General features: G+C 69.4%; 189 protein-coding genes, 4 tRNA genes, 2 pseudogenes and 1 CRISPR repeat array (1 of these 196 only partly in view). Of the genes and pseudogenes, 102 read left to right on the top strand and 93 right to left on the bottom strand.

The genetic code is table 11. The features are described from left to right. The 3 genes from tssA to tssD all read left to right on the top strand — a co-directional run. Window positions 1-1878, top strand: the 3' portion of a protein-coding gene (tssA, locus tag G6O69_RS10830; protein WP_172303437.1) for a type VI secretion system protein TssA. 1416 nt of this gene lie to the left of the window's left edge; 1878 of the gene's 3294 nt are visible here — the last part of the coding sequence; its start codon lies beyond the left edge, outside the window; its stop codon occupies window positions 1876-1878. 292 nt (window positions 1879-2170) lie between these two features. Continuing rightward, window positions 2171-3850 (top strand): type VI secretion system contractile sheath large subunit, encoded by a 1680-nt coding sequence (locus G6O69_RS10825; protein ID WP_217909804.1) that lies wholly within the window; start codon window positions 2171-2173, stop codon window positions 3848-3850. Window positions 3851-3985: 135 nt separating this feature from the next. Beyond that, window positions 3986-4477 carry a type VI secretion system tube protein TssD gene (tssD, locus tag G6O69_RS10820; RefSeq protein WP_172303435.1) on the top strand — a complete coding sequence of 164 codons (492 nt, stop codon included), beginning with the start codon at window positions 3986-3988 and terminating at the stop codon, window positions 4475-4477. 50 nt (window positions 4478-4527) lie between these two features. On the opposite strand, the gene G6O69_RS10815 is transcribed toward tssD, so the two are convergent. Further along, window positions 4528-6117: a hypothetical protein gene (locus tag G6O69_RS10815; protein WP_172303434.1), complete on the bottom strand. Its 1590-nt coding sequence runs from the start codon at window positions 6115-6117 to the stop codon at window positions 4528-4530. Between the two features lie 55 nt (window positions 6118-6172). Here G6O69_RS10815 and G6O69_RS10810 point away from each other — a divergent pair, with 55 nt between their 5' ends. The 7 genes from G6O69_RS10810 to G6O69_RS10780 all read left to right on the top strand — a co-directional run bounded on the left by G6O69_RS10810 (window position 6173) and on the right by G6O69_RS10780 (window position 10526). Then, entirely contained in the window at window positions 6173-7084 is a 912-nt protein-coding gene (locus G6O69_RS10810; protein WP_172303433.1) for a hypothetical protein, read from the top strand. 47 nt (window positions 7085-7131) lie between these two features. Further along, a complete protein-coding gene (locus G6O69_RS10805) occupies window positions 7132-7941 on the top strand; it encodes a hypothetical protein (protein WP_172303432.1) in 810 nt (269 codons plus the stop codon). Between the two features lie 50 nt (window positions 7942-7991). Beyond that, window positions 7992-8420 carry a hypothetical protein gene (locus G6O69_RS10800; protein WP_176396758.1) on the top strand — a complete coding sequence of 143 codons (429 nt, stop codon included), beginning with the start codon at window positions 7992-7994 and terminating at the stop codon, window positions 8418-8420. A 15-nt stretch (window positions 8421-8435) separates the two neighbouring features. Beyond that, on the top strand, window positions 8436-8753 hold the full coding sequence (cyaY, locus tag G6O69_RS10795) for an iron donor protein CyaY (protein WP_172303430.1): 318 nt from the start codon (window positions 8436-8438) through the stop codon (window positions 8751-8753). A gap of 197 nt (window positions 8754-8950) precedes the next feature. After that, on the top strand, window positions 8951-9907 hold the full coding sequence (locus G6O69_RS10790) for a hypothetical protein (RefSeq protein WP_172303429.1): 957 nt from the start codon (window positions 8951-8953) through the stop codon (window positions 9905-9907). Then, window positions 9904-10422 carry a 2-amino-4-hydroxy-6-hydroxymethyldihydropteridine diphosphokinase gene (gene folK / locus G6O69_RS10785; RefSeq protein ID WP_346017028.1) on the top strand — a complete coding sequence of 173 codons (519 nt, stop codon included), beginning with the start codon at window positions 9904-9906 and terminating at the stop codon, window positions 10420-10422. Before G6O69_RS10790 ends, folK begins: the two co-directional genes overlap by 4 nt. A 30-nt stretch (window positions 10423-10452) precedes the next feature. Further along, a tRNA-Val gene (locus G6O69_RS10780) sits at window positions 10453-10526 on the top strand. A gap of 76 nt (window positions 10527-10602) precedes the next feature. Here G6O69_RS10780 and G6O69_RS10775 read toward each other — a convergent pair. The 7 genes from G6O69_RS10775 to G6O69_RS10745 form a co-directional block, all read right to left on the bottom strand. Continuing rightward, window positions 10603-12210: a hypothetical protein gene (locus G6O69_RS10775; RefSeq protein ID WP_172303428.1), complete on the bottom strand. Its 1608-nt coding sequence runs from the start codon at window positions 12208-12210 to the stop codon at window positions 10603-10605. A 126-nt stretch (window positions 12211-12336) separates the two neighbouring features. Next, complete coding sequence (locus G6O69_RS10770) at window positions 12337-13725, bottom strand: DUF58 domain-containing protein (RefSeq protein ID WP_172303427.1); 1389 nt, start codon at window positions 13723-13725, stop codon at window positions 12337-12339. Between the two features lie 38 nt (window positions 13726-13763). Next, window positions 13764-14732, bottom strand: a complete 969-nt coding sequence (locus G6O69_RS10765; protein WP_172303426.1) for a MoxR family ATPase — start codon at window positions 14730-14732, stop codon at window positions 13764-13766. Window positions 14733-14779: 47 nt separating this feature from the next. Continuing rightward, the gene (locus G6O69_RS10760; protein WP_172303425.1) at window positions 14780-17077 is read right to left on the bottom strand and encodes a DUF4350 domain-containing protein; all 2298 of its coding nucleotides are present in this window, start codon (window positions 17075-17077) and stop codon (window positions 14780-14782) included. Continuing rightward, window positions 17074-17886: a hypothetical protein gene (locus G6O69_RS10755; protein ID WP_172303424.1), complete on the bottom strand. Its 813-nt coding sequence runs from the start codon at window positions 17884-17886 to the stop codon at window positions 17074-17076. The genes G6O69_RS10760 and G6O69_RS10755 overlap by 4 nt, the downstream gene beginning before the upstream one ends. Further along, window positions 17883-18953, bottom strand: a complete 1071-nt coding sequence (locus G6O69_RS10750; RefSeq protein ID WP_172303423.1) for a stage II sporulation protein M — start codon at window positions 18951-18953, stop codon at window positions 17883-17885. Before G6O69_RS10750 ends, G6O69_RS10755 begins: the two co-directional genes overlap by 4 nt. Then, window positions 18950-19825 (bottom strand): RDD family protein, encoded by an 876-nt coding sequence (locus G6O69_RS10745; protein ID WP_172308194.1) that lies wholly within the window; start codon window positions 19823-19825, stop codon window positions 18950-18952. Before G6O69_RS10745 ends, G6O69_RS10750 begins: the two co-directional genes overlap by 4 nt. A gap of 156 nt (window positions 19826-19981) precedes the next feature. On the opposite strand from G6O69_RS10745, the gene G6O69_RS10740 reads away from it, so the two are divergent. Further along, window positions 19982-20470, top strand: coding sequence for a hypothetical protein (locus tag G6O69_RS10740; RefSeq protein ID WP_172303422.1), 489 nt, complete (start codon window positions 19982-19984; stop codon window positions 20468-20470). Between the two features lie 157 nt (window positions 20471-20627). Here the strand turns inward: G6O69_RS10740 and G6O69_RS41535 are convergent, their stop codons facing one another. From G6O69_RS41535 to G6O69_RS10725, 3 genes are read right to left on the bottom strand one after another with little or no spacing between them, the layout of a single operon-like run. Then, window positions 20628-22064 carry a hypothetical protein gene (locus G6O69_RS41535; RefSeq protein WP_172303421.1) on the bottom strand — a complete coding sequence of 479 codons (1437 nt, stop codon included), beginning with the start codon at window positions 22062-22064 and terminating at the stop codon, window positions 20628-20630. Window positions 22065-22109: 45 nt separating this feature from the next. Beyond that, complete coding sequence (locus G6O69_RS10730) at window positions 22110-22391, bottom strand: hypothetical protein (RefSeq protein WP_172303420.1); 282 nt, start codon at window positions 22389-22391, stop codon at window positions 22110-22112. Window positions 22392-22446: 55 nt separating this feature from the next. Further along, the gene (locus G6O69_RS10725) at window positions 22447-24906 is read right to left on the bottom strand and encodes a hypothetical protein (RefSeq protein WP_172303419.1); all 2460 of its coding nucleotides are present in this window, start codon (window positions 24904-24906) and stop codon (window positions 22447-22449) included. Window positions 24907-24968: 62 nt separating this feature from the next. Here G6O69_RS10725 and G6O69_RS10720 point away from each other — a divergent pair, with 62 nt between their 5' ends. Then, a complete protein-coding gene (locus G6O69_RS10720) occupies window positions 24969-25532 on the top strand; it encodes a CAP domain-containing protein (RefSeq protein ID WP_172303418.1) in 564 nt (187 codons plus the stop codon). A gap of 100 nt (window positions 25533-25632) precedes the next feature. Here the strand turns inward: G6O69_RS10720 and G6O69_RS10715 are convergent, their stop codons facing one another. Then, window positions 25633-26133: a hypothetical protein gene (locus G6O69_RS10715; RefSeq protein ID WP_176396757.1), complete on the bottom strand. Its 501-nt coding sequence runs from the start codon at window positions 26131-26133 to the stop codon at window positions 25633-25635. Window positions 26134-26451: 318 nt separating this feature from the next. Between G6O69_RS10715 and G6O69_RS10710 the strand changes: the two genes are divergently transcribed. Further along, window positions 26452-28086 (top strand): hypothetical protein, encoded by a 1635-nt coding sequence (locus tag G6O69_RS10710; protein WP_172303416.1) that lies wholly within the window; start codon window positions 26452-26454, stop codon window positions 28084-28086. On the opposite strand, the gene G6O69_RS10705 is transcribed toward G6O69_RS10710, so the two are convergent. From G6O69_RS10705 to aroA, 3 genes are all read right to left on the bottom strand, one after another. Continuing rightward, window positions 28071-29279 carry an amino acid deaminase/aldolase gene (locus tag G6O69_RS10705; protein ID WP_172303415.1) on the bottom strand — a complete coding sequence of 403 codons (1209 nt, stop codon included), beginning with the start codon at window positions 29277-29279 and terminating at the stop codon, window positions 28071-28073. The two genes, G6O69_RS10710 and G6O69_RS10705, sit on opposite strands and share 16 nt — an antisense overlap. A gap of 198 nt (window positions 29280-29477) precedes the next feature. After that, window positions 29478-30902 carry a TRAM domain-containing protein gene (locus G6O69_RS10700; RefSeq protein WP_172303414.1) on the bottom strand — a complete coding sequence of 475 codons (1425 nt, stop codon included), beginning with the start codon at window positions 30900-30902 and terminating at the stop codon, window positions 29478-29480. Beyond that, window positions 30889-32286 carry a 3-phosphoshikimate 1-carboxyvinyltransferase gene (aroA, locus tag G6O69_RS10695; RefSeq protein ID WP_172303413.1) on the bottom strand — a complete coding sequence of 466 codons (1398 nt, stop codon included), beginning with the start codon at window positions 32284-32286 and terminating at the stop codon, window positions 30889-30891. Before aroA ends, G6O69_RS10700 begins: the two co-directional genes overlap by 14 nt. Window positions 32287-32511: 225 nt before the next feature. Here aroA and G6O69_RS40050 point away from each other — a divergent pair, with 225 nt between their 5' ends. The 4 genes from G6O69_RS40050 to G6O69_RS10675 all read left to right on the top strand — a co-directional run bounded on the left by G6O69_RS40050 (window position 32512) and on the right by G6O69_RS10675 (window position 38546). Next, on the top strand, window positions 32512-33273 hold the full coding sequence (locus G6O69_RS40050) for a hypothetical protein (protein ID WP_255215758.1): 762 nt from the start codon (window positions 32512-32514) through the stop codon (window positions 33271-33273). Between the two features lie 162 nt (window positions 33274-33435). Beyond that, window positions 33436-35148 (top strand): 2,3-epoxybenzoyl-CoA dihydrolase, encoded by a 1713-nt coding sequence (boxC, locus tag G6O69_RS10685; protein ID WP_172303412.1) that lies wholly within the window; start codon window positions 33436-33438, stop codon window positions 35146-35148. 166 nt (window positions 35149-35314) lie between these two features. Then, on the top strand, window positions 35315-36742 hold the full coding sequence (gene boxB / locus G6O69_RS10680; protein WP_172303411.1) for a benzoyl-CoA 2,3-epoxidase subunit BoxB: 1428 nt from the start codon (window positions 35315-35317) through the stop codon (window positions 36740-36742). 88 nt (window positions 36743-36830) lie between these two features. Further along, window positions 36831-38546 carry a hypothetical protein gene (locus tag G6O69_RS10675; protein ID WP_172303410.1) on the top strand — a complete coding sequence of 572 codons (1716 nt, stop codon included), beginning with the start codon at window positions 36831-36833 and terminating at the stop codon, window positions 38544-38546. Window positions 38547-39773: 1227 nt separating this feature from the next. Here the strand turns inward: G6O69_RS10675 and G6O69_RS10665 are convergent. The 4 genes from G6O69_RS10665 to G6O69_RS10650 form a co-directional block, all read right to left on the bottom strand. Next, window positions 39774-40595, bottom strand: coding sequence for a hypothetical protein (locus G6O69_RS10665; protein ID WP_172303408.1), 822 nt, complete (start codon window positions 40593-40595; stop codon window positions 39774-39776). Between the two features lie 124 nt (window positions 40596-40719). Further along, window positions 40720-41487 (bottom strand): alpha/beta hydrolase, encoded by a 768-nt coding sequence (locus G6O69_RS10660; RefSeq protein WP_172303407.1) that lies wholly within the window; start codon window positions 41485-41487, stop codon window positions 40720-40722. Window positions 41488-41597: 110 nt separating this feature from the next. Then, the gene (locus G6O69_RS10655; RefSeq protein ID WP_172303406.1) at window positions 41598-42458 is read right to left on the bottom strand and encodes an SAM-dependent methyltransferase; all 861 of its coding nucleotides are present in this window, start codon (window positions 42456-42458) and stop codon (window positions 41598-41600) included. Then, the gene (locus G6O69_RS10650) at window positions 42451-43569 is read right to left on the bottom strand and encodes an RNA polymerase factor sigma-32 (RefSeq protein WP_172303405.1); all 1119 of its coding nucleotides are present in this window, start codon (window positions 43567-43569) and stop codon (window positions 42451-42453) included. The genes G6O69_RS10655 and G6O69_RS10650 overlap by 8 nt, the downstream gene beginning before the upstream one ends. A 107-nt stretch (window positions 43570-43676) precedes the next feature. Here G6O69_RS10650 and G6O69_RS10645 point away from each other — a divergent pair, with 107 nt between their 5' ends. From G6O69_RS10645 to G6O69_RS10620, 6 genes are all read left to right on the top strand, one after another. After that, the gene (locus G6O69_RS10645) at window positions 43677-46871 is read left to right on the top strand and encodes an MXAN_5808 family serine peptidase (protein WP_172303404.1); all 3195 of its coding nucleotides are present in this window, start codon (window positions 43677-43679) and stop codon (window positions 46869-46871) included. A 132-nt stretch (window positions 46872-47003) separates the two neighbouring features. Further along, the gene (locus G6O69_RS10640; protein WP_172303403.1) at window positions 47004-47654 is read left to right on the top strand and encodes a hypothetical protein; all 651 of its coding nucleotides are present in this window, start codon (window positions 47004-47006) and stop codon (window positions 47652-47654) included. Between the two features lie 42 nt (window positions 47655-47696). After that, window positions 47697-48800 (top strand): hypothetical protein, encoded by a 1104-nt coding sequence (locus G6O69_RS10635; RefSeq protein ID WP_172303402.1) that lies wholly within the window; start codon window positions 47697-47699, stop codon window positions 48798-48800. Next, window positions 48797-49876, top strand: coding sequence for a lysylphosphatidylglycerol synthase transmembrane domain-containing protein (locus G6O69_RS10630; RefSeq protein WP_172303401.1), 1080 nt, complete (start codon window positions 48797-48799; stop codon window positions 49874-49876). Before G6O69_RS10635 ends, G6O69_RS10630 begins: the two co-directional genes overlap by 4 nt. Continuing rightward, on the top strand, window positions 49873-50382 hold the full coding sequence (locus tag G6O69_RS10625; protein WP_172303400.1) for a DUF2505 domain-containing protein: 510 nt from the start codon (window positions 49873-49875) through the stop codon (window positions 50380-50382). Before G6O69_RS10630 ends, G6O69_RS10625 begins: the two co-directional genes overlap by 4 nt. 932 nt (window positions 50383-51314) lie before the next feature. Further along, the gene (locus G6O69_RS10620; RefSeq protein ID WP_172303399.1) at window positions 51315-52940 is read left to right on the top strand and encodes a serine hydrolase domain-containing protein; all 1626 of its coding nucleotides are present in this window, start codon (window positions 51315-51317) and stop codon (window positions 52938-52940) included. A 54-nt stretch (window positions 52941-52994) separates the two neighbouring features. Here the strand turns inward: G6O69_RS10620 and G6O69_RS10615 are convergent, their stop codons facing one another. Then, a complete protein-coding gene (locus G6O69_RS10615) occupies window positions 52995-53957 on the bottom strand; it encodes a hypothetical protein (RefSeq protein WP_172303398.1) in 963 nt (320 codons plus the stop codon). Between the two features lie 910 nt (window positions 53958-54867). Between G6O69_RS10615 and G6O69_RS10610 the strand changes: the two genes are divergently transcribed. Continuing rightward, window positions 54868-56280 carry an aminopeptidase P family protein gene (locus tag G6O69_RS10610; RefSeq protein WP_172303397.1) on the top strand — a complete coding sequence of 471 codons (1413 nt, stop codon included), beginning with the start codon at window positions 54868-54870 and terminating at the stop codon, window positions 56278-56280. 4 nt (window positions 56281-56284) lie between these two features. Here G6O69_RS10610 and G6O69_RS10605 read toward each other — a convergent pair whose 3' ends face one another. Further along, window positions 56285-57697 carry a sigma-54 dependent transcriptional regulator gene (locus tag G6O69_RS10605; protein ID WP_172303396.1) on the bottom strand — a complete coding sequence of 471 codons (1413 nt, stop codon included), beginning with the start codon at window positions 57695-57697 and terminating at the stop codon, window positions 56285-56287. A 541-nt stretch (window positions 57698-58238) separates the two neighbouring features. On the opposite strand from G6O69_RS10605, the gene G6O69_RS10600 reads away from it, so the two are divergent. The 16 genes from G6O69_RS10600 (at window position 58239) to G6O69_RS10525 (ending at window position 76342) form a co-directional block, all read left to right on the top strand. Further along, window positions 58239-58676: a helix-turn-helix transcriptional regulator gene (locus G6O69_RS10600; RefSeq protein ID WP_346017027.1), complete on the top strand. Its 438-nt coding sequence runs from the start codon at window positions 58239-58241 to the stop codon at window positions 58674-58676. A gap of 121 nt (window positions 58677-58797) precedes the next feature. Then, on the top strand, window positions 58798-59862 hold the full coding sequence (gene pilM, locus G6O69_RS10595) for a type IV pilus assembly protein PilM (protein WP_172303395.1): 1065 nt from the start codon (window positions 58798-58800) through the stop codon (window positions 59860-59862). Window positions 59863-59875: 13 nt separating this feature from the next. Beyond that, window positions 59876-60595 carry a PilN domain-containing protein gene (locus G6O69_RS10590; protein ID WP_172303394.1) on the top strand — a complete coding sequence of 240 codons (720 nt, stop codon included), beginning with the start codon at window positions 59876-59878 and terminating at the stop codon, window positions 60593-60595. A gap of 10 nt (window positions 60596-60605) precedes the next feature. Further along, window positions 60606-61253: a type 4a pilus biogenesis protein PilO gene (gene pilO / locus G6O69_RS10585; protein ID WP_172303393.1), complete on the top strand. Its 648-nt coding sequence runs from the start codon at window positions 60606-60608 to the stop codon at window positions 61251-61253. After that, window positions 61250-61894 carry a hypothetical protein gene (locus G6O69_RS10580; protein WP_172303392.1) on the top strand — a complete coding sequence of 215 codons (645 nt, stop codon included), beginning with the start codon at window positions 61250-61252 and terminating at the stop codon, window positions 61892-61894. The genes pilO and G6O69_RS10580 overlap by 4 nt, the downstream gene beginning before the upstream one ends. Before the next feature lie 117 nt (window positions 61895-62011). Further along, entirely contained in the window at window positions 62012-66067 is a 4056-nt protein-coding gene (pilQ, locus tag G6O69_RS10575; RefSeq protein WP_172303391.1) for a type IV pilus secretin PilQ, read from the top strand. Then, window positions 66060-66677: a shikimate kinase gene (locus G6O69_RS10570; protein ID WP_172303390.1), complete on the top strand. Its 618-nt coding sequence runs from the start codon at window positions 66060-66062 to the stop codon at window positions 66675-66677. Before pilQ ends, G6O69_RS10570 begins: the two co-directional genes overlap by 8 nt. A 91-nt stretch (window positions 66678-66768) precedes the next feature. After that, window positions 66769-67923, top strand: coding sequence for a 3-dehydroquinate synthase (gene aroB, locus G6O69_RS10565; protein WP_172303389.1), 1155 nt, complete (start codon window positions 66769-66771; stop codon window positions 67921-67923). Between the two features lie 65 nt (window positions 67924-67988). Continuing rightward, window positions 67989-68696 (top strand): hypothetical protein, encoded by a 708-nt coding sequence (locus G6O69_RS10560; protein ID WP_176396756.1) that lies wholly within the window; start codon window positions 67989-67991, stop codon window positions 68694-68696. A gap of 82 nt (window positions 68697-68778) precedes the next feature. Beyond that, window positions 68779-69147, top strand: coding sequence for a roadblock/LC7 domain-containing protein (locus tag G6O69_RS10555; RefSeq protein WP_176396755.1), 369 nt, complete (start codon window positions 68779-68781; stop codon window positions 69145-69147). A gap of 10 nt (window positions 69148-69157) precedes the next feature. After that, entirely contained in the window at window positions 69158-69700 is a 543-nt protein-coding gene (locus tag G6O69_RS10550; protein ID WP_172303386.1) for a type II 3-dehydroquinate dehydratase, read from the top strand. Window positions 69701-69713: 13 nt separating this feature from the next. Then, window positions 69714-70199 carry an acetyl-CoA carboxylase biotin carboxyl carrier protein gene (gene accB / locus G6O69_RS10545; RefSeq protein ID WP_172303385.1) on the top strand — a complete coding sequence of 162 codons (486 nt, stop codon included), beginning with the start codon at window positions 69714-69716 and terminating at the stop codon, window positions 70197-70199. Next, window positions 70196-71569, top strand: a complete 1374-nt coding sequence (gene accC, locus G6O69_RS10540) for an acetyl-CoA carboxylase biotin carboxylase subunit (protein WP_172303384.1) — start codon at window positions 70196-70198, stop codon at window positions 71567-71569. Before accB ends, accC begins: the two co-directional genes overlap by 4 nt. Window positions 71570-71578: 9 nt before the next feature. After that, the gene (locus G6O69_RS10535) at window positions 71579-74770 is read left to right on the top strand and encodes a tetratricopeptide repeat protein (RefSeq protein WP_172303383.1); all 3192 of its coding nucleotides are present in this window, start codon (window positions 71579-71581) and stop codon (window positions 74768-74770) included. A gap of 41 nt (window positions 74771-74811) precedes the next feature. Further along, window positions 74812-75516, top strand: coding sequence for a helix-turn-helix domain-containing protein (locus G6O69_RS10530; RefSeq protein WP_172303382.1), 705 nt, complete (start codon window positions 74812-74814; stop codon window positions 75514-75516). A gap of 52 nt (window positions 75517-75568) precedes the next feature. Continuing rightward, window positions 75569-76342: a transglutaminase family protein gene (locus G6O69_RS10525; protein ID WP_172303381.1), complete on the top strand. Its 774-nt coding sequence runs from the start codon at window positions 75569-75571 to the stop codon at window positions 76340-76342. Here the strand turns inward: G6O69_RS10525 and G6O69_RS10520 are convergent. Next, window positions 76290-77261, bottom strand: coding sequence for a nitronate monooxygenase family protein (locus G6O69_RS10520; RefSeq protein WP_172303380.1), 972 nt, complete (start codon window positions 77259-77261; stop codon window positions 76290-76292). The genes G6O69_RS10525 and G6O69_RS10520 overlap by 53 nt on opposite strands. Before the next feature lie 130 nt (window positions 77262-77391). Between G6O69_RS10520 and G6O69_RS10515 the strand changes: the two genes are divergently transcribed. The 4 genes from G6O69_RS10515 (at window position 77392) to G6O69_RS10500 (ending at window position 81705) form a co-directional block, all read left to right on the top strand. Continuing rightward, window positions 77392-79416: a choice-of-anchor D domain-containing protein gene (locus tag G6O69_RS10515; protein WP_172303379.1), complete on the top strand. Its 2025-nt coding sequence runs from the start codon at window positions 77392-77394 to the stop codon at window positions 79414-79416. A gap of 1 nt (window position 79417) precedes the next feature. Beyond that, window positions 79418-79732 carry a hypothetical protein gene (locus tag G6O69_RS10510; RefSeq protein WP_172303378.1) on the top strand — a complete coding sequence of 105 codons (315 nt, stop codon included), beginning with the start codon at window positions 79418-79420 and terminating at the stop codon, window positions 79730-79732. A 9-nt stretch (window positions 79733-79741) separates the two neighbouring features. Beyond that, window positions 79742-80089: a DUF2834 domain-containing protein gene (locus G6O69_RS10505; RefSeq protein ID WP_172303377.1), complete on the top strand. Its 348-nt coding sequence runs from the start codon at window positions 79742-79744 to the stop codon at window positions 80087-80089. Between the two features lie 116 nt (window positions 80090-80205). Then, window positions 80206-81705, top strand: a complete 1500-nt coding sequence (locus G6O69_RS10500) for an IgGFc-binding protein (RefSeq protein WP_172303376.1) — start codon at window positions 80206-80208, stop codon at window positions 81703-81705. Between the two features lie 8 nt (window positions 81706-81713). Here the strand turns inward: G6O69_RS10500 and G6O69_RS10495 are convergent, their stop codons facing one another. The 4 genes from G6O69_RS10495 to G6O69_RS42060 all read right to left on the bottom strand — a co-directional run bounded on the left by G6O69_RS10495 (window position 81714) and on the right by G6O69_RS42060 (window position 85857). Next, complete coding sequence (locus tag G6O69_RS10495; protein WP_172303375.1) at window positions 81714-82322, bottom strand: TetR/AcrR family transcriptional regulator; 609 nt, start codon at window positions 82320-82322, stop codon at window positions 81714-81716. Further along, window positions 82319-82927: an SRPBCC family protein gene (locus tag G6O69_RS10490; RefSeq protein WP_172303374.1), complete on the bottom strand. Its 609-nt coding sequence runs from the start codon at window positions 82925-82927 to the stop codon at window positions 82319-82321. The genes G6O69_RS10495 and G6O69_RS10490 overlap by 4 nt, the downstream gene beginning before the upstream one ends. Beyond that, complete coding sequence (locus G6O69_RS10485) at window positions 82924-83850, bottom strand: SDR family NAD(P)-dependent oxidoreductase (RefSeq protein WP_172303373.1); 927 nt, start codon at window positions 83848-83850, stop codon at window positions 82924-82926. Before G6O69_RS10485 ends, G6O69_RS10490 begins: the two co-directional genes overlap by 4 nt. 117 nt (window positions 83851-83967) lie before the next feature. Continuing rightward, window positions 83968-85857: a right-handed parallel beta-helix repeat-containing protein gene (locus G6O69_RS42060; protein WP_172303372.1), complete on the bottom strand. Its 1890-nt coding sequence runs from the start codon at window positions 85855-85857 to the stop codon at window positions 83968-83970. 215 nt (window positions 85858-86072) lie between these two features. Between G6O69_RS42060 and G6O69_RS10475 the strand changes: the two genes are divergently transcribed. Continuing rightward, window positions 86073-86213 carry a hypothetical protein gene (locus tag G6O69_RS10475; protein ID WP_172303371.1) on the top strand — a complete coding sequence of 47 codons (141 nt, stop codon included), beginning with the start codon at window positions 86073-86075 and terminating at the stop codon, window positions 86211-86213. Window positions 86214-86268: 55 nt separating this feature from the next. On the opposite strand, the gene G6O69_RS10470 is transcribed toward G6O69_RS10475, so the two are convergent. Next, on the bottom strand, window positions 86269-86607 hold the full coding sequence (locus tag G6O69_RS10470) for an ArsC/Spx/MgsR family protein (RefSeq protein WP_172303370.1): 339 nt from the start codon (window positions 86605-86607) through the stop codon (window positions 86269-86271). A gap of 331 nt (window positions 86608-86938) precedes the next feature. On the opposite strand from G6O69_RS10470, the gene G6O69_RS10465 reads away from it, so the two are divergent. Then, complete coding sequence (locus G6O69_RS10465) at window positions 86939-88159, top strand: lysophospholipid acyltransferase family protein (RefSeq protein ID WP_172303369.1); 1221 nt, start codon at window positions 86939-86941, stop codon at window positions 88157-88159. A 7-nt stretch (window positions 88160-88166) separates the two neighbouring features. Here the strand turns inward: G6O69_RS10465 and G6O69_RS10460 are convergent, their stop codons facing one another. The 3 genes from G6O69_RS10460 to G6O69_RS10450 all read right to left on the bottom strand — a co-directional run bounded on the left by G6O69_RS10460 (window position 88167) and on the right by G6O69_RS10450 (window position 92238). Beyond that, window positions 88167-88922 carry a hypothetical protein gene (locus G6O69_RS10460; protein ID WP_172303368.1) on the bottom strand — a complete coding sequence of 252 codons (756 nt, stop codon included), beginning with the start codon at window positions 88920-88922 and terminating at the stop codon, window positions 88167-88169. Window positions 88923-89354: 432 nt separating this feature from the next. Next, complete coding sequence (locus G6O69_RS10455; protein WP_172303367.1) at window positions 89355-90965, bottom strand: NAD(P)/FAD-dependent oxidoreductase; 1611 nt, start codon at window positions 90963-90965, stop codon at window positions 89355-89357. Between the two features lies 1 nt (window position 90966). After that, window positions 90967-92238 carry a vWA domain-containing protein gene (locus G6O69_RS10450; protein ID WP_172303366.1) on the bottom strand — a complete coding sequence of 424 codons (1272 nt, stop codon included), beginning with the start codon at window positions 92236-92238 and terminating at the stop codon, window positions 90967-90969. A gap of 79 nt (window positions 92239-92317) precedes the next feature. Here G6O69_RS10450 and G6O69_RS10445 point away from each other — a divergent pair, with 79 nt between their 5' ends. The 5 genes from G6O69_RS10445 to G6O69_RS10425 all read left to right on the top strand — a co-directional run bounded on the left by G6O69_RS10445 (window position 92318) and on the right by G6O69_RS10425 (window position 98192). Then, window positions 92318-93952, top strand: a complete 1635-nt coding sequence (locus G6O69_RS10445; RefSeq protein WP_172303365.1) for a hypothetical protein — start codon at window positions 92318-92320, stop codon at window positions 93950-93952. A gap of 45 nt (window positions 93953-93997) precedes the next feature. Continuing rightward, entirely contained in the window at window positions 93998-94825 is an 828-nt protein-coding gene (locus G6O69_RS10440; protein ID WP_255216214.1) for a methyltransferase domain-containing protein, read from the top strand. 42 nt (window positions 94826-94867) lie between these two features. Further along, window positions 94868-95965, top strand: a complete 1098-nt coding sequence (locus G6O69_RS10435; protein WP_172303363.1) for a hypothetical protein — start codon at window positions 94868-94870, stop codon at window positions 95963-95965. 72 nt (window positions 95966-96037) lie between these two features. Further along, window positions 96038-96676, top strand: a complete 639-nt coding sequence (locus tag G6O69_RS10430; protein ID WP_172303362.1) for a hypothetical protein — start codon at window positions 96038-96040, stop codon at window positions 96674-96676. Between the two features lie 46 nt (window positions 96677-96722). Then, window positions 96723-98192 (top strand): ABC transporter substrate-binding protein, encoded by a 1470-nt coding sequence (locus tag G6O69_RS10425; protein ID WP_172303361.1) that lies wholly within the window; start codon window positions 96723-96725, stop codon window positions 98190-98192. Window positions 98193-99126: 934 nt separating this feature from the next. Here the strand turns inward: G6O69_RS10425 and G6O69_RS10420 are convergent. From G6O69_RS10420 to G6O69_RS10390, 7 genes are read right to left on the bottom strand one after another with little or no spacing between them, the layout of a single operon-like run. After that, window positions 99127-99516, bottom strand: coding sequence for a response regulator (locus tag G6O69_RS10420; protein ID WP_172303360.1), 390 nt, complete (start codon window positions 99514-99516; stop codon window positions 99127-99129). A 3-nt stretch (window positions 99517-99519) separates the two neighbouring features. After that, the gene (locus G6O69_RS10415) at window positions 99520-101091 is read right to left on the bottom strand and encodes a protein-glutamate O-methyltransferase CheR (protein WP_172303359.1); all 1572 of its coding nucleotides are present in this window, start codon (window positions 101089-101091) and stop codon (window positions 99520-99522) included. Between the two features lie 21 nt (window positions 101092-101112). Then, window positions 101113-102177: a chemotaxis protein CheB gene (locus G6O69_RS10410; protein ID WP_172303358.1), complete on the bottom strand. Its 1065-nt coding sequence runs from the start codon at window positions 102175-102177 to the stop codon at window positions 101113-101115. Beyond that, window positions 102174-104234 (bottom strand): response regulator, encoded by a 2061-nt coding sequence (locus G6O69_RS10405; protein WP_172303357.1) that lies wholly within the window; start codon window positions 104232-104234, stop codon window positions 102174-102176. The genes G6O69_RS10410 and G6O69_RS10405 overlap by 4 nt, the downstream gene beginning before the upstream one ends. Then, complete coding sequence (locus G6O69_RS42055) at window positions 104231-106375, bottom strand: methyl-accepting chemotaxis protein (protein WP_172303356.1); 2145 nt, start codon at window positions 106373-106375, stop codon at window positions 104231-104233. Before G6O69_RS42055 ends, G6O69_RS10405 begins: the two co-directional genes overlap by 4 nt. Then, entirely contained in the window at window positions 106372-106761 is a 390-nt protein-coding gene (locus G6O69_RS10395; RefSeq protein WP_172303355.1) for a hypothetical protein, read from the bottom strand. Before G6O69_RS10395 ends, G6O69_RS42055 begins: the two co-directional genes overlap by 4 nt. Then, window positions 106758-107207 carry a chemotaxis protein CheW gene (locus tag G6O69_RS10390; RefSeq protein WP_172303354.1) on the bottom strand — a complete coding sequence of 150 codons (450 nt, stop codon included), beginning with the start codon at window positions 107205-107207 and terminating at the stop codon, window positions 106758-106760. The genes G6O69_RS10395 and G6O69_RS10390 overlap by 4 nt, the downstream gene beginning before the upstream one ends. A gap of 394 nt (window positions 107208-107601) precedes the next feature. On the opposite strand from G6O69_RS10390, the gene G6O69_RS10385 reads away from it, so the two are divergent. The 5 genes from G6O69_RS10385 (at window position 107602) to G6O69_RS10365 (ending at window position 113967) form a co-directional block, all read left to right on the top strand. Further along, window positions 107602-108405: an SDR family oxidoreductase gene (locus tag G6O69_RS10385; protein WP_172303353.1), complete on the top strand. Its 804-nt coding sequence runs from the start codon at window positions 107602-107604 to the stop codon at window positions 108403-108405. A gap of 222 nt (window positions 108406-108627) precedes the next feature. After that, window positions 108628-109140, top strand: coding sequence for a hypothetical protein (locus tag G6O69_RS10380; RefSeq protein WP_172303352.1), 513 nt, complete (start codon window positions 108628-108630; stop codon window positions 109138-109140). A gap of 62 nt (window positions 109141-109202) precedes the next feature. Further along, the gene (locus G6O69_RS10375) at window positions 109203-110096 is read left to right on the top strand and encodes an STAS domain-containing protein (RefSeq protein WP_172303351.1); all 894 of its coding nucleotides are present in this window, start codon (window positions 109203-109205) and stop codon (window positions 110094-110096) included. A 272-nt stretch (window positions 110097-110368) separates the two neighbouring features. Then, window positions 110369-111523 carry a hypothetical protein gene (locus G6O69_RS10370; RefSeq protein ID WP_176396754.1) on the top strand — a complete coding sequence of 385 codons (1155 nt, stop codon included), beginning with the start codon at window positions 110369-110371 and terminating at the stop codon, window positions 111521-111523. Beyond that, complete coding sequence (locus tag G6O69_RS10365) at window positions 111520-113967, top strand: SPOR domain-containing protein (protein WP_172303349.1); 2448 nt, start codon at window positions 111520-111522, stop codon at window positions 113965-113967. The genes G6O69_RS10370 and G6O69_RS10365 overlap by 4 nt, the downstream gene beginning before the upstream one ends. 231 nt (window positions 113968-114198) lie before the next feature. Here the strand turns inward: G6O69_RS10365 and G6O69_RS10360 are convergent, their stop codons facing one another. The 3 genes from G6O69_RS10360 to G6O69_RS10350 form a co-directional block, all read right to left on the bottom strand. Further along, window positions 114199-116967 (bottom strand): hypothetical protein, encoded by a 2769-nt coding sequence (locus G6O69_RS10360; protein ID WP_255215757.1) that lies wholly within the window; start codon window positions 116965-116967, stop codon window positions 114199-114201. A 177-nt stretch (window positions 116968-117144) separates the two neighbouring features. Next, window positions 117145-118608 carry a sugar transferase gene (locus G6O69_RS10355; protein ID WP_176396753.1) on the bottom strand — a complete coding sequence of 488 codons (1464 nt, stop codon included), beginning with the start codon at window positions 118606-118608 and terminating at the stop codon, window positions 117145-117147. A gap of 144 nt (window positions 118609-118752) precedes the next feature. Next, window positions 118753-121137: a Tex family protein gene (locus G6O69_RS10350; RefSeq protein WP_172303347.1), complete on the bottom strand. Its 2385-nt coding sequence runs from the start codon at window positions 121135-121137 to the stop codon at window positions 118753-118755. Between the two features lie 73 nt (window positions 121138-121210). On the opposite strand from G6O69_RS10350, the gene G6O69_RS10345 reads away from it, so the two are divergent. From G6O69_RS10345 to G6O69_RS10335, 3 genes are all read left to right on the top strand, one after another. Then, window positions 121211-122881: an adenylate/guanylate cyclase domain-containing protein gene (locus G6O69_RS10345; RefSeq protein ID WP_172303346.1), complete on the top strand. Its 1671-nt coding sequence runs from the start codon at window positions 121211-121213 to the stop codon at window positions 122879-122881. After that, window positions 122881-123759, top strand: coding sequence for a hydroxyacylglutathione hydrolase (gloB, locus tag G6O69_RS10340; protein WP_172303345.1), 879 nt, complete (start codon window positions 122881-122883; stop codon window positions 123757-123759). The genes G6O69_RS10345 and gloB overlap by 1 nt, the downstream gene beginning before the upstream one ends. Window positions 123760-123899: 140 nt before the next feature. Further along, window positions 123900-124052, top strand: a complete 153-nt coding sequence (locus tag G6O69_RS10335) for a hypothetical protein (protein ID WP_176396752.1) — start codon at window positions 123900-123902, stop codon at window positions 124050-124052. Window positions 124053-124097: 45 nt separating this feature from the next. On the opposite strand, the gene G6O69_RS10330 is transcribed toward G6O69_RS10335, so the two are convergent. The 5 genes from G6O69_RS10330 to G6O69_RS10310 form a co-directional block, all read right to left on the bottom strand. After that, window positions 124098-125243 (bottom strand): site-specific integrase, encoded by a 1146-nt coding sequence (locus tag G6O69_RS10330; protein WP_172303344.1) that lies wholly within the window; start codon window positions 125241-125243, stop codon window positions 124098-124100. Window positions 125244-125311: 68 nt separating this feature from the next. Then, window positions 125312-125539 (bottom strand): helix-turn-helix domain-containing protein, encoded by a 228-nt coding sequence (locus tag G6O69_RS10325; protein WP_172302468.1) that lies wholly within the window; start codon window positions 125537-125539, stop codon window positions 125312-125314. 169 nt (window positions 125540-125708) lie between these two features. Next, a CRISPR array of direct repeats spans window positions 125709-126124; the repeat unit is 36 nt; unit sequence GTGCTCAACGCCTTTCGGCATCAAGGCAAGGAAGAC. An 858-nt stretch (window positions 126125-126982) separates the two neighbouring features. Continuing rightward, the gene (locus G6O69_RS10320; RefSeq protein ID WP_172303343.1) at window positions 126983-127324 is read right to left on the bottom strand and encodes a helix-turn-helix transcriptional regulator; all 342 of its coding nucleotides are present in this window, start codon (window positions 127322-127324) and stop codon (window positions 126983-126985) included. A 64-nt stretch (window positions 127325-127388) separates the two neighbouring features. Beyond that, window positions 127389-127943 (bottom strand): Uma2 family endonuclease, encoded by a 555-nt coding sequence (locus tag G6O69_RS10315; RefSeq protein WP_172303342.1) that lies wholly within the window; start codon window positions 127941-127943, stop codon window positions 127389-127391. Window positions 127944-127967: 24 nt separating this feature from the next. Next, window positions 127968-128408 (bottom strand): hypothetical protein, encoded by a 441-nt coding sequence (locus G6O69_RS10310; RefSeq protein WP_172303341.1) that lies wholly within the window; start codon window positions 128406-128408, stop codon window positions 127968-127970. 145 nt (window positions 128409-128553) lie between these two features. On the opposite strand from G6O69_RS10310, the gene G6O69_RS10305 reads away from it, so the two are divergent. Both G6O69_RS10305 and G6O69_RS10300 read left to right on the top strand, forming a co-directional pair. Next, complete coding sequence (locus G6O69_RS10305) at window positions 128554-128880, top strand: hypothetical protein (RefSeq protein WP_172303340.1); 327 nt, start codon at window positions 128554-128556, stop codon at window positions 128878-128880. A gap of 69 nt (window positions 128881-128949) precedes the next feature. After that, the gene (locus tag G6O69_RS10300) at window positions 128950-129759 is read left to right on the top strand and encodes a hypothetical protein (protein WP_172303339.1); all 810 of its coding nucleotides are present in this window, start codon (window positions 128950-128952) and stop codon (window positions 129757-129759) included. A 113-nt stretch (window positions 129760-129872) separates the two neighbouring features. On the opposite strand, the gene G6O69_RS10295 is transcribed toward G6O69_RS10300, so the two are convergent. Then, complete coding sequence (locus tag G6O69_RS10295) at window positions 129873-130412, bottom strand: sigma-70 family RNA polymerase sigma factor (RefSeq protein WP_176396751.1); 540 nt, start codon at window positions 130410-130412, stop codon at window positions 129873-129875. 154 nt (window positions 130413-130566) lie between these two features. Here G6O69_RS10295 and G6O69_RS10290 point away from each other — a divergent pair, with 154 nt between their 5' ends. Continuing rightward, window positions 130567-132099, top strand: a complete 1533-nt coding sequence (locus tag G6O69_RS10290) for a serine/threonine-protein kinase (protein WP_255216210.1) — start codon at window positions 130567-130569, stop codon at window positions 132097-132099. On the opposite strand, the gene G6O69_RS10285 is transcribed toward G6O69_RS10290, so the two are convergent. The 5 genes from G6O69_RS10285 to G6O69_RS10265 form a co-directional block, all read right to left on the bottom strand. Then, a complete protein-coding gene (locus tag G6O69_RS10285; protein ID WP_172303336.1) occupies window positions 132060-132587 on the bottom strand; it encodes a hypothetical protein in 528 nt (175 codons plus the stop codon). The genes G6O69_RS10290 and G6O69_RS10285 overlap by 40 nt on opposite strands. Window positions 132588-132709: 122 nt before the next feature. After that, window positions 132710-133138, bottom strand: a complete 429-nt coding sequence (locus G6O69_RS10280; protein WP_176396749.1) for a hypothetical protein — start codon at window positions 133136-133138, stop codon at window positions 132710-132712. A 14-nt stretch (window positions 133139-133152) separates the two neighbouring features. Next, the gene (locus G6O69_RS10275) at window positions 133153-135114 is read right to left on the bottom strand and encodes a hypothetical protein (RefSeq protein ID WP_172303334.1); all 1962 of its coding nucleotides are present in this window, start codon (window positions 135112-135114) and stop codon (window positions 133153-133155) included. Beyond that, entirely contained in the window at window positions 135114-135326 is a 213-nt protein-coding gene (locus tag G6O69_RS10270; RefSeq protein WP_172303333.1) for a hypothetical protein, read from the bottom strand. Before G6O69_RS10270 ends, G6O69_RS10275 begins: the two co-directional genes overlap by 1 nt. 28 nt (window positions 135327-135354) lie before the next feature. Further along, entirely contained in the window at window positions 135355-136482 is a 1128-nt protein-coding gene (locus G6O69_RS10265) for a hypothetical protein (protein WP_172303332.1), read from the bottom strand. A 365-nt stretch (window positions 136483-136847) separates the two neighbouring features. Here G6O69_RS10265 and G6O69_RS10260 point away from each other — a divergent pair, with 365 nt between their 5' ends. The 12 genes from G6O69_RS10260 to G6O69_RS10205 all read left to right on the top strand — a co-directional run bounded on the left by G6O69_RS10260 (window position 136848) and on the right by G6O69_RS10205 (window position 147348). Continuing rightward, window positions 136848-137240: a hypothetical protein gene (locus G6O69_RS10260; RefSeq protein WP_172302440.1), complete on the top strand. Its 393-nt coding sequence runs from the start codon at window positions 136848-136850 to the stop codon at window positions 137238-137240. A gap of 75 nt (window positions 137241-137315) precedes the next feature. Then, window positions 137316-137540, top strand: coding sequence for a hypothetical protein (locus G6O69_RS10255; protein ID WP_176396748.1), 225 nt, complete (start codon window positions 137316-137318; stop codon window positions 137538-137540). Beyond that, window positions 137537-138136 (top strand): hypothetical protein, encoded by a 600-nt coding sequence (locus G6O69_RS10250; RefSeq protein ID WP_255215706.1) that lies wholly within the window; start codon window positions 137537-137539, stop codon window positions 138134-138136. Before G6O69_RS10255 ends, G6O69_RS10250 begins: the two co-directional genes overlap by 4 nt. Next, window positions 138136-138594, top strand: coding sequence for a hypothetical protein (locus tag G6O69_RS10245; protein ID WP_255215756.1), 459 nt, complete (start codon window positions 138136-138138; stop codon window positions 138592-138594). Before G6O69_RS10250 ends, G6O69_RS10245 begins: the two co-directional genes overlap by 1 nt. Next, window positions 138557-139243 carry a hypothetical protein gene (locus tag G6O69_RS10240; protein WP_172302439.1) on the top strand — a complete coding sequence of 229 codons (687 nt, stop codon included), beginning with the start codon at window positions 138557-138559 and terminating at the stop codon, window positions 139241-139243. The genes G6O69_RS10245 and G6O69_RS10240 overlap by 38 nt, the downstream gene beginning before the upstream one ends. Further along, a complete protein-coding gene (locus G6O69_RS10235; RefSeq protein ID WP_172303331.1) occupies window positions 139240-139440 on the top strand; it encodes a peptidoglycan-binding protein in 201 nt (66 codons plus the stop codon). The genes G6O69_RS10240 and G6O69_RS10235 overlap by 4 nt, the downstream gene beginning before the upstream one ends. Before the next feature lie 3 nt (window positions 139441-139443). After that, window positions 139444-140265: a hypothetical protein gene (locus tag G6O69_RS10230; protein WP_172302437.1), complete on the top strand. Its 822-nt coding sequence runs from the start codon at window positions 139444-139446 to the stop codon at window positions 140263-140265. Then, window positions 140255-141001, top strand: a complete 747-nt coding sequence (locus G6O69_RS10225; RefSeq protein WP_346017006.1) for a hypothetical protein — start codon at window positions 140255-140257, stop codon at window positions 140999-141001. Before G6O69_RS10230 ends, G6O69_RS10225 begins: the two co-directional genes overlap by 11 nt. Further along, complete coding sequence (locus tag G6O69_RS10220; RefSeq protein WP_172303330.1) at window positions 140998-141423, top strand: hypothetical protein; 426 nt, start codon at window positions 140998-141000, stop codon at window positions 141421-141423. The genes G6O69_RS10225 and G6O69_RS10220 overlap by 4 nt, the downstream gene beginning before the upstream one ends. A 28-nt stretch (window positions 141424-141451) precedes the next feature. After that, window positions 141452-142291, top strand: coding sequence for a hypothetical protein (locus tag G6O69_RS10215; RefSeq protein WP_172303329.1), 840 nt, complete (start codon window positions 141452-141454; stop codon window positions 142289-142291). A 42-nt stretch (window positions 142292-142333) separates the two neighbouring features. Continuing rightward, window positions 142334-146713: a methyltransferase gene (locus tag G6O69_RS10210; protein WP_172303328.1), complete on the top strand. Its 4380-nt coding sequence runs from the start codon at window positions 142334-142336 to the stop codon at window positions 146711-146713. Next, the gene (locus tag G6O69_RS10205; protein ID WP_172302433.1) at window positions 146713-147348 is read left to right on the top strand and encodes a peptidoglycan recognition family protein; all 636 of its coding nucleotides are present in this window, start codon (window positions 146713-146715) and stop codon (window positions 147346-147348) included. Before G6O69_RS10210 ends, G6O69_RS10205 begins: the two co-directional genes overlap by 1 nt. A gap of 319 nt (window positions 147349-147667) precedes the next feature. Here the strand turns inward: G6O69_RS10205 and G6O69_RS42050 are convergent, their stop codons facing one another. Continuing rightward, on the bottom strand, window positions 147668-149629 hold the full coding sequence (locus G6O69_RS42050; protein WP_172303327.1) for an oligopeptide:H+ symporter: 1962 nt from the start codon (window positions 149627-149629) through the stop codon (window positions 147668-147670). A 148-nt stretch (window positions 149630-149777) separates the two neighbouring features. Next, complete coding sequence (locus tag G6O69_RS10195) at window positions 149778-150242, bottom strand: hypothetical protein (RefSeq protein WP_172303326.1); 465 nt, start codon at window positions 150240-150242, stop codon at window positions 149778-149780. A 191-nt stretch (window positions 150243-150433) separates the two neighbouring features. On the opposite strand from G6O69_RS10195, the gene G6O69_RS10190 reads away from it, so the two are divergent. Together G6O69_RS10190 and G6O69_RS10185 are read left to right on the top strand one after the other, a co-directional pair. Then, the gene (locus G6O69_RS10190; RefSeq protein WP_172303325.1) at window positions 150434-151717 is read left to right on the top strand and encodes a cytochrome c peroxidase; all 1284 of its coding nucleotides are present in this window, start codon (window positions 150434-150436) and stop codon (window positions 151715-151717) included. 58 nt (window positions 151718-151775) lie between these two features. Next, the gene (locus G6O69_RS10185; protein WP_172303324.1) at window positions 151776-152354 is read left to right on the top strand and encodes a hypothetical protein; all 579 of its coding nucleotides are present in this window, start codon (window positions 151776-151778) and stop codon (window positions 152352-152354) included. Between the two features lie 105 nt (window positions 152355-152459). Here G6O69_RS10185 and G6O69_RS10180 read toward each other — a convergent pair. Further along, window positions 152460-152546, bottom strand: a tRNA-Ser gene (locus G6O69_RS10180). A 63-nt stretch (window positions 152547-152609) separates the two neighbouring features. On the opposite strand from G6O69_RS10180, the gene G6O69_RS10175 reads away from it, so the two are divergent. The 5 genes from G6O69_RS10175 to G6O69_RS10155 all read left to right on the top strand — a co-directional run bounded on the left by G6O69_RS10175 (window position 152610) and on the right by G6O69_RS10155 (window position 155729). Then, the gene (locus G6O69_RS10175; protein WP_172303323.1) at window positions 152610-153371 is read left to right on the top strand and encodes a CPBP family intramembrane glutamic endopeptidase; all 762 of its coding nucleotides are present in this window, start codon (window positions 152610-152612) and stop codon (window positions 153369-153371) included. Between the two features lie 115 nt (window positions 153372-153486). Continuing rightward, window positions 153487-153560: transfer RNA gene (locus G6O69_RS10170), tRNA-Arg, on the top strand. A gap of 80 nt (window positions 153561-153640) precedes the next feature. After that, a complete protein-coding gene (gene tadA / locus G6O69_RS10165) occupies window positions 153641-154219 on the top strand; it encodes a tRNA adenosine(34) deaminase TadA (protein WP_346017026.1) in 579 nt (192 codons plus the stop codon). Further along, window positions 154220-155176, top strand: a complete 957-nt coding sequence (locus G6O69_RS10160; protein ID WP_172303322.1) for a hypothetical protein — start codon at window positions 154220-154222, stop codon at window positions 155174-155176. It abuts the gene before it with no gap. 7 nt (window positions 155177-155183) lie between these two features. After that, window positions 155184-155729 (top strand): EF-hand domain-containing protein, encoded by a 546-nt coding sequence (locus G6O69_RS10155; protein ID WP_172303321.1) that lies wholly within the window; start codon window positions 155184-155186, stop codon window positions 155727-155729. Window positions 155730-155911: 182 nt separating this feature from the next. Here the strand turns inward: G6O69_RS10155 and G6O69_RS10150 are convergent, their stop codons facing one another. Then, window positions 155912-157018: a serine/threonine-protein kinase gene (locus tag G6O69_RS10150; RefSeq protein WP_172303320.1), complete on the bottom strand. Its 1107-nt coding sequence runs from the start codon at window positions 157016-157018 to the stop codon at window positions 155912-155914. A gap of 123 nt (window positions 157019-157141) precedes the next feature. Here G6O69_RS10150 and G6O69_RS10145 point away from each other — a divergent pair, with 123 nt between their 5' ends. Next, a complete protein-coding gene (locus G6O69_RS10145) occupies window positions 157142-158425 on the top strand; it encodes a sigma 54-interacting transcriptional regulator (protein WP_346017025.1) in 1284 nt (427 codons plus the stop codon). Between the two features lie 18 nt (window positions 158426-158443). On the opposite strand, the gene G6O69_RS10140 is transcribed toward G6O69_RS10145, so the two are convergent. Then, window positions 158444-158812 carry a hypothetical protein gene (locus G6O69_RS10140; protein ID WP_172303319.1) on the bottom strand — a complete coding sequence of 123 codons (369 nt, stop codon included), beginning with the start codon at window positions 158810-158812 and terminating at the stop codon, window positions 158444-158446. 510 nt (window positions 158813-159322) lie between these two features. Next, window positions 159323-163009, bottom strand: coding sequence for a vitamin B12-dependent ribonucleotide reductase (locus tag G6O69_RS10135; protein WP_172303318.1), 3687 nt, complete (start codon window positions 163007-163009; stop codon window positions 159323-159325). 886 nt (window positions 163010-163895) lie between these two features. Between G6O69_RS10135 and G6O69_RS10130 the strand changes: the two genes are divergently transcribed. Both G6O69_RS10130 and G6O69_RS10125 read left to right on the top strand, forming a co-directional pair. After that, window positions 163896-164429: a hypothetical protein gene (locus tag G6O69_RS10130; RefSeq protein ID WP_172303317.1), complete on the top strand. Its 534-nt coding sequence runs from the start codon at window positions 163896-163898 to the stop codon at window positions 164427-164429. 255 nt (window positions 164430-164684) lie between these two features. Beyond that, window positions 164685-167567: an MMPL family transporter gene (locus G6O69_RS10125; protein ID WP_176396747.1), complete on the top strand. Its 2883-nt coding sequence runs from the start codon at window positions 164685-164687 to the stop codon at window positions 167565-167567. Between the two features lie 133 nt (window positions 167568-167700). Here G6O69_RS10125 and G6O69_RS10120 read toward each other — a convergent pair whose 3' ends face one another. The 4 genes from G6O69_RS10120 to G6O69_RS10105 form a co-directional block, all read right to left on the bottom strand. After that, complete coding sequence (locus G6O69_RS10120) at window positions 167701-168327, bottom strand: hypothetical protein (RefSeq protein WP_172303315.1); 627 nt, start codon at window positions 168325-168327, stop codon at window positions 167701-167703. Window positions 168328-168399: 72 nt separating this feature from the next. After that, on the bottom strand, window positions 168400-169815 hold the full coding sequence (locus G6O69_RS10115) for a hypothetical protein (protein ID WP_172303314.1): 1416 nt from the start codon (window positions 169813-169815) through the stop codon (window positions 168400-168402). A 7-nt stretch (window positions 169816-169822) separates the two neighbouring features. Further along, complete coding sequence (locus G6O69_RS10110) at window positions 169823-170446, bottom strand: penicillin-binding protein activator LpoB (protein WP_217909802.1); 624 nt, start codon at window positions 170444-170446, stop codon at window positions 169823-169825. A 62-nt stretch (window positions 170447-170508) separates the two neighbouring features. Continuing rightward, window positions 170509-170799 carry a DUF493 family protein gene (locus G6O69_RS10105; RefSeq protein ID WP_172303312.1) on the bottom strand — a complete coding sequence of 97 codons (291 nt, stop codon included), beginning with the start codon at window positions 170797-170799 and terminating at the stop codon, window positions 170509-170511. 47 nt (window positions 170800-170846) lie between these two features. Between G6O69_RS10105 and G6O69_RS10100 the strand changes: the two genes are divergently transcribed. Continuing rightward, window positions 170847-172082: an efflux RND transporter periplasmic adaptor subunit gene (locus G6O69_RS10100; RefSeq protein ID WP_172303311.1), complete on the top strand. Its 1236-nt coding sequence runs from the start codon at window positions 170847-170849 to the stop codon at window positions 172080-172082. A 37-nt stretch (window positions 172083-172119) separates the two neighbouring features. Continuing rightward, window positions 172120-175506, top strand: coding sequence for an efflux RND transporter permease subunit (locus G6O69_RS10095; RefSeq protein WP_172303310.1), 3387 nt, complete (start codon window positions 172120-172122; stop codon window positions 175504-175506). Between the two features lie 172 nt (window positions 175507-175678). Here the strand turns inward: G6O69_RS10095 and G6O69_RS42045 are convergent. Both G6O69_RS42045 and G6O69_RS10085 read right to left on the bottom strand, forming a co-directional pair. Further along, window positions 175679-175825 (bottom strand): annotated as a pseudogene (locus G6O69_RS42045) (oxidoreductase); the annotation flags it as partial. After that, window positions 175785-177272: a leucyl aminopeptidase gene (locus tag G6O69_RS10085; protein WP_172303309.1), complete on the bottom strand. Its 1488-nt coding sequence runs from the start codon at window positions 177270-177272 to the stop codon at window positions 175785-175787. The gene G6O69_RS10085 and the pseudogene G6O69_RS42045, both read right to left, overlap by 41 nt. Window positions 177273-177836: 564 nt before the next feature. Here G6O69_RS10085 and G6O69_RS39350 point away from each other — a divergent pair. Then, window positions 177837-177923 (top strand): annotated as a pseudogene (locus tag G6O69_RS39350) (histidine biosynthesis protein HisIE); the annotation flags it as partial. A gap of 290 nt (window positions 177924-178213) precedes the next feature. Here G6O69_RS39350 and G6O69_RS10075 read toward each other — a convergent pair. The 4 genes from G6O69_RS10075 to G6O69_RS10060 form a co-directional block, all read right to left on the bottom strand. Then, on the bottom strand, window positions 178214-178963 hold the full coding sequence (locus tag G6O69_RS10075; protein ID WP_172303307.1) for a hypothetical protein: 750 nt from the start codon (window positions 178961-178963) through the stop codon (window positions 178214-178216). Window positions 178964-179046: 83 nt separating this feature from the next. Beyond that, window positions 179047-181422: a hypothetical protein gene (locus tag G6O69_RS10070; RefSeq protein WP_172303306.1), complete on the bottom strand. Its 2376-nt coding sequence runs from the start codon at window positions 181420-181422 to the stop codon at window positions 179047-179049. Between the two features lie 165 nt (window positions 181423-181587). Beyond that, a complete protein-coding gene (locus G6O69_RS10065) occupies window positions 181588-182610 on the bottom strand; it encodes a phytoene/squalene synthase family protein (protein ID WP_176396746.1) in 1023 nt (340 codons plus the stop codon). Window positions 182611-182636: 26 nt separating this feature from the next. Beyond that, window positions 182637-184205: a phytoene desaturase gene (locus G6O69_RS10060; RefSeq protein WP_217910048.1), complete on the bottom strand. Its 1569-nt coding sequence runs from the start codon at window positions 184203-184205 to the stop codon at window positions 182637-182639. 74 nt (window positions 184206-184279) lie between these two features. On the opposite strand from G6O69_RS10060, the gene G6O69_RS10055 reads away from it, so the two are divergent. From G6O69_RS10055 to G6O69_RS10040, 4 genes are all read left to right on the top strand, one after another. Then, window positions 184280-185212 (top strand): MerR family transcriptional regulator, encoded by a 933-nt coding sequence (locus G6O69_RS10055; RefSeq protein ID WP_172303303.1) that lies wholly within the window; start codon window positions 184280-184282, stop codon window positions 185210-185212. Beyond that, on the top strand, window positions 185209-185910 hold the full coding sequence (locus G6O69_RS10050) for a hypothetical protein (RefSeq protein WP_172303302.1): 702 nt from the start codon (window positions 185209-185211) through the stop codon (window positions 185908-185910). Before G6O69_RS10055 ends, G6O69_RS10050 begins: the two co-directional genes overlap by 4 nt. 66 nt (window positions 185911-185976) lie before the next feature. Continuing rightward, window positions 185977-186516 (top strand): hypothetical protein, encoded by a 540-nt coding sequence (locus G6O69_RS10045; RefSeq protein ID WP_172303301.1) that lies wholly within the window; start codon window positions 185977-185979, stop codon window positions 186514-186516. Further along, a complete protein-coding gene (locus G6O69_RS10040; protein ID WP_172303300.1) occupies window positions 186513-187751 on the top strand; it encodes a hypothetical protein in 1239 nt (412 codons plus the stop codon). Before G6O69_RS10045 ends, G6O69_RS10040 begins: the two co-directional genes overlap by 4 nt. A gap of 96 nt (window positions 187752-187847) precedes the next feature. On the opposite strand, the gene G6O69_RS10035 is transcribed toward G6O69_RS10040, so the two are convergent. From G6O69_RS10035 to G6O69_RS10020, 4 genes are all read right to left on the bottom strand, one after another. Continuing rightward, entirely contained in the window at window positions 187848-188840 is a 993-nt protein-coding gene (locus tag G6O69_RS10035; protein ID WP_176396745.1) for a hypothetical protein, read from the bottom strand. A 40-nt stretch (window positions 188841-188880) separates the two neighbouring features. Next, a complete protein-coding gene (locus G6O69_RS10030; RefSeq protein WP_172303298.1) occupies window positions 188881-189435 on the bottom strand; it encodes a thioredoxin family protein in 555 nt (184 codons plus the stop codon). Window positions 189436-189562: 127 nt separating this feature from the next. Beyond that, window positions 189563-190420: a PspA/IM30 family protein gene (locus tag G6O69_RS10025; protein ID WP_172303297.1), complete on the bottom strand. Its 858-nt coding sequence runs from the start codon at window positions 190418-190420 to the stop codon at window positions 189563-189565. Window positions 190421-190425: 5 nt separating this feature from the next. Continuing rightward, window positions 190426-190836: a CesT family type III secretion system chaperone gene (locus G6O69_RS10020; RefSeq protein WP_172303296.1), complete on the bottom strand. Its 411-nt coding sequence runs from the start codon at window positions 190834-190836 to the stop codon at window positions 190426-190428. A gap of 324 nt (window positions 190837-191160) precedes the next feature. On the opposite strand from G6O69_RS10020, the gene uppS reads away from it, so the two are divergent. After that, on the top strand, window positions 191161-191973 hold the full coding sequence (uppS, locus tag G6O69_RS10015; RefSeq protein WP_172303295.1) for a polyprenyl diphosphate synthase: 813 nt from the start codon (window positions 191161-191163) through the stop codon (window positions 191971-191973). A gap of 20 nt (window positions 191974-191993) precedes the next feature. Continuing rightward, on the top strand, window positions 191994-192866 hold the full coding sequence (locus G6O69_RS10010; RefSeq protein ID WP_172303294.1) for a phosphatidate cytidylyltransferase: 873 nt from the start codon (window positions 191994-191996) through the stop codon (window positions 192864-192866). 211 nt (window positions 192867-193077) lie between these two features. On the opposite strand, the gene hisS is transcribed toward G6O69_RS10010, so the two are convergent. Next, window positions 193078-194547 carry a histidine--tRNA ligase gene (gene hisS / locus G6O69_RS10005; RefSeq protein ID WP_172303293.1) on the bottom strand — a complete coding sequence of 490 codons (1470 nt, stop codon included), beginning with the start codon at window positions 194545-194547 and terminating at the stop codon, window positions 193078-193080. 81 nt (window positions 194548-194628) lie between these two features. Between hisS and G6O69_RS10000 the strand changes: the two genes are divergently transcribed. Continuing rightward, window positions 194629-194701: transfer RNA gene (locus G6O69_RS10000), tRNA-Phe, on the top strand. Between the two features lie 216 nt (window positions 194702-194917). Here the strand turns inward: G6O69_RS10000 and G6O69_RS09995 are convergent. After that, window positions 194918-195418 (bottom strand): transcriptional repressor, encoded by a 501-nt coding sequence (locus G6O69_RS09995; protein WP_172303292.1) that lies wholly within the window; start codon window positions 195416-195418, stop codon window positions 194918-194920. 93 nt (window positions 195419-195511) lie between these two features. Between G6O69_RS09995 and xseB the strand changes: the two genes are divergently transcribed. The 8 genes from xseB to G6O69_RS09955 all read left to right on the top strand — a co-directional run bounded on the left by xseB (window position 195512) and on the right by G6O69_RS09955 (window position 203849). Next, window positions 195512-195781 (top strand): exodeoxyribonuclease VII small subunit, encoded by a 270-nt coding sequence (gene xseB / locus G6O69_RS09990; protein ID WP_172303291.1) that lies wholly within the window; start codon window positions 195512-195514, stop codon window positions 195779-195781. Beyond that, entirely contained in the window at window positions 195774-196619 is an 846-nt protein-coding gene (locus G6O69_RS09985; protein ID WP_172303290.1) for a polyprenyl synthetase family protein, read from the top strand. The genes xseB and G6O69_RS09985 overlap by 8 nt, the downstream gene beginning before the upstream one ends. 118 nt (window positions 196620-196737) lie before the next feature. Next, window positions 196738-197208, top strand: a complete 471-nt coding sequence (locus G6O69_RS09980; protein ID WP_172303289.1) for a peroxiredoxin — start codon at window positions 196738-196740, stop codon at window positions 197206-197208. A gap of 228 nt (window positions 197209-197436) precedes the next feature. Further along, window positions 197437-198588 carry an imelysin family protein gene (locus G6O69_RS09975; RefSeq protein ID WP_172303288.1) on the top strand — a complete coding sequence of 384 codons (1152 nt, stop codon included), beginning with the start codon at window positions 197437-197439 and terminating at the stop codon, window positions 198586-198588. 12 nt (window positions 198589-198600) lie between these two features. After that, window positions 198601-199998: a di-heme oxidoredictase family protein gene (locus G6O69_RS09970; RefSeq protein WP_172303287.1), complete on the top strand. Its 1398-nt coding sequence runs from the start codon at window positions 198601-198603 to the stop codon at window positions 199996-199998. After that, window positions 199995-201122: an imelysin family protein gene (locus G6O69_RS09965; RefSeq protein WP_172303286.1), complete on the top strand. Its 1128-nt coding sequence runs from the start codon at window positions 199995-199997 to the stop codon at window positions 201120-201122. Before G6O69_RS09970 ends, G6O69_RS09965 begins: the two co-directional genes overlap by 4 nt. After that, window positions 201109-202530: an HTTM domain-containing protein gene (locus G6O69_RS09960; protein WP_172303285.1), complete on the top strand. Its 1422-nt coding sequence runs from the start codon at window positions 201109-201111 to the stop codon at window positions 202528-202530. Before G6O69_RS09965 ends, G6O69_RS09960 begins: the two co-directional genes overlap by 14 nt. After that, on the top strand, window positions 202527-203849 hold the full coding sequence (locus G6O69_RS09955) for a hypothetical protein (RefSeq protein ID WP_172303284.1): 1323 nt from the start codon (window positions 202527-202529) through the stop codon (window positions 203847-203849). Before G6O69_RS09960 ends, G6O69_RS09955 begins: the two co-directional genes overlap by 4 nt. 7 nt (window positions 203850-203856) lie before the next feature. On the opposite strand, the gene G6O69_RS40020 is transcribed toward G6O69_RS09955, so the two are convergent. The 20 genes from G6O69_RS40020 to G6O69_RS09865 all read right to left on the bottom strand — a co-directional run bounded on the left by G6O69_RS40020 (window position 203857) and on the right by G6O69_RS09865 (window position 229775). Further along, entirely contained in the window at window positions 203857-203982 is a 126-nt protein-coding gene (locus tag G6O69_RS40020; protein WP_255215755.1) for a hypothetical protein, read from the bottom strand. Window positions 203983-204031: 49 nt separating this feature from the next. Next, window positions 204032-204997 carry a hypothetical protein gene (locus G6O69_RS09950; protein ID WP_172303283.1) on the bottom strand — a complete coding sequence of 322 codons (966 nt, stop codon included), beginning with the start codon at window positions 204995-204997 and terminating at the stop codon, window positions 204032-204034. Between the two features lie 98 nt (window positions 204998-205095). Then, window positions 205096-207555, bottom strand: a complete 2460-nt coding sequence (locus G6O69_RS09945) for an FAD-dependent oxidoreductase (protein WP_172303282.1) — start codon at window positions 207553-207555, stop codon at window positions 205096-205098. A gap of 119 nt (window positions 207556-207674) precedes the next feature. Beyond that, complete coding sequence (locus G6O69_RS09940; protein ID WP_172303281.1) at window positions 207675-207875, bottom strand: ferredoxin; 201 nt, start codon at window positions 207873-207875, stop codon at window positions 207675-207677. Next, window positions 207872-209164 (bottom strand): cytochrome P450, encoded by a 1293-nt coding sequence (locus tag G6O69_RS09935; RefSeq protein WP_172303280.1) that lies wholly within the window; start codon window positions 209162-209164, stop codon window positions 207872-207874. Before G6O69_RS09935 ends, G6O69_RS09940 begins: the two co-directional genes overlap by 4 nt. A 206-nt stretch (window positions 209165-209370) precedes the next feature. Continuing rightward, a complete protein-coding gene (locus tag G6O69_RS09930; RefSeq protein WP_172303279.1) occupies window positions 209371-209928 on the bottom strand; it encodes an HD domain-containing protein in 558 nt (185 codons plus the stop codon). Window positions 209929-209976: 48 nt separating this feature from the next. Continuing rightward, window positions 209977-210669, bottom strand: coding sequence for an HAD family hydrolase (locus G6O69_RS09925; protein WP_172303278.1), 693 nt, complete (start codon window positions 210667-210669; stop codon window positions 209977-209979). Window positions 210670-210706: 37 nt separating this feature from the next. Beyond that, on the bottom strand, window positions 210707-212440 hold the full coding sequence (locus G6O69_RS09920) for an amidohydrolase family protein (protein ID WP_172303277.1): 1734 nt from the start codon (window positions 212438-212440) through the stop codon (window positions 210707-210709). Between the two features lie 158 nt (window positions 212441-212598). Beyond that, the gene (locus G6O69_RS09915; RefSeq protein ID WP_172303276.1) at window positions 212599-214185 is read right to left on the bottom strand and encodes a pitrilysin family protein; all 1587 of its coding nucleotides are present in this window, start codon (window positions 214183-214185) and stop codon (window positions 212599-212601) included. Further along, window positions 214185-215618, bottom strand: coding sequence for a pitrilysin family protein (locus tag G6O69_RS09910; RefSeq protein WP_172303275.1), 1434 nt, complete (start codon window positions 215616-215618; stop codon window positions 214185-214187). Before G6O69_RS09910 ends, G6O69_RS09915 begins: the two co-directional genes overlap by 1 nt. 136 nt (window positions 215619-215754) lie before the next feature. Beyond that, window positions 215755-217740, bottom strand: coding sequence for a metallopeptidase TldD-related protein (locus G6O69_RS09905; RefSeq protein ID WP_172303274.1), 1986 nt, complete (start codon window positions 217738-217740; stop codon window positions 215755-215757). Beyond that, window positions 217737-219542 (bottom strand): metallopeptidase TldD-related protein, encoded by a 1806-nt coding sequence (locus tag G6O69_RS42040; protein WP_172303273.1) that lies wholly within the window; start codon window positions 219540-219542, stop codon window positions 217737-217739. Before G6O69_RS42040 ends, G6O69_RS09905 begins: the two co-directional genes overlap by 4 nt. A 24-nt stretch (window positions 219543-219566) precedes the next feature. Then, window positions 219567-220883 (bottom strand): DUF4215 domain-containing protein, encoded by a 1317-nt coding sequence (locus G6O69_RS09895; RefSeq protein WP_172303272.1) that lies wholly within the window; start codon window positions 220881-220883, stop codon window positions 219567-219569. 150 nt (window positions 220884-221033) lie between these two features. Further along, a complete protein-coding gene (gene gyrB, locus G6O69_RS09890) occupies window positions 221034-223568 on the bottom strand; it encodes a DNA topoisomerase (ATP-hydrolyzing) subunit B (protein WP_172303271.1) in 2535 nt (844 codons plus the stop codon). 100 nt (window positions 223569-223668) lie between these two features. Continuing rightward, window positions 223669-224901 carry a DNA replication/repair protein RecF gene (locus G6O69_RS09885; protein ID WP_172303270.1) on the bottom strand — a complete coding sequence of 411 codons (1233 nt, stop codon included), beginning with the start codon at window positions 224899-224901 and terminating at the stop codon, window positions 223669-223671. Further along, window positions 224888-225010: a hypothetical protein gene (locus tag G6O69_RS40010; protein ID WP_255215754.1), complete on the bottom strand. Its 123-nt coding sequence runs from the start codon at window positions 225008-225010 to the stop codon at window positions 224888-224890. The genes G6O69_RS09885 and G6O69_RS40010 overlap by 14 nt, the downstream gene beginning before the upstream one ends. Window positions 225011-225042: 32 nt before the next feature. Beyond that, entirely contained in the window at window positions 225043-226161 is a 1119-nt protein-coding gene (gene dnaN / locus G6O69_RS09880) for a DNA polymerase III subunit beta (protein WP_172303269.1), read from the bottom strand. 819 nt (window positions 226162-226980) lie between these two features. Continuing rightward, the gene (gene feoB / locus G6O69_RS09875; protein WP_172303268.1) at window positions 226981-229077 is read right to left on the bottom strand and encodes a ferrous iron transport protein B; all 2097 of its coding nucleotides are present in this window, start codon (window positions 229075-229077) and stop codon (window positions 226981-226983) included. After that, a complete protein-coding gene (locus G6O69_RS09870; protein ID WP_172303267.1) occupies window positions 229074-229328 on the bottom strand; it encodes a FeoA family protein in 255 nt (84 codons plus the stop codon). Before G6O69_RS09870 ends, feoB begins: the two co-directional genes overlap by 4 nt. Before the next feature lie 213 nt (window positions 229329-229541). Beyond that, window positions 229542-229775, bottom strand: coding sequence for a helix-turn-helix domain-containing protein (locus G6O69_RS09865; RefSeq protein ID WP_172303266.1), 234 nt, complete (start codon window positions 229773-229775; stop codon window positions 229542-229544). Window positions 229776-229971 lie beyond the last annotated feature (196 nt).

Genomic DNA, 229971 nt, shown 5'->3' with positions numbered 1-229971 from the left:
GCCGTGTCCAAGCACATGTTCTCGGTCTTCGGCCAGAAGTTCGAGACCCACGCCCCGGCGACCCGCGGCCTGCGTGACGCGATCGCCCGCGCGAAGATGTCGGCGCCGCCTCCCCCCGAGGAGCCCAAGCCGGAGCCCAAGCCTTCCCCTGCCTCGTCGACGCCCGCCCCCGCCGCGTCGGCGCCCGCGAGCGCGCCTCCCCAAACCAGCGCATCCGCATCTGGCGGTGCGCCCAAGCCCGCCGAGGCGAGCGGGTCCAAGCCAGGCTTCGACGCCAAGGCCCTCGCCGCCCGCTGGGTCGAGGCGATCCCCGGCGGCGCGCCGGCCGGCGCCGACGCGCGCTACGAGCCCGAGCACGAGGCCGTGCGCAACGAGGTCGGCAAGCTCGAGTCGCTGACGGGCGGCGAGCCCGACTGGGAGGCGGTCAAGCGCGACGCGACCAAGCTCCTCACCACCAAGAGCAAGGACCTGCTGATCGCCTCCTACCTGGCGCGGGCGCTCCATCAGCTCGACGGCTTCTCGGGTCTGGTCACCGGCTTCGCCGTGCTCGACGAGCTCTCGAACACCTACTGGGCCGACATGCAGCCGCCCAAGAAGCGCGAGCGTCGGCGGGCCAACGCGATCTCCTGGCTCTTCGACCAGCTCGAGCGCGACATCGGCGACTACGAGCCCAAGGCCAGCGACCGCGAGCCCGTCAAGCAGCTCCAGCTCGCCGCCAAGGCGCTGTTCTCGACCATCGGCCAGCGCTTTGAAAAAGAGGCCCCGCCCACCCGCGGCCTGCGAGACGCGCTGACGCGCCTCGAGATGTCGCTGCCCGCCGAGCCAAAGCCCGAGCCAAAGCCCGAGCCCAAACCCGAGCCAAAGCCCGAGCCCAAACCCGAGCCAAAGCCCCAAGCTCAGGCCGCGCCCCAGCCCCAAGCCGCGGCCCCTCAGCCTCGAGCCGCCGCGGCCTCGATCGCAGCGCCCGAGGCCCAAGAGGCGCCCTCGAACCCCGAGCAGGTCATCCAATACCTCGCCAAGGTCGGCGCCGACTTCGTCAAGACCGCCAACATCTTGCGTGGGGCCAACCAGGCCGACGCCCTCGCCTACCGCCTGGCTCGCATCGGCTTGTACACGCACATCATCAAGCCGCCGCCGGCCCAGCCAAACGGCAACCTCGGCGTCCCGGCCCCGCCTCCGGATCTCATGAACCGCCTGGGCCTGATGAAGGCCAACGGCAAGTGGGCCGAGATCATCGAGGAGACCGAGGGCGCGCTGATGCGCTTTCGCTTTTGCGTCGACCTGCACCACCAGACGGCCATCGCCCTCGGCGCTCTCGGCCACGGCGAGGCCCTCGACGCGGTGCTCGAGGGCATGCACACCCTGCTCGGCCGCATGCCGACCCTCCTGGTCCTCAAGTTCAACAACGGCACGCCGCTTTGCAGCCCCGACGCCAAGGCCTGGGTCGACGCCGAGGTCTTCCCCGACACGGGCGGAGGTGGAGGCGGCGGCGGGCTGCCCGAGGAGGTGCTCAGCAAGATCGACAAGGCCAAGAAGGCGGCCAGCGGCGGCGCCTTCGACGAGGGCGCCGAGATCTTGCAGACGCAAATCGAGCGCGCGTCGGCGGGTCGCAACCGACTGATGATCCGCATGACCCTCGCCGAGATGGCGGCCTCGCCAGCCCCCCGGCTGGCGCTCGGCCTGTTCACCGGCCTGGCGCGCGAGCTCGAGCGCCTCGATCTCGACGACTGGGAGCCCGAGCTGACCACCCGCTGTCTTCAGGGTCTGATCCGCTGCCAGGCCGCCGCGGCCAAGGCCAAGCCTCCGCTCGTCACGGATCCGGCCTTCGAGCGGCTGTGTCGGGTCGATCCCGTGGCCGCGAGCAAGCTGGCGACCTGAGCTCGTGCGGAATACCCGGGGCCTGGGCGTCGTCTTGCGCGGCGCCTTCGGCCGCGCGCGTGAATCGCCCGCGCGTGACAGCGTCGGCAAACTCGCGCCGCTGGGATGACACTGACTCGACAACGAGCTGCACCGGCCTCGCTGCCGACCCCCGAGAGGGCACGAAGCGGCACAAAACCCTCTACCCACGCGTCGACTCCTCCAATCACGCGTGGAGCCCCGCGCGGTTTTTCGCTACGCTCTGCCCGCGCTCACTCGTAGCTCATCGCCAACGAAGCGCCCCCATTTGATGATGTCCGACGTCGACGCTCGCGAGTCCACCCAAGTTCACTGGCTGTTGCTCGGCTCTCTGTCTGCCGAGCCTAGCGGGCGCCGCTTCGTGCTCGATAACGAGGGCTTCGCCGCGGCCTTCAGCGCCGCGAACATGCAGGCCAAGGTCGATCTGGCCGAGGCCCTCGGCGCGGGCCACCCCGTGGAGGTCGAGCTTCGCTTCGAACGCCTGCGCGACTACTCGCTCAAGCACGTGCTCGCCTCGCTGCCGGTGCTGACCTCGCTGCGCAAGCTCGCCGACGACATGGGCGGCCCCTCGTCGCGGCGGCCCTCGGACGAGGCCGCCCTCGCCAAGGTCGTCGAGCTCGTCGGCGACGGTCCGCTCGCCGCGGAGCTGCGCTCGCTCTTCGCCGCGCCCGAGCCCGCCGCCTCCGCCGCCTCCGAGCCCGAGCCCGCCGCCCCCGCCAGCGGCGACGCCGGCCTCGTCGATGAGCTGCTCGAGCGCGGAGCGAGCCGCGACAACGACAGCAAGCGCGCCGTGTCCTCGTTCATCTCGGCGATCCGTGGCAAGCCCGCGACGACCAAGGGCAAGCCCACGCCGGTCAACCGCCGCGCCCGCGAGCTGATCGAGACCGCCGTGTTCGGGGCCGTGTCCGCGCTGCTCAACGACCCCGCCGTGACCGAGCCCGAGGCGCTGTGGCGCGGCCTCAAGCTCGTCGTGGATCAGGCCACGCGCAAGGCCGGCATGCTCGTCGAGATCGTCGACGTCGCGCCCGCGGGCATCGAGGCCGCGCTGCGCGAGTGCCTCGACGACGAGCCGATGAACCGGCCCGACACCTTCTTTTGCTTCGACCGCATCGAAGACCCCAGCGTGATGCAGGTGATCGCCTCGACCGCCGAGGACCTTCACGCTCCCGTGGTCATCGGCGTCGGCCCGAGCTTCTTCGGTACCGACGACGCAGAGCAGGTCATCCCCACGCTGCGCGCCGCCAAGGAGCCCGAGCAGGCCATGCCCGAAGGTTGGGCCGAGCTGCGCGCGGACGAGGTCTCGCGCTGGCTCGCCGTGGTCACGAACGACGTCGTGGTCGCCTCCGAGGGCGCTGGGGCTGCGCGGCGCACCGTGCTTGGCTCCGCGGTGTTCGCCCTCGCCGCCATGCTCGCCGCCAGCTATCGCCACACCAGCGGTTTTGCGCGCATCCTCGGCAAAGATGGCGCCCTCAAGGCGCCGGGCCTGCGCGAAGTTCAGGTCGGGCGCGAAGCCGGTAACGCAGCCCCGACCGCGGCGTTCCTATCGATCCGCGCGCAGGCCGAGCTCGCCGACCTCGGCGTCATTGGCCTGGGTAGCGCACGTAATTCCGACATGGTCATGCTCTCTGCCATGCGCACGGTTCGGGGCTCCAAGGACGCCGTTCCTCTCCCCGCGCAGCTGCTCACCGGGCGGCTCGTGCGCTTCGGCAGCTGGGTCCGGGACCAGGTCCCCGCCGGCTCCACCCGCGATCAAGTCGTCGAGCTCTTCAAGCAGGCCGCGAGCGTGTTCTTGTTCCCAGGCCTGACCAGCGGCGCCCGCCTCGACGCGGGCGTGGTCGACGAAGACGGACAGGGCCCCGCCATCCGCCTGGTCGCGAGCGTCGACCCCCGCCTCGCGGGCATCCCCTTCGAGGTCGGCTTCGACCTCCCCCTCAGTGTCAGCTTGGCTGACTGAAGGTCACCACAACGTCCCAGTTTTGATCCTCACGAGCGAGCTTCTTCGCTTGACAGTAAATAGCACACAGACCTAACGTCTCCGCGCACCGGGAAACGACGACCCCAGACCGCATAGGGAAAGCAGCTAGAAAAAATGGCCGAGACCGTACACCTCTACTTGAAGGCAAATGGCACCGATATCCAAGGCGAGAGCACCCAGGTCAGCCTGGGTCGCGGAGACTCGATTGAGTGCCTCTACTTCGAAGACTCCGTCCGCACTGCGCGTGAGAAGGGCTCCGGCATGGCCACTGGTCGCCGCACCTTCGAGCCGATCGTGATCCGCAAGCGCATCGACAAGTCGTCGCCCCTGCTCGCCAAGGCGCTGTGCAACAACGAGGTCATCGAGGCCTCGTTCAAGTTCTTCCGCCCCAGCCCCTCCGGCGACGGTACCACCGAGCACTTCTTCACCGTCGAGATCGGTGAGGGGCGCCTGGCCTCGATCGAGCGCGTGTCGCCCGACACCATCGACCCCGCCAGCGCCCTCGAGCCGCCCTCCGAGCGCGTCGCCATGGTGTTCCACAACGTCACATGGACCTACGAGGCCACCGGCGCCTCGCACCACGACAACTGGCGCGAGAACCAGTAGTCCTCGACCAAGGTCGACCCTCGAAGAAGCCACCCTCGCGGTGGCTTCTTTTATTTTTGCAGCTCGGCCTCGAAGGGCCAAAGCGGCGGGTCCGTGACGAAGAGCAGCCCCGGCGCGCGATCGAACCACCACGCGCCGTGTAGCTGCCAGGCCATGGCCACGAGGACCAGCGCAGGGAACAGCCAGCGCCGCCACGCGGGGCCCTTTGCGCCCACGCCCGCGCCCCCCCCAAAGACCAGCGCGACCAGCAAGAAGGGCAGCCAGTCCAGGGCGAAGCGGTAGCTGAACTGGAGCTGGCCGCTGTTTTGATAGAGCAGCGAGGGCAGGGCGACCGCGGCGGCGCTCAGCCACAGGCCCCAGCGCTGCGACGCCAGCAGCTCGCCCTCGTGCTCGTCGGGCGTCGCTTCGCTCGCCGCAGCGTCACCCTTGCCCGCGCGTCGCCTGGGCAGCGCGAGGCAGAGCAGCCAAGGCGCGCCGAGCAGCACGCTCGAGCCGTGCATCGACACCCGAGGCACCAGGGCCGAGCTCGGCGAGAGCCCGAGCATCGCCCCCGGCCACGGCCCCGGCCCGTGGCTCCACACCGGCAGCAGCGAGAAGGCGCAGCGCAGGTTCCTGCCCAGGTAGGCAGTCGAGAACATGCCCTGCTCCTGCATGCGTCGCTGCCAGCGGATCTCCAAGAAGCGGTGGCCGAACTCGAAGGGGTCTTCGAAGCGCGCCCAGTTGAAGGCCATGAGCAGCCCGCCGATCACCAAGATCGGCGCGGCGAAGCGCAGGGCCGCGAGCACCCGCGCGCGGCCTTCGGTCTCGCGCCACCACTCGACCACGAACAAGGGCAGGGCGAGGGCAAGGTGCGGGCGGCAGGCCACGGCCATCGCCAGGGCCAAGCCGGCGAGCGCCGGCCGACGGCAGCGCCAGGCCATGGAAATGTAGAGCGACAGGCACAGCGCCGCGGCGATCTGCGCGGTGAACCACACCCGCCCGTGCGCGCCGACGAAGGCCGCGGGGCTCGCGAAGGTCCAGGCGGCGACAGCCCACAGATGCTCGCTACCGCGCAGCCGCGCCCCACCACCCAGGCCGCGCTCGCGGTCGAAGAGGCGCAGCAAGACCACGGGGATCAGCGCCGCGAGCAGACAGGTGATCAGCACGTCGCGAGCCTGGGTGCCACGCAGCGCGACCGCGGGGAGCATGGCCAGCGCAGGCCCTGGCGGGAAGCTGATGAACCAGGTCTCTTCGCGGTGGAGGATGTCCCGGCGAGGGATCTCGCGCAGGCTTCGCTCGCGGCCGAGCACCAGCCAGCCCTCGATGCCGCGCTCGAGCTGCGCGCACGCCTCGGTCTTGCAGGGGTAGGCGCGCACGCTCGTGCCGTCGCGCAGCGTCAGCGTCCACACCCGCGCCCAGTCGTCGAAGCCGTGGTGGCGGCACCGCTTGGCCCGGCGCTGCTCGGGCCCGCACCATCCGGGCGGCTTCCCGTCGTGGTGCAGGCGCCCCTCGAGCCAGCCCTGAGCCATGTGGCTGTAATGGTTGTCGCGGCTGGGCTCGAGCACGCGCGGGCCCGCGAGGGCACACAGCCCCAAAAACGCGAGCGCGAACACGACCAGCGCGCGCAGCAGCTCTCGGTTGCGAAGCCGGCCCTCGGGCATCGGCGAAGTGTAACCTCGTCGGCGGGCGGGCCCGACCCTGCTACCATCGATCGCCATGGACACCACCGCCTCCCGCGCGATCGCAGGCGCCGCGCTGGCCTGCGCACTGGGGCTCGGAGGCTGGACCTCCAGCCGCCTGACCGCAACCACCGAGGCCCGCGCCGAGGTGATCATGGCCAAGCGCGTCGACCCCAAGGTCGCCCAGCGCCAGGCCCTGGCCCGCGAGCCGATCTACGAGCGCAGCGAGGCGTTCTACAAGACCCGCGTCGAGGTCGCCCACGAGCACTACGAGGCCGAGGAGGGCGTCCCGCTGACCACCCTCGCGGCCCTGCGCGAGCCCAACGTCTTCTTCCACCCGATCACCGCCGACGCCCCGCGCACCCTCGCCCCCGGCGAGTCCCTGCGCGAGGCGCCCCTCGAGATCAGCGTGTCCGTGCAGCAGCTCGTATCCGAGGCCCGGGGGATCCGCAGCAAGCTCGCCCACACCGTGGTCGACGTGGTGAACACCGGCGAGGTGCCCGTGGCCTACCGCCTGCTCCTCGACAAGGCCGGCGACGGCGACTGCCGGCTGCGGGCCATGACCCGCTACGACGCCATGGTCCTCGAGCCGGGCGAGCGCGCGGAGATCTCCGTGTGCAAGGACAGCCACAGCATCGAGATCTCCGAGCTGCGCGTGCTCGAGCTGACCCCCGCCGGGGCGATCTGGGTCGACAAGCTCCCCGCCGCCGCCGTCGCCCTGGGAGAGAACGCGACCCGTGCCCACGACCCGGGCCGCGAGCTCGTGCAGTGCACCGAGCTGCCCGTGCGCGAGTACGCCGCCCGCATTCAGAGCGGCGAGCTCGCCTGGGAGGACCTCATCGACTTCTACAGCCGCCACGACTGCGAGAACTACGAGTGGGTCGAGGGCTACACCCGCGCCCTCGAGCCGCTCGCGTCGCTGCCCGTGCTCGCCGAAGACGACCAGTGAGGGCGGTGAGCCCTCGCGCCTGCGCGGCCGCGCTATGCTCGACCGCGATGCGCCGCGTCCTCGCAGCAGCTTCGGTCCTCCCCGCCACGGCTTCGGCCCTCCCCGCCACGGCTTCGGCCCTCCCCGCCACAGCTTCGGCCCTCCCCGCCGCCCTGGCTCTCGCCACAGCTTCGGCCCTCGCCACCGGCCTGGGCTGTAGCGACGAGATCAGCGCCTGCGACCTCGACTCCAGCGCCATCGCGATGCGCGCAACGATCACCGACGACGGCGAGCGCGTCGAGGTCCAGATCGTGCTCGAGGTCGGCAACGACGGGGCCGAGGGCACGGCGACCCAGCTCTCGCTGTGCGAGGCCGACGCGCTGAGCGTCAACGGCGAGACCACCGAACTCGAGCGCGCCCTGGGCCAGCGCTACTACACCGTCGAGTTCGACGAGCGCGCCGACAGCTACAGCATCGAGCTCGAGCGCAGCGGCTACGACCCGGCCGTGGCCACCGTCGAGATGCCCCCCGAGCTCGAGATCCTCGCCCCCGCCGAGGGCTCCGAGCACCCGCGCAGCGAGCCTCTGGAATTCTCGTGGTCCCCGATCTGGGAGGGACACACCCTCGAGCTCGCCGTCGAAGACGAGATCGGCTCGAGCTGCATCGTCGGCCTCGGCCTCGAGTACGAGGTCGACGACACCGGCAGCTACGTCGTGCCCGCCGACGCCCTGCTCAACACCCTGCCCAGCCAGAGCACCTGCGACGTGTGGGCCGCCCTCACGCGCACCGCCGAGGGCGACTACCCCGAGCAGCTCCACGCCAGCGGGAGCGTGATCGCGACCGTCAAGCGCCGGCACCGCTTCTCCTCCTCGACCTGAGCCTGCGCTCGACCTGCGCTCCTCCGTGAAGCGCGAGCGCAGCCGAGGCCGTGCAGCCACCGCCGGCTCGGCGCTCGGGCCCGGCCTTGCCAGCCGCCGCGGCCATGCTGCAAAGTCGGCCCGTGACGCGCGATCCTTCAGGCAACGCGGGCGGCGACAAAGGCGAGCGCAAGCGCAGGCGCAAGCGCCTGGGCATCCTCATCCGCCTGGCGATCTACATCCCGCTGCTGGCCTTCTTTGGCTGGCGCGCCGCGGCCCGCTTCACGGAGGAGCGCGAGGCCTCGGACGAGGCCTTCCGCGCCGGCGTCCAGCAGCGCCTCGAGCAGCCGCCCGAGGTGATCATGCTACCCAACGGCGAGGCGATGCAGGTGATCAGCCCCGAGCAGGCCTCCGCCATGGGCGTGGAGATCTCGCCTGCGCCCGCTGATCCCACCGCCCCCGCTGAGCCCCCTGAGCCCCCTGATCCAGCTGATCCCTGAGACAACCGGAGCACCATGGACCGCAAGACCTTCATCTCCGCGTCGAGCGCAGCTCTTCGCCACATCGACGAGGTCCTCGGCGACCTCGAGCACGAGCGCCTCGACGTGATCTTGGCTGGCGACGTGCTGACCTTGGCCTTCGAGAGCGGCGACAAGTTCGTGATCAACGCCCACTCCGCGGCCGAGCAGGTCTGGATGGCCGCGGGGACCACCGCCTGGCACTTCGACCTCGTCGACGACGGGCGCTGGATCGCCGCCAAGACTGGCGACGAGCTGATGGCGACCGTCGCCAAGGTCGTCGGCGACAAGCTCGGCGAGCCCGTCGAGCTCTAGGAGCCCGTGGTGAAACCCGACACGACACCTCGCTTGGTCTTTTCGCCGAGGGCTTTGTCGCCAAAACTGACAGTACGCCCGGTACAGCGGCGTTTTGGCTCCGCGCCCTCGACGAAAATCCCGGCGCCAGGAGCCGCGCTGGGTTTCACCACGGGCTCCTAGGAGCCCGTCACGCAGGCGACGCGCGAAGACATCTCATGACCGAGATCCGTCGACTTCGTGCGCTGCTCGTGATCTCGCTGTGCGCCTGCGCGCCCGTCGACAGCCGCTCGACCGTCGACCTGCACCCGCGCCCACCCGCGGCCAAGGGCGACACGATCCCCACACCACCGCCCGGCGAGCAGCTCATCGAGCGCGACTTCTCGGCCGACTACGTCCAGCTCGGCCCCCGCGTCCTCATCGAGCTGCGCGAACACCCGCGCTGCGCGACCACGCGCCACCGCCCCGTGACCCGCGTCGAGGACGTCCACCGGACCACCCGGGGCTTCATCGCCTGGGACTTCGCCCTCGGCGGCCTGGCCAGCGGCGTCGCGGCCCTGGCCTTCGCCAAGCCCGAGGTCTTCTCCGTCCGGCTGATCGACAGCCAGGGCCGCCTCGCCTACGACCGCAGCCCCGCCTGGGTCACGGGCGGCGTGTTCGCGGGCGTCGGCGCGATCCTCCTCGCCGCCGGCGTGGTCAACGTCATGCGCTCCACCGACGAGGTCCGCTACGCCGACGCCTTCGCGGTCGACCTCGGCCCCAGCCACCCCTGCCCCGGCGGCCCGCTCCCGGTCGCCAACCGTCGCCTGCGCCTGAGCCTGCCCGGGCGCGACGAGGGCGAGGCCACGCGGGTCATCGCCGGCCGCAGCGACGCGCACGGCCGGGCCCGCTTCGAGCTTTCCCTCGAGCCAAACCCGGCCGCGGCCCCGGACTCTGCCCCCGCTCCTGACAAAGCACTGCGCGCGGCCGTCCTCGAGATCGGCGAGGCCGAGCCAGACCCCAGCTCGGACCCAGGCCCAGACGCGTGGGCGCCCAAACCCCTGATCTTGCGCCTGCGCGTGCCCTGGACCGACGGCGTCCAGGCGCACAGCGGCAGCGCCGACACCCGCACCCTCGACCAGCCGGGCCTCGAGCTGCCCAGCCAGGGCGACTCGAAGAGGAAGAACTCACCGTGACCGCGCTGCGGATCTATATCGGCCTGGGCAGCAACCTCGGCGATCGCCTGGCGACCTTGCGCCAGGCCGTACGCGCCATCGCTGCCCTCGAGGGCGTCGAGCTGCGCGCCTGCTCCAGCCCCTGGGAGACCAGCCCCCTCGGCCCGGGCAGCGGCCCCTTTCTCAACGCCGCCCTCGAGCTCCTGAGCTTCCGCGACCCCCCGGCCCTGCTCGACGCCCTCTTGTCCATCGAGGTCGCCGCGGGCCGCGTCCGCCGCGAGCGCTGGGGCGACCGCACCTTGGACCTCGACATGCTCTGCGCCTTCGACCAAGCCGGCGAAGAGCGCACCCTCCCCGGGCCCCTGCACCTCCCCCACCCCGGGGTCGTGCACCGCGACTTCGTGCTCCGCCCCCTGCTCGAGCTCGCGCCTCAGCTGTGCGTAGACGGGCGAAGCTGCGCAGACTGGCTCGCCGCGCTGCCCGTGGGTGAGCGCACGGTCCTGCACCGCCTCGATGACCCGCTGTGGATGCGCTGAGAGCCCGGCTCTGCTAGGGTGCGCGGCTCCGGGCGGATAGCTCAGTTGGTTAGAGCACCGTGCTTACACCGCGGGGGTCACAGGTTCGAGTCCTGTTCCGCCCACTCCCCTACTTTCGATAAAAGAATGTCCAAGAATAGTTGCTCAACGGCCACCTTCACTCTTGGACATGAGTCAGCCTCAAGGCTTACACACCCCATAGCCCCCGAGGTCCTCGCAGCTCGGCAGCGCCTCCGGGCACGCCGGCTCCTCGAGCGCGCAGATCGGCACGCAGCAGCCCCCAAGCCACCCGTCGCAGCCATCGAGCTCGTCATCCCATTCGCACGAGAACCCTGGTCCGCAGCTGTTGGCGATGCACGCGTCGAGCAGGCCGCCGCCGCCGTGGGGGATGCAGGTCCCTTGCTGATCCGCCCGCGGCGTGCAGGCGTAGCCCGCGTCGCAGTCCTGCGCGTAGACATCACAGGGATCGCCGCACACGCCAAAGCCGCCGCACTGCTGGCCCTGTGGGCAGTCTTCGTCGAGCTCGCACAGCGCCGCGCACCAGCCCTCGGTGCCGACACCGGTCTCCACCCCGAGGCAGTAGAGCCCTGCGTCGCAGGCCAGCGGACCATCGTCGAGCTGCGTACACGGCTCGCCAGAGCCGGCGGGATCCGAGACCTCCGGCTCGCAGCTACCGTAGAAGCACTGCTCTCCCGCGGGGCAGTCTTGTAGCGCCATGTCGCAGTCGCCGACCAAGCTGACGTCGAGCTCGTGGCCGGCGTCGAGCGGGCCGGTCCAGACCAGGCGGTAGTCGCCGGGCTCGAGCCCGCGCAGCGAGAGAGGAAGTGACGGCAGCCATTGGCTGAGGAACGAGCCCTTGCAATCGCAAGCCTCGATCTCCAGCGTGGTGCCCTCGGGGACATCGCCCACGAGCTCGAAGCCGTACACCTCCCCTTGCTCGCCGTCGACGTGCAGCACCCACTCGACGCGGCCCTCGGAGGCGTCGTTTTCGTCGCGCTCGAAGTTGCTGCGCACGTCGGCGGCGCTGCAATCGAGGGTGGCCTGGAGCGCGTAGCTCGGCCGGAGGCTGTCGGGCTCGGGCTCGAGCTCTGCGCCGCGGCAGCCGAGCTCGAAGCGGTGGTGGCCCTCGGCGCCCCAGCTGATGTGATCCCGAACGTCGTCGTCGATGCTCGTGCCAAAGGCCGCGCTGTAGTGCGCCCGGACCTCGTCGGGGGACATCCTCCAGTCGATGCTGTAGATGAAATCCTTGAGCGCCTGCACGCCATGGGTCAGCAGCAACCAACGAACCAGCTGCCCCGCGGTGAAGTAGCCGTGAGGGATGTCCTTCAGCGCCCCAGTGCTCCCCCCTTCGAGCATGGTCTGGGCATCTGGAAGATCCCAGGCAACCTTGGGCTCACAGCGCGCTCGCCCGAGCGCGACCGCCAGACCCTCGGTGAAGATCGTGTGACCGAAATTGAGCGAGCCGCCCTCGGTCCAGCCCGTGCGATCATGAACGAGCTCGTGCCAGATCCCGCCCGTTTTGTGTTCGCGAACGAAGGCCCCCTCTCTCACCACGCAGCCCGATGAGCTTTCCGGGCAGAAGTCTTCGTAGAGCTCGTCTTCGACGATCCAAAGCGAGCTCTTGCGTGGGACCTCGAGCTCGTAGGTGGCGTCGATGCGCTCGATCTCGGCGTCGATGTCAGCGAGGTTGCCGGCGCAAAGGGCCAGCTCGGGATCACTCACCCCGACGCGGGCGTGCTCGCTCTCGTAGTCGACCTCGGGGAGCGAGGGCCCACAACCCGTCGTCATGACGACGGTCGAGAGCGCGGCCCTTCGAACGAGTCCATTTCTAGGCGAAAGCTTCGTCATGCCACCGAGGTTAGCCCATTCACCAACCTCGGCCATCACCTCATTTTCCGACACTCATCGCCAAATTCAGAGCAGGTGTCGGGCCTTGATCTCGAGGTAACGATTGATCAAAGCCGGCGTCAGATCCCGCGGGCTGACGTCCAAGATCAGCGCCCCCTGGCCCTTGAGCTGACGAATCAAGCCCTCGCGCCAGCTCAACAATCCAGCCGCTGCGCCCCGCGTGTATAGGTCCAAGTCGCTCGCCCGGCGCGGGCCGAGGGCGACCGGCGCGGCGCTCGTCGACATCGCCGCGCTCGCCTGCGGGGCGGGGCTGCCGTCCGCGGCCAGGCGACCCTCGAGCAGGGCGTCGACCTCGAGGTCACGAAAGAGCACGATCAGCGGGAGGTGGCGCGGGTAGAGCCCACGGCTGATCCGCAGCAGCTCCTCGGCGGCGCGCTCGTCGATGACCTGGGTGAAGATCACCACCATGGTCCGCTGACGGATGCGCGAGTTGAGCAGGTGAAAGGCCTGCTCGGGGTCGGACTCGACGAGCTCCGGGTGCAGGGCGTAGCTGGCCTGGATCAGCTTCTGCACCGCCTTGCGCCCGCCGCTGGGCGGGACGAGGGTCTGGAGCGTGTCGGCGTAGCTGAGCAGGCCCACCCGGTCGCCGCCGCGCGAGGCCACGTGGGCGAGCATCAAGCTCGCGTTGAGGGCGTGGTCGTAGAGCGAGATGCCCTCGGCCTCGGCGGTCATGGTCCGCCCGGCGTCGAGGGCGAAGACCACGTTTTGATTGCTCTCGAGCTGATACTGGCGGGCGGTGAGCTTGCCGCGGCGCGCGGTCGCCTTCCAGTCGATCGAGCGGAACTCGTCGTCGCGGCTGTAGTCGCGCAGCTGCTCGAACTCCGACTCGCCGCCCAGGCGCCGGCTGGTCCGCATCAGCGCGTGCTGGCGATCCTGGCGGGCGAGCAGCTCCCAGGTCCGGACCTGCTGGACGTCGGGGTAGACGCGCACGCGCTGGTGGGCGGGGAAGCGGACCTGCTTCTTCCACAGGCCGAGCGCGCTCGGGTAGCGCACGATCATGTCGCCGAGCACGTGGGCGCCGCGCTTGCGCGGGGTGATCCGAAAGCGCTCGACCGCCCGCCGACCCGGGCGCAGCTTGACGGTCAGCGGCAGCTCCGGCGCCTCGGCGTGATCGAAGAGCTCACAGGTCAGCTCGACCTTCAGACGCCGCCGCGCCCGGGAGCGCAGCTCGATGGTCACCGGGTTTTGCCGGCCGATCGAGAACACCTCGGGGCAGCGCCGGCTGAGGGTCACGAGCTTGCCCCGGGTCAGCGCGGCGTCGAGCAGCGCGAGGGTCACCAGGCCCGCGTCGACGATCCACATCGGCTGCTTCAGCGACTCGTCGAAGGGGACCATGGCGGCGAGGATCACCGGCACGATCGCTAGCCAGACGAGGGTGCGGTTGGGGACGAGCATGGCGGCCGGGCGAGAGGGGAGAGGGACGCGAGAGGGGCTCAGGCCGCGGTCTGAGGCACCGTGGCCTCGCGCAGGATCGTCTGCACGCAGTCGTCGGCGGTCACGCCCTCGATCTCGGCGTCGGGGTGCAGGACCAGGCGGTGGCGGAGGATCGCCGGGGCCAGCCACTTGACGTCGTCGGGGATCACGAAGTCGCGGCCCTCGCTGGCGGCCCGGGCCCGGGCGCAGTTGAGCAGGGAGATCGACGCGCGCGGCGAGGCGCCGAGGTAGATCGAGCGGTGCGAACGGGTGCGGCTGACGAGGTCGGTGATGTAGTCGAGGATGTCCTCGCGCACGCCCACGCCGGTGCTGACCGCGGTCTGCATGGCCACGAGCTGCTCGGCGCTGATCAGCTGGCGGATGCCCACGCTGTCGAGGTCCGAGGGGTCGAAGCCCTGGACGTAATTTTGGAGGATCGCCCGCTCGACGCCGCGCTCGGGGTGGTCGACGTTGATCTTCATCAAGAAGCGGTCGAGCTGGGCCTCGGGCAGGGGGTAGGTGCCCTGGGACTCGACGGGGTTTTGCGTGGCGATGGTGAAGAAGGGGCGGGGCAGCGGCCGGGTCGCGCCGTCGACGGTGACCGAGCGATCCTGCATGGCCTCGAGCAGCGCCGACTGGGTCTTGGCCGGGGCGCGGTTGATCTCGTCGGCGAGCAGCAGCTGGGTGAACACCGGCCCGGCCAGGAACATGAACTGGTTTTGCTGCTGGTTGAAGACGTTGCCGCCGGTGACGTCGCTGGGCATCAGGTCCGGGGTGAACTGGATGCGCTTGAACTCGCAGCCCAGCACCCGCCCGAGGGTGCGGACGAGCAAGGTCTTGCCGAGGCCGGGGACACCCTCGATGAGCACGTGGCCGCGGGCGAAGATCGCCAGGAGCACGTGCTCGACGACGTCCTCTTGGCCAAGGAGCACGCGGCCGACCTCGGCGCGGGCGGCAGCGAATGCCTGGGCGAATTCTTGAAGGTGCATGGTCTGGTGAGCTTCGGTGTCGAAGGGTGTCGAAGAGGAGAGGAGCGCTAGCGGGCGCCCCCGGTCTCCTCGAGCAGTCGCGCCAGCTGACGCATGATCTCGAGGTCGCGGGCCGAGCCGCGCTCGCCCTCCGCGGGGGCCTCGCGCAGGTCGTTGGCCATGAGCAGCAGCTTCATCAGCTCGGCCTCGTCGCGGCCCGTGCGGGCGGCGAGGCCGACGGCGAGGCCGTGGAGGCTGGCCCGGCTCGCGCGCCCAGAGGCCCGCTCGCGCAGGCGCTCGAGCGCCCAGCTGGCGTAGAGCGCCGCGACGTGACGCGAAGCCCGGGCCTGGGCGTAGCGCTGACCCAAGGTCCGCACGTGCTCGGCGAAAGCCCGGCGCTTGCGGCGAAGAGGCTCGCGCAGCCTGGCGAAGGGCAGGCCGACGGCGGCGTAGAGCACGGCCAGGAACACCAGGATCTGGATGAAGAGCCAGCCGAGCTTGCTGTTTTGCACGCTCTCGAAGGGGTTGTCGGCGCCCTCGCCCTGCTCCGTGCTCGCGCCCCCGTCGATGTGCTTGCAGCCGCAGCTGCCCGCGAGCACGAAGGCGACCTCCTCGAGCTCGAGCTCGATGAAGAGGTTGACCAAGAACGCGCCGTTGTCGTCGACGATCAGCGACGCGTTGTGGAACATGTCGGGCTCGGAGAAGACCACCACGTGGCCGTCCCCGAGGCGGCGATCGACGACGTAGTTCTGCGCGGGCGTGGAGGCCGGCTCGTCGCCCTGGTCGTACCACCAGTTCACCTCCTGGTCCGCGTTCTCGCCGGTGGCCGGCCGCTCCGCCAGCGTCCTGGAGGAGCCGTAGCCGAGCCCGGTCACGACGATCCGACCCAGGGGCGCGCGCAGCTCGAGCTCGATGAAGTGGTGGCTGTAGCCAGGCGTGAGCGCGGGGTCGGCGTGGAAGTCGACGCTGTAGTCGACGCCGAGCTCGTCGGGGAGCTCGCGGCCGTTGGCGATCACCAAGGTGTTGCCCGCCTCGACCCAGTCGAGCAGCTCGGGCCACATCTCGGCTTCGGGCTCGGCGTCCTCGAGCAAGACGATCGCGCCGCTGCTGGTGTCGAGCTGATCCAGGGGCTCGAAGCGCCGCCCGCTCTCGATGCCCTGGCGGTAGAGCAGCTCGGCGATGGCCCGGGCGCCCTGCGGCCCGTTGCCGAGGCCCGCGAGGGCCATGGCCCGCTCGCGCTCCTGGCCGCGCTCGCTCGCGGGGCCCTCGTCGAAGTCGTCGAGCTCGCAGCTGAGCTGGCTGCCCAGGCCGACGCCCAGCGCCGCGGCGAGCATCGCCCGGCCGACGATCCCCAGGACCTTGGCGCGCACGCTGGCATAGCGCGCGCCCTCGGCCGCCGCGCTGCCAAATTTGATCTGCTCGACCTCGCGGACCACGGCGCGCAGCTCGTTGCGTAGCTCGGGCTTGGCGCGCAGCTCCCGGATGTAGTCGCCGTTGGTCTTCCAGGGGTCGACGGCGATCAGGTGATCCCCCTCGAGGCGGCGCAGCAAGGCCGCGTAGGCGTCGTGGATCGCCTCCTCGTACTCGCCCCGGGCCGCGGCCTCCTCGGCCAGCCGCAGCAGGCGCTGGACGTCGGTCTCGATCACCCGCTTGGCCGCGACCTTGGCCGCGACCAGCGAGCTGTCCGGGCTGTCCTCGGGCAGCGGCTCGTCGTCCTCGTCGTCCTCGTCGTCGTCGCGGATGAAGTTGCGCGCGATCGCGTAGGCGATCCCCAAGACGGCGGCGGCGATCACCAGCCACATCAGCACCCGCGCGAAGCCGCCGAGATTTGGTAGCTCGATCTCGACCTCCTCGGGGGGGTCCTTCTTTTCGAGCTCGGGCTCGGGCGTCGAGCGCTCCTCCTCCGCCTCGCTCGACGCCTCCTCGCCAGCGTCCTCCTCGCCAGCGCTGTCTGGAAGCTCGACCTCCCTGCCCTCGGCGCGCTCGTCTTCCTCGCCGCCGCCCTCTCCCTCGGCCTCCCCCTCCTCGGCCTCCCCCTCGGCCTCCCCCTCGGCCTCCCCCTCCTCGCGCACCCTCACCCACTCGCCCTCGCCCTCCCCGGACTTCGAGCTGCGGTAGTGGTTTCGCCAGTCGGGCTCGCGCTCACAGACCGCGGCGAAGCCGGGGCAGCGGTCGATCAGGTGGCTGTCTCGGGCGATCTCGCACCAGCGCAGGTCGATGTCGTCCTCGGGCACGTAGTCGTTGCCGCGCTGACAAAAGAGGTAGCGCTCGTCCTCGAAGATCTCCTCGATCGCCGCCCCGGCCGACTTGGAGGTGGTGGGCTCGGCCGCGAGCAGGCCGACCAGCAAGACGAGGCCAGCGCTCACGCGGCCCCTCGCTCGTGCTCGTCAGCGTCGGCCGCCTGGATCGCCATGAAGCGCAGCTGGATGTCCCAGCCGTCGAGGCGCGTGCGCTGATCGATGTAGGACAAAAAGCGCGCCGTCGACCAAAAGGGCACGGCGAGGAAGAAGCCGAACAGGGCCGCCGCCGAGCCGCCGCTGTAGAAGAGCGAGCCGAGGGGCGTGCCGACCTGGAGCAGGAATTCGAGCAGGCCGTTGTTGATCAGCAGCTCGGCAGACAGCACGAAGGCGCACACTCCCAGGGTCATGAGCAGCAGCATGCCGGCGGCGCCGGGCGCCCTGCCCTTGATCATGTTCCCGGCCCGAGTCAGGGAGCCCACGGCGCTGGCCTGCTCGAGCAGGCAGGCCTCGTGGACATAGGCCACCCGGGCCCAGACCCATATCGGCAAGATGACCGTGAAGAAGCCCAGGCCGCCCAGGCCGAGGAAGAGCCGGCTGACGATGAGCGCGCCCATGTAGGGGAAGAAGCGCCGCCAGAACTGGAGGAGGACCTCGCCCACGCTGACCTCCTCGGCGAACATCTTGCGCCCGACGGCCACGGTGAACACGCCCTGGATCGGCGTGGCCAGGGCCACCGCCAGCAGCCAGACGTCGACCCAGCTCCAGTCGAGCAAGAACGCGGCGGCGCAGCACAGCAGCCAGGCCGGGAGCAAGGTCAGCGCCCCGAGCTTGGCGTAGAGCTTGGCCGCCGGCTCGCTGCAAAAGCGCAGCGCGAGGTCGAGGAGCTCGGCCATGCTGCGCGGGCGCAGCACGATGCGCGCGGCGTCGAGCTTCACGCTGGCCGCCCCTTGCTCGAGCCCTTGGCCCAGGTCGCCCCGCCGGTGGTCGCCCCGAGCGGGCTGGGGTGCGGGCGCCGGGCCCGGCCGCCGAAGCCCAGCCAGGCGATCACCAGCAGCGTGAACACCCCCGAGGCCGTCCACTTGACCGGCGGCGGCAGCGAAGAGGGCGACCAAAAGCCCTCGAGCCCCGCGGCGATCACCAGCATGGCCGCCGCGCCCATGATCAGGTGCCCGAGCTCCCGGGCCTGGGCGCGCAGCGAGGCCAGCCGGGTCAGGCCGTCGGTCTTGATCAGCGCCCAGCCCATCTGCAGGCCGGCGCCGGCGGAGATCACGATGGCCGTGAGCTCGAAGGGGCCGTGACTACAGATGAAGGTGAGGATGTTGGCGCCGTAGCCCACGCGGATCACCCAGCCCAAGGTCACGCCGATGACCAGGCCGTTGTAGATCGAGAAGAACAGGCTCCCGACCCCAAACAAGATCCCCGTGGCGAAGCAGCGAAAGGCGATGCCGACGTTGTTGAGCACGTAGAAGCCCGCCATGGCCGAGTCCTCGGCGGCGTCGCGGCCGGCGTCGAAGCCCTGCTGGTACATCTCCTCCATCATCGCCAGCTGCTGCGGCGGCAAGATGGTGGTTGCGAAGTCCGAGGACGCCAGCGTGCCCAGCAGGCCAAAGATGAAGGGCAGGTAGAAGAGCGCCGAGGCCAGGGCGAAGAAGCGCCAGCGCCGGCGCAAGGTCCGGGGGAAGTCGCGGGCGACGAGCTCCCACAGGGCGATCAGCCGGTAGGCGCGGGTGCCGTAGAGGGTGTTGTGGCTGCGCGCGGCCAGGCCGTCGAGGTAGCGGACCAGCTCCGGCCCGTAGCTCGCCCGCGCGCGCATGAGGTCGGCGCAGACGCTGCGGTACAGGCTCGCGGTCTGGGAGATCTCCGCGCCGTCGCGGCGGTGGAGCTCCTTGCCCACGCTCAGCAGCGCCTCGAGCTCCTCCCAGCTGCGCTTGCGCCGGGCGATGAAGGCGTCTTGATCTTCGGCGCCCTGCTTGGCTCGCCCGCTGCGCGTGGCGGCGCTCATGGCCAGCCTCCACCGGCGCTCGGCGGCTGGTTGAGCACCGAGTTGCTGTTTGGCCCCCACCAACCGCGCCGACCCCCGGGCTTCGGGGCCACCGGCGTCACGCCCTCGTCGCCGCGGGCTCGCACGTAGATCAGGCCCAGGAAGCGGACCGGGTCCTGGTAGCGCAGGCCCATGCGCCGGGCGAAGATCGGCGCGACGAGCTGGGCCAGCTCGAGCTCGCGCAGCGGCGCGAGGGTGCCCCGCCTGCGCAAGAACAGCTCGATGGCCTCGAGCTCGGTGCGCGACAAGGGCGGGCGCGCGGGCAGCTCCGCGAGCTCCTGCACCGTGGGCGGCGGGTGCAGCTGCAGCTGCGAGGTGACCGTGCCCCGCTCCTCGACGACCACCACCGTGCCCGCGACCATGTCTCCAAAGCGACGAAACATCGGATCTCGGCCCATGATCACCAGGCCGACCGCGTAGCCGAAGGGCAGGAAGTCCGCGGCGCGCAGCAGGTTGCGCAACACCGAGTCGAGCACGGTGAGCGAGTGCCCGTCCTGGCCGACCACGCGCAGCCGCAGGGCCCGCTTGCCCGGCGAGCGCCCGCTCCACAGCGTCTCGAAGAGCACGTAGTAGAACCAGTCGAGGGCGAAATAGACCACGAGCAGCGCCCCCGTGGTCACCCCGTCCATGCCCGTGGCCACGTCGACGAGGCTGACGAGCAGGGCGATCACGAGCAGCACCCCGAAGCGGATCAGCAGGTCGATGAGGTACGCGAGTGCTCTGCGCGTCGGCCCCGCGAGCGGATAGCCGAAGCGCACGTGCTCCGGCGTCTCGATCTGCGCGGTGGTGTCGAGCGCCGGTCGGTCCGCGCTGATCTGATCCAGGGGCGCCATCGGGGCGTACAAGGTTCTCCCCCGCATCGCGCGCCGTCAAGCGAAGAGCGCGGCGGGCAAGGTACCGACAGACCCGGCGACCAGCGAGCGTCTCCACATCGCTCGTTTATGCGCTCCAATGCCCCCCCTTCGAGGAATCGGACTATGCTTGCCGCCGTGAACATACAGCTCCACCACCGCACGGACGCGGAGGTGCTCGCCAGCGATGGACCGGTCATATACCGGGTCATCAACGGAGCCCCGACCGGAGTAGAGGATGCGCTGCGGACCTTCGAGATCATCGATCGTGCGCTCGAGCGCTACGCAGTCGCGGGTCTGATGGTCGCGGTCGAGCACGGCTCGCCCTTCCCGACGACCGAGGCGCGGCGCTGGCTCAGCGAGAACATGCCGCGCTATGGGGATCGCCTGGTCACCGGCTACGCGCTCACCGGCCTCGGCTTTTGGGCGAGCTCGGCGCGGCTGATCACCGTGAGCATCGCCAAGCTCGGACGCATCACCGCGATCATCGAGTCCTCCGTCGACGCCATCGCCGAGCGCATGGCGCTGGAGGTCGTCGGGCTCGATCCTCGCCAGCTCGTCTCGCGTGTCGACGAGCTCCAGGGGATGCTCGGCCAGGGCGACACGATGCGGGCCGCGACGGGCTAGTGTGCGCGCCAGAGGACTTGAAGGGCCCCAGGCTTGGAGCACCGGCCGCTGACTTCGTTGCTCGTCAGTCATTTGTGCCCGACAAACTCCCTCCTCGCGCCTCGTCAGCGACCGGCGGTCCGGCGCCTGAGACCCTTCAAGTCCTCTGGCGCGCACACTAGAGCAGGTAGATCCCCGCCAGGCACATCTCGTTGTGCGTCCCCCAGCCCGGCAAGATCGCCTCGTCGCTGCTGCGCGTGTCGAAGGTGCAGGTCACCTCCAGGCGCTGGCCATGCTCGAGGATGATCGGCTGCTCGTAGAAGTAGTAGAGCTGCCAGCCAAAGTCCCAGCGCGGGACATCGCCGACGCAGCTGAGCTCTTGGCCCTCGGCGTCGAGGACCCGGGCGCGCAGCGAGATCCCGTAGTCGTGCATGTGCGGGAAGAAGCCCCACAGCTCGAACTGCTGCTTGCCGAGCCAGTAGAGGTAGTCGCTGACCTCGAGCTCCCAGGTGTACTCGTAGGCCTCCTCGCCCGGGGGCAGGGCGTCCGGCTCGCCCTCGAAGAGGCTCTCGAGCAGGCCGTCGGGGAGGTCGAAGAGCCCCTCGCGCTCGACGCTGTCCGCGAAGCGCAGCCCCACCGTCGTGCTGTCCGACTGCCCGAGGACCTCGGGGTCGGCCATGTTGTAGTGGATCTGGACCACGAAGAGCTCGTCGGGGGTGACGCGGACGCCGGAGCCCGCGGGGAAGTCGACCACGCCCTGGCCCGGCGCCCAGGTCACGGGGATGCCCTCGACGTTGACCCCGTCGCCCGCGGCGCCAAAGCACGGCCAGCCCAGGCGATCCGGTGACTCGGCGTCGAGGGCCTCGATGACCTCGAGGTTGCTGAGCCCGTCGAGCTCCGAGGCGCCCTCGGGGTCCACGGGCATGAGCAGGAGGTGGTGGACGAGGGCGTCGTTGCCAGGGGTGACCTCGTAGCCGGTGAGGAAGGTGTCCGCGTCGAGCTCGGGGTCGATCGAGAAGCAGCGGTACTCGTCATTCTCGGCGAACACGCCGCCTTCGGGCTCGGGGGTGAAGGTCGGCGTAGTGTAGAGGGTGGCGCCCTCGAGGCCGGGGATCTCGGGCACGGCGAGGTCATCGCGGGGCGTGCCCTCCAGGCGGCCGCCGTCGACCCAGGCGAGGATCGTGTCGATCTCGGCCTGCGAGAGGGCCCGCGAGTTGGCCCACTCCCCGCAGCTGCCGTCGTCGGTGACCAGCCACGGGGGCATCTGCCGGGTCTCGACGGACAGGGCCGCGACCTCGGCCCAGGCGGCGGCGTCTTCGTAGCTGTCGAGGGCGAAGGGGGCGATGCTGCCCTCGCGGTGACACTCGACGCAGCTGTCGTAGTAGATCGGCGCGACGTCCTGCCAGAAGGTCGGGACCAGGTCTTCGCCGGTCTCGCCGGTGTCTTCGCTCCCGCCGGCGTCTTCGGTCTCGCCGGCGTCACCGACGTCGTCGTCGCTGGCGCTGCCGGGGTCCTGGCAGCCTCCGACCCCGACCACGGCCATCGAGCTCGCGGCGCACAGCCAGGCAAAGGAGAACAGGCGAAGGGGAGTGAGCGCGTAGGGGCTTCGGTGCATGGTGCAGGCTCTCGGGGCTTTGAACACCGAGCGCGCGCGAAAGTGTCACCACCAGCTGATCAAAGCGACGCCGACCGCGAAGGTCACGGCGTGGTTGATGATCAGCACGGCGGCGAGCTGGTCTCCCCGGCCGCGCCACCACGGGTAGCTGAGCACCAGGGCCACGGGGAAGAGCACGTGGATCCCCACCCACGACCACATGCTGACGGCCTCGCCCAGCTCGCCGCCCTGGGCCACGGCCAGGGCGATCAGCGCCGGGAGCAGCGCGTGCACGGGGACCGACCAGCGCAAGATCGGGTAGAGCGTGGGCTGGCTCGACTCGCTCATGCTCCCCGGAGCATGGCCGATCCTCGTGGACCCTGTCGGGCGCAAGTCGTGCGGCTCAGCGACCCAGGCGCCAGGTGCAGGGCAGGAGCACGAGGTAGCAAAGCGCGCCCACGGCCAAGGTCACGGGCACGCCCCAGACCATGGAGCAGCCGAGGGCCAGGCCGCTCGCGCAGACCCCCGCGGCGCCGTTGATCCCCCACAGCCACGGGCCGAGCTCGGGGCCGCCGTCGATCTCGCGGCGGCGCTGGATCAGCCGCAGGCCCATGGGGAAGCCCAGGCCCATGCCCAGCGCGGGTACGGCCACGGTCACCAGGCCCACCGCCACGCGCGCGCCCAAGGACGCGCCCACGAAGGCCTGGGTCAGCGGGCCCGAGGCCAGGACCGCGACGAGCACGACGACGAAGGGCACCACCGGGTAGAGCTGGGCCACGCGCCCGCCGTGGTCGACCTTCAGCTTGCCCGAGAGCATGCTGCCGACGCCGGTGAACGAGATGATCCCGCCCAGGAGCACCGCCAGGGCCACGGTCGGGTGACCCAGGAACACGTTGAGCCGCGAGAGCAGGCCGATCTCCACGAACATGAAGCCCAGGCCGATCAGCCCAAAGTAGAGCGTGGCCGCGAGCAGGTCGATCCAGTCGACCTCGAGCAGCTCGCGGCGCCGGGCCATGAGCGGGCCGAGCACGGTCAGCCCCGTGAGCAGCACGCTGACCAGGGTCGCCCAGACCAGGGTCTGGGTGGCCTGGAGATTGCCGAGGAAGGACACGTCGAGGGCGTCGACGGACTCGGGGTCGTCGAGCCAGGTCCCGGGCTCGAGCATGTTGAAGAAGAAGGGGCGGTCGTCGGTCGGCGGCGTGAGGTCGAGGGTCTGGGACTTCGCCCAGGCCCACAGCGCGGCCGAATCCTCCACGGACCACAGCTCGCGCAGGAGCTCGACGTGGGCCGAGGGCGAGCGCCGCGGGGTCGCCAGCATCGAGAAGCCCTTGGCGACGGCCGCGGCCTGCATGGCGTCGAGGTCGGCGTCGGAGAAGGGATCGGGCGAGAGCAGCAAGGTCGCGACGTTGAAATTTTGCAGCAAGACCAGGTGCTGGCGCGGGTCCTCGACGCCGCGGCGCCACAGCACTTCCATGGCCAGGGCGAGCATGCGCGCGGTCTCCCCCGGCGAGTTGGGGTGGTACCAGCGCGAGACCGTGTAGATGCCACCCGGCTCGAGGCGGTCGACGAACACCTCCCAGGCCTCGGCGGTGTACAGGCCGTTCTCCGACAGGCTGTAGCTCCCGGCCCCGGTCGACGCCCAGGTGTCGATCAGCGACATGGTGATCACCGAGAAGCGCCGGGTCTCGCCCTCCATGTGGCTGCGCGCCTCGGCGGGGACCAGCTCGACGCCGGGGATCTGCGTCAGGCGCGAGAAGTCGGCCATGCGCTCGGTGTGCAGCGCGACGATCAGGTCGTTGAGCTCGACGCCGACGATCTGCTCGTGGCCCGCGCGCGCGGCCGCGATCACGTCGCGCCCGCCGCCAACGCCGATCACCGCGGCCGGGCCGTCGGGGCGCAGGTGGTGGGCGAAGCTCGTGATGTCCCAGTCGACGTGGGCGTGGTGGTCGAGCTCGTCGCCGTGCTCGAGCAAGGTCGTGGCCGCCGCGCCGTCGATGCGGATGATCCGCTGGCGCGTGGGCGCGGCCGCCTCGGGGGGCATCAGCCGGCTGCCCGCCCACATCCCCGGCGGGGCCTCGATGGTCTTCTCGACGGTGACCCGCGAGTAGGTGTTCCAGCCGGTGTACTCGAAGAAGTCGGGGTCTTCGGGGGCGCCCTTGACCCAGGCCGGGCGCAGCGGCGGCGGTTCGGCCTCGGCGTTGGCCAGGCCCAGGGAGAGCAGCGCGGTCGCCAGGCCGCCGGCGAAGAGCAGGTTGCGCGTGCGCCCCCAGCCGCGGGGACGCTGGGCCGCGGCGAAGGCCAGGGCGCCGAGGGCCGCCACGCAAGACGCGACCAGGGCCGCGCTCGGGGCGTCGAGGCGGTCGAGCAGGGGGATGACGAGGCCGCAGCCCGCGGCCCCGCCGAGCAGGTCGACGCCGTAGGCCGTGGACGCGGGCAGCTTGGCCCGGGTCAGCGCCAGGGTCAGGGTCACCCCGGCCAGGCCAAAGGGCAGGGCCAGGGCGCCGCCGTAGGTCAGCAGCGTGAAGAAGCCCATCAGGTCGTCGATGGGCATCAGCGGGATCGACATGGCCATGCCGATCGCCAGCGGACCCACGGCCGCGAGCGCCAGCGAGGTCTGGACCAGGCGCCGGGGCACGAGCTCGTCGGCGAACACCTTGGGCATCAAGAACACCGCCACGGCGCCGGCGGTCATCCCGAGCATCGCCAGGGAGATCACGAAGAAGGAAAGGTGGTACCAGGCGATGACGCTGGTGATCCGCGTCGTCAGGACCTCGAGCATGAGGCTCGAGAGCGCGACGGCGAAGATGCCCACGTAGGTCAGCGGCCGCGAGGGCCCCGGGAGGTCGGCGCGAGCGTCGATCAAGGTCCGCGGAGGCTATCAGACCCGGGCCCCGGGCGCCGACGCGAGCGGTTATCATCGCGGCCATGGCCCTTCGCCGCCGCGGCATGCCCCTCGCCATCGCCCTCTCCCTGCTCGCCGCTTGCGCCAGCGACGACGGCGACGGCCCGGATGTCCCCGATATCGCCTGGTGCGAGGGCGTCGCGTCGTGGGAGAGCGAGTGGCGCGAGGACGAGCTCGCGCTGCTCGCGGCCATCAACGAGCGCCGCGCCGAGGGGGCGATCTGCGGCAGCGACGAGGTCTTCGCAGCCACCGAACCGCTGACCATGGACCCCGCCCTGCGCTGCGCCGCGCGGGTCCACAGCCTCGACATGGCCGAGCTCGGCTTCGTCGGCGGCAGCTCGCCGGACGAGCTGACACCCAGCGATCGCGCGGCCATGGCCGGCTACGAGGGCAGCGTCCTCGGCCAAAACGTCGCCGCCGGTCACCCCGAGGTCGACGCCCTGGTCGAGAGCTGGATGACCAGCACCGGCCACTGCCGCAACCTCATGAACGCCGAGGCCACGCAGCTCGGCGCGGGCCGCTACTTCAGCGAGGACGACGTGCTCGAGCGCCAGCACTACTGGACCGTCGTCCTCGGCGCGCCCTGATCGAGCGAGCTTCGAGCGAGCCCTGAGCGAGCTTCGAGCGGACAAAGAAAAAGAGCGCGGCCCGAAGGCGCGCGCTCTCGTTCCTGGCTGCGAGCGCCGATCAGGCGGGGTCGCACTCGACGAGGACCACGACCTCCTCGTCGCCCTCCTCGCCGCAGTACCAGTTGTTGCCGTCGGCGTCGCAGCAGCCCACGCCGGAGAGCCCGAAGTCCGAGCACAGCGCGCCCGCCTCGAGGCCCTCGGGGCACTCGATGTCGTTGGTGCCACCGGGGTCCGCACCCTCGAAGCCGCAGTCGTAGTAGCCGGCGTTGTTGTCCCAGCCGCACATACCGATGATGGCGCCCGTGTCGGACTCGTCGGTGCCCGTGTCGCCGTCGGTCTCGCCGTCGGTCTCGGTGCCGACGTCGTCGTCGGTGCCGTCGGTCTCGCCGTCATCGGTGCCGGCCTCGGTCTCGCCGTCGTCGGTGGTCGCTTCGTCGTCCCCGTCGTCGCTCGAGGTGTCGTCCGAGACGTCGTCGCCGACGGTCACGACGCAGGCGCTGGTGAACAAGGAAGCGCCGAGCACAGCGGCAGCGGTAAGGAAGGAAATGTTCTTGAGCATGTCGTCTCCTGATTGTCTCTTTGTCAGGGGCCGTAGGGCCGGGGGGAGCCGTCAACCGACGGGGCCGGCGAGGGGGGATTCAAGCCGCGTTGCCGACTGACGGGCCGACACACATAGCAGCCTCGATGCCAAGCACCAAATACCCAAGGATCTCCAATACGTGAGTTGACGAGGCGGCAGTTTTGGGCGCGTCAGCTCTGACATGGATGTCAGGCATGACGGAGGTGCCCCGATCGAAAGATCGAAAGTGCGCCTCGAAGGGGACTCGAGGCGAGCTCTCGTCCCCCTCCCGGGCACGGCTGCTAGGCTGTCCAGAGCTTGCGAGTCACGTTCAGCCAACGATCCCCCACGAAGATCAGCGCAGACACCTACCTGGTCGTATTTCGAGCCCCCCGCCGCGGCCTCCTCCAGCTCCCCCTGAGCACGAAGCTCCACCCGGACGCGGCCAGCATGGTCTCGACGCGCCCGGAGGCCATCACCTGGCTCGAGACGCGCTCCCTGCCCACGCCGCGGATGCTCTGCTACTGCCTGGGCAAGCAGCCCGAGCCTTGGGATCCGAGCCTCGAGTACCTCAACGGCCACGCGGGCAGCCTCGGCCGCGAGACCTGGGCGATCCAGGAGCGCCGGGCCGCGCGGGTGGCTGGCGCTCAGATCGAGCGCGCCTGTGATCTGCTCGGCTCGAAGCAGGTCGCGCTGATCGCCTGGCCGGAGGACATCGATCCGAGCTTGGTGGTCGAGGGCATGCTGCTGCGTGGCCACGACGCCCGGGCCTGGGAGCGCAGCGAGCCGACCCCGGAGAATTGCTCGGACAGCAGCCTGCGGCGGATCAGCGTGTGCGCGCCCGACCCGAACCCAGACCCTGCCCTCGGCCCGCGGCTGCGCGAGCGCGTGGCGGTGACCGAGGCCACCAACTTCGCCCGCGTGCTCGGCGATCTCCCGAGCAACCACGGCGCCGCCGCGGACATCGTCTCCCGGGTCCGCGCCGAGCTCGAGCGCCGCGGGGCCCGGCTCCAGCTGTCGACGATCTCCGCCGCCGAGGCCGAGGCCGCGGGCATGGGCCTGTTCACCGCCGTCGACGCGGGCGCCCCCAGCCGCGGCTGCGTCCTCCTCCTCGAGCACCGCGGGCGAGCGCGCGCGCAGACAGACGATCGAGCCGAAGAGATCGAAGAGACTGAAGAGACCAAAGAGACCGAAGAGATCATCGAGCCCGTCGACCTCAGCTTGGTCGGCAAGGGCATCACCCACGACACCGGCGGCTACAACCTCAAGGCCGGGCCGACCCTGCACGAGCTGACCCACGACAAGTGCGGGGCCACGGCGGTGATCGGCGCGATGCTGGCCATCGACGCCCTCGGCCTGCCGATCGACGTGCTCGCGATGTGCCCGCTGACGGAGAACTGCGTCGACGCCCTGGCCTACAAGCCCGGCGACGTGCTGCGGGCCTGCGACGGGACCACGGTCTACGTCGAGGACACGGACGCGGAGGGGCGCCTGGCCCTCGCGGACACCTTGGCCTGGCTGCGCGAGCACGGGCCCGAGGCCGCGCTCACCGTCGACGTCGCGACCTTGACCGGCTCGATCCACGCCGGCCTGGGCGAGGCCTACGCGGGGCTATTTTGCAACGAGGACCGGGCCCGCGCCCTGCTCGAGGCCGCGGGTCAGCGCAGCGGCGAGCTGCTGTGGCCGATGCCGATCCACGAGCTCCACGAGCGCGAGCTGCTCCACCACAAGGCGGACCTGCGCAACGTGGGCGCGCCCTTTGGCGCGGCCAGCTCGGCGGCGGCCTTCTTGCGCGCCTTCGTGCGCTCCCCCTGGGCCCACCTCGACATCGCCGGCAAGTCGCATACGGAGTTCGCCCGCGAGTGCTTTGGTCCCGGGGCGACGGGCTACGGCGTGCGCCTGCTCGTCGAGCTCGCCCGGGGGATCCTGGCCGACGCTCACAGCCAGCACTGACCCTCGCCGCGGTAGGTCGGGACGACGTCGACGACCTCTCCGGCGCGGATCAGCAGCAAGCTCGAGAAGCGCTCGCACAGCTCGCCTGCCTTGGCGTGGCGAAAAAAGACCGGCTCGCCGAGGGCCAGCTGCACCCGCGAGGGGAAGGCCACGGGGGTCTGGACCTCGCCGGCGCCCTCGTGCTCGAGCAGGCGCCCGCCGGGGGGCAGCCAAGGCTGCGGGAGGCGGTCGTCTCCGCCGGGCCCCGAGGCCACGTAGCCCCCGCCGGCGCAGGTCACGATGGTCTGTGTGGGCCGGCGAACAACGGGCAGCGCGAAGCCGGCCGCGGGGTGGTGCGCGAAGCTGCGGTAGTGATCGAAGAGCGTCGGCGCGAACAGCCCCGAGCCCGCGCTGAGCTCGGTCAGCGACGCGTCCTCGCGGCTGCTCTCGAGGCTGCCCGTGCCCCCGCCGTTGACGAGCGCGAGCGCGAAGCCCTCGCCGCGCAGGGCCTCGACCGCCGCGCGGCGATGCGCCTGCAGGGCGAGGATCCCCGGCCCCGCGGCGGCGCGCACGAGCAGGTTGCGGGCGCGCTGGCCGGGGAGGTCGTCGGGGACGCCGGCGATCTGCGCCTCGTAGCCCATCAGCCCGACCAGCTTCAGGTGCTCGCACTCGGCGATCAACGCGGCGAGCTCGAGCAGCGCCTCGAGGTCCCGCAGCGGCGAGCGCCGGACCCCGAGGTGCAGCCCCGGCAGCTCGTTGGACACGTCGAGGTCCACGCACAGCTCGAGCGGCCGCGCCGCGAGCCCGCCGGTGATCGCCGCCGCGACCAGGCGTTCGAGGAGCAGGACCTGATCCCGATCATCGACCATCAAGCGAATGCTCGCCCCGCGAGCGACCCCCTCGATCACCGCCGCGAGCTCGAGGCGCTCGACGCTGGGATAGGCGACGAGGATGTCGTCGAAGCCCTGGTCGTGGAGCCACGCGGCCTCGCCGGGGGAGTAGGCCATGATCCCCGCGAAGCCCTCGCGCGCGAGCACGCGGCGCAGCAAGGCGACGCAGCGCAGCGACTTGCTGGCGACGCGCAGCGCCTTGCCGCCGGCACGCGCGACCAGGGTCTCGGCGTTGGCGTCGAAGCGATCGAGGTCGACGAAGGCGCAGGGCAGGCGGCGACCGGCGATCGCCCGGCGCAGACGCTCGTACTCTCGCGTGCCCATGTCTGGACCATTGTAGAGCCCTCGGGGGCGGCGAGCGACACGAGATCCGCCTGGCACTCGAGCCGCTGTGCAGGCAGCGAGCCAGCCTCGCGGCGGGACGATGTGTTGGGTCTTTTGAGAAGGGTGGGAAGGCTCGTGCCGAACAGGCCGCGGTGTACTGCTCGAAGCAGCACGCCTCGGGAACGATCGGGAAACCGATCACACGGACCGACGCTCCAACCGAGCCACCAGCTCGAGGTGCGGCGTCTGAGGCAGCGTGTCGTGAGCCAGCAGCTCGACCACCTCGTAGTCCGGTCCGAGGCGCTCGAGGTCCTCCGCCAGGGTCTTGGCGTTGCAGCTCATCAGGTGCAGACGCGGCGCCCCCAGGCGACGCAGCGACTCGCACACCCTCGCCCCCAGCCCCGCGCGGGGCGGGTTCGCAACGACCAGCTCGGGCCTCGCCTCGCCCGCGCCCGTCCAGCTGTCCAAGAAGTCCGCGACCTCCGTCGGCGCCACGCCCAGGGCCGCCGCCGACTCCGGGTAGGCCTCGCAGGGCACGACCTTGGCGAAGCGCCGACGCAAGGCCGCGGTGGTCAGGCCGGCCCCGGCGTAGAGGTCCATGGCCAGCTCGCCGCTCGTGTCACGGACCAAGTCGGCGTAGGCCAGGGCGGCCACCGCCGGGTTTGGCTGCAAGAAGCCCAGCGGGCCGACCTCGACCGCGCTCGGGCCGAGCTCGCCCACGCTCACGTCGTCCTCGCCCTCGCTGAACTCGCCCGCGCTGAAAAAGGGCACCCGCAGGCGCTGTTCCCCTCCCAGAGGACGGGGCGCGTCGCCGCGGATCGCATTTTGCTCCCCCGACTGCACGCTCCAGGCCACGCCCGCCACGTCCTCGCGGGCCGCGGCCCACGGCCCGAGCTGCCTGGCCGCGGGACTGTCTTCGCTGCCGGTGATCAACGTCAAGAGCACCCGCTCGCCGTCGGTCTTGGCCCACAGGTAGCGCAGGTCGCCCTTCGCCTGGTCCCTGCCGCGCCACGGCTCGATGCCCAGGGCCTCCGCCTGCGCCTGCAGGGCGTCGAAGACGGCGACGATCTTGGGGTGGTCGACGAGGCAGCCGCGCATGTCGGCGACGAAGGGCTTGCCGCCCCGACCGCCCTCGCGGCTACCAAAGATCAGCGCGCCAGGTCGCCCCGAGACCACCCGCTTGCTCGACCAGCGATAGCCAAACTCCTCGCCCCCGCGCACGCTCCCCGGGGCCAGCGCGAGGCCGTGCTCGCGGACCACCAGCTCGCGCTTGGCCTCGCGCTGCGCCGAGATCTCGACGGCCATCAGCGGGCAGCCCTCGCAGGTCGAGCGCGTCGACTCGAGCCGCGCTTGCTCGACGCTGCCTCGGTAGTCTCGGTGGCGCGCACAGGGCAGCGCCCGACGCTGCGCCGCGAGGCGCACGAGCGCGGACAGTCGGCCGTGGATCCGCGGCTGGTGACGTGCGACGGCCTCGATCCGTACCTTTGCCACGTCCCCCGGCAGCGCCCCGGGGACCAGCAGCGTGCGCTCGCCGAGCGTGGCTTGGCCGTCGCCGCGGCTGGAGATCCCGGTGATCTCGACCTCGAGCTCGTCGCCGACCTTGGGCGCGTCAGTCGGCCGCATCGTCGTCGCCCTCCTCCGACTGCGACGCCGACTCGAGCTCGGGCTCGGGCGCGATCATGCCGAGGCCATCGAGGACCTCGAAGTACTCTGGGAAGGTCTTGGCCACGCAGCCCGGGTCCGCGATCCCCACGTCGCCGACCAGGGCGAAGGCCATGGCCATGCGGTGGTCGCGGTAGGTGTCGATGACCACGCCCCGGCGCAGGCCCCCGGCCGGCGGGTGGATCTCCAGGCCGTCGTCGAGCTCGCGGACCTCGGCCCCGAGCTTGCGCAGCTCGGTCGCGCCGGCGGCCAGGCGATCGCTCTCGTGGTGGCGAAGAATCTCGACGCCGCGGATCTGCGTGGGCCCCTCGGCGAAGAGCGCCACGACGGCGGCGGTCAGGGTCATGTCGGGCATGTCCGTGAGATCCAGGGTCTGGCCGCGAAGCCCTCCCCCACCCCCGCGCACGGTGGTGCGCTCGCGGTCCTGCTCCCCCTCGGCGCCAAAGGCCGCGAGCACCCGCCAAAATTGGGCGTCGCCCTGGAGGCTCTCGCTGCCGAGATCCGGGATCGTGACCTCACCCCCGTAGATCGCCGCGAGAGCCAGGAAGTAGCTGGCCGCCGAGGCGTCGGGCTCGACCACGAAGCGCGTGCACGGGCGCAGGGCCCTGGGCTCGACGCGCAGGCGCTCACCGGGACCTTGGTGTTCCCCGGAAGAAACCCACCGCGCGCTGCCTCCAAAAGCAGCGAGGGTCGCCATGGTCATGTCCACGTAGGGCCGCGCTGGCGTGCCCTCGCGCAGGACGATGTCGACGCCCTCGCGGCTCGAGCTCCCGGCAAAGATCAGCGCCGAGACGAACTGCGAGGAGGCCGGGCGATCCAGAGTCACGGTGCCACCTGGCAGACCGCCCGCCACCGGACGAATTCGCAGTGGCAGCGTGTGCTGCGCATCCTTGTAGCCAATGTCGGCCCCGAGCCCACGCAGCGCCTCGAGCAGCCCCCCCATGGGTCGCTCCCGCATGCGCTCGCTGCCGTCCAAGAACACAGATTCCCAACTCGGCGCAGGCGCAGCCGCGAGGGCCGCTGTCAAAAAGCGCGCCACCGTGCCCGCAGTGCCGACTTCGAGATCGAGATCACCAACACTACGGCCGAGCCCCGCCCCCACGCCGGTCACACGCACACCTTCCGCCAGGGTCGAGCCGACGCGCGTGACCACCAGGCCCATCGCTACGAGACAATCGAGCATCAATTGCGTGTCTTCGGCGTCCAGGCAGCCGATGACTTCGCTGGTCCCATCGGCCATCGCCGCGAAGAGCAACGCGCGGTTGCTGAGGCTCTTCGACCCCGGCGGTCGCAGGGTCGCTCGGATCGGTCCACGAGGTGCTCGCAGGAGTAGGGGATCGCGCACCCGCGGAGAATAGCCGCCCGCTCCGCCGATGCCCCCTGCGGTCAAGCCGCGCTCCTACACCTCGCCGTGAAATTGTGAGCTCGTCTTGGTAAAATGGTCACTACATCCTGCCCCTACCCACAGTCAGGATAGGCAGACAACCCAAAAGCCGCTAGATCGCTGGCCATGACGCGCGGAGCAAATCGATCGGGATTCGGGGCCCTAGTGGCGGCCCTCGTCCTACCGATGCTCAGCCTGAGCGCGACCAGGACGCCAGCCGAGACCGCCCCGGGCGAGGGCGAGTCGACGCGCGAGCCCGCGGCCGCGATCGATCTCGAAGCGGATCACGCTCGCGAAGCGGATCATGCTCGCGAAGCCGATCATGCTCGCGAAGATCGACCCGAGCCCACCGACGCGCGCGACACCCTCGCGCGCGCGCCGATCCGCGCGCGCTCGGAGGACGACTGCCAGGGCCGCTCGGTCAAGGTCGCAACCAGCCCCGCCGGCGACATGGTCGTCTGCGACGACGTCCACGACCGCACCTGCGAGCAAGACCTCGAGCAGCTGTGCCCCGTGGGCTGGGGGCTTTGCTCTCACGCGCAATACGTCACCCGCAACGACCGCTGGAGCTACCGCGTCGACGCGCGCACGGTCGTCGCCGCCGAGATCTACGATCGCCAGGACGGCAGCCCCGCGCACTTCGTCGTCGGCCCCTTCGACGATCCGGGCACCCTCGGCGCCGACATCCCGCTCAACTGTGGTTTTGGTAGCGCGCGCCCGCAGCTCGATGGCGGCGAGCTCGACTCGACCGCGATGGGCGGCATGGGCTGCAACGAGCGCCACGCTCAAGCGCTGTGCTGCGCACCTTCACCGACCTGCGGCAACGGTGTCGTCGATAGCCCCGACGAGCAGTGCGACGACGGCAACGACGACGACGGTGACGCGTGCTTGAGCAGCTGCAGCTGGCGAGAGCCCGGCGCTCATGGTGAGTCGGGTCGCGGCTGCTAGAGCGGCGAGCCCCGTGTGCGAGCGCACCGGCGAGCGCGCGACCGGTCGTCCCAAAAAGGCCGAGAAACCGTGTGCACTCGCACGAATTCGGCATTTTACCGTGTGACGACACACGCGGACATACGACCCTAAGTTCGCCGCAGCCTGCTATTTTTTCGGGACATGGGGCAGCCCGACGCAGCGCAGCATGAGCCCGTCGACTTCGAGACCCACCCTTCGAAGTACAAGCACTGGAAAGTCAGCCACGATGGGCCCATCGCCCAGGTGGTGATGGACGTCGATCCGGAGGGCGGCCTACGCCCCGGCTACGAGCTCAAGCTCAACAGCTACGACCTGGGGGTGGACATCGAGCTCGCGGACGTCGTGCGACGCATGCGCTTCGAGCACCCGGAGGTCCGCACCGTGCTGATCTCTTCGGGCAACGACCGGGCCTTCTGTGCCGGCGCGAACATCTCGATGCTCGGCGCGAGCACCCACGCCTGGAAGGTGAACTTCTGCAAGTTCACCAACGAGACGCGCTGCGAGCTCGAGGACGCCACGGACAACAGCGCCCAGGTCTACGTGGCCGCGTGCAACGGGACCACGGCCGGCGGCGGCTACGAGCTCGCCCTGGCCTGCAAGGAGATCTACCTGCAAGAGGACGGCAGCTCCGCCGTGAGCTTGCCCGAGGTCCCCCTGCTCGGCGTGCTCCCCGGCACCGGCGGGCTCACGCGCCTGGTCGACAAGCGCAAGGTCCGGCGTGACCTCGCCGACGTGTTCTCGACCACCGCCGAGGGCGTCCGCGGCAAGAAGGCCGTCAAGTGGGGCCTGGTCGACGGCAGCTTCCCGCGCTCCAAGTTCGAGGTCGCCGTGCGCGAGCGGGCCGAGGTCCTCGCCAAGCAGGCCGCCAGCGGGCTCGGCGACGAGCCGCGGGTGGGCATCAGCTTGAACCCCCTGAAGATCGAGGCCAGCGAGGACGGCAACCACCGTCACTACAGCGCCGTGACCTTCGACTGCGATCCCGAGACGCGGATCGCCACCTTGGTCGTCCGCGGCCCCAGCGAAGAGGACCTCGCCCTGGTCGAGAAGGGCCCCGCGGCCCTGCACGCGGCCGGCGACGCGACCTGGGCCCTGCGCGCCTATCGGGAGCTCGACGACGCGATCCTCCAGTTGCGCGTCAACCACCTCGACATCGGCCTGGTGCTGATCAAGGTCGAGTGCGACGTCGCCCGGACCATCGCCTACGACCAGGCGCTGCTCGACGCCGCCGACGCGGACAAGCACCCCGGCCAGCCGACCTGGCTCGCGCGCGAGATCATCGGGCTGATGGCCCGGACCCTGCGCCGCGTCGACCTGACCAGCCGCTCCTTCTTTGCGATCGGCGAGGCCGGGACCAACTGGGGCGGCAACCTCTTCGAGCTCGCCCTGGCCAGCGACCGCTTCTACCTGCTCGACGACCCCGACAGCCCGGTGCAGGTCGGCCTCTCGCCCCTGTCCTGGGGGCCGCTGGCCATGAGCCACGGCCAGCCCCGCCTCGCGGTCCGCTTTTATGGCGAGCCCGACAAGCTCGAGGGGCTCCAGGGCAAGTTCGCGGCCATGAGCGCCGAGGAGGCCGACGAAGCCGGCCTGGTCACGGTGCTCCTCGACGACATCGACTGGGACGACGACACCCGCGTGGCCATCGAAGAGCGCGCGAGCCTCTCGCCCGACGCGCTCACCGGCATGGAGGCGAACCTGCGCTTCCCCGGCCTCGAGAACTGCGACTCCAAGATCTTCGCGCGGCTCACCGCCTGGCAAAACTGGATCTTCATCCGGCCCAACGCCACCGGCCCAGAGGGCGCGCTCACGCTCTACGGTCGCCCCGAGCGCCCCCGCTTCGATTGGGAGCGGGTCTAAACCCGCCCCACAAAGTTCCTCCCACCACATCGAACATCCACCTGCTCCGCGTGCGCGGCGAGCGTCCATCCACGGCGCCTGCACGCTCGGGTGTTCTTTGACCTCGTTTCGACTTCATCGCCCCAACCCAGCGCCCCGCTCCCACCCCGCAGCCAAGGACCCAGACATGACGGCAAGCACCTCGGTCGACCTCAACGCCAAGATCCCCAACAACGTCGGCCTCGCCCACGACAACAAGCTCCGTCGGGCCCTCGAGAAGTGGCTGCCCGGATACCTCGAGTGGTGGAACGACATGGGCCCGACGGACTTCGCCGACAAGCCCGTCTACCTGCGCACGGCGATCAGCGTCGATAACGAGGGCTGGGCCAACTACGACTACGTGAAGATGCCCGACTACCGCTGGGGCATCTTCCTCAACCCGCGCAACCCCGACGACTCGCGGATCCGCTGTGGCGACGACGCCGGCGCGCCCGCCTGGCACGAGGTCCCGGGCGAGCACCGCAACGCCCTGCGGCGGATCATCGTCACCCAGGCCGACACCGAGCCGGCCTCGGTCGAGCAGCAGCGCCTGCTCGGGCACATGGCGCCCAGCCTCTACGACATGCGCAACCTGTTCCAGGTCAACGTCGAGGAGGGCCGGCACCTGTGGGCGATGGTCTACCTGCTGCACAAGTACTTCGGCCGCGACGGCCGCGACGAGGCCGACGAGCTGCTCAACCGGCGCAGCGGCGACCCCGACAAGCCGCGCATCCTCGGCGCCTTCAACCAGCCTTGTGACCACTGGCTGAGCTTCTTCGCGTTCACCATGTTCACGGACCGCGACGGCAAGTATCAGCTCGCCGCCCTCGCCGAGTCCGGCTTCGACCCGCTCTCGCGGACCACCGAGTTCATGCTCACCGAGGAGGCCCACCACCTCTTCGTCGGCCAGACCGGGCTCCAGCGGATCATCCAGCGCAGCGCCGAGCTGTTCAAGCAAGACCCCAACAACGACGTCCGCGCCCAGGGCGGCATCGACTTCGGGCTGATCCAGCGGACCATCAACTACTGGTTCACCTACAGCCTCGACCTGTTCGGCGGCGAGGTGTCCAACAACGCCGCGGACTTCTTCGGCGCCGGCCTCAAGGGCCGCTACCGCGAGGCCAAGAAGTACGAGGACCACAAGGCCGTCTCGGGCAACTACATCCTGCCCATGGTCGAGGACGGCAAGCTGATCGACCGCGACATCCCGCTGCGCAACGCGATGAACGCCGTGCTCCGCGACGAGTACGTGGCCGACTGCGAGAAGGCCCTGCGCAAGTGGAACCGCGTGCTCGAGCAGGAGGGCCTCGACCTGCGCCTGAGCCTGCCCAGCCCGCGCTTTCACCGGCACCAGGGCATCTACGCCGGGCACCACTTCAACCCGGCGGGCGAGCTGATCTCGGCCGAGCAGTTCGAGGCCAACAAGGACAAGTGGCTGCTCGTCCCCGAGGACAACGACTACCTGCTCTCGATCATGAAGCCCGTCTACGAGCCCGGAAAGTTCGCCAACTGGATCGCCCCGCCCAGCCGCGGGATCGAGGGCCAGGGCCCCGAGTTCGAGTACGTCAAGCTCTGAGCCCGACAGGCCGCGCAGGCGGCCAAAAAGCGCCCCACGAGCCGCCTCGCGACGACGTCGCCAGGCGGCTTGTCCTATCATGGGGACCTTGGCCGAGACGAACACGAGCGCGAGCGAGACGCCGGCCACGAGCGAGGCTCCGATGTCGACCGAGGCCTCGACCCCGACCTCGAGCGACGCCGACGCTCCGAGCGCGCGAAGTCGCGGCTCGGTCCTGCTGCTCCTCGCCCTGCTCGCCGCCGCCCTCGTATTTGGCCTCGCGCTGCCCGGCGACTTCGTCCTCGACGACATCCCCGCGGTCACGCGCTCGACCTGCGTCACCGGCCCGCTCTCCCTGACCGAGATCTTCAGCCACAACTTCTGGTGCCAGGACCCGGCCGTCGCCAACGTCGACGCCTGGCGCCCGCTCCCGGTGCTCGCCTGGAACCTGGCCTGGAAGCTCGGCGGCGGCGACCCCTTCCCCTTTCACCTGCTCGGCTGGCTCGCCCACCTGGCCTGCGTCGCCCTTGTCTGGCGCCTCGGCCAGCGCCTGAGCCTCCCGACCCCCGCCCCTGCCCTGGCCGCGCTCTTGTTCGCGCTGATGCCGATCCACGTCGACGCCGTCGCCAGCATCGTCGGCTTCGCAGACGTGCTCTCGACCCTGGGCGTGCTCGTGGTCGCCATCGCCTGCCTCGCCCCTCGCCGCGCCAGCTGGGCCCTGGTCGCGCTCGGCAGCCTGATCGCCCTGGGCGCCAAGGAGAGCGGGGCGATCATCGCCCCGCTGGCCATCCTCGCCTGGCTGCTCGCCCCCCGCTTCGCCCCCCGCTTCGCCCCCAAAGAGACCCACGAGTCGAAGGCCAAAGCACCCGCGCACCTTCGCCCCCTGCTCGCCGCCCTCGCCATCGCCCTCACCTCGCTCGCCCTGCTCGCCCGCGCCCGCGTCCTCGGCAGCTGGACCGCCCAGCACATCACCTTTGGCGTCAACCCGCTGCTCGACGCCCCAGCCTCGATCCGCCTCACCGCCCCCTTTGGCCTGTGGACTCACTACCTCCAGGTCGCCCTCCTCGGCACCCCGCTCAGCGCCGACCACAGCTACGACGCCATCCCCCTCACCGGCCCCGAAGGCTGGCTTCGCGCCGCCCTCGGCCTCGCCATCGTCCTCTTCCTCGCCACCTGGGCCGTGGCCAGCTGGCGTCGCCGCCAGGCCACCCGCGCGTGGCTGATCGCCTGGCTGCTCGGCGCCGGCGCCCTCGCCTGCCAGCTCTTCACCCTCCTCCCCGCCATCTACGCCGAGCGCCTCTTCTACGGCGCCAGCGTCCCCCTGACCCTGCTCGCCGCCGAGACCCTCGCCCCCCTCCTCCAGCGCCGCCTCCCGACCATCGCCCTGCTCGCCTACCTCACCCTCCAGGCCACCCTCAGCGCCGCCCACACCCACGCCTGGACCAGCGAAGACGGCATCACCGCCATCACCGTCGCCGCCAGCCCCCGCAGCGCCCGCGCCCAGGTCTGGCGCACCCGCGTCCTCCTGCGCGCCGGCGAACCCGAGCGCGCCCTCATCCACGCCGACATCGCCTCCGACATCCTCCCCGACTGGGGCATCCCCGACGCCCTCGCCGGCAGCGCCCTCGACTCCCTCGACCGCCCCGCCGAGGCCGCCCAGCGCTTCGCCCAAGCCACCAAGGTCGCCCCCCAGGAGCCCGAGGTCGCCGATCTCGCCATCCAATTCCTGCTTCGCTACGGCCACCGCGCCCAGGCCCGAGCGATCTACGCCAGGCACCAACAAGCCCGCGGCGGCGCCCCCGTCCCCTGGGTCACCCGCCCCTGAGCAGAGCCACCGCTTCAAAAACTCTGCCCGAGCGGAGTCTTCTCTCCCCAGCAGAGCGCCTCTCCTCGAGCAGAGCCCTCGGCGTCTGCTCTTCTCCAAACCAAGCGGCGCCTTCCTCCTCGGCCAGAGCGCACCATCCTCCAAAGAGAACCCCCTCTCTCCTCCGAGCAGAGTTCCCTTTTCCGAGCAGAGTTCCCTCCTCCGAGCAGAGTTCTCTGACCTTCGGGCAAGAGCTGGGTCGCCGGACGAAGCGGCGACGCCGACTTGGTGCTCGAGGACGCTCTCGTCTCGCGCGAGCACGCGCGCCTTTATCGATCGCCTGGCAAGCGATGGCTGCGAGACCTCGGCTCGCGCAACGGAACGTTGATCAACGGCGAGCCCGTGCAGCACCATCGGCTCCAGATCGGGGATCGTATCTCCATCCCCGCCAACTTTCTGCGCGTCGAGTCGGTGCCCACGGATCACCTCGAGCGCGCGACCCGAAACGAAGAGACGAGCACCGTCTCCCAGCAGAGCGTCTCTCCCAGCAGAGCGTCTCTCCCAGCAGAGCATCTCCCAGCAGAGCATCTCCCAGCAGAGCATCTCCCAGCAGAGCATCTCCCAGCAGAGCATCTCCCAGCAGAGCGTCTCTCCCAGCAGAGCATCTCCCAGCAGAGCATCTCCCAGCAGAGCATCTCCCAGCAGAGCATCTCCCAGCAGAGCATCTCCCAGCAGAGCATCTCCCAGCAGAGCATCCCCCAGCAGAGCATCCCCCAGCAGAGCATCCCCCAGCAGAGCATCCCCCAGCAGAGGCGCCTCCTCCCAAGAGAGCCATTCTCCGTCGCATGCGACGGGGTCCCCCATCGCCAAAGACGCGCACAAAAGGGCCAGCAGGGGACCCTCAGGGCGAGTTTAGCGAACGCAGCCCCCCCTCGACGCGCGCCCCGTCATCAAAGGAAGGCAATCGCTCTGCGCAGAGACGGTCGCAGTCAGCGTCTGTCTGAGGCCTGAGGGTCCCCTGCTGGCCCGTGCGCGTGCTCGCCGACCAAGACATCCCCCGCCAAAGACCACCCCAGAGCCCCCTGACAAGAGAGCCCCCTGACAAGAGAGCCCCCTGACAAGAGAGCCCCTGACAAGAGAGCCCCCTGACAAGAGAAGCCCCCAACGAGAAGAGCCCCCCGACAAGAGAAGCGCCCAACGAGAAGAGCCCCCCAAACGAGAGGCCCCTCCCATCAAACTCGCCACCCCCTACTCCCCGTAATTATCCGTCAACTCGAACAAGTGATTCCAAGTCGCACAATCATCCAAAGCCAACCAGTTCAACTCATGATCCACCACGAACACAGACGGCCAACACCCAAGCTGCACATAGTCCGGCACCATCGGCACGTCCCCCTCCACCATCACCGGAATATTCTCATTGGGATACTGCGCATCCCAAGCCGCCGCGTTCTCCACCGTCGTCGCCTGCCCGCTGGCGTCCTGAACCAGCGCCGTCGCCCAGATCACCTTGCCCCCGTTGATCATCGTACGCAGATCCTCCCCCAGCCCCCCGCCAAAGGGATCGTCCGTGCTGTCGCTGGAGAAGTAGCTCGACACCTCGTTGCACGGCCCACACCACACCGCCGCCACGTCGAGGGCGATCGGCGTCCCCAGCCACTGGCAGAAGCTGACCTCTTCACCGTTTTGGTCGAGCGCGGTGATGTACTTGACCGGCGCGCCGACCTCGAGCGCCCCCCAGCCCGGGTCGTTTTCGCAGTCGACGACGCCGGTGTCCGTCTCGCCGGTGTCCGTCTCTCCCGTGTCGGTCTCTCCGACATCGGTCTCTCCGACGTCGGTCTCTCCGCTATCGGTCTCCCCGACGCCGGTCTCTCCCGTGCCCGCGGAGGTCGACTCCGAGCTGGTATCGCTCTCGCCCGCGGAGGTCTCGGCCCCGGTGCCTTCGTCCTCGTTGCCGTCATCGGTGCCGTCCTCGTTGCCGTCATCGTTGCCACCCCCGTCGTCGCTGGGGCAAGCGGTGAGCAGGACCAAGGAGGGGATCACAAAGGAGATACAGGTGAATCGTCGCATGATGTCTACCAGGTAAGCAGCTCGGACGAGCCTAGCAGAGGATCACGGCGCCCGTGGCCAACACTGTCGTCGACCACGGGCGCAGGGTGCCCCGACGCCTCGGGGCTCGACGAAGACAGCCAGCTCAGGCCAGCAGCGCGGCCAGCTTCTCGCCGGCGACCGCTGGGGTCTCGACGTGCGGATAGTGGCCAGGCCCCGGCTGATGCACGAATTTCGCCCCGTCGATGCGCTGAACGAGCATGGAGTCGAGGACCTCGGGCGGCAAGAAGGGGTCGTCGGTGCCGTAGACGAAGGTCTCGGCGCGGATGTCCTTCAGGCGATCCGCGAAGCCGCCCGTGGTCCAGGCGTGAAAGGACTGCTCGATGCACGCCTTGCTCACGGTCGCCGCCGAGCGCAGCAGGAGCTCGCGGCCGGCGTCGTCGAGCTGCAAGCAGGCCATGCCGAGGATCGTGTTTTGAGCCTCGGGGTTGTCGTAGGCGCTGAGGAAGAGCCCCGCGGCCTCCTCGGGCAGGGGCAGGCCGGCGGCGGGGACCGAGCACAGCAAGACCAGGCGTGCCACGGCCTCGCCGAGCGCGGCGGCCGCGACCTGGGCGATCAGCCCGCCCATGGAGTGCCCGACGATCGAGAAGCGCTCGAGGCCCTCGGCCTTGGCCAGCGCGGCGACGTCGTCGGCGTACTGCTCGATGCCGTAGCCGCGCTCGGGCTTGGCCGACTCGCCGGTCCCGCGCTGGTCGGGGATGAAGAGCTGGAGGCCGGCGCCCGTGAGCGCGTCGGTGATCGCGTTCCAGGCCGTGCCGTCGGTCATCCAGCCGTGGACGAGGATGACGGGCTTGCCCTCGCCGAGGACGCGGTAGTGAATGTCGAGACCATCGCTGCTGGTGAATTGGGGCATCTGAGGGGGATCCTTGCTCATCGAAGACGTCGAACCGTCGCGCCCAGGCTACCTGGTTTGCGGCCGAGATTGTTGATGATCAGGCCCAGGCCCCAGCACACCTTGAGAGATCAGCCGCGCAGCCGATCGTAGAGCGCCCGGGCGTCGAGGCCCGTGAGCGCGGCCAGAGCCTTGGCGCGCGCCCGCGGCTTGAGGCCGGGGTCGAGCATGACCTCGAGGGCTGCCCGGGCGCCGGCGATGGCGGGATCGAGGGCGTCCTCGCTGGCCTCGCCCGCGTCGGGGCAGCCCGCGAGCACGACCGTGACCTCGCCGCGCAGGGCCTCGTCGATCCGCCCGGCGAGCTCGTCGACGCTGCCGCGGAGGATCTCCTGGTGGCGCTTGCTCAGCTCCCGGGCGATCACCACCTGGCGAGCGCCGACCTCGGGACCGAGCCCGACGAGGTCTCGCAGCAGCGCCGGCGTGCGGTTGCCGGCCTCGTAGATCAGCGCGGCCCCGCGCGCCTGGGCCAGGTCGTCGAGGGCCGCCCGCCGCTCCTTGCCGGCCCGCGGCAAGAACCCGCAAAAGCGCGCGCCCTCGGCCGCGAAGCCCGACAGCGCCAGGGCGCAGCTCGCCGCGGTCGGCCCGGGGATCACGTCGACGGCGAAGCCAGCCGCGACGGCGGCCGCGACCAGGGTGCGGCCGGGGTCGCTCCAGACCGGGAGCCCGGCCTCGCTGACGAAGGCGACCCGCTCGCCGCGCTCGAGGTGCTCGAGCAACATGGCCTGACGCTCGTGCTCGTTGCCGACGAAGCAGGACACCCGCGGCGGCAGCTGCTCGTCTTCTGCCAGCGGCGCGAGCAGGCGCTGGGGCGAGCGCGTGTCCTCGCACAGCAGCAAGTCGGCCTCGAGCAGCGCGCGGCGAGCCCGAGGCGGCAGGTCCTCGCGGTTGCCCAGGGGCGTCCCGACCAGGATCAGCTGCCCGGGCTCAGTCATGGCCGAGGGCGATCTGCACGGCGTCGCCGAGCTCTTCTTGCAGGTACGCGCGCAGCCGCAAGACCATGCGCTTTTCGATCTGCCGGGCGCGTTCGCGGCTGACCCCCCAGCGGTCGCCGAGCTCCTGCAAGGTCACCGGCTCGTCGGAGACCAGGCGATCCGTGAAGATCTCGGCCTCGCGCCCCTCCAAGGTCGCGCCGAACACCCGCAGCTTGTCGGCGAGCATGCGCTTGAACTGCTGCGAGCTGACCTCGCCCTCGGGGTCGGCGTCCTCGTCCTCGAGCACGTCCATGCGCGTGCGCGCCCCGGCCTCGTCGTCGCTGCCCAGCGGGGCGTTGAGCGAGGCGTCGGGCGCCCCCATGCGCTTTTGCATCTCGACGACCTCCTCGGTGGACACGTCGAGGCCCTTGGCGATGTTCTCGGCCGTGGGGTCGACCCCGGCTCGGACCAGGGCCTCGCGCTGCTTGCGGAGGTTGAAGAAGAGCTTGCGCTGGTTTTGGGTCGTGCCGATCTTGACCAGGCGCCAGTTGTTGAGGATGTGCTTGAGCACGTAGGCGCGGATCCACCAGCCGGCGTAGGTCGAGAGCTTGACCCCGCGGTAGGGGTCGAACTTCTGGACCGCCTTGATCAGCCCGATGTTGCCCTCCTGCACGAGGTCGAGCAGGTTCTGGTAGCCGCGGCGATACTCGTTGGCGATCTTGACGACCAGGCGTAGGTTCGAGGTCACCAGGCGCTTGGCCGCGTCCTGATCCCCGTCCTCGACCCAGCGCACCGCGAGCGCGTGCTCCTCCTCGCGGGTCAGCAGCGGGTGGCGGCGAACCTCGCCCATGTAGGCGGCCATCGGGTCGCGCAGGGCCAAGGCGGTGGTCCCCGCCGGAGCGGCCGAGGGTCGCCGGCCCAGGGAGGCCTCGATCGCGTCGAGCTCTTCGTCGGAGGCCGGGGCGACGTCGCCGAGGGCCTCGGCCTCCGCGGCGTCGGTCTCCGACGCGTCATCGCCGGACGACGAGGCGTCATCGTCCTCGTCGACCTCCACGACCGCCGGTAGGGTCTCGCCGCGCTTCGCCGGGAGCGTCGCGCCCGCGTCGCGCGTCTTGGGCTCTCGCTTGCCCATCGCAGCGGAGTCTACGCCAGGGGAGGGCCGCCCGATAGCCTCCAGCGCGCGGCCTCCACCCCCCAAACGAGGTGGCTCGGGCCGTGCGCGCGCACTACACTGGTCCGGTGCGCGAGAGCAGCCGAACCCGCCGTCGACGCAGCCTGCCCACCCCCGCCGTCGTGCTCGGCTCTTTGGCCCTGGCCCTCGGCCTGACCGCCGTCGGAGATCGCAGCGCCCAGGCCGGGCGCGGAGATCTCGGCGAGCACGCGCGCCTGTCCCAGGATCGAGACCCCACGCAGCTGCGCGTCCTCGACTGGACGCTGTGGAATGTCAGCAAGTACTACGTCGAGCCCAAGCGCGTCGACCCGGCGGCCATGACCCGCGCCGGCCTCGAGGCGCTCGAGGCCGTGATCCCCGAGGTCCTCGTCCAGCCCGCCGAGACCGAGGGCAAGGTGACGATCCGCGTGGGCACGACCGAGCGCGAGTTCGATGCCGACGCCGACGCCCTGTGGGCCGTGGGCCCGCAGATCCGCGCGGCCCTGTCCTTCGTCAACGACCACGCCAGCCTCGACGAGGACGCCCAGCGCGATGCCGAGTACGCCATCGTCGAGGGCGTGCTCTCGACCCTCGACCCGCACACCAACCTGCTGCGCCCGGCCTCCTACGAGGACATGCGGACCAACACCGCCGGCCACTTTGGCGGCCTGGGCATCGAGGTCGGCATGCGCGAGGGCGAGCTGACCGTGCTCCGCGTCCTCGACGGCAACCCCGCGGCCAAGGCCGGGCTCAAGACCGGCGACCGCATCGTGCAGATCGACGACGAGTCCACGGTGACCATGACCCTCAACGAGGCCGTGGGCCTGATGCGCGGGCCCGAGGGCAGCCAGGTCGCGATCTACGTGCGCCGCGAGGGGGTCGACACGCGCAAGAAGTTCCTGATCGAGCGCGCGCTGATCAAGCTCGACAGCGTGACCGGCGACGTGCTCCCCGGCGAGGACGCCCAGGGCCGCGCCGCCAACATCGGCTTCATCCAGATCCCCCGCAACTTCGCCCAGACCACCGGCGGCGAGCTGCGCGACAAGCTGCGCGAGTTCGAAAAGCAGGGCGTCCAGGGCCTGGTCCTCGACATGCGCGACAACCCCGGCGGCCTGCTCAACGCCGCCGTCGAGGTCACCGACGCGTTCATCGAGGCGGGGATCATCGTCGCTACCGAGGGCGAGTCCTCGCCGCGCGAGGAGAGCAAGGCCACGCCGGACTATCAGTTCGCGGATGTGCCGGTGGTCGTGCTCGTCGACCAGGGCTCGGCCTCGGCCACCGAGATCGTCGCCGGGGCCCTGCGCAACCTCGACCGCGCGGTGATCGTCGGCCGGCGCACCTTCGGCAAGGGCTCGGTCCAGGTCCTCCACGATCGCCGCGTGGCCGACACCGAGCTCGCCCTCAAGCTGACCATCGCCCAGTACCTGACCCCCGGCGACGTCTCGATCCAGTCCGTGGGCGTGAGCCCCGACCTCGAGACCATGCCCGTCTACGTCGGCCGCGAGGGCGTGGCCTACTACGGGCGCAAGCGCTTCGACCTCGTGCGCGAGGAGGCGCTCTCGGCCCACCTCGAGAACGGCACCGCCCAGCAGCAGCAGATCACCGCCGGGCCGCTCTACTTCCTGTCCCAGGGCTCCGTGGGCGTCGGCGACGAGGTCGACCCCAGCGAGCCGCCGCCGCGCATCGAGCTCGAGGACGACGCCAACAAGCGCGCGCAGATGCTGCTCCAGGACCCGGAGATCCGCGTCGCCCGTGACCTCGCGCTGTGGGCCCCGAGCCCGCGGCGCAGCGACATCCTCGCGGCCCTGCCTCAGTTCATGGCCGAGCAGGCCAAGATCGAGGACCAGCGCATCGCCAAGAGCCTGGCCAGCAAGAAGATCGACTGGGCCGCGGGCCCGGCCCCCGCCGCGAGCCAGGGCAGCCCGCTGCTGAAGGTCTCGCTCGCCACCGACAAGCCCGGCAACGCGATCCGCGGCGGCGACTCGGGCGTGCTCACGGTCAGCGTGACCAACACTGGCACGACCCCGGCCTACCGCGTGCGGGCGATCTCCGACAGCGACTACAACTACTTCGACGAGCGCGAGCTGCTCTTTGGCCGCATCGAGCCCGGCGAGACCAAGACCGCCGAGCTCAAGCTCTCGGTCTCGGCCCACGAGCTCTCGCGCACGGATCGCATCGACTTTCACCTCCACTCGCAGCACGAGGCGCCCCTCGCCCAGGGCTCGCAGACCTCGATCGACATCTCGGCCCAGGGCATCGAGCGGCCCAAGTTCGCCTACGGCTACCAGGTCATCGACGACCCCAAGCTGAGCCTGGCCAAGGGCGGCAAGACCGGGGACATCTCGGGCAACGGCGACGGCCTGCTCCAGGTCGGCGAGCGCGTGCACCTGCGGGTGTGGGTGCAAAACGCCGGGCCGGGGGACGCCCAGGACGCCCGCGTCCAGCTGCGCAACGGCTCGGGCGACGCGGTCTTCCTGCACACCGGGCGCGGCAAGGTCGGTGAGCTCGCCGTGGGCGCCTCGGACTTCGTCGAGCTCGATCTGGAGGTGCAAAAGCCCGTCGAGGAGGTCGCCCTGCAGATCACCGTCGCCGACAACAAGATCGGCGAATACGTCATGGACGAGGTCGTGTTCCCGGTCCGCCAGGCCATGAGCTTCTCGGGTGAGGAGGGCGGCGCGACCTTGCGCGAGGCCGTCGACCTCTACGCGGCGCCCTACGAGGGCGCGCCGCCCCTGGCCCACGCCGAGGCCGGAGCCCGCTTCACCTCCCTGGGCAGCGCCGACGGCTGGCACAAGCTCTCCTTGGGCAAGGGCCAGGTCGCCTTCGCCCGCGACGAGGCCCTCGAGCTCGCGGCCAAGGGTCCGCGTCGCCCCGGCGCGAGCTCGGCGGTCTACGCCGTGTCTCCGCCCAAGGTCCGCCTCGACGCCGTCCCCGGGCAGACCAGCGAGACCAAGGTGACGATCTCCGGCCTGGCCGTCGACGACAGCGAGCTGCGCGACGTCTACGTCACCGTCTACAACCCGGCGCGAAACCTCTTCGGCAACCCCGAAAAGGTCTATTATGTCGCCAGCCCGAACCCGAGCACGGGCAAGCTCGAGTTCCGCGCGGACGTGCCGCTGACTCCGGGCAACAACATCATCGAGATCGTCGCGCGCGAGAACGAGCAGGTCAGCGGGCGCGAGCGCATGTGGGTGTTGCGGACTTCCGGTCTCGCCGAGGCCCGAGCGGCTGAGGCGCAATTCGAGAGCAACCGGAAGCTCTCGGTCGATACCTTCAACAATTAGCGTTTCGCTAAGTTGTCATGTGCCCCGGGCTAGCCCGGGGCACTTGGTGAAGCTCGCGACTCCGAGCACACTTTTGACGTTGCTTTTGTCGCGTGACCGAGCCCCCAGCGGCTACAATCCGCGACGCGAGCCATGGCCAGTGAAAACACCAGCGGGGGCGCGAGCGATGGCACCTTGGGCCGCATCGCCCTCAAGCAGGTCCGCATGACCCGGGCCGAGGTCGAGGCGCGCACCCGCGAGACCAGCGGCGCGCGTCGGGCCGCGGCCGGCAACCCTCGCAACCGGCTGGTCCCCTACCTCGATCTCTTCAGCCGCCTCGGCGACGAGGAGCTCTCGCGCCTCGCCCGGGCGCCGCTGTCCGCCGTCGAGGGGCTGCGTCAGCAGATCGAAGAGGTCAACCGCGCCTTCGGTCGCTACGTGGATCTGCTCCCGCGCCTGTCCGACGACGAGCTCGCGCGGATGACCGGGGCCAAGGCCAAGACGATCCGCTTTTGGCGCCTGAGCCAGCCGCGTCACCTCCAGGGGCGACGCCCGAGCTCGGCGGCGGACTCCTCCCCCGCCCTGGTCCAGCCCGAGGCTGGCGAGCGCGAACGGGAGATCAGCGCGTCGCACAGCCTCGGCTCCGTGCCGACCCTGGCCGAGGCCGCCGCCGACTCGGCGCCCATGTCGGCGGCCGTGTCGAGCTCCGGCCTGAGCACCAAGCGCGAGCCCTCCGACGCCTACGAGGCGCCCAAGGGCCCGGCCGAATCGGCGACCATGGTCATGGACGTCGAGTTCGAGTAGCCCGCTACAACTTTGCCGGGGCCGCCGTTATGCTCCGCCGGCGTGCGCGCCAAGCTCCAGGTTCAAGCCGGCGAGCCCAGCTCCCCCGAGCTGGCGGCCCGGACCGTCGCTCGAGCGCTGCTGACCGCGCTGCCGCGGCAGCGCCCCGTGACCCTCGCGGTCCTGGCCTTCGGCCCGCACCCCGGGCTCACGCCCACGCCCTGGGTGATCGAGGGCGTGCTCGAGGCGCTGATCGAGGCCGAGCGGACCCCGGCGCTGTGGCTGCCCTTGGGGGACCCCGACACGGCCGAGGCCGCGCTTCGTCGCGCGCGCTCGGTCTCGGCGAGCGCCGCCAGCTTTGGCGGCCTGCTCGAGCACCCCGGCGAGCTGCTCGAGCGCCCGAGTCGAGATCGCACCCTCGAGCTCGAGCTCCCCGGCCAGGCCCGCCCCGCGCGGGTGCCCAGGGAGCTCGCGGGCTCGAGCCTGATCGTGCTCACCCCGCTCTCGCTGCGCCCCGGTAGGCGCCGTGGCGGTCGCCCGAGCTGGTCGGGGCCCTCGACCATCGCCGCGGCCGAGCTCGCCCGCGCCTGGGGCTTCGAGGGCGCGCGGGCGCGCTCGCCCTGGGATGACGAGGGCGCGGCCAGGGCTGGCCGCGCCCTGCTCGAGGCCGTATTCGCGAGCGCGGCCGTGGTCGTCGACGGGACCTGGGCCGGCGTGTTCGAGCAGCCCACGGAGCAGGCCACCCGCGGGCTGCGAGAGGCGCCCACGCGCCTGCTCGGCGAGCTCGGCGAGGCCGAGCGCGTGCTCGGCCTGGGCGAGTGGAGCCGCGTCGGCGACGACGAGGTCCTGGGCGTGGATCACTTCTTGTCGCGCGCCCTCGGCCTCGCCGCTGGCCGGGTCACCACCACCCCCGCGCCGAGCTTCACCACCAGCCCCGGGGCCTGGCCGCGCCTCGACGTCGCCGCCCCCGAGCCGCGCGCGCCCAAGCGCATGGCCGACCGAGCGATCGCAGGCATCCGCAGCCAAAAGGCGCGGCTGCGCTCGGGCGCCGCGCAGACCCGGGCCCTGCCCCCGCGCGTCCCCGGCCGCTTCGCCGGCCTGTGGGCGCAGCGGTGGTTCGGCGACGAGCACGAGCGCAGCTTTGGCCTGGGATCGGGGCCGCGGTGAGTCGGCTGCTGCGCCGCACGCTGATCGGCGTGGCGATCGGCGTGCTCGTCTACGTCGTCGCCCTGCTGGTCTTCGACGCCCGCGAGGTCGCCGACAGCCTGGCCGGCTTCGCCTGGTCCGCCGTCGCCATGGCCCTGGGCCTGTCCTCGCTCAACTACCTGCTGCGCTTTTGGAAGTGGGAGCTGGCCCTGGGCTGGCTCGACATCCGCGGCGGCTCGGGCGGGCTGCACGAGCCCACGCAGCTGAGCCTCCCGCGCTCGCTGGAGATCTATCTCGCCGGCCTGAGCATGTCCGTGACCCCCGGCAAGGTCGGCGAGGTCCTGCGCAGCGTGCTGCTGCGGGCGAGCAACGGCGTCCCCTTCACGCGCACGGCCCCGGTGGTCGTCGCGGATCGGCTCAGCGACCTGATCGCCCTGGTCGTGCTCGCGCTGATCGGCATCGCCGACTTCTCCGAGTACCTGCCCCACGTGCTCGGAGCCCTGGTCCTGGTCCTCGCCGGGGTGATCTTGCTGGGCTCGCCGCGCCTCTTTGGCGGGCTGTTGCGGCTGTGTGCCCGGCTGCCGGTCGTGGGCGGCCTGGCCGAGCGCGCCCTGGGCATGGTCGACAGCGCCGCGGTGCTCCTGCGCCTGCGCTACCTGGGCGTGCTCAGCGCGATCTCCGTGGTCGGCTGGGGCCTCGAGTGCGTGGGCTACTGGCTGATCCTCAACGCCTTCCCCGGGGTCTCGGCGGGCCTGTTGCTGTGCACTTTCTTGTGGTCGGCGACCACACTGATCGGCGCGCTCTCCTTTTTGCCCGGGGGCCTGGGCGCCACCGAGGGCTCCCTGGGCGTGCTCGCGACCCGCTTTGCCATGGGCGTGGGCGAGGGCGTGGCGGTGGCCTCGACCTTGCTCATCCGCTCGTGCACCCTCTGGTACGGTGAGCTGGTCGGCGCCGTCGCCCTGGCCTCCTTCATGCGGGACCCGGACCTGCGCGCGGCCGCCAGCGAGGCCGAGGCCGCCGAGGGCACCGCGCCCGCACCAAAAATCCCCTCCAGCTCGCACGCTGCCAACACGCACACGCACGAAGAGTCACCATGATCGATTACGAGATCGTCGACGAGTTCAACACCACCCCCGACCAGTACTGGGAGATGTTCTTCAGCGACGCCTACAACGCCGCGCTGTGGGAGCACCTCGACATCCAGCGCGAGGTCATCGAGTTTCGCCGCGAGGGCGAGGGGGACGCGGAGGTCATCCACCGCGTCCAGAAGCTGACGCCCCGCCGCGACGTGCCCTCGGCGCTGCGCAAGCTGGTCAAGGACGCGATCGCCTACGAGGAGCGCAACGTCTGGCGGCGGAGCACCGGGGTGATGGAGGTGGTCACGATCCCCAACTTCTTCGCGGACAAGTTCACGGCCAAGGGAGTCTACGAGCTCGAGCCGGTCGGGGAGGGCAAGCTGCGGCGGATCTGGAAGGCGAACTGCGAGTGCCGGGTGCCGCTGGTCGGGGGGAAGGTCGAGAAGCATGTGGTCGAGGAGGTCAAGCGTAGCTATCAGGCGACGACGATCTTCACGCGCAAGTGGATCGCCGAGAAGCTCGGCTGAGGGCTTGCTCGCGGGCGCCTCTTTTGGGGTGGGCCTTCGTTCCTGTTGGGGCGGGGGCCTTTTGCTTGGGAGGGGGTCTTGCTTGGTTGGGGCTTGTTCGTCTTTTGCGGAGGGTGTCTTGCTTGGTGGGGGCTTGCTGGTCTTTTGCGGAGGGTGTCTTGCTCGGCGAGCACACGCACGGGCCAGCAGGGGACCCTCTGCGCTCGGACAGGCTTGCTGACTCCGACGCGTGTCTCCTCGAAGAGGTGCTGTCCTTCTCGGAGGTAAGCGCTCCGAAGGGTCTCTGCGTACGCAAAACTCGCTCCGAGGGTCCCCTGCTGGCCCTTTTGTGCGCGTCTTCGGCAAGAAGGAGCTCCGTCGCAGGCTGGCGGGGGGACTCGTCTTTGGAGTTGGTCGTCTTGCCTGGTGGGGAGGGCTGGTCTTTTGCGGAGGGTGTCTTGCTTGGTGAGGGCTTGCTGGTCTTTTGCGGAGGGTGTCTTGCTCGGCGAGCACGCGCACGGGCCAGCAGGGGACCCTCTGCGCTCGGACAGGCTTGCTGACTCCGACGCGTGTCTCCTCGAAGAGGTGCTGTCCTTCTCGGAGGTGAGCGCTCCGAAGGGTCTCTGCGTACGCAAAACTCGCTCCGAGGGTCCCCTGCTGGCCCCTTTTGTGCGCGTCTTCGGCAAGAAGGAGCTCCGTCGCGGACAAGCGAGGGCTTGGCTGTTCGGGGGAGGTTGTCGTGCTCGAGGGAGAGGCTGACGCAGGCGGAGGGGAGGCGGTCTTTGGGCGGAGGTTGTCGTGCTTGGGGGAGAGGCTGACACGGGCAGAGGGGAGGCGGTCTTTGGGCGGAGGTTGTCGTGCTTGGCGAGGAAGTCTCTGTCACAGACTGGCGGGGGCTCGGGTTTGGAGGAGGCTGCTCGGGTCGAGCGGGGTCTTCGCGCTAAACTCCGGCGATGTTGCGCCCTTCCCTCGCCCTGAGTGCGCTCGCCTGCCTCGTCCTCGCCTGTGCTCGACCGGCGCCCAGCGCTGCCCCGGCCGCGAGCACCGACTGCGACACCCAGGATCAGCCGCTATCCAAGAGCGCTCCTGCGCCGCGCGATCGCGTGGCCGAGATCGACGCGCTCGGGGAGCGGGCGCGCGAGCTCTTCGAGGTGCCTGGGCTCGCCCTCGCCGTCGTTCATGAGGGTGAGGTGGTGATCGCCAAGGGCTACGGCGAGCGGGTCCTCGGTGGTGGCGAGGCTGTCGATGCCCAGACGAACTTCGCTATCGCCTCGAACTCCAAGGCATTCACCGCGACCGCCGTCGGGTTGCTCGTCGCCGACGGCCTCGTCGGCTGGGACGACCGCGTCGTCGATCACCTGCCCGACCTCGTGCTGTGGAACGATTATGTGACCCGCGAGCTGCGGGTCCGCGACCTGCTCTCGCACCGCGTTGGCCTGCGGACCTGGGAGGGCGACCTGATGTGGATCAGCTCCAAGTTCAGCTTTACCGACATCTATGCCCGGCTGCGCTACCTCGATCCGCCGGCGGGGCTGCGCGAGCGCTACGGCTACTGCAACTTGATGTTCGCGGTCGCTGGCGAGCTGATCCGGGCCAAGAGCGGTCAGACCTGGGAGCAGTTCGTCGCCGCGCGCCTGCTCGAGCCCCTCGGCATGAGCCAGGCCCAAACCACGCTCGAGGGCGCGCTCGGGGTCGCCAACCGGGCCGAGCCCCACATCCAGATCGAGGGCGAGTGGCAGACGACGCCGCGCCTCGATCTGAGCGCCATGGCGGCTGCGGCCGCGATCGATGCCAGCGTCGAGGACATGGCCAAGTGGATGCAGATGCAGCTCGCCAACGGCCAGCTCGGCGGCACCCAGGTCGTGCCTGCGAAGATCATCGAGCAGACCCACCAGCCCCACATATGGCTGGAGACCCCGAGCGAGGACTTCTACGAGCCCGCTCGCCACCTGCGTGGCTACGGCCTCGGCTGGTTCCTCGAGGACTATCGCGGCCGGACCCTCGTCCACCACGGCGGCGGGCTCCCGGGCATGACCTCGCGCGTGCTCTTGGTCCCCGACGAGGCGCTCGGCGTCGTCATCCTGACCAACAGCGAGAGCCCGGTCTCGCGGCTGCTCGCGTTTCAGATCGCCGACCTGTTCTTGACCGACGAGCCCGGCAAGGACTACCTCGCGGCCCACCTCGCCAAGCAGGCCGAGGCCGAAGCTGCCAGGGCCGCCTCCGAGAGCCCCAAGCCAAACGCAAAGCGCGCCCCCATCCCTGCTGGCCTCGAAGGCAAGTACGAGAGCCCCCTGCTCGGCCTCGCCGAGATCCGCAGCGAGGACGGCGGCCTCGTGTTCGAGGCGACCGAACACGGCGGCCTGCGCTGTCGCTTTGCGAGCGAGGCTGTCCTGCCCGAGGGCGCCGGCAGCCCCGTCAGCGTCGAGCTGCCTTGCACCTGGGACGATCCCAACATGGGCATCAGCGAGTTTGGCCTGGTGACCAAGGGCAAGCGCGTCCGCGAGCTTCGCTTCAGCGTCCGCCCCTCGTTTTACGATCCCCTCGAGTACAGCTTCGCGCGGGCGCGCTCGCAGGGTTGATGTCCTTGTCCTTCCAAGAGATGGGCCCCCGCATATGCAGGGGCCCATCGGGGCTCAGGCGGCCAGGATCTGGTGAGGCTCGGTGGCGTCACGGCGGCCGATGGAGCAGGTCTCGCCGGGGGCGAGGATGGTTTCGTAGATGTGCACGTACTCGGTCTCGAGCAGGCCTCGCATGCGCAGGTACTGCTGAGCAGGCTCGTCGCGCTCCATGATCAGGCCAGCGCTGGAGAGCTGGCGAGGGAGGCGGAGCAGGGCGTGTCCACGGGGAACATCGACCCCGCCCACGCGCAGGGCGGCGTTGTCCTGCTCGAGCAGGCGCCAGCTCCCGGCGCTCTCGCCCGCGTCGTCATCTTCGCGGGCGGCGACCTCGTAGGCGAGGCAGGGCCGGCCGCTCAGCGGAGCGCGGAGCAGCTCGCCCGCGCTCTCGACGACGCCGGTGGTGACCCGGCGCGGCCGAGACGGGCGAAGCCCGTGCTCGGGGAGGCGCCAACGCCTTGGCGTAGTCCGACGTAGCGGATCTTTGACCTGGGAGAGCGCCCATCCGAGCACAGCGCTGACAATGAACGAGCAGGCGACTTGGACGATCACGCTCGTCGCGTCGTGAGCCTCTCTCATCAAGTGATGAAAGCCGGAGTAGGCCAGCCAGCCCATGAGCGCGACCGCCGGCACCAACGCGACCGCGAGGGCGCGACGACGCGAGCGCGACAGCTTGGACTCGTCCTCCTCCACCTCGCTGAGCGAGTACACGCTCGGCGTGTGGCGCAGATCGACGAGGCCGATCTCCTGACAGGCAGGGCAGCGCCGCTTGACCGAGCGGCTGCGATCATCAGCGGGCGCCGAGCGCATCGGATCCGCGCTCGTCGGCTCGACCAACCGACCACAAGCCATGCACAGCGAGAAACACTCGAAGGGCGCGAACTCGATCGCCCTGCTCTGAACCTCCCCCCCTTGACGAGCCAGCTCGCGACGCAAGGCCGAGCGAACGCCGACGCCGCTGCTGCGTCCACCGCCTCGCATTCCCCTCAAGTAACTCTGCACCATTCCAGCGCCAGACGGGCCGGCCATCTTCGTATCTCCTTTGCTTGCTAGTTTCGTGTGTTCGTCGGCGACCATCCGCCGCACGCCCACCACGACCTCGAGCCAGGACGCTCGATTCCTGCACCCCTACCGATCTCTCCCAAACCCACCGACGCCACCCCCGCCCCCGCTCTCCACCACCTCTCCCCCAAGCAAGACAACCTACCCCCCCAAACCGCCTCCCCTCTGCCTGCTCAACCTCTCTCCCCAAGCACGACAACCTACCCCCAAAGACCGCCTCCCCTCTCTGCCCAACCTCTCCCCCAAGCAAGACAACCTACCCCAAAAGACCGCCTCCCCTCTCTGCCCAACCTCTCCCCCAAGCAAGACAACCTACCCCAAAAGACCGCCTCCCCTCTCTGCCCAACCTCTCCCCCCAAGCAAGACAACCTACCCCCAAAACCGCCTCCCCTCTGCCTGCTCAACCTCTCTCCCCAAGCACGACAACCTCCCCCGAACAGCCAAGCCCTCGCTTGTCCGCGACGGAGCTCCTTCTTGCCGAAGACGCGCACAAAAGGGCCAGCAGGGGACCCTCGGAGCGAGTTTTGCGTACGCAGAGACCCTTCGGAGCGCTCACCTCCGAGAAGGACAGCACCTCTTCGAGGAGACACGCGTCGGAGTCAGCAAGCCTGTCCGAGCGCAGAGGGTCCCCTGCTGGCCCGTGCGCGTGCTCGCCGAGCAAGACACCCTCCGCAAAAGACCAGCAAGCCCCCACCAAGCAAGACACCCTCCGCAAAAGACCAGCAAGCCCCCACCAAGCAAGACACCCTCCGCATAAGACCAGCAAGCCCCCACCAAGCAAGACCCCTCCACAAAAGACGAGCAAGCCCCCAGACGCTACACTCCCCTCATGAGCCACGGCCTGCCCCCCCAGTCCGCCGAGATCTACACCGCCCGCCGCCGCCGCCTCGCCGCCGCCACCCAAGCCCCGGCCCTGCTCTTCTCGGGCAGCTCGACCCCCCGCAACTACCCCGCCAACGTCCACCCCTTCCGCCCCGACAGCCACTTTCTGTACCTGACCGGCGCCTGGGTCGAGGGCGCCGCCCTGCTCGTCGACGGCGAGCGCAGCGTGCTCTTCATGCCCGCCGAAGATCCGGCCGACCTGATCTGGCACGGGCCGACACCCGGCTGGGCCGAGTTCCAGGCGGCCACCGGCGTCGACGAGATCCGCGACATCGAGACCCTCGCAGAGCTCGTGCAAACGCGCGGCGCCGCGCAGCTCTCGAGCTTGCCGGCCGTCAGCGCCGCCACCCGCTTTTCGCAGGGCCGACTGCTCGACCGCGACTGGGCCGAGCCGGGGAGCACGCCCAAGCTCGGCGAGCGCGACGCGGCCCTGGCCGACGCGATCATCGGCCTGCGCATGGTCCACGACGCCGGCGCCCTCGAGATGCTCCGCGGCGCGGCCGAGGCCACCGTCGCGGCCCACCTCGCCGGCATGGCCGCGACCCGCCCCGGGCTGCGCGAGAGTGACGTGCGCGCGGCCATGGAGGCGCCCTTCATCGCCCGCGACATGACCACGGCCTACGGGGCGATCGTCACCGTCCACGGCGAGATCCTCCACTCGACGAGCTACGGCCACGCGCTCGAGGCCGGCGACCTCCTGCTCGCCGACGTCGGCGCGGAGAACCATGGCTGGGCCGGCGACGTCACCCGCACCTGGCCGGTCTCGGGCAAGTTCTCGCCCACCCAGCGCGCCATGTACGAGCTCGTGCTCGCCTCCCAGCAGGCCGCCATCGACATGCTCGCGCCCGGCGTGCGCTACCGCGACGTGCACCTGGCCGCCGGGCGGGTGATCCTCCAGGGCCTCGTCGACGAGGGCGTGCTCAAAGGCGAGGTCGACGGGCTGCTCGAGCGCGGCGCCCAGGGGCTGTTCTTCGTCCATGGCCTCGGCCACCTGCTCGGCCTCGACGTCCACGACATGGAGGACCTCGGCGACCGAGCCGGCTACGCCCCAGGGCGAACCCGCGCGCCGGAGTTTGGCCTGTGCTTCTTGCGCCTCGACCGTGACCTCCAGCCGGGCATGGCCGTGACCATCGAGCCGGGCTTTTATCAGGTCCCCGCCCTGCTCGCGCCGGGCTCCGAGCTCACCGCCCCCTTCGACGCCGACGGCAGCCTCGACCGCGAGGCCCTGGCCAAGTTCGCCGACGTCCGGGGGATCCGCATCGAGGACGACGTGGTGATCACCGAGACCGGCGCGGAGGTCCTGACCGCCGCGCTGATCAAGGCACCCGGAGACGTCGAGGCCGCCGTCGGTCAGCGCTAGGAGCTCAGCTGACGCCGAACTCTTTGATCTTGTAGAGCAGCGCCCGGTGGCTGAGGTCGAGCAGCCGCGCCGCGTGGGTGCGGTTGCCCTCGGTCTTCTCGAGCGCGCGCAAGATCAGCTCGCGCTCGATCCGTCGTGAGGCGCGCTTGACCGAGAGATCCTCCTCGGAGAAGTGCATCGAGAAGCCGACCTCCTCGGGGCCCTCGGCGGCGGCCTGGCGGCGACGCTGGAGCCGCTCGGGCAGGTCGTCGGGGCTGATCAGCGCGCTCTCGGCGAGCACCGCCGCGTGCTCGAGGGTGTTCTCGAGCTCGCGGACGTTGCCCGGCCAGTCGTAGGCCAGCAAGATCCGCAGCGCCTCGGCGTCGAGGCCCTCGAGCGCGGTGCCCAGGCGATGGTTGATCGTCTGCAAGAAGTGGTCGGCGAGGGGGGCGATGTCCTCCCGGCGCTCGCGCAAGGCCGGGATCGACAGGGGCATGACCGCGAGGCGAAAGAACAGGTCCTGGCGAAACTCGCCATCGTCGACCATCTGCTCGAGCGGCCGCGAGGTCGCCGCGACCACGCGCACGTCCACGGCGCGCGGGCGGGTCTCGCCCACGCGCCGAACCTCGCGCTCCTGGAGCGCGCGCAGCAGCTTGACCTGAACGGCCAGGGGGAGCTCGCCGACCTCGTCGAGGAACAAGGTGCCGCCGCTCGCGGCCTCGAACAGGCCGGGCTTGTCGACGCTCGCATCGGTGAACGCGCCCTTGGCATGACCAAAGAGCTCCGACTCGATCAGCCCCTCGGGGATCGCCCCGCAGTTGAGGGCCACGAAGGGCTGCTCGGCGCGCGGGCTGAGCTCGTGCAGCGCTCGACTGACCAGCTCCTTGCCAACCCCCGACTCGCCGAGCACGAGCACCGTGGTCTCGAAGCGCGCGACCTTGCGCAGGGTCTTGGCCAGCTTGCGCATGGGCGCGCTGTGGATCAGCAAGCGCCCGAGCACCTCCACGCCACCTTCGAGCTCGGCCAGCGCCGCTCGCAAGCGCGCGTTCTCTCGCCGCAGCCGCAGCCGCTCTTCAGCCTTGCGCAAGGTCAGCACGACCTCGTCTTGCTTGAAGGGCTTCGAGATGTAGTCGTAGGCGCCGCGCTGCATGGCCTCGAGCGCCAGGTCCACGCTGCCGAAGGCGCTCATCATCACCAAGGTGATCTCCGGGTGCTCGACGCCCAGGCGATCCGCGAGCCCGAGACCGTCGAGCGCACCCGGCATGCGCACGTCCGAGAGCACGACGTCGACGGCCTCGTCTTCGAGGAGCGCCAGCGCCCGCTCGCCACTCTCGACGCTGAGCACCTCGAAGCCCGCGCGCCGCAGCAGCAGATCGAGCATGTGGCGCATGGGCTCCTCGTCGTCGACCACCAACACCCGGGAGAAGCCTTCGTTCACCGGCGAAATTGTAGAGGAGTGAGGGGGCGCGAGCCGCGGCCAAGGGCCCTGAGCCCAAAAGGCGTCGACCACGCGGGCAAAGACTGGTCAAAAACACAGTCTCTGGGTGTCTGGAACCCCCCTTCGACCCTGGTTTGCACGCATTTTTGGGACCTCGCTTGATCGCGTGGGAAGCTTCTTTACGCGCTGTCCGCAGGCTCGAAGCTCGTGCTCATGTCGACGTCAGAAAACTCATCCGCCCGGCGACCCGCTGGTGGGCCAGATCCCGGGCGAGGTCTCGTGAGCCACCACTTAAAAGACCCATCAAATCCCTATCACTTGCACTCAATTACACATCATTTGGGCAGCTCATGGCCGTTGACTCCCCTCGATTGGGGGCCGACAATGTCCAGGACCGGCGAAGAGCCTCTTTCCGCCCATGAAATCCTCAGGAAAACCCGAAACGAAGGCCATGGAGATGGCTGCTGCGTCGTCGGGGGGCGGTGTGACGGACGCGGACTTGGAGCATCGAGGGCAATCACCTGGGGACGGCGAGCCGAACGTGAGCTCGTCCGCGCCGGCCAACGACACGCCGGCCAACGACACTCCGACCGCCAAGCCGAGCGCGACGAAGCCGACCACGGCCGCGTCACCCGAGCCGACGGTGGTCGCACCCGTGCCCACCGGCAGCACGCCGGCGGAGCCTGCGACACCGGCTCCCGAGGCACCGGCCAACGAGACGGCCGCCGCCAAGAAGAGCAAGCGCAAGTCGAGGACGCGCTCGCGCTCGGGGCTCGAGCCCAACAACGTTCGCAAGTTGCGTCAGGAAGCGATGATGTCCAAGGCCGAGCTCGCGCGTCGTGCCGGGGTCTCGCCGCTGACCATCGACCGCGTCGAGGCCGGGTGTCCCTGCCGCATGGACACCAAGCGCAAGATCCTCGAAGCGCTGGGGCTCAAGCCCTCGGCCCGCGCCGAGGTCTGGCCCGACATCGACGCCTGAGCACCACCGCCGAGGTGGGGCTGCGCCCAGCGACCTCTGGATCTGGCCAGGGGCGCATGGAAAACCTGAATTGCTGGCCGAATTCGTACGAATTTGGCGGAATTGAGAAGGGAGCGTGCTGATGGCCCGGCAGTGCATCGGCCTCGACATCGGCTCGAGCTCGGTGAAGCTCGTGCAGGTCAAGCTCAGCCGCAAAGGCATGAGCTTGCAGAACTTCGGCATCGAGCCGCTGCCCACCGCGGCGATCATCGATGGGACCATCGGCGACCCAAACGCGGTCGCCGAGGCGATCCGCAACCTCGCCAAGCGCATCCACCTGCGCGGCAAGGACGTGGCCTTCGCGGTCTCCGGCAACAGCGTGATCATCCGCCGTCTGCAGATCCCCGCCATGGAGGGGGCGGCCCTCGCCGAGCAGATGGAGTGGGAGGTCCGACAAAACGTCCCCTTCGCCCGCGACGAGGTCATCGTCGACTGGGAGGTGCTCGTCGAGCGCACGCCCGAAGGGCAGATGGAGGTCGTGCTCGTCGCGGCCAAGCGCGAGGTCGTCGAGCAGTACATGCAGGTCGTTCGCGCGGCGGGCTTCAACCCCGTCGTCGTCGACACCGACGCCTTCGCCATGCAAAACGCGATCGACTCCGTCGACGGCCTCGTCTCCGGTGAGACCGTCGCGGTCATCAACGTCGGCGCTCACTTCTCGACGATCTCGATCGTCCGCGATGGAAAGCCGGTCTTTCACCGGAATTTGTCCTCGGGCGGCGACACCTTCACCGAGGCGATCCGCCATCGCCTGGCCGTGAGCCAAGATGGTGCCGAAGCTTACAAAGTAGGCAGCGCCGCAGGCGCTGGCGCCGGTTCGGCGGCCGATGTCGTGCCCCAGGAGGTCCACCGGGTCCTCGCGCAGGTGTCCGAGCAGGTCTCGGCCGAGTTCCAGCGGAGCATCGACTTCTATGTGAACGACGCGGTCGACGCCAACCTGGCCCGGGTCTACCTCACGGGCGGCAGCGCGCTGGTGCCTCAGCTCCCCAAGGCGATCCAAGATCGCAGCGGCGTGCCCGTGATGATCTTCGACCCCTTCTCCAAGATGAGCGTCGACGCGCGGCGCTTCGACGTCGAATACCTGCGCGCCAACGCGCCGGTCGCTTCGGTCGCGCTGGGCCTGGCCCTGCGCGCGCCGGGGGACAAGTGAGGATGGAAGCCGCATGATCCGCATCAACCTCTCGCCGGACGCCAAGCGTCGGACCCCGGGCCGCGGGCCCTCGGTGCAGCAGATCGTGCCTTCGACCGACGTGTCGAAGGGGGCGATCATCGCGGTCGTGATGATCGTCGGCTGGGTCGGCGTGGGCGTGGTCGCCTACTTCGTCCAGCAGAGCATCATCGAAGACACCAAGGTGCTGACCGCCAAGGCCAAGCAGCTCGACCAGCAGGCCGCGGACATCAACGCGCAGATCGACGAAGAGGGGCTCCAGGCCCGCTTCAACCGCTACGAGGAGCTCAAGGCCGCCAAGGAGGCGCTCGAGAAGAAGCGCCGCTCGCCGGTCTACGTCTACCACGAGCTCGCCAACGTGCTGACCACGGGCAAGCACCCCGACGTCGACGAGGCCGAGCAGCGCCAGCGCGTGGCCATCGATCCCCAGGCCCGCCTCGACCTCGACTGGGACGCCCAGTCGGTCTGGCTGCTGAGCATGGCCGAGAAGGAGAACGACGTCCTCGACATCACCGGCGGCGCCCGAGATCCCGACGACCTCTCGGAGTTCGTCAAGCGCCTGCGCGCCTCGGCCCGCTTCGCCCGGGTCTCGCACCCCGAGTTTCAGCTCAAGGAGGTCAAGGAAGACGCGGCCACCAAGGAGCTCAAGCCCGGCGACGCGATCCAGAACTTCTACACCTTCGAGCTGACCGCGCAGGTCCGCTACTGGGACTGACAGGAGCACCATGGCCGATTCACGCCTCGACGCCCTCGAGAAAGTCCCCGCCTGGCAGCTGGCCCTGGGCTGGCTGCTGGCCGCCGGGTTGATCCTCGCCGGCTGGTACGTCCTGTACCTGTCCGACACCCTGACCCAAAAAGAGAGCGCCGTGACTGCGGTCGAGCGCGCCGAGGCCGACCTCGCCGCGGCCGAGGACAAGCTCGCCAACTACGAGCAGCGGGTCAAAGAGCAGGCCGAGCGCGACCGCGAGCTCGAGAAGATGCTCGAGGTCGTGCCCGTCGACTCGTCGACCATCGACCACCTGATGAGCACCTTCCAGCGCGAGGCTCGCGGCGTCGGCCTCGGCCTCGAGCGCTGGGTGCCCCAGGCCGAGGAGCGCTACGACTTCTACGCCAAGATCCCCGTCGAGGTCACCGCGATCGGGACATGGCACGAGATCGGCGAATTTTTCCGTCGCGTCTCGGAAATGAAGAAGATCGTCAACATCGAGCAGGTCGAGATGAAGATCGGCAAGAACTTCGACGATAGCGGCTTCCCGCTGCTCCAGGTCGACTTCACCGCGAGCACCTTCCGCTTGCTGAGCGAAGACGAGCGCAGCGGCGAGGCCGGGGCCGACGGCCAGACCCGCCGCAGCGGTCGGGGAGGCCGGCGATGAGCGTCGCGTCGAAGACCGCGCGCCGCCTGGCGCTGACCCTGCCCCTGCTCGCGCTCGCGCCGACCCTGGCCTGCGGCGGTGAGGACGAGGTCGAGAGCAACGGCCAGCGCGGCCTGCCCCCGGGCACCGCGCGCATCGAGGCCGGCGGCTCGAAGCCCACCGTGGGCTCGCGGCGCAGCCCGAGCACCGGCGCGGGCACGACCGCGGGCGCCAGCGAGGCCGAGGCGCAGAGCGATCGCCCCGATCGCCCGCGCCCCGTGGTCACCCGCGAGGACTTCTCCGGCCGCGCCCGCGACCCCTTTCACAACTACGCGGCCGCCCAGGTTGCGACGGAGCCGGAGCCCGCCCCGGTCATCCGCAAGCAGCGCGACGTCAAGCTGTCCGAGTACAAGTTCGACGAGCTCAAGCTGATCGCAATCGTCAACGCCGGCCGCGGCGTGCCCCCGACCGCGCTGTTCTTGGCGTCCTCGGACAGCAAGTCCAAGAGCGTCAAGCAAGGCGAGTACTTCAGCGACGCCGAGCTCCTGCTCGCCTCGGTCAACCGCGACTACATCGAGGTCGAGGTCGTCGACCCCGAGCTCGCCCCCGGATGGAACCTCGAACGGGGCGAGCGCAAAGTCATCTATTTGAAGGATCGCTGACAACCCCAGGTCGGCCGCGCCGACCTCTACGAGCGTTCACTGAACCGACTTCCACCCGCTGGCTCGCCAGCGGGCAACGGGCTCCGTCGCGCCTAAATCCGGCGACGGCAACACCTCATGAACTCGAAAAACGCCGCCAAAGCCCACCGCACGCCCCGTTGGACGCCGCTCTCGGCCCTGGCCCTGCCCGCGCTGCTCGCCCTGGCCCTCGACCCCGGGGCCGCCTCGGCTGGCTCGCCGAGCAAGAAATCGGCGAGCAAGAAGTCGTCGTCGCCGCCAGCGTCGAGCGAGCGCAAGCTCTCCGTCCGCAAGGCCGTCAACCAGATCGACGGGCTGACCGTCGAGGAGCTCGACGACGGGACGACGATCCTGCGCCTGCGCGGCAACGTCGAGCCGACCTTCAACGTCTACCGGCTCTCGGACCCCGAGCGCCTGGTCGTCGACGTCAGCAAGAGCGAGCGCGGCAAGGCGGTGCCGCACGCTCCGGTCGACAGCTGGGTCGTGGGTCGGGTGACGATCTCCTCGGTCGAGGAGCACGACAGCAAGCTCGCGCGGGTGGTCGTCAACCTCAAGCGCGAGGCCAGCTACATCGTGGTGCCCAAGGGCCGCGACCTGATCATCACGGTCACGCCCAAGGAGATCGCCCCCGAGGCCTACTTCGCGCGCAAGAGCGCCGGCGAGCGCAAGGCCGAGATCGTGTCGATGCAGGCCGAGGCCGAGGCCGCGGTCAACAGCGCCGAGGGCCGGGCCAAGCAGGCCGAGGCCAAGGCGAGCAGCGCCGAGGGTCGGGCCAAGCAGGCCGAGGGCCGCGCCGACGCGGCCGAGCTCCGGGCCAAGGAGGCCGCGGGCGCGGCCGAGGACGCCCAGACCGAGGCCGAGCGCGTCCGCGCCGAGGCCGAGCGCATCAAGGCCGAGGCCGAGGCCCAGGCGACCAAGCTCGAGGAGGCCGCCAAGGCCAAGGCCGCGGCCCTCGAGCGTGACGCTCGCAAGCGGGCCAAGACGATCGAGAGCAAGGCCGCCGACACCCTGTCCGAGGCGCGCAAGGCCGCGGAGGCGCGCGCGGAGGCCCTGGCCGCCGCGGAGGCCCGCGCCGTCAAGGCCGAGCGCGAGGCCGCAGCCGCCGAGCGCCGGGCCGCCCGGGCCAAGGCCACGGCCGAGGCCGCCGAGGCCAAGGCGATCGAGATCCGCGACGAGGCCCAGGCCGTCGCCGAGGCCGAGGCGTCCAAGATCCGCCGGAACGCCGAGGTCGAGGCCTTGGCCGAGGCCGAGAAGATCCGCGTCGCCGCCGAGGCCGAGGCCGCCAAGGCCAAGGCCGAGGCCGAGGCCAAGCTCGCCACCGCCGAGGAGGCCGAGCTCGCCGCCAAGGCCCGCCTGGCGAGCGCCTCCAAGCGCTCGGCCGCCGCCAAGGCCAGCGAGGTCGAGGCCAAGGCCCAGGCGACCAAGGCCAAGGCGGCCAAGGCCGAGCTGCTCGCCGCGACGGCGGCCAAGAAGGCGGCCGAGGCCGAGCTGCTCGCCGCGACCCGCCAGGAGGCAGCGCAAAAGCGCGCCGCCCAGCAGGCGACCGAGGCCCTCGCCGCCCAGCAGGCCAAGGCCGAGCAGGCACAGAAGCTCGCCGCCAAGACCGAGGCCGCCAAGGCGCGCAAGAAGAGCGCCAAGGCCAGCAAGAGCAAGGCCCCCAAGCAGGTCGGGCCGCGCCCGGCCGACGTCCTGCTCGCCGAGGCCGAGCGCGCCATGAGCTTCGCCGAGAGCGAGGCCGAGCACGCCGAGGCCGCGCGCCTCTCGGCCGAGGCCGCCCTCGACGAGGCCCGCAAGGTCGCCCGCAAGGCGGGCAAGCGCGACCCCAAGCACGACGAGTACGCCACGGCCGTGACCCAGGCCGAGCGCGCCGTCGAGGCTGCGAGCGCGCGCGAGAAGCAGACCAAGGCCGAGCTCACCACCTTGAGCCAGGAGGTCGCGACCCTCGAGCAGGCTGTGTCCGGCGAGCGCGAGCAGGGCCAGATCTTCGCGGCCGCCGTCAACGAGCGCCAGGCCGAGCTCGCCGAGCTGCGCCGGGCGCTGAGCGACGCCGAGGCCCGCTACGAAGACCTCGGCGGCCAGGACGGTCCGCGCCGCGGCCTCGACCGCGGCAAGCACCGCCGCGCGGGTCGTGACCTCGACCGCGCCCGCGAGCGCTACGCGGCCCTCGAGCAGGAGCTCGAAGGCGAGCGCGACGCCCTCACCGAGCGCCGCGAGGCCCTCGGCAAGGCCCAGGCCCGCCTCGACGAGACCCTGGTCGCGCACAAGCAGCGCCGCTCCTTGACCCGCCAGTGGGAGGAGCAGCGCAAGGCCGCCGGCGACGCGGCGCTGCGAGACGTCCGCTTCGTCGACGGCCCGCAGGGCGCGGTGGTCATCGTCGAGATCGACGGCCCCGTCGTCTACGACGCGAGCAGCCTGACCCCGAACATGAACATGCTGGAGCTGCGCGACACGCAGATCCCGGTCAACCTCGAGCGCAGCCTCGACACGACCAGCTTCGGCGGCCCGGTCGACCGCATCACCAGCTTCCGCGAGGGCAGCGACGTCAAGATCATCGTCGCCAGTCAGACCTCGAGCCCGGCCGAGATCGAGCTCGACAGCAAGGGCAACCGGCTGATCTGGCGCTTCCCGGGCAAGAAGTCCCCCGCCGCCAGGGAGGCCGTGATCGCCAGCCGCGAGCAGAACCCCCGCGCGGTCGCGGCCGCCCCCGCGCCCGACCAGGCGGCAGCCGACATCGACGACATCGACGAGATCGAGCGCAGCGAGGTCGTCAGCCTCGGCGGGACCAAGGTCTCGGGCTTCTCGACGCCGCCGGTGCTCGCCGCCCGACCGGGGACCAAGGTCAACGGCCGCAGCCGCTGGCGAGGCGAGCGCATCGACATCGAGCTCCAGGACGCGCCGATCAAGGACGTGCTCTTGCTCTTCTCGGACATCGGCCGGGTCAACATCATCGCCGGCCCCGAGGTCCAGGGCTCGGTGACCATGAAGCTCTCGGCGGTGCCCTGGGATCAGGCCCTCGACATCATCTTGCGCTCCTTGAACCTGGGCATGGTCCAGGAGGGCAACGTGATCCGCGTGGCCACGCTGACCGCCCTCGAGGAGGAGCGCCGCAAGGCCATCGAGGAGGCCAACGCCCAGGTCCAGCTCAAGCCGCTCGAGACCCGGCTGATCCCCCTGAGCTACGCCGACGTCGGCGACATGCTGCCCAAGGTCCAGAGCGTGCTCAGCTCGCGCGGCTCGGTCACCCCCGACACGCGCACGAACACGCTGATCGTCATGGACGTGGCCGAGAACATCGCCCTGGCCGAGTCCCTGGTCCGCCAGCTCGACAGCCAGACGCCCCAGGTGTTGATCGAGGCGCGGATCGTCGAGGCGCGGACCAACTGGCTGCGCCAGCTCGGCATCCAGTGGGGCTTCGACTTCACGGCCAGCCCCGGCACGGGCAACCCCACGGGGCTGCTCTTCCCCAACTCCATCGGCGTGGGCGGCGGCTCGGGCAGCAACCAGTCCCCGACCAACGGCCTGATCCTCCCGGGCTCGGCGGCCAACCCCAACTACGCCGTCGACCTCCCGGCTCCGGTCTCGACCGGCACCGGTGGCGCGATCGGCTTCAGCTTCGGCAGCCTCTCGGGCAACCTCAACACCAACTTGCGCCTGAGCGCCGCCGAGGACGAGGGCGAGGTCCGGATCATCTCCGCGCCGAAGATCGTCACCCTCGACAACACCGAGGCCGACATCCAGCAGGGCGTGCAGATCCCGATCTCCCAGGTCTCTGCCCAGGGTGTCAACACGCGCTACGTCAACGCGACCCTCGGCCTGCGGGTCACGCCCCAGGTCACCAACGAGGGCGCCGTGCTCCTCGACGTACAGGTCCAGAAGAACGAGGCCGACTTCGTCAACACCGGCGCCCGGGGTGATCCGACGATCCTGACCAACTCGGCCCAGAGCCAGCTGTTGATCACCGACGGCGACACCGCCGTGATCGGCGGGATCTACACCCGCAACCAGGCGATCAACCACAGCAAGGTGCCCTGGTTCGCCGAGATCCCGATCATCGGGTGGTTCTTCAAGAACAAGACCGAACGCGACGACCGCTCGGAGATGCTGATCTTCCTGACGCCGCGGATCATCAACCGCTCCACGAGTATCGGTGGCTGAGCCCACCGAGCCCTCCGGGCGAGACGACCGACCGGTCTTCTTGCTCGGGCTCATGGGCGCCGGAAAGTCCAGCGTCGGGCGGGCCCTCGCGGCCCGCCGCGGCGCTGTCTTCATTGACCTCGACCAGCGCGTCGAGGCGATCTTCGGGCGCTCGATCCCCGCGCTCTTCGAGCAGGGCGGCGAGGCCTACTTTCGTCGCCTCGAGCGGGCGAGCCTGCGCTCGCTCCTCGCCGAGCCGGGCTTCGCGGGCAGCCGGGCCGTCGTCGCCACGGGCGGGGGCGTGATCGTGGATCCGCGCAACCTCGACGACATGCGCGCGCTGGGGACGACGATCTATCTGGAGGTCGGCCTGCCCGCGCTCACCTCGCGGCTGCGCGAGGACGCCGAGCGAGGCCGACGGCCGCTGCTCGCCCCGCCGCCTCCCGACCCGGCCCACTCCCCGCCGCCCCTCGACCCGCTCGCAGCTCGGCTCGCGTCTCTGCTCGCGGACCGCGAGCAGGCCTACCGCGGCGCGGACCTGGTGATCGACGGCGCGGCCGAGCTCTCGGCCGTCTGCGCGCGCATCGAGGCCGCGCTCGCCGAGGCGGACGAAGGTCGTACACCCGCATAGGTGTACGCGGGGCCCTCACCAGCCCGCCTTCGGTAGACTTGCGGGGGTGGACCGCGCTAATACGCATGCGCGGTCTACCGCCCCACCCAGCATGACCACGGACAAGCGCAAGCCGATCGCGCTGCACGTCGCGGTACCGACCGAGGACGAGAGCTACCCAGTCTTGATCGGGCCAGGCCTGCTGGCGCGCCTGGGCCACGAGCTGCGTCGCAGCCACCCCAAGGCCGCGCGGGTGGCCCTGGTCTCCGACGAGAACGTGATGCCGCTCTACGGCGACGCGGCCCGCGAGAGCCTCGAGGCCGAGGCGCTCGAGGTCCACAGCTTCACGATCCCCGCCGGGGAGGCAGCCAAGAACCTCGACCAGCTCGTGACCCTGCTCGAGGGCATGATCGCCGCGCGCATGGGTCGACGCGACGTGGTCGTGGCCCTCGGCGGCGGCGTCGTGGGTGACCTCGCCGGCCTGGCCGCCGCGCTCTTCATGCGCGGCATCCCGCTGATGCAGTGTCCGACCTCCCTGCTGGCGCAGGTCGACGCCTCCGTTGGCGGCAAGGTCGCCGTCGACCTGCCGGCGGGCAAGAACCTGATCGGCTCGTTTCACTTTCCCACGGTGGTGATCATCGACCCCGAGGTGCTCCAGACCCTGCCCGAGCGCGAATTCGCCTGTGGCCTGGCCGAGGCCCTCAAGCACGGCGCGCTCTTCTCTCCAGAGCACTTTCAACAGGTCGTGGCCGCCGCTGACGACATCTACGCCCGGGACGCCGACGTGCTCGGGCGGATCGTCGCGGCCTCCGTCGCCCTCAAGGCAGCCTGCGTGAGCCGGGACCCCCGCGAGCAGGGCGAGGCCGGCAAGGGCCGGGTGGTCCTCAACCTCGGCCACACCCTGGGCCACGCCATCGAGACCGTGTCGGGCTTCTCGCTCAAGCACGGCGAGGCCGTGAGCCTCGGGATGATCGCCGCCGCGCGCCTGTCCGAGCGCAAGAAGCTCGCGCCCAAACCCGAGGACGGCCCCGGCCTCGAGGCGCAGATGCGCGTCGCCCTCGCGGCCCTGCGCCTGCCCACGGACCTGGACGCATGGCTCGACGACGAGCACGCCAGCTCGCTCGAGGCGGCGCTCGTCAACGACAAAAAGCGCAGCTTCACGAGCATCTCCTACATCGCGCTCACCCGTGTGGGTGATCCTGCGGTGCTCTCGCTTACAGCCCAGGAGATCGTGGCTTTGTTGCGGGATCCAGCGAGCGATTGCTAGGCTAATCCAGGTCGTACGCGCACCCGGAGGAATTTCTGGGCGGAGCGCGACGCCAGGAGCCTGCCATGATCTCGACGACGTTCGCTCGTATCGCACGCCGCGCCACTCTCCTCGGGGCCATGGGCACGCTGCTCCTTGGCGCGGGGTCCTGCGTGGACACCCAAGAATACATCACCATCGACCGCTCGCTGTGGTTCGACGAGCCCGACACCTGCCTGCTCACCGACGGCAACCCCACGCCCGTCGGCATGATGGTCGACGTCGCGGTCACGACCCGCATCGGCATCGGCTTGGTGGTCACCAACCAGCTGACCGAGAACAGCGGCAGCAACACGAACATCGACGACTCCCAGGTCCGCGTGGTCACGGCCGAGATCACCTTGTCCATGGACGGCGGCGCCGTCGGGGGCGGCACCTTCGAGGTCTCGCTGCCGAGCAACACCTTGGCTGGGGGTGCCTCGGGCATCTACTTCGTGCAGGTCGGCTCCGAGATCTCCGATGAGCTGCGCAGCCTCGTCCCCGAGGGCGAGATCAACACCATGGAGATGACCATCGTCTTGATCGGCGAGCGCACCGGCACCGTCGGCAAGACGGAGATCGGCTTCTTCGAGAGCGCGCCCTACACCTACCCCTTCGACATCTGCAACGGCTGCGCGACCGGCTGTGGGTTCTCCAACGGCTTTTGCGGCTACTCCATGGCCCCCGTCGCCCCGCTGTGTGCCAACCCGGTCGAAGAGACCGACACCGAAACCGACACCGACACCGGCCCCTGAGCCCGGGCTGGCCGCGGACGTCCCCCAGACCCCCCTCGCTTGACCGCAGCCGAGCGCGCTGCGAACCTCGCAGATACCGCCGATGGACGAAATACTTCGAACGATCGTCGACAAGACGCCTGGCGCAAAAGCCGCGATTCTCATGGGCTTCGACGGCATCGCCGTCGAGCAGTGGGTCGCGCCGCAGTACGAGCAAGACACCGACATCGAGTCGATGGCGATGGAGTTCTCGTTCCGCTTCCTCGAGCTGCGCGACGCCGCGAGCAGCCTCGAGATGGGCCAGATCTCCGACATCACCCTCAAGGCCGAGTACGGCACGGTGATCGTCCGCGTGCTCTCGCAGGAGTACTTCGTCGCCGTGGTCCTCGAGACCGCCGCGCACATGGGCAAGGGTCGGTGGATCCTGCGCTCGCAGGCCGCCGCGCTCACGGACGACCTCTACGGGAACTGAGGGTCGGAGCATGCCGGCGCGCCCGCGCGTCCTGGTCCTCAACGGGCCAAACCTCAACTTGCTCGGGACCCGAGAGCCGGCGGTCTATGGGTCCGAGACCCTCGCCGACATCGAGGCGAGCCTGCGCGAGCTCGGCGAGCAGCTCGGCCTCGAGGTGTCCACGGCGCAGGCCAACGGCGAGGGCCAGCTGATCGACGAGATCCACGGCTTCGCGCGGGCCTGCGCCCAAACTCTCGGCCAGACCCGCGACCAGGCCGAGCTTGCTGCGATCCCCCCTGCACAGCGGGTACGGCCCGCGACAAGTGCGGATCCTCAGCCGAGCCGCTGCGGGCTCATCTTCAATCCTGGCGGCTACACGCACACCTCCGTGGCCCTACGAGACGCGCTGGCGGGCGTCAGCGTGCCCACGATCGAAGTTCATCTGTCCAACCTTTACGCGCGCGAGTCCTTTCGGCACACATCGGTGACCGGCGGAGCGTGTCGCGGGATCATCATGGGGCTCGGGAGCGAGTCCTACCGCCTCGCCCTCCACGCCCTCGCCGCGCTGCTCTAGCCCCGACTTCACCATGTCCGACAACGACTCCAAGCTGCCCGACATCACCTACGTCAGCGAGCTGGCCAAGGTCTTCAAGCGTTTTCGCCTCGACGAGCTCGAGATCGAGACCGGCGAGCAGCGCATCTTGATGCGCCGCGGTGCCGAGGTGACGACCTACGCGGCCGCCCCGGCCCCCCTCGCCGCCGCTGCCCCTGCCGCCCCCGCTGCTGCCCCCGCCGCTGCCGCCCCCGCCGCTGCCGCGGCCGAGGAGCCCGAGGGCGAGTTCATCACCTCGCCCTTCGTCGGCACCTTCTACCTCGCCCCGCGCCCCGACGCGCAGCCCTTCGTCAAGCCCGGCGAGACCGTCGCCGCTGGCCAGACCGTGTGCATCGTCGAGGCCATGAAGCTCTTCAACGAGATCGAGGCCGAATTCGGCTGCGTGATCGAGGAGTCCCTCGTCGGCAACCAGCAGCCGGTCGAGTTCGGGACCAAGCTGTTCAGGGTGCGCCGCCTGTGAGTCAATTTCGCAAGGTCCTCGTCGCCAACCGCGGGGAGATCGCGCTGCGGGTGATCCGCGCCTGCCGCGAGCTCGGCCTCGAGACCGTGGCGATCCACTCGACCGTCGACGCCAACGCCCTGCACACGCGCTTCGCCGACGAGGCCGTGTGCATCGGCCCCGGCCCGGCGCCCAAGAGCTACCTCAACATCCCCAACATCATCGCGGCCGCCGAGATCTCCGGCGCCGACGCGGTCCACCCCGGCTACGGCTTCCTGTCCGAGCGGGCCGAGTTCGCCGACGCCGTGCAAAAGTGCGGGCTGACCTTCATCGGCCCGGACCCCGAGCACATGCGCATGATGGGCGACAAGGTCCGCGCGCGCGAGACGATGATCGCCGCGGGCGTCCCCGTGCTCCCCGGCACCGGGGTGCTCGAGGACGGCGAGCACGCCGTGGCCGCGGCCAAGGAGATCGGCCTGCCGGTGATCCTCAAGGCCTCCGCCGGCGGCGGCGGCCGGGGCATGAAGATCGTCTGGGAGCTCGACGACGTCGCCCCGACCCTGGCCACGGCGCAGGCCGAGGCCGAGGCCGCCTTTGGCTGCGGCGACATGTACCTCGAGCGCTTCGTGCAGAGCCCGCGGCACATCGAGATCCAGATCGTCGCCGACGAGCAGGGCAAGGTCGTCGACCTGCTCGAGCGCGAGTGCTCGGTCCAGCGCCGCCACCAAAAGGTCATCGAGGAGGCCCCGGCCTCGAATTTCAGCCCCGCGCTGCGCAAGGCCATGGGCGACGCGGCGATCGCCGCGGCCCGCGCGATCTCTTATCGCTCGCTGGGCACCGTCGAATTCCTGCTCGACGGCGACCACTTCTACTTCATGGAGATGAACACCCGGGTCCAGGTCGAGCACTGCGTGACCGAGATGATCACGGGTGTCGACCTGGTCCAGGAGCAGCTGCGCCTCGCCCAGGGTGAGCCCCTCGGTCACCTCGACAAGGACTGGAAGCCCCGCGGTCACTCGATCGAGTGTCGGATCAACGCCGAGGACCCGGTGAACTTCGCGCCACATCCAGGTACCATCACGGCGCTGCACCTGCCTGGCGGCAACGGTGTCCGCGTCGACACCCACGTCTATCAGGGCTACACCGTGTCTCCCTACTACGACTCGATGCTCGGCAAGCTGATCGTCCACGCCCCCGATCGCGCCAAGGCGATCGCTCGCATGCGTCGAGCCCTGGGCGAGTGTGTCGTCGAGGGCATCTCGACGAACATCGCCCTGCACCGCTGGATCCTCAAGCAGCAGCCCTTCGTGGACGGCCGCTACGACACCCACTTCCTCGAGCGCAACCTGGACCCGGCGGGGATCCAGGCCGAGCTCGACACCCACGCCTGAGGTCGACCCTTGGCCTTCTCGCGCGACAAAGCCCTTCAGAGCGCCCAGCAGCACGCGGCGCGTGGTGATCTCGACGAGGCGATCCGCGAGTATCAGTCGGTCATCGACCACGACCAAGGCGACGTCCAGGCCTGGCTGCTGCTGGCCGACTCGCTCCAGCGCGCCGGTCAGCTCGACCCGGCCATCGAGCGCTACGTCCACGCGGCCAACCTCCAGCTCCAAGCTGGCGACGCCCCCCAGGCGCTGCAGGTGTTCCGCCAGGTCCTGAGCCTGGCCCCGGAGCGCTACGACGTCCACCTCCAGGCCGCCCAGGCCTTCGAGCAGCTGCGCCGGCTGCCCGAGGCCGTCGCGCTGTTCGAAAAAGTCGCGAGCGTCTACCTGCGCAGCGGCAACACCCGCGAGGCGCTGATGCTCTACGAGCGCGTCGCCGACCTGATGCCGCGGGAGATGTCCAAGCGCCTGCGCCTGGCCGAGCTCTACTCCCGCGAGCGCCGCGTCGACGAGGCCGTCGAGCACTTCGGCCGCGCCGCAGACTTTCTCTACGAGGCCGAGCGCCACCAAGAGTACGTGCGCGTGGCCGAGCGCCTGCTCTATCACCGCGCCGTCGAGTCGGTGATCCGCAACCTCGTCCGCGTCTACCTGGCCATCGACCAGCCCCGGCGCGCGCTGATGAAGCTCAACGAGCTGCTCCAGCGCAAGCACACCGACCTCGAGGGCCTCGAGCTCCTCGCCGAGACCTTCGTCCAGCTCGGCCGCGCCGGCAAGGCGATCTCGGTGGTCGAGGAGCTCGTCAAGCTCCTGCGCGCCAAGGGAGACAGCACCCTCCCCGAGGCCGTCCGCGTGCTCCGCAGGGCGGTCGCCTGGGCCCCCGACAACCGCGCGATCGCGGATCTGCTCGCCGAGCTCGAGACCAAGCTCCAAGACCAAGCCGTCCTCGACGACGACGACGACGACGACATCGAAGAGTTCGACGAGATCGAAGAGATCGAGGAGCTCGACGACTTCGAGGAGTTCGACGAGGTCGACGATGTCGCCGAGGTCTCCGAGCCCTCGGGCCCGCCGCCGCCTCGACCCCCGCCGCGCCCGCGCCCGCCCAAGCAGGCGGCGCCGCCCAAGCAGGCGCCGCCCCGACGCCGCCAGTCGCTCACCCAGGAGGTCATCTCCGAGGGTGCCCAGCGCCCCGCCGAAGAGAGCGGCGAGGTCGACCTCGACAAGCACATCGAAGAGGTCCGGGTGCTGATCAAGTACCACCTCTTCGAGCACGCCCTGGCCCACGCCGACCAGGTGCTCGCGGTCCTGCCCAGCCACGGCCTCGGCCTCGAGCTGCGCGCCGAGATCCTCGCCAAGCTCGAGCGGGTCCCCGAGGCCGCGGACACCCGCGTCGTCCTGGCCAACTCGCTGCTCAACTCCGATCCCCAGGGCGCGGGTCGCCAGGTCAAGCTGGCCCTCGCCCTCGCGCCCCAGCACGCGGGCGCCCAGGCCCTCGCGGATCGCCTCGCCGACGTCGTCGACTTCAACGCCCCCGTCGACGCCCCGCCCTTCGAGGACGAGCCCGAGCCGCAGCTCGAGCCCGAGCCCGACGAGATCGACGCCAGCGAGCCCGACGAAGACCGCACGGCCTTCGAGGAGCGGGTCGTCGCCGCGGCCCAGAGCGGCGCGCTGCTCGGCGCCCTCGACTACGAAGACGAGGATCTGCTCGGCCCCATCGACGTCAGCTCCTCGCTGATCGCCCCCGTCGACAAGGACCTCAAGGCCGAGCTCGCCGCCGAGTTCCAGGCCGGGCGCGACGCGGATCAGCTCGACCAGCTCTCCGAGCCGCTGGCGCCCCCGCCCCGCCGGGCCCACCACGACGAGATCGACCTCGACGAACCCACGCTCGGCGATCTCGACGAGGGCATCGACATCCGCATGGCGGATCCCGGCCTGCATGGCGAGCTCCACAGCCTCGCCCATGACGACCACGACTTTGCGATCTCGGTCGACTCCGCCCCGGACCTCGCGGTCGAGGACGCCGACGACGACATCGCCATCGAGGACCGCTTTGGCCTCGGCGAGGACGAGCACGACGAGCCGGCCGAGGCTCCCGCCGAGCAGCCGTCCTCCAGGCAGCCCAAGGTCGGCCTGGTCGGCCGCGTGGAGCCCGAAGACGACGACGAGCCTGCGTCTGCGCCCGAGAGCGTCGAGCGCGAGCAGGAGTTCTTCGACCTCACGGACGACGAGGACGAGCTCGACGCGCTGCCCGAGCCCGAGCCCGAGCCTGCTCCCGAGCCAGAGCCTGCTCCCGAGCCCGAGCCTGCTCCCGAGCCCGAGCCTGCTCCCGAGCCAGAGCCCGAGCCTGCTCCCGAGCCCGAGCCTGCGCCCGCGCAAGACTGGCCCGACCTCTCCGGTGAGCTCGACGAGCTCGAGTTCTACCTCGACAACGATCTCGAGGACGACGCCGTCGCGGCCTTCACGGACCTCGTCGAGCTCTACCCCGGCCACCCCAAGCTGGTCGAGATGGCCGACCGCTTCCCCGGCGTCGACGTCGGCGGTGCGCCCACGCCCACGCCTGCCGAGCCAGAGCCAGAGCCAGAGCCAGAGCCAGAGCCAGAGCCTACTGCTGCCGCGGACGCCATCGCGGCGGCCTTGATGGATGACGACGAGGACGAAGACGAGGATCCCCTCGCCGCGGCCCTCGTCGATGACGAGGCCGAGACCGAGGCCGACGCCGCCGAGCCCCTCGAGGCCGCGGAGCCGCTCTTCGCCTTCGAGGACGAAGACGACGACGACTTCCTCGCGGGGATCTTCGACGAAGAAGCGCCCAAGCAACGCAAGCAGCGCGAGGTTGCGATCCAGACCAACGACGTCGAGGACGCCGACGCTGGCGACCGCTTCGACCTCGGGACCGCCTACCGCGAGATGGGCCTGTTCGACAAGGCGATCTCCGAGTACGCCGTCGCGGCCAAGGACCCGCGCTGGCAGGCCAAGGCCCTGGTCCAGATCGGCATGCTGCACATGCAGCAGGGCAACGCCGACGGCGCCCTGGATCACTTTGGCCAGGCCGTCGACGCAGCGCGAACCAAGGACGAGCGCTGCCAGGCCAACTACGAGCTGGCCATGGTCCACCTGTCCATGGGCAGCGTCGACGACGCCCGCGAGGCCTTCGAGCGCGTGGATGCGGGCTTCCGCGACCGCGACGCCAAGCTCGAAGAGCTGAGCTGAGCTGAGCGCGACCGGCCGAACCCGCGCGAGCTGGCGGTCTCATGCGCATCGAGCGACGCGGTGACCACATCTGGATCCGCGGGGCCATCGTCGACAACCGGCCGCACGCCCACGATGCGCTGCAGCTCGTCGCCAGCGCGGCCGCTGGCCCCGAGGCCCAGCTTCAGCTCGAGCACGGGCGCGAGCACGGCCGACTCTTCGTGATCCCCAGCCGCGAACGACACGCGCTCGCGCTCCACGACGGGGTCGTCGCGCTGGTCAATCCCAGCAGCCCCCTCGCCGCGACGCTGCGCCGGCGCTGGCTCACCACCGAAGGTGCTGCGCGAGTATGCGCCCCGCCCCTGACGGCCAGCGACGACCCCTGCGAGCGCCTCAGCGAGATGTTGGCCACCGTCGAGCAGACCCCCCACGACCCACGCGTTCGACGGGTGCTCCAGTGGGTGGACGAGCTCGAGCGACGAGGGTGCTGGCGAGAGCTGACGCTGACCCGGGCCGCCCAGCAAGTCGCCCTCTCGCCCTCTCGCCTGCGCCACCTCTTCAAGGCCGAGGTCGGCTCTCCCTGGCGCTCCTATCTGGTCTGGCGTCGCGCGCTCGCGGCCTTGACCCTCGCCGCCCAGGGTACGCCGCTCACCTCGGCCGCCCACGCCACCGGCTACGCCGACTCCGCCCAGCTCTCGCGTCAGTTCGCCCAGCTCTTTGGCCTGACCCCGAGCACGGTGCTCCGCCGCGCGAACTTCACGCAGTGAATCCAGCCGCTTGGTTCAAGTCGGGCGCGGGCAGACGGCCCAAGCTGAGGACATGACCGAGAACGCCTGGCTCGCCCCCACGCCCATCGCCGACTTCGACCACCCCAGCCTCGCCACCCTCGTCGAGAGCCGCGGCTGGAGGCAGCTGTCGACCTACGACAAGATCGGTGCGGCCTACGCCTTCGTCAAAGACGAGATCGCCTTTGGCTACAACCGCAGCGACGATCTCCCCGCCAGCGAGGTCCTGCGCGACGGCTATGGTCAGTGCAACACCAAGGGCAACCTGCTGCTCGCGCTGCTGCGGAGCTTGGGCGTCCCCGCGCGCTTTCACGGCTTCACCATCGACAAGGCGCTGCAGCGGGGCGCCATCCCCGAGTGGCTGTTCCCGCTCTCGCCCAGCCGCATCCTCCACAGCTGGGTCGAGGTCCAGCACGGCGGCGAGTGGCTCGAGCTCGAAGGCTTCATCCTCGACGAGGCCTACCTCTCGGCCGTGCAGCGCCGCTTCCCCGAGCGGACCCGATTTTGTGGCTTCGGCGCGGCGACCCCAGACCTTCGGCGCCCGCAGGTCGAGTGGCGGGGCCGCTCGACCTACATCCAGCGCGAGGGCATCGCCGACGACTTCGGGGTCTTCACCAGCCCCGACGCCTTCTACGAGGCGCGCGGCACCAACTTGGTCGGCCCGCGGCGCTGGCTCTTCGAACACGTGGCGCGCCACGTGATGAACCGCCGCGTCCGTCGGATCCGCCAGGCTGGGCCGCGGCCCGCGACTGCGCTCACAGCAGGCCCATCAATCGCTCGCGAACCAGCGCCTCGGCCTCGCCCATGATCCTCGAGATCAGCTCGGCGCAGGTCGGGATGTCGTGGATCAGCCCGGCGACCATCCCACACGACCAGGCGCCGGCGTCCATGTCTCCCTCGCGCATGATCCGGGGGTAGACCCCGACGACCTCCTCCATGATGTCGTTGAAGGACAGCTCCGCCCCGCGCTCGCGCTCCTTCACGAGCAGGCGCTCGACCGCGTCGTTGGTCAGCACGCGCTCCGTGTTTCGTAGCGGGCGCATGATCAGCCGGGTGTCGAGCTCGCTGGCGGCGACGATCGCCTGCTTGACCTTGTCGTGGACCGGGGCCTCGACCGTGGCGATGAAGCGCGTGCCCATGTTGATGCCCTCGGCGCCCAGGGCCAGCGCGGCCACGAGCGAGCGCGCGTCCGCCATACCTCCGGAGGCGACGAAGGGGATCGACAGCGCCTCGGCGGCCCGGGGCAGGAGGATCATGTTGGGGATGTCGTCCTCGCCGGGGTGCCCGCCGCACTCGAAGCCGTCGACGCTGACCGCGTCACAGCCGATCTTCTCGGCCTTGAGCGCGTGGCGAACCGAGGTGCACTTGTGGATCACGCGGATGCCCGCGTCCTTGAGCGCCGGCAGGTAGGCCTGCGGGTTGCGCCCGGCAGTTTCCACGATCTTCACCCCGCCCTCGATGATCGCCCGGATGTAGCCCGGGTAGTCAGGCGAGCTCACCGTCGGCAGGAAGGTGAGGTTGACGCCAAAGGGTCGATCGGTCATCTCGCGGCAGCGCGCGATCTCGGCCGCCAGGGCCTCGGGGGTCTTTTGCGTGAGCCCGGTGATGATCCCGAGGCCGCCCGCGTTGGACACCGCGGCCGCCAGCTCGGCGAAGCCGACGTAGTGCATCCCGCCTTGGATGATCGGGTGCTCGATGTCGAACAGCTCGGTGATCTTCGTCTTCATCGCCGCACTCTCGCGCCTTCGCATCGAGCCGTCGAGCGCCGGGTCTGAAGACGTCCAAATCGATATAATTTCGATTTTGGATCCAGGTTCGGGATCGACGCACTCAATGAGTGCAAGTCCTGGAGAAAAAATGATCAAGATCAGCACCATCTTCTATGACGGCGTCGAGAAGCGGACCGAAGGCGACGAATACATCGAGATCGTCAACGACGGTCCCGCCCCTGTCGACCTTTCCAAGTGGGTCGTGGACGCAGGCCCTGCCAGCGCGACCAACAGTCAGAAGTTCAGCCCGCTGCAAGCCCCCGATCCCTGGGTGAGCTCGACCCTGCTCCCGGGCGGAGAGGGGACCCATGACTTTGGCAGCCAAAGCCTGGGCTCGGCGCGCCAGAAGGTGGTCTTCACCATCGAGAACCGGCGCCCGGATCAGAAGCTCGAGCTCAACGGCATGCCCCTGGTCGCCGTCAGCGAGGGCGCCCCTGCCTTCGTGGTCGAGCAGCAGCCGACGACCCCGATCCCCGGCCTGGCCAAGGTGCAATTCGAGGTCTCCTTCGAGCCCAGCGCGATCGGCTCGATCCCCGGGGAGCTGATCATCCCCATCGAGGGCCTCGCCCAGCCGCTGCATATCCCCCTCGTCGGCGCGGGCGTGGCCAAGGGCAAGCTCGAGCTGCTCCACGGCGGCGCGGTCCTGGCCACGGGCGACGACCTCGACCTCGGCAAGCAGCCGCTCGGAGCGAGCACCGCCACCGCGTTTTGCGTCGAGAACAGCGGCGGCTCGGACGTCGAGCTCACGAGCCTGGCGCTCTCGAACACCACGGACTTCGAGCTGCGCAACCTCCCGAGCCTGCCCAGGACCCTGGCGCCCGGGCAGCGCGTGGACTTCGAGCTCGTCTTCGCGCCCGCGAGCGCGGGCACCAAGCAGACCACGCTGACGGTCAGCGGCGGCTCGGGGACGATCGAGCTCGCGCTCGAGGGCCGCGCCGAGGCGCTCGAACCCAACATCGACCTGCGCTGCGGTGGCGCCCTGGTCGCCGAGGGTGGGAACATCGACATGGGCACGGCCACCGTCGGCGCGTCGGGGATCACGAAGCACTTCACGATCTCGAACACCGGCAAGGCCGCCCTGCACATCGCCAAGCTCGGCCTGTCGGGCGGCGGCGGGGCATACTCGGTCAGCCCCGCGCTCACCGGCCAGACCTTGCAGCCCGGGGCCAGCGTGAACTTCACCCTCAGGTTCGAGCCCAAGCACGCGGCTGTCCCCAGCGCGCAGCTCACCGTGGTCAGCGATGATCCGGATCAGGGCCAGTACACCTTCAACCTGTCCGGCCGGGCGCTCGTCCCCGTGCCCGCCAAGAAGCCACAAGAGCTCGCCGTCAAGCAGTACTACAGCTATACGCGGATCTTCGACGTGCCGATGGCCAACGGCCAGCACGTCGACTTCGACATGAACCAGACCGGGCAGGTCGGCTACGGCTGCGTCACGCTCTGCTACTACGTCGAGAACCACGGCGAGTCCAACCTCACGATCCATAGCGCCTCGGTCAGCAACAGCGCCAACTTCCTGATCACCGGCGACGTCGGCACGCCCTCGGGGCGTCGGCCCTCGCTCCCGCGGGTGCTCCCCCCCCGTGGCCGGCTGATCTTGTTCTTGGTCTACCGCATGCAGCCGGGCAGCCCGCAGACCACCTTGACGCTGCGCACCGACGACCCGAACAACAGCACCTTCAGCATCGACATCAACGTCACGGGGGGCGCGAGCGCCAGCATTGGTGGCAACAACCTCGGCGGAGGCTACCCCGGCGGGGGCTATCCCGCCGGGGGGAACCAGCCCGCGTGGATGGTGCACACCAACAACCACGGCAACGGCCGCGGCCTACAGGTCCAAAACGGCGGCCAGGCCACCGTGCCCGGCCAGGGGACCACCTACATCGAGGTCCTCCCCCCCGGCGGCCGCTGGGGCAGCTACAGCTGGCAGGGCGTCAACCTGATCATCGACGGCGGCTTCAACATGCTCAGCAAGACCAACGTACCGAGCACGACCTCGCCGACGATCTTCTCGATCGCGTGCATGCAGCCCGGCGCCAGCGTCCCGGCCAGGCTGATCTACAACGGCGCGACCGTGCACAGCTTCCAGCTGGTCGGTCAGTATGGGCTCTAGTGTGCGCGGCTCGAAGCGGACGCGATCGTCGATCGACGTGCCCCCGGGGATCGGCGAGAGCGTCCGCTCGTGCTCCCAGCTGCGTTGCAGCCAACTGCTCGAGCGCTCGAGGAAGCCGCCCTCGTCCGCGACGCGAACCAGACACAGCGCGTGGCGGTCGAAGGGCAGCACGCCGAGAGCGAGCAGCCAGCTCGAGAAGGCCACGCGCCCCAGCGGCGCCTCGGCCAGGCTCGCCGCCCTGGCCGCCCGCGGCACGCTCATCCGCAGCCACGGGCGCAGCTCGTCGTTGACCCCGGCCATGGTCGAGACCTGCTAAGACTGGGCCATGAAGGCCTTCTATCTCGTCGCTGGCATCCTCGGGGCCGTGATCCCGTGGTGGTTCAACCTCCACGCCTTCGCCGAGCTCGGCAGCGCGTTCACCCCTCGGGCCTTTTTCATGGTCGGCTTCGAGGGCTCGGCCCTGCTCGGCTCCGTCGCCGCCGACTTTTGGATCGGCTCGATCGTCGCGTTGGTGTGGATGCTCGTCGAGGCCAAGCGCCTGGGGATGAAGCACCGCTGGGCGATCGTGGTCTGGACACTGACCATCGCCTGGGCGAGCGCGCTGCCGCTCTTCTTGCTGCTACGCGAGCGCCACCTCGAGCGCACCCAGTTGGCGCAGGCGTCACCACAGTAGCGACGACCCGCCCGCTCGGCGCGGGATCGCTCGACGGCGCCAAGCGAGTGGCCCAAAGCAGCGCCCGCGCGCTTGGGAGCGTGGATTCGAGCTGGTCGCTGTCCTAGCATGGGCCCATGAAAACCAGCTGGATTCGCGCAGCGGTGGCTGGCGTCGCCGTGGCCTCGACCCTCGGCGCGTGCCAGGGCGAAGGCGAGGCCAACGACGAGGCCGAGCAAGACTCCGGCAGCGAGGACGCCTGCATCCTGGGTAGCCTGGGCTGCGCCTGCGTCGAGGGCGAGTGCCTCGGCGACCTCGTGTGCGAGGACCAGCTGTGCGCCGAGCCCAGCGACCTGGACAGCTCGAGCGGCGAAGACAGCTCCAGCGACGACGCCGACACCCAGACGAGCGAAGGCAGCTCCAGCGACGGCGAGAGCTCGGGCGAGAGCTCGGAGAGCAGCGAGTCCTCCACAGACACAGACAGCGACAGCGGCGAGGACGAGGGCACGACCACCGGCGGCCCCGACAACACCTGCGACAACCCCGACGGCGCCTTCGGCTGCGAGTTCTATGCGCTCAAGCTGCCCTCCCGCGAGCCCTTCTTCGACGACTGGGCGATGCAGGTCGTGGTTGGAAACCCCGGGCCCGAGGACGCCGAGGTCGTCGTCGAGCGCAGGATCGAGGGCGCCTGGACCAACGTCGCCGGCCCGCTGCCGGTCGCCGCCGAAGATCTCTACAGCTTCTATTTTTACGGCAGCGAGGACACCGTCCCGCTGGGCCTGTCGGCCGGCTACACCTACCGGATCACCTCGTCCACGCCCGTCGTCGCCCATCAGTACGTCCCCCATGACGCGATCCACGGCGGCGGCGCGATCTCGCTGCTGCCCACCGCGCTGTGGAGGGACGAGTACCAGGCCTTCAACGGGCCGTCCTCGCCCACACCATACGTCACGGTCGTCGCCAGCGTGGACGACACGACCCTGACCATCGATCCCCCGACGGTCACCAAGCAGGCGCCCCAGGTCCCGCAGACCAGCTCGCCCTTCCAGATCCTGATGGACGCCGGCGAGGCCGTGCGCCTCAAGACCCACTACGACAACCAGACCCTCAACGGCGCCGAGATCTCGACCGACGCCGCCCACCCCGTGGGCGTCTACGTCGGCGGCTACGCCACCACCCAGACCGCCCACTACGAAGAGCAGCTCTTGCCCCTCGAGTTCGCGGGCACCTTCCACCTCGCGGTCACGGCCGGGTCCAACAACGACAACGACAGCTCGGACTCCGCCCACCGGCTGTGGGGTCTGGTCGACACCACCTTCATGGCCCAGGCCGCACCGGGGACCTTCCTCAACCCCTCGGCCTCGGGCACCCTCGACGCCGGGCAGTACCGCCTCATCAACGCCTCGAGCTTCGACCTCGAGCAGGTGACCATCGGCTACCCAGCCGGCACCGAGCTCTCCGTCGACGGCGCTCCCCTGAGCAACCTGCTCTACGCCGCCTCCGAGTTCGCCCCTGGCTGGTGGGTGGCTCGCTTCGCCCCCGCGCCGGGCATGCACGTGCTCGAGGCCGACCAGCCCGTGACCGTGGTCTTCGGCAGCGAGCGGGTCAGCATGTACGCCGGCGTGGCGCACGAGTGATTGCCGCTCTAGCTGATCGCGGTTGCGATGATCGTCCGCTCGAGCGCCGCGCGCTCGCCCATGCTCGCCTCGTCGAGGAAGTCGTCGTTGGCCAGGACCGCGTAGCCGTGCAGGGTCGACCAGCACGCGACGGCGCGCAGCTTGGCGGCTCCCGCGGGGACGCCCGCCGCGACGAAGGCCTCGCCCAGCACGGCCAGCGCCTCGCCGCCGGTCTGGTGGAGCTCGACGAAGCGCTGACGGTCGCGCAGGACGGGCAGGAACATCACCCGGTAGCGCGAGCGCTCGCTCGTGGCGAAGTCGAGGTAGGCCCGCGCGGCGAGCTCCAGGCGCGCGAGAGGATCCGCGGCCGCGGCCGCGGACGCCTCGATGCGAGCGAGGACCTGCGCGCGAAGCTCGGCGAAGGCCTCGGTGGCGATCGCCGCGAGCAGGCTGTCCTTCTCGGAGAAGTGGTGGTGGGGCGCCCCGTAGCTCACGCCCACGCGCCTGGCGAGCTCGCGCATCGACAGGCCCTCGACCCCGGCCTCCGCGATGATCTCGCGGGCGGCGTCGAGCAGGGCCTGGCGCAGGTCACCGTGGTGATAGCTGGTGCGCTGGATCTTCTTGCCGCCGCGGCTCACGAGTCATCTTCGATGTGCGCGCGGATCGAGTCCAGGCCGTTTTGCATGTAGGGCTCGAAGTGCTTCGAGACCACGGCTCGCAGGGCCGGCAGCGTCGCCCGGCGCTTGGCCGCGAACACGTAGGTCCAGGTCACCCGCGTCCCGGCCTGCGTCTGCGCGAAAGTCCACTCGCCGCGGCCTTCGCTGGCCAGCTTGTTGATTGCGAATTGAAAGTCGTGGACGCGGTATTCGAAGCGCGCCGGTCGCTCGAGCACCTCGATGTCCTCGCGCAGCGTCGTGCCGTCTTCGAGGACCACCACACGCCGCGCCCCGGGGTGATCCCAGCCACCCTCGGTCAGCTGCACGTCGCCGCGCACCCCCGGCACGCGGCCGTAGCCCCGCAGGTCTCGCGCCGGGGTCTCGCGGTCCACCACGTAGTCGAAGACCTCGCCCAGCGGCGCGTCGACGGTCGTCGACACCGTGGCACGGGCCTGACGTGGCGAGCCCTCCGGGGCTTCGGAGGGCGAGGGCTCGGCGCAGCCGGCCGTGGTCGCCATCAACAGTAGTCCGAGCGACGCGCTGCCCGAGCGGCGTCGGCGATCGTGGATGATGCGCTGCGTGGTCATGGATTCACCGAGAGCGACTCGGGGAGGCCCGAGAGCTCGGAGCTGAGGGCCCACAGCCTGCGGGCCAGGTCGTCGTCGAGGCTCTGCTTGGAAGAGGGCGTGACGCGGCCGCAGGACAGGTAGGCGCCAGAGGGGGCGTCGAGCGCCCCGGTCGCGAGGTCCGCGAGCCGACGCGCCGAGGTCTGGACGTCGTTGACGTTGGGCACCAGCTTGGCGGCCACGGGCAGCAGGTTGTGCCACAGCCACCTCGAGACCGGACCATAGTCCCGCGCCAGGCCCGTCGCGGGCATCAGCCCAGGGTCGAAGGCGTAGGCCGAGCGCCCGCGTGGATCACTGGCGAGGCGACGCGCGAGCTCCCGGGCACACAGCACGTTGCACAGCTTGGAGGTGGTGTAGCGCCGGCGCCCGGCCGCCGCGGGCGGCTCGTCGATGAAGCAGCTGCCCTCGGCCACGCCGCGCAGGTCGTCGAGCTTGGGCGCGGGCATCCCCGTCCAGCGCTCGGGGTCGTGGGTGTTGCTCGACACGAACACGATCCGCCCCCCTGCCGCCAACGATCCCAGCAGGCCGCGCGCCAGACAGAAGTGGCCGAGGTGATTGGTGGCGAAGGTCTGCTCGAGACCCTGCGCCGTGCGTGTGAGCTCGCCGAGCAGCTGGACGCCCGCGTTGCAGATCAGCGCGTCGATCGGCCCCAGCGCCTCGGTCGCGCCGAGCGCCGCGACGGTCCGAGAGACGGCGTCGAGGTCGGCCACGTCGAGCTCGATCACCCGCAGCTCGGCGGCTCCCTCGCGCGCGAGCGCGTCCTTGGCGTGATCTCCGCTGGTTTTGTTCCGGCACGCCAAAATCAGGCTGTGGCCACGCTGTGCCAAGATTCGAGCGGTTTCGAAGCCGAGCCCGCGGGTTGCGCCGGTGATCAAGAGCCTCATCTAAGTGGCACTTAGATCGTATCTCGCGCGCACGCAAGTCAATTTTCGGCGCGCCGGCGAGCGCGCCCCTCGGACCCTCGCCGACGCGCTCACGCGACCGCGCTCACTCGCCCCCAGTCAGCAGGGGCCGACGTCGCCCAGCGGTGTGTAGTGCATCCCGGCGTCGAGCAGGCCCGAGTCCGTGCACTGGCTGAGCTGGGTCGTGGCCGTGGACCAGTCGAGCTCGTCTTCTTCGGGCTCGGGGGGCAGCGCCGCCAGGTCCACGCAGGGTCCGAGGGGGTCGAGGTAGAGCTCGAGCAGGCCGTCCTCGTCGAGGTCGTCCGCCTCGAAGGGCGACTCGACGAGCAGCAAGCTGCTGCCCTGGAGGTCCACGAAGTTGTCGGCGCTCGGGGTGATGCAAGAGTCAGTGACCGTGACGGGGATCTCGTCGGGCGCCGATCCGCGCACGCTGTCGGGCCAAAACACGCTCGCGGTCAGCGAGGGGAATTGCATGAGGTTGCCGGAGTCGAGGCCGTTGGGCTCGCCTCCGGCGAGGTTGCCCGTGAAGGTCGAGCGGATGATGCTCGGCGCGCCATACACTCCTCCACCCTGCAGACCCGCGACGTTGTCGATGAACTCGCTGTCGCGGATGAAGTTGGGGATGCCAAAGCCGAACTGCGCGACCGCCCCGCCGCGGAGCTCGGCGTCGTTGGCGATGAAGCGGCAGCGCTCGATCTCGAGGTTCGTCCCCGAGACCGCCCCGCCATGGAGCTCACTGTGATTGCCGATGAACAAGCTGTCCCGCAAGAACAGCCCGGCCTCGATCTGCGCGCTCTCCATCGAGATGGCTCCCCCCTGCTTGTCGCTGTGGTTGTTGATGAAGGTGCTCCACGTGACCCGGGCGTGCAGCGCCCAGATGGCGCTGTCCAGGTTGTCCTCGAAGTGAGATCCCGAGACGCTGATCCACTTGCCGGTCATCGACACGCCCGCGTTGTTGCGAAAGGTCGTGTCGTTCGCAGAGGCGTGGGAGTAGTCGAAGCCGCCGTTGGAGGCGATGATCACCGAGGGACCGCCGTTGTCATGAACATCGCAGCCATTGAACACGAAGCGCGCGTCCGAGGCGTAGCCGACCGAGCCCGACGCTGACGCGTTGTTGCGCAGCTCGGAGTCGATCACCTGGACGACGACGGCCACGGACGCGATCCCGATCGCCCCGCCCTTCTCGGTCCCCGTGTTGTCCTCGAGCAGCGAGTTGCGGATGATGACCTCGGCCGTGAAGAAGCCCCCCGAGTGCACCCGGACCGCCCCGCCGAGCTCGGCGTGGCCGCCCCGGAGGCTGAAGCCGTCGACGATCATGTCGCCGTTGATGACCACGATCGAGTCCGACGCCGGCCCGAGGGTGCTCTCGTGCACGCCGAGCTCGCGCTCCTCGAGGCTGGTCTCCGTGCCGGCGAAGCCCCCGTAGAGAAATATCTGGTGGTCGGGCTGGATGGCTACGGAGCTCGTGCCCTCTCCGGGGTAGTCGCCCTCCGCAACCCAGATTCGCTGGCCGGGCACCGAGCAGTCGAGGGCGTCTTGGACCGTCGTGAACGCGCTCGCCCAGCTCGTCCCATCGCCCCCTGGGAGCGCGTCATCGTCGACGTGCAGGATGCAGGCCGCGTCGCAGTCCGCGTTGCAATCGGGCGGAGGCTCGCCGGTCTCCGTGGCGGACTCACCCTCGGTGTCCGCCTCCGTGCTCGACTCCGACTCGCTCTCCGTCTCCGACCCACTCTCCGTCTCCGTCTCCGTCTCCGTCTCCGACCCGCTCTCCGTCTCCGTCCCGCTCTCCGTCTCTGTCTCCGTCCCACTCTCCGATTCCGTCTCCGTCTCCGACCCGCTCTCCGACTCCGTCTCCGTCTCGCTGCTCGACTCGGACTCGCTCTCCGTCTCCGTGTCGGTCTCGATGCCCGTGCCCGTGCCCGTGCCCGTGTCCGTATCTGCGACGGGATCCACGTCTTCCTCGGGGCAAGCCAGGAGGAGAGGGGTCACCAGCAAAGACAGCGCCATCCTCCCGAAGACAGGGCCACGCGACGCAGAGACAGAGATCCGAGATTGAAACCACCAATGCGTCGACATCACCTTTGCATGTGCCGTGTCTGGATATCCTTCATGGCGCTGTCGGCGACGCCACACACCTCATCGATCCCCGTCAGCGAGGAGTCCGTCTCGCGCCGCAGCGAGCTCGCTTTGGCGAGCGCGCGAACATGTCGAGAGCCTCGGCGACCTCCGCGGCCCGCCTCCTCGACTCACGCGACGATCCCCTGATCTTCGCGCAGCCGAAGCTGGGGATCGACGCGAGCGAGCGCCCATCGATCCCCGGCATCGGCTTGCGGGCCGCCGCGTAGGTGCGCCATCAAAGACGCGTGAGCGTCGTTCACCAAGCCAGGCGTGCGCCCGCTTTCACACGATCTCGAGCAACGCCTCGGGCGGTCGACCGAGCGCAGCCTTTTCGCCCACGATCCCGATCGGGCGCTGGAGCAGCATCGGGTGCTCCGCCATCAAGTCGATGAGCTCCGCGTCGCTCTCGTCGCCGCGAAGCCCGAGCTTGTTGGCGTCTCGTGTCCGCAGCACCTCGCGCGGCCCGACGCCGAGCTTGCGCAGGACGTCCAGGAGCTCCTCTTTGCTCAGCGGGTCCTTCCTGTACTCGCGGTACTCGAAGGCGATCCCCTTGTCCTCGAGCAAGGCGACGGCCTTGCGGCAGGTCCCACAAGTCTTGGTGCAGATCAGCTGCATGCTCATCGCGCGCAGACTTAGGGTCATCAAAGCCCGATTGCAACCGCCGCACCGAGCAAAGTGAACAGCACTGTCCACATGCGATTGGCGCAGGCTGAGCCGAGCCTCAGCTTTGAGATCCCGTACTCGCGCCGGCAGATGAACGACGCTCGCGCCCCCACGCCGGAATTCCCGAGCCACGCGCATCCTCGGCTCGCGTTACCCTGTCTCGCGGCTACGCCCGAGCCGAGAGCGCCCATGATCTCCGCCGACCTCCGCCCCTGCTCCTCACGCGCGCCATCGCGTCTGCTCCCGCGCCTGCTCGGAAGCGAGCTCGCGCCGCGGATCGAGGGCCGACATGCCTGAGCCGCGCCGCGGATTCGAGGGCCTCAGCCCCGGCCAGTGGGTGATCTATCGCGGGACCTGGCTGGCGATCTCTCCGCTGCTCATGCTCGCCCGCCTGCGCGGCTTCGGCCACCGCGAGATCCCCCGGCGCGGGCCGATGCTCCTGCTGCCCAATCATCACACGATGATCGACCCCTTCATGGCCGGCTGGCTGCCGCTGCGCCCCGCCCGGTTCATGGCCAGCGCGCAGCCGCTGAAGAAGCCGCTGCTCGGGCCGTGGCTCAAGGCCCTCGGCGCCTTCCCCAAGCACAAATTCATCAAGGACCGCGCGGCCATGGAGGAGCTCCAGCGCCTCTACGACGACGGTCACCTGATCACGATCTTCCCCGAGGGCTCGCGCTCGTGGAACGGGCGAACGCGCGAGATCGGTGGCGGGATCGGCCGGCTGATCAAGCGCCTCGACGCCGAGGTCGTCATCGCTCGCTTGGTCTCGGCCCACTACCTGTGGCCGCGCTGGGCTCGCTACCCCCGCTTCGTGCCCAACCACATCGAGTACGAGGGCCCGCTGCGCTGGCCGCCCGAGGCCACGGCCGAGGAGATCACCGAGGACATCCGCCGGCTGCTGACCTGCGAGCAGCGTATCCCCGAGGGCGCCTTCACCCTGGGCTGGCGCATGGCCCACGGCCTGCCCGCGTACCTGTGGGCCTGCCCGAGCTGCTTCGCCGAGCACGGCCTGCGCGTGCACCCGCGGCGCGGCAACTGGGTGGCCTGCGGCAGCTGCGGGGCGACGTGGCGGCTGCGCGTCGACACGCGCCTCGAGGCCCAGGGGGATCACGAGAGCTTCGACGTGGCCACGGCCCACGATCGCCTGGTCGAGCACTTTGGCCCGCGCCCGGTCATGGACGACGCGCGCTTCGCCAGCGAGGGCGTCGCGCTCGAGACCGAGCACGGCCGACTGCTGCGCGCGCAGGCCGATCGCCGCGGCTTCGAGCTCATCGCCGAGGGCCGCCTGCGGCTCACGGCCGAGGCCATCGAGGTCGGCCCGGAGCCCTGGCGCCTGCCCTACGCCGACCTGGTCGCCGTCAGCGTCGAGCTCGGCAACAAGGTCCAGCTGCGCACCGCCGACGACCTCTACCGCCTGGAGCTCGAGCGCGACCAGGTGCTCCAGTGGGGCCACTTCATCCACGAGTGGCGCTGCTCGGTCCAGGGCCTCCCGCGCAGCCCCCTGGGCTGACCTCGGGCTACTCGCGGCGGCGGCGGACCAAGATCACCGTCATCGCCATGCAGGCCGCGAGCACGACCTCCACGGCCCAGCCCAGCCGCACCCCCGCGAGCACCTGCAGGCGCAGCCAGCCACACAGCGCCACGATCACCGTGGCCCCCCAGCGCACGAGCCACTCGAGGCTCAGCCCGCCCCCCGGACCAAAGGCGCTGGCCGAGGCCTGGGCGTGGCGATAGATGAAGTAAAAGCCGCTGACCACCGCGAAGCCGAGCAGCGCCAGCGGCATCATCGCCCCGCCTGCGCGCGTGAGCACGAAGGCCAGCAGCAAGGTGTGGGCGTGGAGAAAGCTGAGGTTGACGACCAGCGCGCGCCGGATGATCGCCTGCGCCGCCGGGCTGACCTCACCCTCCCCCGCGCGCCCGACCACCCACGCCGTCGCGGCCACCAGCGCGCCAAAGCAAAAGGGCGCGCCAAAGCCCAGCAGCGTGAACACGGCCTCCAGGGGGCTGCGCAAGAAGATCGCGTAGAGCATCAGCGCGAAGCTGTAGCCCTCGGGGTGCAGCGGCGCCGCGATCGCAGCGACCAAAACCAGCGCCGGCAAGAGCAAGCTCAGCGGCAGCCGACTCGGAGCCTCGAGCACCGCGTCGGCCAGCTCATCCTCGAGCACCGCGTCCGCCATCTCCTCGAGCTCGGGGTCTCGCGCGTCCGCCTCGAGCTCGGCCTCCAGTTCCTCGACCTGCTGCGCCTCATCATCCCGCTTCGAGTCCTCGGCCATGCCACGAGTCTAGCAGCCCACCCGAGCCCGAGGACAGCCGCCCTTCCTCATATGAAGCTTGCACCCACGAGTACCTGCCCTCGAGAGAAACGAGCGCCCAGAGCCCTGCTCTTCACCGCCGTAGAGCAAGCCGCTCGAGCAACGCCCCGTCACCCCGCCCCTCCCCAAGAGAACGAGGCGCCCACAAATCCGCCCCCCGCAGACAGCCACCGTCCGAAGCAGAGCGCCCAGCCAAAGACCCGAGCAGAGTCCCCTCGAGAGGCAGACGCAAAAAAGCAGCTCGCCCGCCACCCGGCGAGAGCGCAGGGGTGGGAAGGCTTCCGCCGAACAGGCCGCGGTGCACCGCCCGAAGCAACGCTCCCCGCAAAAGAATGGGAAGGCTCGCGCCGAACAGGCCGCGGTGCACCCCCGAAGCAACGCTCCCCGCGAGATCTACCCGGCCCGATTCATCGTATCCATCACCAAGTTCCGCTCGAGGATCGCCGAAGCCGTCAGATACCCCGAGAACACCGCCGCCGCGAGCCCGCAGCTGACGACGTCCTGCCCCGTCATGTACAGCCCCCGCACCGGCGTCTGCGCCCGCAAGAAGCGAGCCTCGAAGCGCTCCGGCCCGTGGCTGAGCCCGTAGATCTCCCCGTGGCGATAGGCCGTGAAGTGCCGGGTGCTCAGCGGCGTCGACAGCTCGTGGAAGGCCACCTTGCCCCGGGTCTGCGGCTCCATGCGGTAGAGCGCCTCGAGCAGGCGCTCGCTGTAGCCGTGCTTGATCGCCTCGTAGTCCTCCCCGCGCCGCCGCCACGGCTCGTCAGCCCACTTGGAGAAGCGCTCCCAGGGCGCGAAGGTGATGATCTCCACCGTCGCCCGCCCCGGGTAGCGGCGCTCGAAGTCCGGGTCCTTCGCCGAGGGGAAGGAGATGTAGACCATCGGGAAGTCCCCGCTGTCGTCCCTGGCGAAGCGCTCGAGGTTGGCGTCGTGGTCGTAGCCGCCCTCGGGGTAGAGCCAGTAGTTGGCCTTGGGCAGCTCGAGCTCGGCCGCGCTGTGCTCGAAGCCCAGGTAGAGGCTCAGGTGCGCGGCGGAGCTGGGCAGGCGGTCGAGCTCGCGGCGAAAGCCGATCTCCTCGCGCACGGCCTGGGGCAGCAGCTCGCCGTAGGTGTTCACGGCCCCGGCGTTGCTGATGATCAGCGGGGCCCGCAGCTCGCGGCCGTCGGCCATGCGCACGCCCACGGCCCGGCCACCCTCGACCACGACCTCGTCGACCTCGGCATTGGTCAGCAGCGCGCCGCCGCCGGACTCGATCCGCGGGGCGATCGTCCGCGCGAACTCGGCCGATCCACCCACGGGATAATTGCCGCCAAAGAAGTAGTGCTTGGCCACGGAGGCGTGGGTCGCGAACGCGCTCTGGCGCGGGGGCAGGCCGTAGTCGCCGTACTGCCCGGTGAGCACGCCGATCAGCTCGAGGTTGTCGGTCAGCCCGCGCAGCACCTCCCAGGTGGTCTTGCGCGTGAACTCGAGGTACTTGCGGCGCATGAAGGGGCCGGCGGCCCAGGCCTTGAACCCGGCCATGGCCCGCTCGGCGTAGTAGCTGCGCCCGGCCTTGACGGCCTCGAACACCAAGTCGACGTACTGGTCGATCGCCCGGCCGTCGGCGGCGTCGGGGAAGTGCTCGCGCATGTCGGCCTTGAAGTTGTCGACCCCGGCCCGGAAGGCGTACTCGCGCTCGCCAAAGTAGATCCGGTCGTAGACCTCGCCCATGTTCGCCCACTTCAGCTCCCCGCCGCTCACGTGGTCGAAGAGCTGGGCGATCACGCTGCGCTCGCGGTGGACCTCGCCGACGTAGTGCACGCCCACGTCCCACTCGTAACCCTTGCGCGTGAAGGTGTGGGTGAAGCCGCCCAGGGCGTAGTGGCGCTCGAGCACGAGCACGCGCTTGCCGGCCTCGCTGAGCAGCGCGGCCGTCGACAGGCCGCCGAGGCCCGAGCCGATCACGATCGCGTCCCAGCGCTCGTCGACCTCGGTCTGTTTGTAGGAGCTTCCGAGCTTTGTCATGTCAGCCGATCGGCGGCTGGTCGCAGCCGTAGACGATGTCGATGTCGACGATGGTGCCGCCCTTGATCGACTCGCAGGCCGAGCCGTGGAAGGTGACGGTGTTGGTGTCGGGGTCGTAGGTCCAGCCCTCGCTGGCGTCGTTGGGCACGCCCTCGGGGTCCTTGTCGAAGAACACGTAGATCTCGTCGGCGTCGGGCGGGACCTGGTCGAGCTCGAAGGTGCAGGTTGCGACGGCGTTGGCGATGGTGTCGAAGGCGGCCTCGAGCTGGTCGGCCTGCTCGGCGAGGTAGCCGACCTCGGTGCCCCCGGCCTGAGCGATGTTGTTGATCTCGCTGGTGTTGGCCCCGCCAAAGCCGACGGCGAAGGTCTGCACGGGGATCGCCTGGCCCAGCAGGTTGGCCGCGGCGGTCGGGCCGTTGATCCCGTTGTCGACGCAGTCTCCGCTCTCGGAGCCGTCGGTGATCAGCATGATCGCGTTGGTCCGCGCGGAGTCCTGGAGCTCGGCGGCGCCGACCTGGGCGTTGAGCGACTTGCCGGTGCTGGTCTCGGGGTCGCCGGAGTCGCACAGGTACTTGATCTTGCCGTCGCCGTTGAGGCCCGAGCCGTCGCTCGAGCCCTCGCCGGCGGTCGCGGCCAGGAAGTTGTTGATCGCCGCGGCGTTCATGTCGGCGATCGGGACCACCGTGGTGCCCGCGGAGCAGCCGTTGCCCGTGCACGCCGAGTAGGTTGCGAGGCCAAAGCGGATCACGTCGTCGAAGTTGCCGGTCACCTGGGCGATGGCCATGACGGCGACCTCCCAGCGGTTGAGATCGGTGTTCGACACGCTGCTCTCCATGCTCCCGCTGCGGTCGAGCAAGATCAGCAAGTTGGGCGGCACGGCCTCGATCGAGAACTCGAAGCCGCCGCAGTCGCCCCCGATCGCGCACACGCCGTCTTGGCAGATCTGGCCGTCGTCGCAGTCGTCGTCGATGATGCAGCCGCCCTCGGCGAAGCACACGTCCGAGGCCGACAGGCAGACCTGCCCCTCGGGACATTCGTCGTCGCCGACGCAGCCCTCCCCCGACGTGTCGAGGGTCGTGGTGGCGGTGCTGCTCTCGCCATCGCTGCTGGCCTCGTCTCCGCTGTCGTCGCCGCCAAAGGTGGAGGTCGGGCCCAGCGAGCTCACGCCCTCGTCGGACTCCGCACCGCGGTCGTCTCCGCAGGCGAGGGCGCCGAGCGAGGCCAGCAGCGCCAGGCTGAGCAAGGGCCAGGAGTGTCGAGACAAAGCGAGCATGGCGCGCTCACTATCGGCCAGCGTCGCGTGGCGGTGCAAGGCCCACCCGCGGGCGCTTTGTCGTCGTAAGCTGGACGACGTGCGACGTCCGACTGCGCCGCTGTGTGTCGGCCTGGTGACCGCCCTCGCTTGCGGGTCGGGGGACGAGTCCGAGGCGGGCGACGAGCTCGGGGCCGGAGAGGAGAGCGGCGTCGAGCTCCCGCCCACCCCAACCTTTGGCGCGTCCGAGCCCAGCGTCGAGCTGAGCGCGGACCAGCGCGAAGACCTGCTGCTCCCAGTCGAGGGCCTGAGCGCCGACACCTACGCCGAGCTCGACGGGCAGCGCTGGCCGCTGCTCGGGGCGATCGACGACGAGGCCCCGCTGTGGCGCGAGCAAGACGGGGCGCACCTGCGCCTGCCCCTGAGCGGAGCCCTGTCCGCGGGGGATCACGAGCTCGCCCTGGTCACCCGCTTTCAGGGCCAGTCGCTGCGCTCGGACCTGCTGCTGACGGTGCTCCCCAGCGAGCCCGGCCCGCTGAGCGCGAGCCTCGAGGGCGAGGCGCTGGTCGACGAGCTCCCCGCCCAGGCCTGGCTGCTCGCCCAGGGCCGGGGCGACACCTCCGTGCTCGCGCTGGCCACCGCGGCCGAGGCGAGGGTATGGCTGGGCGCCCCCGCGGGCGCAGGTCAGCTCGTCGCGCTCCCCGGCCTGAGCGAGGTCGAGGCGCCCGAGGGCAGGGTCGCCTTCACGCTGCTCGAGCTCGAGTCCGACGGACACGCGCGCCAGCTGGTCGCCGCCTGGCTCGAGGGAGAGCCGCCCACCCGCGCGCTGGTTCAGCGCTGGCCAGTCGACGAGGCCGGGACCGTGCTCGCTCCACCGAGCGCCGCCGCGGTCGCCTGGGACCTCGAGGACGAGGAGCTCGACGCGCTGCTCGGGCCCCACGAAGGCAGCGCCCTGCGCGAGCTGGGGGTCCTCGAGCGCAGCGTGATCCTCGGGCTGTGGGCCCCCCGCGATCTCGACACCCCGGGGCCTGGAGATCGCCTGCTCGCGACGCGCTGGCTCGACGCCGAGCTCTCGCTCCAGGCCGCCCAGCTCCAGCGAGGCAGCGGCGGCCGCGACCTCGATCACCTGGCCGCCCTCGTCGACGCCCGCCTGGCCCCGATCTCCCCCGCGCCCCGGCTGGCGCTGCGCCTCGACGCCGCCTTTGCCATGTCCATGCGCGCCAGCTTGGCCGGCCTGGCGCAGATCGACGAGCTCGAGGCCGGCCCCATCGTCGCCCCGGGCGAGCGCCCGTGGCTGCGGGGGATCGAGGGCGGCCTCGGGGCGCGCTTCGTGGTCGCCGGGCCGGTCGATGGCGCGAGCGCGCTGCGGGTGTCCGCGGCGGATCTGTGGCGCGAAGAGGGCACCAACGCAGACCTCGAGCTCCCGGCCCCGGCCAGCGCCGCGCCGAGCCCGGTGATCATCGCGGGGGTCCCCACCTTCTTGGTGCCCCACGCCGACGCGGCGCCCGTGTCCGCGCTGCGCTTCGACGGCGGCCTGGGCGAGGACGCCGGCGTCACCTCGCTCACGCTCGAGGGCCTCCACTGTGACGCGATCGCAGCCTGGGCGCGAGCCGAGCGGGCCGAGCAGCTCGATGATCTCGATGATCCCCGCAGCCTCGAGGGCGCGCCGATCTCCTGCCTGCACGAGGGCGCGCTGCACATCGGGGACATTCGTCACACGTCCACGGGCGAGTGAGTCGCCACGCGAGCAGCGGGCTGCTAGCGTCTCGCCGTGGCGAAGATGAACGAAGATCCCGCGGCCTACTGGAACCATGAAGCCGGCCCCAAGTGGGTGCGGGTCCAGGGGATGATCGATCGCATGATGGCGCCGATCTCCGCCGCCTTGATCGCGGCCAGCGAGGCCGCCGAGGGGGAGCGAGTGGTCGACGTCGGCTGCGGCTGCGGCACGATCTCGGCGGCGCTCGCCGATCGCGTCGGGGCCGAGGGTCACGTCCTCGGCCTCGACATCTCCGCGCCGATGATCGAGGCCGCCATCGCCCACCGCGAGGGCCGCCCACAGCTCGAGTTCGTCCTCGGCGACGCGCAGACCCACGCCTGGCCGGGACCGGGCGCGGACCTGGTGACCTCGCGCTTCGGCGTGATGTTCTTCGTCGACCCCGCGGCCGCGTTCGCCAACATGCGCCGCGCCCTGCACCCGGGCGGGCGCATGGTCTTCGTGTGCTGGCAGCCGCCGGCGGCCAACCCCTGGCTGACCTTCGTGATGCGAGCCTTCCCCGAGATCGAGCCGCCCACGCCCTCGCCCGACGCGGGCCCCGGGCCGTTCAGCCTGTGCGCCGAAGGTCGCGTCCGCGAGGTCCTCGGCGCCGGGGGCTTCGAGGGGATCCACGCCGAGCCGGTGATCTGCTCGCTGAGCCTCGGCGAGAGCGCCGAGAAAGCGCTCGAGGTCGTCCAGGAGATCGGCCCGTTCTCGCGGCTGCTCCACAACACCCCCGAGCCTCAGCGGCCGGAGCTCATCGCGCGGGCGCGCGCGTTCTTGACGGCCGAGTACGCCGAGGGCGTGCCGAGCCTCGACGCCGCGATCTGGCTGGTGCACGCGCGCGCGCGCTGAGAGTCGGTGGATCCGGGCTGGTCAGCGCTCTAGACTTTCGCCGTGAACGCCCGCAAGCAGACGCTCCGACGCACCCTGGCCATCGGCGCGGGCGTGCTCGTGCTCGCCCTGGGCGCCGCGGCCTGGTCGCTGTGGCCGAAGGTCGAGGACATCCCCGAGCAGCTCGAGGAGATCCCTCAGGAGGTCTCGATCGCCGACATCGAGCTCCCCGCCCAGGGACCCCTCGAGGCGCTGCGCCTGGGTGACCTCCAGGGCAAGAAGGTGTTCTTGCTGATCGAGGGCCGCGAGAGCATGAGCGGCGGCGAGGGCAAGCTGCTGCGCCGCGCCCTGCACCGCTGGCAGCTGCCCGAGGACGTGGTCGGCTTCGCGATCGGCGAGGCCCCGGCCGGCGCCGCCGTGATGAAGGGGAAGATCGAGCGCGAGTTCGTGGGGCCCATGCGCGAGGAGCTGCGCTGGCCGGTCTACGTCGACTTTGGCGAGACCCTGAGCGCGGCCTTCAGCCTGCCCAAGGGCCACCTCGGCCTGGTCATCCTCGACGAGCGGGGCGAGCCGATCGTCCGCCACGCGGGCGACGTCGACGCGAGCGAGCTCGAGGAGATCCGCGAGGCCCTCGGGGCGACGGAGCCCGAGCCGGGGCCGCCCGCGCCGGACTTCGCCGTCGGCGAGCTCGACGAGCGCGCCTGCGAGGGCCGGTCTTGCGTGCTGGTCTTCCTCGATCAAAAGGTCCGCCGCGACGAGATCCCGGGCCTCGAGGAGGGCGGCTTCGAGGGCGACATGAAGCAGGTCTTCGACCAGATCAAGAAGCCCTCGGTGCGCCTGGCCCGGGTCCTCGCCACCGACTGGCAGGGCGACGAGGCCACGGCGCGGATCCGCGGCGCGGTCGTGGGCGAGGCCGAGGGCTGGACCGTGGACGGCTGGAGCTTCGTGCCAGACGCCGGCGAGGCCGCGGCGCTGCGCGAGCGCTTTGGCGTCGAGGACGGCCAGGCCGCCATGGTGATCGTCGACGACGAGGGCCGGCTGGCCTTCGCCGAGTCCGGACGGATCCCATTTTGGAAGCTCTCGCTGGCGGCGGATCTGCTGGGCATCGAGCCCAAGGAGTACGGCCAGCGCCGGGACGAGGCGCAGGCCGAGCCCGGCTGAGGCCGCGCCAACCGAGCCGGTCGATCGCGGCCGGTGGATCGTGCGCCCCGAAATTTCGCGTAGACTCTCGCCGTGCGACGCGCGATCGAGCTCTCGGCGTTTGTCTGTCTCGGCCTCACCGGCCTGCTCTCGTTGACCGCGGCCTCGGGTTGCAGCGACGACTCCGAGGGGATCGACGGCCAGACCGACGACGACGGCGACAACGACGGCTCGGGCAGCGAGGACGCCCAGGAGGGCGGCGAGGGCTCGGGCGAGGGCAGCTGTGATGTCGCTGAATGCCAGGCGAGCTGCGCCGAGGAGATCGACGCCTGCGGCGATCCCTGGGTGGGCAGCTGCGAAGACGGCGCCTGCGTCTGCGCCCCCGCGGGCACCTGCGAGCCCTGCGTGGAGGAGGAGTGCGAGACGTGGATGCTGTGCGCCACCGAATACGGCGAGTGCAGCTACGGCTGCGGCAGCACGCGAGAGATGAGCTGGGCCCCGGCGGCCAGCTGCGTCCTCGACATGGACGGCTTTCCCGCCAGCTTCGCCGACGTTCTGCGGATCACCATCCTCGACGTGCAGCAAGGGGTCGAGGGTTCGGGCTGCGAGGACCCCGAGGTCGACTGGGTGTGGGCCGAGGACCTGTCCACGATTACCTTGTGCCCCGACTTTTGCGCGCTCTTCGAGGAGGCCGGCACGGTCACCCTCGAGTGGACGGTCCCCTGCGAGTGAGCGTCGCTTTCCCGGCGGGGGCGGCTTTGGTACCACCGTCGCGCGAGTGAACTGGCGACCTAAAAATAGTGGCCCCGAGTCGACCCTGCGCGTGGGGATGATCGGCGCCTGGCAGGGCCTCGACCCCTGGGAGGCGCAGGAGCTCGCCGGCGTCGTCGTCCGCAACCAGTGCTTCGAGACGCTCTACACCCGCAACGCCGGCCTGCTCGCTGGCGATCGCCGCTACCTCGCCGAGGAGCTGCGCGCCGACGGAGCAGGGATCGGCGACGCTCGGCGCTTTTCTCTGCGCCTGGCCGAGGGCCTGCGCTTCTCCGACGGCAGCCCGGTCGAGCCCGAGGACGTGGCCGAGTCGCTGCTGCGCGTGGCCCCGCTGCGCGCGATGGCGGTGATCGGCGCGGGCGCGGGGCGAAGGGTGCGCTTCTCCTGCTACGACCCCGACGCCCTGCTCGAGGCTCAGCTCGCGCAGATCTGGAGCGTGATCGGCCGGCGCGGCCCCGAATTTTGGCTGGGCACGGGCCCCTATCGCATCGTCGAGGAGCAGCGCGGCAACGTCGGCCAGGTCCTGGTCCTGCACAAGAACCCCAACTGGATCCCCACCGGCGCGACCACGCCGAGCATCGAGCGCGTCGTATTTCGCACCTTCCCGGTCGACGCGGACGGCCAGCCCACGGCCTTGCGCGACGCGATCCAAAGCGGCGAGATCGACTTCACCTCGATGCTCCCGCGGGAGATCGCCAAGGGCCTCCAGGGCGTGCGCAAGGTCTACCAGCCCGGGCAGAGCACGGCCTTTTTGGCCTTCAACTGCGAGCGGCCGTGGCTCGACGAGCCGGCGGTCCGCCGGGCGCTCTCGGCCGCCATCGACCCGTGGGCGATCGCTCGCCTGAGCCACGACAACCCCGCGGCCTTCGCCGCCCGCGGCCTGCTCCCCCCGGCCATGGCCCCGGCCAAGCGCAGCTTGCCCAAGTACGGCCAAGAGCTCGCGGCCGCGGCCTTCGCCTCCCTCGGCGCACGACGCAGCAACCTGCGCATGCTGACGGTCTGGGGCCCGCGCCCCTACCTGCCCAACCCGCGAGCGGTCGCCCAGGCGATCGCGGCGCAGTTCGCCAAGTTCGATATCCGCGTGGAGATCGAACAGGCCAGGAGCGCCGCGGACTTCTTCGACGGCCTGCGCGCGGGGGAGCACGACCTGATCTTGTCGGGCTACATCGCCGAAACCCCCGACCCCGTGGACTTCATGACCGCGCTGCTCTCCTCGCGGCGCATCCCCAAGCCCACGGCGCCCATGGCCGCGACCACGAACATCGGGCACTACGCAGACCCGGAGATGGACAGGCGGCTGGCGGCGGCGCAGCGCGATCCTGCCGCGCTGGCGCGGGTCGACGAACGCTTCGAGGACATGCGACCGCTCGTTCCGCTGATGTATGGGGCGAGCGTGGTGGTCCACTCTTGGCGGGTCCAGAACTTCGAGCTGGATCCGCGGGGGATCCCTAGTTTTGCGGAGCTGTCCTTGGATTAGGGGTCCTGCTCGGGTCTTTTGCGATGGTAATTGCTTCGGGCGTTACACCGCGGCCTGTTCGGCACAAGCCTTCCCACCCCTGCGCTCTCGCCGGGTCGCGCGCGACCCCCAAACGAAGCCGCATAGCCGGCTCGGTGCTCGGCGCGGGCCCCTTCCACTCGAGCGGCCTGCTCTACGCCTGCGAGCGACATGCCGGTCCTCGCAGGCGAGGTGCTCGTTCATGTCTGCCAGCGCAATCTCCCGACGTTTCGCACAAGCCCTCTTTGTCCCTTCAGCTCAGAGCCATCCTTCACCTTCACGCCCCGATTCGGAGTCATCCTCCACGTCTCCGGGGCGGAGTCACCCCTCGAAGAAGAGGCGCACAAAAGGGACAGCAGGGGACCCTTCATGCGAGTTTCGCGCACACAACAGCACCTTCGGAGCCACTACCCCCATCAATGTAGCCATCTGCTCCGCCACAATTCCCCAAAGTCAGCGAGCCTGTCTGAGCAGGAAGGGTCCCCTGCTGTCCCGTGCGCCTGCACCTTCGTCAACGACCCCCTCCTAAAAGGACGCGCCCCCACCACAAATCCCCAAAGTCAGCGAGCCTGTCTGAGCAGGAAGGGTCCCCTGCTGTCCCGTGCGCCTGCACCTTCGTCAACGACTCCCCTCGCAAAAGACACAACCCTCCACGTCTCCGGAGCGGAGTCACCCCCCGAAGAAGAGGCGCACAAAAGGGACAGCAGGGGACCCTTCATGCGAGTTTCGCGTACAAATCTACACCTTCGGAGCAATTACCCCCATCAATGTAGTCATCTGCCTCGCCACAAATCCCCAAAGTCAGCGAGCCTGTCTGAGCAGGAAGGGTCCCCTGCTGTCCCGTGCGCCTGCACCTTCGTCAACGACTCCCCTCGCAAAAGATCCCGAACACCCCCTTCTAAAGAACCCGCAAAAACTAACGCCGCCGACTAGCAAGCACACTACGAATCACATCGACGAGCTCACTACTATCCTCACTCTTGAGCGCCCCCCCATCCGCCCCACAAGCCCGGATCGTCGCCGCCAGCTCCGTACGACTGCGGTCGGTGTAGAGCAGCATCGGACAGTCGTGCACCCGGTTGCGGTGGATGATCTCCACGAGAGTCGACCCCCCGAGCGCAGGCATACCAATATCCAATACCACCACGTCTGGCCGCAGCCGCGCGACGAGGCTGGTCACGCCCAGAGGCTGAGAGCAGGTCTCGACCCCAAAGCCCGCCTCCTCGAGGGAGTCGGCCACGAGCTCGAGGACGATCTCACTGTCGTCGACGACCAGAATCAGCGGCGTGGGTTGTTCCTCGGTCATGGCTCAGCTCGTGGACTCGTAGCGCTGGCGGACGAGCTCGAGGGCTTCGGCGCGCCAGCGTGGGAGGGCTCGGCTCAGGGCCTCGCTGGCGATCCAGCGCGGGGGCTCGGCGGCGCGCAGGGCTCGGTCGAGCTCCGACCAGCAGCGCCGCGCCGCTCGCCAACGGCCGAGGTGCTCGGCGCTCAGGGCCGCGAACAAGGTCGCCGGCCACAGCTCGGGCTCCATGCAGCACGCGCGGCGCAGGGCCTCGCTTGCTGCGTGGGCGTCACCCTCCAGGTGGTGGACGACGCCCAGCCACAGCAGCCCCTCGGCGATGGTTGGATCCTCGTCGAGGATCGTCTCGAGCAGCGCCTTGGCTTCTTCGAGATCCCCGGCCTCCACGGCCTCGCCCGCCCGGCACAGCTGCTCGAGCTGCTCTTCGCTCGGTGGATCGGGCGGGGCTGGGGGACCGAGCGGCTCGTCGAGTTCGAAGGCCTCCGAGATCTCGGCCATGCGAGCCTGGACGGCGCCGCTCGGCGTGCGCAGGGTGCTGGCTTGGACCACGCCGCTCGGCGTCCGGATCCCGCCGCGCTGGACCGCTCCGCTGGCGACCCGCTCCGCCGCGCGATGGACCACGCCGCTCGAGGGCCGCGCGCTCCTGGCCTCGACCGCCCCGCTCGAGGGTCGCGCAGCCTTGGCCTGAACCGCTCCGCTGGCGAGCCGCTCCGCCGCGCGCTGGACCACGTCGCCGCCCGGCTCATCCGCGCCGACACGCGCCGTGCTCGGGGCGCTGGGCTCGTCCGCGCCGTCCTCCTGCCTAGGCAGCCTGGCCCGGGCGACGGCCTCGATCTCGTCGAGCTGAAAGAGCAGATCTCCCACCCCCAAGAAGAGCTGGCCGCCCTCGTCGAGGCTGCCCCGCAGGCCCGCGACGATGGCGTGGGCGCGCTCGCGCTCGAAGTAGATCAGCACGTTGCGGCAGCAGATCATGTCCCAGCCCCGACCCGTCTCCGGACGCGGGGGAGGGTCGCAGAGGTTGTGGCGCATGAAGGTCACGCGCCCACGCAGGCGGTCGGTGATCCGCCACGCGTCGGGTCCGGTGGCCTCGAAGTCCTCGCGCAGCGGCTCCGGCAGCTCGCGCAGCGCCCACGCTCCATAGACGCCGGCGCGGCCGCGCTCGAGGCCGAGCTCGTCGATGTCGGTGGCGAGGATCTCGACGGGGCAGGTCAGCGCGTCGGCGATCAGCGCGATGGTCCACGCCTCCTCACCGTTGGCGCAGCCGGCCACCCAGACCCGGACCGGGCGCGGCGGGCTGTGCTCGTGCAGGTGAGCGCGCAGTCGCTCGCGGATCTCCGCGAGCTGGCCAGGATCTCGATAAAACCAGCTGTGGCCGACGGTGACCGAGTGGAGCATGCGGCTGCGCTCGCCCTGGTCTGCGCGCAGGCGCTCGAGGTAGCCGCGCTCGTCCACGCCGAGCTCCCCGGCGCGCCGCTCGAGGAAGCGCGCCAAGGTGCGACTCATGCCCCCACGCTCGCCGTCGAGGCCGTACTCCGCGCGCAGCAGCGCGAGCACCTGGGCGTGGACGTCCTGCGCGCTCATGTCCCCATGTCCCGAGGGTTCTTAGCTCGGGTTCATGTGCTCGACGAGGCGCGCGGCGATCCCCCGGGGCGGGAGCACCTCCATGGCGGCCTCCATCGCACACGCGGCCCCCGGCATCCCCCAGACCGCGGCGCTGTTGCGGTCTTGAACGAGGGTCAGCTTGCCGGCCTCGCGCATGGCGAGCAGCCCCTTCGCGCCGTCTGTCCCCATGCCGCTGAGCACCACGCCGACGTGCTCGCCCTCCCCCGCGGCGAGGGAGCGGAACAAGACGTCGATGCGCGGGCGGTTGGCCTCGCCCGGGCGACACGGGCGCGCGCACAGCTTCCCACCTTCGAGCAGCAGGTCGTAGCCGCCCGGCGCGAGCACGACCATGCGCGGCTCGGGGTCCACGGGCTCGTTGGCGATGTGCACGTAGTAGCCACTGCGTGAGCGGATCAGCCGGGCGAAGGCCGTGACGAACTCCGGCGGGAGGTGCTGGGCCACGGCGATGCAGCCGGTGAACTCGGGGGTCAGGCGATCGAGGATCTCGAACAGCGCGTTTTGTCCGCCCGCCGAGGAGCCCAGCCCGATGATCGGCAGGCGCTTGCGAGCCGCGCTGGCCCGCGCCCCGCTGCTCCCCGCGCCGCTGCCCCCCGCGGCCTGATCCGCAGGCGCCGGGCTCGCCGACTTGGCCCGCGCCCGCCGCGGCTCGATCCGCGAGACCTCGACGCCGGCGAGCTTGCGGACGCGAGCGCGCAGCTCGCTCGCCGCCTCGAGGTCCTCCGAGGGCGCCTTGCGAGCCAGGGCCAGCGCCCCGCGGGTGGTCGCCTCGAGGGCGAGGTCCTGCTCGCGCTCGTCGAGGCTGGTGACCACGATGATCGGCTTGGGTGAGCGGTCCATGATCGCCTCGATGAGCTCGAGGCCGGTCATGCCCGGCATCTGGATATCTACGGTGACCAGGTCGATCTCGCGCTTGGCGAGCTCGGCGAGGCCGGCCCGACCGCCCTCGGCCATGGCGACGACCTCGATGTCTCCGTCAGCCTCGAGCTGATCGGCGAGCAGCTCGCGGCAGATCATCGAGTCGTCGACGACGAGCACACGAATCATGATGAAACCTCGACAAAACGGGATACTGTGCGCAAGAGATCCTCCTGCTGGAAGGCGGACTTGACCAGGTAGGCGTCGGCGCCGAGCTCCGAAGCCCGGCGCCGGTCAGCGGCCGAGCCGCGGGTGGTGACCATCACCACCGGGAGCTCGGAGTCGCGTTCGCGGATGCGTGAGAGTAAGCCGAAGCCGTCGAGCGCTGGCATCTCGACGTCGGTGAGCACCAGATCGGCGGCGAAGCTGTCGAGCATGCTCAGGGCCTGGAGGCCGTCGTTGGCCACGCGGACGTCGAGGCCGGCGTTGGCCAGCAGCTCGAGCATGAGCTCGCGGATGATCGGCGAGTCGTCGACGACCAGCACCCGGGGCTGGGTGGTCGCGGTCGCCGGCGCGGTGAAGCGCCCGCCGACCCGGCCGTGGCGACCGAGCAGCGCGGCGGGCTCGAGCAGCAAGACCAGGCGGCCGTCGTCGAGCATGGCGCTGGCGCTGGCCAGGCCGACGCTGGCCAGGGTCGGCCCCAGCGGCCGGCGGAAGAGCTCGAACTCGCCGACCAGGGCCGGGCTGGCGATCGCCCAGCGCCGCCCCGCGTGCTCGCACAGCAAGACCTCGCGCTCCTCGGCCTCGACCCCGACGCCCAGCAGGCGCGCGAGCGAGAGCAGCGGGAGGTGCTCGCCGTCGACCAGGGCCGTGGGGTTGCCGGCCTGCTCGCACAGCGCGTCGCGCAGCCGGACCACGTGCTCGATCCGCCGCGAGGGCAGGCCCCAGAGCACGCCCGCGAGCTCGAGCACCAAGATCCGCTCGCGGCTGACCGTGGCGGGCACGCGGACCACGAAGCGCGTGCCCCTGCCGCGCTCGCTGCTCACGGTCACGTGGCCGCCGAGGCCCTCGATGATCCGCCGGACCACGTCGAGGCCGACCCCGCGGCCGGACAGCTCGCTGACCGTGCGCGCGGTCGAGAAGCCCGACTCGAAGAGCAGGGCCAGGAGCTCGCCCTCGGGCACCTGCGAGGCCGTGCTCGCGTCGAGCAGGCCACGCTCGACGCCGCGGCTGCGCACGGCGTCGAGGTCGATGCCCTGGCCGTCGTCGGACAAGCTGAGCTCGACCTCCGCGCCCACGGCCCGCGCGATGATGTCGAGGCGGGCCTCGGCCGGCTTGTCGCCGCGCGCCTCGGGGGCCTCGATCCCGTGGTCGAGGGCGTTGCGCAACAGGTGCAGCAGCGGCTCCTCGAGGCGCTCGAGCAGCGAGCGCTCGAGCTGAGCGTCACCGGCGTCGACGCGGATCCGCACGCGCTTGCCGAGCTGCTCGGCCAGCTCCACGGCGTGGCTCGACAGCTGCTGCAGGGCCGGCTCGACGCTGACCAGGCGCAGGCCCCAGGCGAGCACCGCGAGCTCCTCGACCTCGCGCTGGGTCTGGCCGAGCTCGAAGCCCTCCGCCTGGCTGGCGTTGGTCCGCGAGCGCAGCCCGGCCAAAGAGATCCGCAGCGACTCGAGGCGCTCGCACAGCTCGTCGATGGCCGCGGTCGGGACCATGGAGAAGCTCGGCGCCGGCTCGAAGTGATCGGAGACCGGCTCCGGCGGCTTCCCGGGCCGCTCCTCGCCCATGACCCGGTCGCCAGCGCGGTCGTCATCGTGCTCGTCCCCGCCCCCGGCCGCGAGCCGGGCCTTCTCCGCGAGGGCCTCGAGCTCGACCTGGTCGAGGCGCGCGAGCAGCTCCCGCCCGCGGGCGAGGTCGGCCTCGGCCTCGGGGCGCTCCTCGAGCGGGCCCTCGAGCAAGCCCTGGATCAGCCCCAGCGAGTCGGTGACCAGGGCCAGGGCGCGGTCGCTGGGCGAGCGCCCGAGGCCGTCGACCGCGTCTTCGACCGCGTGGGCGAGGGCCGCGAGCGAGACCAGCCCGAGCATCCGCGACTCCCCCTTGAGGGTGTGCAGCTCGCCGCGGACCGTGGCCTGGTCGTCGCCATCGAAGGGCCGCGGGCGACCGAGGAGCTCGTGGATCCGCGTCAGCCTGGCCAGGGAGCCGGCCTTGTAGCGGGCCAAGAGCGCGGCCCTGCGCCCCGCGCGACTCACGAGCGTCCCCCCTCACGCTTGGCAGCGCTCTCGTAGACTCCGCTGCCGTAGACCCCGCTGCCGTAGACTCCGCTCTCGTAGACCCCGCTGCCGAGGAAGCGCATCGACGAGCCCGAGTGGCTCTCGCCGCGGACCTCGAAGCGGCCGATCAGCTCCTCGAGGGTCGCGGCCTGGACGCGCAGCCCCTCGGCGGCCGAGCGGGTCTCGGTGATCGCCTCGCCGATCTGCACGATCACCTCGCCGACCTCGCGCACGCTCCGGGTCGCCCGCTCCGTGTCCTGGCTCTGGCGCTGGGTCTCCGCGGCGATCTCCCGCGCGGCCTCGGCCGTGCCCTCGGCGAGCTTGCGGCTGCGCTCGGTGACCATCACGGTGCTCCCGCTCGCGGCCTTGATGTCGGCGACCAGCTCGCGCACGTCGGTGACCGTGCCGGTGACGCGCTCGGCGAGGCGGCGCATCTCGGCGGCGACGAGCGAGAACCCGCGCCCGGCCTCGCCGGCCCGGGTCGCCTCGAGCGAGCCGTTGAGCGCGAGCAGGTCGCTGCGGTCGGCGATCTCGCGGATCAGCTCGAGTAGCTCGCCGATGCCCTTGCTGCGCTCGTTGAGCTCGTCGATCTTGCGGCTCATCTCGTCGGTGGTCGTCAGCGTGCCCTCGGCGTTCTCGAGCACGCCCGTGGCCGCACCCGAGACCTGCGAGGCGGAGCTCGCCAGCGAGTCCATGACCTGACCGAGGGAGCGCATGCCCGCGCTCTGGCGGTCCGCGGCCCGCTCCTGCTCCGAGGTCGCGGCGTGGATCTCGCTCGCGGCGGTGGCCAGGCCGATCGAGGTCTCGCGGATCTGGAGCACGACCTCGTGGAGCTGCTCGACCATGCTGCGAAAAGCGTCGGGCAGCTCGCCGGCGCCGACGATCGCGACCGAGAGGTCCCCGCGAGCCACGGCCTGCGCCCCGGCCGTCAGGCTCTCGAGGTCGTCGAGCACGCGGTTGACGTTGGTCGTCAGCGTCCCGACCTCGTCGTTGGTGACCTGTGGCAACCGGCCCATGGCGCTCAGATCTCCAACCTCCGAGAGCCGCCGCGCCGACGCGCTGAGCCGACGGATCGGGTCCATGAAGAAGCTCGTCATCGCGGTCACCGTGGACAGACCCCAGATCAGCACGACGATCAGGGTCATGGTCAGCAGCACCCAAAAGCGCGCGTGCGGCGGGTGGATGCTGCGCCTGGCCAGCAGCCAGCCCCCCTCGTCGAGGGCGACCGCGATCGCGACCTCGTCGGTCTCGCGCTCGACCAGGGCCAGCAGCCGCGGGCCCTCGTCGATCACCACCAAGGAGGCGGGCAGCTCGGACACGCGCTCGAGCTCGAGCGGGTCACGCTCGTCGAAGGCGTCGGCCCACAGCAGCTCGGCATCGGGCCCGCCGCCAATCGCGAGCTCGACCTCGCCGGCGAGCTCACCGAGGGCGCGGGCCCGGGTCGCCTCGAGCTTGGAGATCCAGGTCATCGAGGACAGCCACAACAGCGGGCCAGTCACCAAGATCGCGCCGACCAGGATCAGCCGCCTGGTCAGCGAGACCTGGACGCCCTGCGGGACCTCGGCGCGGCGCTGGAGCTCGACGAGCAAAGCCGCGCGGTGCTCGGCGATCATGGTTGCGATCAGCGGGGAGAGCAGCACCGGCGTCCCAAAGGCGACCGCGGCGATCTGTAGCCCGGCCGCGGGGAGCTCGGCGGCCTCGAGGCCGATCAGCCCCGGGAAGGCCCACCAGACCAGGGCCGTGAGCGCGACGTAGTAGCCCACCCAGCCGGCGGTCAAGTTGAGCGCCATCTTGCGTGGCAAGCCGGCGAGCGCGGACTCGGCCGCGCGCAGGGTCTCGTCGTCGAGCTCGCTACACGCCCCCCGCCACGCGCGAAGCGGCGCCAGGGCCAGACCCAGCTGCGCGAGCCAGGCGAACAGGCGCAGGCCAAAGAGCAGCGCGCACAGCAAGAGCGCGCGGCTCAGGTCGTTGGTCCCATAGAGGGTCAGCCAGATCGCGACCAGGCTCACGCCCACAAAGACGTCGAGGGCGAACACCCGCGCGGCGATGAAGCCGAGCAGGCCCGCGCCGCGAAGCTCGGCCCGAGTTTCGCGCCGAGGAGCCTGGACAGCGGCGCTCACGGGTGGCTGTCTTTCGTGTTGGCGAGCCGTGGATCACAGACCAGCGTGGGCGTGCCCTCGAGCTCGACGAGGCCGACCACGCCGGCCTCGGCGGCGAAGGGGCGCAGGAGCTCGGGCAGCGCCATGACCTCGACGTCTTCGATCAGCCGCATGCTCGCCGGGACGCGCACTCGGGCGCCCTCGCGCAGGACCAGCACGCGCTGCTCGCCCCGCTCGGTGTGCCCGGCCTGCCCGGCCTGCCCGACCCGCTCGCTCTCCTCGCTCAGACCCAGGCCCGCGAACAAGCTCGGCGCCTGGGCGTCGCCCTCGAGCTCGACGCGCTCGACGAGCTGCTCGTCGAGGCCCAGACGCAGCGCGTCGCCTTCGATGAGCAGCAGCCGGCTCACGCCTTCCTCCTCAGGCTCTGGACCCAAGCCTCGATGTCGAGGGCCAGGGCGATCTGCTCGTCGAGGACCAGCTCGCCGTAGGCCGGGAGGCCGAGGTCCGCGGCGTGGACCGGCGCCAGCTCGGCGCCCGGCCGGGCCTCGCGGACGCGGTCCACGGAGAGCACGACGGTGTCGTCGCTGAGCCCGATGATCAGGTTGCGCGCGCGCGTCTTGGGCACGGTCAACGCGGGCAGCGAGAGCGCTCGCCCGAGGTCGAGGACCGCGAGGGCGCGGCCGCGCCAGGCGAGCGCGCCCGGGACCGCAGGCGGTGCCTTGGGAATCGCTACCCAGTCGCGCGGCCCGGTGACCTCGATGACCACCGTGGCGTCGATCGCCAGAAGGTGTCCGCCGAGCTCGAAAGGCAGCAGCGCACGCGTCGGAGAGTTGGAGCCGGCGTCCGCAGACATCGATACCCGAGCCCCAGTGTACCACCGTGCCCTCGTGACCGTCGCGTCGAGGATGCAGACGCGAACTCGGCCTCACACGTGGGCCCTCGCCCCCTCCGCGCAGTGAGCGACTGCGCCCCTTTGCGATCACCTGCGCCCCATGCACGCGCCCCCTCTCGCGCCGCGACGCCGATCTCGACCGCGCCATCTCGACTGCCCCTCGCGGCCCCCCCTCGCAGACCCCCCCTCGCGGTCGGCCCCGGTCCACCAGACCGCTGCAGCACATCACAGCTACATATCTGCCGCGATCGAAGATTATGAATCGAAGCCGCGACTCGTGCCCTGTCTCTGAGAGACGTTTTGGGGCTCGCCCCAATTCCTGGACGACCCAGGGTCTCACGTCTAAAACCGCGCCATGAGCCAGACATCGACGAGCACCACCACCCCCTTTGATCTCAACGCCAAGGTCGCGATCGTCACTGGTGGATCCCGGGGTATCGGCTTCGCCACGGCCATGGCGCTGGCCCAAGGTGGGGCCAAGGTCGTGATCGCCTCGCGCAAGCCCGAGCCGCTCGAGCAGGCCGCCGCGCAGCTGCGCGAGGCGACCGGCGCCGAGGTCCTGGCCGTCCCCGCGCACACGGGTGACGACGCGGCCGTCGAGCGCGTCGTCGCCCGGGCCTGCGAGGCCTTCGGCGGTGTCGACGTGCTCGTCAACAACGCGGCCACCAACCCACACTTTGGCCCGCTGCTCAGCGCCGACGACAGCCACTGGGACAAGACCTACGACGTCAACGTCAAGGGCTACTTTCGCATGGCCAGGGCCTGCGTCCCGAGCATGCGCGAGCGCGGCGGCGGGCGGATCATCAACATCGCCTCGATCGCCGGGCGCCGCGTGCAGCCGGGGATGGGCATCTACTGCATCTCCAAGGCCGCGGTCATCATGCTGACTCAGGTGCTCGCCGTCGAGCTCGCGGACGCCCACATCAACGTCAACGCCCTCACCCCGGGCTTCGTCAAAACCAAGTTCTCGAGCGCGATCTGGGACAACGAGGCCCTCGGCAAGGCCGTGCTCGAGGCGATCCCCCAAAAGCGCATGGCGGACCCCGAGGAGATCGCCAACCTCATTCGCTTTCTCGCGTCGAGCGAGAGCAGCTTCGTGACCGGTTCGATCATCGACATCGACGGCGGTCAGCTCGCGGCGTCGGGTGTAAACCCCTGAGCCCGCCCCGAGGCGTGCTCGGCTCGTTCTCGACCCACGCCCCGCGCGCGTGCCAGAGGCGAGGGTCGAGAACGAGCCCCGCGACGAACATCGAGCGAGCAGTGAGCAATCGACGTTCGCGTGATCAGCCCTCGCGCGTCGCCCAGTCGACGGTCGGCCCCCGAGCTCGCGAGCGAGAGTTTATGTGGACGACGCCAGCGACGACGCGATATGACCGCTTTCATGGACAATGAAAAAGCCGAGTACAATGGAGCCTCGCTCAGCTCTTTCATTTTGGCCCTGGGCCACTCTCGGAGCGTCACCCAAAAGATCCTCGCCGACGTCGGCGTCGACCGCATCGACCCCGAGCGCTGGTACGACTTCGACTGGGCCATGAACATCTACGACAAGATCGCCGCCGAGGTCGGGCGCGGGGCGCTGATCGAGGTCGGCCGCAAGATCATCGAGGCCGCGGCCTACCCTCCGGAGCTCGACAGCGTCCAGAGCGTGCTCATGGCCCTCGACGACGCCTACCGCCTCAACGTCCGCGGCCCCGTCCCAGGGCGGATCGTCTGCACCCTCGAGGACGACTACTCGGCGACCCTCGACTGGAGCCTGCTCGGCCCCTGCGCCCTCAACATCGGGATCATCGAGGGCTCCTGCGCCCGCTTCGGGGCCAAGGCGCTGATCGAGCACGGCGGCGAGGGCTGCATGGACGAGGGCGCCGCGGCCTGTGTCTACCACGTCAGCTGGTAAACCCAGGGCAGCGCATGAGCGAAGCGTTCGACAATGCCAATCCAGCGAGTGAGGTCTCGACCATGAGCGAGGCGCCCTCGAGCGGCGAGTTCGACCCCGGGCACCTCGCCCAGCGCGCCCGCGCCGAGCTCATCGAAGCCCTGGTCACCAAGCTGTGCGCGCGCAAGTCGGGGACCTTCGCCCGCGGCGGAGAGGCCCTGCTGCGCGAGCACCTCGCGGCCATCCTCGCGGCCATCGCCCAGGACCTGAGCCAGGATCGGCGCGACGCCATCCGCGGCGCCACGCAGCGCTTCATCGCCGACTACCTCGAGCTCGACTTGACCTTCTTCGACCTGCGCAGCTTCAGCCAGAGCCTGCGCGAGCGAGTGCTCGAGCACCTCGGCCACGGCGAGCTGCGCGAGCAGGGCGAGGCGCTGCTCTTCGACATGGTCCTGGTCTCGAGCATGCGCTTCATGGCCCGGCGCGACGAGCTCGCCCAGGTCGAGACCGCCAAGCACGACCTCGAGCGCGTCGAGTCTCAGCTCGCCGAGCTCGAGGCCGCCCTGGCCGAGAAGACCCGGCTGCTCGACGTCCTCCGCCAGGCCTCGACGCCGATCGCCCCGGTCAGCGAGGGCATCTTGGTGGTCCCTCTGGTCGGAGCCTTCGACGCCTTCCGGGCCGAGCTGCTGACCGAGAAGCTGCTGACCGAGATCGGCCGCGTCCACGCGCGCACGGCCATCCTCGACATCTCGGGCGCGCCGGTCCTCGACACCCAGGCGGCCCACCTGATCATCCGCATGTCGCGGACGGTCCGCCTCCTCGGCACGCGGCTGATCCTCGTTGGGATGTCGGCCGACAACGCGCGGACGATCGTCGAGCTCGGCGTCGAGCTCGACGAGATCGAGACCTTCGGGACGCTGCGCGACGGCCTGGCCAGGGCGCTGCTGCTCCAGCGCCTCAAGATCACGCCGATCTAGGAGCCCGTGCTGAAACCCAACACGACACCTCGCTTGGTCTTTTCGCCGAGGGCTTTGTCGCCAAAACTGGCAGTACGCCCGGTACAGCGGCGTTTTGGCTTCGCCCCCTCGGCGAAAATCCCGGCGCGAGGAGCCGCGCTGGGTTCCACCACGGGCTCCTAGGAGCCCGTGCTGGATCGGCTCGGCTCGGCCCATGCGATCCTCATGGACGTGGCCCTGGCCCGAGCCTGGACACAGACGATAGAGTTTACAAAGTGACGCTTCGAGGCGACTTGAGCCACAGGAGAGTCCTCGGCATGCTGCTGTCGGTGGCCGGCGCCCAACCCGGTTGCCTCGGCGAGGGGGAGCCGGACGACTCGAGCACCCTGGCTCGCGACGACGAGACTCTCCTCGAGTGCGACGAGTCTACCCCCTACGACTGGCGTCAACCGACGACGCCCCCCTCGAAGGCCGAGACCCCTCGACCGACGACGCTCGAGCCCCGTCCTCTGCGGGCAGAGGCTGCGACAGGCCCGGCGGCCTACTTCAACATCGACGACCAACGCCTCCTCCGCTTGGACGGCGAGGGCTGGCGTGAGATCTGGTCCTCGACCTTCCGGGCCTTCGTCGAAGGCAGGGACGGCGAACTCTATCTCCATGACGACTCGGGCATCCACCGCCTCGCAGGCGCCGCCTTCTCTCCGGTCCTGAGCTTCGACGACGATCCCGCCCACGGCCTCGCCGCCTACGAGCAGCTCGCGGTCGGCCCCGAGGGCGCGCTGTGGTTGCTCGACGACGATCTCGCCCGCGTCGCCCGGATCCACGCGGGCGAGATCGTCGAGTGGAGCGAACCCGAGCACAGCGGCGTCGAGGCCCACGCCCTGCGAGGCATGGCCGTCGACGGCCGCGCCAGGGCATGGGTCGTCCTCGATCACCGGCACGGGATCCTGCACAAGCACCCAGGCCAGTGGTGGGCGCGGGTTCAGGGTACCTCGATCACGCCTGAGCCGAGTGAATTTCGCGCTTGGGTGGGCGACCGAGAAGGCGGCCTGTGGCTGCTGACGGATCGGGAGTTGATCTTACTGGTCTCGCAAGGCCCGAAAGCGCAGCGAATGTTGTCCGGCGGCGTCGCTCTCTTCGCCGACCTCGATGGCGGGCTGCTCGTGCAGGGCCAAGGCTGTAGCCTCCTGCGCTTTGACGCGGCGTTGGCAGATGAGCCGATGGAACTCGACACGACGGCAGGGGAGTGCAAGGGCCGGAGGCTGCTCGCTCTGGACGGGCGCGGGCGAGCGTGGCTGAGCTCGCCCGACCAGGCGGTGCTCGTCGTGACCCCCGAGGGCCAGCACCACTCGCTCGAGCCTCAGCTCTTCGCCGGGCGCACACCGAGAGCCGCATTCGTCGAGGGAGTGGGCCCGGAGCTGCCTGCTCTCGTAGGAGAAAATCGATGAGGCGAGCGCCCCTCTTCCTCGCATGCGCGCTGGCCTCGCTCGCCTGTCGCCCCGCGACGACCGGAGACTCGTCCGGCGAGGACGAGTCGCCGGTCGCTCGGCCGCAGCCGAGCCCGCCGGGCTACGGTGACGCGCTCTATGTTGTCGGCGGCTCGAAGGGGCGCGAGCGAGTCTACCGCCTCGACTCGCAAGGCTGGCACCTGCTCGAGGAGCCCGCGGATGCCTCCCTCGCCGAACACCCCCTGCTCGACGGCCAGCTCCACCGCGACCCGAACGGGCGACTCTACGTGTTGACCCACAGCCATGTGCTGACGATCGACGGGGGCGAAGCACCCGCGCTCCGCGTCTACGCCGAGCTCCCCAGTCACGAAGGCGCGGCAGTCAGCGACTTCGCGGCAGGCCCCGCCGGCGAGCTCTGGCTCCTGCAGCGAGTCGCCGGCGGTCAGCGCCTGCTCCGCTACGAGGGCGGTCGTTGGTCGCCCTTGGCGATCTCTCGGCTCTCCGGCCCCCTCATCACAATCACCGTCGACCGTCAGGGGCGGCTGTGGGCGAGCGCGGGGTACCTCGTCTTTCGAGCCACGGACAGCGGGATCTTGCGTGACCTCGACACCTTGGAGGTCGGGGATCTGCCGATCACCGCCCTCGACTTCTTGGCCGAGGGTGATGGACTGGTCCTCGCTCGCGGTGACGAGCAACTCCTGCGCCTCGACGGCGAAGGCGCCGTGATCGAGCGGAGCGAGCTCGGAGGTGAGGTTCGCGGGCATGAGCTGCGCCAGGCTGTGAACGAGTCCGGGAGCGTCATCCTCGGCAACGACGCCTGCGCTCTTCGCCTGTTGGGTGCCGGCGCTCGCGAGTGGACGCCCGACGGTTGCCACTGGCTGGGCGCCCTCGCTCTCGCCAACTCCGGACGCATGTGGCTCGACACCGACGAGGGGCTGGTCGCTCTGTCCGCCGACGGGGGGATCCTCGCCCGCAGCGGACGCCCGGACTCGGTCGTCGATCTTGCGCTCACAGGAGAGGGTCCTCCCTTCGACGAGGGCCCGCCACGCGATCGACTCGGGCCCACGGGGACGCTACCGAGCCTGGGGCCCGCGGCGCCGCGGGGGTACAGCCTCCAGCTGGCGAGCAAGTCCTCGCAGGAGGCCGCTGAGGCCGCGCGCGACCGCGTGCTCGCTCGCCTCGAAGAAGAGGTGATCGAGCTGCCGGCCCACGTCCTGCACCGAGGCGAGCTCTGGGTGGTGATGCTCGGTGACTATGAGGACGAGGAGCGAGCGGAGGTGCTGCGCCCCTTTGCCCGCCTGCTCCTCGGCGAAGGCGCTGTCGTCCGCGAAATGTCCAAGTTCTGCTCCTCGGCCACCGTCGTCGCCAGGGGAGTCTCGCGCTGCGGAGGCCCGGGATCGAGGGCGGAGGGAGCGACGAGACTGCGCGCCAGCGAGCTCACACATCGACAGGATCCGCTCCAGCCGAAGGGCCGCCTGACCATGCCCCCGGTGCGGCTCGCAGCCGCCGAGCGCCCACGCGAACGGCCCACGCGCCCCCCGGCGACGCAGCTCGCCCTTCTCGTGGCGAAGCCCGATCCCGGCGCGCTCCAACACCGCCCCGATCGCATCGAGTATCAAAGCTGGCTGTGGCGCCCCACCGGGCCCGGCGATCCTGACGATCCTGGCGCCACCGGGGGCACCGAGCCCGAACGACGAAGCGGGGTCCTCGTCGCCGAGGGATCCTCCTGGTGGGAGCTACGCGTGAGCACCGAGACCCTCGAGCTACCCCTGTGTCCTTGCGGAGATCGAGGGCCCGTCGAGAGCGACGAGCAGATCGAGCTCTCGGCGACCGTCATCGAGACGCGGCGGGAGGGCACAGAGGAGTGGCGGACTCTGCTCGGGACCGAGGCCTACCCCCAAAGCTGCGTCCCCGCGCGGGAGGACTTCACCCTCGATCACACTCTCGTCAGCGTGGCGGGATCCCGGATCTTCGTGGTCCAGGACCTCGCCTACAATGAGTGCGGCCTCCACCCCGAGCACCGCACCCAGCTGCTGATCCGTGAGCCCGAGGGCGGGCGAGTCCTCGCCACCGACCTGCTCGCCGAACTCCCCCCTCGCCCCCTGGAAGACGCCTTGCGCGAGCTGAGCCTGGAGCTCCAAGCGAGCGCCCGCGACGACGGGGTCGAGCCCACCCAGGGGAGCTGGTGGCCCCACGACCTCGACTTCTTGGCGCTCTTCCCCGCCTACGACCGGCGCGAGGCCAGGGCGACGCTGGTGTACGGACTCGAGGTCGCCTACACCGAGTCGCGGGGCTGGTCCGACTACCTATACGCCGAACGAGGGAGCGTGGTGCTCGATGACATGTCCTCCCTCTATCCGCCGGAGGACGTGCAGCACCTGCTAGCCAAGGTGGACGCCGAGGGCGGAGTCGTCATCGGTTGGTCGCGTCAGCTCCTCCCCTAGGAGCCCGTGGATTGAGCTGCGGACACGTGCGTGTGTGGAGCGGCGCGGCGTTGTCCGATCGGGTCGATTCGTGGGTCGCCGGCGATCCGAGCGGAGGGACGAGCGAGCTCGATGACGCCATCCCCTCGCCATCGCGCTGCCTCGCAGGGTCTTCCTGGGGCGGTCTTGCGGCCGCACCGTCAGCCTTCGCACGGGCCTGCCAACCGGCAGGCCCGCTCGAACACGCCCCGCTCAGTTGGCCGGGTCCGCGGGGTCGTTGCCCCACAGCAGCTCGTCACCGTCCCGCTGCCCGTCGCCGTCGCGGTCCACCCCCATGCGCCAGCCCGAGCCCGGCGGCACGCAGGTGTAGGTCACCGGCGCGACCAAAGAGAACATCCGCAAGTCCGTGTAGCCCACCGCAGGCGAGCCCGCGAAGCTCGTCGTGAACGCCCCATCCTCATAGTAGAAGCCGAGCTCCAGCGGTCCCAGCTGGGTCTTGGCGATCAGCTCGCAGGCCCCCGCCTCGGCCTGGTCGCGCAGCAGCTCGATGCGCGGGCCGGCAGCCACGAAGGTCTGCAGCCGCGAGGTCACCTGCTGGCCCACGCTCGGAAACAAGTTGGTGTCCATGGCGAAGATGAACTCGGCGACCTTCTCCATGGTCTCGAAGTCCTGGAAGCCGTCGGGGTAGATCGCGAAGGCGTTGAAGAAGCGCATCGGCACGTCCTTCGAGCCGTCGTGGGTGAAGCCGAAGCTGCGGACCTGGTCGCCCTTGTGCGCCGGATCGTAGAAGGCCAGGCCCTCGCGGTTGAAGAAGAAGTCGTCGTCCGGGAAGCCGAAGGTCCCGATCTTCGTGTAGAGGTTGCGCAGGTGAGGGACCTTGAAGGTCTGTGAGAACTCGGCCAGGAGCAGCTGGCCGTCGCTGCCAAAGAAGCCCGGATGCGCGACCCCGTACTCCGCGTTGCCGTCGCGGTCGATCACGTGGCAGTCCACGCAGCGAAACTCCAGCCCGTCGCCAAAGTCGTTGATGAACGACAAGTTGGTGGTGAAGAAGTCCTTGCCCTCTTGCTCGCGCGCTTTGAGCGAGTTGTCGAGGTTGCGGATCGGGTTGGGCGGATACATCACCTGGAGCTGGAAGTCGGTGAACGCCTGCATCTGCGCCGCCGTCAGCTCGTCCTCGCGTCCGACCAGGCCGGGGAAGGCCACGTTGAAGGCGTTGAAGGCCGCGACCTCGCTGAACGCTCCTGCGTCGGGCTGCGCGCTCACGCCCTCGCCGTGACGGTCGCCTCGCCAGTGCATCGGGCCGTGGTTGTCGAGGCCGCGCAGGCTCTGCGTGGTCATCGGCCCCTTCATCGGGTGGAAGTCCTCGTCGCCCACGCCGAGGTTGTTCTTGACGTTGTCGGGGTGCGGCGTGACGTCCCCGTCGGGATCGCCCAGGTCCCAGGACAGCTCGTCCTTGTCACCGAAGATGTGGCAGGAGGCGCAGGACTGGTCACCGTGGGCCGAGGTCAGCGCGGCGTCGTAGAGGAAGCGCCGACCGGCGACGATCGACGCGGGCTCGGGGTTGTGCAAGCCGAGGTGGTCGATCTCCTCGAGCGCGTCGGTGTCGATGGTCGAGACCCCGTTGTCGAAGCGGGTCATCACGTAGAGCCGGCCGCGGGCCTCGTCGAGCACCACCCCGGTCGGGCCGCCCCCGCTGACGGAGATCTGGTCGGCCGCGTCGGGATAAAAGGCGTCGTCCTCGAGCTCCGCCGTGTAGTAGAGCGCGATCTTGTCGTTGCCGAGCACGGCCGAGTAGATCACCTCGCCGTCGCTCGAGATCGCCATCTCCAGCGGCTGCGACACGCTCAGCTCGATGTCCGCGGCGTCGGTGCCACAGCAGCTGTCGTGGTCGATGTGCTTGTTGAGGTCGCGCGGGTGCACGCCGGCGTCGTCGAGCACGGTGATCCGGTTGTCGACGACGTGGCCGCGGACCGTGCTCTCGCCAAAGATCCCCGTGCCCTCGAAGCGCACATGGTTGCGCGACTCGGTGTTGGTCACGTAGACCTTCCCGCTGACCGGGTTGACGACCATGTTGAACAAGGTCGTGCCGACGTGGGCGAAGAAGCCCTCGTCCCCCTCGACCTGGGCCGGGATCGGGGCGTCCGCGTCGATCACGAACACGTCCTCGTCCGGCAGGTTGAACATGATCTTCTCGTCCCACTCCTTGCCGCTGGTGTCGACCCAGTGCTCGCCGTCGAACTTGACGATCAAGCTGAGGTCGGGCTGCGTCACCCCGGCGTGGTTGGTGTGGGGCAGGGGCGAGCTGTCGTCGCCGACGTCGCTGATCACGCCCAGGGGCACGATCGCGGTCTGGTTGCCGGAGTTGAAGGCCGCCGCGTAGACCCGGCTGCCGCTGGGGTCCACGGCCAGGGCGCGCGGGGTGTCGCTGAACAAGTTGATGATCGTCAGCGGCTCGCCGGCCATGCCGCCGCCGGTGGCCGCTGCATCGAACACCCAGACGTCGGCGCGGCCGATGCTCGGCGTGGTCAGCTGGGGCTCGAAGGGCGCGTTTTGACCGCGGTGCGCCGCCGTGATGAAGGCCCGCGAGCGCCCCGGCCCGGCGAACACGATGTCGCGCGGCTCGTCGCCCACGTGCAAGGTCCGATCGACCCAGGCGACCGAGCCCACCGTCCGCACCACGCTCACGCTGTCGGACAGGTGATTGACGACCCAGACTTCATTGTTGTTGCGCACCGCCACGGCGACCGGCTCGAGGCCGACGGCGACCGAGCCCGCGTGCTCCAAACCATCCGGGCCGACGTCGAAGATCTCCAGGCGGTTGTCCGGCGTGTTGACGACGAAGAGTCGATCCCCGCTGGGCGAGAGCGCCAGCGGACGGACCTGGCCGCTCTCGAAGGCCGTGAACGATCCAGCGGCTCGACCTGGATCCGCGCCCCCGGGGAGCGAGGCCTCGGCCTCCCCTCCAGCGAACATCAAAACTGACGCGAGCGAGACCGAACTCCACAGGGTGCGACGTAACATGGACACAACACTAGCGCATGAATCACAGCCCTTTTCGATAAATATGCGCACAATATCGTATCGAGACATCGATACGATATTGTAGGCAATCAGACTACAATAGGCCCTATTGCTCTGGCGATAGCTGACCCACGCCGCGCGATCGGGTCACGCAGATGGACGCAAAGGCCGAGGCCTTCACCGGCTGCCAATGCGCGCAGCCATGACGAACGCAGTGCGCAGCATGATGTCAAAGTCCATCAGGATGCTCAAGCGCCCGACATAGTAGAGGTCGTAGGAGAGCTTGAGAGCCGACTCGTCCACGGACGCGGCGTAGCCCTGATGGATCTGCGCCCAACCGGTGATCCCTGGCTTCACGAGGTGGCGGTAGGCGAAAAAGGGGATGGTGCGCTCGAGCGCTTCGACGATCTTGGGCTGCTCGGGGCGCGGACCAACCAGCGACATTTCACCGCACAACACGTTCCAAAACTGCGGAAACTCGTCAATTCGTGTCTTGCGTAACAAGCGCCCCAAACCAGTGATCCGATCGGCATCCTGGGCAGCCCAACGCTGCTCACTTCGCTCGATTACGCGCATGGTGCGGATCTTATAGATGCGAAAAATCCGACCACCTGCGCCAACCCGATCCTGAGTGTAGAAAAAAGGGCCTGGGTCGAGGAGCTTTTGCAATGGCCACAAGACGGCGGCCATGGGCACGAAGGCCAGGAGCCCCAGCCCAGCGACGCAAAGGTCGACGAGGCGCTTGCTGGCCAAGACGACCGGCCGGTCGAGTTGCTCGAAGGTGTTGAGTACCCAGCGCGCGTCCACGAGGTCGATGGGGACCTGTAGCGCGACGTTCATCCACATCGCGCCGGCCGTGTGCACGCGGACGCCCTGCGCCTGGAGCTGCGACATCGCTCGAATCTGCGCCTCGCCCAGACCGGTCGCGCCAACGACCACCACGTGGCCAAGCTCCTCATCGTGGCAAATGTCAACAGTATGCTCGAGGCTCCCGAGCACAGGCGGCTCGACGAGGCCTTCGGGTAAGGGCATTCCGAGGACCACGGAGCGCTCTGCGAGCGGCGCTGAATGCTCACTGTCTGATGCGATGGCCTCGTCGCTTCGAGACCCAGTATCGGGCCCAGTTTCGGATTTGGGGTCCGCTTTGATGAAGCCGCGAACCTCGTAGCGCGTGTGGGCGAGGCTGTTGAGGCGCAGGGCGAAGCGGCGCTCGACCGGGCCGTCGCCGAGCAAGGCGACGCCGATCCGCGGCCCCCTCGCGATGAAGCGGGCGTAGAGCAGGCGCCAGCTCGTCAGCAGCACGAAGCTCGTGGCCCCGATCAGCGACAGGCTGACCCGGCCGATCGGCTGGTACCAGACGAAGTAGGCGACCACGAGGGCGACCAGCGTGGTCGTGAGGCTGACCAGCGCGACGCGGGCGACCACCTGCTTGGGCTGGAGCAGCAGCGAGGTGTTGTTCAGACCCGTGAGGTAGGCCCCGAGTGCCGCGCTGAAGCTGGCCAGGGTCGCGGTGACCGTGGTGCCCACGAAGCCCAGGGTCGAGGTCGGGTGGGCGAAGATCTCGCGATCGAGCCACCCCGAGCACTCGACCGCGAGGGCCGCGAGCAGCAGATCGAGCAAGAACACGAGGACCGTCGGCATGGCAGGTCGGCGCGAAGTATACGCCCGTCACCATGACCGCCGGTGCCCGCTTCCTTCATTGACCCGCACCCGCTGGCCAAAGGGCCGCTGTGGAAGCGCCCAGTCACTGGACCCAGCCGCCCAGTGACTCGACTGCCCAGCCGCTCAGCGGCGCAGCTTGGCGAAGGGGTTGTTCTTGAAGCCGGCCTCGTCGTGGTTGCGGCGACCGCCCTGCTTGCGCCCGCGGCCGCCCTCGCTCCTGGCTCCACCGCGCTCTCCCGCGCGCTCGCGCGAGCCTCCGCCCCCGCCTCCGCCCCCACGGTCCTGACCGCGTGCTCCGCCCGCGCTGGCCTGGCCGCCCTTGGGCCCGCCCTTGCGCGCCGACAGCCCGACCCGCTTGCGCTCGAGGTCCACGCTGAGCACGCGGACCTTCAGCCGGTCGCCGACCTTGACCACCTTGGCGGGGTCGTCGACCCAGCGATCCGAGAGCTCGCTGACGTGGACGAGGCCGTCCTGGTGCACGCCGAGGTCCACGAAGGCGCCGAAGCGGGTGACGTTGGTGACCACGCCCTCGAGCTCCATGCCGATCTCGAGATCCTCGAGCTCGCGCACGTCGTCGCGGAAGTTGGGGGCCTCGAACTCGGCCCGCGGATCCCGGCCGGGCTTGGCGAGCTCGGCGATGATGTCGCGCAGCGTGGGCTCGCCGACGGCCTCGCTGACGTAGCGGCGCAGCTCGATGCGCTTGGCGAGCTCGGCGTCGCCGACGAGGCGCTCGAGGGGCACGCCGAGGTCGGTGGCCATGCGCGCGACGAGCTCATAGCGCTCGGGGTGCACGGCCGAGCGGTCGAGGACCTCGGCGCTCTCGCGCACGCGCAAGAAGCCGGCGGCCTGCTCGAAGGTCTTGGGCCCGAGGCCGGGGACCTCGAGCAGCGCGGCGCGGCTCGCAAAGGGCCCGACCCGCTCGCGGTGCGAGACGATCTTGCGCGCCAGGGTGTGGCCGACGCCAGCGACGTAAGCCAAGAGCGGGGCGCTCGCGGTGTTGAGCTCGACGCCGACCCGGTTGACGCAGCTCTCGACGACCTCGTGGAGCTTGCGCCCGAGCAGGGTCTGCTGCACGTCGTGCTGATACTGGCCGACGCCGATCGACTTGGGGTCGATCTTGACGAGCTCGGCGAGGGGATCTTGCAGGCGGCGAGCGATGGAGATCGCCCCGCGGATCGTGAGGTCGAGGTCGGGGAACTCCTCGCGGGCGACCTCCGAGGCCGAGTACACGCTGGCCCCGGCCTCGTTGACGCTGATCACGATCGGCGCCTCGCCGCCCTCGGCGCTCAGCTCGGCGCGCAGCTCGGCGACCACCGAGCGCGTCAGCGCCTCGGTCTCGCGCCCGCCGGTGCCGTTGCCCACGGCGATCGCCCGCGGACGATGCAGGCGCACGAAGGCCGCGAGCTCGCGCCCCGCACGGGCCTCGTCGCGGACCGGGTAGATCGTTTGCGTGGCCAGGAACTTGCCGGTCGCGTCGACGGCCGCGCACTTGCAGCCCGTGCGCAGCCCCGGGTCGATGCCGATCACCGCGCACGAGCCCAGCGGGGCCGCGAGCAGCAGGTTCTCGAGGTTGGAGGCGAACACGTCCACGGCCTCGCGATCGGCTCGCTGCTTGAGCTCGACGCGGACATCGGTCTCCACGCCCACGGCCAGGCGCCCGCGCAGGGCCTTCTTCACGGCGCGGCGCAGCAGCGGGGCGTAGGGCGAGCGCTCGTCGAGGCCCATGCGCTCCTCGACGGCGCCCTGGACGAGCTCGGGCTCGACGAGGATCTTGGAGCGCAGCACCCCGGCCTGCTCGCCGCGGCGGATCGCCAGGTAGCGGTGCGAGGGCATCTTGGCCGCGGGCTCGGACCACTCGAGCCAGTCTTCGAACTTGCCGCGCTCGGCCGGGTTGGCGCCGGCGACCTCGCTGGCCTCGAGCACGCCCTGCTCGCCGTAGTGGCGGCGGACCATGGCCCGGACCTCGGGCTGCTCGACCACGGCCTCGACGAGGATCTCCGAGACCCCGGCGAGCACGGCGTCGACGTCGGGCAGCTCCTTGCTCGCGTCGACGAAGGCCGCGGCCTCGCCCTCGAGCTCACCTTCGACACCTTGGGCCAGCACGCGCTCGGCCAGCGGGCCGAGGCCGCGCTCGCGAGCCACGGCCGCCTTGGTCCGCCGCTTTTGCTTGTAGGGCAGGTAGAGATCTTCGAGGGCCTGCTTGGTCGTCGCCGCGCGCAGCTTGGCCGCGAGCGCGGGCGTGAGCTTGCCCTGCTCCTGGATCGAGGCGAGCATGGTCTCGCGGCGCGCGTCGAGCTCGACGAGGTAGTCGCGGCGCTCCTCGATGGTGCGGATCTGGACCTCGTCGAGGCCACCGGTCGCCTCTTTGCGGTAGCGGGCGATGAAGGGGACGGTGGCGCCGTCACCGAGCAGCGCGAGCACGGCCGCGATCGCGTTCGCGGGCAGGGTCAGCTCTGCGGCCAAGAGCGCGGTGGGATCGAAGGGTTTGGGCGAGGTCTCGTCAGCCATGCGGGGGGCGTTTCTTTAAGGCGACGATCCAGCAATTGCAAGTCGCGGGAGCGGCGGAGACAATGTCTTCGCCATGCCGCGCGTGACCGCAAACCCGGGCCGCGCCGACGAGGTGGCCCACGACCTGCGGGCCGGCGAGTACACCCTCGGACGCGGCCGCGAAGCGGACGTCCGCGTCAACAACAAGAGCCTCTCGCGCAGCCACGCGACGCTGACCATCGACGAGCGCGGCGCGGCCACGCTGCGCGACCTCGGCAGCAAGAACGGCACCTTCATCGAGGGCGCGCGCCTCGACGAGCCCGTCGCCCTGCGCGACGGCCAGCGCTTCGTCTGCGGCGACGTGCACTTCGCCTTCCACGCCCCGAGCTTCTCGATCCCCGCGCCCGAGTCGATCGTCCAGGAGATCTCGACCGAGGCCTCGCGGACGCTGCTCAACGATCTCCTGACCGGGGCCCGCGACCGCCGGGCCTTCGGCGCCCGCGTTTCCGTCCCCAAAGAGGCCCAGGGCCGGCTGCGGGTCATGCTCGAGGTCACCCGCCTGCTCGCGGGAACCGACGCGATCGACAAGCAGCTCACCAAGATCCTCGAGCTCGTGTTCACGATCCTCGCCATCGATCGCGCGGCGCTGATCTTGATCGACGAGGACAGCGGCGAATTCGGACCGCCGGTGGTCGAGTGGGGCCGGGGGATCTCGGCCGACGGCGGCGACCCCTACAGCCGCAACATCATCAACTACGTGCGCGAGCGCAGCGTGGCCGCGCTGTTCTCGGACACCCGCGCCGACCCCCGGCTCGAGGACGCACACTCGATCCACTACACCTCGGTGCGCTCGTCGATGTGCGCGCCGCTGCGGCCCAAGGACGAGGTCATCGGCGTGCTCTACGTCGACAACCTCAGCGCGCCGCAGATGTTCTCGGGCGAGGACCTCGAGCTGCTCTCGGCCTTCGCCGCCCAGGCCGCGATCGCGATCGACAACGCCCGGCTCTACGAGCGCCTCAAGCGTGAGTCGACCCTGCGCAGCAACTTGATGCGCTTCTTCCCGCCCACGGCCGTCGCCCAGCTCATGGCCAAGCCGGGCTTCGCCGACGAGGCGATCGAGACCGAGGTCACGGTGCTCTTTTGCGACATCAGCGGGTTCACCGAGATGACCGGGAAGCTGCGCCCGCGCGACGTGGTGGCCCTGCTCAACCGCTACTTCCCGCGGATCACCGAGGTCGTGTTCCGCTACGAGGGCACGCTCGAGAAGTACATCGGCGACGCCCTGCTCGCGGTCTGGGGCGCGCCCTTTCGCCACGAGGACGACGCCCTGCGGGCGGCGCGGGCGGCCGTCGACATGCAGCAGGCCGTGCGCGAGCTCGCCGAGGAGCTGAGCATGGAGTTCGGCGACGACGCCCCGCCGCTGCGCGTGCACATCGGCCTGAGCAGCGGCCCGGTCGCGGCCGGGAACATCGGCTCGGAGTTCTTCTTGCAGTACGCCACCATCGGCGAGACCACCAACTTGGCGAGCCGGATCTGCGAGCTCGCGGGGCCTGGCGAGATCGCGCTGAGCGAGTCCACCGTGGACCGCATGCGCGCCCAGCTGTCCAGCCCCGAGGCCCAAACCGAAGCCGGAGCCGAAGCCGAACCCGACGCCCGAACCGAGCCCGGAGCAGGGCGGCCGCCCGGGCGCCTCGTCGGTCCCGAGTCCCACAACGTCCGCGGGCGCGAGCAGCCCGTGACCATCTACAAGCTCGAGTACGAGTGATGCAGCACGTCGTCAGCGTCCCCAGGTCCCCCATCGAAGTCCACGTCGGTGCGCGCAGCTTGGAGCTGCACCAGATCCCCGTGTGGCGCGACAACTTCACCTGGCTGATCGTGGATCCGCGCACCGGCGAGGCCGCGGCCGTCGACGGGCCCGAGGCGGATCCGGTGCTCGCCTACCTCGACGCCCACGACCTCGAGCTGAGCACGATCTTCACCACGCACACCCACCCGGACCACATCGGCCTGCACCGCGACCTCGACAAGGCCGAGCGGCTCATGGGCCTGCGCGTGATCGGCAACGCGGCCGTGGGCCAGCGGGGGATCCCCGGGCTCAACGCCGCCGTGCGCGGGGGCGACAGCATCGACTTCGCCGGCGTCCGCTTCGAGGTCATGCTGACCGAGGGCCACATCGACGGCCACCTCAGCTACCGCGCCGGGCCGCTGCTCTTTTGCGGCGACACCCTCTTCGCCGGCGGCTGCGGCTACCTCTTCGACGGGCCGCCAGCCAAGATGCACGCCAGCTTGACCCGCCTCGCCGCCCTGCCCGAGGACACCCTGGTCTGCTGCGCCCACGAGTACACCGAGGACAACCTGCGCTTCGCCTGGTCCGTGGAGCCCGACAACGCGGCCCTCGCCGCGCGCATCCGCGAGGTCTGGGAGCTCCGCGCCCGCGGCGAGTCGACGGTGCCCTCGACCATCGCGGTCGAGCGCGCGACCAACCCCTTCTTGCGCGCCGACTCGCCGACGATCCGCGCCACGCTGGCCGCCGCCTTGCCCGAGGCGCCGCTCGAGACGCCGGCCCAGATCTTCGCCGCGACCCGGGCGCTCAAGGATCGCAAGACCTACAAGGACAGCCCGGACTCGGCGCTGCCCCTTTGAGCACCCCACTGAGCAGCGCCTGCTCGCGCGGCCCAAAAAAGCGCGAGCCCGGGGCAGGTCCGCGATTCGGACCCGACCCGGGCTCGGCTTGCTTCGCGCCCTCGAGTCGAGGCGCACGAGCAGTCGGCTAGGAGCCCGTGGTGGAACCCAGCGCGGCTCCTGGCGCCGGGATTTTCGTCGAGGGCGCGAAGCCAAAACGCCGCTGTACCGGGTGTACTGCCAGTTTTGGCGACAAAGCCCTCGGCGAAAAGACCAAGCGAGGTGTCGCGCTGGGTTTCACCACGGAATCCTGAATACGCCCCTAAGCCATCGAGATCAAACAAGTTTCTGGAGCCCGGCTAGACCGTCTCCACCATGTCTCCACTCCCGACCGGCGAGCCGGGCGAAGGAAGTTCGAGGAGCTTGATCGCCCGCTCGAGCGCAGCAGGGCTCAAGTGCATGTAGCGCTGCGTCGTCTGGAGGTTGCCGTGCCCGGCGAGCTCCTGGATCGCCCTCGCGGGCGCCCCCCTCATGGCGAGGTGGGAGCAGAAGGTATGCCGGAGCTTGTGGGGCGACCTGTACTTCAGCTTGGCCTGCCGGCACAGCTTCATGAGCCAGTTCGCCAGGCTGTTGACGTGCAAGGGCTCCCCGTCGTCCTCGTAGAGGACCCGCGGGCCTTGTGAGTGCCGGTGCTTCCTGAGCGCCTTCGTGAGCCGCTCGGTCATGGGGACCGTGCGGATCTTGTCGTGCTTGGGCAGCGTCACGTGGCCCTCCCACTCCGCCTGTTCGACCGTGAGCAGCCGCCGGCGGAAGTTGATCGACGACCACTCGAGGCCGCGGATCTCACCGGAGCGCAGGCCCGCCTCGCCGCCGAGCAGGACCATCACGAGCATGCGGTGGTCCAGCCGCGTCGCTGCGGTGACCAGCGCCTCGAACTCGTCGAAGTCGTAGAACTCCATCGCGGTCATGGGCAGCTTGAGCATCTCGATCTCGAGGGGCATCGCCTCGATGATCCGCCAGCGGACGGCGACCTTGAGCATGGTCTTGACCTGCCCGAGGAGCTTGTTGACGGTGCTGTTGGCGAGGTGTTTGCGCTGGCCCTTGAAGAGCTGGATGTCCTCGGGCGCGAGCTCGTGGAGCCGAGTGCCCCCGAAGGCGGGGAGGATGTGAAGGCGCAGCTTCTTCTTGGTGTTCTTGACGGTGGTCGGCTTGTGCCGGTTGGCGTACACGTGTCCTTCGAGGAAGCGCGGCGCGAACTTGGCGAAGGTCGGGACCTCCTTCGTCTCGGACCGGGGCGCCGCCCCGGCCTTGGTGCGCGTCGACGTCTTGGGCGTGGGCCCGTGCTTGAGCAGGTGGCGCTCCCGCTGCTGACCCCAGCGCAACGCGGCCGACTTGAGCTCGACGGGCGCCTTGCGGCGCTCGCGGTATCGCTCTCCGTTGTCGAGCCGGATCATGATGTCGACTTCCCAGCCGCCCTTGCGGTACGGCCTGATTTTCACGGTCATTGCCTGTCTCTCCTGACAGGCGCGACCGCACGTCTGATGCCCACCCAGCCTAGCAGCGGGGGATCGACCTAGCCAGCCCACGGGCCAGGCTCGACGGAGGAGGCCAGCCACGCCTCGAGAGCGTCACGGCGGAAGCGCAGCCGCCGGCCGAGCTTGGTGACCCCGGGGATCTCTCCGCGCTCGACCATGGCGTACACGGCCTTGCGGCTCACGCGGAGGAGCTGGGCGACCTCGTCTGCCTGGAGGAGCAGGGGGAGGTCTTCGAAGCCTGGCAGGCGACGGGAGCGGCGCGCCATCCAAGGAGTGTGGCGCGGGTCCGAAAGGCCGCCAACGGCCGTGGGGCGGGGATCGATGCCGACGTCTTGCGATCGTTCCGGTGTGTAGGCCGGGCGGTGATGTCGGGTCGCACAGTCGTCCTTTGGGTGGCTGGGCTTCCGGCCACCCGTGACCCCGAGCGCGTCGCCCCCCTGCAAGCCCTTTCGGCATCAAGGCAAGGAATACAGGCGTCAAGTTCTAGTGGCTCCGACGCGTTCTTTCGCTGTGCTCAACGCCTTTCGGCATCAAGGCAAGGAAGACCGAGGTGAAGACCAGACACCACGCGAGCGGCTGCCACAGCCTGTGCTCAACGCCTTTCGGCATCAAGGCAAGGAAGACCCCGGGTCACCAGCAGCGAGGGCGGCCAGCGCTCGCTGGTGCTCAACGCCTTTCGGCATCAAGGCAAGGAAGACAAGCATCTCCGAAACGGTGCGCTCAACCTGCTTCGCCGAGTGCTCAACGCCTTTCGGCATCAAGGCAAGGAAGACACAGCCGTTGGTGACTCTCATGTCGGGGAGCGCCGAGACAGAGTGCTCAACGCCTTTCGGCATCAAGGCAAGGAAGACCCTGCCTCTGCAAGTCCGCAAGATAAAACACTTTTTTCACCTCCTCCGCAAGCACCTCCCCGTGCGCTCTCTCCGCACGCCAAAAGGAGACCAACCCCTGACCCAAAACCCCGCCAAACGACGTTCCCTGGCCCCAAATCCCCCGGTGAGCACCTCTGCCCCCCTCCACAGCCTCTAAGTGCGCGTGTTCATTCATGAAAGTTGTCAAACCGGGGCTTCCCTCGGCAAACACCCGGAGGTGCTCACCCCTGCTCAGAAGCTGTCGTGTTGGCGGATCGAGAGCAAAATACGCAAACCCTGACCTCGATGGTAGCACTTTTCATGCAAGCATCAGGTGCTCCCCAGTGGGCTCCCAGCTGGCGAGCAGGCCCAGGGTGATCCGCTCCGCACGCTCGAAGTCTCCCTCACCCTCGTGGCGACATATTGAGGGAGCAAGGCGTCGAAACGTTCATTCAGGGCAACTGCGAGGACGAGGGGCGCCACACCTGCACGCGCGCGCATTTCATTGATCGCATCCACACGATCGCGCAGATCTTCATCCGGCCGAAGCGGCGTCCGATCACTCACCATTTGTGACCATGCGCACTGCACGTTTGCCGAGGGAATGCCTAATCAATTCACCTACTCACTGAGCCTGACGTCGAGGGGCACGACCGCGGGAGCAAAGCGCAGGCGGGCCCCTCGGCGAATGCGGCCTACGGCAGTGGGCCCTCGGTCTCGGACGTCCACATGCATCTGTACCGCATCGCTGATCACCAGCAGCCGCACCGCGGGATCATCGGCCGCTCCCGGACCGAGACGCCAAGCACAGCCGTGAACACGACCATCGACTCGCCAGGCCGTTCTTGGATCGGGGGCTTACCCCTTGAGGCAATCGAGCAACACCTGCAACACCCTGAGCATCTGCCTCACCTCCTGCGTCTCGAGCCCCCTGAGTAAATCCTGGAGCTCCCGACTCGGATCCAGCTCGCCAAACTCGAAGGCCGCGAAGAGCGTGCTGAGGCTGAGCGTCATTCCCTGGGAGAGCTTCCTCAGCGTGTCGAGGCTCGGCGAGAAGTTCCCCTTCTCGAGCCGGCGGATCGTGTCCGCGGACAACCCCGAGCTCTCGGCGAGACCCTCTTGAGTCATGTTCCGAGCCTTGCGCAGAGATCGAACATGACTGCCAAAGTCTTGCCTGAACTCATTGTCGGTCGTGTTCATCAATCACCGATACCGATTCGATAGAGACATTCTCGCTCAGGAGGCGAGCTCGCATTTCGGGCGATCACCACAGCGGGCCCAGGCTCAGGGTGCACGAGACAAAAGGATCGGCTCGCACGTAGGCGTTGCCGGAGTGAGTCTGGAGCAGGGCAGGCACGCCATCTCGTGTCTGATAGATCTCCAGCCGCCGTCGGGGCCGGTCGATGAGCCAGACGAAGGCCACTCCGGCCGCGGCGTAGCGCGGCAGCTTGCGCTGGCGGTCGAGTTCCTCGAACGCAGGCGTGAGTAGCTCGCAGACCCAGTCCGGCCGCTTCTGGGCGCAGATGTGCTGCGCCTCGAACTCCGCGGCCTCGCCCTCGTAGCGCCACCCTGCGATGCCGGGCACGAGCAGCTCTACTCCATCGAGCCGGAGCAATGGTTCCTCGAGGAGTAGCCACCCCTCGCGCCGCTCCAGCTCGCTGAGCAAGGTCGAGCGCACGACGAGGTCGAAGAAGTGGGGCGCGGGTCGACTGTAGAGGTCTCCCCCGATCAGCTCCGTCACCCGGTCTTTGCGATCGTGCTGGTTGAAATCACGAAAGGTCGCCCCTCGCTTGATGGGCTTTGGCAGGGCGCGGCTCATCGCAGGCACGCAGGAGGGGCCCAACTAGGAACGCTCTACCAACCCCCAGCGTGTTCCGCTGGTCTGACCGTGACGCCGCACGACCCCCGCGGCCTCGAGACGGCGCATCGACGCTTGCAGCTTCCAGCGAGGGCCCCCGAGGCGAGTTCGCAGGTAGGCCGCCGCGACAGGCCGTCCAGCTGCGGTGAGCACCTCGATGGCGAGCTCATCGAAGTCCTCCCCGGTGGCCTTCTTGGCGCGCCCCAGGCGGGCGTAGTCGATCGCTGACGGGTCGGAGTCGCCGCCCTGCGCAGTGCGGCTCACCTGAAGGAGCTCATCGATCGTCAGGGTTCTGAGGACCGGAGCCAGGGGGTCGTCGCTCATGACGAAGCTGGCGAGCTCGCCGAGGCTGATCTCCGGATGACCATAGATGACGCGGAGCACCGCGCTGCGCTGACCGTCTTCGAGAAGGGCTTCCAGGCTCACGCCTTTAGGTCACCAAACCCCTCGAAGTGATGGCCCAAATCTGGGAAGCGGAACGAGAGTAAAGTCACTCCCCGGACGGGGGCGCTTGGCTTGCTTCTACGACTCTAAGAAGGAGATGGGCGCAAGTTCGAGTTGGACACACGAAATGATGTCCTTGCACCAGTATCTCGTGACGCCGAAGAGTGCGGCCCCTGACACCGAGCAACTCGTTAATCGTAAATATGTCTGGTGGCAGCATGCTCATGTGCCGGAAGTCCAAAGAAAAAATCTCTCACTTCTTCTGCTGACCTCTTCGGTTCTGCTGCCAGCCTGTGGAGGAGCGTTTGGTGGTGGCGATGACGAGGCTGGTAGTCTGATCGAGCAGGTGTGCAGCACGGACTGCAATCACCCCGAGCAGTGCTTGCTACAGACCAAGGATGATCCTGGGCCGGATGACTGGGAGGTTGTCTTTTTGTGCGGATTCCATCTATAATCTAGAGAATATGGGAATTCAAATTGAGCGTGATGGAGTCGCACTGAACCTTCGCTATGAGGTAGCGCCGTGAGCCTACGTCTACGCTGGGTGCTTCTTCCCCTGCTGGGCCTGAGCTGCTCGGAGCGCCCGATTCCCGAGCCGATTCCCGATGGTACGGCGCAGCGCTACGCTGAGGCGCTCTGTGCTTCGGTTCAGGACTGTGGCTGTGGCTACTTCGAATCTTCCGAAGCCTGCGAGGTCGTGGTGGCCGAGCAGTTCGATGCCATCGCTGGGGGGCTGCGCGACTTCGACCAGGAGTGCTTTGACGCCTTTTTGGCAAGCGGCGCCTATGAGAGCTGTGGCACTCCCCAAGAAGCGAGGGACCTCTTTCCCGATTGTGCAGCGTTTTACGGCTCGGCTGTCGAGGGGGAATCTTGCATTCCCAACGCGCTCTTTGGAGACATGAACCCCACTGACACCTGCGTGGAGGGAGTGGACTGCTACTTTGTCACCGGCGTGTGTGACAATGACCCGCCTTTTCCAGACTTCAAGTCAGAAGGGGACATCTGCTCTGAAGCGTTAACAAACAATTGCTTCAATGAATATCTCTACTGTGATGAGGGTGTTTGTCGGCAGCGGGCGGAGTGCGATGAACCTTGCACGCATGTCTTCGGTTGCCACTTCGGGTTCTGCCAAGGTCTCCAGGAGGATGGCGAGGGTATTTGCACACCTCGGTTGGACTTTGGTGATCCCTGCGACCCCAAGGACTACTACAGTTGTGACCCGCCGCTCGGTGGGGACTACGGGTGGTGTAGCCCGACAACGCAACACTGCAAAGACACGATTCCCTACGCTTGTCAGACGATCCTCCAAGCCCTCGGTCCTTCTACGTATTGATAAATTGACTGAAAAATAGTTCGTGATGGCAAACTCGTTCCCCCCAAGAGGGGGGGCAGAGGATGTGCAGCATCGCTGTATGCAGATGCGCATGGTTGCTGGGGAGTGCGCCTTCAGGACGAGGAGCTGCTTAGAGAAACCCGGGGCTTCCTCTGGCTCTCATCGAGCAGTCGCCGGAGCTGACGAACCACCTCCCCCATGCGCCACCGAGCCGTGCTCAGCTGGATGGACTCGGCCTGCGCGAGCGCTTCGGGGCGACCTCCCGCGAGGCGATGCCGAAGCGCACGCACGAAGATCGAGCCGAGCTTGGCCACAGCGCTCTCCAAGCGGCTCGCCTGCTCCTGCATCTCGAGCTCCTGACTGGGGCTCTTGTCTCGCGCCAGTGGTTCGGCCTCGAGCTGCACCCAGGGCCGCCTGACCTGGCTCTGGTGGGCTTGAAGGCGCTTGTTCTTTGCAGTCACCCGCAGCCAGCGCAGAAGGGAGTCTTCCTGCCGAGGCTCGAAGGACCAGATCTTCTCCCAGACAGCCAAGAAGGCGTCATGAGTGAGATCCCCAGAACCCAGCATGCGCTCGAGCTCCTCGGCGAGCACCTTGCCCAGCGCCTGACTGGCACCGGGCTTTTGGGCGAGCGTGTCGACTCTGAGTTTTTCCAAACGCTTGGCCAACCCTTCGTCGTTCACCATCAAACGCTATCACTGACTGCAACCGACGCGAAACTGTACCAAGGTCCATGCACGTTGGTGTAGGATTGGCGCCCCGGGGTCCCTCGTGGAGATCAAGTACCATTCCGAAGAGCAATACGTGCCGATGACGCCCGAGGAATTCGAGGTGATCGAGCGCGAGTACGCCAAGGTCTTCGGCCCCGATGACGCGATCGATCGTCCCCGCGCCGCCGATGAGGGCAAGGATCGCTACGCCGAGGGACCCTGGCGAGAGCTGCGACGCGAGGTCGATGAGCGTCATCTGAGTGCCGTGCTGGGTGACGGGGAGCACGTGGCCATCGGGCGCTTCGAGCTGCTCTGGGAGATCGGCCATGGGGGCATGGGCGTGGTGTTCCGGGCCTGGGACTCCACGCTCGGGCGCATGGTGGCGCTCAAGCTGTGGACCGACGCGATGCCCAGCGAGGACGCGCGGATGCTTCAGGAAGCGCAGGCCCTGGCTCGCCTCTCGCACCCCAACGTGGTCTCCGTGTTCGACGTCGGCGAGTACGAGGGCCACCTCTACGTGGTGATGGAGTTCATCCGTGGTCAGGACGCCGCGCACTGGGATCCGCGCCACTGGAGGGAGGTGCTCTATGTCTACGGCCTGGCGGCTCGTGGTCTGATCGCCATCCACGCGGCCGGCTTGGTCCACAACGACTTCAAGCCCGAGAACCTGCTGCTCGGGGACGATGGGCGCGTGTGCGTGGCGGATCTGGGCCTGGCGGCGTCGATGCCCCGGGGCGTTGAGTCGGAGCAGAAGCCTGGGGGGACGACCGGCTACATGGCGCCCGAGCGCGTGATCGGGGGTCCTGGGGATGCACAGTCCGATCAGTTCTCGTTTTGTGCGGCGGTCTACGGGGCGCTCTATGGGACGCTGCCCTTTGGTGGAGGGACACGCATCGCCGTGCTCGAGGCCATGGAGGCCGGGGAGTTGGCGGCCGGAGACAGAGCCCTGCCGGGGATCCCTCCGCGGGTCCGGGCTGCGTTGCTTCGGGGGCTGGCCTGGCGAGCGCAAGACAGGCACCCGAGCATGGAGGCCCTGCTCGCCGAGCTCGAGAGCGCGGAGCGAGAGGCACTGGAGCGGAAGACGCGCAGGCGTTCGATGTGGGGGCAGGTGCTCCTTGGGGGTCTGCTCTTGGCCTCCCTGGGAGGATTTGCGGTAACCAAGCTCGGAGATGTGCCTGGCAGTGAGGATTCCTCGCCGGTCCTGCCGCTGCCCTCGGTCCCCAGGTGGTGGGTGGGGTTACATGAGAACCTGGAGGCGTGGAACGCGGCATCTGCGGGGAAAACACAAGAGTGTTATAGCCACTGGCTGTTGAGCCGAGAGCTCCTTCAACGGACTCTTCCCCGTGCCCACAGTCTTTTCTCAGAGGCGATCTCAAACGAGATTCTCGAGTTATCCCCGACACCCGCCAACTACATCATTGCAGGCTGGATCGCGGAGGGGGCATCTCAGTCATGGGAGTATACCGAGGATTGGAGGCGAGCATCCATGGCCAGGAGTCAAGCCGCGTCTTTGCTCGAAAGTGCAGGCGAAATCGATCTGGCGAGGTTGCAGCAATACTGCGCAATCGCCAATGCAGTTGGAGAGCGATGCGACTACTCTTCACAGCCCGCTGTCCCATCTATGTTTGAATAAGGCGAATCGCAGTGAACGAAGAACCCTCCACATATTTCAGCGAAGCTGAGCTCGTAGCACTCGTTACTGCTCGAGTAGCAGCACAGCGGAACCGTATATACAAGAGATGAACTCCCCGAGGGCGCCACATCACAGAACCCTCGATCGCAGGCATCGTCGAAGGGCTGGTAGCACACGACCTCCCCGTTGTTCTTCTCCCCGTAGTCGCACCACATCTTGATGCCTGTCGTGCATCGCCCGTTCTCGTCGGTGGCCGTACAGCTCGCGCTCGCGCCGATCGAGCAGCACACGTGGTCGGCCCACAGCGGCGCGTCGGGCCCGGTCCACTTGCAAAAGCGAGAGAGCCTGGTGCCCTCGCTGTCGGTGACTGGTGCGCCGATCTCATCGAGGTAGACGTCGTCGCAAAGATCCGGAAGCGAGGCCAAGGCCGAGGCTGGCAGCAGTAGTCCCAGGGCAAAGGCGAGTATGAGCGTGTTGTTCCTGATCATGATGGGCTTCCTCTAAGGGCCAAAGGTAGCCCACTTCGAGCTCTGAAGGCGAGAGGAACTCGAGCAAGCCTCTGGCCAAAGCTCAAAGAGCTCAGCCGCGAGGCCACCGCACGAATCAGGCGCTACAAGTCGCAGGTGATGAACTTGTTTCGAGCACCATCGGGCAGCTCGGGACACATCTCGATGGCGTCCTGGTAGGCGACAGTGCAGTCATCGTACCAGCCGGCTTCGCACCCTGGGTTCATGCTCAGACAGTTGCCGTACTCTTCCACTACCGGATTTGCACAGTCGAGGTAGCGCTTGCCCTCCTCCTCGAAGCCCTCGAGCGAGTCGGCGAGACACTCGCGGTCTTCAGCTCGAAGATAGAGTGCGTCCGCACATGCCTGTATGCTCGCGTAGAGCACGTCCTCCGGGCATTCACAGATCTCTGCGAACGCCATGTTTTGGAGGCTCGCGTAGAGTTCGAGTTCCTCCGAGACATCGGGGGGCTGCTGGCATGCGACGCAAGAAAGCGAGGCCATCAGAAACATGCGGCATAGGCGCCTTGGCATGGTGCCATGGTAGGCTATCCCTCCTGATCTTCGCTAGAACGGCTGAGCCTGAGTGTTGCACCAGCAAGCACGGCCGCGCTACTCACGCCAACACCCACGGTGACCGCCCGACGCCAACGGCTCCGGCCGGCTGTGTTCATCGGGACGCGGGGCGCCTTAGCCGCGATTTCGTTCGCACTGGTGAGGGTGGGTCGCCCAACGACCTGCGGCCGTCGGGGCGCCCTCGGTGGCCTGATATCGGGTGCGAGCAGCTGGTGGCCATCGACCCCCGGACCCTTGAGCAAGGGATTGACCGGCGATGCCTTGACCCCGACGGCCTCGAGCTCCGCGCGGTACTCGGGATCGCTCACCTGCCGGAGGTCGATGAGCATCCGCTTGCCGTCGTTGAGGAGCGCTCGCCGAGCATCCATGAAGCGGTCGGCGAGCGCCGTGGAGCGCAGCTTGCCGCCGGGATGGTAGAGCGCGCCTGCTCCTGGCGGGACGTAGGCGACTTGAAAAGAGTCGAGGTAGTGGGCCTGGAGCGCTCGCAGGTCCTCGCAAAACGGCTTGATGATCCTCGAGAACACCGACGCCTCGAAGGGGATCGAGAACGTGCTGTCCTCCCGCGGTGACGCGATCAGCCCGAGCGGCATGTCGGGCTCCCGTCCCCCCAGCTCGGGCCCGGTCTTCCCGTCGAAGGATGTCATCAGCGTTGCCAGCCTGGAGATCAGTCCCCGCCAGCCTTGGCCTTTATAGTGAAGCCACTCCTCGGCAGCGAATTCCCAGAAAAACTCGAAGGAGCTCTTCCACTGAGTCAGCATCTTGTCGGTGTCCAGCGTATAGAGCAGTGGCCCCGGCCGGGAGATCATGTCGAGAGTGTTGAGCAACAACTTGTTCGTCGATGGATAGAACGCCCCCACGTTCTCCCCAGGGGTCGACGCGTTGAGCGGAGCCCCGCCGTAGGCCCACCCGACCCCCTCCGTCGGCCACACCGACTCCGGGTCCACGCACTGCCGGCAGTCTCGGCTCCCGTCGAAGGTCTTCACGCCCTTGTAGCAGGGCTTGTCCACGCCCTTGCACCTCAAGGTGTAGCGATCCACCGACGTCCCGCGCACCGAGTAGTAGAAGCGATACGACGCCTGCAACACCCGCAGCGTCACCATCGTGCCTGGCATGAACCCGAAGGTCGATCCATCGCCGGGGTCGAAGCTGAACTCCGTGTCGCCCTTCGGCCCCCGTGCAACCTGCGGGGTCCCTTGCTGCGCGGCGATCCCATCTTCGCGATGCTGAAAGGTCCAAGGCTGATCGTGGCGATAGGCCGGCAAGTATAGCGAGGTGTAGTCGGCGTTGTAGGCTGGCTCGATCTTGCCGTCGGGATACACGATCCCGCCGGTCCCCAGCTCCCTGAAGACCTCGAACACGCGGTTGACCTGCCACGAGTCCGTCGCGGGGTCGTCGGTCTGGAGCGGCGGCAACACCACGTCCTTGCCCAGCTCCTCCGCCCGGATGGCCATCCCCACGTCCACCGCCCACACCGCCACCGCGATCACCTGCGCGATCGTCCGCGCGATGATCCCCGTGTTCGCGGCGATCAACTGCAAGACCTGCAAGCCCATGTCCTTGAGCAGCGTCGGGAGCACCTCCTCGGCGTTCTCGAAGTTGCCGAAGGCGTCGAGCGTCCGGGTGATGTTCCCGTAGACGGTCGCCACGGCGCCGCCGAGGTCGACCTTGTCCAGCGCTGGGAGCCCCACTCGGGTCGCCAGCTCATAGACCCCGATCTGCATGCTCGAGATCCAGTTTTGCCAATCCGCCGAGGCGAAGGCTTGCATCGCCAGCTCCCCCACGAGCCCCACGGCGGGATCGAGCACGGAGTTTTGAAGCACCTCCTTGCCCGGCATCTTGCTGGCAAAGGTGAGCCACTCGGACCCCTGGGGAAATACTCGCTCGGCTCGCTTGGTGACCTCGCTGATGTAGGTCTCGGCTGGTCGCAACAACATCAGTCCTTCTCCCGTCGCCCAGGTCCGACCTGGGTCACCTTGAGTCCTTCACCGCCGCTCGAGGGCGCGGGCCGTGGCGTGTCGACGATCTCGACGAGATCGCCGAAGAGCGCGAGCGCGAGGGCTTCTTCGTCCTCGAATTCCTCGAACCCCAAGGCCCGCTCGAGGTCCTCGCAGGTGAGCCCCTCGAGCTCGCCCGCCTCGAGCTCCAAGACCGTCGGACCGAGCCGCCCTTCAGAGCTACTCTTGCGCTGGCTCGCCATAGTCCCCCAACCTGTACATGGCCAACCGGCCCACGATGTAGCGCCCCGCGAGCTGCTGCTCGGGCGTTCCAATCTCCAAGAATCGTTTGGTCACAAATACCTTACTCATCCCACGCAAGTGCAAGAGCGCCTCGCGTTCGTCTTCCATCTTTGCAGCTTCCTCCACCAACACCATGAAGCCTTCGATCGCGTTGCGATTGTCATTGAAGAGCTTGCATAGCTGCGGCTGCGTCAGTGTCATCCCCACATAGGCCAGCGCTTGCTGTGCGCATCGAAACTCAGGGAACACCTGCATGGAGCGGTTGGCCCAGTTCTCGAACATCGCCCGTGCCGTGGGCACGACCGTCGTCAACGTGGCGTCGACTGCGTAGCGCAGGAACTCCAGGGTCATCCCCCGACGCTGGGTCTGCTGCTTGGCCTCGAAGGCGCGGGCGCGGGCTTCGGTCCGCCCGGTGTGTTGGTCGAGCAGCCCTCGCACCTGCTCCTGTTCGTACTCGATCGCCCGCTCGAGGATCGCCCGGGTGCTCGAGATCAGCTCGGGCGCGGCGGCCGACGCTTTTTGCGCGAGCGAGAACGAGTGGTTGCGCTCCTCGGTGAGCTTGAGGAGCAGCTCGTCCTTGATCGCGTTGATGCGCTCGAAGTCGTCTCCAAACCGATCCTGCGGTGGGGAGTGCTCCTCTTCGCCCATCTCCTCGCTGGGGCCTCGCCCGCCCTCGACGCGGCGTGAGACCTCGAAGAGCACGGCACCGTCTTCTCCGTAGCCGCGCAGCTGGAAGTCGCAGCGCGAGTCGAGGCCGCGGGCCCAGTGGACACAGCGGCGCCACAGCCCCTCGACGATGAGCCGCGCCTGCTCGCGAAGTTCCTGCGGATCCTCGTCCTCGCCGGGCGGCCACTCGAAGTGGGTATCCGAGAGCTCGAAGCCCTCCCAGGTCCTTACGGGTGCCCCCTCGAACTCGGACAGGTCCAGCGCCGGCGAGACCATCGGCCGGTACCGGCTCGAGCCTCGCCGCCACAGCAGCCGTACTCGGAGCAGTTGTTCGTCGTGGGCGACGAGCGCATCGATCCACTCGTTCGGCGCGGACGCCTCCCGTTTCTTCACCGTCATGTTCTCTCCTTCTAACGAGCGACGAACACCAAGCTGAGGGAACCCTGGGCAAAGGTCAACGGCAAAAGTCTATTTTTCCTCTCCGCTGTCTAATTCGAGGATCTATGAGCACGAATAGACCGGACAATAGACCGGATAATAGACCGGGCAATAGAGAATCGAATAGACCGGAAGGCCTGAAACACAAACGAAAAAACCAGGCGGTGACCTCGAGGCTCTCAAAAGCGGGAACATTTGCCGGTTTTCGACAACCCCTGGCGATGGCACGCCAAAAGGCATGTGCATGACCTGGCCGCGAATAATCTGGACACATGCAGACCCGCGGGCATGTTGACGCTTTGCGAAAACCAGCCCAGTTTGTTGCCATGGCAGTCAGTAGTCAGTTGGCGACGCGCGAGGAGATGCTCGACAGCCTCGACGCCGAAATGGTGAGGCTCACCGAAGAGACCGAGGCCACGGCCTTTGGTCTCGAGTGCGCTCGACGAGAGGCCGAAGATGAGCGCCGCTCGCTCTTGTTTCACCGCACGGCCGAGGGCCTGGAGGTGGCCACGAGCGTGTGCGCGGGCAGCTTGTCCACGGTGCATCTGGGCTCCGTGCCTGCTGGCGCCGCAGCGAACTTCTTGATCGGCGGCGCCTCGAAGGTGCTCAGCTTCATGGCCCCCAAGCACCCTGCGGCCCAGGTTCTCAGCCGGGGAGGCAAGGAGTTCTTGCACTGCCAGCTGGCGATCCTCGCCCGCAACGCGATCCTCGACCCCTGAGCGCGCATGCGCACCCACAAAGGTAGACCCATGACCAAAACCCAGACACAAGAGCGCCCCCTCGAACAGCGAAAGATGCAGCGCAAGCAGGCCAAGCAAGCAGGCCGCGACCGTCGGGCCGAGATGATCTTGGCCGCTCAAGACGAGAAGAAGACCCGCGACGAGCAGCTGGAGCTGCAGATCTCCAACGTCGACGTGCGCGTCGCTGGGCTGGAGGCTCGCTGCGCCAAGCTGGAGACCCTCCTCGCCGAGTTCGCCCCTGAAACCCAGTCCCCACTGAACCAAGAGGCCAAGTCATGATCGGATCCCATCTCAACAGTCTTCTCCCTTGCACCACACCAGGCTCGCCCTACGGCCTCGAAGCCGCGCAGGAGGCCATGGAGCGCAAGATGGTCTGCCCCAGCGAGTTTGCCTTTGGCTGCGTCGTGCCTTTCGAGGTCGAGATCGCCTTGGCCCCTGGCACACGCGTGAGCCATGAGGTCAAGCCCAACGTCCGGCTCCTGCCCGTCGCCATGGTCGCCCACTTGTCGGGATCGGATATTCGGATCGAGGCGATCACGCGCCGAGACGACCGTGCCGCGGGACTCACGGGAACGGGGATCACGACCACACGCGACCCCGACAGCTTCGACTGGGAGCCCCTCAAGACGCCCTTCAACCCTTTCCCCCCAGACATCGGCCCCGTCGACAGCAGCAAGGGCTTTCAGATCACGGTCTCCAACCTCACTGGCGACAAGAGCCAGCTCTTCCAGGCCACCTTCTTCGGGGCGATCGGTGGCTACGCCGGGCTTCGCTACCTTCAGGACAACATCGGCCTGTCCGATCAGCTCTTCAGCAAGCTGGGCACCTGGCTGCGAGAGTCTGGGATCACGATCGAGAGCAGCGGGGCGAAGTGATGATCCGCTTCCCCATCGAGCTTGTCGGTGAGCAGCTGCTCAGCGAGGGGGCGGTGTTCTTCACCGAAGCCCTCGCCAAGCTCAACGCGCGTCAGTTCGTGCGTGAGCAGCCCGAGGACTCGCCTTGCTGCGCGCAGTGTGCTGGCTGCGAGCTCGATCGGGAAGCCCCGCTGCGCGACGCCAAGCGCCTGCTCGAGGCAAGGCAGGCTTCGCCCGCGAGCATCGTGGCCTACTCCATGGGCCGCGAGCTCGCGCAGGGCGTGGCCTGCCGCGTGGTGCTGATCGACGGGCAACGCCTGGCTTATCAGCGTGAAGACGGCGCGGTCGCGGATCCGCTGAGCAAGTTCGAGAGTGAGACGAAGGAGCAAGACCATGGCAAAGAGCAGTGCTGCTGCGGACAAAGCGAAGGACAGGCCGGCGATGACACCCACGCAGGGCGCCAAGACAGCCCGCGCTGACCTCCCGGCGACTCGCCCCAAGACCGACGAGCCGGCGCGCGTCGACGTCCGCAGGTCCTCTGGTGGGGTGGTCGCGGCGGGCCTCGGCGCGGCCGCGGGCACGGGGCTCGTCGCCTTTGGCCTCTACAAGCTCGGCGAGCGTGCCGGCTGGTGGGGGGATCCGAGCACGATCGTGATCGACGACCCTGCGGACAGCGGCGGAGATCAAAGCGGCGGCGGGGAGAGCAACTCCGGCGGCGGCTCCAAGAGCTCGACCATTGCGATCGGGAACCCACCCAACATGAGCGGAGATGCAGAGGGGTACAACACCTCGCTCTTTCCTTCGCCGGCGGCGGTCCGCCTGGCGCTCAAGTCCCTCGGCTATGACGTCGAGTTCGAGGCTGCGCCCCTCGTCGGCTACGAGGAGACCCACGGCGAGGTCCAGCGCTTTCAAACCGACTGGAACCGGGTCATCAAGGCGATCGACACCGGCAAGATCAGCTTGCCGAAGTCCGTGAAGAGTCCGGAGAAGCTGGCGATGTATCGCGGGCTGCTCAGCGTCGACGATATCCCCGGGAAGTACACCTTGCGCGCCATCGAGATTGCGATCCGCAACGCGCTGACCAACCTCGTCAAGTTCACCAAGATGCGAGAGGAGTCGAAGCGATGAACAGCCGACGCAAGCTCGAGGCCCTCGGCTACGGGACGACCGCCAAGGAGATGGAGCGCTTTCAACGCGACTACAACCGCTTGCCGCCCAAGCGCCTGCTCCCTCTCACGGGGCGCTTCGACGCCGCAACCGCCAAAGCGATCGACCTCGCCTACGAGGTCCGCACGATGTTCATCCTGACCCGCGACGGAGACTGAGCCATGCCCGACTTCGTGGACCTGCTCATTCAACCCTCCGTGGCGACGGCGTCGCTAGAGCCGAGCCTCGGCCCCGAGGTGATCCCCTTCGTCCCGGCACAGAGCCTGGGCGCGAGCCCGCCACACGACGAGGTCTACGAGCTCGACGACATCGACCTCCAGGCTCTCGAACCCGGGCAGCCGCCGGTCCTCGGCGAGCTCGAGGCTCCCCACTACACCGAGGTTCTCGACCAGCTGTGGATGGAGTTCGACGATCCCGAGGAGCGCACGGCTGGTCGCATGCTCGCCCTGGTCGAGCAGGTCGCGGCCGAGTCCATGCGCCTGCACCAATTGCAGCTCGAGTTTTGGGACTCCCTCGCGGCCAAGACGATCCCCGAGTCGGAGTTTGACCGCTTTCAAAGCGAGTATCTGGCCTATCTCAAGCGGCTCAAGGGCTACAAGCAGACCCTGCTCGTGCTGCCCGAGACCAGCAGGGACACCGACGAGATCTACCTGGGCTTGATCAAGCGTCGATCGGGGGCAGGCCCCGTGCCGGACGCGATCATGCACCTGTACTTCTCCAACCAGATCGGGATCCTCGAGCAGCACGCCGAGGACATGAGCGAGGGCTTTGTCGGTCGTGTCATGACGGCCCTCGCGGTCGTGGATCGCGTCGCCGAGGACGCCGCCGAAGCGCTCTCGGACGAGGTGCGGGATACCGCCGAAGACGCCCAGTCCGCATGGAAGCGAGCGTACTGGTGGATCGTGGGCGGGGTCACCGTGGTGGTGAGCGGGGCCGTGGGCACCGCGGTGTTGCTCACCCGCGAGGGCAATCGTGAGCGGTGATCTCGAGATCCCAGGGTGGGCCTGGGCGGCCCTCGGCGGCGTCACCCTCGGCGGGTTGCTCGGGGCCATGGTCATCAGCGCGCGCCGGCCTGCCTGGGAGATCCTGCTGCGCCGAGCGGGGGCGCCCCGCGAGCTGTGGCCCTTCGCGGCGATCCAGCGCTACACCGAGAGCCGCGGGAACCCCAAGGCCGGCCTTGGCCGCCCCGAGCTCTTCCCTGCGTGGGCCGAGCCCCGCAACGCCTCGCGCGCCCAGCAGCTCAACGAAGCCGACGCGGCCGCGTCCGCCTACGACCGCAACGCAGAAGCCTACGCCGAGTCGCCCTATCCCAGGCAGATGTGGGTCTTTGGTAGCGGCGGGGCCTATGGCCTGCTCCCGGCGAATGCGCTGGCGCCGTGGCAGGACACCGACGCGCTACGCCGCGGCAAGGTCACCCCCTACGACGTGTTCAACCCGTGGCGCTCGACGGTCTTCTTCCTCGAGTACGTCCGCCGGTTGATCGGGAAGTCGAGCTTCACGAGCTTGCCCGAGCGCTCGCGCACCTTCATGGCGCTCAAGCGCGGCATGGCCTCGCCTGCGCTGGTGAGCGACGTCAACGAGCAAAAGACGCGCTCGCAGACCTCCCGGAAGAACGCGACCAAGGCCCTGAAGTCCCTCGGCTTGCGGGAGGACTATCTCGACCAGCCCGTCCCCCTCGACTGGCCCAACTACCGCGGCGGCCTGGAGCTGGTGCCGTGATCTGCTGGACCACGGTTCGCCGCTTCGACGGGGACGTGTCCGAGGCCCTCCACACGGCGATCGTTCCCCCCGAGATGTCGGGCCTACGCTTCATCGCGCTGGTGACCCTCGACAAGGGCTCCGGGACCTACGCGCCCACCCCCGACGCGCCCACGCTGACCGTGGCCTGGGTGCCGCGAGAGCGTGTCACCGACGAAGCGAGCTCCACCGAGGAGATCGACGCCGCGCTCGCAGATCCCGACCAGGTGCCCTTGGTCATCACAGGGGATCAGCCGGTGTTCTATCGCAGTGACGACGGCTCCGCCTTTCCCGCGGTGGGGATCAAGGGATCCCTGATGGTCTTGGCCGTGCGCTTGACGAAGATCGTCGAAGGCGTGCACGGCCAGATCACCTTGGGCTGGGAGGGGCGTTCGAGGTGTTGAAGAGAATCGAGAGCAAGAGGATGCAGACATGAGCACGAAGTGGATCGCCTGGCTCGCCGGCGGCGTCGGATTAGCCGCCGTCATCGGTGGCCTCGTCTGGGCCTACAAGCGGCGCCAAAACGGGCAAGCGAGCCCCAATGAGGACGGGGACAGCCCCGACATCGTTCCCAGCGCGCCCCCGCGAACGCCTGGGGGCGCCAAGCAGACCCTGGGGTACGAGTTCCTCGGGGACGAGGCGCTCAACAAAGAGGAGTCCGAGACCCTCGATGAGATCCTCGGCGACGGCTGGCCACCCTCGGAGGAGACGCTCGACCAGCTCGAAACTGGCGACGTGATCGTCTTTGGGGTCGAGAGCCGACCGGTCGGCGCCTACAAGGCCGCACGCGAACTGATCTCGGCGAGCGTGATCGTGGTCGAGAAGACCCTGATCCGCGCGCGGGTCACCGGAGAGATCCGCTACGCCGAGCACTTCGGAACCAACGCGGGCCACGGCCTGCGGGCGGGGATGGCCGTCGACGTGCCGCGCTCCGTCGTGCTCGGTGCCGGTCGTCCGCAGCCCGCCGAGGGCTACGGGAGCAAGGGTGAGCCCGTGGACACCTTCAAGGCCAGCACCGAGACCGGGAAGACCTACAAGATCCACCCGAGCACGCCCTACGACTTTCAGCTCCCCTATCGCACGAAGGAGCTGGAGTGGTACGTGGATCCACAGCTGGCGACGATGAAGCACATCGGGGAAGACGGCCTGCTCGAGCAGGTCATGTTCACCGAGGGCAGCATGCGCGGAGACGTGACGGTGCGGGCGATCGACAACGATCCCATGCACGGCAAGGTCCTCGTGGGCCGCTGGGACTTCGTGCTGGACGACTGAGCGTTCGCCGGCGAGGCCGGCGACGAGACAACGAGGTGAGAGATGCAGATCGAAGCTGCGCAGCTGCGCATGGCAGACGTCGTCTTGGTTCCGGGTGTCGGTGAGCAGGAAGTCCGTCGACTCGAAGCGGGCACAGACCGAGTTCGAGCCTGGTTTCGCGGAGACGAAGCGCAAGACGCCCCCAGCCAGACATGGCCGCCCTCCGAGGTGCTGACGATCAAGCGGCCCGGGGACATGTTCGAGGCGCCGGCCCTGCCGCGACCCAAGACGGTGCACGAGGCCAACCGGCGGATCATCGCGCGTCTACGGGCGATCGGCTGGGAGTCCCATCAGGGGGGACGCTACACCTACGTCAGCGATCCCACAGACTCCGTGCGCCTCCAGCTGCGCGAGCAGGTGGTCCATCACCAAGGTCGGATCCGCAACCATCGTGGTTCCTGGACGTGGAACCCCAACACGGCGTCCATGGGTTTCACCAAAGACTATGCGATGCAGCTCGACCGTGAGGTCCCTTCGCTCGCGCGTGAAGCCGAGGAAGCCGCGAGGGCGCGACACGCATCCGACCAGGCGCTGATCGACGCGCAGCGTGAGCAGCTGGGTCCGCCCTCGTCGACGGCGGACATGTCGACGCAGGTGGTGGTTCGCTACTCGCGGATCGCAGGGGTGATCTTGTGCGGGGAGACCTACCCGCACCGCGCGAAGATCCGGGAGATCCGTGTGCCTTATCGGCTCAAACCGTCCCGGCGGCTCCCGAAGGGCTGCGCTTGGTACGTCCCGCGGACACGAGACACCTTTCAGCCGCGCGAGCGCGTCGAGCAGCTCGTGGAGGCGCTGCGCCTTCGAGGAGTGCCTGCGGTGCTGGACTACGACCACGAGCCCGAGGCCGACGCCTTGAAGACGGTCCCAGCCCTCGCCCCGGCACCAAAGACTCCCACGGCCTCACGCGCGAGGGCGAAGACGAAGGCGACAAAGCCAAAGCCCCGAGGTCGGACGCCCGACGCGAGCAAGCGCGCAGCAAAGCTGCGGGCGGTCGCGGACAAGGCCGCCGCCGCCGCGCGCCGCGAGCTCGACACCGACCGCCTCGAGAACACCCACCGGCGGGCCGAGCAAGCCGCCAGCGTCCGGCAACGGGCGCGCGGAGAGCTGGCGATCGCCGAGATTCTGCGCAGGGCCGCCGATGAAGTCGAAGCTGGCGAGCTCGAGCATGTCTCGCGGATCTCCAACAAGACCCAGGTCAAGGCGTTGGATCTCGAGCTTCGGCGCGCGGGCTGGGAGCGGGCGCGTAGCGAAGGACGCCCGTCGTCGAGCGTCACCAAGCCTGCTGCCGAGGACATCGCGTTTGCGACGCTGAGGCCCCTTCGTGCGTCCAACTACGCCGTCGATGACCTCTTGAAGGCCACCGAGGGGCTCTCGGGTGTCTCGGGTGATCGCGCCCGCGTGCGAGCCCTCCACAAGAAGATGCGCGACGACAAGGCCGAGCTCGACGCCGAGGATGTCGAGGCCGTCCGCGCCCTGCTCAAAGCCGCCAAGAAGCACGAGCGCAAGGTCTTCTTGCCCTCCGAGATGCTCGCCGACGATCTGCGCAGCCGCGACCGACTGGCGAAGCTTTCGGTCACCGACACCGTGTCCCTCAAGGCCGCGCTGCGCGAGTACCTGGGCTGCTGCGCGGTCGCTCCCAAGGGCGAGGATCCCAAGCACGCCCGCGGGCGCAAGCTGCTGAACATCAACATCTCGGGGTTTGTCCCGACCCCCGAAGACCTCGCCAAGCGCGTGGTCGATGCCGCGGAGATCGAGGCGGGCATGCGCGTGCTCGAGCCCTCGGCGGGTGCGGGGGCGTTGGCCTCGGAGATCCGTGCCCGTCACCCGGACGCGACGCTACACCTGATCGAGCTGAGTCCCACGCTGCGGGACATGTTGTGTGAGGACGGCTTTGAGGTGATCGCGCGAGACTTCTGCGCGCACGTGCCCGAGCGACCCTACGACCGCATCGTGATGAACCCGCCCTTCGAGCGTCAGCAAGATGTCGAGCACATCGAGCGCGCCCTGGGGATGTTGGCGCCGGGTGGGCGCCTCGTAGCGATCGCGTCGGCCGGGCTCCAGCATCGCAGCGACAACAAGACCGAGCGGCTGCGCAAGAAGCTGCTCGAGCTCGACGGCAGCATACGGAAGCTCCCCGCAGGGTCCTTCAAGGCGTCGGGCACCGCCGTCGAGACGGTGCTGGTGATCGTCGACAAGGCACCGGCGAAGAAGGTGATGCCAGCGCACGAACAGCCGGTCCCCAGTTCTGCCAAGACACGGTCCCCGGGATCCTCGAAGCGGCCAGCGCCGAGCAGGGACATTCAGCACCTGCTCAGCAAATGGCGTCGCCACGAGGCGCAGCGCCAGCAGGTCGACAAGGAACGCTACTGGAACGCCATCCCCAAGACCGCGTGCTGGATCCGCAAGGAGGGGAGCGTCTCCGTGACGCTGTGCGCGGCTTTGCTCGACGAGCCGACCGGCGACTGTCCGCCGACCCAGGCCATGCTGAAGGGGAACTCGTCGCAGCTGGTGCTGTGCCAAGCGGGCGAGGGCCCCGAGTATTTTCGGGGACACACGCCTGGGATCACCGCGGCCAAAGCCGAGGCCGACAACCGGATCGTCCGCGGCCGCATGCGCCGCTTCGCCGAGCTCGATGCGCCGACGCGCCCCGTGGCCATCGACGACTTCGAGGCACAAGAGCAGCTCTTGGACACGCTGGTACCCACGCGAAGGGTCTACCTCCCGCGCATGCCCTTCCAGCTGCTCGACGTGGTGCTGCTTCCACCCCAGATCGTGACGCCCGACGGGGCGTCCGTCTCGATCCTTCGCTGGCGTGGCGCGATCCCCAAGGACGCGAAGATCGTCATGCAGGTGAGCGCGAGCAGTCGGATGGACTTCGATACGTTCGAGGCCAAGCTGGGCTCGACGCTCATCCCCTACCGCGGCCACGTGGCTCCCTCGACCGCAGCGCACGTGTTGAAGGAGATCCCCGCGCCTCGTCGTGCCGAGCTCGCGGCGCGTGGTCTGACCATGCACGATATTCAGTTTGGGCGGATCGGTAGGCGCTCGCTGTACTGGCTACACGACCACGAAGGCCGGTTCACCTACGGGCCCGTGACCGCGACTGGAGAGCACGTCAACACGAAGGCGATCCGAGCGCACTTCAGCAAGCTCTACGCCGAGCCAGCGCTTCCCTTGCCCGAGCTGCCCGCAGGCTGGGATCCCAAGACGACGCTTCAGATCACGAGCCTCATCAGCAACCGGGTGGTCTGGAACCTGTGGGACGCCAAGGCGGGGAAGATACTCTTCAAGGCGGAGGGCGACGAAGACTGGCTCGAACAAGACGCCCTCCCGAGGCGCGCGCAGTGGGCCGAGAAGGACGGGTTCGTGGACATCATGCACGCCTCGGCGTACGCGCTTCACGAGGCTGTGAAGCGAGCACCCGACTCCGTTCGGCTGCGCGTGGCCGGGCCGTGGCTGGGCGTGCTCTATCCGAGCGACTTCGGGGACCGGGTGAGCTTCGATCCGCCGACGGGTGGAGCGGTGAGCGTGGAGCAGGCGACCGAGGAGTACGGCGAGTACGTCTCCTTGCTGAGCGCGTCCCCGGACAATGAGCCGCTTCAGCTGTGGGTGAAGATGGGGCCGAAGAGGATCCGCTGGGTGAAGCGGTGGCTTCGAGAGCAGAGCTCGGCGAGGGCGGTTTCCAAGCGGTCGAAGAAGACTTCTGCGGAGGACGATGACATGGGCAAGCACAAGAAGAAGACCACTGCCACCAAGAAGAAGACCGTCGCCAAGAAGAAGACCGCCGCCAAGAAGAAGGCCGCCGCCAAGAAGAAGGCCGCCGCCAAGAAGAAGACCACCGCCAAGAAGAAGACCGTCGCGGCCAAGAAGAAGACCGCCGCCAAGAAGAAGACCACCGCCAAGAAGAAGGCCACCGCCAAGAAGAAGACCGCCGCCAAGAAGAAGGCCACCGCCAAGAAGAAGGCCACCGCCAAGAGGAAGACCACGACCAAGGCGGGAGCACGCAAACGAACTGAGAGTCCGCAGACCGAGCGCAACGAGGGCAAGCGCCGGGAGCCCAAGGGGTTTCGGCTGCGTCGCAACGACAAGGTCCGGTTTCGCTCCAACTCGCGGATCGCCATCGGCCTGGGCATCGACAGCGAGCGCGTGTTTCGGGTGCTGCGTGTCGTGGCCCGCGACAACCGGGAGTTCGCTGTCCTCGACTTGGGCCTGACCAAGCCCAGCCAGGCGCCCGCGATCCCCGTGGGTCATCTCGCCTTGGTCGAGCGCGCAGACGCGATGCCGGCAGACATCCGCCGCTGCGCCGCACGGCTCTCCAAGCTCGGGGGATCTGTCTCGAAGGCGACTCAGCGGCTCATGGTCGAGCTCGCGCGGAGGTACTGATGCTCGAGCTCGTCCTTGGCCTGTCGTCGGTGCTCGCCTCTGGGGTCGTGATGGCCTGGGCACGGGCGCGGGCGAACACGCTCGAGGTCGTGGATCTGCGCGCGGAGGCCCCGGCGAGCAAACGCCAGGTACGCAAGGCCACGGTCGATGCTGTCGTCCTTCATCAGACTGGATTTTCTCGTGGGCTCGATCCGATCCGCTATCGCAAGGTGACAGCGCACTTCGTGGTCCTCCCCGATGGGACCGTGGTGCAACTGCATCCCGTGTCGGCGCGCTTGTCAGCCTCGAACGGGTTCAACTCGAGGTCAGTCGCGGTCGAGTTCGTGGGGAATTTTCGGTCGGTGCAGGGTGGGTGGTGGAAGCCGGAGAAGTACGGACGCAACACGCCCTCCGCCGCACAGATCCGTGCGGGTCGACAGCTTTTGCGCGAGCTTCAGCGAGTGGGCGTGCGCTACGTGTTTGCGCACCGGCAGAGCCTGGAGACGCGAGGGAACGACCCGGGGCCGGAGATCTGGCACGCGGTCGGGCAGTGGGCCGTGACGGCGCTGGGCATGTCGGACGGCGGCCCGGGGTACGCGGTCGGGACCGGGGCGCCGATCCCCGACGCGTGGCGACGAGCACCGACGCTGGCGTGATGATCTCTCGAGCATGGAGACGAGGGCGACCCGGCGGGTCGCCCTCGTCTCTTGTGCGATCGATCTCGATCGGCTAGAAGTGCTCCCAGCCGGCAGTTCTGGGCCTCTACAGACCCTTTGGCACCGGCAAGGATCGATCCAGAATAGCCCCCGAGCCGTCTCCACCATGTCTCCACGAGATCGGAGGAATTGGGGGGACGGATGGGGACTCACGAGGACTCGATGAAGGGGCGGCTCCAGGCTCCGAGGTGGCGTCTGCTGCAAAAGATGTGCGGTGGCGCCTAGTTAGAGAACCGATGTCAGACTCCACCACGGGCTCCTAGCTCAGCCCCTCGATCGCCGCGTCGAGCTTGGGCAGGAGCAGGCGGATGAACACGGCGACCGCGGCCGCGAGCCCGGCGAGGACCAGGAAGAAGGCCACCGGCGACATCATGTGCTGGATCCCGCCGAAGAAGCCCGAGAACTTGTTGCCGAAGGCCGTGGCCAGGAACCATCCGCCCATGGCCAGGCCGACCAGGCGCTTGGGCGCGAGCTTGGTGACCAGCGACAGGCCCATGGGCGAGATCAGCAGCTCGCCTGCGGTGATGATCGCGTAGAAGCCGACCAGCCACCAGCCCGAGACCCGCATGGCGCCGCCGTCGGAGGCCAGGCCCGCGAGGGCCATGAGCAGCAAGGAGACCGTGGTCAGGCACAGGCCATAGAAGACCTTCTGGGCCGTGGTCACGTTCTTGCGCGCGCTGATCCACCCGAAGAGCAGGACGATCAGCGGGGTGAAGGCGACGACGAAGAGCGCGTTGAGCGACTGGAAGAGCTCGGGGTTGATGACCGGGAGCCACTTGCCGGGCTCGAGCTGCTCGGGCGGATGACCAAAGCGCGCTTCGTAGCCCGAGTAGATCTCGTCGAAGCTGTCTTGGGTGACGAGGTAGGTCGGGAAGACCTCGCCTCCGGGCGTCTTGCGCATGAACGCGACCCGGCGCAGGGCCGGCTCGCGCTCGGGGATCTTCGCCGAGTAGGAGGGCACGCCGTGGGCGTCCTTTTCTTCGACGACCTCGACCTTGCCGTCGGCGTAGATCGCCGTGGCGAACTGGAAGAGCGCGGCCTCCTCACCGCTGAAGTCCGTGGCCTGGGCCTTGGGATCGAAGTCGCGCAGCTCGAGCTCCGGGTAGCGCGCGGTGATCTGCGCCAGGGTCTGCTCGTCCATGCGCTTTTGGCCGAACATGCGGACCACGGCGGGGTCCTCGACGACCACCAAGTTGGCCTCGGCGGGGCGCGGGACGTCCTCGCCGGCGTTCTTGTAGTAGGTGGGCAGGGCGTCTTGCTGGAAGGCCGCCGGGGCCGCGATGTCGCGGGCCGTGTCGTCGGCCGCCCACTGGGTCATGGCCGAGCCGTTGAGGTGCAGGACCATGAAGAAGGTGCCGCCGGCGACGTAGATCGGCAGCAGCGCGAACATCCCGGGGCGCTCCTTGTCGCTGACCGTGCGCGGCAAACGAATGAAGTAGATGATCACCGGGATCATCCCGATGATGAAGCCCATGGTCGCCGGGGTCACCGCGAAGTCGGGGATGAACTTGTTGGCGATCACGTAGGTGATCACGCCGACGACCAGCGCGGGCATGAGGATCTTGCCGGCGACGGCCCCGAAGCCGGCGTCGTTGGGGTCTTTTTCGGGCTGGCGATCCGCGTGGGCGAGGACCTTCCACCCGAGCAACAAGATGATCACGCCGAGGATCAGGCCAAAGCCCGCGACCCGGAAGACCATCAGCCAGCCGTAGGTGTTGCGGATCCCCGAGCTCAAGAACGAGGCCAGGAAGGCCCCGATGTTGATGCCCATGTAGAAGATGTTGAAGCCCGAGTCGCGCTTGGGGTCGCCGGCCGCGTAGAGGTTGCCGACCATGACCGAGATGTTGGGCTTGAACAGGCCGTTGCCGAGCACGAGCAGGACCAGGCCCGAGTAGAAGAAGGTGGTCCCGGGCACGCTCATGGCGATCAGCCCGCCGGCCATGACCAGGCCGCCGATCAGCACCGAGCGGCGGTAGCCGAGCATGCGGTCGGCCAGGATCCCGCCGACGAAGGGCGTGAAGTACACGAAGGCGAGGTAGAAGCCGTAGATCTCGTTGGCCTGCCCCGAAGGTAGGGCCAGGCCGCCGCGCTCGAAGTCCTTGGCGTAGAGCAGCAGGACGTTGAGCATGGTGTAGAAGGCCAGGCGCTCCCACATCTCGATGAAAAACAGCCAGGGCAAGCCCCTGGGGTGACCGAAGATCTTCTTTTCGTCTGCTACCACGGGTGCGCCTTTTCGCGGCGATCATCGCCGCTGGCGACCCCTACCGCAAGCCAGCGAGCGCGCCGACGAAAGCGGTCGACGACGCAGCCCCGAGGAATGCGTCGATGACAATGTCGCCTCGTCGGGCGACTGCATCATTCGGGCCCGCTCAGGGCTCGATGAAGAGCGCCTCGAGCTCCTCGTCATCCTCCGCCAGCTCGCGCACGACCCCCGGGATGTCGAGGGCCTCGACGCTCCCGCGCCGGGGGATCGCCCAGCGCTTGCGCGACTGGTAGCGCACGATCTTCTTGGGGTCACCCTCGAGCTCGATGCACAGGTCGAAGCCGCGGTCGGGGGTGCAGCTCTTGGTCTCGACCGGATACTCGCGCTGGTCTTGGAGGATGTAGATGACGCCGCTGCTCTTGCCCTTGCCCGTCCACAGGAAGCTGTCGTGGGCGCCGCGGTAGACCGAGCCGTGGTAGAAGCTGCCGCCTGCGCGCTTGCCGACCTCGGTGACGACGAAGGCGTCGACGCGGTCGCGCGGGCTCGTGGGCAGCTGGCTGACCCACAGGCGGTCGCTGACCTCTGCCGGCGGGGCGCTGCGGCAGCCGGAGATGAGCATGGGCGCGATCAAGGCGGCGCTCAGGCCGAGGCCGCAAAGGATGCTGCGAGGGAGGCGGGGGCGAGTCCTGGGCGAGGTCACCCCCAAATCGTGACAAGCGCGCGGCCGCGCAGCAAGGTTTGTCCGCGCAGGCCACTCGCGCCGCGATCTCGGCGCTTGGCGGGGGCATTTGCCTCAGCGGGAGGTGCGGATACCATGCCGCCATGACCAGCGCCGGCCCCACGCGTCGTCTCGTCCCCCTCGCCTGCGTCCTGCTCGCCAGCAGCTTCAGCTTCGCCTGTGACTCCGCCGAGGAAGGCCACGGAGCTGGGCACGGCCCCGCGGGTTTCGAATCACACATGGGCCGCGTGCCTCTCACGCCTCCCGAGGTCGACGAGGACAGCGTGGACCCCAAGGCTCTGCGCGAGCAGGCCCTCAAGCACTTCGCGCCGCTGCCCAAGGAGTTCGTCAGCCCCGAGAACGAGCTCACCGAGGAGAAGATCGCCCTCGGGCGCATGCTCTACTTCGAGCCGCGCCTGTCCAAGGCCGGCGACATCTCCTGCAACAGCTGCCACATGCTCGACGTCTGGGGCGTGGACAACAACCCGACCTCCCCCGGTCACGAGGGTGCCCTGGGTGACCGCAACTCGCCCACGGTCTACAACGCCGCCGGACACTTCGCGCAGTTCTGGGACGGCCGCGCCGCCACCGTCGAGGAGCAGGCCGGTGGCCCGGTGCTCAACCCGGTCGAGATGGCCATGCCCGACGAGACCTCGGTCAAGACGGTGCTCGACGGCATCCCCGGCTACGTCGAGGCCTTCGCCAAGGCCTTCCCGGGCGAGGACGACCCGGTGACTTTCAAGAACATGGCCCACGCCATCGGCGCCTTCGAGCGTCGCCTGGTCACCCCGGCGCCGATCGACGCCTGGCTCGGCGGAGACGACACCGCGCTCACCTCCGACGCCCTCGCGGGCCTCAAGATCTTCCTCGACGCCAGCTGCACCGACTGCCACAACGGCGTCGGCTTCGGCGGCCAGAGCTACCAGAAGCTCGGCGTGGAGAAGGACTGGGCCGGCCTCGAGGACGAGGGTCGCTTTGCGATCACCGCCGACGAGCGCGACCACTTCGTGTTCAAGGTGCCGAGCCTGCGCAACGTCGAGAAGACCGGCCCCTACCTCCACGACGGCTCGATCGTCGACCTGCCGACCATGGTCAACAAGATGGTCGAGCACCAGACCAAATACGACGAGCTCAGCGACGAGCAGATGGGCCAGATGCTCGCCTTCCTCGGCTCGCTCACCGGTGAGCTGCCCGCGGACGAGTACATCGCCGAGCCCGAGCTCCCCGGCATGGGCGAGGTGGTCGCGGCCGCCGAGGAAGCCGCCGCCGAGGAGGCTGCGGAGGCCGTCGCCGAGAAGGCGGACAAGCCCGAGGCCGCTGACGAAAAGACTGCCGAAGAACCCGCCGAAGAACCCGCCGAAGAGCCCGCCGAGGACGCAGCCGAGTAGCCGTCGACGATCCCCGACGCTCGCGGGCGCCGCGGGTGGCATGTTATCCACTGCCACCATGCGTGCGCCCGCTTTGTTTGTGCTGCTGCCCTTCACCTTGCTCCTGGCCTGCAAGGACCAGGCACGAGAGCGAGGCGTGGGCGAGCGCGAGGCGCCTGCGCCCACGGCCGAGGCGCCCGCGGCCGACGCGGCCCAGGCCAAGACACCCGGCTCCAAAGCGCCACCGCCTGCGCTCGAGGCCGCCCTCGAGGCGCCGAGCAAGATGGGCGACGCCGGCCTCGAAGACTTCCCCATCGCCTTGCCCGCGGCCCAGAAGGTGACCCTCTCCGACCGCAGGACCCTGGACGATGGGCGCGAGGCCTTCACCCTCAACTACGAGGCCGTGGCCGGGGATCCCAAGGCCGTGGCCGCGCAGATCCAGGCCGAGTTCGAGGCCGCCGGTCTGGCGGTCGAGCGCAAGGACTTCGGCGGCGACCAGGGTGAGATGATCTCCCTCGCCGCGACCCGCCCGGCTCCAGGCGATGATCCCGGGGACGATCCCAGCGCAGGAGCCGTGGCCGCCAACGCGACGATCGCCACGACCCGGGACAATCCCGCGGTGACCGTGGTGATCGGCTGGCACGGCCCCAAGCCCTGACTCACTCGACGCGCAGCACCGTCATCATCCCGCCCTCGACGTGGGGGAGGAGCCCGCAGACCCAAATAAAAAATCCGCGCCGACTCGGAGGAGGCGGCGCGGACACGGAGCCAGAGGGATTCGAACCCTCGGTAGGGTTACCCCTACACAGGATTAGCAATCCTGCACCTTCAGCCACTCGGTCATGGCCCCAGGGGGCGCAGAAGCTAGCGGCATTGCTCGCCGCTTGCAAGGCCGGCACACTGGTCTCCGAGAGTGAGCCAACCCGCGCAAAATCCGCCCGAGTCCTCGGCGCTGGCCAAGGTCAGCGCCGCCGTGACCGAGGCCCTCTTCCTCGCCCTGGCCTTCTTTGGCGGCCTGATGGTGATCACGCTGCTGATCCTCATCGGCGTGCTTCCAGACGTGAAGGTCGCGCCCTGGTCGGGGATCTTGGCCGGGCCGATCCTCATGGCCAGCGCGGCCGGTAGCTACTACGCCCTGGAGCGCCTGCGCGCCAAGCAGGGGGAAGATCACACGGCAGACCCCCTGGTCCCGCGTGAAGATCGCAAAGGTGGCCTGGCGAGCGCGCTCCTGGTCCCCCTCTTCGTGCTCGCGGCGCTGGTCGGCAGCGCGACCCTCGGCTGGCTGCAAGAGGCGATCTTCGGGGCCAAGGTGGCCGAGCAGGAGGTGATCGTGGCCCTGGTCGAGCGCGGCGACGTGTTCGAGCTGGCCTTCCTGGCCAGCGTGGCCGTGATCTTGGCCCCGCTGACCGAGGAGCTGCTGTTTCGTCACATGTTCTTCCGCCGGCTGCGGCACAGCGCGGGCGCGCAGCTCGCGTGGGTCCTCCCCGCCGTGGCCTTCGCCGTGTCCCACTGGAACCCGATCGGCCTGGCGATCTACACCTGGCTGGGCCTCGTGTTCGCCTTCGCCTACCTGTACACGGGCCGCTTTTGGGTGGCAGTCGCCGTTCACGCCGGCCACAACGCCCTCGCGCTGGCCATGCTCGTGTGGTTCCCGCAAGAGCTGGCGAGCGGCTGAACATGGGGCCGCCAGCGGCTGGACGTGAGACCCCTCGCTGGCGAGCCGCCGCGAACCCTTGCGTCCCAAGCCTGCCCCTGCTAAATCCCGCAGCCCGCAACACGACAAATCTCCTGCACCCATAGCTCAGCTGGATAGAGCGTCGGTCTACGGAACCGAAAGTCGGAGGTTCGAATCCTTCTGGGTGCGAAGAGCCCCGCCCCCCAAGCGAAAACGCGAAAGGGGCGGGGCTCTGGCTTTTTTGGCGGCTTGGGGCGATCCTGAGGCGCGTGGAGGACGGTGGCTCCCTGCGCGAGGCGGATCTTCGCTACATGCGCCTCGCCATCGAGCTCGCGGCCCAGGCCGGCGAGCGCGGTGACGTACCGGTGGGCGCCCTGGTCGTCCGCGACGGGCGGATCTTGGGCATGGGCTTCAACAACCGCGAGCGCGACCACGACCCGACGGGCCACGCCGAGGTCCTCGCCCTGCGCGAGGCCTGCCGCCAGGCCCAGCGCTGGCGCCTCGACGGGGCCTGCCTCTACGTGACCCTCGAGCCGTGCCCGATGTGCGCCGGCAGCCTGGTCAACACCCGGGTCTCGCGGCTGGTCTACGGCGCCCACGACCCCAAGGCCGGAGCCGTGCGCAGCCTCTACCAGCTGTGCGAGGACCCGCGCTTGAACCACCGCCTCGAGGTCGTCGGGGGCGTGCTCGCGGACGAGTGCGCCGCCTTGCTCAAGGACTTCTTTCGCGCCGCCCGGGCCCGGCACCGCAGCCGTCGACAGGCGGGCGGCGGGCCGCGCTGGTCCGAGGGCCCGCGCTGGACCGAGGGCTCGCGCTGGTCCGGGGCGCCGGAGGGGGAGGAGCGCTGAGTGAGCCAGGCACTCCAAGACGAAGTTCAACAGATCCAAGGCATGCTCACCCGCGAGCGCCTGGCCGTGGATCTATGCGACGGCAAGCGCACCGCCTTCTTGACCCACATCGGCGCGCCGCCGCGCCTGGTCCCCGGGCCGTGGATCGCCCAGCGTCAGCAGGTCCTGGCCCTGGCCCTGGCCAACCTCTCCCCAGGTCAGCGCACCTCTTTGGCCAAGGCCGTGGTCGTCGAGTGGGGCCGGGAGTTCGGCGTCGGCCGCATGGTGCTCTCGGCCATCGCCTCGGGCCTGCCCCTGGGCGGCTCCTCCCTGAGCATGCGCCCGCGCACCCCCGGCGGCGACGGCTCCCCCCACGTGCTCTACACCTGGGCCCTGGGCGCGCGCGCGACTCCGGTGGAGGTCGACTGGCTGCTGCTCCGCGCCCAGCCCGAGTGGGCCCTGGACGCGGGCCCGCGACAGATCGGCGTGCGCGGCCTCGAGACCCTGGCCCAGCTCGGCGGCTCGGTGCTGATCTTGGTGCCCAGCGCCGTCGCGGCCCGCCAGCTCGCCGACGCCGTCGGCGGCAAGCTCCCGCTCGACTCGCACCCGCGCTTCACCCCCTTCCTCGAGCACCACGAGCCCAACGCCGCGCTCTTGCTGTGGCCGCACGACGCCATCCGGGCCAGCTCCCTCGACAAGCGCCGCTTCTCCACGGTCGTGCTCGTTGGCGCGCCCGAGCCCGTGCGCCAGGAGGCGCTGCGATGGGCGAGCGGTCGCCCCGGCGTCGAGCTTGTCGACGTCGCCTGCCCCGGGCGGGTGGATCGCAAGGCCCTGACCCGCTACTGGCAGGCCTGCGGCCGGCCCAAGGTGCTGCTGCGGGGGGATCCGGAGTGGGCCGCCCAGGGTCAGCGCTGGCTCGAGGCGATCGGGGCGACCGTCGCGGCGCACTCCGAAGCCACCCAGCTCGGGTTATTTTGAGCGCGCCATGACCGAGCGCCAAAACCCCCTGCTGAAATTCCGCGACGCCCTGGCCATCGACTCGGTCAGCTTCATGAAGATCTGGTCGCACTACGACCGCGACGAGTCGGGCTACCTCGACTCGCGCGAGGAGCTCGAGGCCCTCGCCCGCGACCTGCTCGAGGCCGGCGGGCGCGAGGGCACCTCGCTCGAGATCGACGACCTGATCTCCGGCTTCGAAGACATCTTCGACGCCGACGGCGACAACCGCCTGGGCCTCGGCGAGCTCGCCGAGCTGCTCGCTGTCGAGGATAATTTTCTGACCCGCTTCAACGGCCGCGACGCCCTGACCACCGCGGAGATCGAGGCCCTTTGCGCCCACTACGACCGCGACCACGACGGCGCCCTGGCGGGCGACGAGCTGCTCGCCTTCGTCCGCGATCTCCTGCGCCGCGAGAGCCGTGAGCCGACCCGGGCCGAGCTCGACCTCTACGCGGCCACGCTGCTGCGCAGCTTCGACACCGATCGCAACGGTCGCCTGGACATCTCGGAGCTCGGCGAGCTGCTGGCCTAGGAGCCCGTGGTGGAACCCAGCGCGGCTCCTCGCGCCGGGATTTTCGTCGAGGGCGCGAAGCCAAAACGCCGCTGTACCGGGCGTACTGCAAGTTTTGGCGACAAAGCCCTCGGCGAAAAGACCAAGCGAGGTGTCGTGTTGGGTTTCACCACGGGCTCCTAGTGCCCGTGGTGATCCCCGCTCTAGTCGTCCAGGGCGAGGGTCTGAAAACTAGCCGTTCGCGCGCGCGCATCCTTGGCCGCGCCGGCTTCGTTCGCGTCCCCATCGTCGTCTTCGCCCAGGAGCTCGCCGACCCAGGCGGCGAGCTCCAAGCTGCCGGCGGGCGCGAGCTCGAGGCGCGCGCGCTGGAAGCCCCGGGCCGCCGCCGCCGCGCTGGGCCGCTGCGCTGGTGCGCGCGAGAGCATCGCCCGCAGCAGCGCGACGAGCTCGGCGTCGAGGGCCGCGAAGCCACGACCGCCAAAGTCGCGGCCCAGCTCGGCGCGACGGATCGCCTCCATGGTCTCGAGCGGCCCCGCGCCGTCGAAGGGCCGCCGACCCAGGAGCAGCTCGTGGGCCGTGACCCCGAGGGCGAAGAGGTCCAAGGCCGCGCTCGCCGTCGCCCCGGTGATCTGCTCCGGCGCCATGTAGGCGTACTTGCCCTTGCGCAGCCGACCCCAGGTGCGGTCGTCCTCGGCGGTGGCCTTGGCGATGCCGAAGTCGCCGAGCTTGACGGCCCCGGCCCGCGAGAGCAGCACGTTGTGGGGGCTGAGGTCGCGGTGGACCAGCCCCAGGGGCCGGCCGGCGTCGTCGCGCAGGTCGTGGACGAAGGCCAGGGCCAAGGCGAGCTGCTCGGCGATCAGCAGGGCGAGGGCCCGGGGCAGCGCCCCGCCGCCCTCGCCCGCGGGCCGCTCGGCTCCCCGCTCCCCGCTGTCCTCTCGCTCGCGCTCATCCTCGCGCTCATCCTCGCGCTCATCCCTGCCCTCGTCCTCGGCCCCCTCCGCGCGAGCGAGCAGCGTGGCCAGATCCGCGCCGTCGACGTGGTCCATGCACAGGTAGTAGGTCTGCTCGTGCAGGCCAAAGTCGTGGACCTCGACCAGGTTGGGGTGGCTCAGCCGCGCGCCCAGGCGCGCCTCCGAGATCAGCAGCCGCTCGAGCTCCGGCCGCCCGCGATGCTCGGGGCGCAGGACCTTGAGCGCGACCTGCTTGTCCCAGCCCGCGGCGCCAAAGCGCTGGGCCAGGTAGACCTCCGCCATGCCGCCAGCGCCCAGGCGACGAAGGATGCGATAGGGGCCGAGGCTGGTTCCAATCACGGACTACCAGGTGTAGCAGGCTGATACCATCGGGTCATCGTCCCCCCCGCCACCATTGCGACCTTCGCCACCGTCGCCCCCGAGCACCCCGAGCACCCCGGCGCCCGCGCGGCGCGGGTCCAGGTGGTCGTCATCGACGGGCCGGACATGGGCCGCGCGACGCCCTTGCCCGCCCCGCCTGCGGTCGTGGTCGTGGGCAGCGATCCGAGCTGTGATCTGGTCTCGAGCGATCCCCGGGTCTCGCGCCGCCACCTCGAGATCGCCATGGGCGAGGCCCCCGGCAGCTACTTGGTCCGCGACCTCGGCTCGAGAAACGGCACGCACTTTCAAGGCGCCGCGATCACCGAGGCCATCGTCGCGCCCGGGGCCACGCTGCGCCTGGGCAACAGCTACCTGCGCCTGCAGCTCGCCCCCCACGATCTCGCGCTCCCGCCCAGCGCCCGCAACCGCCTCGGCGAGCTCGTGGGCCAGAGCCTCGCGATGCGCGAGCTCTTCGCCGTGCTCGAGCGCGCGGCCGACAGCGAGATCACGGTCTTGCTCGAGGGTGAGACGGGTACGGGCAAGGAGCTGTGCGCCCGGGGGATCCACGAGCTCGGCGCGCGCCGGCGCGGCCCCATGGTCGCCCTCGACTGCGGCTCCCTGCCCGAGGGCCTGGTCGAGAGCGAGCTCTTTGGCCACGTCCGCGGGGCCTTCACCGGGGCCATGCAGGCCCGCGAGGGCGCCTTCGCCCGGGCCCACGGCGGGACCTTGTTCCTCGACGAGGTCGACTCCCTGCCCCTGACCCTCCAGCCCCGGCTGCTGCGCGCCCTCGAGTCTCGGCGCGTGCGCCCGGTCGGCGGCGACGAAGAGCGCGAGGTCGACGTGCGCGTGGTCGCGGCCTGCCAGGGCGACCTCGGCCCGGCCGTGGCCCGCGGCGAGTTTCGCCCCGACCTCTACTATCGGCTCTCGGTCTTGCGCGTGGCCCTGCCACCGCTGCGAGCGCGGCGTGAAGACCTGGGCATCACCGTCCGCGAGCTCCTCGCCCGCCGCGGCTTCGACGATCCCGGCGAGATCGCGGGCCCCAACCTCGAGCGCCTCGTCGCCCACGCCTGGCCGGGCAACGTCCGCGAGCTTCGCAACGTCCTCGACCGCGCCCTCGCGCTCTCACCCGGCGCCCGCAGCTTCGCCCAGCTGCGCCTGCACATGCCCGGGGACCACGGCCAGCTCGCCAGCGGCGACGGCCTGCGCGTCGACACCCAGCTGCCTTACGCCGACGCCAAGCAGCACCTGCTCGACGCCTTCGAGCGCCGCTACCTCGGCGAGCTCTTCGCCCGCAACGACGGCAACATCTCGGCCACCGCCCGCGACGCCCAGCTCGACCGCAAGCACCTGCGCTCCTTGCTGCGCAAACATGGCCTGATCGACTGAGCCACGCTCGGGAGGTGTTCAGGCCGCGAAGGGCGTCGGCCCGCCGTTGGCCGCCGGCGCGATGGTGCGCAGCCGCGGGCCAGCCACGGGCGCGTCGGCCAGGTCTCGCGCCGCGGCCATCCGCACCGCCCGACGCACCAGCTCCCTGCGGTTCGCCGCCCCGGTCTTGGCGTAGACCTCCCGGGCCTGGGCGTCGATCAGCCCCACGACCAACCCCAGCTGCGAGGCGATCCCCCGCACGCTGCCGAGCATGAGCAGGTGGGCCACGGAGCGCTCGCGTCGGTTGAGGCCGTAGGCGTCGCCCAGCGCGTCCACCAGCACGTCGACGGCCGAGGAGGAGAGGTTGGCGGAGAAGGGGGCGGGGAGGAGCGAGAGCGGAGCGTTCATCTCGGGTTCAAGATGACGCCCGAGGGGGCGAACCGTCAGGGACCGCAGGGCCACCGCAGGGGGTCACACCCGAACCCGAGGTCGGGTCCTACAGCTCGGTGAATTTCCTACTCCACCGAGCATTTTCGCGCCCCCCGCAACGAAGTCACCGCTCGTCACCAATGGTCACCAGCAAAGACCCCGCACACCGCCCTCACCCAGCCGAGCCCCGGGCCCCGAAGCCAATCACGGCAGCGCCGATCACCCCGCCTCGAAGAACCAGGCCCGAGGACCGGGCGAAGCCCCAAGCCCAAGCTCCCCAAAGAACCCGGACCAAGCCCCAAGGAGCAAAGACCAAAGACCAAGCCCCCGAGCACCAAAGACCAAGCGAGGAACAGACAAAGACCCCCCTCTGGGGGGTCACTACGTGCGCCCGCCAACTACATGCCTACCCGCCCGAGCCCCCAAGGGCTCGAGGGCCGCGCAGCGGCCCTACTGCGGCTAACAGCAGGACCACCGCGGGGGGCCAAACTAGCTACAGCCGGAAGTGCCGCCGCAGGTCACACACTTGAGGCAAGACCCGTTGCGCACCAGCGTGAAGCTCCCGCAGGCGTCACAAGCGTCCCCCTCGTAGCCCTGCATCTTCGCCCGGCGAACCTGCTCGCCCAGCGCCGCCGAGGCAGCCAGCTCGCTCTGGCGGCCGTTTCCGGGCTTGTTGGCCGCGGCCACCGGAGGGGTGAAGCCGGCCGAGCTCGGCGCCGCGCCGGCGACCGAGGTGCGATCCTCGACCTCGATCTTGCCCTCGCTGACGAAGAGGTGACGCGAGCGCGGCAGGTCGGCGGTCAGCTTGAGCGGGCCGGGGGTGACGACGCGCTCGGACACGACCTCTTCCTCGCGGTACTCGGGCTCGTCATCGCCGGTGGCGTCGGGGGCCAGGTCGTCGGGGAGCACGTGGGCGAGGTCGGTGCGCCCGAGGTAGGAGATCGCCAGCTCGCGGAAGATGTAGTCGATCAGCGAGGTGGACATCTTGATGTTGGGGTGGCCGGTGACCATCCCGTTGGGCTCGAAGCGCGTGAACACGAAGGCCTCGACGTACTCCTCGAGGGGCACGCCGTACTGGAGGCCGAGGCTGATCGCGATCGCGAAGCAGTTCATCAGCGAGCGGAAGGCGGCGCCCTCCTTGTGCATGTCGATGAACACCTCACCGATGGAGCCGTCGCTGTACTCGCCGGTGTGGACATAGACCTTGTGGCCGCCGATCACCGCTTTTTGGGTGTAGCCGGCGCGGCGATCGGGCATCCGCCGGCGCTTGGCGATGTAGCGGTGGACGACGCGCTCGGTGACCTTCTCGATCACCTGGGGCTGCGCCGTGGCCGGGCGCGGGCCCTCGGCGTCGTCGAGATCGTCGAGGTCGTCGAGGATGTCCTCGGCGAGGGCGGCCGAGAGCGGCTGGCTGAGCTTGCTGCCGTCGCGGTAGAGGGCGATGGCCTTGACGGCCAGGCGCCACGAGGCCTCGTAGACCTGCTTGACCTCTTCGACGCTGGCCTCGTTGGGCATGTTGATGGTCTTGGAGATCGCCCCGGACAAGAAGGGCTGAGCCGCGGCCATCATGTGCACGTGGGCCATGGGCCGGATGAAGCGGGTGCCGTAGCGACCGCAGCGGTTGGCGCAGTCGAACACCGGGAGGTGCTCGTCACGCAGGTGCGGCGCGCCCTCGACGGTCATGGTCCCGCACACCCAGTCGTTGGCCTTTTGGATGTCCTCGGCCGAGAACCCGATCCCGCGCAGCAGGTCGAAGGTGGGGTCGGCGAGCTGGGCCTCGGACAGGCCGAGGACCTCGCGGCAAAACGCGTCGCCGAGGCTGTAGCGGTTGAAGGCGAAGGACAGCTCGAAGGCCTGCGCGAGCTCGGACTCGACGCGGTCGATGACCTCCTTGGTGAAGCCCTTGGCCTCGAGGTCGGCGTGGGTGATCGCCGGCGAGCCGGCCAGGGTGCCCGCGCCCTTGCAGTAGCGGACGATGTCCTCGATCTGGCTGCCGCTGTAGCCCAGGCGGCGCAGGGCGGTGGGCACCGACTGGTTGATGATCTTGAAGTAGCCGCCGCCGGCGAGCTTCTTGAACTTGACCAGGGCGAAGTCGGGTTCGATGCCCGTGGTGTCGCAGTCCATGACCAGGCCGATGGTCCCGGTCGGGGCGATCACGGTGACCTGGGCGTTGCGGTAGCCGTGCTGCTCGCCGCGCTCGAGGGCCTCGTCCCAGGCGCCGCGGGCCGCGTCGAGCAGGTAGCTCGGGCAGCGGCGCGGGTCGATGCCGGTGGGGAAGGTCGCGAGCTGCTCGTACTCACCGGTCGCGGCGTCGTAGGCCGCGCGACGGTGGTTGCGGATCACCCGGAGCATGCTCTCGCGGTTCTTGGCGTAGCCGGCGAAGGCCCCGTGCTCGGCGGCGAGCTCGGCCGAGGCGGCGTAGCAGGCACCGGTCATCAGCGCCGTGATCCCGCCGCAGATCGCCGTGGCCTCGGACGAGTCGTAGGGCACGCCGCGGACCATGAAGTAGGACCCCAAGTTGGCGTAGCCCAGGCCGAGGGTGCGGAAGTGGTAGCTGAGCTCGGCGATCCGGGCGCTCGGGAACTGGGCCATGAGCACCGAGACCTCGAGCACGATGGTCCACAGCCGGCAGGCGTGGCGCACGGCCTCGACGTCGAGCTCGCCGCTGGGCTCGACCACGAACTTCATGAGGTTGAGCGAGGCCAGGTTGCAGGCCGTGTCGTCCAAGAACATGTACTCGGAGCACGGGTTGCTGGCGTTGATCCGCCCGCTCTGCGGGCAGGTGTGCCAGTCGTTGATCGTGGTGTCGAACTGCAGGCCCGGGTCGGCGCAGCTCCACGCCGAGAACGCGATCTTGTCCCACAGCTCGCGCGCACGCAGGGTGCGGGCGACCTTGCCGTCGGTGCGCCGGCGCAGGTCCCAGTTGTCGTCGGACTCGACGGCCTTCAAGAAGGTGTCGGGCAGGCGCACGGAGTTGTTGGAGTTCTGACCCGAGACGGTGCCGTAGGCGTCGGAGTCCCAGTTGGTCGAGTACTCGGCGAACTCGAGCTCGCGGGCGCCCTGGCGCGCGAGGGCGACGGCGCGCTGGACGTAGTTCTCGGGCACCTGGGACTTGCGGGCCTTCTTGATCGCCTTGCGCAGGGGGCCGTTCTTGCGCGGGTCGAAGCGCTGATCCCCCTCGAGCTCGGCGTCGGTGACGTGGCAGGCGCGGATGATCTGGTTGAGGTGCTCGTTGCAGATCCGCGAGCCCGTGACCAGGGCGGCGACCTTCTGCTCCTCGATCACCTTCCAGTCGATGTAGTCCTCGATGTCCGGGTGGTCGACGTCGACGACGACCATCTTGGCCGCGCGCCGGGTGGTCCCGCCGCTCTTGATCGCCCCGGCCGCCCGATCGCCGATGCGCAGGAAGCTCATCAGCCCGCTCGAGCGCCCGCCGCCCGAGAGCGGCTCACCCTCGCCGCGGATCTGCGAGAAGTTCGAGCCGGTGCCCGAGCCGTACTTGAACAGCCGGGCCTCGCGGATCCACAGGTCCATGATCCCGTTCTCACCCACGAGGTCGTCGGCGACGCCCTGGATGAAGCAGGCGTGGGGCTGGGGGTGCTCGTAGGCGCTCTCGGACTTGCGCAGCTCCCCGGTCTCGGCGTCGCAGTAGTAGTGCCCCTGGGCCGGGCCGGCGATGCCGTAGGCCCAGTGCAGCCCGGTGTTGAACCACTGCGGGCTGTTGGGCGCGGCCCGCTGGCTGGCGAGCATGGTCACCATCTCGTCGTAGAAGGCCCGAGCCTGGGGCTCGTCCTCGAAGTAGCCGTGCTTGAAGCCCCAGTAGGTCCAGCAGCCGGCCAGGCGGTTGAAGACCTGACGGCTGTCGCGCTCACCGGTGGCCCGCGCCTTGGCGGGGAGCTTGGCGAGGGCGGCCTCGTCGGGCTCGCTGCGCCACAGCCACTCGGGCACGCCCTCCTCGGGGACCTTGCGCAACACGGTCGGCACGCCGGCGCGGCGGAAGTACTTCTGGGCGAGGATGTCGACAGCGACCTGCGACCAACCCTTGGGGACCTCGATGTCCTTGGCCTCGAAGACGAGCGAGCCGTCGGGGTTGGTGATGCGAGAGCTGCGAGCTTCGAAATCGACGCCTTCGTAGGGGCGCTCGGTCTGGCGGGTGAACAAGCGGGAGATCTTCATCGGAGCGTTCGTGTGCGTGGGTGCGAGAGGGGCGGCGCTGGGGCGAAGCGCCTGGGAGGGCGAGAGGGGGACGAAAGCTGCGTCGGGGCTCGGCGCCGGTGACCAGACCGGGCGAGGGGGGCGAAGTCGTGTCGGCCGACTGTCGGGAGACGAGGTGAAGCGAAGCGAAGGAGAAGCAGGGTGGTGAGACCGACAGGGGTGATGCCGACAGGGGCGGGTCGGCGGAGACGGCGACGGGGCTGGCCGCCAGGGCGGCGGAGCGTAGAAGACCACGGGCGCGGACCGAAGGACGGACCGACGTGGTGCTTGTGAGGAGGGATCTGGATCCCCCGGGGAGCTCTCGAGGATGCGCGTGTTGCGGTGACTGCGCGTTGCCGGTTACCCGGGATGGATCGCTTCGGCTCGCTGATTAGCGCGGTTCTGGGTTGGACCGCCGGCGAGCCGGGCACCCCATCATCTTGGGGTGGATGGCCTACCCAACCACAAGATATGGTGTGTTCGCAAGTTCTCCGCGGTTCCCGCGAACGAGAATTATCCACAGGGCCAAGCCCACGGGCTGGACTGATTGAGGCCGGGATCACACCTGCCCCAGGGCTGCAAAGACCGCCTTGATGAAGGGGGGTCAGACCCCCGAGCTTCGGCCACTTCTCGGCTTGGCCCCGGTCTTGCTGCCTGTGGATCAGGGGCAACTTCGCGCCGCCTTCATCCCCAATTCCTCCCCAGCGGAGAACCGGCTCGGGGTGACTTCAAGGTTCGATTGTCACATGGGAGATCTCCTCACGCGGCCCCAAAACACGGGCTTCGCGCCTGCGCTGCATGCGCGTATCCGGCCCGTCTCGTGGTCGGCTCCGGGCCGTGGCACAATCGCCCCCGGCCCGTGGCCCCCATGCCTGGAGATCGCAACGACATCTTGCGCCCCGGCGAGCTCGCTCGCCTGAGCGCCCTCGAGACACTCAAGGGCTTGAGCAACCCCGGCGAGGTCAAGCTCGCCGAGCTCGTCAGCTTCCTCGAGTCCCGCGATCTGTGGTCGCAGTTCTCTCGGATCACCCTTGGAGACCTGCGCGACGCCTTCGGCAAGGCGGAGCCCGAAGCCGACGCCAAGGCGGACACGCCCCGCAAGCGCAAGCGTCGGATCATGAAGGAGGCGCTGCTCGGGCCCGACGAAGACGAGGTCGGCAACGTCGAGGCCCTCGTCCTCGAGGAGAAGAAGCCCGCCGACGGTGGCCTCGACAACGACGAGGTCGCCCGCATGGTGGTGCCCTTCGTCGAGGGCAACGGCGACGTGACCCTCGACGACATCGCCGAATACACCCGCCTGGATCGCAAGGTGCTGCGCCACCACCTCGGGCTGCTCTGCAAAGAGGGGCGTCTCGAGCGCATCGGCGTCGGGCGTCACGCGATCTACTCGGCCGTCGGCTGAGCGAGCCGAACGCGTCGCCACGGGCGAGACCCACCGGCGGCGAGCGACCGCTCGGCTGAGCGGCCGGCCCGCCCGGCCTATCCCAACATCGGTCTACCGTGAGGGTCTGAGCCGCGACCGGTCCGTGCTCCGACGGGCCACGCTCGACGCCTGCGTCGGTGCTGAATCTCTGCGGATCCGTACCGCGCTGGGCGTTTTTTGCGCGTCCTCTTGGCGGCTGGACTCGCGCGGCCTCGGCCACCATCATTTCGGCCCTTGGCCGAGCCATCGCATGCCCGCCGTCTGGCGACCGGATTACGCGATTGGTGGATCGAGCAGATCATCCGCCACCGCGTCGCAGTCCTCGCCGTAGGCCTGCTGATGACCCTCGCATCAGTGTTCCTGGCGTCGCAGCTGGTGATCGACAGTGACCTGCGGGCGCTCTTGCCCCAGAAGCATCCGGTGGTCCAGGCCATCGACCATGTCGAGCGCAATTTTGGCGCGGTCGGTTCGATCAACGTGGTCGTCGAAGGCGGCACCGTGGACGGCCGCCACGCCTTCGCCGACGCCCTCCACGACAGCCTCTCTGGCGACTCGATGCTCCGCGAGGTCGACCACCGGCTCGAGAGCGACTTCTTCGTCGAGCACGCGCTCTACTACCTCGACGCGTCCGAGATGGCCGAGCTCTCCGATCGCGTGCGCGCCTGGGAGCACTACGAATTTTGTTCGGCGGCCCCGGACGTGTGCGTGGACGATCCGGACCCCGACGCGCCCCAGGCCCTGCAGACCTTCATCGACGACAAGCAGGCCTCGGTCAACGAGGAGCTCGGCGAGCGCACGGGCTTCACGGACTACTACGAGCGCGAGGGCATCGAGGCCCTGGTGGTCTTCCTGCGGCCCACCGGGAGCTCGGCGGACCTCGAGTTCGCGGCCGCGGTCAGCGAGCGGATGTTCGAGCGCGTCGAGGCGGTGTTCGCCCGCGACGGCCCGTGGACCGGCACGGGGATGCGCTTCAACCTCGTCGGCCCTTACATCAACAAGGCGGCCGAGCGCACGGTGATCCAGCGCGACATGGTGCGCACGGGGCTGTTCGCGCTGGGCGGGGTGATCGTCGTGCTCGTGGTGCTCTTTCGCAGCATCCGGGCCGTCGCGACCTTGCTGATCCCCCTGATGTGCGGGGTCGCCTGGTCGCTGGGCGCGACCTACCTGGCCCTCGGTCACCTCAACGCGATCACCAGCATGATCTCGTCGGTGGTCATGGGCATCGGCATCGACGCCGGCATCCACATCCTCGCCAGGACCCGGCGCGAGCGCGAGTTCCACGACAGCCACGACAGCATCCGCCTGGCCTTCAAGGGCCTGATCGCGCCGCTGCTGATCGCCTCGGGGACCACCGCGAGCGCCTTCGTGGTCATGGCCACCTCGACCTTCCCGGCCTTCAGCGAGTTCGGGGTGATCGCCTTCTTTGGCGTCAGCTTGTGCCTGCTGGCCATGGTCACCGTGTTCCCGGCGCTGCTCGCCACGGTCGGCGTCAAGAAGGCCAAGCGCCTGCCGCCCGGCGGCATCAGCCAGGCCACGCGGGTGCTCCTCGCCCGGCCGGGGCTGATCTTCGTGGCGGTGGTGATCCTCAGCGCGGCCTCGGTCCGGGGCGTCAGCGCCATGCGCCACCACGGCTTCGAGCGCAGCAGCCGGACGCTGCAGAGCGACGAGACCCGCGCGCGCACCGAGGCCGACGTCTTCTTGATCTCCGACATCTTTGGCCGTGACGTCCACGCCAGCGTGCTCGCGATCGAGGACTGGGACGAGCTCGAGCGCGTCTACGCCCTGGCCCGCACCCGCCACGCCCGCCACCTCGAAGAGGGCGGCAGCCGCGTCGCCGGCATCGTCGCCGCGCCCAGCCTGCTCCCCGACGAGACCATCGACCTCGAGCATCGCCAGGCCCAGATCCGCGAGCTCACGGCCACCTGGAGCCCGCGCACCTGGGCCCGCCTCGAGGGCCGCGACCCCGACGCGGTCGAGGCCGGCGCGGGGCAGGGCGCCTGGGACGATCCGGCCGCCGACGAGTGGGGCACCTTCGAGCCCTACGAGGGCGAGCAAGACACCGGCGGCTCCACCGACTCCGACGACTCCGACTCCGACTCGGGCACGGGCACGGGCACCGAGGGTGGAGACGAGGGCTGGGGCGGGGACGACTTTGGCGGCGAGTGGGGTGAGTTCGAGCCCTACGAAGGCGGGAGCGGCGGGAGCGACGAGACCGGCACCGGCACCGGTGGCGACACCGACCCCGACCCCGATCCCGATCCCGATCCCGATCCCGCTCCGAGCGAAGATCCCCAAGCGGGCGTCCAGGCGCAGCCCAGCGACGACCCGGCCGCGGGCGACGCTGGCTCCGACACCGGCCTGAACCCGGAGGATGGCAAGACCCTGCGCCGCATGCTTCAGGCCAAGCCCTTTGGCCCCGACGATCTCCCCGCCAGCGCCGTCGGCAAGCTCCGCGGCGACGACGGGACCTGGGGGATCTTCGCCTACCCCAACTACGACGCCGCCGACATCTTCACGGGCGTCGAGTTCATGGAGGAGACGGCCAACTACACCGGCGACGCGGGGATCTACGTCGGCGAGCCCACGGTCTACGCGACGATCTTCACGATCCTCGAGGAAGAGTGGCCGGTGGTCGTGGGCATGGCGGTGCTGATCATCGTGGCCTTCGTGTTCTGGCAGGTGCGCAGCATCAGCCAGATGCTGATCACCCTCTCGCCGCTGGCCCTGGCCTTTTGGTGGACCTTCGGGATCCTCGGCACCTTCGACCTCCAGCTCACCCTCTTCAACGTGCCGATCCTCCCGGCCATCCTCGGCATCGGCGTGGACAACGGGGTCTACCTGACGGCCGCGATCCGCCGCGAGCCGAGCACCCAGACCGGGCTGCACCGCAGCGTCGACGAGACCGGGCGGGCGATCCTCGCCGCGACCATGACCACGGCCATGGGCTTTGGGGCGTTCCTGATCGCCGACAACGGCGGGCTGCGGACCATCGGCTACCTCGCGGTCACCGGGATCTTGAGCACGGCCGTCGCCGCGGTGCTCGCGGTGCCGACGATCACCGCGCTGATCCAGCGTCGCCGCGAGCGGCTCGCCAACGGCCTCGACGAGCGCCGCTGATCCCAGCTACGAGGCGGTCGAGCTCCGCGGCCACGCCGAGTTCCTGGTGTCTTGACGATCCAAAACCATGGGCGAGCGGCGGGCGAGCGGGCCCGCTCGCTCGCCGCCCTTCGACCAGACACGAACGACAAGCTCAGTAGAAGGTGAAGCGCATCCCGACCATGCCGCTGTGGCGGACCGGGTCGGGCACCAGGTCGCGGTCACCGGTGACGTAGCGCAGGTCGTAGGTGAGCCCGACCGAGGCCGCCGCGGTGGCGTTGAACCAAAACTCGTAACCCACGCCGACGTCGCCGCCGATACCGACGGTGAGGGTGTTGTCGGGGTCGCCGGCGGGCAGGCCCTGGCCGCCGAGGCCCGTGCGAACATAGAGGCCGCGCCAGGTGAAGAACTGGGCCTCGAAGTCGCCGCCGAACACCCAGGAGCTCGCGCCCTCGCTGCGCCCGAGGTACTTGGCGCCGCTGAGGTCGATGCCCAGCAAGACCCGCTTGCTGACGCCGCCACCAAAGGAGAAATTCAGGCCCACGTCGGGGACCACGGTCTGCTTCATGGCCGAGAAGCCAAAGAAGACGCCGGGGCCCAAGTAGATGCCCCGGCGATCTTGTGCGCCCTCGATCTCGATGCCGTTGGGACCGCCGCGGACGCCCGCCTGGGCGTCCTGTGGGGCAGCGAGTGCCAGCAATCCGGCGGTGCAGGCTGCGGCGCCAAAGGCGATGCGGCGGGTTCGCTTACGACGAAGGGTTCGCTCTAGGCGTTGAGTCATGGCGTCCATCCAATGGGGGCGAGAAGAAAGAGGGGGACGAGAGCGATCATGGGCCGAGATCCGCGCTGGCGCTCATCGCAAGGTCGTGACGTCGACCACGACGTAGCCCCCCTCGCCTACATTCACCTGGACCGTGCGCAGCTCCTGCCCGCCCTCGCCGTCGACGAGGATCTTCACCTCGTGCTGGCCCGGCGGGACCTTGGCGCGGCCGATATAGACCCGCTCCGGGAGCAGGGTCCACGAGCGGGTGTCGGGCTTGTCGAGGGCGACCATCATGCCCTCGACGGCCAGGGCGCTGATCAGACCGACGGCGCCGTTGGCCTGGTTGCCGGCTGCCCGGGCCCCCTCGGCGGCGGCGGCTCGGACGATCATCCGGGTGATCGCCGAGCCGATGATCTTGGGCTTGAGGGTCTCGAATTCCCGGGCGATCTCGACCCCGAGGTCGCTGACCATGTCGAGCTGGAGGTCGACGTCGTCGATGGACCAGCCGGCGCTGGTGAACAGGTTGCCCGCGGGCTCGAGGTCCGGGAAGGTCACGACCTTGAAGGCCCCGTACTCGAGCACCTTGGTGTCGCCGGTGATGTAGGCCCCGGCCAGGCCGATGGCCGCGCCGATGGGGATGCGCCGGGGCACCTTGTAGGGGACCCGGCCGGTCTTGACGACCACGAGGATCTCGGCGGCCGAAGAGGGCGGCGGCGCAGCTTCGCCAGCACCTTCGCCAGCAGCTTCTTCGCTCGCGCCGGCGTCCGGGTCCGGAGCGGGCGGCGCGACCCCGGCACCGTAACGCTCGAGCCGCTCGGTGGTGTAGCTGCCCCGCTTGCTGATCCGCGCGATGGGCTCGGCCAGGGTCGGGAGCTCGTGCTCTTGCAGGGCCTCGTCGTAGTAGCGCAGGGCGCTGTCCCAGTTGCCCTCGCGCTCGGCGACGAAGCCCGCGAGGTACGACCCAAAGGCCCCGTGGGCGTGGTCCGGGTCGTAGTCGAGCATGTAGTTGCGCATCACCGTGAAGCGCTTGGCCTCGATCCGCGCGCCGTCGAGGTCGCCGCGAGCGAGGTAGTTGATCAAGTTGATCGCGTTGAGCGAGAGCTTCTCGGTCGGCGTGGTGCGGTAGCGCGTCGCCGAGTCCGAGAACACGTAGCGCCCGATCTCGTCGGCCGAGCTGCTGAGGTCGAGGAACTCGAGCTGCTCTTCGGCCGCCTGGAAGTTGATCGCGCTCGACTCCCAGCGCTGCATGGCGTGCAGCAAGGTCGCGCGTTCGAGCACGGCGAGGGCCGTCTCGCTCTTCCATTTGTCGGGGAGCTCGAGTGGATCTTTGACCTTGATGAAGCGGTTGAGCTCGCCCAGGCCGCCCTCGTACTGCCCGGCCTGCACGGCCTCGCGCATGGACGCGGTCTTGTCCGAGTAGGTTGCGCAGCCCGCCGCCCCCGCGCTCACACAGAGCGCCAGGGCGGGCGAGAGCAGCTTCGTCCGCAGGCCAGCCTTCGCCTTCATGGCGCGCCTAGCGAACGATGGCCTTGGAGCGCTCGGAGGTGTGCTGGAATTTGATCATCGAGGTCTCGATCTCGATGACCTGCAAGAACAGCGAGTACTGCACGCGGCGCTCCTTGTCGAAGCGCTCGTCGTGGGAGGTGATCTTGCCGGTGACGTAGTACTTGGCCCCGACCTGCGCGCCGAGGCGAGCGGCGGTCGCCGGGTCGAAGAAGTCGGAGTTTTGCATCTCCGCCTCGGAGACCATCTCGGCCTGGCGCTCGCGGCTGACCACGTTGACCGCGCCCGAGTTGATCATCTGGGTCTCGATGCTCGAGAGCAGCATCAGCATCTGGTCGTCGAGGTGCTGGTCGGTGGCGTTCTTGATCGGCCAGATCGCGACCACCGGCGCCTCGGGTGCCGACTGGACGTCGCGGGCCCAAAAGGGCGAGGCGAACATGGCGGCGAGGTTCTCGTCGACGAGGTAGTTGATGTCGACACGATCCAAGGTCGTGCTCATCGCGCCGTCGTCGAGGTTGGGGTTCTCGGTCCCGGCCCCGCCGCGGACAGCCTTGGGCTTGCATCCAGCCGCACCGACCAAGCCGGCGAGCAGCACGAGGGACAGAAGTGAGCGGATCATGGGGGTCGTTCGCATGGCGGCTTTGGCGATTGTGAAAGATCGTCGAAGAGCGCGCATGTCCGAGGCAGTGAAGTCTCTCACAGGATCAGGCGCAGCCCGGCGACCTCATACAGACGCTCGTAGGTCGCTATGACTTCATCGACGTGCTCGGCGCGGAGCTCCATGGTGATGCAGATCGAATTGCCTTTGCTGCTGACACGCTCGCGCAGCTCGACTCGGGTACCAACGACGTCCTGCGCGGCCTGCCCACAGCCCTGGCGAAAGGTTTCACTCGCTGGGCCAAAAACCTTGATGACGTACTCCCCAGGGAAGCTGTGATTCGCCTCTAGGAGCTCTCGCGCAGGGGCTCGTCGCGTTGACTCGCTCATTGCGGTGTCCTACCACTGAGATCTCCGAGGCGGTAGCCAGGGAGCTGATGACGCGGACCAAGAGCAATCACCGGCGCTCCCCATACACCCGGCGCAGCGTGCTCCAGACCCTGGGGTCGAGCATCTTGGGCCTCGGCTGCGCGCTGGTGGTCTCCGCATGCAACGGGGCGTCTGGTGCCGGCCCCGGAGGCGGACCGGGGGGGAAGGCCCCGGGTGGACGCCCCGGTGGTCGAGGCAAGGCCGAGGGGGATCCCCTGGCGGTCGAACTCACGACCCTCGAGCCCGCGACCATCGAGCGCCACTATCGGGCCGCCGGCACCCTCGAGGCCCTGCGCCGCGCCGAGATCCGGCCGATCCGCTCGGGCATCATCCTCACCCTCGAGGCCGAGGTCGGCGACGCGGTCGAGGCGGATCAGGTCCTCGCCCGCCTCGACGGCCGCGAGCTCTCGCTCCAGGCCAAGCGCGACGCCCTGACCGCCGACAACGCCCGCCGCGAGCTCGACCGCCTCGAGCAGCTCGAGCACGCCGGGGCCATCGCCCAAGAGGAGCTCGACGCCCTGCGCTACGAGCTCGAGACCGCCCAGGCCGAGGCCCACCTCTCGCGCACCCAGGCCCGAACCATGACCGTGCGGGCCCCCTTCGCGGGCACCCTCGTCAGCCGGGACGTCGACGTCGGCAACCTCGCGAGCACCTCCACCACCTTGTTCGAGATCGCCGACCTCTCGGCCATCGAGCTGCCCTTGCACCTGCCCGAGCGCGAGGCCGCGAGCGTGACTCTGGGTGCCGAGGTCTCCATCGAGCTCGTCGACGACAGCCACTTCACCGGCCGCGTGATCCGGCGCGCCCCGATCGTCGACCCGCTCACGGGCACCGTCGAATTTCTGGTCCGCGCCGAAGAATTTCCAAGCATCGCCGTGCCCGGGGCCTTCGTCCGCGTCGAGGTCCTGCTCGAGCGCCACGAGGACGTCCCCAGCCTCCCCCTCGGCGCGGTCTTCGAGCTCGAAGGTCAGCGCTACGTCTACCTCCTGCGCGAGGGCAAGGCCCGGCGCACCCTCGTCGAGGTCGGCCTCGAGGGCAGCGAGCGCGTCGAGGTCCTCGCGGGCATCGACGCTGGCGCGCGGGTCCTCGTCGACGCCGGCGGCATCACCGAGGGCATGGCGGTCAAGGGCGCGGGCGAGCCCGACCCCGAGCCGCCCGAAGACGCGGACGCGGGGGAAGACGCCAAGGCCGAGGGCGGCCCGCCTCGCAGCGGCGGGTGGGGCAGCCGACGCAAGCGGCCCTGAGCTCCCGACGACCCGAGCTGGAGCGAAGTAGCGGCGCGTGAAGGACGACGAGACCACAGCCGAAGCTGCCGGGCCCCGGGCAGCCCGCCCCTCGGGCGCCGACGAGCAGACCTCCGCCGGGGCGCTGCTCGGCTTCATCCGCGGCATCGTCTCGCGCCCGGTCACGGTGACCATGGTCACCGTCGCCCTGCTGCTCTTCGGCCTCGTCGCGCTCACGCGCATGCCCGTCGAGCTGCTCCCGGATCTGAGCTACCCGAGCATCACGGTCCAGACCGAGTACGCCGACGCCGCGCCCTCGGAGGTCGAGGAGCTGGTCACGCGCCCGGTCGAGGAGCTGGTCAGCGGCGTGCCCGGGGTCGTGGCCGTGGAGTCGAGCTCCAGCGAGGGGACCAGCGAGGTCGTCCTCGACTTCGCATGGGGCACGGCCATCGACGACGCCATGGCCGACGTGCGCGAGAAGCTCGACCGCGTGCGCCTACCGACGGAGGCCGAGCGCCCGATCGTGCTGCGCTACGACCCCTCGCAAGAGCCGATCTTGCGCCTGGCCCTGGTCGTCGACCAGGACCCCGTGGACTTCCGCGCGCTGCGGACCTTCGCCGACGAGCAGATCAAGCAAAACCTCGAGAAGCTCGACGGCGTCGCCGCGGTGCAGATCCACGGCGGCGACGAAGAAGAGGTCGTCGTCGAGCTCGACCCGGACCGGCTGACGGCCTTCGGCATCGACGCCGCCGAGGTCGTCTCGGCCCTGGGCGCCGACAACGTCAACCGCCCCGGCGGCGGCCTGACCGAGCAGGGCAGCCGCTACCTGATCCGCACGGTCCACGAGGCCCGCACCCCCGAGGCCCTGGGCGAGATCATCATCCGCCAGGGCGAGTCGAGCGCGGGCAACCTCCCGGCGGGCGAGCTGCGCCTGCGCGAGGTCGCCTCTCGCATCGAGCGCACCGCCGTCGAGCGCGAGGAGCTGTCCTTGGTCGGGCGCGACGAGGCCATCGAGCTCGCCGTGTTCCGCGAGGGCGACGCCAACACGGTGCGCGTGGCCCAGGCGGTGCTCGCCCGCGTGGACCAGCTCGGCGCGAGCCTGCCCGAGGGCCACCGCCTGGTCACGCTCAGCAGCCAGGCCGGGTTCATCGAGGCCGCGATCCAGGAGGTCGCGCTCAACACGATGATCGGCGGCGGCCTGGCGATCCTCGTGCTGCTCTTCTTTCTTCGTGACCTGCGCTCGACCCTGGTCATCGGCGTGGCGATCCCGATCTCCTTGCTGGTCAGCTTCGTACCGCTGACGGCCCTCGACGTCTCGCTCAACTTGATGAGCCTCGGCGGCCTGGCCCTGGGCGTGGGCATGCTGGTCGACAACAGCATCGTCACCCTCGAGGCCATCGCCCGCGTCCGCGAGCACGCCCTCGAGCACGGCCGCACCATCAGCCGGACCCAGGCGGCGATCGAGGGCAGCGCCGAGATCGCCGGCTCCGTGGTCGCCTCGACCCTGACCACCGTCGCGGTGTTCTTCCCCATGGCCTTCGTCGAGGGCGTGGCCGGTCAACTCGTCCGCGACCTGGCCTACGCCGTGAGCTTCTCGATCCTCTCGTCGATGGTCGTCAGCTTGACCCTGGTCCCGGTGCTCCAGGCCCTCGGCGACGGCGATCCAACCGAGACCGAGACCAAGACCGAGACAAAAACCACCGGCGACGCTTCCACGGCCGACACCGAGGGCGTGTCCAGGCGCTCGGGCGTCGCCTACCTCGCGGCGATCCCCGCCCTACTGTGGGTCCCGATCCGCCTGAGTGTGCGCGGCCTGGGCTGGCTGCTCGAGCGGATCTCGCGGCCGCTGACCTGGGCCTGGGAGCGCCTCGAGGCCCAGTACCCCCGGCTCCTGCGCGGGGCCCTGCGCGTGCGCGTGCTCGTGCTCCTGCTCAGCGTGGGCCTGTGCGCCGCAGCGCTGTGGTCGGCCCGGGACCTGGGGCGCACCCTGCTCCCGGAGGTCCGCCAGGGCGAGATCTACGTCCAGCTCGAGCTCCCCCAGGGCACCTCGCTCGAGCGCAGCGCGGCCCTGACCCGGGGGATCATCGCCGAGCTCGAGGGCGACGAGCGCCTCGAGCTGATCTTCGCCCGGGTCGGCAGCGTGACCCAGGGCGGCTCGGCCACCGGCGGCCAGGAGGGCACCCACCTCGCGCAGATCAACATGCGCGTGCGCCCCGAGCTGGCTTTGGCGGGCGACCTCGAGGCCCTCGAAGACGCGCTCTTCGAAGACGTCGGGGCCAAGGCCGAGGCCGTGCTCGAGGGCCTCGACCACCGCGTCCACCTCGGCCGCCCGGAGCTGCTCAGCTTCGAGTCGCCCCTGGAGATCCGCGTCTACGCCGACGAGACCGCCGACGCCGTCGAGCACGCCCGCATCCTGCTCCCCCGCCTGCGCGCCATCGAGGGCCTGCAAGAGGTCTCCCCCGACGACCTCAGCGGCCGCCCCGAGGTCCGCGTGCGCTTCGACCGGGAGCGCCTGGGCCTCGCCGGCCTCGACGTCGACCAGGCCGCGAGCGCGGTCCAGCGCGCGATCCAAGGCGAGCTCGCCGGCCAGCTCCACGCCTTCGACAAGCAGCTCGACATCCGCGTGCGCCTGCCCGAGGTCGACCGCCAGTCCGTCGAGGACGTCGAGCGCATCCTCGTCGGCGTGGTCACCAGCGACGACAGCGAGCGCCCGCGCCCGGTCCAGCTCTCGGCCGTGGCCGCGGTCGAGCCCGCCCAGGGGCCCGCGCAGATCCGCCGCATCGACGGCCGCCGCGGCCTGCGGATCCGCGCCCGCGCCAAGGCCAGCGACCTCGCCGCCCTCGCCACCCAGGTCGAAGAAGTCCTCGAGGTAGCGAGCGCCGAGATCCCAGCCACGCGCTGGGTCGAGGCCGAGGTCTCGGGCCAGGCCGAGGAGATGAGCGCCTCCCTCGACAGCCTCGCGTTCACGGCCCTGCTCTCGATCTTCTTGGTCTACGTGGTCATGGCCTCGAGCTTCGAGAGCCTCCACCACCCCTTCTTGATCATGTTCACGGTGCCCCTGGCCGCCGTCGGCGTGGTCTTGATCTGCATGGCCACGGGCACGCCGATCTCGGCCATGGTCGGCATCGGGGGGATCATCCTCGGCGGCATCGTGGTCAACAACGCGATCGTGCTGATCAACGCCGTCAACCAGCGCCGTGCCGAAGGCCTCGAGGTCGTGCCCGCGCTGATAGAAGCCGGCTCCCTGCGCGTGCGCCCAATCTTGATGACGACCGCGACCACGGTCTTGGGCCTGCTGCCGATGGCGATCGGGGTCGGCGAGGGCTCGGCGCTGCGCCAGCCGCTCGCGCTCTCGGTGATCGGCGGGTTGATCGTGGCGACGGCGCTGACCTTGGTGGTGATCCCCTGCGCCTACGCCATCGCGCCGGGCCGGCGCCCGCGCTAGGAGCCCGTGGTGAAACCCAGCGCGGCTCCTCGCTGGGTTCCACCACGGGCTCCTAGCTTTGACGGTCTCGGACTGGATCGGACTGGATCCCCCCGATGGGAAAGAAGGGCACGAAGGCGATGCCCTCGGCGGCGAGCTCGTCGATCAACTTGGCGGGGTCCTCGTTGGCGACGGGGCCAAACACGCCAGGTCCGGCGAGCTGCATCGCCCCGTAGCCCATGCGAGCGACGGAGAGGTCGGTGCCGGGGAAGCCGAGCTGGCAGCCGAGCTGCGCCGAGTCAGACCGGCTCGCTCGCCAAGAACTCGAGGATCGTCGCAACCGGGAAGCCCGAGCTGCCCTCGACGTTGACGCCAAAGGGCTTCGAGACGATCGCCGGTCCGGCGATGTCGACATGCATCCAGCGCTTGTCGCCGACGAACTGCTCGAGGAAGAGCCCGGCGGTCAGGCTGCCCCCGGCGCGCTCGCCAGTGTTGCGCATGTCGGCGATCTTGCTGTCGAGCATGCTCATCAGCGGCTTGGGCAGGGGCAGGCGCCAGTGGTCCTCGCCGGCGCGCCCGCCCGCGGCCTGCCACGAGCTGGCGAGCTCGTCGTCGCGGGTCATGACGCCGGCGATGTGCGGCCCGAGGGCGACGATGCAAGCCCCGGTCAGGGTTGCGAAGTCGACGATCAGATCCGGCTCGAGGCCGACGGCGAAGTGCAGGGCGTCGGCGAGGGTCAGCCGGCCCTCGGCGTCGGTGTTGTTGATCTCCACGGTCTTGCCGTTGGAGGCCCGAAACACGTCGCCCAGGCGATAGGCCCGGCCGCTGACCATGTTCTCGGCGGCGGCCGAGATCACGTGGACCTCATAGGGGAGCTCGAGGCGGGCGATGCCCTCCATGGCCCCGATCACCGCCGCGGCCCCGCCCATGTCGAGCTTCATGGCCAGCATGCCGTCGGTGGGCTTGAGCGAGTAGCCGCCAGAGTCGAAGGTCACGCCCTTGCCGACCAGGCAGATCCGCCCCTTGCTCTCGCCCTTGGGCTTGTAGGTGAGGTGGATGAACTTCGGCGGCTCGTCGCTGCCCCGAGCGACGGCGAGGTAGAGGCCCATGGACCGACGCTCGCACTCTTCGAGATCGAAGACCTCGCAGCTGACGTCGTGGCCGGCCCCGCGCAGCTCGGCCGCGAGCTCGGAGGCGGTCTCGGCCAGGAAGGTTGGCGTGACCAGCTCGGCCGGGCCGTTGCCCAGGTCCCGCGCCCGGCTGATCGCCGCCGCGACGATGCGACCGCGCTCGATGCCCGCGCCCGGCTTGCCCGGCGCGACCACGCTGACCCCTTCGAAGGAGGCCTTGGCGCTGGGCTCCTCGTCCTTGGCCCGGTAGCGATCGTAGCGATAGCCCGAGAGCTCGAGGCCCTCGGCGACCAGTCGCGCGGCCGTCGATGCGTCCTCTCCCTCCAGTTGGAGCGCGTCGCGCATGTCGAGGACCAGCTCGTTTGCACCCAGCGAGCGCGCGCTTCGGCCCGCCTCGAATGCGAGCTTGCGCAAGTTCTCCGCCGAGCCCAGCTCGGCCACCGCGATCAGCTCGACATGGTGAAAACCACCCTCGAGGCTGGTGAAGCGAAAGCTCTCCCAGGCCTTGCCAGTCACCCCCGCACGAGTGAGGGCAGCACGTACATCTTCGCCGAATCGCCCACTGATGACGTCGATGTCGTCCTTGGTGAAGGCGACGACCAGCAATTGGCCAGAATTCGCCGGCGGAACGTCGGAAACCCAGTCGATTCGCAGCATGGAAGGCCGAAGCTACACGACCGGGCCGACCCCGTGCCAGCGCTTCGAAGCTGGCTTTGACGCATCTCCAACTCGATGCCCTGGCGCAGTTCACGAGGGGCCTCTCGCTAGTGGATCCTCCATACCACCTGAACTGAGCTTCAGTTAATTATCCTTGATGCATACCTCTGTCACTTTGAGCAGGATGATCGCTAACCTTGATACAAGGATCACTCAACTTCCTATAATTGAGTATCAAAGTTGTTAATTAGAGTTGACATGAATGATCTTGCTCTGTAGGGTGCGCGATACCGTCACCCTGAAGGAGGGTCCTCTCACATGACGAACCAAGAAACCGCTGCGGCGTCGACCAAGAAGAAATCGACCAAGAAAAAGGCTTCCAAGAAGAAGGTCGCCAAGAAGAAGGTCGCCAAGAAGAAGGCGGCGAAAAAGAAGGCTGCCAAAAAGGCCCCCAAAAAGGCGGCCAAGAAGAAGGCTGCCAAGAAGGCCCCCGCCAAGAAGAAGGCTGCCAAGAAGAAGGCTGCCAAGAAGAAGGCTGCCAAGAAGAAGGTCGCCAAGAAGAAGGTCGCCAAGAAGAAGGCTGCCAAGAAGAAGGCCGCCAAGAAGAAGGTCGCCAAGAAGAAGGCTTCCAAGAAGGCGCCCGCCAAGAAGGCTTCCAAGAAGAAGGCCTCCAAGAAGAAGGCTTCCAAGAAGAAGGCTTCCAAGAAGGCGCCCGCCAAGAAGAAGGCCGCCAAGAAGAAGGCCGCCAAGAAGGCCCCCAAGAAGGCCCCCAAGAAGAAGGCTTCCAAGAAGAAGGCTTCCAAGAAGAAGACCGCCAAGAAGAAGACCTCCAAGAAGGCCTGAGCTCGGCGGAGCGATTGCCAAGAAGCCGTCGGCCTAGGGTCCGACGGCTTCTTTGTTTTTGCGCTTTGCCTCGGCGAGCAGCGCTCGCCGGATCCGCGCTACATCGCGTCGAGGTTGGACGAGAAGGCGCGCAGGTTGGCGTAGGCGCGGGGGCCCTCGAAGAGCAGCGTCAGATCCGGCGCGTCCTCGTCGGCCAGATCCGCGAGGGCGTAGGCGAGGACCTCGGCGTGGCTCGAGCGCAGCTTGGCGTCCTTGCCCCCGGTGACTTGCAACCAGCTGGCGCCGTCACACTCGAGCAGCTGGCCGGTCATGGAGAAGGCGGCAGCGAGGACCTCGACGCCGAGGGGAGCGGCGAAGATGGCGGCCGCGGTCGGCTCCCACAGGCCCTGGGGCTCCCATACCAGCTTGGGGTCTCCCTCGCTGCGGGTCTCGATGAAGCGAGTCAGCCGGCGGCGAGACAAGCTCCCGGGGCTGAAGCTCGGCGGCGTGCGAACCACGACCCGCTGGGCGCCCACGGCCTCGGCGCAGATCTTGGTGACGTTCCAGGCCTGCTCGACCTCCGGGGTCGCCCGGAAGTGACCAAAGCTGCCGGGCTTGGCCTCGAGGGCGCGGTTGCTGCCTACCTCGATGCGGTCGTCGGCCTCGTAGCTGAGGTAGTGCCAGGCGTAGGGGACAATCTCGACGTCCTCGTGGAGCTCGTGGATACGCTCGGCGAGGCGCCGCGCGGCGGCTGCCCGCGGCGGATTGAGGAAGGTCGAGCGGAGCACGACCACGTCGACGGGATCGCTGGTCCGCGCCGCTCGCAGCAGCGCGTCGTCACCCACAACGATACCCAGGCGCAAAGACATGGCCGCGCAAGCTAGCCGATCCACACCCGACCGACAAGGCGCGGCCCGGCCAGCGTTCGCAGTCGGGCCGCTGCGCCCGCGGCTCAGCTACCCGGCTTGGGCGGCGGCGCGAGCTCGTCGAGGTCTCCCCAGCCATCGTCGAGGTCGAGGCTGGGCGGCGCCGCCGGTGCCTTTGGCGCGCTCGGGATCCCTGGCGCGACCGGAGCCTCGAGCGCGACCGGAGGCGCGATGGGTGGCTTTGGCGCGCCCGGGAGCGTGGGCACCGCGGGCTTGCTGGGCGCAGGCTTGGCGGCGACCGGGGCCGGCTTCGCGGGCGCAGGCTTTGGCTCGCGCTCCGGCTCCGGCTCCGGCTCACGCTTGGGGAGGATCGAGCCAGGGGTGGGTGTGGTCGGCGGTGTGAACTTGGGAACCTCGCCGAACTTGGGCATGGAGAAGAGCGAGGACTTGGGCTCTTCGACCCGCGCCGACTCGCTGGCGAAGAGCGCCGAGCGGAACATGGTGCTCGAGCTCGAGCTCGGGACGATCGGCAGCGTGGGGATCGGCGTCGAGGGGCGCTCGCTCTTCTTGGCCTCGCGGGCCAGAGTCCCGAGGTCGATGCCCTCGACCTTGCTGGTCCCGGCCTCCTCCACGCTGGCGACGCTGCGCTCCTGCATGTCGGGCTCGGGCTCAGGCGCCGACGCGCTGCCCTCGTCCTCTGCTCGAGCCGCGACATCGGCGATCCCGCTCGCGCGAGCCGCGATCCCCTCGCTCTCGCGTCCGTCCGAGTCCTCGTCCGAGTCGTCCTCTTCCGAATCCGAGTCCGAGTCCTCGTCCGAGTCGTCGTCTTCGTCCGAGTCCTCGTCGTCTTCGTCCTCGTCTTCTTCTTCGTCTTCTTCGTCCTCGTCCTCGTCCGAGTCCTCGTCGTCTTCGTCCGAATCCTCGTCGTCGTCCTCGTCCTCGTCCGAGTCCTCGTCCGAGTCCTCGTCCTCGTCTTCGTCCGAGTCCGACTGCTCACCCTCACTCACCATCGAGGTCGACTCGTCGCTTGCGGCTTCGCTCGACGCCGCGCTCGTGGCTCCCTTCGTCTCGTCACTCGCGGCTTCGTTCGACTCGTCACTCACGACGTCGCTCGAAGCCTCGCTCCGCTCCGCGCCCGAGGCCTCATTCGATTCCGCGCCCGCGGCCTCGCTCGGCTCCGCGTTCGCGGCCTCACTCGACGCGTCGCTCGCAGCCTCGCTCCGCTCCGCGCCCGCGGCCTCGCTCGGCTCCGCGTTCGCGGCCTCACTCGACTCGTCGCTCGCAGCCTCGCTCGGCTCGTCGCCCGCAGCCTCGGCCACGTCGCTCGCAACCTCGCTCGACTCGTCGCTCGCAGCCTCGCTCGACTCACCCTTGGCCGACGCGTCGCCCTCGGGCGCGCTCACAGCCACTGCCTCGCCAGCCTCCTCCTGCGAAGGCTCCACTGCGGCAGCCTCCGCTTCGGCCGCGGCGGGCTTCACCTCGGCTTGGTTGGCGTCGGCGGCAGCCTTGGTCTCCTTGCCCTTGCGCCGCGCCTGCTTGCGGTTGCGCTTGCCCTTGGACTTACCCTTTTTGTCCTTCTTCTCTTTCTTGCGCTGCTTGCCCTCACCCTTGCGCTCGCGCTTCTTTTGAGCCTTGAGCGCCGGACGCAGGGCCTTCCGCCCACGCTTGAGCAGGTCCTCGGCGACCTCGTCACCGGCCTCGGCGACGATCCCCTCGGCGAGCTCCAGCAGCTCGAGCGCGCGCTCGTTTTGATCGCAGCGCTGGAGCGCGAGGACCATGCCCGCGACCACGCGCGGGTTGTCGCCCATGCCCTCGCGCGCGGCCTCGAGGTGATCGAGGGCCTCCTTGTTGTGGCCGGCCTCGGACAGCAGGACCACGCCGTAGTTGAGATGATCCCGCTCGCTGAGGGCGTCGGCCTTGGCGAGCTTGGCCAGCAGCGCCCGGGCCTCCTTGCGGTCTCCAGCCTCGGTCAGCGCGTGGGCCTGGGCCGAGACCAGGGCGTGCTTGTCACCGGGGTGGGTGCTGACTCGCTCGGCCTCGGCGTAGGCCGCCGCCGCCGCTCGACCGTCTCCGACGATCAGGTGGATCCAGCCCTCCTGCACGCGCATCCACCCGTGGGGCGCGAAGATCTTGACCGTGGTGTTCGCCCGCAGGCGATCGAGCGTCGCGTGGGCCTCGGCCCGCTCGCCTGGCGCGAGCGCGTGGACCTGGCCGGCGAGGCGATCGAGGACCACGCGACGGACCACGAGCGGGGTCACGAAGAATGCCACCGGGGCGAGCCCGGCGATGGCCCACGCGGCAGGGCTGCCGCTGAGGTCGACGACTACCCAGGCGATGCCGACGACCAGCAGGCCGATCCACGCTTGCAGGAGGACGCTCGCCCAGGGCCGCCCCGACTGCTCCCAGAGCGCATCGGGGATCTGCGGCATCGCCGAGTTCTTGGTCGCAATATCACCAGGCACCGGCGCGCAAATTGCCTCAGGGGTGGCCGCAGGGCAAGGGTTGGACGGGGCTCGGGGACTCTCGCGGTTCTTCGCGAGGGCGAGCACACCGGCTTCATTGCGTCCTTTTGCCACGCCTGAAGGCCCGCGCTCGGGCTGTCACGAGGTGCGAAGGCCTGATCGCTCCTATTCGAAGTCTTCCAGGAGAAAATCACAGGCAGGGATCGCCGGCGCGTCGCGCTGGCCCGCGTCCACCCGCTTGGGGGTTCGCCGCACCCACGCGCACGCGAGCAGCCATAGCTTGCGGCCCTTGCTGGTGTGGGCCCGCCCACGCAGGGGGTCGCAGCCTCGCTCGCGGATGACCCGGCCGATGTCGGCGTAGATCGTGCTGGCCGCGCGAATCGCAGGGCGGCAGTCCCAAGGCAGCATCCCAATGCCAGCGTCGGCCCGGCGGTAGTAGCCCTCGGCCACGTCGAGCGCCGCCTCGACCGCGCCCGTGATCCGCTGGTCGCCGACATAGTCCCGAGGTGCCGCCACGAAGTGCACCGGGTCCACGCCGCGCTCGCGCAGCCAGGCCGCCGGGAGGTAGAGCCGGCCGCGGTCCGCGTCCTCGAGCACGTCCCGGCAGATGTTGGTCAGCTGCATGGCCGCGCCCAGGTCGCAGGCCCGGGCCAGGGTCCGGCGGTCGCGGGGGCCCATGAACGCGGTCATGACCACGCCGACGGCCGAGGCCACCCGCGCGCAGTAGCCCAGGACCTCGTCCATGGTCTCGTAGGCGCGCTCGTCCGCGTCCCAGGCGAAGCCCTCGATGAGCGCGTCGACGACCCCGCGCGGGATGGCGTACTCGCCCACGACCCGGGCGAAGGCCCGATCCACGGGATCCCCGAGGGCGTCCACAGCCTGGGGGTTGCGCTGGTGCGCCCTCGCGGCCGCGTAGATCCGGTCGAGGCGCGCCGCGAGCTCGACGACGGCCGCGCTGGGGTCCGCGGAGAAGTCCACGAGGTCGTCGGCGACCCGGCAAAACGCATAGAAGGCCGCCGCCGGCCCGCGCATGCGCCGAGGCAGGAGCAAGGACGCGGCGGCGAAGCTCTTGCTGCCCTCGGCGAGGATCTGCTTGCAGGCCGCGAGGTCCGCCCGCGCGTCGACAGGCCCGCTGGCGAGGGCCTGGCTGCGCACGGGCGCCGGTACGAATGTCGGGTCGTCCGTCACGAGGATCTGGTCTGGCTCGACCTGGATCAGCCCGCCCGCGTGGCCGCGGCGCGCCGACGCATGATCTCCTCGGCGTCGGGGATCACCCGCTCGAGCACCTTGGCCGAGCTCAGCACCCCGGGGACGCCGGCGCCCGGGTGCGTGCCCGCGCCGACGAGGTAGAGATCCTCGAGCTCCTCGCTCTCGTTGTGCGGCCGAAAGTAGGCGCTCTGAGTGAGCACCGGCTCGATGCCAAAGGCCGCGCCCTTGTGCGAGCGCAGCTCGTCACGAAAGCCGATCGGGTCGAGGATGTGCGAGGTGATCAGCTCGTCCTCGAGGCCCGGCATGACCGTGTCCGAGAGGTACTTGCAGATCTTGGCCCGGTAGCCCTCGCGCTCGGCCTCCCAGTCGGTCCCGCTGTCCAGGTGGGGCACGGGGGCGAGCACGTAGAAGCCGTCGCAGCCCTCGGGCGCCAGGCTCGGGTCCGTGGCCGTGGGCCGGTGCAGATACAAGGAGAAGTCCTCGGCGAGGATCTTGCGCTCGAAGATGTCGTCGAGCAGGGCCTCGTAGCGCGGGCCGAGCAAGATCGTGTGGTGGGCGACGTCCTCGTACTTGCGCTTGGTCCCGAAGTACCAGACGAACAGACCCATGGAGTAGCGCGCGCGCTCGATCTTGGCGTCGGTCCAGCGCCGGCGGTGGGCCGCGGGGATCAGGTTCTTGTAGAGAAAGGCCGAGTCCGCGTTCGAGACCACGATGTCGGCCATGACCCGCTCGCCGGACTCGAGCCGGACCCCCGCCGCGCGATCACCCTCGACGATGATCTCGGTCACCGGGCTGTTCAGGCGCACCTCGCCGCCTTGGCCCTCGATCAGCTCGACCAGGCCACGGACCAGCGCGCCCGTGCCCCCCATGGGGAAGTACACGCCCCACTTGCGCTCCAAGAAGGCGATCAGCGTGTAGATCGAGGTGGTCTTGAAGGGGTTGCCGCCGACCAGCAGCGGGTGAAAGGAGAACACCTGGCGCAGGCGGTCGTCGCGGACGTAGCGGGCGACGAGGCTGTAGACGGTGCGGTAGCTCTGCAGCCGGATCATCGCCGGGGTGATCTTCAGCATGTCCAAGACGCTGCCGAAGGGCATGTGGGCGAGCTGCTCGAAGCCGACTTCGAAGATCTTCTTGGACATGGCCAAGAAGCGCTCGTAGCCGTCGACGTCCGCCGGGTTGAACTTGCGGATCTGTTCGCGCATCACCTCGGCGTCGCCCTGGTAGTCGAAGATCTCGCCGTCGTCGAAGCGCACGCGATAAAAGGGCGTCACCTCGCGCATGTCGATGTCGTCGGACATGCGCTTGCCACACAGCTCCCACAGCTCCTCGAGCAAGAAGGGCGCCGTGATCACCGTGGGCCCGCCGTCGAAGACGAAGCCGTCCTGGCGGTAGACGTAGGCCCGGCCGCCGGCCTGGTCGCGGGCCTCGATGACGGTCACGCGGTAGCCGCGCGCCCCGAGACGGATGGCGGCGGCGAGTCCGCCAAATCCGCTGCCGATGACGACCGCGTGGGGCTTGCCCGAATCTCCGCCCTCAGGGGCCGATACTTGATGATCTGTGCTCACGGCGTTCAAGGTTTGCACGATCCTTGCGTATTACATGGACGAACCTTTGACAAGGAAGCCCAGGCGTGGTTTGTAGAGAGAGGATGGCCAGCCGACGAGGAAAATACAGGATCCAGACCGTCGCGGAGATGACGGGGATCCCCTCGGCCACGCTCCGCGCGTGGGAGCGGCGCTACGGCATCCCCTCGCCGGAGCGGACCTCCTCGTCCTACCGGCTGTTCAGCGACCACGACGTGGCCTCGATCCGCAAGCTCAAGGAGCTGTGCGACGAAGGCATGGCCCCGGCGGAGGCGGCGAAGGTCGTCATGCGGCTTCAGGAGGCCAGCAACGCGCCGGTCGAGGCCGACCCTTACGCGCGCGCCAGCGAGCGCATCTTGGCCGAGGTCCGCGACTTCAACCCCCAGGGCCTCGAGCAGGCCCTGCGCGGGGCGATGTTCCTGGGCTCGGCGCAGACCATCTATCAGCGCGTGCTCGCGCCGGTGATGCGCGAGGTTGGAGACCGCTGGCACGAGGGCGAAATCTCCGTGGCCCAGGAGCACATGGCCATCGAGCTGCTCGGCAACGTGGCCCGGGACATGCTGCGCCTGCTCGACCCGCCGCCCACGGCCGCCTGCGCGCTGGTGGCCTGCTTCGCCGACGAGGAGCACGCCATGCCGCTCTACGACGTGGCCTTCAGCTTGATCCAGCTCGGCCTGCGCGCGGTGGTGCTCGGGGCGAGGACCCCGCCGTCGGCGATTCGTCATGCCGTGGACAGCTTACAGCCCCAGCTGGTGGGTCTGTCGGTGACCGTACCCCCTCCCGCATATCGTGCGCGTGAGTTGGTCGACAGCTACGCAGAGGCCGCGGGCGACACCCCGTGGATCGTCGGTGGCCCGGGATCCGAGGAGATCCGCGAGTTCGTTGAAGGATCCGGCGGTGTGGTCGTCGGCACTGCCGGACCCGAGGAGATTCGGGTCATCATGGATCGGCTGCTGCATCCCCGCGGCAAGGCCAAGTCCCAGGGCGCCAAATCATGATCTCCGTCACGCTCTCCCTCGTCCTGCTCAGCAGCCCGCAGCTCGCGACCGAGTCCACCCTCCCCCTGAACGACGCCCGCGAGTCAGCCGCCGAGGGCGTGGTCAAGACCGAATACTGGGCCGGCCACCAGGTCGTATTCGGCACCCGCGAGGTCCCGGTCCTCGGCACCCTCCAGACCCGCATGGACACCTACACCCTGGCGCGGGTGCGCAAGCAAGGCGACAGCGTGCAGATCGACCAGCGCGCCTGCAAGGTCGACTACGGCGACGTCGGCGGGGTCAAGGTCTACGTCGACGTCGACGCCCTGCCCGACTCGCGGATCGTCTTCGAGCGCGTCGAGGACACCCCGCACTACAGCATGTCGGGCACGGTCAATTGGGGCAAAGAAGACATCGACGAGGACGGCAACCCGGGCATGCGCGTGTGGATCGACGCCCCGGTGTGCAGCGGGGCCCTGCACGTGACCAACAAGACCACGACCAACGCCCGGGCCTTCAGCGAGGACGGCGGCCCGCTCTACGGCGAGGTCACCATCAGCGTCCGCCAGAAGATCCTCGGCGCCGAGAGCAAGTGCCTCGCGGCCTTGACCGAGGACAGCTACGAGCGCAGCAAGGGCAGCTTTCGCTACGCCAAGATCAAGGCCGACGACACCTGCAAGTCCTTGCTCGACGCGGGCTGGCCGGTCAAGGCCAAGTAGCTGGAGTCGGCCGATTCGGCCGAGTAGGGCTCGCCGCGCGGCGAGCATCGGCTTATCCTCGCCGAGATGGACCTCGCCGAGCTCAGGCGCCTCGCCGGGCGCTGTGACCCCTACAGCCCGCTCGCGGCCGACGACGAGGACGAGCTCTATGTCGACATCGACCACATCGCCGATGACGACGCCAAGGACGCCAACGAACGCGACGCCAAGCGCCCGCGGCGGCACGCCTGGATCGAGTACATCGCCCGCAAGTACGAGCTCGCCAGCCGACCGCAGCGCCTGCTGCTGACCGGGCTGCCGGGTTCGGGCAAGTCCACGGAGCTGCGCCGGGTCGCCGCGCGGCTCGAGCGGGTCGAGGGCGCGCGCTTGCTCCCCGTGCAGATCGACGCCGAGCAGGTCCTCGATCTCGACCAGCCCATCGACGTCCCCGATATCGTGCTCGCGATGCTCGCCGACAAGCGCGGCCCCTTCGTCGTCGACTCGAAGCAGCCCGAGCTCGAGGAGGCGCTGATCACCCGCTCGCTGGTGATGGTCTATCAAAACGACCACGAGTGGACCGACGTCAACCCAGCCATCGAGCGGCTCTTGTCCGAATGGCAGCCATGAGCGAGCTGCTGAGCGCCGACGCGCGCGCGGCCATCGAGCGCCTCGCCCGCGCGCGGCTGCTCAACCCGGGCTTCGCCTGGCACCTGCTCGCGGCCGAAGATCCCCGCGCGCTGCGACCCGCGGTGATCGAGCTGCTCGCCCGCGGCCTCGAGGGCGACGGGGTCGCCTTGACCCTGCGCTGCTTCGACGAGACCAGGCTCGACGCCGTCGAGGGCTGCCTCGACGCGCTCTTCGCCGATCCTCCCGCGGCGCGCCAGCTCTTCATCGTGGACCTCTCCGCCCTCGAGCCGGCCGAGGCGCGCCGAGGCTACGACCTCTTCGCCATGCTCAACGGCCGCCGCGACCTCGCCCGCGCGAGCTTGCGCGGCGAGATCCTCCTGTGCGTCCCCGCCTGGCTCGAGCCCGTGCTGCATCAGGCCGCCCCCGACCTCGGCTCGGGCATCCGCAGCGCGCTCTTGCGCCGCCCGCCCCTCGACCCTGGGCCGGCGCTCGCCCAGTGGTGGGCCGACGCCGACGCGCGCTTCGACGCGCTCTTGCGCGAGACCCCCGGCGCCCAGGAGCGCTACGCCTGCGGGACCTACACCTTCGCCTACGCCTTCGAGCCCGACGCGGTCGCGCTGCCCCTCGCCGACACCCTCGAGCTGCTGCGCGCGCTCCCGGGCTACACCGGCTGGCGGACATGGTGGGTGCCGAGCGGAGGCTTCGCGCCTCACGTCCACGAGGGCGCCCTCGAGTGCTGGATCTTCGGCGACGACCAGCGCTTCGCGGATCCCGGCCACTCGGACTTTTGGCGCGTCAACGGCCACGGCCGCGCCTACCTGCGCCGCGGCTTCGAGGAAGACAGCTACCCCCAGGAGTTCCCTCCGCGCAGCCGCCTGTCCAACTCCTTGCCGGTCTGGCGCGCGGGCGAAGCCCTGCTCCACGCCCGCGACTTCGCCCACGCCCACGGCCTCGCCAGCCACCACAGCCTCGGCTTTCGAGCGCGCTGGCAGGGCCTGCGCGGCCGCACCCTCAGCGCGTGGCCCGAGGGGCCCCTGGCCCACGTCCAGCCCGCGAGCAGCCACCAAGACGAGGTCGTCGCCGAGCACGTCTTTCGCGTGGCGGACCTCGAGGACGATCTGTCCGCCGCTGTCGAGCAGCTGTGTGTGCCGCTCTTCGAGTGCTTCGACCTTCATCGACCGACGCGGCAGTTCATCGCCGCTCATCTCGACCGCTTGATGAAGCGCAGCGCGTAGTCGAGCGTCAGCGTCGTCGAGCGCAGCCGAGACCAAGGGCAGAGCCAAGCCGCTCAGGGGCTTCGGCGAGGTTGCGCTGGGGCTCAGCGCTGGGGCTCAGCCCTCGAGCAGCTCGAGCTGGCGCAGCTCTCGGGCCGCGCGCTCGGCCTGGAGCGTGGCTTGATCCTCGCCAGCGTGGGCGCGGACCTGGGCGACGAAGGCCCTCGCCAGCGCCCCGGGGATCTCGAGTCCAGGCGCGGCGTCCTCCCGGCGGTAGTCGAAGATCTTGCGCTGGCGCCAGGGATCGAAGCCGCGATCGCCGAGGCTCGCGTCGCTCGAGAGCATGATCTGGGTGGTCGGCACGACGATCCGGGTGGCGTGCTCGGTCTTGCGGTCCAGGGTCCAGACCGCGACCACATGGTTGCCCGTGGGCCAAAACAGCCCGACCTCCGAGCGCGGGCCGAGGCCGAGGCGACGGGCAACGAAGGCGAAGAGGGCCGAGAGCTCGTCGCACTCGGCGATCGCCGTGATCGTCGGGACTGTCGGGGCTGTCGGGGCGGAGACTCCCTCGGTGAGGCTCGCCCTATCGAGGCGCTGCCACTGCGCCCAGATCTTCTCGGAGTTGGGTTGCTCGTTGGTGATCCGCCAGGCCAGGCCCCACCAGCCGCCGTCGCGGGTCGCCTCGAAGGCGACCTTGATGCGCACGTAGTCGCGGTAGAGCGCGCCCTCGTCGTCGTCTTCGAGCTCGAAGTCCTCGAGAAAAGCCTCGTAGTCGGCGCGCACGGCCGGCGAGGCGGCGACGGCATCGAGCTCGTCGCGCAGGGCCTCGAGCAGCTCGTCCACGCGGACCTGCTCGCGGTCGGCGAAGGGGAGGGGCGGCTGCTCGGCGGGAGGAGGGGTCGGCTCGACCTGCCCGTGCGCATCGTCGGCGGCAGCGAAAGGCGCCTCCACGGCTGGTGCTTCAGCGACCGGCTCGGCGATGGGGGATCGAGAAATTGGCCGAGGGATGTCGACATGCTCGGCGAGCTCTTCTCCCGCGCAGGCGGGGAGACCCGCGCAGGCGAAGAGTAGCGAGGCATTCAGCAGCGCAGGCACGAGGCGGGCACACATGGCCGCGCCAACGCGCGAACGCTGGATCCGGCTCGCCGAGTCAGCGCCACTTGATGTTGCAGCCCATGCTCGGGATCTGCTCTTCGGCCACCGGCTCCCCCGCGAGCATGGCATCGACCGCCGCGCCGAGCGAGGCGCCCGTCACCGGCAGGCCGTTGCCCGGCCGCGAGTCGTCGAGCTCGCCGCGATAGACAAGCCGCCGCCGGCCATCGAAGAGAAAAAAGTCCGGCGTACAGGCCGCCTGGTAGGCCCGGGCCACCGACTGATCTTCGTCGACGAGATAGGGGAAGGTGTAGCCGCGCGCCTCGATCTCGGCGGCCATCGCCGCCGGGTTGTCGGCGGGGTAGGTCTCGAAGTCGTTGCTGTTGATCCCGACCATGGCCACGCCCCGCACCGGAAGCTCGCGGCCGAGCTTGGCCAGGGCGTCGGCGAGGTGCTTGACGTAGGGGCAGTGGTTGCACATGAACACGACCAGCACGCCCTTGCTCGCTTCGCACAGCGCGTCCAAGGACACGCGCTGGCCGTTGGGGTCGGGCAGCTCGAAGGCGGGGGCCTCGGTGCCCAGGGGGATCATCCGGGAGGGCGTCAGTGCCATCGCGTCCAGGGTAGCCCAAGCACCAACAAAACACCGGGCGAGCCTCGCAACGGCCCGCCCGGTCGTCTCGGTCGGTCTCTCGTGTCGCTCGCGCGGCCCAGACCAGAGCAGACCTGATCAAATCAGATCAGTCGCCGCTGAGCTTGCGCTTGAGCTCTTCGAGCTGCGCGTCGACCTCGGCCGCGCGGGCCTCGGACTCGATCTCGACGTCGTCGAGGTCCATGTCGAGGTCGTCGGCCCCGCTCCCGGCGGCCGGCTCGTCGCCCACCTTCGCGTTGGAGCCGATCGCCTTTTGCGGGCCGCTGCCCGTGCCCAGGGCCATCTTCTGCTTGAGGGCCTCGAGCTCCGAGTCGACGGAGCTGCCGGCTTCGAGGGCCTTGAACTGCGACTCCAAGCTAGCCTCGGGCAGGGCGCCGCCGAGCTCCGCGGAGGCCTCGGCCTCGGCCTCGAGCTGGGTGACCCGCTCGTCCATGCGCGCGAAGGTGCTGTCGTAGGAGTCGCCCGAGTTGAGCTGCGAGAGGGTCTGGTTGATCGTGGCCTGAGCCTGAGCCCGCTTTTGCCGCGAGACCAGGATGTTGCGCTTGCGCTTGGCCTCTTCGATCTTGGCGTCGAGGTTGCGCAGGGCCTCCTTGAGCTGCTCGACGGCCTGCTTTTGCGCCTCCCACTGCTCCTTGTAGGTGGCCGCGAGCTCGTCGTGCTCGGCCTTGCGGGCCAGGGCGGCGCGGGCGAGCTCGTCGTTGCCAGCACGGACGGCGAGCATGGCCTTGCGCTCCCAGTCCTTGGCCTTGGCGAGCTCCTGCTCGTGCTGCTTTTTGATCCGCTTCTCGTCGGCGATCGCGACGGCGACCTGCTTCTTGGCCTCGACGAGCTGGCCCTTCATGTCGACGAGGACCTGGTTGAGCATCTTCTCCGGGTCCTCTGCCCGGTTGATCAGCTCATTGATATTGGAGCGGATCAGCGTCCCGAGTCGTCCAAACAATCCCATGGGTATCAAGCCTCCGCGGTCGGCAGGGTGAGCTTCCAGGCCGACAGTTTGTCGAGGTGGTTGTCGAGGGTCATGGTCAGGTCGTCGATGATCGCCTGAAATTCGTTGGCGTCGAGGTTCTCGGTCTGCAGCGCGCCCGAGAGCACCAGCTGCTCGCCCTCGATCGCATAGGCGTTGTGCATGAAGTCGGCGTTGAGCTCGAGCAAGGTCCGGTAGAGGGCCTCGCGCTCGTCGAACTCGCTGTCGAGGGCGCCGAGGGGCATCGAGAACAGCACGATCGGGTCGTCGACCTTGACGACGACTCGGCTGCGGTGCTCGTTGTCTAGCTGGAGCAGCCAGGTGGTGGGGTCGACTTGATCGAAGGCGACCCCGCTACGGAAGAGCATGGATTCGACGGTATCGGCGCTCGTGGTCATGGCCTGGCTCCCTCCCTACGGGGCCGAGTGTGCCGCGCGAACGGCCGGCTGCAAACGGCGTCGGAAGTGAATCGATTCCCGAGCCGAGCCACCGCCGACCTGGTGTTCGAGTCTATGCCCACGGGTCGGGGCCGGCAAGGTGGACCCCCGACCTGGCCTGCGCAGACGCGCACGCACCCGAGGGCATGCTCAGGGCCGCCGTCACAGCGCGCCCACGGGCGAGGCCGCGCTGCCGCGGACTCGTGGAATTTTGGTGCAGAAGGCCGCCTGAGGGCGCTGGCGCGTGGACTGAACAATGACCCCGTGGTATCTCGCTCTCCTCCCATGTCTGACTCGTCAGATCGCTTGCCCCGACACGTCGGCATCATCATGGACGGCAACGGTCGTTGGGCCATGGAGCGCGGCCTGCGGCGGGAGCACGGCCACAGCAAGGGGGCCGACGCTGTCCGCCGGGTGGTCCGCGCCAGCCGACGGATCGGCCTCGACGCGCTGACTTTGTTCGCCTTCTCCAGCCAAAACTGGGACCGGCCGCCGCGCGAAGTGTTTCATCTGATGCACCTCCTGCGCCGCTACCTCATCGAGGAGCGCGCGGAGATCCTAGACAACGGCATCCGCCTGACCACCGTGGGTGACATTCAGCGCCTCCCGAGGATGGTCCTGCGCCCGCTCACGGAGCTCATGGAGGCCTCGGCCCACAACCGGGAGATGGTCCTGTGCCTGGCGCTGAGCTACGGCGGCCGCGAGACCATCGCCTCGGCGGCCCGCGACGTCGCGCGAGCGGTCGCCCGCGGGGACATCGACCCCGAGAGCGTCGACGCCGAGCTCTTTGGCCGCTTCTTGCCGACCAGCGAGCTGCTCCCGCCCCTGGACCTGCTGATCCGGACCAGCGGCGAGCGGCGGATCTCGAACTTCTTCCTGTGGGAGGTCGCCTACGCCGAGCTGCACTTCAGCGAGGCGCTGTGGCCCGACTTTGGCGAGCCCGAGCTGTGGAACGCGCTCAACGACTACGCCAACCGCGAGCGGCGTTTTGGGCTGACCTCGGCCCAGATCAAGGCTCAGCTCGAGGAGCGTGAGCTGCCTGGGCGTCCCGCCCTGTCCGGGGTGGTTGCGGATCCCCTGGTCGAGCCTGGACACTGAGGCTCCCCGGCGGACGACGCGTGAGCGAGCAGCAGCCAACATCTCCAGCGCCCAAGAAGCAGATGGGCAACCTCGCCCAGCGGCTGCTGACCGCTGGCGTCCTGATCCCCGTGCTCGTGATCTCGATGTTCGTCGAGGCCACGCACTGGTCGATCACCGGGTTTTCGATGCTCGCGGTGTTCTTCGCCGGTGACGAGTACCTGCGCATGGCCGTGGGCGTGAGCCCCGAGGGCGGCGGCGACCGGGCCAAGGGCCTGCGCGCGACCTTTGGCCTCGCGGGCGCCGCCGTGGTCTTCGCCAACACCGAGCTGGGCACCCGCGACGCCATGGCCCCGGTGCTCTTCGTCGCCGCCATGGCGCTGGCCATGGCCATCCTCGTCCGCAAGCGCTACCTGCCCCAGGCCGGCCGGCACCTGGCCGTCGTGCTCTCGGGCCTGGTCTACGTGCCGATGCTGGCCTGCGTGTGGCCGCTGCTCAAGAAGGACTTCGGGCCCGAGTGGCTGTTCTTGGCCCTCGCCCTGGCCTTCTCCTCGGACTCCGTCGCCTACTTCGCCGGCCGGGCCTTCGGCAAGCACAAGCTCTACGAGGCCGTCAGCCCCAAGAAGACCGTCGAGGGGGCCATCGGCGGCCTGGTCGGCGGGGTCGCGGCCATGCTCGGCTTCGGCCACTTCTGGCTCGCCCCGGACCTCCCGATCCTCGACGCGGTCGTCCTCGGGGTGGTCGGCAGCATCCTCGGCCAGCTCGGCGACCTGATCGAGTCCATGGTCAAGCGGACCTTTGGGGTGAAGGACAGCGGCAACGTGCTGCCTGGCCACGGCGGGATGCTGGACCGCGTGGACGGGCTGCTCTTCGTGGCGCCGCTGGTCTACTACTACCGGATCTTGTTCTCCTGAGGGCGTCGGTCCAAAGGACCGACGAACTCGGAAAATAGTCTGCACGCCTCGCTCGCGCGGGCCGAAGACCTCTTGCAATGCTCAGTACGCTGCACGAGGGCCTCGTCTCGCTCTTTCACCAGGACCCCGCGCTGGTCGTCCGCCTGGTCCAGGGGATTCGATCGATGGCTGACGCGCTCTAGGCCCCGACCTGGGCCGAGCGCCCTGCGGCTCAGACGCTCTCGAGACGGATCGGGCTGACCTCGCCGAGCGGGAGGGTCTGCTGACGCCCCGAGGCCAGGTGCTTGAGGGTGATCGCGTTGGTGATCAGCTCGTCCTTGCCGAGGATCGCGGCGAAGCGTGCCTGGACACCCTCGGCGTCGGCATACTGAAGCTGCTTGCCCAGCTTCTTGCTCGCCTCCGGGTAGACCTCGACCTTGAGCCCCGTCGCGCGCAAGGTCGTGGCCACGCGCATGACCTCGGCCTGGTCGACGTCCATCCAGCACAACATCAGGTCCGGGCCGGTGCTCAGCGAGGGGAACATCCCGCGCTCCTCCATGACCACCAAGATCCGCTCGAGGCCGAGGGAGAAGCCCACCGCGGGGACCTGGCGCTTGCCGAACATGCCCACGAGGTCGTCGTAGCGCCCGCCGCCGCCGAGCGAGCCGGCGAGGTCGGCCACGGCGATCTCGAAGATCGGGCCGGTGTAGTAGCCGAGGCCGCGGGCGAGGGCCGGGTCGACCTCGAGGTGCGAGCCCGCGGGGGTCGCCGCGCTCAACCGCAGGAGCTCGCGCAGGCCGTCGATGGCCGCCTGGCCGCGGGCGTCGACCCGGGCGGCGAGGCCCTCGAGGGTCGCCTCGTTGAGGTCGGCCCGCGTGGACTCGGTGGACTCGGCCGAGTCGGCCGACTCGGCATCGAGCTCGGGGCGACGCACCAGCTCGAGCAAGCTCCGCCCAGCTTCGGCCGCGATCCCCCGCTCCCCGAGCTCCTCGAGCACGCCCTGCTCACCGATCTTGTCGAGCTTGTCGACGGCCACCAGCGCCGTGCCCTCGTCGGCCTCGTCCACCCCGGCGGCGCGGATCATCGCGCGCAGCAGCTCGCGGTGGTTGAGCTTGATCGCAAAGTCCTCGAAGCCGAGCTCGACGAGGACCTTGGACACGGCCGCGCAGACCTCGGCCTCGGCGACCAGCGAGGTCGTGCCGGTGATGTCGACGTCGCACTGATAAAACTCGCGGAAGCGCCCGCGGCCTGGGCGATCTGCGCGCCAGACCGGCTGGATCTGGTAGCGCTTGAAAAAGCGCGGCAGCTGGCCGTACTGCGCCACGACCCGGGCCAGGGGAACCGTCAGGTCATAGCGCAGGCCCTGATCCGCGAGCTCGGACTCCTCGGCCACCCGGCCCTCGGCCTGGGCCTGCTCGAGCGGGCGGCGCAGGGCGTCACGGCGGTGGAGCAGGCGGTAGAGCAGTTGGTCGCCCTCTTCGCCGTACTTGCCCAGCAAGGTCGAGAGGTTCTCGATCGCCGGGGTCTCGACGGGGACGAAGCCGTGGGACTCGTAGATCCGCTGGATGACGCCGATCACGGTGCGGCGACGGAGCAGGTCGTCGGGGAGAAAATCCCGCGTCCCGCTGGGGGGCTTGGTGCTCGTCTTGCTCTTGCCCATGGCCTGGGCCGCGACGGTATCCCCGCTGTAGATGTGAGGCAACCCGCGTTTACTCCCCTGGGAGCTCCTGGGCGAGAGGTGTTGACGGGCCCAGGGGAAGCGAGTACCAATACGCCCCCGAGCGCCCAGATAGCTCAGTCGGTAGAGCAGGGGACTGAAAATCCCCGTGTCGGCGGTTCGATTCCGTCTCTGGGCACCCCACGAAGCCCCGCAGGTTCCACCCGCGGGGCTTTGTCTTTTGGTTCGCGTCGGCAACTGGGCAGCATCGAATTGCCTCAATTGCTCGAGGCGAATCGACCGTCATCAATGTCGAGGGCCGGCTCGACTCACCACAATGCTTCGAGCCGCCAATGCCCCGAGGACATCCGCGCGACTGGTCTTCGGCTACTGGTCTTCGGCGACTCGTCTTCCGCTACTCGTCTTCCGCTTCTTCGCGCGGACAGGATCCACCCTTGATCCCCCGCGCCTTCGGGCACATCCCGTAGAGCTCGAGCTTGTGCCGGACCAGGTTGAAGCCAAAGCTCCGCGCGACCTGCTCTTGCAGCTTCTCGATGTCTTCATTGGTGAACTCGAGCACGTGATCACACTCGATGCAGATCAGGTGATCGTGGTGCTCGGTGTCCCCAGCGGTTTCGTAGATGGCCTGGCCCTCGCCAAAGCGGCGCTGGGCGGCGAGGCCACACTCGGTCAGCAGCTTGAGCGTGCGGTAGACCGTGGCGTAGCCGATCCGCGGGTTCTCTTCGCGCGCGAGCGAGAGGAGCTCTTCGATCGAGAGGTGGCCCTCCGATGAGAAGAACTGGCGCGCGATCACGTCGCGCTGCCGCGTGGACTTGAGCTGCTTTTTGCTCAGGTACTCGTGGAACTGGCCCATGAGGCTGTCCACGTCGCGCTCGTCATCGGAGCCCGGCTCCATCGCGGCGCAGGCTATCCCGAGGCAGGGCCTGCGTCCAGCCATGTGATCCACCCCCTTTGACTCGTGGTGGCGAGCCCCGGTACACCGGCAGCGATGGCGGCCAAAACCAGGGCCAAGGGCCGCAAGGGCAAAGACGCGCCTGCGAGCGCGGAGGCCCTGCTCGCGCGCCTCGACGAGGTCGTCCGCGAGCTCGAAGCTGGCGAGCTGCCCCTCGAGCAAGCCCTCTCGCATTTCGAGGAGGGCGTGAGGCTCGTCCGCGAGGGAGAGCAGCTGCTCGGCGCCGTCGAACAACGCATCGAGGTGCTGCTCGCCGAAGGTGGCGTGGCGCCTTTTTCGGACGATCAGGACGCTCCCGATGAGTAATTTCGATCTCAAGACCTACCTCGAGCAGCGCCGCGTGGCCGTGGACACCGCCCTCGACGCCGCTCTCGCCATGCCCCCCGGGGACGACCCCGGCCGCTTGCGCGAGGCCATGCGCTACGCGGTCCTCCAGGGCGGCAAGCGCATGCGCCCGGTGCTGACCATCGCCGCCTGCGAGGCGGCTGGTGGTACCGAGCACCAGGCCATGCCCGCCGCCTGCGCGCTCGAGATGATCCACGCCTACTCGCTGGTCCACGACGACCTGCCGGCGATGGACAACGACCTCGAGCGCCGCGGCAAGCCCACGGTCCACGTCGCCTTTGGCCACGCCAACGCGATCTTGATCGGCGACGCGCTGCTCACCCGAGCCTTCCGCGTGCTCGCCCAGGGCACCCACGCGAGCATGGCCGAGGCGGTGACCAAGCTCGCCGAGCACGCCGGCATCGACGGCATGGTCGGCGGTCAGGCTCTCGACCTCGAGGCCGGCCAGGACATCGGCGACCTCGCCGTCCTCGAGCGCGTTCACGCCCTCAAGACCGGTGGGCTCTACGCCGCCGCCGGTGCCCTCGGCGGACTCTCGGCCGGCATCGACGCCGACCAGGTCGCCGCCCTCGAGCGCTACGGCCTGGCCTTCGGCATCGCCTTCCAGCACGCCGACGACGTCCTCGACGACGACCAGCCCTCGCTGCGCGAGCAGGCCATGGCCCGCGTCGACGAGCTCACCGACGAGTGCCGGACCATCGCCGGACGCTTTGGCGACAACGGGCAGGCGCTCGTGGCGATCGCCGACTGGGTCCAGGCCCGGGCCAAGCGAGCCGCCTCCGGCGACCTCAGCGACTGAGCCGTCCAACTAGCCAGACGAGAGCTCACCAGACAAAAGCTCACCTACGGACCTTCCGTAGGTGAGCTTTTCTCGTGGGGTGGCGAAGGGCGGCGCGTGCGGATAGACCGATGGCGACATGCCCAGCATCGGATCCGACGCCCCCGACTTCACCCTCCCCGACCACAAGCGCGAGGCCGTCACGCTCTCGAGCCTGCGCGGCAAGAACGTGGTGCTCGCCTTCTTCCCGGCCGCCTTCACCGGCGTCTGCGAGAAGGAGATGTGCACCTTTCGCGACTCCCTCGCCGCCTTCAACGATCTCGACGCCGCGGTCTACGGCGTGAGCGTCGACGCGCCCTTCTCCAACGCGGCCTTCGCCGAGCGCAACAAGCTCAACTTCCCGATCCTCTCGGACTACGCCCGCGCGGCCGTGAAGGCCTACGGCGTCGCCCATGACGACTTCGCCGGCATGAGCGGCTACACCGCGGCCAAGCGCTCGGTCTTCGTCGTCGACAAGCAGGGCAAGCTCCAGTACGCGTGGGTCGCCGACAACCCCGGGCAGGAGCCCAACTACGACGAGGTCGAGGCCGCCGTCAAAAAGCTCGGCTGAGCCGCGGCTCGCCGCCGTCGCGCACAGCGACTCGTGCCAGAGGGCGCCGCCGCGAGGCCGCGCCCTCTCGTCGTTTCGAATCACCACCGTTCTGCTCACACTCGGTGCCCCTGGAGAAAACAATTTTCAAAGTTGATGTGCCTTTAAGCACTATCGCCCAATTCAGCTAGAATTCGCGGAGTAGACGCTAGTTTGACATTGAAATCCGCTTTCAATAACGTCCAAACAATGAACGCAACGCGCCGTGCCTCCCTTGCCTTGACCGCCCTGCTGCTCGCGGCCTGCTCCACCAGCTCCGACGACGGCCAGCCGCTGACCGCCGAGGAAGTCGACCCCGTCGCCAGCACCTACGCCGACATCGTCCTCACCTCCTACACCGACGCGCGCGTCCTCGCCGAGGACCTCCGCATCGCCGTCGATGCCTTCGTCGGCTCGCCCAGCGAGGCCAGCCTCGAAGACGCCCGCGCGGCCTGGCTCGCGGCCCGCGAGGTCTACGGACAGACCGAGGCCTACCGCTTCTACGACGGCCCGATCGACGACCCCACCGACGGCCCCGAGGGCCAGCTCAACGCCTGGCCGATGGACGAGGCCTACGTCGACTACGTCGAGGGCATGCCCGAGGTCGGGATCATCAACGACCCCACGACCTACCCCGACATCACCATCGAGCTGCTCAGCGAGCTCAACGAGCTCAACGGCGAGACCAACATCTCGACGGGCTACCACGCCATCGAGTTCTTGCTCTGGGGCCAGGACCTCAGCGAGGACGGGCCCGGCGCGCGGCCCTACACCGACTACGTCCTCGACGAGGAAGAGGCCACGGCGCTCAACCCGGAGCGTCGCGGCGAGTACCTGCTCGCGGCGGTCGACCTGCTGGTCGAGGACCTCGCGGGTCTCGAGGCCGAGTGGGAGGGCAGCTACGGCGAAGAATTTGCCGCGGCCGAGCCCCGGGAGATCGTCCGCCGCATCCTCCTGGGGCTGGGCAGCCTCAGCGGTGCGGAGCTCGCGGGTGAGCGCATGGAAGTCGCCCTCGAGACCCGGGATCAGGAGGACGAGCACTCCTGCTTCAGCGACAACACCCACCGCGACATCATCACGGACATCATGGGCATGCAAAACGTCTACCTGGGCAGCTACGGCGACGTGAGCGGGGATTCCGTCTACGACCTCGTCGCCGCCCGCGACCAGGAGCTGGCCGACCGCCTGCGCGACGAGATGGCCGCGAGCCTCAGCGCCGCCGAGGCGATCCCCGCGCCCTTCGACCAGGCGATCATCGACGATCGTGAGTCCGTCCAGGCGACCATCGACGCCCTGCGCGCACAGACCGACACGATCGTCGAGATCGCCACGCTGTTCGACATCAACCTCGCCCTCGAATAGAAAGCGAAAGTCATGGTCAGGACCCTCCGTCTCGCCACGGCCATCGCGCCCGGACTCCTGCTCCCGGCGCTCTTTGCCTGCACCGAGCCCGAGCTCGCGCCCGAACCCGGCGAAGAGCTGGCGGGCGGAGGGACCACGGTCTTCGAGACCGGGCGTCGGGCCTTCATGCTGATCGCCCGCAACGTCGACGACGCCCACGAGACCGACTTCTACGTGGGCAATTCGTTCTTCAACAAGAACTGGGTCATCGCGCCCTCGTCGACCACGGCGCGCGACGGCCTGGGTCCGACCTACAACGCGACATCGTGCTCGGCCTGTCACCTCCACGACGGCCGCGGGCACCCGCCCCTCGAGGACGACGAGGCGATGCTCTCGATGCTCGTGCGCCTGTCGATCCCCGGCGCCGACGAGCACGGCGGGCCGCTGCCCGACCCCATCTACGGCGACCAGCTCCAGCCCGTGGCGGTCCCCGGCGTGACGGCCGAGGGCCGCGGGCAGGTGACCTGGACCGAGCTGCCCGGACACTACGCCGACGGCGAGGCCTACTCGCTGCGCGAGCCCAGCTACGCCCTCACCGAGCTCGCCTTTGGTGAGCCCGACGAGACCCTGATGCTCTCGCCTCGGGTCGCGCCGCAGATGATCGGCCTGGGCCTGCTCGAGGCCATCGAAGAGGACGATCTGCTCGCCCGCGCCGACCCCGACGACGCCGACGGCGACGGGATCTCCGGTCGACCCAACTATCCTTGGGATCCGGTCACCGGCGTGAACGCCCTGGGCCGCTTCGGCTGGAAGGCCAACCAAGTCGGGCTCAACCAGCAAAACTCGGCGGCCTTCGCCGGCGACATCGGGATCACCTCGAGCATCCACGGCGTCGAGAACTGCCCGGCGCCCCAGGCCGAGTGCGCGGCCGCCAGCAACGGCGGCAGCCCGGAGATCAGCGACGACCTGCTCGAGTCGGTGCTCGTCTACTCCCGCCTGCTCGCCGTGCCCGCCCGCCGCGACGTCGACGATCCCCAGGTGCTCGACGGCCGCGAGCGCTTCTACGACTTTGGCTGCGCCGACTGCCACGTGCCCCGCTACGTGACCGGCGACTCCGACTACCCCGAGCTCGCCAACCAGCAGATCTGGCCGTACACGGACCTGCTGCTCCACGACATGGGCCCGGAGCTCGCCGATGGTCGCCCCGACTACGACGCCGACGGCCAGGAGTGGCGCACGCCGCCGCTGTGGGGCGTGGGCCTGTTCGAGGTCGTCAACGGCCACTCGCTCTACCTGCACGACGGCCGCGCCCGCGGCCTGGCCGAGGCGATCTTGTGGCACGGCGGCGAGGGCGAGGCCGCCCGCGAGGCCTTCGTCGCGGCCTCGGCAGACGATCGCGCGGCGCTGCTGCGCTTTGTGGAGACGCTTTGAACCGCCCTGGCTCCCTCTTTTTGTTCTCGGCCACATCGGCCTGCGTCGCGGCCACCTTGCTCTCGGCCTGCCCCCAGCAGGTCGACGACCACCGCCAGGCGGTGATCGCCGAGAGCATCGAGGGCCTGATGCGCCCCGAGACCGCCGCCGCCATCGAGGACGCCGCGGCCTTGCGCGAGGCCAGCGCGAGCTTCTGCGCCGCGCCCTCGAGCGCCGGCCTCGACGCCGTCCAGGACGCCTGGTGGACGCTGCGCGGGCCCTGGGATCGGCTCATGGTCCTGCGCCTCGGGCCGATCGTCGACTCGGGCTACGACAGCCTCGTCGACTTCTGGCCGGCGCGCCCCAACAGCGTCGAAGGTGGCGTGGAGTCCGGGGTCTCGACCCTCGACGAGCTCGAGGTCCTGGGCGTGGCCAGCAAGGGCCTGCCCGGCTTCGAGTACATGGTCTGGGATCCCGAGGCCGGCGACGAGGCCGTGCTCGCGGCCTACACCGACGCCGACACCGGCGCCCAACGCTGCGCCTACCTCGAGCTCCTCGCCGCGGACCTCGAACATCAGCTCGAGAGCCTCCAGGGCGAGCTCGACCCCTACTTCGACGAGCTCTACGCCGCCGGGAGCAGCGAGCGCTATCCAACGGTCGCGCTGGCCATCGACGAGCTCCTCAACGGGGCGATCGCCGGGCTCCACGACATCCGCGAGCGCTCCTTGAGCAAGCCCGCGGGCTTCGCCACCGGCGACGCGCCCCAGTACGACCTGGTCCAGTCGCGCTTCTCGGATCGCTCGCGCGAGGACCTGCTCGACACCCTCGAGGGCTTCCGCCGCTTCTACCTGGGCGCCGAGGCCGAAGGCGACGACGCCCAGGCCGCGGCCGAGGGCGGCCTGGGCTTTTCGGTCCTCGTCTCGCAAAAGAGCGAGGACATCGACGCCGAGGTCCGCGCGCAGATCGACCGGGCGATCGCCGCCTGCGAGGCGATCCCCGAGCCGCTGCGCGAGAGCCTGGATACGGACCTCGAGCTGATCGAGACCGCGTGGACCGAGGTCCGCGCCCTGGTCGAACTCCTGACCGCCGACGTCGCGGGGCTGCTCGGTGTGACCGTCGCGCTGACCGACAATGACGGGGACTGAGCACCAGCGCGAGACCGCCAAAGGCTCACCCGAGACCCACGGGGCGCCTCCCGAAGGAGCGCCCGAAAACGACCTCCACGATGGAGCCAAGCCGAGCCCCAGGCTCGGCGAGCGCCTGCGCGAGCGCGCCACCGCCCGCGTCGACCCTGGCTCCGTCGTAGTCCTGCGCCTGCTCGTCGGCCTGCTGCTCTTCGTGTCCATCGCGCGCTTCGTCGCCCGCGGCTGGGTCGAGACGCTGCTGCTGGCCCCGGACTTTCACTTTCGCTACTGGGGCTTCGAGTGGGTCCCGGTGCCCGGGGCCACCCTCGCCTACGGGCTCTTCGCCCTGACCGGCGCGGCCGCCCTCGGCCTGGCGATGGGCGTGCGCGTGCGGCTGTGCGCCGCGCTGGCGTTCTCGAGCTTCACCTGGCTCGAGCTCATCGACCTGACCTACTACCTCAACCACTACGTGTTCCTCAGCGCGCTGCTGCTGACCTTCGCCCTGGTCCCGCCGCGGCCCGGGCCCGACGGCAAGCTGCCCGCCTGGGCGCTGTGGCTGATCCGCACCCAGGTCGGCCTGGTCTACGTCTACGCGGGCATCGCCAAGCTCGGCGCCGACTGGCTGCTGGGCGCCCAGCCGCTGACGATCTGGCTGGCGCGGCACAGCGACATGGCGATCGTCGGGCCGTGGCTGGACGAGCCCTTCACCGCCTACGCGGCCTCGTGGGCCGGGGCGATCTTCGACCTCCTGGTCGTCCCCGCCTTGCTGTGGCGGCCGACCCGGGCGTGGGCCTACCTCGGGGTCGTCGGCTTTCACCTGGTCACGGGGTTTTTGTTCCCGATCGGCATGTTCCCGTGGTTCATGATCGGCTGCGCGACGATCTTCTTCGCGCCCGCGTGGCCGCGGCGCTGGCTCGCGCCCGGGACCTTGCTCGAGCGTCCTGCGCCTACAGCCCGCCCCCGCCTCGACCGCGCCCTGGGCGTGGTCGCGGCGCTGAGCCTGGGCGCGCAGCTGCTCATGCCCTGGCGCTACCTGCTCTACCCGGGCTCGGTGCTCTGGCACGAGCAGGGCATGCGCTACAGCTACCGCGTGATGCTGGTCGAGAAGGGCGGCGCGATCGAGTTTCGCGTCCACGACCGCAGCGCTGAGCGCAGCTGGTATGTCGACCCGCGGACCGAGCTCACGCCCCTTCAGGTCAAGTCGATGAGCACCCAGCCCGACCTGATCGCGGCCTACGCCAGGGCGCTCGCCGCCCGCCTCGAGCACCAGCGCCCCGGCGCGCGCATCGAGGTCTACGCCGACGCCTTCGTGGCCGTGAACGGCCGGCCGAGCGCGCGCCTGATCGATCCCACCGTCGACCTCGCCTCCGTCGAGGACGGCCTTTGGCCCAAGCCCTGGATCCTCCCGGGCCCCGAGGACCTGCGATGAAGCACCCCACCTCCCCCCGCACTCCCTCGCCCAGCTCGGCTCGGCGCGCTCCTCTCCCCTCGCTCGCGCTGCTGCTCGGCGCCGCCCTCTTCGCCTGCACCGGCGAGACCGAGGACGAGGGCGGCGACGACGTCGGCGACGACGAGGTCAGCCTCGGCTCGACCCCGCTGGCCAACTGCGAGGCGGCGATGTTCACCTACGAGCAGATCGTCGCCGAGCTCGCCCTGCCCAACCCCGACCCCGAGTACATCATCGACCTCTACCGCGGCGACGCCCCGGACTTCAGCGACGAGTCCCCGGTGCTCGGCGGCACGGCCCTGCAGCGCTGGGTCCGGGAGGTCGACGCCCGCCTCGGCCGCGTCGAGACCGGGCTGCTCGTCGACGACGCCGCCATCGAGGCCGCCTTGGATCTCGCCGTCGCGAGCGAGGACAGCCTCGAGCGGCGCATGGCCCTGCTCGAGATCATCGGGACCATGCGCCTGGTCGCCAGCCTCGACACCCGCGAGCGCCTCGCCTCGCTCTCGGAGGTCCTGCCCGACCCCGACCGCGACCCGGCGGTGCTCCGCGCCGACTGGGACCAGGCCTACTGCGTGTGGACGGGCGTGCTCGGGCCGCTGTCGACCCAGGCGACCGCCGACGAGGGCGCGGTCGAGCCGACCGGCGTCGACTGGGACGCGCAGATCCTCGAGGCCTTCGAAGACGGCTACGCCGGCCTCGAGGGCCCCGAAGAAGCCTGGGCTCCCGACGACTGGGTCACCAAGGCCGCCAAGCAAAAGGTCGAGAAGAGCACCTTCGCGGTCATCGATCGCCGGATCGTCGCCCTCGCTCAGGACGCCCTCGACGGGGGCGACGAGGCCGCGGCCCACGAGGCCCTGGGGCTCTTCGACATCCTCGAGGACCGCATCAACGAGCGCAACACCCCGGCGGTCGAGGGCATCCGCGAGATGCTCGCTGGCGACACCGCGGCCATCGACCCCGCGTGGATCGAGGAGCAGATGGCCATCGCCTTCGTCAAGCGCGCCCGCAAGTACTGCGACGAGGCCCTCGACGAGGGCTCGATCGGCACCCCCGACGGCTACAAGGGCGCGTGGGAGGGCACCATCTACTCCCAGGTCGTGCTCCCGCTGATGATCGAGTACGTCGACGGCTTCGACGCCGAGACCTACCTGCAAGCCTGGGCCGACTACCGCGCGGCGATGATCGCCGACGACAGCGAGGCCGCGCTCGAGATCTCGCCCCAGCTGATCGAAGCCAACTGCGCGCTCCAGGACGCCCTCGGCATCGCCGAGTGCACGGCGGACCAGGACGAGTCGGCCTGAGCGGCTGTCAGTAGCTGCTAGAGCGGCGACCGGTTTGAAGGCGCGCCGTCAGGCACATCTTGGCGGTTCCGTGGCGAGGAGCGAGGCCGAAGCCGTGGTGGACCCACTGCGAGCGCCGAGCGACAACGACCACGGGGCCGCCAAGATGTGCCTGGCGGTGCGAATTCAAACCGGTCGCCGCTCTAGAGCGGCAAGTCATCGAGCGCGTCACACAGGCAGTCCGGGGCGTCGACGAGGGTCCGCGAGACCTCCGCGCCCTGGTACTCCCAGGTGGTCACCATCTCGCCGTTCGTGACCTGCGTGGTCGGCATCTCGAAGCTGCTGCTGCCCCAGGCGAAGGCGAAGCTGAACGCGCTCAGCGGCAGCTCGCCGAGCTCGTCGATGGGCGTGGCCACCTGCTGCTCGAGGCCGATCAGCTCACAGATGAAGAGCGAGCCGATGCAGAACATCTCGCCGACGCTGTGGTGGTCCGGGAGCGTCGGCGGCTCCCAGCTGACGACCCCCGCCTCGCGCTGGCCAAAGGTCAGCCCGCACGCGTCCGGCCCCGCGCTGTTCTCGAGGTCGACGGTCAGCTCGGCCAGCTGCGCGAGCTCGTAGTGCACGGACATGGTGTAGGCGGTGATCGCCCCCCGCGGCCCCGGCTCCCCCTCGAGGTCCTCGAATACGATCGTCATGCTCCCGGGGCCGACCGTGTCGGGGTCGTCGTAAGGCGCCTCGACCGGGTAGTCCCCCTGGCCAAAGAGCCCCGCCTCGACCCCATGGACGCTGCCTTCGAGGTCGTACACCAGCTCCCAGACCTGGCAGGCGGCCGCGCTGGTCTCGCTGCTGTCCGTGTCCCCGCTGCCCGTGTCCCCGCTGTCCGTGTCCCCGCTGTCCTCGGCCGAGTCCGTGGTCTCGCCCTCCGTGCCCTCGCTCGCCTCCGACTCCTCGCTCTCGCTCTCGCTCTCGCCTGGCTCGCAGACCCCGGCCACGCAGCTCAGACCCATGTCGCAGGCGCCACCGCCCGTGCAGACGCAGCCCTGAGCGCCGATCGGGCAGTCCGCGGTCTCGCCCTCGGCGACGAGCTCCTCGTTCGCGTCCGGGTCGAAGCAGCCGAACGCGATCGCGGTCACGAGGGCCGAGAGCAGAGCTGGGCACGCGGCACGCATGCGCGGCAGGATAGCCCAAGGCGCTCGCGCACGAGACGCCTCAGAGCACGGAGTAGAGCGCGTCGCACAGGCAGTCCTCTGCCTCGACGAGCTCGACCTCAACCCTTGATACGCAGCATTTTTGGGTCGTAGAGCGGCGCGAGCGAGGCCTTGGCCGGGTAGCGACGCCCCGCGACCTCCACCGTCCACGTGCCCGCGGCCAGGAAGTCTTCGTCGATGGCCTGCTCGGCCACGATCATCGCCAGACCCACGGCCCCGCCCAGCGTGTGCCCATAGCTCGCCGCACGGATGTAGCCCAGGCAGGCGTCACCGCGGTAGACGAGCTCGGCGTGATAGAGCAGCGCCTCGGGGTCGGTGACGAGGATCTGGACCAGGCGCTTGCGCAACGGCCCGGCCTGCTTTTGCGCGAGCACGGCCTCGCGCCCGATGAACCCGCCGGGCTTGTCGAGCCGCGCGGTGAAGCCCAGCCCGGCCTCGAGCAGGGTGTCGGTGTTGTCGATGTCGTGGCCATAGTCGCGGTAGGCCTTCTCCATGCGCAAGCTGGCCAGGGCCTCGAGCCCCGCGTGGCGCAGGCCAAAGCCCTCGCCAGCGGCGACGATGCGATCGTAGGCGTGCACGGCCTGCTCCGTGGGGATGTAGAGCTCATAGCCGAGCTCCCCGAGGTAGGTGATGCGCACGCACAGCGCCCGCGCGAAGCCGAGGTCGATCTCGGCGGCGTGGCGGAAGGGGAAGGCCGCGTCGCTCATGTCGGTGGCCGTCAGCGCCTGCATCAGCGCGCGCGAGCGCGGGCCCTGGATGTTGAGCTGAGCGTAGGCCGAGCTCTGATCCGTGACGAAGGCGTGGGCGTCGGCCGGGAACTGGCGGCGCATCCAGGTCTCGACGTGGCGGTGGGCGGTGTCCGAGGCCACGACCCAAAAGCGCTCGTCGTCGAGCTTGGTCACGGTCAGGTCGGCCTCGAGGGTGCCGCCCGCGTTGAGCCACTGGGTGTAGGTGATCCGCCCGGCGCGGCCGTCGACGCGGTTGGTCGACAGCCAGTCCAGCGCCCGGCCGGCGTCGCGGCCCTGGACCAGGAATTTGCTCATGAAGGACATGTCCATGACGATCACGTCCTCGCGCGCGGCCCGGTGCTCGGCGGCCCACCAGTCGAACCACCGCGGGCGCTCCCAGCCGAGCGGCCCCGGATCCGGGGTCTCGCCGGCGGGCGCGTACCAGTCGGCGCCCTCCCAGCCCGAGACGTCGCGGAAGTAGGCCCCGCGCGCGGCGAGGCGATCGTGCACGGCCGAGCGCTTGGCCCCGCGGGCGGTCTGCATCGAGCGCGTGGGGTAGTGGCACTGATAGACCATGCCCAGGGACTCCACGGTCCGCGTGGCCCGGTACTCGGGGTTGGACTGGTAGCGGTGCAGGCGGTCGATGTTCATGTAGCCCACGTCCACGTCCGGACGCCCGCTCAAGATCCAGTGGGCCAGGGCCTGGCCGAGGCCGCCGCCGGTCAGGATGCCGATCGAGTTGAGGCCCGCGGCGACGAAGTAATTTTTGAGCTCCGGGGCCTCGCCGACGATCGGCGCGAGGTCGGGGGTGAAGCTCTCGGGCCCGCAAAAGAACAGCTTGATGCCGGCGTCCACGGACACGGGCACGCGGCTCATGGCTTTTTCGAGGTAGGGGCCCATGCGCTCCCAGTCCGGGGGCAGCGTCCCAAAGGAGAAGTCCTCGGGCACGCCCTCGACCTTCCAGGGCGCGCAGACCGGCTCGAACAGGCCGATCATCAAGCCGCCGCCCTCGTCGCGGTAGTAGCCGTAGGAGCCCGGATCCTCGAGCACCGGCCAGTCGGGGCGGACGCCGGGGATCGGCTCGGTGATCAGGTAGTAGTGCTCGGCCGACTGCAGGGGCACGTTGACCCCGCTGCGCGCCGCGAGCTGCCGCGCCCACATCCCGGCGCAGTTGACCACGACCTCGGCCTCGATGTGGCCGTGCTCGGTGTCGACGCCGGTGACCACCCCGCGCTTTTGGGTCACGCCGGTCACGGCCACGCCCTCGAACACCTGGGCGCCCTTGAGCTTGGCGCCCTTGGCCAGGGCCATGGTCGCGTCGACGGGGTTCACCCGGCCGTCTTGGGGCACGTAGAAGCCGGCGAGGATGTCCTCGGTGCGCGCCAGCGGGAAGAGCTCGCCCACCTGCTTGGCCGAGATCTCGTGCACGTCCACGCCGCAGTGGCGGTTGAAGGCGGCCACGCGGCGATACTCCTCGAGGCGATCGCGGTCGGCCGCGACCTCGATGAAGCCGTTTTGGAGCAGGCCGGTGCTCTGCCCGGTCTCGGCCTCGAGGCGCGCGTAGAGGTCCCGGGTGTACAGGCGCATGCGCGTCGAGGTCTCGGAGCTCGATCCGAAGCAGACCATCAGCCCGGCGGCGTGCCAGGTCGTGCCCGAGGTCAGGCGATCGCGCTCGAGCAGGACCACATCGGTCTCGCCCATCTCGGCCAGGTGATAGGCGACGGAGCTACCGATCACCCCGCCGCCGATGACGACGACGCGGGCGCGCGTGGGCAATTGCGGGGCCGACATGCATCGCATGTAACACGGCGCCCGGCGCTTCCGCGAGGGCGGACAAAAACACGAGCCGCCGGGCGCTCTCGGCCCCGCGGCTCGCGTTGCTCGGCGAGCGCCAGCGCTCGCTCACTCGTTCACTCTTCGATGCTCAGCGCCTGGCGAGGGCACGCGCGCACGGTCTTGCGAGCCTGGTCCTCGAGCTTCGCCGGGACCACGGCCAAACGCAGGCGCAGCACGTCCTCGTCCTCCTCTTCAATCAGCTCGAGGACCTCGGGCAGCAAGTCGACGCAGATCCCGTTGGCCTCGCAGGCCATTTTATCGATGACGATCTTCACGCCGAGGCCTCGGTTTTTTTGCCGTGGTCCGGGCCGAGGCGGATCGGCAGGTTGGTCATCGGGCGCATCACCGGGTTGCTCACGTCGAACTCGACATCGCCGGCGAGCTTGGCCGCGGGGAAGCGGTCGAGCAGCAGGGTCTCGATGGCCTGCATGAGCTCGGCGCGGGCGAGGTTGGCACCGAGACAGAAGTGGCGCCCGAGGCCGAAGACCAGGCTGCCAGAGTAGTCGCGGTGGATGTCGAACTCGTCGGCGCGCTCGTAGGCCTTGTCGTCGCGGAACGCCGCGCCCATGGCGACGGCCACGGCCTGGCCCTTGCGGACCGGGACGCCGCCCATCTCCATGTCTTCGCGGGCGTAGTGAAACAAGCCGACCTTGCCAAAGCTATCCCAGCGCAGGGTCTCCTCGGCGGCGCTGCGCAGCAGCGAGCGGTCGGCCTGGAGCTCGGCGAGGGCCTCGGGGTGAAGCAGCAAGCTGCGGGTGGCGTAGCAGATCGCGTGGACCGTGGTGTCCGAGCCCGCGGTGATCAGCCCAAAGATGATCATCACGAGCTCGTCGTCGGACAGGCGGTCGCCGTCCTCGTTGGCCTGGATGAAGTCCGTGAGCAAATCATCCGGCGGGTTGGGATCCGCCCGGCGGTCGGTGAGCATCTTCTCGACCAGCGCCACGGCCCCGTTGAGGTTCACGGCCGTGGCCGCCAGCTCCTCGGGGCTGTTGGTCGGCTGGATCGACCGGAGCACCGCCTGACCGGCCACCCGGAAGTCCTTGCGCAGCTCCTCGGGGACGCCGATCAGATCGCAGATCACCGCCAGCGGGATCGCGTCGGCGAAGGGCCTGAGGTTGACGACCTCGTCGCCACTGGCGATCAGCTCGTCGAGGTTGCGATCCACGATGTCGACGATGTGCTGCTTCATGCGCCGGACCGCGCGGGGCGTGAGCGCGACGGAGGTCAGCTTGCGGATCCGGGCGTGATCCGCCTGGGGGATGTTGAAAAAGGAGTTGCGGTGGATCTTGGCGAAGCCCTCGAAGCCCGGCTGCTCGTAGATCCCCATGCCCGGGTGGTGCTCCCAGTCATGGATGTTCGTGCTCAGGTGGTCGCCGACGAAGAAGCTGCGCAGGTCATCGAAGCGCGACAGCACCACGGTGTCCTTCTGGGGCCAGTAGTAGACCGGCGCGTTCTCGCGAAGCCACGCGTAGGTGGGGTAGGGATCCCTGGTGAACGCCTCGCTCTCGGTGTCGAGGACGAAGTCATCAGAGCTCGTGAACTTGGAGTTCGCTTGGTGAGTCATGGTTCATGCGGTGAATAGCGGTTCATATCCAGACTCGCAACTGTCCCAAGGGCCGGTTTATCGCTAGATAACTCGACGCGCTCCGCGTCATCCCATGGGCGAACTTCGAGCAGCTTACCGGAGCACGGAGCACCCCTGCGCACATGCGTATCGTGCGCCGGATATTGTCGACACTTCGGCGAGCACCGAGCTTTGGCCCAGCTGGATCAGGCGAAGACCTGATAGTGCTCGATCTTCTCTGCGAGCCGCGCCGCCAGGATCGGGCAGGCCTCGCCGAGCGCCGCGTGAATCTCCTTGGACTCCTCGCGGTAGCGCAGGATCTTCTGCTTGGACCAGCTCGCGGGCGGCGGCTGGAGGTTGGTGATGCGGTCGGCGAGCTTCACCATCCACACCTCCTCGGGCTGGCGACGGATCCGCTCGAGGCTGTCACGCATCTGCGCCTGCTTGTCGCCGACGCTGGCGTTCTTGCTCAGCGCCGCGACGCCGGTCGCCACCACCTGGCTGAACTCTCGCGCGAGCGCCCAGACCGTGACCTCGGTGTCCTCGACCACGTCGTGGAGCAGCGCGACTTGGATCGCGAGATCGGGCCGCGCCACCGCCTGGCCGAGGCGCTCGCGCTGCGCCAGGGCGTGGCTCACCTCCATGGCGACCGCGCCGATGTGCACGAGATAGGGCAGGTCCGAGTCGGGGACCTGCTGACCTTGGTGGGCCGCAGCGGCGAAGCGCCACGCCTGCAGCCAAGCGTCGGGAGACCAAAAACTCATCGTTGGCTGCGATTGTAGGCCAGCTGTGCTGCCGCGCGGCCGCAAACTTCAGCGCGGCGCGGCCCCTGCTTCGACACGCGCGAGCCCGCGCAGCAGCGGGTGTTCGAAGAGCCCCTCGAGCGCGCCGAGGTCTCCACGCCCGCCTTCGCGGTCGAGGTGCAGGGCGTGGAGTCCGGCGCGCCTGGCTCCGCGGACGTCGTCGCGCAGGGTATCGCCGATCATCAGCAGCTGATCCGCCGCGAGCCCGAGCGCGGCGCAGGTGTGGGCGTAGATCCCCGCGCTCGGCTTGGCCATGCCCACGTCGCAAGACAGCACGAGCACGTCGAAGTGCGCCGCGAGACCAAACTCGTGGATCGGCCGGGCGTAGGGCTTGGCGAGGTTCGAGAGCAGCGCCAGGCGCAGACCCATGGACCTGGCTCGCGCGAGGGTCGGGAGGCTGTCTTCGTAGAGCGCGACCTCGGCGAGGCCCGACTCGACGAGCCCCGCGTAATAATCGACCCCGCGGTCCGCCCGACGCCGCGGCGAGAAGCGGGCGTGGAACTCCCCCATGCCGGGGATCGGCTCGGTGAGCATGGCCCGGCGCGCCGCGAGCATCCGCCACACCGGCAGCCCGGCGATCAGCTCACGGTAGGCGCGAGGGCCCGCGCCGCGGGTCACCAGCGTGCCGTAGAGATCGAAGACGAGCCCGCGCACGGGGGCGGGGCTCGTCTTCTTCGGGCTCGGGCTCTCGTCGGCTGACACCGGGCTCGCTGCTCGGGCTCGCTGCTCGGGCGCGCACTCAGGCCGGCGCGGGCTGAGGCCCGCGGACGAGCTTGCCGGGGAGCGCCTCGGTCGGCTCGTCGTGCGAGCGGATGATCTCACCGGACACGATCGTGTGCACGAAGCCCTCGGCGCGCTGGACGAAGCGGCGGCCGCCAGCGGGGAGGTCGTAGACCATCTTGGGCCCGTGCAGATGCAGGGCGTCGAAGTCGATCACGTTGAGGTCGGCCTTGTAGCCCGGGGCCACGCGGCCGCGATCGTCGAGGCCGTAGAAGCTGGCCGTGTCGGAACTGAGCGTCTTGACGACCTCCTCGAGGCCGAGCTTGGGCCCGCGGCTGCGGTCGCGGCACCAGTGCGTGAGCATGAAAGTCTGGATGCTCGCGTCGCAGATCGCCCCGCAGTGCGCCCCGCCGTCGCCCAGGCCCAGGCGCGTGCGCGGGTGCTGAAGCAAGGTCCGCAGGTCCGAGAAGTCCTCGGAGGCGAAGTTGAAGATCGGGAAGTAGACGACGCCGCGGCCCTCGTCCTCCATCAGCCAGTCCCAGACCACGGCCTGCGGCGTGCTCCCGGTCCGCGCGGCCACGGCCGTGGCCGTCTCGCTGGGGTCGGGCTCGTAGTTGGGCGGATCCCCCAGGCGGTACATCTTGTGGAAGGACTGGATGATGTAGTCCTCGAACTCGCCGAAGGAAAACGGCTTTTCGGCGATGACCTTCTCGCGCAGCCCCGGCTTGCGCAGCTCGACCAGGCGCTGCTCGAAGGGCAGGTGATGCAGGGGCATGTAGCTCGGGTAGGGCAAGAAGGGCACCGCGGTGCCGGCCCAGGTCATCAGCACGCCGTTGGGCCGCCCGGCGACCTGGGCGTAGATCGGCAGCTGGTCGCGCTCGGCCGCGTCGAGCTCGGTGAGCAGCTTCTCGTAGAGCTTGGGGGCCTGGTCGGTCTGCAGCAGGTTGAAGCTGACGGTGCAGCCGATCTCCTCGACCATGCGCCGCATCCACGGGTACTCCTCGGCCATGTCGACGTGGTTGCCGGTCATCTGGAACATCACGCCGCCGCCATCGACCACGGCCTTGGCCAGGGCGAAGTTCTCACGCTCGTCGGCGAAGGTCCCGGGCACGAACTCGCCGTCGATGCCCTTGTGGATCGGCGTGCGCGAGGTCGAAAAGCCCAGCGCGCCGGCCTCGACGCCCTCGCGGACGATCCGAGCCATGGCCGCGAGGTCGTCCGCGGTCGCGGCCTCGTGCTTGGCCCCGCGCCGGCCCATGACGTAGGCCCGCAGCGCGCCGTGGGGGACCTGGGCGCAGATGTCGATGGCTCGCGCCTGCTTGTCGATGGCGTCGAGGTAGTCGGGGAAGCTCTCCCAGTCCCAGACCATGCCCTCGGTCATCGCCGTGCCGGGGATATCCTCGACGCCCTCCATCAGGCCGATCAGCCAGTCGTGCTTGTCGGGCGCCGCCGGGGCGAAGCCCACGCCGCAGTTGCCCATGACCACGGTCGTGACCCCGTGCCAGCTCGAGGGCGTGACCTGGGGATCCCAGGTCACCTGGGCGTCGTAGTGCGTGTGCACGTCGACGAAGCCGGGGGTGACCAACTTGCCGGTGGCGTCGATCTCCTTGGCGCCGCTGCCCGGGGGCAGGCCGGGCTCGACGGCGACGATCTTGCCGTCGCGCACGCCGACGTCGGCCTGGCGCCGCGGGGCGCCAGTCCCGTCGATCACGGTTCCATTGCGGATGACGAGGTCGAAGCGCTGCTCACTCATGGCCCCAACCTATCAGCTGAGCGCGGCGTCCGTCACGACCGCGTGCGGTCAGGGCTGCTAGCCGTTGTTGACCGCACGCGTCGTATTTCGCGGAGCTTCGACCTGCTGAGCTCGGACTCGCCGGGCCCGCGAAATTAGCCGGCAGCGCCGAGCCCGGGTCAGTGAGGCTCGTCCGGCACCACGATATCGCGTGGCTCGTCGGCCTTGGGCGTGAGCTTGGGCCGCTTGGTCGGCTTGCCCTCGGCGTCTAGGTACACGATGCCGCCCTCGCCAAAGAGCTGCTCCTTGGCCAAGGCCTCGACCTCCTCGAGCACCACGTTGGCGTCACCGACGACCAAGACCACCTGCCCGCTGCTCTGCAGGTGAGCCTCGGCCGCGGCGCGAACGGCCTTGGCGTCGAGGGTGCGCAGGCGCTCCTGGTAGCCCTCGTGCCAGTCGAGGGGCAGGTCGTAGTAGGTGAGGCCGATGAACTCGAAGAGCACCGAGCTGGCCGTGGCGAAGTCGGCGGGCATGGCCAGCAGGGCGCCCTCGCGCTCGCGCTTGACCTCCTCGGCCGTCGGATCCGTGGTCCGCATGCGCTCGATCTCCTTGGCGATCTCACGCAGGGCCCCAGCGGTCGCGTCGCTGCGCACGGAGCTGCCAGCGCTGAAGTAGGAGCCCTCCCTGCTGTAGTGGTAGCCCCCGCGGGCGCCGTAGGACCAGCCCTTGTCCTCGCGCAGGTTCATGTTGATCCGACTCGAGAACGAGCCGCCGAGGATCGCCGACATGATCTGCGTGGCCTCGTAGTCCTCGGCCTTGCGCGCCGGGCCCAGGTGCCCGAGGAGGATCTGCGACTGCGCGGCGCCGTCGACGTGGACGAAGTAGATGGTCCCGGGCTTGGGCGCGGGCGCAGGCATCTTGCCGAGCTTGGGCGCCTTGCCCTTCCACTTGGCCAGGCGCTCGCCGAGCTGCTCGCGGACCTCGGCCTCGGTCACCTTGCCGGCGATCCACAGCCGCGCGCCGTCGGGCCTGAGCTTGGCGACCCACTTCTTGCAATCCTCGAGCGTGACCGCGTCGATGCTGGCCGCGGTCTCGATCTTGCCCTCGGGGTGGTTGGCGCCCCAGATCAGCGAAGGATAGAGGCGGTAGGCGATCGCCGTGACCGAGCCCTCCATCTGCTGAAGACGATCCTCGTGCTGGTTCTTGATGCGCTCGAAGTCCTCGCTGCGCAGCCCTGGCTCGAGCATCATCTCGGCCGTGAGGTCGAGGGCCGCCGGGAGCTCGCGCTCGATCGAGCGCACCCAGATCGTGCTGCGCTCGGACCCGCCCCGCGCCCACAGCGAGACCGCGTGATCGTCCTTGGCGATGGCGAAGGCGGCCTTGTCCTTGGACTTCGTCGCCTCGCCCATCAATTCGGCGCACACGCCCGCCATCCCGGTCTTGCCCTTGGGATCGTCGACCTCGCCGATGTCGAACTCGAACAGCATCATGACCGTGGGCAGGGTCTGTTGTTCGACGAGATAGACCTCGAGGCCGTTGTCGAGCTCGAAGGTCTCGATCGAGGGGATCTTGACCGGGGCAATCTCGCGGGGCTCGGGCCGCTGCGCGCGGAAGGCCTCGTCGGGCCACTCGACCTCGGGCTCGTCCGCGGCCTGCTCGCCGTCCTCGCCCGGGGTGACGACCACGTCCTCGGTCTTCTTGCAGGCCAGGGGGCCCGCGGCCATGCACGCGATCAGGGCGCTGAGGGTCAGCAATGAGCGACGCATCACTTGCTCTCCTTTTGCTCGGCGGCGCCCGCGGACGGGTCGCTGGCCTTGGGCTTGGTGAAGATCTTGGCTTTGGGCTTGCTCAGGTAGCGCTCGGCCACGCTGCGCACGCCCTCGGGCTCGAGCGCGCGGACCCGGGCCAGGTAGTCGTCGGCGTAGCCGGGGTCGCCGGTGTAGTGGTTGAAGAACTGCAGCTGGTTGGTCCGGCTGCCGAGGCTCTCGAGGCCCCACACGAAGCCCGACTCGGTCTGGATGACGTGGCGCGCGACCTCGGCGGGGGTCGGGCCGTCGGCGATCAGCTTGGCGACCTCCTCGTCGATCGCTCGCTCGACCGCCGCGCGCTTGTTGGCCTGCTCCTCGGGGCTCTCGCTCGAGGTCATGGTCACGGTCACGTGGAAGGCGCCCGAGAAGCCCGAGCCGGCCTGGTAGACCCACACGCTCTGGGCGATCTGCTCCTCGTCGACGAGGCGCCTGGTCAACCGGCCCCAGCCCTCGGCGCCGAGCGCCCCCGAGACCACGTCGAGGGCGAAGTCCCCCTGACCGAGCATCGCCGGGCTGTGCCACACCCAGTGGACCCGCGGGAGCCGGGCGAAGTCGTCCTCGATCTCGACGCTGACGTCCTCGCTGAACTCCGGCGCCGGCACGGGCTTGTGCTGGGGCGCGGGCAGCTTGGGGAAGCTCCCGAACCACTTGTCGACCAGGGCCTTGGCGTCGTCGATCTCGATGTCACCGGCGACCACCAAGGTCGCGTTGCTCGGCACGTACCACTTTTGGAAGAAGGCGCGCACGTCCTCGAGGCTGGCGCTCTCGAGGTCCTCGTGCTTGCCGATGGTCATGTAGCGATAGGGGTGGCCCTCCGGGTAGAGGGCCGCGGCCACGGCGAAGCGCTCCTTGCCGTAGGCCACGTTGTCGTAGCGCTGGCGTCGCTCGTTGCGGACCACGTCGATCTGGTTGGCGAGGCTGTCCTCGTTGAGCAGATCGAGCATGTAGCCCATGCGATCGCTCTCGAGCCACAGCGCGGTCTCGATCTCGTGGCTGGGCACGGTCTCGAAGTAGTTGGTGCGGTCGGCGTTGGTGGTCCCGTTGACGTCCGTACCGCCGATCTCGCGCAGGATGTCGAAGTGCACGTCCTCGCCGATGTGCTTGGCGCCCTGGAACATCATGTGCTCGAAGAGGTGGGCGAAGCCGGACTTACCCACGACCTCGTCGCCGCTGCCGACGTGGTACCAGATGTTGACGGTGACGAGCGGCGCCGTGGTGTCCCGATGGAGGATCACCTCGAGGCCGTTGTCGAGGGTGTAGTGGTCGTAGTCGATCTCGATGTCAGCGTCGGCCTGCGTCTGCTCGCCTTCGCCGGCATCGACGGCGTGGGGCTGGATGAGCAAGAGGGGGAGCGCGACACCGAGGATGCTGAGCAGCCGTCCTCGCGCCATGGCGAATGCTGACCCATGGGCGCAGATCCGGCAAGCGTTGGCAAAATGACAAAGTGTGCACCCGCTGCCTGCGAGGCCGACATGCCCGCGCTGCCCGGCGCGCGAAGCCCTGCGCGCCGGGCCATTGCGAGCAGCCTCAGCCGCGCCGCAGCGGATGCTCGAGGATCGGCAGACGCTCGTTCTCTCCGCGCTCGACGAGCAGCTCGAGGCCGTCCATCAGCAGCGCGGGACAGGTCACCGCCGCGTCGACCGTCTGGCCGAGCATCCCGTCGAGGCCCAGATCAGCCGCGAAACCACCAGACAGGCCCGGAGCGAGGCGCATCGCCAGGGTCTGTGCCTGATCCCCCACGGCGCGGATGCGTCGAAGCGCGCGCATGGCCATCGGTGCGAACATCGCCCCGCGCACCAAGCTGCGCTCGATCTTGCCGGCCTTGCGCTCGAGGCGGAACACCCGGCCCGGCAAGGGCAACGAAATCTTGCGTCCCGAAGTGAACACGGCCGCGGAGTCACGCGGGACCGGACCGAGCACCGAGCCGTCGCGCAGGCTCTCGATCGCAAACGCGAACTCGTAGCCGTCCTCACGCGCGCGGCGAAGCAGCTCGGCCTCGAGCTTGTCCTGGCTCAGGCCGCGCTTTTTACTGCTCAGCGTCAGGTTCGAGATCATCGGGCCGATGAAGCCGCCGGCCGTCGCCCGCGCGTGGCCGTTGCTCCCGCTTTGCTTCTCGTTGGGCCGGCGGGTCATCAGCAGGCTGTGCAGCACGCCGGCGCGGACAATCTCGACGCGCTCGGCCGGCACGCCCTCGCCGTCGCGGATGTAGTGGCCAAAGCCCTCGGCGAGGGGATCGTCGACGAGGTCGAGGAAGTCGGGCATCACCGCCTTGCCGAGGCGCTCTTGCCAGTAGGGCTCGAGCTCGAGCAGGCGGCCATAGTCCGAGAGCGGGGCCGGCTCGCCGCTGGCGTGGACCGCCACGGTGCTGGCGAGGAGCTGGGCCGCGGCCGTCGGCCACAGCAGCACCGGGCCGTCGTAGTCGTCGTCGAGCATCGGCGCGGCGACGAGCGCCTCGAGCTCGCGCAGCACCTGATCGACCATGGCCTCGGCCCGCTCGCGCAGGCCCTCGGCCGCGAGCAGCTCCTGGGCGTGGATCGCCAGGCCGTGGTCGAGCTCCATGCCGTCCTCGGCCTGGGTCTGGGCGACCACCCCGAGCACGAAGCGATCGTGGACGCGACCCATGGCCAGGTCCTCGCTCGAGACCAGCATCTCCTGGCTGCGCATGGTCGAGATCAGCACGTCGCCGTTGTCGATGCTCGGGTGGGCCTCGAAGCGCTTGGACAGGGACGCCGCGAGGCTGCGCAGGCCTTCGCGGTCGAACTCGAGCTCGAGCAGCGCCGCGGCCGGAGGATCGACGAGCGCCGCCCCGGGCTCGAGCTCGGGCGCCCACTCGAGGTCGAGCACCGGCCCGGGGCCGGCCACGCGATCGTCGGGGAGGTCCTTGTCGGCGAGGCGATCGATCGCGCTGAGCTTGGCCTGGTAGGCCGCCGTGGCCGCGCGGAAGCTGGCGTCCATGGCCAGCCACAGCCGCTTGCGCGCGGCGTCGCCGTCGAGGAGCAGGGGCAGGGCGAAGGACGGCTCGATGTTGCCGCCAAAGAAGTTGCTGTTGTCCTCGGCGAGCTCGCCGACCCAGACCGCGACCGAGGCCACGGCCTCGCTGGCGCGCAGATCCACGATCACGCCGCCGTAGGAGCCGTCGATGGTCAGGCTCTCGGCCCGGACCGCGTGCAGCGTCGCCGCGTAGGGCTCGGGGGCGTCGGGCAGGCGCAGCTCGGCGAGGCCGCGGGAGAGCTCGGCGCGCAGCGCCTCGAGCTCTCCGCCGCTGGCCGCCTGCGCGACCCCGAAGGGGCCGCCCGGCAAGAGCTCTCCGACGAGGGCGCCGATCGCCACGCTCGCGCCGGCCAAGAAGCGCCGCCGGCCCAGGCCCGCTCCGAGGGGCTGGGCTGCGTCGCGCTGGGCTACGTCGCGCTGGGCTGCGTCACGCTGGGCTACGTCGCGCTGGCCCGGGTCGCGCTGGCCCGGGTCACGATCTCCGGAGATATGGCTCGTCGTCGTCATCTTCGTCGTGGTCATTGGCCGGCCTCCTCGACGCTCGCGCGCCGGCGCTCACTCGGCGGCGGTGGCAGCAGCGGCGGCTTGTCGCGCTGGTGCATGGCCCGCTCGATCTCGAGCTTGCTCAGGAGCAGCGAGGGGCTGACCGCCGAGACCGGCACCCAGCCGCTCTCGGCCCCGCACATCCCGTTGAACACCCCGGGCGTGTCCCCGGCGGCGATGATCGTCTCGAAGGCGGCCAGCGGCGTGCCGACCATGTCGGCCCCGCGCACGAGCTCGTCGGGGCGGCCGTCGGTGTACACGCGGTAGACCATCAGCGGCATGACCTTGAAGGCCTGGGGGCCCGAGCGATCGGTGATCGTGTAGCCGCCCTGGATGTCGGAGAACCACAGCCCGTAGGGCTTGTTTTGCGACTTGGCCTCGGCGATCAGCCGCTCGCGCATGTCGGCCTCGGGCACGGTCTCCCGCGCCGAGACGATCAGGTTGCCCTGGCGCGCGACCACCCGGTAGCCGCGGTCGCGGCGACCGTGGCCGTTGCTGGCTTCGAAGGGCGCGACCACGGAGCGCGACTGCAAGAAGCCCTCGAGCACCCCGGCGCTGACCAGGTCCGCGCGCTGAGCCACGATCGCCTCGTCGTCGACGTAGTAGTGGCCGTTGAGCGGCGTGCCGTTGATGCTCGCCAGGGTCGGGTCGTCGTAGACGTCGATGAACTCGGGCAGGATCGGCTGGCCGAGCATCTTGGTGAAGGTCTGGCCCTCGTAGTCGTCCTTTTGCCGGTGACCCTCGAGGCGGTGGCCGAAGATCTCGTGGAAGAACACGCCGGCGGCGGGACCCTCGAGCACGGCCGGGCCGGTGTAGGGCTCGGCGATCGGGGCCTCGCGCAGATCCAGGAGCTCGCCGCGCAGGCGCTCGGCCACGCCGCGCAGCTCGTCGGGGGTCGGCAGCTGGCTGGGGTCGTGGCGCTCGAAGCTGACGAAGCGCTGCAGGCCCATGCCGTCCTCGGCCTGGGTCGTGGCCATCAGCATCATGCGCACGCGGATCCGCCCGCTTTGGACCTTCGCGCCCTCGCTGTCGACGTAGGCCCGGTTGTCGACCTCCGCGGCGAGGACCACGGAGGCCTGCTGCACCACGGGGTCGGCGTCGAGGATCGCCGAGAGCTCGGCGACGAGCGGCGCCCAGTCCTCGGCCACGCCCTCGAGGTCGAGCTCGAGCGGCTTTTCGATGTGCTGGAGCGGCTCGTCGACCAAGGTGAAGTCGGGGTGCTCCGGCTCGTCCTCGCGGGTCAGCATGGACTCGGAGCTCACGGCCTCGATCCACGACTCGACGGCGCGCTGGTACTGGCTCTCGGTCACCATCCAGATCGCCTGGGCGAGGGACAGCGGGTCGTTGGAGACGGCGACCTGGACCCCCGCGCCGAGGCCGTTGCCGCCGTACCAGCCGTTGGTCGGGTGGCCGTTGTCGAGCATCGGCGTGCCCACGCGGACGTCCACGTCCAAGGTGCGATCGTCGTCGATGTGGCGCTTGTCCAGGGCCCCGTCGTTGGCCTCGAGCCACAGCGAGCGCGACCCGACGAGGTCGTAGGCCATGAAGTAGGCCGGGTCCTCCTGCTCGGCGAGCTGGGCAAAGTTCGCGGCGAGCTCACGCTCGAGCACGGCGATCGCCGGCCCGGGCTCGGCGAGCTCGGGCTCGAGCGTGGTGGTTTCGAATTCCAGGGGCGGGCCGAGGGGCGCGCGGGTCTCGGGGCCGTCCTTGGGGCAAGCGATCAGCGCCAGCGCGGCGAGGGGCGCCAACGCGAGGCGAAGCAGAGGGGCGGGGCGGTGCACCGCAGGAGGGTAGCAGGGCGCACACTAGTCCGCCTGGTAGATCAGCCGCTCCCAGGTGGTGCTGCTGTTGAGGCTCGTGGTCGAGCCGCAGCGGTAACCGCCAGAGATGTTGTCGCTGTTGGTGTGCCAGCACAGGCGATACTGGGGGTTGGCCGAGCCGACGTCACAGGAGCTGCGGGACACCGCGTCGCCAGCGGCGGCGAAGCCCATGGAGTAGCTGTTGCTGTAGTACCAGGCCACGCCGTTGGCCTCGTGCTTGCCGGTGTTCTCGCTGCCGACGTCGTAGAGCACGTCTTCGCGCTCACCCATCGCAAGCAAGGTGAAGGTGTCGGAGCCGACCGGGCGGCAGGCCTCGAGCAGCCTGGATCCCGTGCACTGCTGGCCGAGGATCGTGTTCGTCAGGTCGTTGACGGTCGCCCCGTAGAGCCCGCTCCAGCACAGCTCCCAGCCGCCGAGAGTGTCCTCGGGGATGTTGGTCTGCGGGCCCTCGACCCACCACAGCAAGGCCACGCAGGCGTTGGTACAAAAGTCGTCATCGACGTCGTTGCCGTCGTCGCACTCCTCGACGCCCTCTTGCTTGACGCCGTCGCCACAGACCGCGGCCGTGCACGACGTGGTGCAGGCGTCGCTGTCGACGTCGTTGCCGTCGTCGCAGTCCTCCTCGGCCTCGTTGATGTAGCCGTCACCGCAGTAGGCGGCCTCGCAAAACACCGGGATGCAGCCGTCGGTGTCGAGGTCGTTGCCGTCGTCACACTCCTCGACCTCGGCCTGGGTGTAGCCGTCGCCGCAGTACGCGAGCTGGCAGGCCGGGCACTCGTCGGTGGTGTCGGCGTTGCCGTCGTCGCACTGCTCGCCGTCCTGGATCACCCCGTCGCCGCAGGTCCCGGGGAGGCACATGCTGTTGCAGTCGTCGGCGTCGCTGTCGTTGCCGTCGTCGCACTCCTCGACGCCGCCTTGCACGTAGCCGTCGCCGCAGGTCGCCAGCTTGCAGCCCTCGACGCAGGCGTCGGTGTTGATCGCGTTGCCGTCGTCGCACTCCTCGTACTCGGCCACGTAGCCGTCGCCGCAGGCCGCCAGCTGACAGTCGGGGGTGCACTGCCCGGACTCGGAATTGTCCGCGCCGAGGTCACACTGCTCGCCCTCCTCGACGACCCCGTTGCCGCACTCTCCGCCCGCCTCGTCGTCCTCCCCACCGTCGTCGTCGGTGGTGTCCCCGTCGCTGTTGCTCGTGGTCGTCGCGGTGGTCGTGAACCCGAAGCCCTCGTCGTTCTCGCCACCGGACGAGCACGCGCTGATCAGCAAAACCCCAGAAGAAACGATGGTCAGGCTAACTTTCGACATGCGCAGGAGAATCGCAGAGCTGCGCGGTCACCGAAAGCGCAGCGCGAGGTGTCACGTTGGTGTCACGATCAAACGCAAGCGCGCCGCGCTGTCCCCTCTGTCGTCAAAACGGGCAGCTGCGGCGCTCTGGAGGCTCTCGCCCCGCCTGGATCAGACGTCGATGTTGCGGGCGTTGAGCGCGTTTTCCGTGATGAAGTCACGCCGTGGCGCGACCTCGTCACCCATGAGGACGGTGAAGACCTCGTCTGCCAGGTCGGGGTCGCCAACCTTGATCTGAAGCAGGTCGCGGTTCTCCGGGTCCATGGTGGTCTCCCACAGCTGCTCGGGGTTCATCTCGCCCAGACCCTTGTAGCGCTGGATCTGCAGCCCGGCGCGCCCGACCTCGCCGACGTGGTCGACGACGCCGAGCAAGGTCTTGGGCTCGGCGACGACCTCGTCCTTGCGGCGCAGGGCGAAGGGCCCGCTGCCGTGGCCGGTCAGCGAGGCGCGGATCCGCAGGAGCTCGCGGATCTCCGAGGAGCGCAGCAGCGTCGCGCCGATGTCTTCGTGGACGGTGACCCCGTCGGCGAGGATCTCCACGCGCAGGACCATGCGCTCCTCCTCGCCGCTGCCCTCGTCGACCCGAGCCAGCGCGACCTTGTGGCCGAGCTTGGTCAGCGGCATCTGCGGGAGCGCCCGCTCGATGATCGCCTGGCCGAGACCGGCGATCGTCGCCTCTTCGCGGCCGGTGAACGCGGCCTCGACCTCGTCGCGGCCGCGGGCCTCGAGCTCGTCGAGCAGCGCCTCGACCAAGGGCCGGCGGTGCTCACGGTCGAGGCCGGTGAGCAGGTTGCGGTAGCGGACCCCGGCGTGGGCGATCTCGGACAGGACCTTGGCCGAGGCCGAGGCCCCCGCGATCTCGAGGGTCAGGTCCTCGACGGCGCCGTCGATGATGAAGTTGTCGAGCTCGGCGTCGTTCTTGAGGTAGGTCTCGCGCTTGCCGGCCTTGACCTTGTAGAGCGGCGGCTGAGCCACGTAGATGTAGCCGCGGTCGATCATGTCCGGGAAGTGGCGGAAGAAGAAGGTCAGCAGCAGCGTGCGGATGTGCGAGCCGTCGACGTCCGCGTCCGTCATGATGATGATCTTCTGGTAGCGCAGCTTCGACAGGTCGTAGGTGTCCTGGCCGATGCCCGTGCCCAGCGCGGTGATCAGCGCGACGATCTCCTGGCTCGACAGCATCTTGTCGATGCGCGCCTTCTCGACGTTGAGGATCTTGCCGCGCAGGGGGAGGATCGCCTGGATCCTGCGGTCGCGGCCTTGCTTGGCCGAGCCACCTGCGCTGTCACCCTCGACGATGAAGAGCTCGGCCTGGGCCGGGTCCTTCTCCTGACAGTCGGCGAGCTTGCCCGGGAGGCTGAGGCCGTCGAGCACGCCCTTGCGGGTGATGGTCTCGCGGGCCTTGCGGGCGGCGGCGCGGGCCCGGGCGGCGAGCAGGGCCTTGTCGATGGTCAGCTTGGCGTCCTTCGGGTTCTCCTCGAAGTAGCGCCCGAGCGCCTCGGTGACCGCGTTTTGGACCAGGGCCGTGACCTCGCTGGAGACCAGCTTCTCCTTGGTCTGGCTGTTGAACTTGGGGTCGGGGTGCTTGACCGCGATGATCGCCACCAGGCCCTCGCGCACGTCCTCACCGGAGAGCGTGCCCTTGTGGCCCTTGAGCATGTTGTGATCGCCGGCGTAGCCGTTGACCACGCGGGTCAGGGCCGTGCGCAGGCCGGTGAGGTGGGTGCCGCCGTCGCGGTTGGCGATGTTGTTGGTGTAGCAGTGGATGTGCTCGTGGAAGGCGTCGGTCCACTGCAGGGCGACCTGAACCCCGAGCTCGTGGTCGCGGCCTTCGAACTCGAAGGGGACCTCGGAGCGCAGCTCGATCAGCCCGCCGATCTTGGTGCGCTTGGCGGTCAGCAGCTCGACGAAGCTGGCCACGCCGCCCTCGCCGGTGAACACCTGCTCGCGCTTCTTGTCACCGGAGACCGTGGGCCGCAGATCCGTGAGGTTGATGTTCACGCCCTCGGTGAGGTAGCTGAGCTCGCGAAAGCGCGAGCCCAGGGTCTCGAAGTCGACCTTGGTCGTGCCGTAGATCAGCGGGTCGGCGTGGAAGGTGACCTTGGTGCCGCGGCGATCGGTCTCGCCAGTGACCTCGAGATCGCGGGCGACCTCGCCACGCTCGAAGCGGGCGCGGAAGATCTTGCCCTCGCGCCAGATCTCGAGCTCGAGCCAGTCCGACAGGGCGTTGACCACGGTCACGCCGACGCCGTGCAGGCCGCCGGAGACCTTGTAGGCCGCGTTGTCGAACTTCCCGCCGACGTGCAGCTTGGTGAAGATCGCAATCGCGGCCGGGACCTGCTTGCCCTCGACTTCCATGGAGCCCGTCGGGATCCCGCGGCCGTCGTCTTCGACGGTGATCGAGTCGTCCGGGTGGATGACGATCCGGATGGTCTTGCAGTGTCCGGCGAGGGCCTCGTCGATGGAGTTGTCGAGGATCTCGAACACCATCTTGTGCAGGCCGGTGATGTCGGTGTCGCCGATGTACATGCCCGGGCGCTTGCGCACCGCCTCGAGGCCCTCGAGGTGCGAGATGGAGCTCTCGTCGTAGGCCGGAGCTTGGGCGGGAGAGGCGGGCTCGACCTTGGCGTCTGATTCGCTGGCGTCCATGGATTCGGCTGGCTTTAGATAGCACCGACGCCGATCCCTTACCAGGGCACGAACGCGTCCCTAGCCGTGATTACGCGCCAAAAATCGCGGATTTTGTGCTTCACGCGCCGGTCGGGCCGGGCGCTCGCTCGGCGGGACGGATGCGGCCGCCCTCGACCTGCAGATCACGGCGCTCGACCCCCTCGCCGAGCTCGATGTAGCGGGCCGAGGTCGTGGTCAGGACGCACTGCCCAACCTCGGTGGCGAGGGCCTCGAAGAGCCGGGCGCTGCGCACTGGATCGAGCTCGCTGGACACGTCGTCGAGGAGCAGCAAAGGTGCGCTCCCGCGCAGCTCCCGGGCCCGGCGCAGCTCCGCGATCTTGAAGGCCAAGACCAGCGCTCGGGACTGGCCCTGAGAGGCGAAGTCGCTAGCCTCGGCCCCGTCGAGGGTGACCTGTAGATCGTCGAGGTGCGGCCCCACCGTGGTCCGCCCTGCCGCGAGGTCTCGCCTACGGTAGTTTCGCAGCGCCTCGCCCAGGGCGACCCTGCGCCGCTGCGCGGCCTCGTCCGGCTGATCCTCGCCACCGAGCGCGTCTTCGAGGCGCCCGCGGTAGGCCAAGCCCGCCTCGAAATTCGAGTCGGGCTCATCACGGTCGTGGATCTGGGCAAAGGCGGCCTGAAAGGGCCCACGCAGGTCGTCGACCAGGGCCACGCGCCGCGCCCAGATCCGCGAGCCGACATCGGCCAGCCCGTGGTCGTAGCCATCGAGCATCGCCTCGCGCTGTGCCGGTGCGAGCTCCCCTGGCTCCGCGCGCAGCACTCGATTGCGCGAGCGCAGCAGCTTGTCGTAGCGCTGGACGTCCGCGATGTGCCCCCGGGCTCGGGCAAAGAGGACTCGATCCAGGAACTGCCGGCGCGCGCTCGGGGATCCACGCAGGATCCCGAGGTCCTCCGGGGTGAAGAGCACCGCCCGGATCCGCCCATAAAACTCCGCCGCCGAGCGGATCAGCTTGCCATCGAGGCGAGCGCTCCGCCGCGTCGACCGAGCGCCGCGATCGATCCGAAGCTCGAGCTGCGTCGGCAACCCGAGCTCGGGATCGAAGACATCCACGGCCACGCGAGCGTGGTCCTGGCCGCGACGCAGCATCGCGTCGAGCTTCGCCCCTCGAAAGGAGCGCAGCGTCGACACGAAGTACAGCGCCTCGAGCACGTTGGTCTTCCCGGCGCCGTTGTGGCCCCACAAGATCGTGAAGCGCGGGCCGAACTCGACCTCGATCCCACCACCGGCCTCGCCGCCCTCGTCCGCGAGGCCGAAGTTGCGAAAATCCGAGAGGCTCAGCCTACGCAGCTCCATGGAGCTCTCCCAGCGCCGAGCAGCCGAGAGCGCCCTCGCTCACCAAGCCATCGCCTTCGCGGAGCGAGGGGCCGTTGGCCGCATCGCAGCGGCGGACGTGCGTGGCCAAGGGCAACCAGGCACCGCGGGGGTTGAAGCGCCTCAGATCCGCATGGGCATGACGACGGCGAGGAAGTCCGCCGCCTCTTGCCCCTCTTCGTCGGGCGCCGGCCGGAGCACGCAGGGATCCAGCTCGCCTTGAAAGTCGAGGTAGATCCGGTTGGCGTCGACCGCCGAGAGCGCCTCGATGAGGTAGTTCGCGTTGAAGCCGGCCGTGAGCGGGCTGCCGTCGTAGTCGGCCGGGAGGTCGAGGTTCGTGGCGCCGAGCTCGGGGTTGTCGGCGTTGAGCTCGAGGCTGCCCTTGTCGAGCTGGAGCTTGACCGTGGCGGTCTTCTCGGGGGCGATGACCACCGCGCGACGCAGCGAGCCGATCAGCTCCTCACGGTCGACGCCAGCGCGACGTTGGTAGTCCTTGGGCACGACCTGCTTCCAGGGCGGGAAGGACACGTTGTTGAGCTTGACCGAGAGGGTCAGGCTGTCGGCCTTGATGAACAGGTAGCTGTCGCCGATGCCGAAGCCGACCTCACCCTCGACGCGGTTGAGGACCTTGCGGATCTCGTCCATGCCCTTGCGGGGGATGATGATCCCCGTGTCGAGCTTGGGACCCTCCATGGCCAGGCTGTACTTGGTCAGCCGGTGGCCGTCGGTGGACACCATGGTCACCGTGGTCCCGTCGCTCTCGAAGAGCGCGCCGTTGAGATTGACCCGGGCCTCGTCGGTGGACACCGAGAACAGGGTCTTGTCGATGAGGTCGACGAGCTTGTGCCCGGGGATCTGCGTGAAGTCGACGCCGGTCGAGTCCGGGAGCTCCGGGAAGTCGCCCTCGGGCATGCCCATGAGCTTGAACTCGGCTCGTGAGGCGAGGATCTGCGCCCACGAGTTGTCGAGGCTCTTGATGCGCAGCGCGCCGCTGGGGAGGGTGCGGACGACGTTGTGGAGGTGACGAACCCCCAGGGTCAGGCTGCCGGGGCTGCTGACCTTGCAGGGGACGGTCTCGGTGAGCGCGATCATCATGTCCGTCGCGCTGCAGACGAGCTCGTCGTCCTTGGTGGCGCGCAGGAGCACGTTGGCCAGCACCGGCATGGTGTTCCTGCGGTCGGCCACCGTCTGGGCCAAGGTGAGCGCCGACAAGAAGCGGGCCTGATCGATCTCGAACTCCATTGGGTCCTCGGTCGGTGGGTTGTACCAGTCGAAAGGTCGGGTTGGGAGGGGTCGGATGTCGGCCGCGCGAAGAAGTGATCAAGGGTCTTTTTAAAATTTAATTCTCGTGATCTAGATCTGTCCTGTGGTTTTGTGGACATGATCCCAATCATGTTGAATTTATTCGGTTTTCCGCTGGACAAGGTCCGGGGATAGACCGGGGATGAAAGGCCCCTGATCCACTGGTTGGCGGCGCGCTTTGCCCTCCACGACTTTTTATCCCCGGCCTGTGGAAAACAAATCCGGGGGTCTGGTGAGGGCGAATTGGGTCTGGCACAGCCGGCGCTCGGGGGCAAAAAAAACGCGAGAACAAAGTCGCCGGCTCGCGCGACTCGCTCGATCACCCACGCGAGGGCCCGGCCGAGGTCCGACCGAGCTCCTGGCACTCGAGCCCTCGAGGGTATGCGGGCAAACAAAAAAAGTCCGGGAGAAGGAAGACGACCCTCTTCGTCTTCCTCCCCCCGGACCGAGTCCGAGGCCCCCTCAGACCTCGGGCTGTGCGCCGGGAACCGCACCGAATCTCATCGAGCCCTCGCTCATCGAGGACCACACCACCGACACGTTCGGCTGGGTTCTCAGTAGGCTGTATGCACGCTCCACAGAGGAGCAAGGCTCGCGCCACCGAGTGTCTGTTTTTGTGACAAGTCCTTTGAGATCAAGGACTTGAAGAAGAATCAGGGGCGGCTGCGCGCGGCGATGCGCGAACCCACCTAGGTAGGCCCGAGGTCCCCACGGCTACGAAGCTAGCCGCCGGCTCCTCGGGGATCGCCGGTCTTTGATTCAGCCAGCGACGAAGAGCTGGCCGACTTGATAGACGAGCAGCGCCGCCACATACGCGATCACGGTCATGCTCACGAGCATGAAGAGCGGCCAGCGCCAGCCTCGGGTCTCGCGCCGGACGACCGCGAGGGTCGACATGCACTGGCAGGCGTAGACGAAGAAGACCATCAGGGCGAGGCCCGAGAGCTTCGAGTAGCGCGGCTTGCCAGTGACCGGATCCTTGGCGTCGCGGATGACCTCGCGCAGGGGGGCGTCGTCTTCGTCGGCGCCCTCGATGCCGTAGACTAGGCCGAGCGTGGACACGAGGACCTCGCGGGCGGCGAAGCTGCCGATCAGCCCGACGCCGATGCGCCAGTCCTGGCCGATGGGCTCGATCGCCGGCTCGATGGCCTTGCCGACGCGGCCGGCGTAGGAGCGCTCGATCGCGGTCTCGCCGGGCTCGAGCTCGCTGGGGTCGACCTGCGGGAAGCTGAGCAGGCCCCACAGCACGATGGTCACGGCCAAGATGATCGTCCCGGCGTCGCGCAGGAAGTCCATGGTCCGATCCCAGACGTGGCGAAGCGTGTCCCACAGCCGGGGGATGCGGTAGGGCGGGAGCTCGAGGACCAGCGGGGGCGTGGGGCTGGCGAGCAAGGTCCGCTTGTAGAGCGCGCCCAGGCCCAGGGCCGAGACCGTGGACAGGAGGTACATGCCCAGCAAGATCAGCCCGCCTTCGGTGAAGGGCCCGAACACCCGGCGGTTGGCGGTGAACAGCGCGCCGATCACCAGGGCGTAGACCGGGAGCCGGGCGCTGCAGCTCATGAAGGGGATCATGAGGATGGTGACCAGCCGATCCTTGAAGGAAGAGATGGTCCGCGTGCTCATGATCGCCGGGATGGCGCAGGCGTAGCCCGAGAGCAGAGGCACGAAGGCCTTGCCGTTGAGCCCGACCCGCGACATCAGCCGGTCGACGATGAAGGCTGCCCGGGCCATGTAGCCCGAGTCCTCGAGCAGGCCGATGAACAAGAAGAGCAGGGCGATCTGCGGGACGAAGACGACGACGTTGCCGACGCCGGCGATCACCCCTTCGGTCAGCAGGTCGGTGAACAGCCCGGGGCCGAGCAAGCCGGCGACGAGCTCGCCGAGGCTCCCGACGCCGCCCTCGATCAGGCCGACGAAGGGGTCCGCCCACGAGAAGATCGACTGGAAGACCAAGGCCATCACGAGCAGGAAGACCAGCGGCCCGAACACCCGGTGGGTGAGCAGCTTGTCGATGCGCTCGGAGCGAGCCATGGCCGGAGCCTCGAGGTGCTGACCTTCGGGGGCGGGGCCCATCCCTGCGAGCAGGCGGTCGACCTCGGCGTAGCGCATCGCAACGAGCTCGAGCACCGCCTTGGGGGCGCCCTGGTCGAGCTCGGCGAGCACGCGTCGCTCGGCCTCGCTGGCGTCGGTGAGCTCGACGTTGTCGGCGGCCGCGGCGGCGAGCAGCCAACGCGCCCTCGCGGGTTGCTGCGCGAGCTCGGGGAGCTCGGCGAGGGTCTCGAGGCACGCCGCGAGCGCCGGCTGCTCGTCGCCAGCGTCGATCAAATGTGGCGCCACCTCGCCGGGCTCGAGCTTCCCGAGCAGCGCGGCGAGGACCTCGACGCCCTCGCCGCTGCGCCCCACGGTGGGGACGACGGGCGCGCCGCCGAGGGCAGCGGACAGGGCGTCGACGTCGACGGGGAGCTTCGCGTCCCGAGCCAGGTCGATCATGTTGAGCGCGACCACCAAGGGCAGACCGAGCTCGCGGATCTGCAGGGCGAGGTAGAGGTTGCGAGCCAGGTTGCTGGCGTCGAGCACGAGCAGCACGGCGTCGGGCTGCGGACCTTCGGCGCCGGTCAGCGCACGAAAGGCCAGCGCCTCGTCCTCCGCCATGGGCGTGAGGCTGTAGGTGCCCGGCAGATCGGTCAGGGTGATCGCCCGCCCCGAGCCCATGCGCAGCGCGCCGTCGCGGGTCTCGACGGTGATGCCCGGGTAGTTGCCGACCTTGTAGCGAGAGCCGGTCAGCAGGTTGAAGAGGCTGGTCTTGCCGACGTTGGGGTTGCCGGCGACGGCGACGCGCAAGGGAGCAGCGCTCACTTGGACGGCCTCGCTCCCGGGTTCTCGGTGGAGATCAGCCGGGCTTCGGCGCGGCGAAGCGAGACATGGTAGCCGCGCAGCCGCAGCTCGAGAGGATCACCCAGGGGAGCACGCTTGACCAAAGCGACCTCGACCCCGGGGACGAAGCCCATCTCCAGCAGGCGAACGGTCATCGGTCCTCGACCTTCGATCGTCCGCACCGTGGCTTCCTGGCCGATGTCGAGGTCAGCCAAGGTTGATTGAAAACTCATTTCAGCGGGGTGTCGATACCACCTCGTAGCCTGGCGAACAAACGGGGAAGGCTCACGATTATCTGAAAGCCATTTTCATTACTGGGTTGAATTGGCTGAACCCCGCTGGGCCCAGTGTGAGGGTAGCCTGCGGGGTTCAGCCTTTTGGGGAAGAGAACTCGAGCTTGGGATCAGCGCTCGACGGCGCCGATGCCCGGGAGTCTCGACGGCCCGTCAAAATACGGGCATCGACGGGCGGGTGGAGAGCATGTTGTCCACAGGACGCTGAATTGTGACGCGCGGGCGCGGCCACTGGATCTGATGCTTGATGATGCGACGCTTGAGGGCGTGGCGCGTGATGCCCAAGAGGCTGGCAGCTTCGACGATGCTACCTGCGGAGGTGAGTGCTTCCTCACAGAGTTTGCGCTCGGCGTCAGCAAGGTTGAGGTTGTCGAGGACGATCGGCATAGAGAGACGATAGCGATTTCACGATGCGGTGTAAAGTATAAACTGCATTCCAGAACACAGAAAGTACTCGGACTTAAGGACAGTAGAGAGTCCTACCCTGACAAAAATTGGCAGACTCGATGCCAAATAATGCTTTTGTTCGAATTTGAGCGCGCGAAAATTACAACATAGACGATCTCCACACCTCTCTGGATTG

This window comes from Pseudenhygromyxa sp. WMMC2535 (assembly GCF_011083025.2).
This window is presented reverse-complemented; position numbering and strand designations above follow the sequence as displayed.

What these genes read in the sequence shown, in the direction of transcription:
- uppS (WP_172303295.1), top strand. Translation starts at nt 191,161, where the DNA reads ATGTCTGACTCGTCAGATCGCTTGCCCCGACACGTCGGCATCATCATG.
- G6O69_RS10290 (WP_255216210.1), top strand. Translation starts at nt 130,567, where the DNA reads ATGACGCCCGAGGAATTCGAGGTGATCGAGCGCGAGTACGCCAAGGTC.
- G6O69_RS10805 (WP_172303432.1), top strand. Translation starts at nt 7,132, where the DNA reads ATGCGCCGCGTCCTCGCAGCAGCTTCGGTCCTCCCCGCCACGGCTTCG.
- G6O69_RS10380 (WP_172303352.1), top strand. Translation starts at nt 108,628, where the DNA reads ATGGACAATGAAAAAGCCGAGTACAATGGAGCCTCGCTCAGCTCTTTC.
- G6O69_RS09995 (WP_172303292.1), bottom strand. Translation starts at nt 195,418, where the DNA reads ATGGAGCCGGGCTCCGATGACGAGCGCGACGTGGACAGCCTCATGGGC.
- G6O69_RS10025 (WP_172303297.1), bottom strand. Translation starts at nt 190,420, where the DNA reads ATGGGATTGTTTGGACGACTCGGGACGCTGATCCGCTCCAATATCAAT.
- G6O69_RS10470 (WP_172303370.1), bottom strand. Translation starts at nt 86,607, where the DNA reads ATGAGCATGCAGCTGATCTGCACCAAGACTTGTGGGACCTGCCGCAAG.
- G6O69_RS09910 (WP_172303275.1), bottom strand. Translation starts at nt 215,618, where the DNA reads ATGGCGCGAGGACGGCTGCTCAGCATCCTCGGTGTCGCGCTCCCCCTC.
- G6O69_RS10345 (WP_172303346.1), top strand. Translation starts at nt 121,211, where the DNA reads ATGCCGCGCGTGACCGCAAACCCGGGCCGCGCCGACGAGGTGGCCCAC.
- G6O69_RS10190 (WP_172303325.1), top strand. Translation starts at nt 150,434, where the DNA reads ATGACCAGCGCCGGCCCCACGCGTCGTCTCGTCCCCCTCGCCTGCGTC.
- gloB (WP_172303345.1), top strand. Translation starts at nt 122,881, where the DNA reads ATGCAGCACGTCGTCAGCGTCCCCAGGTCCCCCATCGAAGTCCACGTC.
- G6O69_RS10105 (WP_172303312.1), bottom strand. Translation starts at nt 170,799, where the DNA reads ATGAGCGAGTCAACGCGACGAGCCCCTGCGCGAGAGCTCCTAGAGGCG.
- G6O69_RS09970 (WP_172303287.1), top strand. Translation starts at nt 198,601, where the DNA reads ATGGTCAGGACCCTCCGTCTCGCCACGGCCATCGCGCCCGGACTCCTG.
- G6O69_RS09945 (WP_172303282.1), bottom strand. Translation starts at nt 207,555, where the DNA reads ATGTCGGCCCCGCAATTGCCCACGCGCGCCCGCGTCGTCGTCATCGGC.
- G6O69_RS10530 (WP_172303382.1), top strand. Translation starts at nt 74,812, where the DNA reads ATGCGCATCGAGCGACGCGGTGACCACATCTGGATCCGCGGGGCCATC.
- G6O69_RS10390 (WP_172303354.1), bottom strand. Translation starts at nt 107,207, where the DNA reads ATGTCTGCGGACGCCGGCTCCAACTCTCCGACGCGTGCGCTGCTGCCT.
- G6O69_RS10500 (WP_172303376.1), top strand. Translation starts at nt 80,206, where the DNA reads ATGAAAACCAGCTGGATTCGCGCAGCGGTGGCTGGCGTCGCCGTGGCC.
- G6O69_RS10650 (WP_172303405.1), bottom strand. Translation starts at nt 43,569, where the DNA reads ATGGGCAAGCGAGAGCCCAAGACGCGCGACGCGGGCGCGACGCTCCCG.
- G6O69_RS10020 (WP_172303296.1), bottom strand. Translation starts at nt 190,836, where the DNA reads ATGACCACGAGCGCCGATACCGTCGAATCCATGCTCTTCCGTAGCGGG.
- G6O69_RS10825 (WP_217909804.1), top strand. Translation starts at nt 2,171, where the DNA reads ATGTCCGACGTCGACGCTCGCGAGTCCACCCAAGTTCACTGGCTGTTG.
- G6O69_RS10050 (WP_172303302.1), top strand. Translation starts at nt 185,209, where the DNA reads ATGATCTCCGTCACGCTCTCCCTCGTCCTGCTCAGCAGCCCGCAGCTC.
- G6O69_RS10275 (WP_172303334.1), bottom strand. Translation starts at nt 135,114, where the DNA reads ATGTTGTTGCGACCAGCCGAGACCTACATCAGCGAGGTCACCAAGCGA.
- G6O69_RS10450 (WP_172303366.1), bottom strand. Translation starts at nt 92,238, where the DNA reads ATGCTCGCTTTGTCTCGACACTCCTGGCCCTTGCTCAGCCTGGCGCTG.
- G6O69_RS10365 (WP_172303349.1), top strand. Translation starts at nt 111,520, where the DNA reads ATGAGGCGAGCGCCCCTCTTCCTCGCATGCGCGCTGGCCTCGCTCGCC.
- G6O69_RS10280 (WP_176396749.1), bottom strand. Translation starts at nt 133,138, where the DNA reads ATGCCAAGGCGCCTATGCCGCATGTTTCTGATGGCCTCGCTTTCTTGC.
- G6O69_RS10230 (WP_172302437.1), top strand. Translation starts at nt 139,444, where the DNA reads ATGCCCGACTTCGTGGACCTGCTCATTCAACCCTCCGTGGCGACGGCG.
- G6O69_RS10375 (WP_172303351.1), top strand. Translation starts at nt 109,203, where the DNA reads ATGAGCGAGGCGCCCTCGAGCGGCGAGTTCGACCCCGGGCACCTCGCC.
- boxC (WP_172303412.1), top strand. Translation starts at nt 33,436, where the DNA reads ATGGGGCAGCCCGACGCAGCGCAGCATGAGCCCGTCGACTTCGAGACC.
- G6O69_RS09955 (WP_172303284.1), top strand. Translation starts at nt 202,527, where the DNA reads ATGAAGCACCCCACCTCCCCCCGCACTCCCTCGCCCAGCTCGGCTCGG.
- G6O69_RS10385 (WP_172303353.1), top strand. Translation starts at nt 107,602, where the DNA reads ATGAGCCAGACATCGACGAGCACCACCACCCCCTTTGATCTCAACGCC.
- gyrB (WP_172303271.1), bottom strand. Translation starts at nt 223,568, where the DNA reads ATGGACGCCAGCGAATCAGACGCCAAGGTCGAGCCCGCCTCTCCCGCC.
- G6O69_RS10075 (WP_172303307.1), bottom strand. Translation starts at nt 178,963, where the DNA reads ATGTCTTTGCGCCTGGGTATCGTTGTGGGTGACGACGCGCTGCTGCGA.
- G6O69_RS10140 (WP_172303319.1), bottom strand. Translation starts at nt 158,812, where the DNA reads ATGAACGCTCCGCTCTCGCTCCTCCCCGCCCCCTTCTCCGCCAACCTC.
- G6O69_RS10315 (WP_172303342.1), bottom strand. Translation starts at nt 127,943, where the DNA reads ATGAGCCGCGCCCTGCCAAAGCCCATCAAGCGAGGGGCGACCTTTCGT.
- G6O69_RS41535 (WP_172303421.1), bottom strand. Translation starts at nt 22,064, where the DNA reads ATGCACCGAAGCCCCTACGCGCTCACTCCCCTTCGCCTGTTCTCCTTT.
- G6O69_RS10720 (WP_172303418.1), top strand. Translation starts at nt 24,969, where the DNA reads ATGGCCCTTCGCCGCCGCGGCATGCCCCTCGCCATCGCCCTCTCCCTG.
- G6O69_RS10035 (WP_176396745.1), bottom strand. Translation starts at nt 188,840, where the DNA reads ATGTGTGCCCGCCTCGTGCCTGCGCTGCTGAATGCCTCGCTACTCTTC.
- G6O69_RS10705 (WP_172303415.1), bottom strand. Translation starts at nt 29,279, where the DNA reads ATGGGCACGCGAGAGTACGAGCGTCTGCGCCGGGCGATCGCCGGTCGC.
- G6O69_RS10055 (WP_172303303.1), top strand. Translation starts at nt 184,280, where the DNA reads ATGGCCAGCCGACGAGGAAAATACAGGATCCAGACCGTCGCGGAGATG.
- G6O69_RS10285 (WP_172303336.1), bottom strand. Translation starts at nt 132,587, where the DNA reads ATGATCAGGAACAACACGCTCATACTCGCCTTTGCCCTGGGACTACTG.
- G6O69_RS09960 (WP_172303285.1), top strand. Translation starts at nt 201,109, where the DNA reads ATGACGGGGACTGAGCACCAGCGCGAGACCGCCAAAGGCTCACCCGAG.
- G6O69_RS09985 (WP_172303290.1), top strand. Translation starts at nt 195,774, where the DNA reads ATGAGTAATTTCGATCTCAAGACCTACCTCGAGCAGCGCCGCGTGGCC.
- G6O69_RS09895 (WP_172303272.1), bottom strand. Translation starts at nt 220,883, where the DNA reads ATGTCGAAAGTTAGCCTGACCATCGTTTCTTCTGGGGTTTTGCTGATC.
- G6O69_RS10475 (WP_172303371.1), top strand. Translation starts at nt 86,073, where the DNA reads ATGTCGAGAGCCTCGGCGACCTCCGCGGCCCGCCTCCTCGACTCACGC.
- G6O69_RS10525 (WP_172303381.1), top strand. Translation starts at nt 75,569, where the DNA reads ATGACCGAGAACGCCTGGCTCGCCCCCACGCCCATCGCCGACTTCGAC.
- G6O69_RS10330 (WP_172303344.1), bottom strand. Translation starts at nt 125,243, where the DNA reads ATGACCGTGAAAATCAGGCCGTACCGCAAGGGCGGCTGGGAAGTCGAC.
- G6O69_RS10625 (WP_172303400.1), top strand. Translation starts at nt 49,873, where the DNA reads ATGATCGATTACGAGATCGTCGACGAGTTCAACACCACCCCCGACCAG.
- G6O69_RS10265 (WP_172303332.1), bottom strand. Translation starts at nt 136,482, where the DNA reads ATGACGGTGAAGAAACGGGAGGCGTCCGCGCCGAACGAGTGGATCGAT.
- G6O69_RS10100 (WP_172303311.1), top strand. Translation starts at nt 170,847, where the DNA reads ATGACGCGGACCAAGAGCAATCACCGGCGCTCCCCATACACCCGGCGC.
- G6O69_RS10610 (WP_172303397.1), top strand. Translation starts at nt 54,868, where the DNA reads ATGAGCCACGGCCTGCCCCCCCAGTCCGCCGAGATCTACACCGCCCGC.
- G6O69_RS10245 (WP_255215756.1), top strand. Translation starts at nt 138,136, where the DNA reads ATGATCCGCTTCCCCATCGAGCTTGTCGGTGAGCAGCTGCTCAGCGAG.
- G6O69_RS10485 (WP_172303373.1), bottom strand. Translation starts at nt 83,850, where the DNA reads ATGAGGCTCTTGATCACCGGCGCAACCCGCGGGCTCGGCTTCGAAACC.
- G6O69_RS10665 (WP_172303408.1), bottom strand. Translation starts at nt 40,595, where the DNA reads ATGCGACGATTCACCTGTATCTCCTTTGTGATCCCCTCCTTGGTCCTG.
- G6O69_RS10250 (WP_255215706.1), top strand. Translation starts at nt 137,537, where the DNA reads ATGATCGGATCCCATCTCAACAGTCTTCTCCCTTGCACCACACCAGGC.
- accB (WP_172303385.1), top strand. Translation starts at nt 69,714, where the DNA reads ATGTCCGACAACGACTCCAAGCTGCCCGACATCACCTACGTCAGCGAG.
- G6O69_RS10555 (WP_176396755.1), top strand. Translation starts at nt 68,779, where the DNA reads ATGGACGAAATACTTCGAACGATCGTCGACAAGACGCCTGGCGCAAAA.
- tssD (WP_172303435.1), top strand. Translation starts at nt 3,986, where the DNA reads ATGGCCGAGACCGTACACCTCTACTTGAAGGCAAATGGCACCGATATC.
- G6O69_RS10255 (WP_176396748.1), top strand. Translation starts at nt 137,316, where the DNA reads ATGCAGCGCAAGCAGGCCAAGCAAGCAGGCCGCGACCGTCGGGCCGAG.
- G6O69_RS09930 (WP_172303279.1), bottom strand. Translation starts at nt 209,928, where the DNA reads ATGAGTTTTTGGTCTCCCGACGCTTGGCTGCAGGCGTGGCGCTTCGCC.
- G6O69_RS10120 (WP_172303315.1), bottom strand. Translation starts at nt 168,327, where the DNA reads ATGACTCAACGCCTAGAGCGAACCCTTCGTCGTAAGCGAACCCGCCGC.
- G6O69_RS10465 (WP_172303369.1), top strand. Translation starts at nt 86,939, where the DNA reads ATGCCTGAGCCGCGCCGCGGATTCGAGGGCCTCAGCCCCGGCCAGTGG.
- G6O69_RS10355 (WP_176396753.1), bottom strand. Translation starts at nt 118,608, where the DNA reads ATGCCGACGGTCCTCGTGTTCTTGCTCGATCTGCTGCTCGCGGCCCTC.
- G6O69_RS10550 (WP_172303386.1), top strand. Translation starts at nt 69,158, where the DNA reads ATGCCGGCGCGCCCGCGCGTCCTGGTCCTCAACGGGCCAAACCTCAAC.
- cyaY (WP_172303430.1), top strand. Translation starts at nt 8,436, where the DNA reads ATGGACCGCAAGACCTTCATCTCCGCGTCGAGCGCAGCTCTTCGCCAC.
- G6O69_RS10420 (WP_172303360.1), bottom strand. Translation starts at nt 99,516, where the DNA reads ATGACCGAGGAACAACCCACGCCGCTGATTCTGGTCGTCGACGACAGT.
- G6O69_RS10590 (WP_172303394.1), top strand. Translation starts at nt 59,876, where the DNA reads ATGATCCGCATCAACCTCTCGCCGGACGCCAAGCGTCGGACCCCGGGC.
- G6O69_RS10350 (WP_172303347.1), bottom strand. Translation starts at nt 121,137, where the DNA reads ATGGCTGACGAGACCTCGCCCAAACCCTTCGATCCCACCGCGCTCTTG.
- G6O69_RS09935 (WP_172303280.1), bottom strand. Translation starts at nt 209,164, where the DNA reads ATGACTCACCAAGCGAACTCCAAGTTCACGAGCTCTGATGACTTCGTC.
- G6O69_RS10700 (WP_172303414.1), bottom strand. Translation starts at nt 30,902, where the DNA reads ATGCGGCCGACTGACGCGCCCAAGGTCGGCGACGAGCTCGAGGTCGAG.
- G6O69_RS10490 (WP_172303374.1), bottom strand. Translation starts at nt 82,927, where the DNA reads ATGACCACGCAGCGCATCATCCACGATCGCCGACGCCGCTCGGGCAGC.
- G6O69_RS09915 (WP_172303276.1), bottom strand. Translation starts at nt 214,185, where the DNA reads ATGCGTCGCTCATTGCTGACCCTCAGCGCCCTGATCGCGTGCATGGCC.
- G6O69_RS10135 (WP_172303318.1), bottom strand. Translation starts at nt 163,009, where the DNA reads ATGAAGATCTCCCGCTTGTTCACCCGCCAGACCGAGCGCCCCTACGAA.
- G6O69_RS10415 (WP_172303359.1), bottom strand. Translation starts at nt 101,091, where the DNA reads ATGAGCGCGCAGGACGTCCACGCCCAGGTGCTCGCGCTGCTGCGCGCG.
- G6O69_RS10765 (WP_172303426.1), bottom strand. Translation starts at nt 14,732, where the DNA reads ATGCACCTTCAAGAATTCGCCCAGGCATTCGCTGCCGCCCGCGCCGAG.
- G6O69_RS10115 (WP_172303314.1), bottom strand. Translation starts at nt 169,815, where the DNA reads ATGAAGGCGAAGGCTGGCCTGCGGACGAAGCTGCTCTCGCCCGCCCTG.
- G6O69_RS40050 (WP_255215758.1), top strand. Translation starts at nt 32,512, where the DNA reads ATGCTCAGCCTGAGCGCGACCAGGACGCCAGCCGAGACCGCCCCGGGC.
- dnaN (WP_172303269.1), bottom strand. Translation starts at nt 226,161, where the DNA reads ATGGAGTTCGAGATCGATCAGGCCCGCTTCTTGTCGGCGCTCACCTTG.
- G6O69_RS10305 (WP_172303340.1), top strand. Translation starts at nt 128,554, where the DNA reads ATGATGTCCTTGCACCAGTATCTCGTGACGCCGAAGAGTGCGGCCCCT.
- G6O69_RS10615 (WP_172303398.1), bottom strand. Translation starts at nt 53,957, where the DNA reads ATGCGAGGCGGTGGACGCAGCAGCGGCGTCGGCGTTCGCTCGGCCTTG.
- G6O69_RS10045 (WP_172303301.1), top strand. Translation starts at nt 185,977, where the DNA reads ATGGACCTCGCCGAGCTCAGGCGCCTCGCCGGGCGCTGTGACCCCTAC.
- G6O69_RS10655 (WP_172303406.1), bottom strand. Translation starts at nt 42,458, where the DNA reads ATGACTGAGCCCGGGCAGCTGATCCTGGTCGGGACGCCCCTGGGCAAC.
- G6O69_RS10520 (WP_172303380.1), bottom strand. Translation starts at nt 77,261, where the DNA reads ATGAAGACGAAGATCACCGAGCTGTTCGACATCGAGCACCCGATCATC.
- G6O69_RS10745 (WP_172308194.1), bottom strand. Translation starts at nt 19,825, where the DNA reads ATGGCGCCCCTGGATCAGATCAGCGCGGACCGACCGGCGCTCGACACC.
- G6O69_RS09950 (WP_172303283.1), bottom strand. Translation starts at nt 204,997, where the DNA reads ATGCGTGCCGCGTGCCCAGCTCTGCTCTCGGCCCTCGTGACCGCGATC.
- pilM (WP_172303395.1), top strand. Translation starts at nt 58,798, where the DNA reads ATGGCCCGGCAGTGCATCGGCCTCGACATCGGCTCGAGCTCGGTGAAG.
- G6O69_RS10325 (WP_172302468.1), bottom strand. Translation starts at nt 125,539, where the DNA reads ATGGCGCGCCGCTCCCGTCGCCTGCCAGGCTTCGAAGACCTCCCCCTG.
- G6O69_RS10505 (WP_172303377.1), top strand. Translation starts at nt 79,742, where the DNA reads ATGAAGGCCTTCTATCTCGTCGCTGGCATCCTCGGGGCCGTGATCCCG.
- G6O69_RS10205 (WP_172302433.1), top strand. Translation starts at nt 146,713, where the DNA reads ATGCTCGAGCTCGTCCTTGGCCTGTCGTCGGTGCTCGCCTCTGGGGTC.
- G6O69_RS10215 (WP_172303329.1), top strand. Translation starts at nt 141,452, where the DNA reads ATGAGCACGAAGTGGATCGCCTGGCTCGCCGGCGGCGTCGGATTAGCC.
- G6O69_RS10580 (WP_172303392.1), top strand. Translation starts at nt 61,250, where the DNA reads ATGAGCGTCGCGTCGAAGACCGCGCGCCGCCTGGCGCTGACCCTGCCC.
- G6O69_RS10110 (WP_217909802.1), bottom strand. Translation starts at nt 170,446, where the DNA reads ATGCGAACGACCCCCATGATCCGCTCACTTCTGTCCCTCGTGCTGCTC.
- G6O69_RS10260 (WP_172302440.1), top strand. Translation starts at nt 136,848, where the DNA reads ATGGCAGTCAGTAGTCAGTTGGCGACGCGCGAGGAGATGCTCGACAGC.
- G6O69_RS09885 (WP_172303270.1), bottom strand. Translation starts at nt 224,901, where the DNA reads ATGGAGCTGCGTAGGCTGAGCCTCTCGGATTTTCGCAACTTCGGCCTC.
- G6O69_RS10240 (WP_172302439.1), top strand. Translation starts at nt 138,557, where the DNA reads ATGACACCCACGCAGGGCGCCAAGACAGCCCGCGCTGACCTCCCGGCG.
- xseB (WP_172303291.1), top strand. Translation starts at nt 195,512, where the DNA reads ATGGCGGCCAAAACCAGGGCCAAGGGCCGCAAGGGCAAAGACGCGCCT.
- G6O69_RS10185 (WP_172303324.1), top strand. Translation starts at nt 151,776, where the DNA reads ATGCGTGCGCCCGCTTTGTTTGTGCTGCTGCCCTTCACCTTGCTCCTG.
- G6O69_RS09865 (WP_172303266.1), bottom strand. Translation starts at nt 229,775, where the DNA reads ATGCCGATCGTCCTCGACAACCTCAACCTTGCTGACGCCGAGCGCAAA.
- G6O69_RS10210 (WP_172303328.1), top strand. Translation starts at nt 142,334, where the DNA reads ATGCAGATCGAAGCTGCGCAGCTGCGCATGGCAGACGTCGTCTTGGTT.
- G6O69_RS10460 (WP_172303368.1), bottom strand. Translation starts at nt 88,922, where the DNA reads ATGGCCGAGGACTCGAAGCGGGATGATGAGGCGCAGCAGGTCGAGGAA.
- G6O69_RS10730 (WP_172303420.1), bottom strand. Translation starts at nt 22,391, where the DNA reads ATGAGCGAGTCGAGCCAGCCCACGCTCTACCCGATCTTGCGCTGGTCG.
- G6O69_RS10790 (WP_172303429.1), top strand. Translation starts at nt 8,951, where the DNA reads ATGACCGAGATCCGTCGACTTCGTGCGCTGCTCGTGATCTCGCTGTGC.
- G6O69_RS10040 (WP_172303300.1), top strand. Translation starts at nt 186,513, where the DNA reads ATGAGCGAGCTGCTGAGCGCCGACGCGCGCGCGGCCATCGAGCGCCTC.
- G6O69_RS10620 (WP_172303399.1), top strand. Translation starts at nt 51,315, where the DNA reads ATGTTGCGCCCTTCCCTCGCCCTGAGTGCGCTCGCCTGCCTCGTCCTC.
- G6O69_RS10410 (WP_172303358.1), bottom strand. Translation starts at nt 102,177, where the DNA reads ATGATTCGTGTGCTCGTCGTCGACGACTCGATGATCTGCCGCGAGCTG.
- G6O69_RS10560 (WP_176396756.1), top strand. Translation starts at nt 67,989, where the DNA reads ATGATCTCGACGACGTTCGCTCGTATCGCACGCCGCGCCACTCTCCTC.
- G6O69_RS10775 (WP_172303428.1), bottom strand. Translation starts at nt 12,210, where the DNA reads ATGACGACGGGTTGTGGGCCCTCGCTCCCCGAGGTCGACTACGAGAGC.
- pilQ (WP_172303391.1), top strand. Translation starts at nt 62,012, where the DNA reads ATGAACTCGAAAAACGCCGCCAAAGCCCACCGCACGCCCCGTTGGACG.
- G6O69_RS10360 (WP_255215757.1), bottom strand. Translation starts at nt 116,967, where the DNA reads ATGTTACGTCGCACCCTGTGGAGTTCGGTCTCGCTCGCGTCAGTTTTG.
- G6O69_RS10660 (WP_172303407.1), bottom strand. Translation starts at nt 41,487, where the DNA reads ATGCCCCAATTCACCAGCAGCGATGGTCTCGACATTCACTACCGCGTC.
- G6O69_RS10715 (WP_176396757.1), bottom strand. Translation starts at nt 26,133, where the DNA reads ATGCTCAAGAACATTTCCTTCCTTACCGCTGCCGCTGTGCTCGGCGCT.
- G6O69_RS10130 (WP_172303317.1), top strand. Translation starts at nt 163,896, where the DNA reads ATGCCTGGAGATCGCAACGACATCTTGCGCCCCGGCGAGCTCGCTCGC.
- G6O69_RS09975 (WP_172303288.1), top strand. Translation starts at nt 197,437, where the DNA reads ATGAACGCAACGCGCCGTGCCTCCCTTGCCTTGACCGCCCTGCTGCTC.
- G6O69_RS10235 (WP_172303331.1), top strand. Translation starts at nt 139,240, where the DNA reads ATGAACAGCCGACGCAAGCTCGAGGCCCTCGGCTACGGGACGACCGCC.
- boxB (WP_172303411.1), top strand. Translation starts at nt 35,315, where the DNA reads ATGACGGCAAGCACCTCGGTCGACCTCAACGCCAAGATCCCCAACAAC.
- G6O69_RS10320 (WP_172303343.1), bottom strand. Translation starts at nt 127,324, where the DNA reads ATGAACACGACCGACAATGAGTTCAGGCAAGACTTTGGCAGTCATGTT.
- G6O69_RS10770 (WP_172303427.1), bottom strand. Translation starts at nt 13,725, where the DNA reads ATGCTCGTCCCCAACCGCACCCTCGTCTGGCTAGCGATCGTGCCGGTG.
- pilO (WP_172303393.1), top strand. Translation starts at nt 60,606, where the DNA reads ATGGCCGATTCACGCCTCGACGCCCTCGAGAAAGTCCCCGCCTGGCAG.
- G6O69_RS10440 (WP_255216214.1), top strand. Translation starts at nt 93,998, where the DNA reads ATGAACGAAGATCCCGCGGCCTACTGGAACCATGAAGCCGGCCCCAAG.
- G6O69_RS09905 (WP_172303274.1), bottom strand. Translation starts at nt 217,740, where the DNA reads ATGACCACGACGAAGATGACGACGACGAGCCATATCTCCGGAGATCGT.
- G6O69_RS09870 (WP_172303267.1), bottom strand. Translation starts at nt 229,328, where the DNA reads ATGAGTTTTCAATCAACCTTGGCTGACCTCGACATCGGCCAGGAAGCC.
- G6O69_RS10810 (WP_172303433.1), top strand. Translation starts at nt 6,173, where the DNA reads ATGGACACCACCGCCTCCCGCGCGATCGCAGGCGCCGCGCTGGCCTGC.
- G6O69_RS10750 (WP_172303423.1), bottom strand. Translation starts at nt 18,953, where the DNA reads ATGAGCGCCGCCACGCGCAGCGGGCGAGCCAAGCAGGGCGCCGAAGAT.
- G6O69_RS10455 (WP_172303367.1), bottom strand. Translation starts at nt 90,965, where the DNA reads ATGACAAAGCTCGGAAGCTCCTACAAACAGACCGAGGTCGACGAGCGC.
- G6O69_RS10640 (WP_172303403.1), top strand. Translation starts at nt 47,004, where the DNA reads ATGGCCAGTGAAAACACCAGCGGGGGCGCGAGCGATGGCACCTTGGGC.
- G6O69_RS10515 (WP_172303379.1), top strand. Translation starts at nt 77,392, where the DNA reads ATGATCAAGATCAGCACCATCTTCTATGACGGCGTCGAGAAGCGGACC.
- G6O69_RS10815 (WP_172303434.1), bottom strand. Translation starts at nt 6,117, where the DNA reads ATGCCCGAGGGCCGGCTTCGCAACCGAGAGCTGCTGCGCGCGCTGGTC.
- G6O69_RS09920 (WP_172303277.1), bottom strand. Translation starts at nt 212,440, where the DNA reads ATGAGTGAGCAGCGCTTCGACCTCGTCATCCGCAATGGAACCGTGATC.
- G6O69_RS10030 (WP_172303298.1), bottom strand. Translation starts at nt 189,435, where the DNA reads ATGGCACTGACGCCCTCCCGGATGATCCCCCTGGGCACCGAGGCCCCC.
- G6O69_RS09980 (WP_172303289.1), top strand. Translation starts at nt 196,738, where the DNA reads ATGCCCAGCATCGGATCCGACGCCCCCGACTTCACCCTCCCCGACCAC.
- G6O69_RS10155 (WP_172303321.1), top strand. Translation starts at nt 155,184, where the DNA reads ATGACCGAGCGCCAAAACCCCCTGCTGAAATTCCGCGACGCCCTGGCC.
- G6O69_RS10085 (WP_172303309.1), bottom strand. Translation starts at nt 177,272, where the DNA reads ATGCTGCGAATCGACTGGGTTTCCGACGTTCCGCCGGCGAATTCTGGC.
- aroB (WP_172303389.1), top strand. Translation starts at nt 66,769, where the DNA reads ATGACCACGGACAAGCGCAAGCCGATCGCGCTGCACGTCGCGGTACCG.